Source organism: Nonomuraea sp. NPDC050328 (genome assembly GCF_044459405.1).
GTDB lineage: Bacteria > Actinomycetota > Actinomycetes > Streptosporangiales > Streptosporangiaceae > Nonomuraea.
This window is the reverse complement of sequence record NZ_JBITIW010000001.1, coordinates 911790-1132480: the sequence shown is the minus strand read 5'-3', so window position 1 is coordinate 1132480 and position 220691 is coordinate 911790. Positions and strand designations below refer to the sequence as shown.

The 220691-nt window shown below is 70.5% G+C and carries 224 protein-coding genes, 2 tRNA genes and 1 pseudogene (2 of these 227 cut by a window edge); 158 read left to right on the top strand and 69 right to left on the bottom strand.

The features are described 5' to 3' along the window. Positions 1-931 carry the 5' portion of an MFS transporter gene (locus ACIBG7_RS05250; RefSeq protein ID WP_397335225.1) on the bottom strand. 401 nt of this gene lie to the left of the window's left edge, so the window shows 931 of its 1332 coding nt (coding positions 1-931); the start codon lies at positions 929-931; its stop codon lies beyond the left edge, outside the window. A 48-nt stretch (positions 932-979) separates the two neighbouring features. Between ACIBG7_RS05250 and ACIBG7_RS05245 the strand changes: the two genes are divergently transcribed. The 3 genes from ACIBG7_RS05245 to ACIBG7_RS05235 are packed head-to-tail and all read left to right on the top strand — an operon-like array spanning position 980 to position 3007. Continuing rightward, complete coding sequence (locus ACIBG7_RS05245) at positions 980-1741, top strand: SAM-dependent methyltransferase (protein WP_357915490.1); 762 nt, start codon at positions 980-982, stop codon at positions 1739-1741. Between the two features lie 10 nt (positions 1742-1751). Beyond that, positions 1752-2495 carry a phosphoglyceromutase gene (locus ACIBG7_RS05240; protein WP_357915493.1) on the top strand — a complete coding sequence of 248 codons (744 nt, stop codon included), beginning with the start codon at positions 1752-1754 and terminating at the stop codon, positions 2493-2495. 2 nt (positions 2496-2497) lie between these two features. After that, on the top strand, positions 2498-3007 hold the full coding sequence (locus ACIBG7_RS05235; protein WP_357915496.1) for a GNAT family protein: 510 nt from the start codon (positions 2498-2500) through the stop codon (positions 3005-3007). 10 nt (positions 3008-3017) lie between these two features. On the opposite strand, the gene phoU is transcribed toward ACIBG7_RS05235, so the two are convergent. After that, positions 3018-3662 (bottom strand): phosphate signaling complex protein PhoU, encoded by a 645-nt coding sequence (gene phoU / locus ACIBG7_RS05230; protein WP_357915499.1) that lies wholly within the window; start codon positions 3660-3662, stop codon positions 3018-3020. 114 nt (positions 3663-3776) lie between these two features. On the opposite strand from phoU, the gene ACIBG7_RS05225 reads away from it, so the two are divergent. Both ACIBG7_RS05225 and ACIBG7_RS05220 read left to right on the top strand, forming a co-directional pair. Continuing rightward, positions 3777-4958 (top strand): ATP-binding protein, encoded by a 1182-nt coding sequence (locus ACIBG7_RS05225; RefSeq protein ID WP_357915502.1) that lies wholly within the window; start codon positions 3777-3779, stop codon positions 4956-4958. Further along, positions 4955-5644: a response regulator transcription factor gene (locus tag ACIBG7_RS05220; RefSeq protein ID WP_357915505.1), complete on the top strand. Its 690-nt coding sequence runs from the start codon at positions 4955-4957 to the stop codon at positions 5642-5644. Before ACIBG7_RS05225 ends, ACIBG7_RS05220 begins: the two co-directional genes overlap by 4 nt. Before the next feature lie 102 nt (positions 5645-5746). Here the strand turns inward: ACIBG7_RS05220 and ACIBG7_RS05215 are convergent, their stop codons facing one another. Next, positions 5747-6328, bottom strand: coding sequence for a copper chaperone PCu(A)C (locus ACIBG7_RS05215; RefSeq protein WP_357915508.1), 582 nt, complete (start codon positions 6326-6328; stop codon positions 5747-5749). A gap of 232 nt (positions 6329-6560) precedes the next feature. On the opposite strand from ACIBG7_RS05215, the gene ACIBG7_RS05210 reads away from it, so the two are divergent. The 4 genes from ACIBG7_RS05210 (at position 6561) to ACIBG7_RS05195 (ending at position 8381) form a co-directional block, all read left to right on the top strand. Then, positions 6561-7043: a CarD family transcriptional regulator gene (locus tag ACIBG7_RS05210; RefSeq protein WP_181615762.1), complete on the top strand. Its 483-nt coding sequence runs from the start codon at positions 6561-6563 to the stop codon at positions 7041-7043. A 17-nt stretch (positions 7044-7060) separates the two neighbouring features. Then, positions 7061-7528, top strand: a complete 468-nt coding sequence (gene ispF, locus ACIBG7_RS05205) for a 2-C-methyl-D-erythritol 2,4-cyclodiphosphate synthase (RefSeq protein WP_397335224.1) — start codon at positions 7061-7063, stop codon at positions 7526-7528. A gap of 203 nt (positions 7529-7731) precedes the next feature. Then, a complete protein-coding gene (locus ACIBG7_RS05200; RefSeq protein ID WP_357915514.1) occupies positions 7732-8013 on the top strand; it encodes a GlsB/YeaQ/YmgE family stress response membrane protein in 282 nt (93 codons plus the stop codon). A 92-nt stretch (positions 8014-8105) separates the two neighbouring features. Beyond that, the gene (locus tag ACIBG7_RS05195) at positions 8106-8381 is read left to right on the top strand and encodes a GlsB/YeaQ/YmgE family stress response membrane protein (protein ID WP_357915517.1); all 276 of its coding nucleotides are present in this window, start codon (positions 8106-8108) and stop codon (positions 8379-8381) included. 78 nt (positions 8382-8459) lie between these two features. Here ACIBG7_RS05195 and ACIBG7_RS05190 read toward each other — a convergent pair whose 3' ends face one another. Continuing rightward, complete coding sequence (locus ACIBG7_RS05190) at positions 8460-9668, bottom strand: DUF2637 domain-containing protein (protein ID WP_397335223.1); 1209 nt, start codon at positions 9666-9668, stop codon at positions 8460-8462. A gap of 54 nt (positions 9669-9722) precedes the next feature. Between ACIBG7_RS05190 and ACIBG7_RS05185 the strand changes: the two genes are divergently transcribed. The 7 genes from ACIBG7_RS05185 (at position 9723) to ACIBG7_RS05155 (ending at position 14530) form a co-directional block, all read left to right on the top strand. Then, on the top strand, positions 9723-10109 hold the full coding sequence (locus tag ACIBG7_RS05185) for a PPOX class F420-dependent oxidoreductase (protein ID WP_357915523.1): 387 nt from the start codon (positions 9723-9725) through the stop codon (positions 10107-10109). 42 nt (positions 10110-10151) lie between these two features. Beyond that, complete coding sequence (gene cysS, locus ACIBG7_RS05180; protein WP_397335222.1) at positions 10152-11543, top strand: cysteine--tRNA ligase; 1392 nt, start codon at positions 10152-10154, stop codon at positions 11541-11543. Between the two features lie 112 nt (positions 11544-11655). Beyond that, positions 11656-12597, top strand: coding sequence for a 23S rRNA (guanosine(2251)-2'-O)-methyltransferase RlmB (gene rlmB / locus ACIBG7_RS05175; protein ID WP_397335221.1), 942 nt, complete (start codon positions 11656-11658; stop codon positions 12595-12597). Positions 12598-12618: 21 nt separating this feature from the next. Continuing rightward, a tRNA-Thr gene (locus ACIBG7_RS05170) sits at positions 12619-12691 on the top strand. Positions 12692-12818: 127 nt separating this feature from the next. Then, entirely contained in the window at positions 12819-13142 is a 324-nt protein-coding gene (locus ACIBG7_RS05165) for a hypothetical protein (protein ID WP_397335220.1), read from the top strand. A gap of 385 nt (positions 13143-13527) precedes the next feature. After that, positions 13528-13965 carry a hypothetical protein gene (locus ACIBG7_RS05160; RefSeq protein ID WP_397335219.1) on the top strand — a complete coding sequence of 146 codons (438 nt, stop codon included), beginning with the start codon at positions 13528-13530 and terminating at the stop codon, positions 13963-13965. 79 nt (positions 13966-14044) lie between these two features. Continuing rightward, positions 14045-14530 carry a hypothetical protein gene (locus ACIBG7_RS05155; protein WP_397335218.1) on the top strand — a complete coding sequence of 162 codons (486 nt, stop codon included), beginning with the start codon at positions 14045-14047 and terminating at the stop codon, positions 14528-14530. Positions 14531-14789: 259 nt separating this feature from the next. On the opposite strand, the gene ACIBG7_RS05150 is transcribed toward ACIBG7_RS05155, so the two are convergent. Beyond that, the gene (locus ACIBG7_RS05150) at positions 14790-15767 is read right to left on the bottom strand and encodes a hypothetical protein (RefSeq protein ID WP_397335217.1); all 978 of its coding nucleotides are present in this window, start codon (positions 15765-15767) and stop codon (positions 14790-14792) included. Between the two features lie 727 nt (positions 15768-16494). Then, on the bottom strand, positions 16495-17361 hold the full coding sequence (locus ACIBG7_RS05145) for an NAD(P)H-binding protein (protein ID WP_397335216.1): 867 nt from the start codon (positions 17359-17361) through the stop codon (positions 16495-16497). Between the two features lie 315 nt (positions 17362-17676). On the opposite strand from ACIBG7_RS05145, the gene ACIBG7_RS05140 reads away from it, so the two are divergent. Next, complete coding sequence (locus ACIBG7_RS05140; protein WP_357915544.1) at positions 17677-18609, top strand: AraC family transcriptional regulator; 933 nt, start codon at positions 17677-17679, stop codon at positions 18607-18609. A gap of 103 nt (positions 18610-18712) precedes the next feature. Here ACIBG7_RS05140 and ACIBG7_RS05135 read toward each other — a convergent pair whose 3' ends face one another. Both ACIBG7_RS05135 and ACIBG7_RS05130 read right to left on the bottom strand, forming a co-directional pair. Continuing rightward, on the bottom strand, positions 18713-19006 hold the full coding sequence (locus tag ACIBG7_RS05135) for a hypothetical protein (RefSeq protein WP_397335215.1): 294 nt from the start codon (positions 19004-19006) through the stop codon (positions 18713-18715). A gap of 14 nt (positions 19007-19020) precedes the next feature. Beyond that, the gene (locus tag ACIBG7_RS05130) at positions 19021-19464 is read right to left on the bottom strand and encodes a carboxymuconolactone decarboxylase family protein (protein ID WP_357915550.1); all 444 of its coding nucleotides are present in this window, start codon (positions 19462-19464) and stop codon (positions 19021-19023) included. Positions 19465-19563: 99 nt separating this feature from the next. On the opposite strand from ACIBG7_RS05130, the gene ACIBG7_RS05125 reads away from it, so the two are divergent. The 4 genes from ACIBG7_RS05125 to ACIBG7_RS05110 all read left to right on the top strand — a co-directional run bounded on the left by ACIBG7_RS05125 (position 19564) and on the right by ACIBG7_RS05110 (position 28790). After that, on the top strand, positions 19564-22341 hold the full coding sequence (locus tag ACIBG7_RS05125; RefSeq protein WP_397335344.1) for a BTAD domain-containing putative transcriptional regulator: 2778 nt from the start codon (positions 19564-19566) through the stop codon (positions 22339-22341). Between the two features lie 10 nt (positions 22342-22351). Continuing rightward, positions 22352-25480 (top strand): BTAD domain-containing putative transcriptional regulator, encoded by a 3129-nt coding sequence (locus ACIBG7_RS05120; RefSeq protein ID WP_397335214.1) that lies wholly within the window; start codon positions 22352-22354, stop codon positions 25478-25480. 24 nt (positions 25481-25504) lie between these two features. Then, on the top strand, positions 25505-26728 hold the full coding sequence (locus ACIBG7_RS05115; RefSeq protein WP_397335213.1) for an FAD-dependent monooxygenase: 1224 nt from the start codon (positions 25505-25507) through the stop codon (positions 26726-26728). 91 nt (positions 26729-26819) lie between these two features. Next, positions 26820-28790, top strand: coding sequence for a GTP-binding protein (locus tag ACIBG7_RS05110; protein ID WP_397335212.1), 1971 nt, complete (start codon positions 26820-26822; stop codon positions 28788-28790). Positions 28791-29025: 235 nt separating this feature from the next. Here the strand turns inward: ACIBG7_RS05110 and ACIBG7_RS05105 are convergent, their stop codons facing one another. Next, positions 29026-29385, bottom strand: a complete 360-nt coding sequence (locus ACIBG7_RS05105; protein ID WP_357915561.1) for a ClpX C4-type zinc finger protein — start codon at positions 29383-29385, stop codon at positions 29026-29028. Further along, a complete protein-coding gene (locus ACIBG7_RS05100) occupies positions 29378-29707 on the bottom strand; it encodes a hypothetical protein (protein ID WP_357915563.1) in 330 nt (109 codons plus the stop codon). The genes ACIBG7_RS05105 and ACIBG7_RS05100 overlap by 8 nt, the downstream gene beginning before the upstream one ends. Before the next feature lie 318 nt (positions 29708-30025). Here ACIBG7_RS05100 and ACIBG7_RS05095 point away from each other — a divergent pair, with 318 nt between their 5' ends. The 4 genes from ACIBG7_RS05095 to ACIBG7_RS05080 all read left to right on the top strand — a co-directional run bounded on the left by ACIBG7_RS05095 (position 30026) and on the right by ACIBG7_RS05080 (position 34408). Beyond that, complete coding sequence (locus ACIBG7_RS05095) at positions 30026-31846, top strand: glycosyltransferase family 2 protein (protein ID WP_357915565.1); 1821 nt, start codon at positions 30026-30028, stop codon at positions 31844-31846. Between the two features lie 73 nt (positions 31847-31919). Beyond that, a complete protein-coding gene (locus ACIBG7_RS05090) occupies positions 31920-32912 on the top strand; it encodes an energy-coupling factor ABC transporter permease (protein ID WP_397335211.1) in 993 nt (330 codons plus the stop codon). Positions 32913-32915: 3 nt separating this feature from the next. Next, the gene (gene cbiQ, locus ACIBG7_RS05085) at positions 32916-33674 is read left to right on the top strand and encodes a cobalt ECF transporter T component CbiQ (RefSeq protein ID WP_357915571.1); all 759 of its coding nucleotides are present in this window, start codon (positions 32916-32918) and stop codon (positions 33672-33674) included. Continuing rightward, the gene (locus ACIBG7_RS05080; protein WP_397335210.1) at positions 33671-34408 is read left to right on the top strand and encodes an energy-coupling factor ABC transporter ATP-binding protein; all 738 of its coding nucleotides are present in this window, start codon (positions 33671-33673) and stop codon (positions 34406-34408) included. The genes cbiQ and ACIBG7_RS05080 overlap by 4 nt, the downstream gene beginning before the upstream one ends. Here ACIBG7_RS05080 and ACIBG7_RS05075 read toward each other — a convergent pair. Then, positions 34389-35384: a potassium channel family protein gene (locus ACIBG7_RS05075; protein ID WP_357915577.1), complete on the bottom strand. Its 996-nt coding sequence runs from the start codon at positions 35382-35384 to the stop codon at positions 34389-34391. The two genes, ACIBG7_RS05080 and ACIBG7_RS05075, sit on opposite strands and share 20 nt — an antisense overlap. Positions 35385-35457: 73 nt before the next feature. On the opposite strand from ACIBG7_RS05075, the gene ACIBG7_RS05070 reads away from it, so the two are divergent. From ACIBG7_RS05070 to ACIBG7_RS05055, 4 genes are all read left to right on the top strand, one after another. Further along, positions 35458-35796, top strand: a complete 339-nt coding sequence (locus ACIBG7_RS05070) for an STAS domain-containing protein (RefSeq protein ID WP_357915580.1) — start codon at positions 35458-35460, stop codon at positions 35794-35796. 48 nt (positions 35797-35844) lie between these two features. Next, the gene (locus tag ACIBG7_RS05065; RefSeq protein ID WP_357915583.1) at positions 35845-36618 is read left to right on the top strand and encodes an SDR family NAD(P)-dependent oxidoreductase; all 774 of its coding nucleotides are present in this window, start codon (positions 35845-35847) and stop codon (positions 36616-36618) included. A gap of 9 nt (positions 36619-36627) precedes the next feature. Next, positions 36628-37392 (top strand): crotonase/enoyl-CoA hydratase family protein, encoded by a 765-nt coding sequence (locus ACIBG7_RS05060; protein WP_397335208.1) that lies wholly within the window; start codon positions 36628-36630, stop codon positions 37390-37392. Between the two features lie 114 nt (positions 37393-37506). After that, positions 37507-38133, top strand: coding sequence for a rhomboid family intramembrane serine protease (locus tag ACIBG7_RS05055; RefSeq protein ID WP_357915589.1), 627 nt, complete (start codon positions 37507-37509; stop codon positions 38131-38133). On the opposite strand, the gene ACIBG7_RS05050 is transcribed toward ACIBG7_RS05055, so the two are convergent. Next, the gene (locus tag ACIBG7_RS05050) at positions 38104-38685 is read right to left on the bottom strand and encodes a TIGR00645 family protein (protein ID WP_397335206.1); all 582 of its coding nucleotides are present in this window, start codon (positions 38683-38685) and stop codon (positions 38104-38106) included. The two genes, ACIBG7_RS05055 and ACIBG7_RS05050, sit on opposite strands and share 30 nt — an antisense overlap. A 64-nt stretch (positions 38686-38749) precedes the next feature. Further along, positions 38750-39859 (bottom strand): phosphoserine transaminase, encoded by a 1110-nt coding sequence (gene serC, locus ACIBG7_RS05045; RefSeq protein ID WP_357915594.1) that lies wholly within the window; start codon positions 39857-39859, stop codon positions 38750-38752. A gap of 135 nt (positions 39860-39994) precedes the next feature. Here serC and ACIBG7_RS05040 point away from each other — a divergent pair, with 135 nt between their 5' ends. Beyond that, entirely contained in the window at positions 39995-42475 is a 2481-nt protein-coding gene (locus ACIBG7_RS05040) for a hypothetical protein (protein ID WP_397335204.1), read from the top strand. Between the two features lie 24 nt (positions 42476-42499). Here ACIBG7_RS05040 and ACIBG7_RS05035 read toward each other — a convergent pair whose 3' ends face one another. Then, on the bottom strand, positions 42500-43606 hold the full coding sequence (locus tag ACIBG7_RS05035; protein WP_397335203.1) for a citrate synthase 2: 1107 nt from the start codon (positions 43604-43606) through the stop codon (positions 42500-42502). A 248-nt stretch (positions 43607-43854) separates the two neighbouring features. On the opposite strand from ACIBG7_RS05035, the gene pdxH reads away from it, so the two are divergent. After that, positions 43855-44496 (top strand): pyridoxamine 5'-phosphate oxidase, encoded by a 642-nt coding sequence (gene pdxH / locus ACIBG7_RS05030; protein WP_357915603.1) that lies wholly within the window; start codon positions 43855-43857, stop codon positions 44494-44496. Between the two features lie 10 nt (positions 44497-44506). Further along, entirely contained in the window at positions 44507-45748 is a 1242-nt protein-coding gene (locus ACIBG7_RS05025; RefSeq protein WP_357915606.1) for an MFS transporter, read from the top strand. Here the strand turns inward: ACIBG7_RS05025 and ACIBG7_RS05020 are convergent. Beyond that, complete coding sequence (locus ACIBG7_RS05020) at positions 45717-46340, bottom strand: UdgX family uracil-DNA binding protein (protein ID WP_397335201.1); 624 nt, start codon at positions 46338-46340, stop codon at positions 45717-45719. The genes ACIBG7_RS05025 and ACIBG7_RS05020 overlap by 32 nt on opposite strands. A gap of 79 nt (positions 46341-46419) precedes the next feature. Between ACIBG7_RS05020 and ACIBG7_RS05015 the strand changes: the two genes are divergently transcribed. The 3 genes from ACIBG7_RS05015 (at position 46420) to ACIBG7_RS05005 (ending at position 50279) form a co-directional block, all read left to right on the top strand. Then, on the top strand, positions 46420-47121 hold the full coding sequence (locus ACIBG7_RS05015; protein ID WP_357915612.1) for a metal-dependent transcriptional regulator: 702 nt from the start codon (positions 46420-46422) through the stop codon (positions 47119-47121). A gap of 117 nt (positions 47122-47238) precedes the next feature. Continuing rightward, positions 47239-49467, top strand: coding sequence for a SpoIIE family protein phosphatase (locus ACIBG7_RS05010; RefSeq protein WP_357915615.1), 2229 nt, complete (start codon positions 47239-47241; stop codon positions 49465-49467). 17 nt (positions 49468-49484) lie between these two features. Continuing rightward, on the top strand, positions 49485-50279 hold the full coding sequence (locus tag ACIBG7_RS05005) for an alpha/beta fold hydrolase (protein ID WP_397335200.1): 795 nt from the start codon (positions 49485-49487) through the stop codon (positions 50277-50279). Here ACIBG7_RS05005 and ACIBG7_RS05000 read toward each other — a convergent pair. Both ACIBG7_RS05000 and ACIBG7_RS04995 read right to left on the bottom strand, forming a co-directional pair. Next, entirely contained in the window at positions 50236-50400 is a 165-nt protein-coding gene (locus tag ACIBG7_RS05000; protein WP_357915620.1) for a hypothetical protein, read from the bottom strand. The two genes, ACIBG7_RS05005 and ACIBG7_RS05000, sit on opposite strands and share 44 nt — an antisense overlap. Positions 50401-50483: 83 nt before the next feature. Continuing rightward, positions 50484-51629, bottom strand: coding sequence for an acyl-CoA dehydrogenase family protein (locus ACIBG7_RS04995; protein ID WP_397335199.1), 1146 nt, complete (start codon positions 51627-51629; stop codon positions 50484-50486). Positions 51630-51796: 167 nt separating this feature from the next. Here ACIBG7_RS04995 and ACIBG7_RS04990 point away from each other — a divergent pair, with 167 nt between their 5' ends. From ACIBG7_RS04990 to ACIBG7_RS04965, 6 genes are all read left to right on the top strand, one after another. Further along, positions 51797-53176 carry a hypothetical protein gene (locus ACIBG7_RS04990; RefSeq protein WP_397335198.1) on the top strand — a complete coding sequence of 460 codons (1380 nt, stop codon included), beginning with the start codon at positions 51797-51799 and terminating at the stop codon, positions 53174-53176. Continuing rightward, positions 53173-53946 carry a class F sortase gene (locus tag ACIBG7_RS04985; protein ID WP_357915629.1) on the top strand — a complete coding sequence of 258 codons (774 nt, stop codon included), beginning with the start codon at positions 53173-53175 and terminating at the stop codon, positions 53944-53946. The genes ACIBG7_RS04990 and ACIBG7_RS04985 overlap by 4 nt, the downstream gene beginning before the upstream one ends. A 152-nt stretch (positions 53947-54098) precedes the next feature. Then, positions 54099-55424 (top strand): hypothetical protein, encoded by a 1326-nt coding sequence (locus ACIBG7_RS04980; RefSeq protein ID WP_397335197.1) that lies wholly within the window; start codon positions 54099-54101, stop codon positions 55422-55424. Next, positions 55421-56149 (top strand): class F sortase, encoded by a 729-nt coding sequence (locus ACIBG7_RS04975; RefSeq protein ID WP_357915635.1) that lies wholly within the window; start codon positions 55421-55423, stop codon positions 56147-56149. The genes ACIBG7_RS04980 and ACIBG7_RS04975 overlap by 4 nt, the downstream gene beginning before the upstream one ends. 13 nt (positions 56150-56162) lie before the next feature. Then, positions 56163-56774, top strand: a complete 612-nt coding sequence (locus ACIBG7_RS04970) for a hypothetical protein (RefSeq protein WP_397335196.1) — start codon at positions 56163-56165, stop codon at positions 56772-56774. Positions 56775-56861: 87 nt separating this feature from the next. Beyond that, positions 56862-58007 (top strand): acetyl-CoA C-acetyltransferase, encoded by a 1146-nt coding sequence (locus tag ACIBG7_RS04965; protein WP_397335195.1) that lies wholly within the window; start codon positions 56862-56864, stop codon positions 58005-58007. Positions 58008-58050: 43 nt separating this feature from the next. Here ACIBG7_RS04965 and ACIBG7_RS04960 read toward each other — a convergent pair whose 3' ends face one another. The 6 genes from ACIBG7_RS04960 to ACIBG7_RS04935 form a co-directional block, all read right to left on the bottom strand. Further along, positions 58051-58899 (bottom strand): carbohydrate ABC transporter permease, encoded by an 849-nt coding sequence (locus ACIBG7_RS04960; protein ID WP_397335194.1) that lies wholly within the window; start codon positions 58897-58899, stop codon positions 58051-58053. Continuing rightward, on the bottom strand, positions 58899-59798 hold the full coding sequence (locus ACIBG7_RS04955) for a sugar ABC transporter permease (RefSeq protein ID WP_357915647.1): 900 nt from the start codon (positions 59796-59798) through the stop codon (positions 58899-58901). The genes ACIBG7_RS04960 and ACIBG7_RS04955 overlap by 1 nt, the downstream gene beginning before the upstream one ends. Positions 59799-59867: 69 nt before the next feature. Beyond that, the gene (locus ACIBG7_RS04950; protein ID WP_397335193.1) at positions 59868-61154 is read right to left on the bottom strand and encodes an extracellular solute-binding protein; all 1287 of its coding nucleotides are present in this window, start codon (positions 61152-61154) and stop codon (positions 59868-59870) included. 186 nt (positions 61155-61340) lie between these two features. Continuing rightward, positions 61341-63203, bottom strand: a complete 1863-nt coding sequence (locus ACIBG7_RS04945) for an acyl-CoA dehydrogenase family protein (protein ID WP_397335192.1) — start codon at positions 63201-63203, stop codon at positions 61341-61343. A gap of 58 nt (positions 63204-63261) precedes the next feature. Next, positions 63262-64275 carry a DUF5685 family protein gene (locus tag ACIBG7_RS04940; RefSeq protein WP_397335191.1) on the bottom strand — a complete coding sequence of 338 codons (1014 nt, stop codon included), beginning with the start codon at positions 64273-64275 and terminating at the stop codon, positions 63262-63264. A gap of 51 nt (positions 64276-64326) precedes the next feature. Then, positions 64327-65058: a class I SAM-dependent methyltransferase gene (locus ACIBG7_RS04935; RefSeq protein ID WP_397335190.1), complete on the bottom strand. Its 732-nt coding sequence runs from the start codon at positions 65056-65058 to the stop codon at positions 64327-64329. A gap of 119 nt (positions 65059-65177) precedes the next feature. Here ACIBG7_RS04935 and ACIBG7_RS04930 point away from each other — a divergent pair, with 119 nt between their 5' ends. Together ACIBG7_RS04930 and ACIBG7_RS04925 are read left to right on the top strand one after the other, a co-directional pair. Then, positions 65178-65717: an RNA polymerase sigma factor gene (locus ACIBG7_RS04930; RefSeq protein ID WP_357915662.1), complete on the top strand. Its 540-nt coding sequence runs from the start codon at positions 65178-65180 to the stop codon at positions 65715-65717. Then, positions 65704-66423, top strand: coding sequence for a hypothetical protein (locus tag ACIBG7_RS04925; protein ID WP_397335189.1), 720 nt, complete (start codon positions 65704-65706; stop codon positions 66421-66423). Before ACIBG7_RS04930 ends, ACIBG7_RS04925 begins: the two co-directional genes overlap by 14 nt. Here the strand turns inward: ACIBG7_RS04925 and ACIBG7_RS04920 are convergent. Next, entirely contained in the window at positions 66412-67431 is a 1020-nt protein-coding gene (locus ACIBG7_RS04920) for an adenosine deaminase (RefSeq protein WP_397335188.1), read from the bottom strand. The two genes, ACIBG7_RS04925 and ACIBG7_RS04920, sit on opposite strands and share 12 nt — an antisense overlap. 55 nt (positions 67432-67486) lie before the next feature. Here ACIBG7_RS04920 and ACIBG7_RS04915 point away from each other — a divergent pair, with 55 nt between their 5' ends. Next, positions 67487-67987, top strand: coding sequence for a SigE family RNA polymerase sigma factor (locus ACIBG7_RS04915; protein ID WP_357915669.1), 501 nt, complete (start codon positions 67487-67489; stop codon positions 67985-67987). Then, complete coding sequence (locus ACIBG7_RS04910) at positions 67984-68865, top strand: PASTA domain-containing protein (protein ID WP_397335187.1); 882 nt, start codon at positions 67984-67986, stop codon at positions 68863-68865. Before ACIBG7_RS04915 ends, ACIBG7_RS04910 begins: the two co-directional genes overlap by 4 nt. Positions 68866-68939: 74 nt before the next feature. Here the strand turns inward: ACIBG7_RS04910 and ACIBG7_RS04905 are convergent, their stop codons facing one another. Continuing rightward, positions 68940-70142 carry a pyridoxal phosphate-dependent aminotransferase gene (locus ACIBG7_RS04905; protein ID WP_357915675.1) on the bottom strand — a complete coding sequence of 401 codons (1203 nt, stop codon included), beginning with the start codon at positions 70140-70142 and terminating at the stop codon, positions 68940-68942. Positions 70143-70353: 211 nt separating this feature from the next. On the opposite strand from ACIBG7_RS04905, the gene ACIBG7_RS04900 reads away from it, so the two are divergent. The 6 genes from ACIBG7_RS04900 (at position 70354) to ACIBG7_RS04875 (ending at position 73994) form a co-directional block, all read left to right on the top strand. After that, positions 70354-70426 (top strand) — tRNA-Trp (locus ACIBG7_RS04900). Positions 70427-70503: 77 nt separating this feature from the next. Then, positions 70504-70749 (top strand): preprotein translocase subunit SecE, encoded by a 246-nt coding sequence (secE, locus tag ACIBG7_RS04895; RefSeq protein ID WP_357915678.1) that lies wholly within the window; start codon positions 70504-70506, stop codon positions 70747-70749. A 55-nt stretch (positions 70750-70804) separates the two neighbouring features. Further along, the gene (nusG, locus tag ACIBG7_RS04890) at positions 70805-71575 is read left to right on the top strand and encodes a transcription termination/antitermination protein NusG (protein ID WP_357915681.1); all 771 of its coding nucleotides are present in this window, start codon (positions 70805-70807) and stop codon (positions 71573-71575) included. 109 nt (positions 71576-71684) lie between these two features. Then, positions 71685-72116 carry a 50S ribosomal protein L11 gene (gene rplK, locus ACIBG7_RS04885; RefSeq protein WP_357915684.1) on the top strand — a complete coding sequence of 144 codons (432 nt, stop codon included), beginning with the start codon at positions 71685-71687 and terminating at the stop codon, positions 72114-72116. Between the two features lie 70 nt (positions 72117-72186). After that, the gene (gene rplA / locus ACIBG7_RS04880; protein ID WP_357915687.1) at positions 72187-72906 is read left to right on the top strand and encodes a 50S ribosomal protein L1; all 720 of its coding nucleotides are present in this window, start codon (positions 72187-72189) and stop codon (positions 72904-72906) included. Between the two features lie 149 nt (positions 72907-73055). Then, on the top strand, positions 73056-73994 hold the full coding sequence (locus ACIBG7_RS04875) for an epimerase (RefSeq protein ID WP_397335186.1): 939 nt from the start codon (positions 73056-73058) through the stop codon (positions 73992-73994). Here ACIBG7_RS04875 and ACIBG7_RS04870 read toward each other — a convergent pair. Continuing rightward, positions 73984-74526 carry a MarR family winged helix-turn-helix transcriptional regulator gene (locus ACIBG7_RS04870; protein ID WP_397335185.1) on the bottom strand — a complete coding sequence of 181 codons (543 nt, stop codon included), beginning with the start codon at positions 74524-74526 and terminating at the stop codon, positions 73984-73986. The two genes, ACIBG7_RS04875 and ACIBG7_RS04870, sit on opposite strands and share 11 nt — an antisense overlap. A 116-nt stretch (positions 74527-74642) precedes the next feature. On the opposite strand from ACIBG7_RS04870, the gene ACIBG7_RS04865 reads away from it, so the two are divergent. The 16 genes from ACIBG7_RS04865 to ACIBG7_RS04790 all read left to right on the top strand — a co-directional run bounded on the left by ACIBG7_RS04865 (position 74643) and on the right by ACIBG7_RS04790 (position 93902). Continuing rightward, positions 74643-75554, top strand: coding sequence for a DUF1396 domain-containing protein (locus tag ACIBG7_RS04865; protein WP_397335184.1), 912 nt, complete (start codon positions 74643-74645; stop codon positions 75552-75554). Positions 75555-75827: 273 nt separating this feature from the next. Next, positions 75828-76352 carry a 50S ribosomal protein L10 gene (rplJ, locus tag ACIBG7_RS04860; RefSeq protein ID WP_357915699.1) on the top strand — a complete coding sequence of 175 codons (525 nt, stop codon included), beginning with the start codon at positions 75828-75830 and terminating at the stop codon, positions 76350-76352. Positions 76353-76409: 57 nt separating this feature from the next. Beyond that, complete coding sequence (gene rplL / locus ACIBG7_RS04855; protein ID WP_357915702.1) at positions 76410-76799, top strand: 50S ribosomal protein L7/L12; 390 nt, start codon at positions 76410-76412, stop codon at positions 76797-76799. Between the two features lie 84 nt (positions 76800-76883). Then, on the top strand, positions 76884-77498 hold the full coding sequence (locus ACIBG7_RS04850; protein WP_397335183.1) for a GNAT family N-acetyltransferase: 615 nt from the start codon (positions 76884-76886) through the stop codon (positions 77496-77498). Between the two features lie 77 nt (positions 77499-77575). Continuing rightward, positions 77576-78547, top strand: a complete 972-nt coding sequence (locus tag ACIBG7_RS04845; protein ID WP_397335182.1) for an ABC transporter ATP-binding protein — start codon at positions 77576-77578, stop codon at positions 78545-78547. 3 nt (positions 78548-78550) lie between these two features. After that, positions 78551-79297, top strand: coding sequence for an MlaE family ABC transporter permease (locus ACIBG7_RS04840; RefSeq protein ID WP_397335181.1), 747 nt, complete (start codon positions 78551-78553; stop codon positions 79295-79297). Beyond that, positions 79294-80076 carry an MlaE family ABC transporter permease gene (locus tag ACIBG7_RS04835; RefSeq protein WP_397335180.1) on the top strand — a complete coding sequence of 261 codons (783 nt, stop codon included), beginning with the start codon at positions 79294-79296 and terminating at the stop codon, positions 80074-80076. Before ACIBG7_RS04840 ends, ACIBG7_RS04835 begins: the two co-directional genes overlap by 4 nt. Continuing rightward, on the top strand, positions 80073-81122 hold the full coding sequence (locus ACIBG7_RS04830; RefSeq protein ID WP_397335179.1) for an MCE family protein: 1050 nt from the start codon (positions 80073-80075) through the stop codon (positions 81120-81122). The genes ACIBG7_RS04835 and ACIBG7_RS04830 overlap by 4 nt, the downstream gene beginning before the upstream one ends. Beyond that, positions 81119-82123: an MCE family protein gene (locus tag ACIBG7_RS04825; RefSeq protein ID WP_397335178.1), complete on the top strand. Its 1005-nt coding sequence runs from the start codon at positions 81119-81121 to the stop codon at positions 82121-82123. Before ACIBG7_RS04830 ends, ACIBG7_RS04825 begins: the two co-directional genes overlap by 4 nt. Then, complete coding sequence (locus tag ACIBG7_RS04820) at positions 82108-83079, top strand: MCE family protein (RefSeq protein WP_397335177.1); 972 nt, start codon at positions 82108-82110, stop codon at positions 83077-83079. The genes ACIBG7_RS04825 and ACIBG7_RS04820 overlap by 16 nt, the downstream gene beginning before the upstream one ends. Continuing rightward, complete coding sequence (locus tag ACIBG7_RS04815) at positions 83076-84041, top strand: MCE family protein (protein WP_397335176.1); 966 nt, start codon at positions 83076-83078, stop codon at positions 84039-84041. Before ACIBG7_RS04820 ends, ACIBG7_RS04815 begins: the two co-directional genes overlap by 4 nt. Beyond that, positions 84038-85165: an MlaD family protein gene (locus ACIBG7_RS04810; protein ID WP_397335175.1), complete on the top strand. Its 1128-nt coding sequence runs from the start codon at positions 84038-84040 to the stop codon at positions 85163-85165. The genes ACIBG7_RS04815 and ACIBG7_RS04810 overlap by 4 nt, the downstream gene beginning before the upstream one ends. Next, on the top strand, positions 85147-85629 hold the full coding sequence (locus tag ACIBG7_RS04805) for a hypothetical protein (protein ID WP_357915732.1): 483 nt from the start codon (positions 85147-85149) through the stop codon (positions 85627-85629). Before ACIBG7_RS04810 ends, ACIBG7_RS04805 begins: the two co-directional genes overlap by 19 nt. After that, the gene (locus tag ACIBG7_RS04800; protein WP_357915735.1) at positions 85626-86108 is read left to right on the top strand and encodes a hypothetical protein; all 483 of its coding nucleotides are present in this window, start codon (positions 85626-85628) and stop codon (positions 86106-86108) included. The genes ACIBG7_RS04805 and ACIBG7_RS04800 overlap by 4 nt, the downstream gene beginning before the upstream one ends. 424 nt (positions 86109-86532) lie before the next feature. Next, entirely contained in the window at positions 86533-90009 is a 3477-nt protein-coding gene (rpoB, locus tag ACIBG7_RS04795) for a DNA-directed RNA polymerase subunit beta (protein WP_357915738.1), read from the top strand. Between the two features lie 17 nt (positions 90010-90026). Continuing rightward, positions 90027-93902 carry a DNA-directed RNA polymerase subunit beta' gene (locus ACIBG7_RS04790; RefSeq protein WP_357915741.1) on the top strand — a complete coding sequence of 1292 codons (3876 nt, stop codon included), beginning with the start codon at positions 90027-90029 and terminating at the stop codon, positions 93900-93902. A 634-nt stretch (positions 93903-94536) separates the two neighbouring features. On the opposite strand, the gene ACIBG7_RS04785 is transcribed toward ACIBG7_RS04790, so the two are convergent. Both ACIBG7_RS04785 and ACIBG7_RS04780 read right to left on the bottom strand, forming a co-directional pair. Next, positions 94537-94743, bottom strand: a complete 207-nt coding sequence (locus ACIBG7_RS04785) for a class I SAM-dependent methyltransferase (RefSeq protein WP_397335174.1) — start codon at positions 94741-94743, stop codon at positions 94537-94539. A 264-nt stretch (positions 94744-95007) separates the two neighbouring features. Next, the gene (locus ACIBG7_RS04780; RefSeq protein ID WP_397335173.1) at positions 95008-95868 is read right to left on the bottom strand and encodes a hypothetical protein; all 861 of its coding nucleotides are present in this window, start codon (positions 95866-95868) and stop codon (positions 95008-95010) included. Positions 95869-96425: 557 nt separating this feature from the next. On the opposite strand from ACIBG7_RS04780, the gene rpsL reads away from it, so the two are divergent. The 40 genes from rpsL (at position 96426) to truA (ending at position 121234) form a co-directional block, all read left to right on the top strand. Then, positions 96426-96803 (top strand): 30S ribosomal protein S12, encoded by a 378-nt coding sequence (gene rpsL, locus ACIBG7_RS04775; RefSeq protein WP_181615864.1) that lies wholly within the window; start codon positions 96426-96428, stop codon positions 96801-96803. Then, complete coding sequence (rpsG, locus tag ACIBG7_RS04770) at positions 96803-97273, top strand: 30S ribosomal protein S7 (RefSeq protein ID WP_181615865.1); 471 nt, start codon at positions 96803-96805, stop codon at positions 97271-97273. Before rpsL ends, rpsG begins: the two co-directional genes overlap by 1 nt. 36 nt (positions 97274-97309) lie before the next feature. Next, entirely contained in the window at positions 97310-99409 is a 2100-nt protein-coding gene (gene fusA / locus ACIBG7_RS04765; RefSeq protein ID WP_357915748.1) for an elongation factor G, read from the top strand. Positions 99410-99569: 160 nt separating this feature from the next. After that, the gene (gene tuf / locus ACIBG7_RS04760) at positions 99570-100763 is read left to right on the top strand and encodes an elongation factor Tu (protein ID WP_357915751.1); all 1194 of its coding nucleotides are present in this window, start codon (positions 99570-99572) and stop codon (positions 100761-100763) included. Positions 100764-101082: 319 nt separating this feature from the next. Then, entirely contained in the window at positions 101083-101391 is a 309-nt protein-coding gene (gene rpsJ, locus ACIBG7_RS04755; RefSeq protein WP_357918332.1) for a 30S ribosomal protein S10, read from the top strand. A gap of 13 nt (positions 101392-101404) precedes the next feature. Further along, positions 101405-102058, top strand: a complete 654-nt coding sequence (rplC, locus tag ACIBG7_RS04750) for a 50S ribosomal protein L3 (protein WP_357915754.1) — start codon at positions 101405-101407, stop codon at positions 102056-102058. Further along, a complete protein-coding gene (gene rplD, locus ACIBG7_RS04745) occupies positions 102055-102705 on the top strand; it encodes a 50S ribosomal protein L4 (RefSeq protein WP_357915757.1) in 651 nt (216 codons plus the stop codon). Before rplC ends, rplD begins: the two co-directional genes overlap by 4 nt. Beyond that, on the top strand, positions 102705-103007 hold the full coding sequence (gene rplW, locus ACIBG7_RS04740; RefSeq protein ID WP_357915760.1) for a 50S ribosomal protein L23: 303 nt from the start codon (positions 102705-102707) through the stop codon (positions 103005-103007). The genes rplD and rplW overlap by 1 nt, the downstream gene beginning before the upstream one ends. 95 nt (positions 103008-103102) lie before the next feature. Further along, entirely contained in the window at positions 103103-103939 is an 837-nt protein-coding gene (rplB, locus tag ACIBG7_RS04735) for a 50S ribosomal protein L2 (protein ID WP_357915763.1), read from the top strand. An 11-nt stretch (positions 103940-103950) separates the two neighbouring features. After that, the gene (gene rpsS, locus ACIBG7_RS04730) at positions 103951-104229 is read left to right on the top strand and encodes a 30S ribosomal protein S19 (RefSeq protein ID WP_357915766.1); all 279 of its coding nucleotides are present in this window, start codon (positions 103951-103953) and stop codon (positions 104227-104229) included. A 24-nt stretch (positions 104230-104253) separates the two neighbouring features. Next, complete coding sequence (gene rplV / locus ACIBG7_RS04725; RefSeq protein WP_357915769.1) at positions 104254-104607, top strand: 50S ribosomal protein L22; 354 nt, start codon at positions 104254-104256, stop codon at positions 104605-104607. Further along, the gene (gene rpsC, locus ACIBG7_RS04720; RefSeq protein ID WP_357915772.1) at positions 104607-105461 is read left to right on the top strand and encodes a 30S ribosomal protein S3; all 855 of its coding nucleotides are present in this window, start codon (positions 104607-104609) and stop codon (positions 105459-105461) included. The genes rplV and rpsC overlap by 1 nt, the downstream gene beginning before the upstream one ends. Positions 105462-105463: 2 nt before the next feature. Then, positions 105464-105883, top strand: a complete 420-nt coding sequence (gene rplP / locus ACIBG7_RS04715; protein WP_357915775.1) for a 50S ribosomal protein L16 — start codon at positions 105464-105466, stop codon at positions 105881-105883. Continuing rightward, positions 105883-106122, top strand: coding sequence for a 50S ribosomal protein L29 (gene rpmC, locus ACIBG7_RS04710; protein ID WP_357915778.1), 240 nt, complete (start codon positions 105883-105885; stop codon positions 106120-106122). Before rplP ends, rpmC begins: the two co-directional genes overlap by 1 nt. Then, a complete protein-coding gene (rpsQ, locus tag ACIBG7_RS04705; RefSeq protein ID WP_357915781.1) occupies positions 106115-106390 on the top strand; it encodes a 30S ribosomal protein S17 in 276 nt (91 codons plus the stop codon). Before rpmC ends, rpsQ begins: the two co-directional genes overlap by 8 nt. Before the next feature lie 293 nt (positions 106391-106683). After that, positions 106684-107055, top strand: coding sequence for a 50S ribosomal protein L14 (gene rplN, locus ACIBG7_RS04700; RefSeq protein ID WP_132617254.1), 372 nt, complete (start codon positions 106684-106686; stop codon positions 107053-107055). An 11-nt stretch (positions 107056-107066) separates the two neighbouring features. Then, the gene (rplX, locus tag ACIBG7_RS04695; RefSeq protein ID WP_357918335.1) at positions 107067-107348 is read left to right on the top strand and encodes a 50S ribosomal protein L24; all 282 of its coding nucleotides are present in this window, start codon (positions 107067-107069) and stop codon (positions 107346-107348) included. Next, positions 107348-107917: a 50S ribosomal protein L5 gene (gene rplE, locus ACIBG7_RS04690; RefSeq protein ID WP_181615879.1), complete on the top strand. Its 570-nt coding sequence runs from the start codon at positions 107348-107350 to the stop codon at positions 107915-107917. Before rplX ends, rplE begins: the two co-directional genes overlap by 1 nt. A 5-nt stretch (positions 107918-107922) precedes the next feature. Then, positions 107923-108108 carry a type Z 30S ribosomal protein S14 gene (locus ACIBG7_RS04685; protein ID WP_357915785.1) on the top strand — a complete coding sequence of 62 codons (186 nt, stop codon included), beginning with the start codon at positions 107923-107925 and terminating at the stop codon, positions 108106-108108. 190 nt (positions 108109-108298) lie between these two features. Continuing rightward, the gene (rpsH, locus tag ACIBG7_RS04680; protein ID WP_357915788.1) at positions 108299-108697 is read left to right on the top strand and encodes a 30S ribosomal protein S8; all 399 of its coding nucleotides are present in this window, start codon (positions 108299-108301) and stop codon (positions 108695-108697) included. 18 nt (positions 108698-108715) lie between these two features. Further along, on the top strand, positions 108716-109255 hold the full coding sequence (gene rplF / locus ACIBG7_RS04675) for a 50S ribosomal protein L6 (RefSeq protein WP_357915791.1): 540 nt from the start codon (positions 108716-108718) through the stop codon (positions 109253-109255). A gap of 2 nt (positions 109256-109257) precedes the next feature. Then, positions 109258-109641, top strand: coding sequence for a 50S ribosomal protein L18 (rplR, locus tag ACIBG7_RS04670; protein ID WP_357915794.1), 384 nt, complete (start codon positions 109258-109260; stop codon positions 109639-109641). Between the two features lie 25 nt (positions 109642-109666). Beyond that, a complete protein-coding gene (gene rpsE / locus ACIBG7_RS04665; protein ID WP_357915797.1) occupies positions 109667-110299 on the top strand; it encodes a 30S ribosomal protein S5 in 633 nt (210 codons plus the stop codon). A gap of 2 nt (positions 110300-110301) precedes the next feature. Next, on the top strand, positions 110302-110484 hold the full coding sequence (gene rpmD, locus ACIBG7_RS04660; protein WP_181615885.1) for a 50S ribosomal protein L30: 183 nt from the start codon (positions 110302-110304) through the stop codon (positions 110482-110484). Between the two features lie 2 nt (positions 110485-110486). Then, positions 110487-110942: a 50S ribosomal protein L15 gene (rplO, locus tag ACIBG7_RS04655; RefSeq protein WP_357915800.1), complete on the top strand. Its 456-nt coding sequence runs from the start codon at positions 110487-110489 to the stop codon at positions 110940-110942. Positions 110943-111106: 164 nt separating this feature from the next. Further along, the gene (secY, locus tag ACIBG7_RS04650; protein ID WP_397335172.1) at positions 111107-112417 is read left to right on the top strand and encodes a preprotein translocase subunit SecY; all 1311 of its coding nucleotides are present in this window, start codon (positions 111107-111109) and stop codon (positions 112415-112417) included. Continuing rightward, positions 112418-113068, top strand: coding sequence for an adenylate kinase (locus tag ACIBG7_RS04645; RefSeq protein WP_357915806.1), 651 nt, complete (start codon positions 112418-112420; stop codon positions 113066-113068). Between the two features lie 118 nt (positions 113069-113186). Then, a complete protein-coding gene (gene map, locus ACIBG7_RS04640) occupies positions 113187-113999 on the top strand; it encodes a type I methionyl aminopeptidase (RefSeq protein WP_357915809.1) in 813 nt (270 codons plus the stop codon). Positions 114000-114017: 18 nt separating this feature from the next. Next, complete coding sequence (locus tag ACIBG7_RS04635) at positions 114018-114446, top strand: DUF1707 domain-containing protein (protein WP_357915812.1); 429 nt, start codon at positions 114018-114020, stop codon at positions 114444-114446. A 112-nt stretch (positions 114447-114558) separates the two neighbouring features. Next, positions 114559-114954, top strand: coding sequence for a hypothetical protein (locus tag ACIBG7_RS04630; RefSeq protein WP_357915815.1), 396 nt, complete (start codon positions 114559-114561; stop codon positions 114952-114954). A gap of 152 nt (positions 114955-115106) precedes the next feature. Further along, a complete protein-coding gene (locus tag ACIBG7_RS04625) occupies positions 115107-115640 on the top strand; it encodes a hypothetical protein (RefSeq protein ID WP_397335171.1) in 534 nt (177 codons plus the stop codon). 4 nt (positions 115641-115644) lie between these two features. Next, positions 115645-116292: a class F sortase gene (locus tag ACIBG7_RS04620; protein ID WP_357915821.1), complete on the top strand. Its 648-nt coding sequence runs from the start codon at positions 115645-115647 to the stop codon at positions 116290-116292. 219 nt (positions 116293-116511) lie between these two features. Continuing rightward, positions 116512-116733 carry a translation initiation factor IF-1 gene (infA, locus tag ACIBG7_RS04615; RefSeq protein ID WP_030508344.1) on the top strand — a complete coding sequence of 74 codons (222 nt, stop codon included), beginning with the start codon at positions 116512-116514 and terminating at the stop codon, positions 116731-116733. 20 nt (positions 116734-116753) lie between these two features. Next, complete coding sequence (rpmJ, locus tag ACIBG7_RS04610; RefSeq protein ID WP_003956441.1) at positions 116754-116867, top strand: 50S ribosomal protein L36; 114 nt, start codon at positions 116754-116756, stop codon at positions 116865-116867. A 188-nt stretch (positions 116868-117055) separates the two neighbouring features. After that, positions 117056-117436: a 30S ribosomal protein S13 gene (gene rpsM, locus ACIBG7_RS04605; protein ID WP_357915824.1), complete on the top strand. Its 381-nt coding sequence runs from the start codon at positions 117056-117058 to the stop codon at positions 117434-117436. Positions 117437-117481: 45 nt separating this feature from the next. Continuing rightward, complete coding sequence (rpsK, locus tag ACIBG7_RS04600; protein ID WP_020542285.1) at positions 117482-117886, top strand: 30S ribosomal protein S11; 405 nt, start codon at positions 117482-117484, stop codon at positions 117884-117886. Between the two features lie 18 nt (positions 117887-117904). Continuing rightward, entirely contained in the window at positions 117905-118531 is a 627-nt protein-coding gene (gene rpsD / locus ACIBG7_RS04595) for a 30S ribosomal protein S4 (protein ID WP_357915827.1), read from the top strand. A gap of 103 nt (positions 118532-118634) precedes the next feature. Continuing rightward, positions 118635-119651 (top strand): DNA-directed RNA polymerase subunit alpha, encoded by a 1017-nt coding sequence (locus tag ACIBG7_RS04590; protein WP_357915830.1) that lies wholly within the window; start codon positions 118635-118637, stop codon positions 119649-119651. 86 nt (positions 119652-119737) lie between these two features. After that, a complete protein-coding gene (gene rplQ / locus ACIBG7_RS04585; RefSeq protein WP_397335168.1) occupies positions 119738-120301 on the top strand; it encodes a 50S ribosomal protein L17 in 564 nt (187 codons plus the stop codon). A gap of 78 nt (positions 120302-120379) precedes the next feature. Beyond that, positions 120380-121234, top strand: coding sequence for a tRNA pseudouridine(38-40) synthase TruA (gene truA, locus ACIBG7_RS04580; RefSeq protein WP_357915836.1), 855 nt, complete (start codon positions 120380-120382; stop codon positions 121232-121234). 38 nt (positions 121235-121272) lie between these two features. Here truA and ACIBG7_RS04575 read toward each other — a convergent pair whose 3' ends face one another. The 3 genes from ACIBG7_RS04575 to ACIBG7_RS04565 form a co-directional block, all read right to left on the bottom strand. Continuing rightward, on the bottom strand, positions 121273-123768 hold the full coding sequence (locus tag ACIBG7_RS04575) for a hypothetical protein (protein WP_397335167.1): 2496 nt from the start codon (positions 123766-123768) through the stop codon (positions 121273-121275). A 1297-nt stretch (positions 123769-125065) separates the two neighbouring features. Further along, positions 125066-125881, bottom strand: a complete 816-nt coding sequence (locus tag ACIBG7_RS04570; protein WP_397335166.1) for a hypothetical protein — start codon at positions 125879-125881, stop codon at positions 125066-125068. Positions 125882-126173: 292 nt separating this feature from the next. Beyond that, entirely contained in the window at positions 126174-126935 is a 762-nt protein-coding gene (locus ACIBG7_RS04565) for a CAP domain-containing protein (protein ID WP_357915845.1), read from the bottom strand. A 493-nt stretch (positions 126936-127428) separates the two neighbouring features. Here ACIBG7_RS04565 and rplM point away from each other — a divergent pair, with 493 nt between their 5' ends. The 6 genes from rplM to ACIBG7_RS04535 all read left to right on the top strand — a co-directional run bounded on the left by rplM (position 127429) and on the right by ACIBG7_RS04535 (position 133587). Next, a complete protein-coding gene (rplM, locus tag ACIBG7_RS04560) occupies positions 127429-127872 on the top strand; it encodes a 50S ribosomal protein L13 (protein WP_357915848.1) in 444 nt (147 codons plus the stop codon). A 19-nt stretch (positions 127873-127891) separates the two neighbouring features. After that, positions 127892-128416 carry a 30S ribosomal protein S9 gene (gene rpsI, locus ACIBG7_RS04555; RefSeq protein ID WP_357915851.1) on the top strand — a complete coding sequence of 175 codons (525 nt, stop codon included), beginning with the start codon at positions 127892-127894 and terminating at the stop codon, positions 128414-128416. A 1-nt stretch (position 128417) separates the two neighbouring features. Beyond that, on the top strand, positions 128418-129818 hold the full coding sequence (gene glmM / locus ACIBG7_RS04550; protein WP_357915854.1) for a phosphoglucosamine mutase: 1401 nt from the start codon (positions 128418-128420) through the stop codon (positions 129816-129818). Between the two features lie 147 nt (positions 129819-129965). After that, on the top strand, positions 129966-131060 hold the full coding sequence (locus ACIBG7_RS04545; protein WP_397335165.1) for a hypothetical protein: 1095 nt from the start codon (positions 129966-129968) through the stop codon (positions 131058-131060). After that, entirely contained in the window at positions 131057-132136 is a 1080-nt protein-coding gene (locus ACIBG7_RS04540) for a hypothetical protein (protein WP_397335164.1), read from the top strand. Before ACIBG7_RS04545 ends, ACIBG7_RS04540 begins: the two co-directional genes overlap by 4 nt. 2 nt (positions 132137-132138) lie before the next feature. Then, entirely contained in the window at positions 132139-133587 is a 1449-nt protein-coding gene (locus ACIBG7_RS04535; protein ID WP_397335342.1) for a class I adenylate-forming enzyme family protein, read from the top strand. Here ACIBG7_RS04535 and ACIBG7_RS04530 read toward each other — a convergent pair. Genes ACIBG7_RS04530 through ACIBG7_RS04510 form a run of 5 tightly spaced genes read right to left on the bottom strand, consistent with a single transcriptional unit; the run spans position 133571 to position 137941 of the window. After that, positions 133571-134290 carry an ABC transporter permease subunit gene (locus tag ACIBG7_RS04530; protein ID WP_357915863.1) on the bottom strand — a complete coding sequence of 240 codons (720 nt, stop codon included), beginning with the start codon at positions 134288-134290 and terminating at the stop codon, positions 133571-133573. The genes ACIBG7_RS04535 and ACIBG7_RS04530 overlap by 17 nt on opposite strands. Further along, the gene (locus ACIBG7_RS04525) at positions 134287-135204 is read right to left on the bottom strand and encodes an ABC transporter ATP-binding protein (RefSeq protein ID WP_357915866.1); all 918 of its coding nucleotides are present in this window, start codon (positions 135202-135204) and stop codon (positions 134287-134289) included. The genes ACIBG7_RS04530 and ACIBG7_RS04525 overlap by 4 nt, the downstream gene beginning before the upstream one ends. Next, positions 135201-136064 (bottom strand): ABC transporter permease, encoded by an 864-nt coding sequence (locus ACIBG7_RS04520; protein WP_397335163.1) that lies wholly within the window; start codon positions 136062-136064, stop codon positions 135201-135203. Before ACIBG7_RS04520 ends, ACIBG7_RS04525 begins: the two co-directional genes overlap by 4 nt. After that, the gene (locus tag ACIBG7_RS04515; protein ID WP_357915872.1) at positions 136057-136965 is read right to left on the bottom strand and encodes an ABC transporter ATP-binding protein; all 909 of its coding nucleotides are present in this window, start codon (positions 136963-136965) and stop codon (positions 136057-136059) included. Before ACIBG7_RS04515 ends, ACIBG7_RS04520 begins: the two co-directional genes overlap by 8 nt. 40 nt (positions 136966-137005) lie before the next feature. Then, positions 137006-137941 carry a DUF389 domain-containing protein gene (locus ACIBG7_RS04510; protein ID WP_357918341.1) on the bottom strand — a complete coding sequence of 312 codons (936 nt, stop codon included), beginning with the start codon at positions 137939-137941 and terminating at the stop codon, positions 137006-137008. Between the two features lie 73 nt (positions 137942-138014). Between ACIBG7_RS04510 and ACIBG7_RS04505 the strand changes: the two genes are divergently transcribed. After that, on the top strand, positions 138015-138152 hold the full coding sequence (locus tag ACIBG7_RS04505; protein WP_357915875.1) for a hypothetical protein: 138 nt from the start codon (positions 138015-138017) through the stop codon (positions 138150-138152). On the opposite strand, the gene coaA is transcribed toward ACIBG7_RS04505, so the two are convergent. Beyond that, complete coding sequence (gene coaA, locus ACIBG7_RS04500; RefSeq protein ID WP_357918343.1) at positions 138124-139026, bottom strand: type I pantothenate kinase; 903 nt, start codon at positions 139024-139026, stop codon at positions 138124-138126. The genes ACIBG7_RS04505 and coaA overlap by 29 nt on opposite strands. A 146-nt stretch (positions 139027-139172) precedes the next feature. On the opposite strand from coaA, the gene ACIBG7_RS04495 reads away from it, so the two are divergent. The 13 genes from ACIBG7_RS04495 to ACIBG7_RS04435 all read left to right on the top strand — a co-directional run bounded on the left by ACIBG7_RS04495 (position 139173) and on the right by ACIBG7_RS04435 (position 149919). Continuing rightward, a complete protein-coding gene (locus ACIBG7_RS04495) occupies positions 139173-140588 on the top strand; it encodes an alkaline phosphatase PhoX (RefSeq protein ID WP_357915878.1) in 1416 nt (471 codons plus the stop codon). Between the two features lie 47 nt (positions 140589-140635). After that, positions 140636-140986, top strand: coding sequence for a holo-ACP synthase (locus ACIBG7_RS04490; RefSeq protein WP_357915881.1), 351 nt, complete (start codon positions 140636-140638; stop codon positions 140984-140986). A 10-nt stretch (positions 140987-140996) separates the two neighbouring features. Then, positions 140997-142433 carry an NAD(P)H-hydrate dehydratase gene (locus tag ACIBG7_RS04485; RefSeq protein WP_397335162.1) on the top strand — a complete coding sequence of 479 codons (1437 nt, stop codon included), beginning with the start codon at positions 140997-140999 and terminating at the stop codon, positions 142431-142433. A gap of 17 nt (positions 142434-142450) precedes the next feature. Then, positions 142451-143572, top strand: a complete 1122-nt coding sequence (alr, locus tag ACIBG7_RS04480) for an alanine racemase (RefSeq protein ID WP_357915886.1) — start codon at positions 142451-142453, stop codon at positions 143570-143572. Positions 143573-143576: 4 nt separating this feature from the next. Further along, complete coding sequence (locus ACIBG7_RS04475; protein ID WP_397335161.1) at positions 143577-144626, top strand: alpha/beta fold hydrolase; 1050 nt, start codon at positions 143577-143579, stop codon at positions 144624-144626. Continuing rightward, complete coding sequence (gene tsaE, locus ACIBG7_RS04470) at positions 144623-145075, top strand: tRNA (adenosine(37)-N6)-threonylcarbamoyltransferase complex ATPase subunit type 1 TsaE (RefSeq protein WP_357915892.1); 453 nt, start codon at positions 144623-144625, stop codon at positions 145073-145075. The genes ACIBG7_RS04475 and tsaE overlap by 4 nt, the downstream gene beginning before the upstream one ends. A 175-nt stretch (positions 145076-145250) precedes the next feature. Beyond that, positions 145251-145874 carry a hypothetical protein gene (locus ACIBG7_RS04465; protein WP_397335159.1) on the top strand — a complete coding sequence of 208 codons (624 nt, stop codon included), beginning with the start codon at positions 145251-145253 and terminating at the stop codon, positions 145872-145874. A 3-nt stretch (positions 145875-145877) separates the two neighbouring features. Then, a complete protein-coding gene (locus tag ACIBG7_RS04460; RefSeq protein WP_357915898.1) occupies positions 145878-146417 on the top strand; it encodes a class F sortase in 540 nt (179 codons plus the stop codon). Then, complete coding sequence (locus tag ACIBG7_RS04455) at positions 146414-147322, top strand: phosphotransferase family protein (protein ID WP_397335158.1); 909 nt, start codon at positions 146414-146416, stop codon at positions 147320-147322. Before ACIBG7_RS04460 ends, ACIBG7_RS04455 begins: the two co-directional genes overlap by 4 nt. Positions 147323-147333: 11 nt before the next feature. Beyond that, positions 147334-147972 (top strand): tRNA (adenosine(37)-N6)-threonylcarbamoyltransferase complex dimerization subunit type 1 TsaB, encoded by a 639-nt coding sequence (gene tsaB, locus ACIBG7_RS04450; protein ID WP_357915904.1) that lies wholly within the window; start codon positions 147334-147336, stop codon positions 147970-147972. Between the two features lie 11 nt (positions 147973-147983). Then, complete coding sequence (rimI, locus tag ACIBG7_RS04445) at positions 147984-148415, top strand: ribosomal protein S18-alanine N-acetyltransferase (RefSeq protein WP_357918346.1); 432 nt, start codon at positions 147984-147986, stop codon at positions 148413-148415. Then, positions 148408-149439, top strand: a complete 1032-nt coding sequence (gene tsaD, locus ACIBG7_RS04440; RefSeq protein ID WP_397335156.1) for a tRNA (adenosine(37)-N6)-threonylcarbamoyltransferase complex transferase subunit TsaD — start codon at positions 148408-148410, stop codon at positions 149437-149439. The genes rimI and tsaD overlap by 8 nt, the downstream gene beginning before the upstream one ends. Before the next feature lie 162 nt (positions 149440-149601). Continuing rightward, entirely contained in the window at positions 149602-149919 is a 318-nt protein-coding gene (locus ACIBG7_RS04435) for a HigA family addiction module antitoxin (protein ID WP_397335155.1), read from the top strand. A 90-nt stretch (positions 149920-150009) separates the two neighbouring features. Here the strand turns inward: ACIBG7_RS04435 and ACIBG7_RS04430 are convergent, their stop codons facing one another. Next, positions 150010-150633: a 1,4-alpha-glucan branching protein gene (locus tag ACIBG7_RS04430; RefSeq protein WP_397335154.1), complete on the bottom strand. Its 624-nt coding sequence runs from the start codon at positions 150631-150633 to the stop codon at positions 150010-150012. Between the two features lie 127 nt (positions 150634-150760). Here ACIBG7_RS04430 and ACIBG7_RS04425 point away from each other — a divergent pair, with 127 nt between their 5' ends. Next, positions 150761-151372, top strand: coding sequence for a DUF998 domain-containing protein (locus ACIBG7_RS04425; RefSeq protein WP_397335152.1), 612 nt, complete (start codon positions 150761-150763; stop codon positions 151370-151372). A 552-nt stretch (positions 151373-151924) separates the two neighbouring features. Here the strand turns inward: ACIBG7_RS04425 and ACIBG7_RS04420 are convergent. The 3 genes from ACIBG7_RS04420 to ACIBG7_RS04410 all read right to left on the bottom strand — a co-directional run bounded on the left by ACIBG7_RS04420 (position 151925) and on the right by ACIBG7_RS04410 (position 155706). Next, positions 151925-153838 carry a hypothetical protein gene (locus ACIBG7_RS04420; protein ID WP_397335151.1) on the bottom strand — a complete coding sequence of 638 codons (1914 nt, stop codon included), beginning with the start codon at positions 153836-153838 and terminating at the stop codon, positions 151925-151927. 146 nt (positions 153839-153984) lie between these two features. After that, entirely contained in the window at positions 153985-155181 is a 1197-nt protein-coding gene (locus tag ACIBG7_RS04415) for a methyltransferase domain-containing protein (protein WP_397335149.1), read from the bottom strand. A gap of 21 nt (positions 155182-155202) precedes the next feature. After that, positions 155203-155706: a MarR family transcriptional regulator gene (locus ACIBG7_RS04410; protein ID WP_357915924.1), complete on the bottom strand. Its 504-nt coding sequence runs from the start codon at positions 155704-155706 to the stop codon at positions 155203-155205. Between the two features lie 102 nt (positions 155707-155808). Between ACIBG7_RS04410 and ACIBG7_RS04405 the strand changes: the two genes are divergently transcribed. From ACIBG7_RS04405 to ACIBG7_RS04385, 5 genes are all read left to right on the top strand, one after another. Further along, complete coding sequence (locus tag ACIBG7_RS04405; protein WP_397335148.1) at positions 155809-156645, top strand: NAD-dependent epimerase/dehydratase family protein; 837 nt, start codon at positions 155809-155811, stop codon at positions 156643-156645. A gap of 161 nt (positions 156646-156806) precedes the next feature. Further along, positions 156807-157121, top strand: coding sequence for a co-chaperone GroES (gene groES / locus ACIBG7_RS04400; protein WP_203953588.1), 315 nt, complete (start codon positions 156807-156809; stop codon positions 157119-157121). A gap of 75 nt (positions 157122-157196) precedes the next feature. Then, positions 157197-158819, top strand: coding sequence for a chaperonin GroEL (groL, locus tag ACIBG7_RS04395; RefSeq protein WP_357915930.1), 1623 nt, complete (start codon positions 157197-157199; stop codon positions 158817-158819). Between the two features lie 379 nt (positions 158820-159198). Further along, positions 159199-159834 carry a sigma-70 family RNA polymerase sigma factor gene (locus ACIBG7_RS04390; protein ID WP_357918353.1) on the top strand — a complete coding sequence of 212 codons (636 nt, stop codon included), beginning with the start codon at positions 159199-159201 and terminating at the stop codon, positions 159832-159834. Further along, entirely contained in the window at positions 159831-160034 is a 204-nt protein-coding gene (locus tag ACIBG7_RS04385; protein WP_357915933.1) for a hypothetical protein, read from the top strand. Before ACIBG7_RS04390 ends, ACIBG7_RS04385 begins: the two co-directional genes overlap by 4 nt. Here the strand turns inward: ACIBG7_RS04385 and ACIBG7_RS04380 are convergent. Beyond that, positions 159995-160372 (bottom strand): DUF5319 family protein, encoded by a 378-nt coding sequence (locus tag ACIBG7_RS04380; protein WP_357915936.1) that lies wholly within the window; start codon positions 160370-160372, stop codon positions 159995-159997. The genes ACIBG7_RS04385 and ACIBG7_RS04380 overlap by 40 nt on opposite strands. An 81-nt stretch (positions 160373-160453) precedes the next feature. Next, positions 160454-161488, bottom strand: coding sequence for a helix-turn-helix domain-containing protein (locus ACIBG7_RS04375; RefSeq protein WP_357915939.1), 1035 nt, complete (start codon positions 161486-161488; stop codon positions 160454-160456). A gap of 507 nt (positions 161489-161995) precedes the next feature. Here ACIBG7_RS04375 and guaB point away from each other — a divergent pair. From guaB to ACIBG7_RS04360, 3 genes are all read left to right on the top strand, one after another. Continuing rightward, complete coding sequence (gene guaB / locus ACIBG7_RS04370; RefSeq protein ID WP_357915942.1) at positions 161996-163477, top strand: IMP dehydrogenase; 1482 nt, start codon at positions 161996-161998, stop codon at positions 163475-163477. A 10-nt stretch (positions 163478-163487) separates the two neighbouring features. Continuing rightward, complete coding sequence (locus ACIBG7_RS04365; protein ID WP_357915945.1) at positions 163488-164609, top strand: GuaB3 family IMP dehydrogenase-related protein; 1122 nt, start codon at positions 163488-163490, stop codon at positions 164607-164609. Between the two features lie 147 nt (positions 164610-164756). Beyond that, entirely contained in the window at positions 164757-165962 is a 1206-nt protein-coding gene (locus tag ACIBG7_RS04360) for an MFS transporter (protein WP_357915948.1), read from the top strand. A 7-nt stretch (positions 165963-165969) separates the two neighbouring features. On the opposite strand, the gene ACIBG7_RS04355 is transcribed toward ACIBG7_RS04360, so the two are convergent. The 3 genes from ACIBG7_RS04355 to ACIBG7_RS04345 all read right to left on the bottom strand — a co-directional run bounded on the left by ACIBG7_RS04355 (position 165970) and on the right by ACIBG7_RS04345 (position 167929). After that, the gene (locus ACIBG7_RS04355) at positions 165970-166653 is read right to left on the bottom strand and encodes a hypothetical protein (RefSeq protein WP_357915951.1); all 684 of its coding nucleotides are present in this window, start codon (positions 166651-166653) and stop codon (positions 165970-165972) included. Between the two features lie 3 nt (positions 166654-166656). Beyond that, positions 166657-167280, bottom strand: coding sequence for a hypothetical protein (locus ACIBG7_RS04350; protein ID WP_397335147.1), 624 nt, complete (start codon positions 167278-167280; stop codon positions 166657-166659). Positions 167281-167350: 70 nt separating this feature from the next. After that, entirely contained in the window at positions 167351-167929 is a 579-nt protein-coding gene (locus ACIBG7_RS04345; RefSeq protein ID WP_397335146.1) for a dihydrofolate reductase family protein, read from the bottom strand. 72 nt (positions 167930-168001) lie between these two features. On the opposite strand from ACIBG7_RS04345, the gene ACIBG7_RS04340 reads away from it, so the two are divergent. Continuing rightward, positions 168002-168568: a TetR family transcriptional regulator gene (locus ACIBG7_RS04340; protein WP_357915959.1), complete on the top strand. Its 567-nt coding sequence runs from the start codon at positions 168002-168004 to the stop codon at positions 168566-168568. Between the two features lie 44 nt (positions 168569-168612). Further along, on the top strand, positions 168613-169038 hold the full coding sequence (locus tag ACIBG7_RS04335; protein ID WP_357915962.1) for a GNAT family N-acetyltransferase: 426 nt from the start codon (positions 168613-168615) through the stop codon (positions 169036-169038). On the opposite strand, the gene ACIBG7_RS04330 is transcribed toward ACIBG7_RS04335, so the two are convergent. Genes ACIBG7_RS04330 through ACIBG7_RS04315 form a run of 4 tightly spaced genes read right to left on the bottom strand, consistent with a single transcriptional unit; the run spans position 169035 to position 172752 of the window. Then, on the bottom strand, positions 169035-169856 hold the full coding sequence (locus tag ACIBG7_RS04330; RefSeq protein ID WP_397335145.1) for a ketose-bisphosphate aldolase: 822 nt from the start codon (positions 169854-169856) through the stop codon (positions 169035-169037). The two genes, ACIBG7_RS04335 and ACIBG7_RS04330, sit on opposite strands and share 4 nt — an antisense overlap. Before the next feature lie 12 nt (positions 169857-169868). Further along, the gene (locus ACIBG7_RS04325) at positions 169869-170765 is read right to left on the bottom strand and encodes a 1-phosphofructokinase family hexose kinase (protein WP_357915968.1); all 897 of its coding nucleotides are present in this window, start codon (positions 170763-170765) and stop codon (positions 169869-169871) included. Beyond that, the gene (gene nagA / locus ACIBG7_RS04320; protein ID WP_397335144.1) at positions 170765-171889 is read right to left on the bottom strand and encodes an N-acetylglucosamine-6-phosphate deacetylase; all 1125 of its coding nucleotides are present in this window, start codon (positions 171887-171889) and stop codon (positions 170765-170767) included. Before nagA ends, ACIBG7_RS04325 begins: the two co-directional genes overlap by 1 nt. After that, positions 171886-172752, bottom strand: coding sequence for an SIS domain-containing protein (locus ACIBG7_RS04315; RefSeq protein WP_357915974.1), 867 nt, complete (start codon positions 172750-172752; stop codon positions 171886-171888). Before ACIBG7_RS04315 ends, nagA begins: the two co-directional genes overlap by 4 nt. An 88-nt stretch (positions 172753-172840) precedes the next feature. On the opposite strand from ACIBG7_RS04315, the gene ACIBG7_RS04310 reads away from it, so the two are divergent. The 3 genes from ACIBG7_RS04310 (at position 172841) to ACIBG7_RS04300 (ending at position 176630) form a co-directional block, all read left to right on the top strand. Then, positions 172841-173611 (top strand): DeoR/GlpR family DNA-binding transcription regulator, encoded by a 771-nt coding sequence (locus ACIBG7_RS04310; protein WP_357915977.1) that lies wholly within the window; start codon positions 172841-172843, stop codon positions 173609-173611. A gap of 61 nt (positions 173612-173672) precedes the next feature. After that, positions 173673-175412: a glycerol-3-phosphate dehydrogenase/oxidase gene (locus ACIBG7_RS04305; RefSeq protein ID WP_357915979.1), complete on the top strand. Its 1740-nt coding sequence runs from the start codon at positions 173673-173675 to the stop codon at positions 175410-175412. Between the two features lie 9 nt (positions 175413-175421). Beyond that, the gene (locus tag ACIBG7_RS04300; RefSeq protein WP_357915982.1) at positions 175422-176630 is read left to right on the top strand and encodes an MFS transporter; all 1209 of its coding nucleotides are present in this window, start codon (positions 175422-175424) and stop codon (positions 176628-176630) included. On the opposite strand, the gene ACIBG7_RS04295 is transcribed toward ACIBG7_RS04300, so the two are convergent. Together ACIBG7_RS04295 and ACIBG7_RS04290 are read right to left on the bottom strand one after the other, a co-directional pair. After that, a complete protein-coding gene (locus ACIBG7_RS04295; RefSeq protein ID WP_397335142.1) occupies positions 176617-178599 on the bottom strand; it encodes a beta-propeller domain-containing protein in 1983 nt (660 codons plus the stop codon). The two genes, ACIBG7_RS04300 and ACIBG7_RS04295, sit on opposite strands and share 14 nt — an antisense overlap. Then, complete coding sequence (locus tag ACIBG7_RS04290; RefSeq protein ID WP_397335141.1) at positions 178596-180788, bottom strand: protein kinase; 2193 nt, start codon at positions 180786-180788, stop codon at positions 178596-178598. Before ACIBG7_RS04290 ends, ACIBG7_RS04295 begins: the two co-directional genes overlap by 4 nt. 58 nt (positions 180789-180846) lie before the next feature. On the opposite strand from ACIBG7_RS04290, the gene ACIBG7_RS04285 reads away from it, so the two are divergent. Both ACIBG7_RS04285 and ACIBG7_RS04280 read left to right on the top strand, forming a co-directional pair. Continuing rightward, positions 180847-182517 carry an FAD-dependent oxidoreductase gene (locus tag ACIBG7_RS04285; RefSeq protein WP_397335140.1) on the top strand — a complete coding sequence of 557 codons (1671 nt, stop codon included), beginning with the start codon at positions 180847-180849 and terminating at the stop codon, positions 182515-182517. A gap of 9 nt (positions 182518-182526) precedes the next feature. Then, positions 182527-182958 (top strand): VOC family protein, encoded by a 432-nt coding sequence (locus ACIBG7_RS04280; RefSeq protein ID WP_357915993.1) that lies wholly within the window; start codon positions 182527-182529, stop codon positions 182956-182958. A 74-nt stretch (positions 182959-183032) separates the two neighbouring features. Here ACIBG7_RS04280 and ACIBG7_RS04275 read toward each other — a convergent pair whose 3' ends face one another. The 3 genes and pseudogenes from ACIBG7_RS04275 to ACIBG7_RS04265 all read right to left on the bottom strand — a co-directional run. Next, positions 183033-183773: an N-acetyltransferase gene (locus ACIBG7_RS04275; protein WP_397335139.1), complete on the bottom strand. Its 741-nt coding sequence runs from the start codon at positions 183771-183773 to the stop codon at positions 183033-183035. A 289-nt stretch (positions 183774-184062) separates the two neighbouring features. Beyond that, positions 184063-184386: an Lrp/AsnC family transcriptional regulator gene (locus tag ACIBG7_RS04270; protein ID WP_397335138.1), complete on the bottom strand. Its 324-nt coding sequence runs from the start codon at positions 184384-184386 to the stop codon at positions 184063-184065. Between the two features lie 3 nt (positions 184387-184389). Next, positions 184390-184500, bottom strand: a pseudogene (locus ACIBG7_RS04265) (AsnC family transcriptional regulator); the annotation flags it as partial. Between the two features lie 99 nt (positions 184501-184599). Between ACIBG7_RS04265 and ACIBG7_RS04260 the strand changes: the two are divergent. From ACIBG7_RS04260 to ACIBG7_RS04230, 7 genes are all read left to right on the top strand, one after another. Further along, on the top strand, positions 184600-185982 hold the full coding sequence (locus tag ACIBG7_RS04260; RefSeq protein ID WP_397335137.1) for a pyridoxal phosphate-dependent decarboxylase family protein: 1383 nt from the start codon (positions 184600-184602) through the stop codon (positions 185980-185982). A gap of 52 nt (positions 185983-186034) precedes the next feature. Then, complete coding sequence (locus ACIBG7_RS04255; protein WP_357916005.1) at positions 186035-187033, top strand: LacI family DNA-binding transcriptional regulator; 999 nt, start codon at positions 186035-186037, stop codon at positions 187031-187033. A gap of 141 nt (positions 187034-187174) precedes the next feature. Then, a complete protein-coding gene (locus ACIBG7_RS04250) occupies positions 187175-188431 on the top strand; it encodes an MFS transporter (protein ID WP_397335136.1) in 1257 nt (418 codons plus the stop codon). 84 nt (positions 188432-188515) lie between these two features. Continuing rightward, on the top strand, positions 188516-189991 hold the full coding sequence (locus ACIBG7_RS04245; protein ID WP_397335135.1) for a DUF885 family protein: 1476 nt from the start codon (positions 188516-188518) through the stop codon (positions 189989-189991). Positions 189992-190025: 34 nt separating this feature from the next. Continuing rightward, entirely contained in the window at positions 190026-190865 is an 840-nt protein-coding gene (locus tag ACIBG7_RS04240) for an SDR family NAD(P)-dependent oxidoreductase (RefSeq protein WP_357916013.1), read from the top strand. 51 nt (positions 190866-190916) lie between these two features. Further along, positions 190917-192467: a glutamine-hydrolyzing GMP synthase gene (gene guaA / locus ACIBG7_RS04235; RefSeq protein ID WP_397335134.1), complete on the top strand. Its 1551-nt coding sequence runs from the start codon at positions 190917-190919 to the stop codon at positions 192465-192467. A gap of 21 nt (positions 192468-192488) precedes the next feature. Beyond that, complete coding sequence (locus tag ACIBG7_RS04230; protein ID WP_357916019.1) at positions 192489-192650, top strand: hypothetical protein; 162 nt, start codon at positions 192489-192491, stop codon at positions 192648-192650. Positions 192651-192680: 30 nt separating this feature from the next. Here the strand turns inward: ACIBG7_RS04230 and ACIBG7_RS04225 are convergent, their stop codons facing one another. The 4 genes from ACIBG7_RS04225 to ACIBG7_RS04210 all read right to left on the bottom strand — a co-directional run bounded on the left by ACIBG7_RS04225 (position 192681) and on the right by ACIBG7_RS04210 (position 196501). After that, positions 192681-194273, bottom strand: coding sequence for a hypothetical protein (locus tag ACIBG7_RS04225; RefSeq protein ID WP_397335133.1), 1593 nt, complete (start codon positions 194271-194273; stop codon positions 192681-192683). A gap of 79 nt (positions 194274-194352) precedes the next feature. Then, positions 194353-195027, bottom strand: a complete 675-nt coding sequence (locus ACIBG7_RS04220; protein WP_357916024.1) for a polysaccharide deacetylase family protein — start codon at positions 195025-195027, stop codon at positions 194353-194355. A 44-nt stretch (positions 195028-195071) separates the two neighbouring features. Then, complete coding sequence (locus ACIBG7_RS04215; RefSeq protein ID WP_357916027.1) at positions 195072-195764, bottom strand: class I SAM-dependent methyltransferase; 693 nt, start codon at positions 195762-195764, stop codon at positions 195072-195074. A 35-nt stretch (positions 195765-195799) separates the two neighbouring features. Continuing rightward, positions 195800-196501, bottom strand: a complete 702-nt coding sequence (locus ACIBG7_RS04210; protein ID WP_357916030.1) for a class I SAM-dependent methyltransferase — start codon at positions 196499-196501, stop codon at positions 195800-195802. A gap of 188 nt (positions 196502-196689) precedes the next feature. Between ACIBG7_RS04210 and ACIBG7_RS04205 the strand changes: the two genes are divergently transcribed. Together ACIBG7_RS04205 and wecB are read left to right on the top strand one after the other, a co-directional pair. Next, positions 196690-197280 carry an acyltransferase gene (locus ACIBG7_RS04205; RefSeq protein ID WP_397335132.1) on the top strand — a complete coding sequence of 197 codons (591 nt, stop codon included), beginning with the start codon at positions 196690-196692 and terminating at the stop codon, positions 197278-197280. A 3-nt stretch (positions 197281-197283) separates the two neighbouring features. Then, positions 197284-198369 (top strand): non-hydrolyzing UDP-N-acetylglucosamine 2-epimerase, encoded by a 1086-nt coding sequence (gene wecB / locus ACIBG7_RS04200; RefSeq protein WP_397335131.1) that lies wholly within the window; start codon positions 197284-197286, stop codon positions 198367-198369. 34 nt (positions 198370-198403) lie between these two features. Here the strand turns inward: wecB and ACIBG7_RS04195 are convergent, their stop codons facing one another. The 5 genes from ACIBG7_RS04195 to ACIBG7_RS04175 are packed head-to-tail and all read right to left on the bottom strand — an operon-like array spanning position 198404 to position 205858. Further along, positions 198404-200974 (bottom strand): glycosyltransferase family 4 protein, encoded by a 2571-nt coding sequence (locus ACIBG7_RS04195; RefSeq protein WP_397335130.1) that lies wholly within the window; start codon positions 200972-200974, stop codon positions 198404-198406. A gap of 28 nt (positions 200975-201002) precedes the next feature. After that, entirely contained in the window at positions 201003-202289 is a 1287-nt protein-coding gene (locus ACIBG7_RS04190; RefSeq protein WP_357916041.1) for a nucleotide sugar dehydrogenase, read from the bottom strand. Beyond that, positions 202286-203779: a glycosyltransferase family 2 protein gene (locus ACIBG7_RS04185; protein WP_397335129.1), complete on the bottom strand. Its 1494-nt coding sequence runs from the start codon at positions 203777-203779 to the stop codon at positions 202286-202288. The genes ACIBG7_RS04190 and ACIBG7_RS04185 overlap by 4 nt, the downstream gene beginning before the upstream one ends. After that, a complete protein-coding gene (locus ACIBG7_RS04180; RefSeq protein ID WP_357916047.1) occupies positions 203772-204788 on the bottom strand; it encodes a Gfo/Idh/MocA family oxidoreductase in 1017 nt (338 codons plus the stop codon). The genes ACIBG7_RS04185 and ACIBG7_RS04180 overlap by 8 nt, the downstream gene beginning before the upstream one ends. Next, positions 204785-205858 carry a DegT/DnrJ/EryC1/StrS family aminotransferase gene (locus tag ACIBG7_RS04175; RefSeq protein ID WP_397335128.1) on the bottom strand — a complete coding sequence of 358 codons (1074 nt, stop codon included), beginning with the start codon at positions 205856-205858 and terminating at the stop codon, positions 204785-204787. The genes ACIBG7_RS04180 and ACIBG7_RS04175 overlap by 4 nt, the downstream gene beginning before the upstream one ends. Before the next feature lie 197 nt (positions 205859-206055). Between ACIBG7_RS04175 and ACIBG7_RS04170 the strand changes: the two genes are divergently transcribed. From ACIBG7_RS04170 to ACIBG7_RS04145, 6 genes are read left to right on the top strand one after another with little or no spacing between them, the layout of a single operon-like run. Continuing rightward, on the top strand, positions 206056-207825 hold the full coding sequence (locus ACIBG7_RS04170; RefSeq protein WP_397335127.1) for an arabinofuranosyltransferase: 1770 nt from the start codon (positions 206056-206058) through the stop codon (positions 207823-207825). Between the two features lie 14 nt (positions 207826-207839). Then, the gene (locus ACIBG7_RS04165) at positions 207840-211301 is read left to right on the top strand and encodes a CDP-glycerol glycerophosphotransferase family protein (protein WP_397335126.1); all 3462 of its coding nucleotides are present in this window, start codon (positions 207840-207842) and stop codon (positions 211299-211301) included. 35 nt (positions 211302-211336) lie between these two features. Beyond that, on the top strand, positions 211337-212071 hold the full coding sequence (locus ACIBG7_RS04160) for a CDP-alcohol phosphatidyltransferase family protein (RefSeq protein WP_357916059.1): 735 nt from the start codon (positions 211337-211339) through the stop codon (positions 212069-212071). Positions 212072-212075: 4 nt separating this feature from the next. Next, positions 212076-213080: a sulfotransferase gene (locus ACIBG7_RS04155; protein ID WP_357916062.1), complete on the top strand. Its 1005-nt coding sequence runs from the start codon at positions 212076-212078 to the stop codon at positions 213078-213080. Beyond that, complete coding sequence (locus tag ACIBG7_RS04150) at positions 213081-213863, top strand: CDP-alcohol phosphatidyltransferase family protein (RefSeq protein WP_357916065.1); 783 nt, start codon at positions 213081-213083, stop codon at positions 213861-213863. Between the two features lie 3 nt (positions 213864-213866). Continuing rightward, positions 213867-214913, top strand: a complete 1047-nt coding sequence (locus tag ACIBG7_RS04145; RefSeq protein WP_357916068.1) for a sulfotransferase — start codon at positions 213867-213869, stop codon at positions 214911-214913. 6 nt (positions 214914-214919) lie between these two features. Here the strand turns inward: ACIBG7_RS04145 and ACIBG7_RS04140 are convergent, their stop codons facing one another. From ACIBG7_RS04140 to ACIBG7_RS04120, 5 genes are all read right to left on the bottom strand, one after another. Beyond that, complete coding sequence (locus ACIBG7_RS04140) at positions 214920-215966, bottom strand: glycosyltransferase (protein ID WP_357916071.1); 1047 nt, start codon at positions 215964-215966, stop codon at positions 214920-214922. After that, entirely contained in the window at positions 215963-218632 is a 2670-nt protein-coding gene (locus ACIBG7_RS04135) for a CDP-glycerol glycerophosphotransferase family protein (RefSeq protein ID WP_397335125.1), read from the bottom strand. The genes ACIBG7_RS04140 and ACIBG7_RS04135 overlap by 4 nt, the downstream gene beginning before the upstream one ends. Before the next feature lie 81 nt (positions 218633-218713). Further along, a complete protein-coding gene (locus tag ACIBG7_RS04130; protein ID WP_357916076.1) occupies positions 218714-219466 on the bottom strand; it encodes an SRPBCC family protein in 753 nt (250 codons plus the stop codon). A gap of 75 nt (positions 219467-219541) precedes the next feature. Next, entirely contained in the window at positions 219542-220384 is an 843-nt protein-coding gene (locus ACIBG7_RS04125; RefSeq protein WP_397335124.1) for an FAD binding domain-containing protein, read from the bottom strand. Further along, positions 220381-220691, bottom strand: the end of a protein-coding gene (locus tag ACIBG7_RS04120; RefSeq protein ID WP_397335123.1) for a xanthine dehydrogenase family protein molybdopterin-binding subunit. Its footprint extends 2071 nt past the window's final position; only the last 311 of its 2382 coding nucleotides appear in the window; its start codon lies off the right edge, out of view; the stop codon is at positions 220381-220383. The genes ACIBG7_RS04125 and ACIBG7_RS04120 overlap by 4 nt, the downstream gene beginning before the upstream one ends.

Below are 220691 nucleotides of genomic sequence, written 5' to 3'. Positions count from 1 at the left end.
TCTGCCGCTTGACCCGGTCCCCCAGCCAGCCGAGTAGCGGCGAGACCAGCAGGGCCATGGTGTGCGCGATGCCGACGATCATGCCCGCCCTGGCCAGCGCGGCCGCCTCGGACAGCCCGGCCTCCTGCGCCGCGTGGTTGACCCAGAGCGCCATGAAGCCGGAGACGACCGCCAGGTCCGCACGGGCCACGAAGGCGGCGGCGTAGGCGAGCGCGACGCCCGGGTCCCTGGCCAGCCGGGTGCCGGTGGCGATGAGCTGGGTCAGCGGGATGTGCCGGCTCTGGTCGCTGACCCGCGCCTTCGACAGGCCGGCCCGCATGATCAGCCCGGCGACCACGAGCAGCACCGCCACGGTCAGGAAGCTGGCCCGGGCGGCGTCGGCGGCCGACAGGCCCTGCGCCTCGAAGAGCTTGGGCAGCCGCGCCAGCGCGAACACCGCCAGCAGCCCGCCCAGCCCGGTCGTGACGCCCAGGACGCCGTAGGACTTGCCGCGCGAGGAATTGGTCGCGTAGTCGATGGCGATCGTGCCGAACATGCCGCCCAGCGCGGCGGTGCCGAGCGCCAGCAGCACCCGCAGCGCCACCAGGACGCTCGCGTTGCCGGCGAAGGGGAAGAGCACCGCCCCGAGCGCGCAGATCAGGAAGCCGGCGACGACGATCGGCCGCCGCCCGTGCCGGTCGGCCAGCGCTCCGTACCAGGCGAGGCTGAGCACCATGGTGATCTCGGCCACCGTCCCGAGCAGCCCCACCACGCTGCCCTGGCTCTCCTTGGGCAGGCCGAGCACGGCCGAGAGCAGGTAGGGCTGCATGGTCGGGATGAAGACCACGAACATGGTCGTCGCGAAACCCACCGACCAGGCGGCGATCATGTTCTTCCGGGTCACGCCGGGCGCGAGTTGGACGCCGAGGATTTTGGCCACGATCCTGATCATTTACTAGGAAAAATCATAAGATCAAGTGTTGTGACCTTTGATCCGAAAGTGCCGAATGTTGCCCGGATGTACGACTACTTCCTCGGCGGCAAGGACAACTTCCCGGCGGACCGCGAGGCGGCGGAACAGGTCCTCAAGCACGTCCCGTTCATCCCGGTAGGAGTGCGGGAGAACCGCGCCTTCCTCGGCCGCGCGGTCGAGTACCTCGCCGGCCAGGGCATCCGCCAGTTCCTGGACATCGGCGCCGGCCTGCCCACCCAGCGCAACGTGCACCAGGTCGCCGCCGAGCACGCGCCCGGCGCGAAGACCGTCTACGTGGACAACGACCCGCACGTCCTCAGCCACGCCCGCGCCATCCTCCAGGACAGCCCCGACGTCGCCGTCCTGGAGGGCGACCTGCGCCGCCCCGAGGAGATCCTGGCCGCCGCCCGCGCCGAGCTCGACTTCACCCGGCCCGTCGCCGTGCTCCTGCTGGCCATCGTGCACTTCGTCCAGGAACGCCCGCGCGAGATCCTGGACACCCTGCTGGAGGCGCTCCCGCCCGGCAGCCACCTGGTCCTGTCGCACGTGTGCAACGACATCCAGCCCGAGGCCCAGCCCGGCGTCGAAGCCGTCTACCAGGGCGCCTCCGCCCAATTCACCGCCCGGTCCTCCGCCGAGATCCGCGCCTTCTTCGACGGCCTCGACCTCGTCGAGCCCGGCGTCGTCAACCTGCCCGACTGGCGGCCCGAGATCCCTGAGCTGCAGCCCTTCCGCGACGTCCGCCCCGCTTACTTCCTCTGTGGAGTCGCCCGCAAGAGCCACCCCTAGGATTGGTCCCATGGCGACTTTGGTGCTCGTACGGCACGGCGAGAGCGAATGGAACCTCAAGGGCCTGTTCACCGGCTGGGTGGACGCGCCCCTGTCCCCGCGCGGCGAGGCCGAGGCCCGGCGCGGCGGCGAGCTGCTGATCGAGGCGGGCATCCGGCCCGACGTGGTGCACACCAGCCTGCTCAACCGGGCGATCCGCACCGCCAACCTCGCGCTGGAGGCGGCCGACCTGCAGTGGCTGCCGGTCAAGCGCTCCTGGCGGCTCAACGAGCGCCACTACGGCGCCCTCCAGGGCAAGGACAAGGCCCAGACGCGCGCCGAGTTCGGTGACGAGCAGTTCATGCTCTGGCGGCGCTCCTTCGACGTGCCGCCGCCGCCGATCGCCGACGGCGACGAGTACTCGCAGGCCGGCGACCCGCGCTACGCGTCTCTGCCGCCGGAGCTGATGCCGCGCACCGAGTGCCTCAAGGACGTCATCGACCGCGCCCTGCCGTACTGGTACGACTCGATCGTGCCGGACCTCGCGGCCGGCCGTACCGTCCTGGTGGTGGCGCACGGCAACTCGCTGCGCGCGCTGGTCAAGCACTTCGACGGCATCTCCGACGAGGCCATCGCCGGGCTCAACATCCCCACCGGCATCCCGCTCGTCTACGACCTGGACGAGTCCTACCGTCCGGTGACGCCCGGCGGGCGCTACCTCGACCCGGACGCCGCCCGCGCGGCCATCGAGGCCGTGGCCAACCAGGGTCGCTGACCATGGACCGGGTGCGGCTGCGGCCGGTCGTCGAGAAGGACCTGGTGATCTTCGAGGAGGAGTTCGCCACTCCCGAGGGCACCGGGCCGTTCCAGTGGTTCGGTTTCCGCGACCCGGTGCGGCAGCGCCGCGCCTTCTACGAGACCGGCCTGCTCGGCGACGAGGCCGGCACCCTCACCGTCTGCGCCGACCACGACGTGGCCGGCCGGATCGACTGGTTCAAGGGCTACTGGGGCCCCGGCCCCAGCTCGTGGTGCTGGACCATCGCCATCGCCCTGCGCCCGGCCTTCCAGGGCCGGGGCATCGGCACCGAGGCCCAGCGCCAGCTCGCCGCCTACCTGTTCGCGCACACCCGCGCCCACCGCATCCAGGCCTTCACCGACGTGCGGAACCTCGCCGAGCAGCGCGCCCTGGAGAAGGCCGGCTTCACCCGCGAGGGCGTGGTACGGCAGGCGCAGTGGCGCGACGGCCGCTGGCACGACCAGGTCCTCTACTCGCTGCTGCGCCCCTGACCCCGCGGGGTCAGGCGGGCCTCGAACCGGTCACCAGGTAGACCACGTCCCGCGCGATCCGCACCGCGTGGTCGGCGTAGCGCTCGTAGTAGCGGCCGACGAGGGTGATGTCGATCGCCGGCTCGACGCCGTGCTGCCACTCCTTGGCGAGGATCTCCCGGAACAGCTTCCGGTGCAGCCGGTCCATGGCGTCGTCGTCGCCCTCCAGCTCCAGCGCCGACTCCACGTCGCGGCGCGCGATGCAGCTCCCGGCCTTGGTGACGATGTTCTCCGCGATCTGCCCCATCTCCAGGATGGTCGGCCGCAGCTCGACCGGGATGGCCGAGTCGGGATGGCGGAGCCGGGCCACCTTGGCCACGTGCTCGGCGAGGTCGCCCATCCGCTCCAGGTCGGTGCCCATCCGCAGCGCGGTGATGATCATACGGAGGTCGACCGCGACCGGCTGCTGGCGCGCCATGAGCTCGAAGATCGACGCCTCGATCTCGGCGAAGAGGCGGTTGACCTCCTCGTCGCGGGAGATGACGCTCTCGGCGAGCGGCAGATCGGAGTCGAGGAGCGCGGTGGTCGCCCGGGAGATGGCCGAGCGGACCAGGCGGGTCATCTCGACGAGCTTCACCGTGAGGGCGTCGAGTTCTTCATGGTAGGCGTCACGCATGGCCTCCACGGTATGTTCCGCGCGATGAACGACCCCCTACCGCGAAGTGAACTTTGCGGGAAGCGTCCAGGTCGGGGGTCGGGTGTCCGGAAAAGCCCACCTACCATCGAAGACATGAGTGAGATGGCCATGAGCTTGGCCGCCCTGGCCGGATTCGTGGTCGGCGCGTTCGCGGTGTTGTTCTACCGCAACCAGATCGAGACGCCGAACAGGACCGACGGTTCCGACGATGGCGAGGTGGGGGCCCTGCCGCAGGGGGTCGCCTCGGTGCTCGCCGTACTGCCCAGCAGCGCAGTCGTCCTCGACGCCCACGACCGCGTGCTGCGGGCCAGCTCGGCCGCACGCGCCTTCGGGCTGGTGAAGGGCGACCGGCTGATGGCCGCCGAACTGCTCGCCCTGGCCAGGCAGGTGCGCAGGGACGGCGAGATCCGCGAGAGCGAGATCGAGGTCGCGGGGCACCGCTTCGGCCAGGAGTCGACCAGCTTCGCCGTCCGGGTGGCCCCGCTGGGCTCGCACGGCCAGGTGCTGGTGCTCGCCGAGGACCAGACCGAGCGCCGCCGCGTCGAGGCGGTCCGCCGCGACTTCGTGGCCAACGTCTCGCACGAGCTCAAGACCCCCGTCGGGGCGCTGAGCCTGCTGGCCGAGACGATCCAGGACGCCGCCGACGACCCCGAGGCGGTCACCCGCTTCGCCGGCCGCATGCAACTGGAGTCGGCCCGGCTGACCTACCTGGTGCAGGACCTCATCACCCTCTCCAGGATCCAGGGCGCCGAGCCCATCCCCACCCCCGGCCAGGTGCCGATCGACGAGATCGTGCACGAGGCCATCGACCATTCCACGACGAAGGCCGCGGGCAAGGACATCACCCTGGTCTCCGGCGGCACCGAGGGCCTGCGCGTCTGGGGCGACGACGAGCTGCTGGCCACCGCGCTGCGCAACCTGATCGACAACGCCATCGCCTACAGCCCCGAGCACACCCGGGTCGTGGTCAGCACCCGCCCGGCCGGCGAGTCGGTGGAGATCAGCGTCAGCGACCAGGGCATCGGCATCCCCGAAGAGGCCCTGGAACGCATCTTCGAGCGCTTCTTCCGGGTGGACGCCGCCCGCTCACGCGCGACCGGCGGCACCGGCCTCGGCCTGGCCATCGTCAAGCACGTCGCCGCCACGCACGGCGGCGAGGTGACGGTCTGGAGCAAGGAAGGCTCCGGATCCACCTTCACCCTGCGGCTGCCCGCCTTCGGCGGCACCGCGGTGGCCGTACCTACTGCGAAAACCCTCACGGAGGTTCCCTCATGACCCGAGTTCTCGTGGTGGAGGACGAGGAGTCGTTCTCCGACGCGTTGTCCTACATGCTGCGCAAGGAGGGGTTCGAGGTCTCCGTGGCGTCCACCGGCCCCGAGGCGCTGGAGATCTTCGACCGGAGCGGCGCCGACATGGTGCTGCTCGACCTGATGCTGCCCGGCCTGCCCGGCACCGAGGTCTGCCGCTCGCTGCGGCAGCGCTCCAAGGTGCCGGTGATCATGCTGACCGCCAAGGACAGCGAGATCGACAAGGTCGTGGGGCTCGAACTGGGCGCCGACGACTACGTCACCAAGCCGTTCTCCTCGCGCGAGCTGGTCGCCCGCATCCGCGCGGTGCTGCGCCGCCAGGGGGACGCGCTCGACGAGCCGGAGAGCGCCATCCTGGCCGCCGGGCCGGTGCGCATGGACGTCGACCGGCACATCGTCTCGGTCCGCGGCCAGCAGGTGCAGCTCCCGCTCAAGGAGTTCGAGCTGCTGGAGGTGCTGCTGCGCAACGCCGGCCGGGTGCTGACCCGCGGCCAGCTCATCGACCGGGTCTGGGGCGCCGACTACGTGGGCGACACCAAGACCCTCGACGTGCACGTCAAGCGGCTGCGCGCGAAGGTCGAGGCGGACCCGGCCAACCCGCGCTGCATCCTCACCGTGCGCGGGCTGGGCTACAAGTTCGAGCCCGCCGAGTAGGACCCCGGACGTACCTGAGGGGCGGTACGGCTCGCGCGAGCCGTACCGCCCCTCAGGCGTTGTGCGGGGACCGGCGGTCAGGTGGCCTCGCCGGAAGAGGACTCAGTGGCCGCCGGAAGAGGCCTCAGAGGGCGTAGGAGTGGCCGAGGGCGTCGGGGCGGGGGTGGCGCCCGGCGGCATCGGGTAGGCGGTGTACTCGCGGCTACGGGTCACCACGGGCACGGTCAGGTCGACCTCGCCGGCGGTGGCGAAGCGCAGCTTGATGCGGGCGCTCTCGCCGCCCCGCAGCGCCTTGGTCAGACCGGTGATCATCAACTGCGGCGTGGGCTTGCCGGTGTCGACGAGCTTTCCGGCCGGGAGCTGCACCGGGGCGGTCACCTTGATGGTGCCGAGGTCGCTGGCGGCGTCCTGGAGCGTGTCGCCCGCGTAGGAGAGCAGGTTCAGGTAGAGCGGCGCGGAACCGCCCTGGGTGAGCTGCGCGCCGGAGTCGGGGCCGAGGACGAAGGCCTGCGGGATGCTCAGGCCGCGCGAGCCGTACGCGCTGCCGTCGGCCTCGATGAGGGCGGCGCCTTCGACCGGCTGGTACGGCTTGTTGGTGTTGGCATCGAATCCGGCGGAACAGCCGGCCAGAACCGGGGCTGCCAGGAACGCGGCGGCGGCGATAATCCAGCGTCGGCTGGTCACGGACTCTCCTTACCATGGAGCGGAGTTGGCACCGCCAACCTTATCCATGAGATCCCATGGTCATTTACGCGCCCCTGCAGGTCATTAGCTATGCCAGCCTTTGCGATTCATAGAGTTGTAGGCTTGTCAAGCCCTAATATGCGGCTTTGACCTGCAGTTATGGTGATTTCACTGTTCCGGGAGACTCTGGATGCGTGGTACCCTGGAGTACAGCGGAAGGGGTACTTGTCACATGACTTTCCAGGTCGGCGACACAGTCGTCTACCCCCACCATGGGGCTGCTCGGATCGAAGAAATCACGACCCGAACCATCAAGGGTGTGGAAAAGACCTACCTGGTGCTCAAGGTCGACAAGGGCGACCTTACCGTCCAGGTGCCAGCGGAGAACGCAGAACTCGTCGGTGTGCGCGACGTTGTGGGCCAGGAAGGCCTTGAGCGCGTTTTCGACGTCCTGCGCATGCCTCACACCGAGGAACCGACCAACTGGTCGCGTCGTTACAAGGCCAACCTTGAGAAGCTGGCTTCGGGTGACGTCAACAAGGTCGCCGAGGTGGTTCGCGACCTTTGGCGGAGGGACCGTGAGCGCGGTCTTTCTGCGGGCGAGAAGCGCATGCTGGCTAAGGCACGGCAGATACTGGTAAGCGAGCTCGCGCTCGCCGAGAAGACGAACGAGGACAAGGCGGAAGCGCTTCTCGACGAGGTGCTGAACTCCTGAACGCGAACTTTCCACGGGTGGGCGTCGGTGTCGACGTCCACCCGTTCGCATCTGGGCGTCAACTGCACCTCGCCGGCTTGCACTGGCCGGACGAGACCGGCCTCGAAGGCCACTCCGACGCCGACGTCGTCTGCCACGCGATCTGCAACGCGTTGCTGTCCGCGTCCGGTCTCGGCGACCTGGGCGCGGTCTTCGGCACGTCCGACCCGCGCTGGGCGGGCGCTTCCGGCGCGGACCTGGTCGAGGAGACCGTCCGCCTCGTGGGCGAGGCCGGCTTCCTGATCGGCAACGTGGCGGTCCAGGTGGTCGGTAACCGGCCCAAGCTGGCCCCCCGGCGCCAGGAGGCCGAGAAGGTCCTCTCGGAGCTCGTGGGGGCTCCTGTGAGCCTCAGCGCGGCCACCACCGACGGTCTCGGCTTCACCGGGCGCGGCGAGGGCCTCGGCGCGATCGCGACCGCACTCGTGGTGAACCGAACCGCCGACTAGCGCGTCTTCTTTGCGGGATGCGTGAGGGTGTCCCGGCGGGCGGTGCCGTAAAGCCCGCCGAGTACGGGGACGGCGGTTCGTCACTGGCGCGGTACGAGCCGCCGTCCCTGCTTTTCCCGGAGAGCGGCATGAGCCGCCGTCCCTGCTTTCGCGGATAATCGCAGGTGAGGCCGGGTAGATCTCTCCTCAGAGGGGGGATTCACATGATCGGTTCCATCATCTGGGCCATCGTCTTCGGCATCGTCATCGGTGCGATCGGCCGGCTCATCGTGCCCGGCAAGCAGAACATCTCGATCGGGATGACCTGGCTCGTCGGCATCGTCGCGGCTCTGCTCGGCACGCTCGTGGCCTATTTGCTGGGCCTGTCCGACACGCGTGGCATCAACTGGTGGGAACACATCATCCAGGTGTTGTTCGCCGTGGTGGGAGTGTGGCTCGTGGTGTCACGGGGATCCGGGACGCGAGGCGCACGTCCTACCGCCTGAGCTGCGCGTTCGTAAAGAACGCGCATAAAAGTGTGGCACGGGGTATGTCGCTCGCCGGGAGAGTGAAGGTGTCACTTTCGCGGGGAGGTTTCATGACCATCCAATCCATTCTCGGTGCGATCGTCATCGGTGCCGTGATCGGTGCCATCGGGCGCCTGCTGCTTCCTGGCAAGCAGGCCATCGGGTGGATCCTGACCATCGTCGTCGGCATCGTCGCCGCGCTGATCGGAACGGCTATCGCCCAGGTCATGAACGTCGAGACGACGGCTGGGATCGACTGGATCGAACTGGTCATGCAGGTCGTCCTGGCGGTTGTCGGTGTCGGCCTGGTGGCCGGCCTGCGGCGCGGTCGAAGCAGCAGGCTGTGACACCCATGACCTTGTGACGGAACGCAGAAGGCAGGGCGCCCTTGGCTGGGGTGCCCTGCCTTCGTTGTTGTGTCCTGCCTATTCGGCGTCCTCGTCCTCCGGTGGGAGGGGGGTGCTGCGGCGCCTGCCCGAGGGGGCCTCGCCGTACGGCTGCCGCCGCCCGTGCGGGGGATCGGCGGCCTCGGGGCCGTGCTCGGGGTCGGGGTTGTCCTTGAACACCCGGACCGGCTGGGTGTCGGCGTCGCGCTCGCTCACCGTCTCGGGGCGGGGGTGGACCAGGACGTCGCTGGGCTCGGGCCTGGTCAGGTCGCCCCAGCGGACGGGGCGACGCTCTTCGGGTGGTTCGGCGGGTGGTTCGGCGGGCGTCTTTGCGGGCTCGGCTGTTACGGCGGGTTCCCGGTTTTCGGCGGGTTCGCGCTTTTCGGCTGGCTCCGGGAGTTCGGCGGGCTCGTGCACCGGCTCCCGCGTTTCGGCGGCCTCGCCGATTTCGGTGGCGTCGCGGTCTTCGGAGGGCGCGGGTGTCTCCGGCGTGTCGGCTGGCTCGGAGCGCTCCAACTCGTGGTCCGCCGCCACCTGGGGCCGAGCAGGCTGGTCCCGGAGGTCTGGAACCTCTTCCCGATCCTCCGGAGCCTCCCGAGGTTCGGGAACGGTCGCCGGAACGAAGACCGGCAGCGGCTCGGTCCGAGCCGTCTCCTTGACGATGGGCAGCGGCGGCGTCTCAGGCGCGGGCGTGGGGCCGACAACCGGGGTGGGCTCGTGTTCGGTGACCTCGAGCTCCTCCCCGTCCGCCGGAAGCGGCGGCGGCGCCGCGGCGTCCCGCCGGAACGGCACGAGGTCCTGCTCCGCCGTACTCCTGGAGTCGGCCCGCCGCTCCTGCACATGCTTGATCAGCACGAGCCACATCCACAACGCCACCGCCAGCATGACCCAGGGCGCGACCGCGGCGACGATCGCCGCCTGCCGTACGTCCACCTGGAAACCGGTGGCCGACGCGACGTTGACGACGGCGGCGCCCACGATCAGGAGCACCAGCACGAGCGCGGCCTGGAGCCGCGCGAGCAGCCGCCCCGAGGTCAGCAGGAGCACGCTGACCAGGGCGACGACCAGGAGTGCGTCGAAACCGACCGGGTAGAGAAAGGCTAGTTCGGGGCTGACCCGCGCCTGGAGGGCGAGGTCGCGCAGGTCGTGGAAGGACAGCGCGCAGGCGGTCGCGGTGAGCGCGGCGACGCCGAGCCCGGCGAGGGCCACGCCGAGCCGGCGCAGGGTGGAGGGGGGAGTCACGTCCATGGCGTTTCGAGCCTACAGAAGAATGAGACGTGAAACCGATCAAGGGGAGATGAGATGACCGAGCTGCCCGAGGGCGTGCGGAAGCTGTACGACGCGCCGAACTACGCGACGGTGACCAGCCTCAACCCGGACGGCGGACCCCAGTCCACCGTGGTGTGGGTCAGGACGGACGGGAACGACATCCTGTTCTCGACGGTCAAGGGGCGGCGCAAGCACCGCAACTATCTCCGCGACCCCCGGACCACGCTGCTGGTCATCGACCCGGAGAATCCGTACGTCTACGCGGAGGTCCGCGGCACGGTGACCATGGAGGACGACCCCACCGGGGACCTGATCCAGGAGCTCTCGCGGCAGTACACCGGCCAGCCGTGGCAGGAGCCGGAGGGGAACGAACGGGTAGTCGTTCGTGTACATCCGGACAAGGTGCTTCTGCGGGGCTGATAAACAACGTGAGACAAGCCCGGAGGCGTTAGCCTTGCCTACGTGAGCCTGCGCCTTTACGACACCAGCACCCGCACCGTTCGCGAGTTCGTCCCGCTCCAGGCGGGACATGTGTCGATCTACCTGTGCGGGGCGACCGTGCAGGCTCCTCCGCACATCGGGCACATCCGCTCGGGCGTCAACTTCGACGTGCTCCGCCGCTGGCTGCTGCGGAACGGCTACGACGTGACGTTCTGCCGCAACGTCACCGACATCGACGACAAGATCATCCGCGTGGCCGCCGCGGACCAGGTCCCCTGGTTCGTGGTGGCCGAACGCAACCAGCGCGCCTTCACCTGGGCCTACGACCAGCTCGGCTGCCTGCCGCCCACCGTCGAGCCGCGCGCCACCGGCCACGTGCCCGAGATGATCACGCTCATGGAGCGGCTCATCGAGCGCGGCCACGCCTACGCCTCCGGCGGCGACGTCTACTTCAGCGTCAGCTCCTGGTCCTCGGAGTACGGCAAGCTCTCCAACCAGAAGCTGGAGAACATGCGCGCCGCGGGCGACACCGACGACGAGTCGTGCAAGCGCGACCCGCGCGACTTCGCGCTCTGGAAGGGCGAGAAGCCCGGCGAGCCCACCTGGCCGACCCCCTGGGGCCCCGGCCGGCCCGGCTGGCACCTGGAGTGCTCGGCCATGGTGACCAAGTACCTCGGCCCCACCTTCGACATCCACGGCGGCGGCCTCGACCTCGTCTTCCCGCACCACGAGAACGAGCTGGCCCAGTCCCAGGCGGCCGGCGACGCCTTCGCCCGCTACTGGATGCACAACGGCATGCTCAAGATCGGCTCGGAGAAGATGAGCAAGTCGCTCGGCAACTCCCTGCTCATCCCCGACCTGCTGCAGAAGGTCCGCCCGGTCGAGCTGCGTTACTACCTGGCCACGCCGCACTACCGCTCCTCGATCGACTTCTCTGAAGACTCGCTGCTGGAGGCGGCCGCCGCCTACCAGCGCATCGAGGGCTTCGTCACCCGCGCCGCCGAGGTCATCCACGACGTCGACGCCGACGCCCCGCTGCCGCAAGCCTTCAGCGACGCGCTCGACGACGACCTGAGCACCCCGCAGGCCGTCGCCGTCATCCACGAGGTCGTCCGTGAGGGCAACGTCGCGCTGGGCCGGGGCGACAAGGAGGCCGTCGCGCGGCTGCTGGCCGAGACCCAGAACATGCTCGACGTCCTGGGCCTCGACCCCCGCTCCCCGCAGTGGCGTACGGCCGGCACCGACCTCACGCCCGTGGTGGACGCCCTGGTCAAGGTCGCCCTTGAGCAGCGCGCCGCGGCCCGGGCCCGCAAGGACTACGCCGCTGCGGACGCCATCCGCGACTCCCTCACCGCGGCGGGCATCACCGTCGAGGACACCCCGCACGGCGCCCGCTGGGAACTCTCCCGCTGACGCCGCGCTCCCTTGATGTACGGCGAGACGGCCCCGTGTAGGGCAGCGGCCACCCCTCGCCGTCGTCCCGGTATGGGGCGAGTCGGATCTGAGGCGCTAGTACCCTGGATGCATGAGGAAACGGGGACCGCTCAAGGGCAGCGGCGGAAAAGTACGTCGCGGCCTGGCCGGCAAGGGCGCGACCCCGCCCGCCGAGGCGCGTCACTGGTACAAGGACAAGGCCAGGGCCGAACGCCTGGCCCGCGAGGAGCGGTCCGGCGGCGCCTCACCCTCGCCGCGCCCGGCCCCCCGCCAGCGCCGCTCCGAGGACTCCCCGGAGTACATCGGCGGCCGTAACCCCGTCCTGGAGGCCCTCCAGGCCGGCGTCCCGGCCTCCGCCCTCTACGTCGCCACGCGTATGGAAGCCGACGACCGCGTCCGCTCCTCCCTGCGCGTCGCCGCCGAGACCGGCCTGGCCGTGCTCGAAGTCAGTCGCGACAAGCTCGACCGCCTCACCGAGGGGGCCGTGCACCAGGGCATCGCCCTGCAGATCCCGGCCTACGACTACGCGCACCCCAGCGAGCTCATCGAGATCGCCCAGGACGCCGCCGAGGTCCCGCTCATCGTCGCCCTCGACGGCGTCACCGACCCGCGTAACCTCGGCGCCATCGCCCGTTCCGCCACCGCCTTCGGCGCCCACGGCCTGCTCGTCCCCTCCCGTCGTGCCGCCGGTGTCACCGGTGGCGCCTGGAAGACCTCGGCCGGCGCCCTGGCCACCATGCGGGTCGCCCGAGCCTCCAACCTCACCGCCGCCCTCCGTGAGTACCGCGACGCCGGCCTCTTCGTCGTCGGCCTCGACGGCGGCGCCGACGCCACCGACCTCGCCGACGTCACCCTCCTCGAGGAGCCGTTGGTCATTATCGTCGGCTCCGAAGGCAAGGGCCTGTCCCGCCTCGTCCGCGAACAGTGCGACGCCGTGGCCCGCATCCCCATGCAGGCCGCCGCCGAGTCCCTCAACGCCGGCGTCGCAGCGGGCATCGCGTTGTACGAGGTCGCTCGTCAGCGACGACGCTGAGCGTCTAGACTGGGTGGCTGTGCCGACTTAGCTCAATCGGTAGAGCATCTGTCTTGTAAACAGAAGGTCAGGGGTTCGATTCCCCTAGTCGGCTCTGCTGCTCAAAGGCCCTTCCGGGAGATCCGGAAGGGCCTTTGTGATCTCCGTAGAGCAACCTCTCCGACTTCTGTCAGCCCTTCCTGCGATGATCTTCCCCTTCGCCAAGGTCGATGGAGGTCAGCGTGGCTGATGACGAGGTGGCGCGGGAGACGACCTACCTGCACTACAGGCAACTGCTCGATGACAGTTGGATGGGAGGGGGCATCTGCTGGACGGTGGTCGTTCCTCACAATGGGCCCCCGTTGAGTCTCACGGAGATTGCCGAACGGGTGAGTGAAGGGGGACGCTACGAGGCCCATGAGACGGACACCTTCGAGAGCGAGGAAACCAGCCTCTGGCTGTCGGATGACGCGCCCTGGGCGATGCTCGTCGATGGTGCAGACCAGCCACCAACTCGATCGGCTTCGCCATGGACGGTGAAATGGTGTTCTCCTTCAATGCCATGAGCGGGTCCACAGTTGAGTTGATCGACTCTGCAGTACAGGCGACGCCCGACGGGGTGATCCGAGCCACTGCCAAGGCTAAGCGGACGTGGACAGAGACCGCCACAGCAGGTGAGGGACGTGAGGTGTCGAAGGTCGGGAAAGCTGCAGACCAAGTGGAGCCCAGTGCACCTACGATCTTGATTCACGTGTTCGACCGTTGCGGTGGCATGACCACGATTGAGATGCATCCTCGATGCCCACGAAGACGCCACCGATCACACCGATACAGGAGGAACTGTCCCCACTGGCTGCGGCAATTCTACGGTATCTCAGCGCCTCACTTCCGCGTTGAGCTGCGCAGGTGGAACGCCCCCAGGATGCACCGTTCTGACTGCGGGGAGACTACATGCTCTCGGGCTACTGCTCCCATTCAGTTCTGATCGATTCGGACAACCCCCGGGACCTGTGTACGCCGAGATGGATGCCAACACCGGGAGGAAAGCCGGTGATGGGTATCGATAACGATGGCTGCTCGGCCCCTGTCATTGGAGACAAGCCGGAGAAGTGGCTCAACTTCCGTGTCGCATGCGATTCTCACGATTACGGATACGGTCTGATCAGGATGGGTTCGCTTCCGGCGGGCAGGCGCCTAGCCGTGGACGCCGTTATGCACACGATCGTCGTTGAAAGGATTTGCTCTGCCCAGAGCACGAAGCCGTACAAGAAGTTCGGCGACCCTGAAGACGAGGATGAGATGGTAGTGATGTCCAAGCGAGATATCTGCAAAACCTGGGCTGGCAGATTTAAGTTCGCAGTTAACAATTTCGGCTGGACGCATGTCTAGCTGAGCTAGCGGCGACCCTGGCGCTGGTCGCGTCAATCTGGCTGGCGTCAGGGCTCACCATCAAGTGAGAGTGGGGAGTATGGATAATCGGGAGGATCCAGAGCGGTCGTGGTCAAGCCGCAGGCCCTGGCCGGGCGCGCTGGCGATATGCGTCTACGCCCTTTCGGTCGTTTTGCTGGCCATCGTGACCGAGAATGGGGCTATCGGGGATCCGATGTATGGCTACATTCTCTCGGTAGGGATTTCCTTCCCCTTGTCGATCGGGGGAGTGCTTATTGGCCTCTTGCTCGAACCGTTGGAACTAGGGCGGCATGCCGATAACGCGATATTCGTTGGACCGGGAATTGTGCAGGCGGTAATATTCTGGTGGATGCTTGGTTGTCGTAGAAAGCTTGCACTTACGGGAATTCTGATATTTGCACTGGTGATTGGCGCATGCGGGCTCGCGTTTCTCTTCGATCAGTGGGAATATCGTCGACCCTGGGGGGTGGCATTTCTGGCGCTAGGCGTCCTGCAAGCTGCGCTGGTGATGGTCGGCTGCTTGCGGCCCCGATCTATGCCTTGACTGTCGACTCTGATAAGCCCTGCTGAGCTGCTGGCGAAACGGTTCGACGTTGTGGAGCAGATCCAGCGCCACGACTGGTGGTCCACTGTGGATAACCGATACAAGGCGTCGATGGCGCTCCTGGAAGCTGCAAAAGCCTGACCAGGTCAGAACAACGAACGCCTCTGCCTCAGGGAGGGGCGTCTTCATGCTTGGGCCTGCGAAGCTGCTGCCATCGTACGCGGCGTCCGGCTCGTCACGGGCGCCCGCATGCCCCCGGTCAGGCGTCCACGAACTGCCGGTCGCGGGCCCGCAGGAGAGCTGAGGGGAGCAGGATCCATACCTGGGCGCGTCGTTCCAGCAGGCCCTCGTCCAGAAGGCGGGTGCAGGTCTTCTGCGCCCACGAGCGCGTGTATCCCACGTTTCCCAGATGGGCCGCATGTCGGCGGTCGCGAACTCGGCTCGCCCTTCCTCTGCCCACGAGCACAACGTTTCCCAGAAGGTGGCGGCGGGCGCGTTCGTGCGTCGTCCGCGGCTCTGGGTCTGGTGGGGCGGGGAAGGCGATGTTCGGGTCGGCGGTGGAGACGATCGGCTGGCGGGGGTCGATGTTCTCGTCGCCGGGTTCGGGGAGGATGCCGGCCTCGCGCAGGATCCGCTCGTCCTGGGCGGTCCCGTCCGCCTGGCTGGTGTCGGCGCCTTCTGCGGTGGGGGAGTGGCCGGCGGCCCGCGCGCGGGCCTTGGTCACGACGCGGGCGGTGAACTCATCGTCTGGATGATCTTGACTGTGTCCGTTGACGTCGATCAACGCCCGGCCAGGGTGGCTGGCCTTCCAACCGCGCGGCGCCCCACCGGGGGCGTACTCGTGCTCCAACTGCCGGTCGGTGAGGGACCGCTTGCACTCTGACCAGCCCATCATCCCGAAAGTCATCCGCCCGAACTGGCAGCGGACCACTCCGATGTCGGCGACATCGCTGTGGTGGAAGTGCTGTAGCGAGACGAACACCCGGCCTCCGGCGGAACGGATCTCCTTCAAGGTGAGCTTGAAGTCGTCGCACTCCTCGTCCGTCATCGCCGCCACGAGGTTGGGGAACTCCTCCAGCCACACCATCCAGTACTTCAACCCGCACCCGGCTCGCCAGAAGGCATAGCTGCGCTCGGTCAGCCACGCCGTACGGCGAGGGATCTTCTGCCGTATGTCCGTGAGCATGGCGACCCCGCCGCTGCCGGTGTATTCGACCACGTGCAGCGCGGGCAGCAACGGGCCGAGCGTCTGGCCTGCCTTCGCCGGGTCCCAGGCGAAGATCGCGACATCGGAGCGGGTGATGGCCTCCCCGAGCCACCCCCCACGCGCCGCCGAACCCCTTGGCGGCGCCGGTCATGTCAGCGGGCCGTCAGCGGCCGGGTTGAAGAACCGCTGCGCGTAAGTCTTGGCCGGCAGGTGCGCCCCCTGCGGGCCGAGAAACACAAACCCGCCATCTTGGCACGGCTGCTCCGGCTTGCTTCGCCGCGTGGGGGTCAAAGGGCGGCGCATCGCCAACGGGCTGAGATGATCCGGGGCCTGTTCGCCGCCGCTCACGCACACAAGGGCGCGAGGCCCGCGGTGTCGGTCGGCCACGCGTACCTGACGCGCACCGGCGCCATCGCAGAGCGTCTCCAGCAGCGGCTCGATCGGGCGTCCAGACGCGCCCGCCGCCGGGGTCGGCCAGTGCCTAGTTCAGCACTCGCCGAGCCATGGCGATCGCGAGTACGTATTGCGTACATCTCACTAGCCTTCGGAGGAACAACATCGTCTGGCAGACCTGCACCACCCGCCTCCCGTCCGAACCCTTGGCTGGCCCGAGCAAGAGGGCTGGTGTTGTGGTACTTGCTCCAATGGCTCCAGGCCTCCTGCGCTCACAATGGTTCGGACAACCCCCCGAGGTGGGTCGGCTCCGCTGACACGAAAACCCTGAACAAGGTTGCCGCTCGGGGTCTTCGTCCGTCGTTCAGAGGATGGGGTGCACGAGGGTCCGCAGGGTGTCGTGGAGTTCGGTTGGGCAGGGAACGTGGCGGTTGCCGGTGGGGTGGAGGAGGCCGGCCTGTTCGGCGGTGTACAGGGCGGTGAGTTCGGCGGCGAGGGCGGGTGAGAGGCCGCTGTCGATCAGGAGGGTGGTCCAGTCGGACTGGGGGATGGGGAGGACTTCGAGGGGTTTGCCGAGGAGGGCGGAGAGTTCCTTGGCGACCTGGCGTTCGGTGTAGTGAGGGGGGTCCAGGGCGAGGATGTCGTCGGCGGGCGAAGAGGTGGTGAGGGCGGCGGCGACAGTGGTGCCGATGTCGCGGGTAGCGACCATGGGGATGGGGTGGTCGGCGGAGTCGGCGAAGACGGGGTAGATGCCGAGGTCGCGGGCAGTGTCGAGGAGAGTCTCGACCTTTTCCTGGAAGTGGGGGGCGCGGATGGCGGTCAGGGTGACGCCGGTGCGCCGGAGCTGGGTTTCCAGGTGGTGGAGCCAGCGGATGGGGCCGGTGCCGTCGGGGAGTTCGGCGCCGATGGAGGAGAGCATGACGACGTACGGCACGCCGCTGTCAGCAACGGCGCCGGCGATGGAGTCGGCGAGGTGGCGGTGGCCGGCGTCGGGGTCGGGGAAGGTCGGGTCGGTGGGCAGCATGACGAAGGCGGCACGGCAGCCGCGGAAGGCGGCGGCGAGGGCGGCTCGGTCGGCGAAGTCGGCCAGGGCGATCTGGGCGCCGGCCTGGGTCCAGGTTTCGGCCTTGGCGGCGGTGCGGATGATGGCGCGGACGGGTTCGCCGTGGGCGAGGAGTTCGCGGGCGGCTGCGCCGCCGACGTGGCCGGTCGCTCCGGTGATGGCGTACATGGGGTGCCTCCGGTATGAGGGGTCTGGGGGATGTGGACCCAGAACTTCCCCTGGTATGAGGGTCTGGGTGGTGCGCGCCCAGGACTCCGTCCGGTGTGAGGGGGCGGAGTGGTGTGCCCCTGCACTCCCTCCGGTGCGAGGGGTCTGGATGCACCACCCAGCACTCCCTCTGGTGCGAGGGCCTGGGTGTACACCACCCCGAACTCCCTCAGGTCCAAGGGGTCTGGGTGGTCTGTGTCCCAGTGAACGCGGCCCGGCGTAGACGATCCATATTTCGTCCGCTCGATTGCATGTCTGTGCGTCTACACTGGCGGCGTGGACCCGCTGGCTGACCTGCTCGATGGTGTCCGTGCGCGCAGTGCGGCGTTCTGCCAGGCCGTACTGGAACCGCCGTGGTCGTTGCGGATCGCCGACGAGGCCGCGCTGGCGCTGGCCACTGTGTTGCGCGGACATGCGTGGGTGGTGCCGGATAAAGGGGAGCCGGTGCTGATGAGGGTCGGGGACGTGACCATCGTCAAGGGGCCCGCGCCGTACACGATCTCCGATGATCCGGCGACACCGCCGGACGTCGTGGTGAAGCCGGGCAACCGGCTGATCAGCATGGACGGCGTGGATGTGACCGAGCAGCTACGGCTGGGCCCGAGGACGAGCGGGTACAGCCCGGACGGCTCCGCGGTGGTGGCCAGCGGGACCTACCAGGTCACCGGGGAGGTGAGCGCGCGCCTGCTCAACGCGCTGCCCGAAGTCGTGCTGGTACCCCGGTCGAGCGTGCAGTCGCCGATCATGGAGCTGCTGGCGCAGGAGGTCAACGGCGAAGGGCCGGGGCAGCAGGTGGTGCTCAACCGGCTGCTGGACCTGGCGTTGATCGCGACGCTGCGGGCGTGGTTCGCCCGGCCTGAGGCGCGGGCGCCGGGCTGGTACCAGGCGCAGAGCGATCCGCTGATCGGGCCGGCGCTGCGGCTCATCCACGGTGACCCGGCGCATCCCTGGACGGTGGGGCTGCTGGCGGACAAGGTGGGGGCTTCACGGGCGGCGTTCGCAAGGCGGTTCGCCACGCTGGTGGGGGAGCCGCCGATGGCCTATCTGACCGGGTGGCGGATGGCGCTGGCGGCGGATCTGCTGCGGTCGTCGAGTGTCACCATCGATGAGGTGGCGCGGCAGGTGGGGTACGCCAATCCTTTCGCGTTGAGCGTGGCTTTCAAGCGGGTGCGAGGCATGTCGCCGAGTCGGCATCGCTCCGGCGGGTGACTTCCGGGGAATACCGGAAGGGCCGCACCGAGCGTGCGGCCCACGCGGCCGGTAACCCCGAGAAGGCCGATCACCCCGAGAAGGCCAGAAACGGGCCCGAAGGTCAGTGGTTGTCGTCGATGATCGTACCGTTCTGGGCGGTGGCGTCCTTGGTGAGGGCCATGGTGAGCGGCGCCTCGGGGAAGGTCGGGATGGCCGCCAGCGCGGCCCCCATCTGCGCCCCGCTGGCCCAGTGCCAGGTGTCGCTGTAGGTGCCGTCCTCCAGCTTGATCAGGAGGGTGCGGGTGAGGCCGGGGTGGCTGTCGCGGATGGTGCCGATGAGGGAGGCCCGGCGGGCGAGGAACTCCTCGAGGTCGGCCGGGGCGACGGAGTAGGTGTGGGTGCGGACGACGGACATGGAAGGCTCCTCCGTTACCAGGTGCCGGCGATCTGCCGGATCGGGGCGTTGAGACGGTTGAACAGGTTGGTGGTCGCGATCATCAGCAGGATCGCGGCGAGCTGCTGCTCGTCGAAGTGGTCGGCGGCGGCGTCCCAGACCTCGTCGGAGACGTCGGCGGGCCGCTCGGTGACGGCTTCGGCGAGGGCGAGGGCGGCGCGCTCGGCGTCGGTGTAGTACGGGGCGTCGCGCCAGGCGGCCACCAGGCCCATGCGCTCGGTGCTGACGCTCAGCTTGCCGAGCTTCTTCACTCCGGCGTCGACGCAGAAGCTGCAGCCGTTGATCTGGCTGACCCGCAGGTGGACCAGGTCCAGGAGTTCCTCGGAGACGCCCTGGCCCTGGGCGGACTTGGCCAGGCCCATGATGGGCTGCTGCGCCGCGGAGATGACGGTGGCGGGGTTCTTCATCCGTGCTTGCATCGTTTTCGCGCTCCCTGGTCGAGGTGCTGACAAGAACGAGGATGTGTGGGTGGATTGATAGATTCGCGATGCGTCGACGATGGGAGGCGAATCGTGAAGATGCAGTTCGCGCTGCTGGGGCCGGTACAGGTGCTCGCCGACGGCGAGCCGGTCCAGGGCATGGCGCCGCGGCATCGCGCGGTGCTGGCCTACCTGCTGCTCAACGCCGGGCGGGTGATCAGCATGGAGAAGCTGATCGACGCGATGTGGGGCTATGACCAGCCGGACACCGCCCGCTCGCAGATCCACGCCGCGATGACCGCGCTGCGCAAGAAGGGCGTCGATCTCATTGAGACCCGCACGGGCGGCTATGTCGCGCAGCCGCAGCCGGGCCAGCTCGACGTGCAGGTGTTCAACGACCTGGTCGGGAAGGGCGAGTTCCGGCAGGCGCTGGAGCTGTGGCGGGGTGACGCGCTGGCCGATGTGAGTGCCGCGTACGCGCCGGGCTCGCGGGCGTTGCTGGACGACCGGCGGCTGACCGCGCTGGAGCGGCTGATGGAGGCCGAGCTGGCCGCCGGCCGCCACCTCGACGTGCTGGACGAGCTGGCCGCCCAGGTCGTGGCCAACCCGCTGCGCGAGCGGCTGGTCGGGCACCTGGTGCTGGCGCTGCACCGCTCCGGACGGCAGGCCGACGCGCTGGCCGCGGCCCGGAGCTACCGTACGGCTCTCGCCGACGAGCAGGGCCTCGACCCCGGCCACGCCTTCACCGAGCTGGAGCGCGCCGTCCTGGCCGACGACCCGAGCCTGCGGCCCGAGCAGCCGGCCGCGACACCCGCACCGGCCGAGAAGCCGCAGCCCAGGAAGAGCTTCCTGCCCTACGACATCCCCGACTTCGCCGGCCGTACTGGAGAACTGGACAAGCTGGTCGAGCAGAGCCGGCACCCGATCGTGACCATCGACGGCATGGCCGGCATCGGCAAGACGACGCTCGCGGTGCGGGCGGCGCACCGGCTGGCCGGCCGCTACCCCGATGGCCAGCTCTTCCTCGACCTGCAGGCGGGTCGCGACCTGTTGCCGGCCGCCGCGGCGCTGGAGGCGCTGCTGCGCCAGCTCGGGCTGACCGACATCCCGGCGACCGAGGCCGAGCGCAGCGCGTTGTGGCGGGCGGAGCTGGCGCAGCGCCGCATCGTCGCGGTGCTGGACAACGCGCAGGACGCCGAGCACGTACGCCCGCTGCTGCCCGGCGTCTCCGAGAGCCTGCTGCTGATCACCAGCCGGCGACGGCTGGTCGGTCTCGACGGCGCGCACGCGTTGTCGGTCGAGGTGCTGCCGGAGAAGGACGCGCTCGCCCTCTTCGCCGGGGTCGTGGGCGAGCGGGCCGCGGCCGAGCCGGAGGCGGTCACCGAGGTGCTGGAGCTGTGCGGCTACCTGCCGCTGGCGTTGCGCATCTCCGCCGCCCGGCTGCAGCACCGGCCCCGGTGGACGGTGTCCTACCTGGCCGGCCGGCTGGCCGACGAGCGGCGGCGGCTGGCCGAGCTGTCCACCTCCGAGCGCAGCGTCGCGGCCGCCTTCACCGTCTCGTACGAGCAGCTCGGCGAGGACGAGCAGCGCATGTTCCGGCTGCTGGGCCTGGCGCCCGGCCGCGACATCGAGCCGCACGCCGCCGCCGCGCTGGCCGGTGTCTCCGTCTTCGAGGCCGAGGACCTGCTGGAGAACCTCCTCGACGCGCACATGCTCCTGCAGCGCGAGCCGGGCCGCTACACCCTGCACGACCTGCTGCGCGAGCACGCCCGCTCGCTGGCCGCCGACGACGACGCGCTGATGCGCCTGCTCGTGCACTACCTGCACCGCTCGCGCTCGGCGGTCAAGCAGCTCTTCCCGCACAGCGTGCCCGACCGGCCGCACATGCCGCCGGTGCTCACCCCGGTGGAGCCCCTGACCGGTACGGCGGAGGCCATCGGCTGGCTCGACGCCGAACGCGCCAACATCATCGCTACCGTGGTGCACGGCCCCAACGTCTGCATCAGCCACCTGGCCTTCGCGATGCGCCCCTACCTCGACCGGCAGGGCCACCACGACGACGCCCTGACCCTGCACTCCATCGCCTTGCAGCGCAGCCTCGCCCTCGGCGAGCGCGCCATGCCGCCCGGCCGGGCCCTCGCCGACCTGGCCTGGACCTACTGGCGGCGCGGCGACTACGAGCAGGCGGAGTCCTTCGCCCAGCGGGTGCTCGACACCTGCGAGGACAACGACGAGCGCTCGCTGGCTCTCAACGCGCTGGGCAACGTGGCGTGGCGTCGCCGGGAGAGCGCCAAGGCCGAGCAGTACCTCAAGCAGTCGCTCGACCTGACCCGCATCGCCGGCGACTGGTCGCGGGAGGGCTTCGTCCTGGCCGACCTCGGCCGCCTCCTCGACCAGATGGGGCGGCCGGACGAGGCTCGCCGTCACCTTGACCTGGCGTTGGCCCTGCACCGCAAGGAGGGCGACCAGCTCGGGGAGGCCCGGGTGCTCAACTATCTCGGCTCGGCGTTGCGCAAGCAGGGGCAGACCGAGCAGGCCATGGCCCGGCACCGGCAGGCCGGCGAGCTTTATCGGGCCATGGGCAACAGTAGTGACGAGGCCGCGGCTTGCAACGGGCTCGGCGAGGCGGAGCTGGCGCTCGGCGATCCCCAGCGGGCTATCGCCGAGCACACGGCCGCGCTGGGGCTGGCCGTACGCAACCGGCCCGAGCAGGCTCGTGCGCACGACGGGCTGGCTCGCGCCCACCGGCGTCTTGGGCAGGACGAGCTCGCCCGTGAGCACGGGGCGCAGGCCCTGCGGCTGTACGAGGAACTCGGCGTTCCGGAAGCTGACGAGGTTCGTGCGTTCCTGGCCGGTCCGGCTGGACAGGAAGCCTGACCCGCTTCTCATGGCCGAGCTCCCGCAGGATCCGGCGCCGCGGTTCGGCATCCTCGGCCCCACCCGGGCGTGGGGGCCGGACGGCGCCGAGGTGCCGGTCGGTGGGCCGGCGGCGCGGGCTCTGCTGGCGTTGCTGTTGTGCCGGGTCGGGCGTCCGGTGCCGCCTGAGGTCCTGATCGACGAGCTGTACGGCGAAGCCGCCCCGCCGGGGGCGGCCCACGCGCTGCAGTCGCAGGTCTCCCGGCTGCGTAAGGCTTTGCCTGGAACGACCATCGAGACGGTTCCCGGCGGTTACCGCCTGGCCGTCTCCGCCGACGAGGTGGACGCGGGGCGGTTCGAGGGGCTGGCCGAGCAGGGCGCTCGGGCTCTGCGTGCGGGTGAGCATCGGGCCGCTGCTGCGCTTCTGCGCCAAGCTCTTGCGCTCTGGCGTGGGCCGGCTCTGGCCGATGCGCCGGACAGCGCGGTGGCGTCCCCTCTGGCCACCCGGCTGACCGAGCTCCGGCTGGCCGCGCTGGAGGACCGCATCGAGGCCGACCTGCGGGCGGGTGAGCACCCGGTCGCCGAGCTTCGCGAGCTGGTTGCCGGTCACCCGCTGCGTGAGCGGCTGCATGCCCTGCTGATCCGGGCGCTGGCCGCCGAGGGTCGGCCGGCCGCGGCGTTGGAGGCTTACGAGCAGGTCAGGCGGCTGCTCGTGGCGGAGCTTGGCACGGATCCCGGTCCGGAGTTGGCTGAGCTGCATCTGGCGTTGCTGCGCGCGGAGCGTCCGCGTCCCAGCGGGCCGCCCGCGCAGTTGACCAGCTTCGTCGGCCGGGACGCCGACCTCGACGCCGTCGCGCGACTGCTGAGCCAGGCCAGACTGGTCACCCTCCTCGGCCCGGGTGGCGCCGGCAAAACCCGCCTGGCCGTCGAGGCCGTCACCAGAGCCGCGGCCGAGGTCTGTTTCGTCGAGCTCGCCCCGCTGCGGGAGCCGGACGAGTTGCCGATGGCGCTGTTCACCGCGCTGGGGCTGCGGGAGCGGGGGCTGGGTGGGGTGACCGAGGCGCCGGTGGATCGGCTGGTGCACGCGCTGGCCGAACGCCCGGACACCCTCCTCGTGCTGGACAACTGCGAGCATCTGGTCGGTGCGGTGGCCGAGTTGGTGGCCCGGTTGCTGGCCGGTTGTCCGGAGTTGCGGATCCTGGCGACCAGTCGCGAGCCGCTCGGTCTCACCGGCGAGCACCTGTGGCCGGTTGGCGCGCTCGCGCCGGAGGCGGCGGTCCGGCTCTTCCACGACCGGGCCAGTGCGGTGCGCCCGGGCTTCACGGCCGATCCGGAGGAGGTCGGACGGTTGTGCGCGGCCCTCGACCGGCTGCCGCTGGCGATCGAGCTGGCCGCCGCCCGCGCCCGTACCCACGAGCTCCCCGACCTGGCCGCCCGGCTGTCGGACCGTTTCGGCCTGCTGTCGCGCGGCAGCCGTACGGCAGCGCCCCGCCATCAGACGTTGCGCGCGGTGGTGGCCTGGAGCTGGGACCTGCTGGACGAGCAGGAGCGAGCGACCGCCCGCCGGCTGACCGTCTTCGCCGGCGGCGCGACGGCGGAGGCGGCGCAAGCGGTGTGCGGCGGCTCTGCGGAGGTGCTCGACTCGCTGGCCGACAAGTCGTTCGTCGAGGTGGCCGGGGGCCGCTACCGCATGCTGGAGACGATCCGCGCCTTCTGCGCCGAGCGCCTGGCCGAGGCCGGCGAGACCGAGGCGGCCAGGCGGGCGCACGCCGAGCACTTCCTGGCCGAGGCCCGGCGAAGCGACCCGCTCCTGCGCGGCCCCGAGCAACTGCGGGTGCTCGCCAGGCTGGCCGCCGAGCACGACAACCTGCTGGCCGCGCTGCACCGGCTGACCGAGGCCGGCCGTACGGAACAGGCGGTGCGGTTGCTGGGGGCGCTGGCGCCGTACCTGTGGATGCGCGGGATGCGCGCGGCGGTGGCCGGCCCGGCGACGGTCCTGCTGGACCGGCTCGGCGCGGACCCGGACCCCGGCCTGGGCGACGACTACGTGCTGGTCGCGCTCACCGCCGCCGCCAGCGCCGAGGGCCGGGCGGCCTGGCTGCGGCACCGGCCGGCCGCCGAGCGGCTGGTCCGGCGGCGTGACCCGGCCGCACGCCGGGCGCTGGTCAGCCTCGCCTGGCCGATGATCAACTCGGGCGAGGGCGACCCGGCCGTCGTGCTCGCCGTCCTGGACCAGGCACATGACGGCGGCGACGCCTGGGAGCAGGGCATCTTCCACTTCGTCCGCGGCTACCCGGCGATGGCCGAGCGCGACTGGGAGGCCGCCGAGCGGGAGTTCCGCCGCTCGCTGGCGGTCCTGCGCGAGGTGGGCGACCGCTGGGGCTGCACACTGGCCCTGGACGCCCTCGCCGGGCTGGCCGCGCTCCGCCGGGACTGGGACCGGGCCGTCGAGCTCACCGACGAGGCCATCACGCTCGCCGAGGAGCTCGGCGCGGACGAGGACCTGGCCGACCTGCTGTGCAGCCGGGGCGACTACCTGGCGCGCGGCGGTCGGCCCGGGGCGCGCCGCGACTATCTGCGCGCCGCCGAGACGGCCCGGCGGGCGGGCAGCCCGACGCTCGACGCCGCCGCGTTGCGCGGGCTGGCCGACCTGGCCCGCGAGGCCGGCCGGCTCGGCGAGGCCGACGAGCTCTACACGAGAGCGCTGGAGCGGTTCGACCCGCACTGGATCAGGAACGTGAGCAACCGGGTGAGCGCGCTGATCGGCAAGGGGCTGGTCACCGCCGCGCGAGGCGACCTCGCCGGGGCGCGTGCCGTACTGGTGCAGGCGGTGGAGGCCGCGACCGCGGCCGGCACGCTGCCGGAGAGCGCGCGGGCCGCGGAGGCCCTGGCCGGGCTCGCCCTGACCGGCGGCGACCCCGCCCTGGCCGCCCGGCTGCTCGGCGCGGCCACGACCCTGCGCGGCCTGGACACCGAGCCCGCGCCCGAGGTGGCCGCGACCGCCGCCGCCGCGCAGGCCGCCCTCGGCCCCGCCCGGTACGGCGAAGCCCGGGCCGAGGGCCTGCGCCTGACCCCGGCCGAGGCCCTCCGCCTGCTCGGCGCCGACCAGCGGGTCATCGACCGCCGCCGGGCCGGTGAGGTCGCGGTGAGGGAGCGGTGAGCGCCCCTCGGCACACTCGCCCCCATGACGACCACCAAGCACGTCCTGATCTCGGGCGGCGGCATCGCCGGCCCGGCCCTGGCCTACTGGCTGCACCGGCACGGCTTCGCCGCCACCGTCGTGGAGAAGGCCCCGGCGCCGCGTGACGGCGGCCACGCCGTGGACTTCCGCGGCGAGGTCCACCTCTCCCTGCTGCGGAGCATGGGCCTGCTGGAGGGGATCGAGCGGCTGCGCACCGGCATGGGCCCGATGACCTACGTCGACGCCCGCGGCAAGCGCCTGGTCGACTCGCCCGCCGACCTGTTCTCCGGCGACGTGGAGATCCTGCGCGGCGACCTGGCCGGGCTGCTGCACGAGCGCACCAAGCCCTTCACCGAGTACGTCTTCGGCGACTCGATCACCTCGCTCACCGAGGACGCGACCGGCGTGCACGTCACCTTCGAGCGTGGTGCGCCCCGGCGCTTCGACCTGGTCGTGGGCGCGGACGGCATCCACTCCGGCGTCCGCCGTCTGGCCTTCGGCGACGAGGCCCGCTTCATCAAGCATCTCGGCCTGCACTACGCGATCTTCACCGTCCCCAACTACCTCGGCCTCGACCACGCCGGCCGGATCTACACCACGCCCGGCAAGCTGGTGTCGTACTACACCGCCCGGCGGAACACCGAGGCCAGGGCGGTCTTCTACTTCGCCGCCGGCGAGCTGCCGCACGCCCGCCGCGACACCGCCGCCCAGCGGGCGGTCCTGCGCGAGCACTTCGCCGGCGTCGGCTGGGAGAGCGACGAGCTGCTGCGCCGCATGGACCAGGCGCCCGAGCTGTTCTTCGACCAGATCGCCCAGGTCAAGCTGGACTCCTGGGCGCGTGGCCGGGTCGTGCTGCTGGGCGACGCCGCCTGCTGCGCCTCGCCGCTGTCGGGGATGGGCACCGGCCTGGCCATGATCGGCGCCTACGTCCTGGCCGGGGAGCTCGCCGAGGCCGGCGGCGACCACCGCACCGCCTTCGCCCGCTACGAGGCCGAGCTGCGCGAGTACGCCGAGGGCTGCCAGAAGTCCGCCGACGGGGTCAGCGGCTTCCTGGTGCCGAAGAGCCGCCGGATGGCCTGGCTGCTGCGCCAGCAGCAGCGCCTGCTGCCGTACCTGCCGGGCAAGAAGCTGATCGCCAAGAGCGTGCGCAAGACCGCCGAGGCCATCACCCTGAAGCCCTACGCCGGAAAACCCGTTGCCCCGGCCGGCCCGCGTCTGGTCGACTGACCGGAGCCGTCCCCTGGAAGGAGCACCGAGATGAGGCAGACGTTCGTGTCCCCGCTTATCCCGGTTCGCACCCATCCAGAGGGCATGACGCTTGCAAAGACACCTCAACCTGGGCATTCTGGCCCACGTCGACGCCGGTAAGACCAGCCTGACCGAACGGCTCCTGCTCGACGCGGGAGTCATCGACCGGCTCGGCAGCGTCGACGACGGCGACACCCAGACCGACTCCCTGGCGCTCGAACGGCAACGCGGCATCACCATCAAGTCCGCGGTCGTCTCCTTCGCCGTCGGCGACCTCACCGTCAACCTGATCGACACCCCCGGCCACCCCGACTTCATCGCCGAGGTCGAACGCGTGCTCAGCGTGCTCGACGGCGCGGTGCTGGTCGTCTCCGCGGTGGAGGGGGTGCAGGCGCAGACCCGCATCCTGATGCGCGCCCTGCGGCGGCTGCGCATCCCGACCCTGCTGTTCGCCAACAAGATCGACCGCTCCGGCGCGCGCTCCGGCGGCCTGCTCGACGAGATCGCCGCCAAGCTCACCCCGGCCGTGGTGGCCGCCGGAACCGTGCGCGAGCCCGGCGCCCGCACCGCGAGCTTCCACCCGTACGGCACGCCGTCCGGTGACCCGGCGGCCCTGGCGGAACGGCTGGCTGAGGCGGACGACGCCTTCCTGGCCGCCTACCTCGCCGACGAGCGGGCCGCGCTCGCACCGGACCGGCTGCGCGCCGAGTTCGCCCGGCAGGTCGGCCGGGCCCGGCTGCATCCGCTGTACTTCGGCTCCGCGATCACCGGGGCCGGGGTGGCGGAGCTGACCCGGGCCGTGCGCGAGCTGCTCCCGGCGGGTGGCGGCGACCCGGACGGGCCGCTGTCCGGCACGATCTTCAAGATCGAGCGCGGCCCGGCGGGGGAGAAGGTGGCCTACGTCCGCCTGTTCGGCGGCACGCTCCGCACCCGGGACCGGCTCCTGTTGCAGGGCCGGGAGGCCAAGGTCACCGCCCTGGCCGTGTTCGACCGGGGCTCGGCCGCACCGCGGGGTGAACTGCCCGCCGGGCGCATCGGCAAGGTGTGGGGGCTGGAGGCGGCGCGGATCGGCGACACCCTCGGCGCGGCCCGCACCACCGAGGCCCGCCACTTCGCGCCGCCCACCCTGGAGACGGTGGTGGTGCCCGGCCGGCAGGCCGAGCGCGGCGCGCTGAACGTCGCGCTCACCCAGCTCGCCGAGCAGGACCCGCTGATCGGCCTGCGCCAGGACGACGTGCGCCAGGAGACCTCCGTCTCGCTCTACGGCGAGGTGCAGAAGGAGGTCATCCAGGCGACCCTTGCCTCCGAGTACGGCCTGGACGTCACCTTCCGCGAGACGACCACCATCTGCGTCGAGCGGCCGGCCGGCACGGGCTCGGCGGTGGAGTTCAACGGCAAGGCGCCCAACCCGTTCCTGGCCACCGTCGGGCTGCGCGTCGATCCGGCGCCGCCGGGCAGCGGGGTGCGCTTCCGGCTCGGCGTCTCGCTGGGGGCCATGCCGTACGCCTTCTTCAAGGCGGTCGAGGACACCGTCCTGGAGACCCTCACCCAGGGCCTGTACGGCTGGCAGGTCGCCGACTGCACGGTGACGATGACGCACAGCGGCTACTCGCCCCGGCAGAGCCACGCGCACGCGCGCTTCGACAAGGCGATGTCCAGCACCGGCGCCGACTTCCGCGGGCTGACCCCGCTGGTGCTGATGGCGGCGCTGCGCCGGGCGGGCACGCGGGTGCACGAGCCGATCCACCGGTTCCGGCTGGAGCTGCCCGCGGACACGCTGGGCGCGGTGCTCCCGGCGCTGGCCAGGGTGCGCGCGGTGCCGTACGGCATGGGCGCCACCGTGCTGGAGGGGGAGATCCCCGCCGGCCGGGTGCACGAGCTGCACCTCGAACTGCCGACGCTGACGCGCGGGGAGGGCGTGCTGGAGAGCGCCTTCGAGCGCTACGAGCCGGTCACCGGGCCGCCCCCGGCCAGGCCGCGCACCGACCACAACCCGCTGGACCGGAAGGAGTATCTGCTGCACGTGTTGCGGCGGGTGTGAGCGAGGCCCCCAACTCCTGCTCCCCGGGGGTGCGTTCCCGGGGAGCAGGAGCCCGTTCATTCGGCGGCGACGAGCCGCTCTGCCTCCTCGTGCAACGCCACGACCAGGAGCATCTCCAGTTGGAGCTCCGCCAGATCGGGCGCCGCGAGGCCGTCGACGACCTGCATGGTGGGCCTCCCTGGTGATAGGACGCCTCTTGAGTCACACAGGTTTACCCATGGAACGCGGAAATCATTCAGACGGTTTTGAACCGCTCCCAGGCCGACTGCCGCGACATGCTCAGTGCGGCGCCGATGCGCTCCCAGCTCACCTCCCGCTTGCGGAGGGCGCCGACCCAGTCGCGCAGGTTGCTGTCGATCTGGGACTGGACGTTCACGATGTTGGGCAGGTGGTCGAGGATCTGCTCGTCGGTCAGCGACTCCCACATCGGCAGCCGGGGCTCGGAGGTCTCGCGGAGTTCCTCCGAGCTCAGGATGTCGTTGCAGAGACCGACGCAGGCGTTGCAGATGTAGACGCCGGGGCCCGCGATCAGCTTCTGGACCTCAGCCGCCGGTCGCTGGCAGAAGGAGCAGTACAGGTGCTCGTTGTCAGGCATGACCTGACACTAGACCGTCAGGCTGACCCTGACAACCCTTCAGGATCGCCAGCCGCTCGTCGTTGATGCGGCGGCAGATCGACAGGTAGGCGTTGACGATGCGGCAATAGGCGGCGTGCGCCTCCTCAAGCTGGGACGCGCAGGCGTCGACGCGCGAGGGCTCGCCGTCGATGACCGCCTCCACGTGCAACGCGCGGGCCTGGTTCACGATCTCCTCCGCGCGCAGCCGCGTACGGCGGAGCAGCGCGGAACACTCCTGCAGTTCCTTGAGTCGTGCTGAGGAGACGATGAACTCAGCTTCACGCACGAGATCAGTTCTCATTACCGACACCTCCCCGGTCAAGGTCGCCTAAGCGTAGACGCGCGGCCTTGGCCGCCGGATCACTCCGGAGGCGGAGGGGGTAGAGCACTGTTCCCTGCGGGTTGGATATCTCCCACCGGGAGGAAAAAGCGCAGCCCTGAAGCTCGTTCGGTGTCTGAAGAGCCCCGGTTCGGCCACCGTAGCAGCATTTTTCGGGGCAAGTCGGGAATCTGGGGTTCCAGAAAAAGCCGGTTCAAGAAGACCGCCGAACCCCCTGCACGACTTGAGCTCTGGTCACATACTGAAATCATCTAGAAGCACATAGTGACGGGGCGTGCTGTGTCTGGACTGACGGAGGACTCGACGAACGCGGTGGACGTGAGCGTGATCATCCCTGCGCACGACTGCCGGCCGTACCTGGACAGAAGCCTGACCTCCGCCCTGGTGCAACGGGTGCACAAGGAGATCGTCGTGGTGGACGACGGCTCCACCGACGGCAGCGCCGAGCTCCTGGAGCTGTACGCGACCTATCACCGGGGGACGGTCAAGGTCATCCGCCAGGAGCACTCGGGCGGCGCGGGCCGCCCGCGCAACGTCGGCCTCGACCACGCGACGGGCCGCTACGTCTTCTTCTGCGACGCCGACGACTACCTCGGCGACGAGGCGCTGGAGCGGATGGTCGCGATGGCCGACCGCAACGGCTCCGACATCGTGCTCGGCAAGGTCGTCGGGCACGGCCGCCGCGCGCCCGCCTCGATGTTCCGGCAGAACGCCGAGCGGGTGAGCCTGGCCGACAGCGCGGTCTACAACAGCCTGAGCTGCTGGAAGCTGTTCCGCCGGCAGATGCTGGTCGAGCACGGCATCCGGTTCGGCGAGGACCGGCTGGTCGGCGAGGACCTGCTGTTCACCGTGCACGCCTACTGCCACGCCGAGGTGATCTCGGTGGTGGCCGACTACGACTGCTACCACCTCACCGCGCGCCCGGACGGCACGAGCATCATGCAGCGCCCCGACAGCCGCGACCCGATCGCCTGGCTGCACATGATCCGCGACCCGATCCAGCTCATGGCCGCGCACGTGCCGCCGGGACCGCTGCGCGACCACCTGCTGCGCCGGCACTTCAGGCTCGACGCCTTCGCCCAGCTCGGCGAGGCCTTCCTGGCCGCCGACGAGGTGCGGCGCAAGGACATCGCGCAGGAGGTCGCCGCGCTGTGCGACGAGTGGCTGACCCCGGGCGTGGTCGAGCTGCTCAACCCCGCCGACCGGCAGCGGCTGGCCGCCCTGGGCGACGTCGAGCGGCTGGTCCGGCTGGCCGGGATCGAGGCGGCCACCGTGCACCGGCGGCTCACCGACCTGCGCTGGGAGGGCGAGCGGCTGCTGGTCTCCGGGGTGGCCGGGCTGGAGGGCCTCGCCGAGTACGACGGCGTCGCCCTGCTGCTGCGCTCGCGCCAGGATCCGGGGCGCGAGCTCGTCGTGCCCGCCGAGCTCGACGGCCCGGAGTTCACCGCGCGCATCGACGTGGGCGAGCTGTCCTCGGGGGTGTGGGACCTGCTGGTCACCATCGAGCTGGAGGGCGTGCACCGGCAGGGCCGGCTGGGCGCCGAGCGCGACCGCGAGCTGCCCTGCCCGTCGCCCCGGCTGGTGGGGGAGTCGGTGGCGCTGCCGTACTTCACCCGCAGCGGCGGCAACCTCAGCATCGACATCGGCGGGCACGTGCTCAGCGTGCCCGGCTCGGCCCGGCTGACCAGCGCGCGCTGGGCCTTCGGGCACCGGCTGGTGCTGGACGGCCACGTCACCGTCACCGGCGCCGCGCCGGCCGAGAACGCGGTGCGCCGGCTCGTCTGGCGCGAGCGCAACACCGGCGACGAGCGGATCGACCGCGTGGTCGGCCTGCCCGGCGGCGCGTTCGAGGCCAAACCCTCGGTCGGCCGCCTGGTGCCCGGCACCTGGGACGCCTACCTGGAGCTGGAGCTCGGCGGGCCGCCGGCCCGCTTCCGCATCGAGACCACCTCGACCCAGTTGTTCGCCGGCCCGCGCCGCTGGTGGCAGGGCGCGGTGCTGCGCTCGGTGCGGCCCTACGCCACGGCCGGCAAGGGCCGGCTCAGCACGGTGGTCAAGACGCTGACCCCGAAGGCGATCATCAGCCGGCTGTTCCAGTAACTGCCACAAATATGCAGGTGCAAGACAATGTCTTAATGTGAGGTGGTTGGACACCCCTCATGGAGGCCTGGTCGTGCACGTACCCGATGGCTTTTTCAACGTGGCCGTATCCGTCTCCGCCGGCGTCGTGGCCGCCGCCGGCGTCGCCGTCTGCCTGCGCGGCGCCAAACGCGAGCTCGACGACCGGACCGCGCCCATGGCCGGCCTGGTCGCGGCCTTCGTCTTCGCCGTGCAGATGCTCAACTTCCCGGTCGTCGCCGGCACCAGCGGGCACCTGCTCGGCGGCGCGCTGGCCGCCATCCTCGTCGGGCCCTATACCGGCGTGCTCTGCATCGCCGTCGTGCTGCTGGTCCAGGGCCTGTTCTTCGCCGACGGCGGGCTGACCGCGCTCGGCGTCAACATCACCCTCATGGGCCTGGTCACCGTCCTGGTCGGCTGGGGCCTGTTCCGGCTGGTCACCCGGCTGGCCCGGGGCAAGGCCGCGGTGGTCGCCGCCGCCTTCCTGGCCGCGCTGATCTCCGTCCCCGCCTCGGCGCTCGCCTTCACCCTGCTGTTCTGGCTCGGCGGCACCGTGCCGATCGAGGTCTCCTCCGTCGCCGCCGCGATGGGCGGCGTCCACCTGCTCATCGGCATCGGCGAGGGGCTGATCACCGCCGCCACCGTCAGCGCCGTCCTGGCCGTCCGCCCCGACCTCGTGTACGGCTACCGCGGCCAGGCCCCGGCCCTGGTGGTCAACGGCAAGACCGCCGCGACGACGCCCGCCGCCGAGGCGCCCCGCGGCAACGCCAGGCCGTTCCTGCTCGGCGGCCTCGGCGTCACGCTGATCCTGGCCGGCGTCGTGTCCTTCTTCGCCTCCGCCGACCCCGACGGCCTGGAGTCGGTCGCCGCCGAGCGCGGCTTCGACGTCGGCGTCGACCACCTGTTCGCCTCCTGGGCGCTGGCCGACTACGGCGACGTCGGCGGCATCCCGGTCGGCGTGGCCGGCATCGTCGGCGTCGGGCTGACCCTGCTCATCGCCGGCGGCCTGGCCTACGCCGCGCGCCGCCGCACCGCCGTGAAGGCCTGAGCCGTGGGCGCGGGCCACCACCACGACCTCTACCGCCCGGGCGACAGCCCGGTGCACCGGCTGCCGCCGCAGTGCAAGCTGCTCGCGGTGCCGGCCTTCGCGATCGTGGTGGTGGCCACCCCGCGCGAGGCGGTCTGGGCCTTCGCCGGCTACGCGGTGCTGCTGGGTGGAGTCGCGGCGGCCGCGAGGGTGCCGCCGGGCTTCATCCTGCGGCGCATGGTGATCGAGGTGCCCTTCGTGCTGTTCGCCTTCCTCATCCCGGTCATCGGGCTGGGCGAGCGGGTGCAGGTCCTCGGCCTGTCGCTGAGCCTGCCCGGGCTCTGGGCGGCCTGGAACATCCTGGCCAAGGCCACCCTCGGCGTCGTCGCCTCGATCCTGCTGGCCGCGACCACCGAGCCGCGCATGCTGCTCCTGGGCGCGCAGCGGCTGCGGCTGCCGCCGCTGCTGGTGCAGATCGCCATGTTCATGCTGCGCTACCTGGACGTGATCGTCGGGGAGATGCGGCGCATGCGCGTCGCCCGGGAGTCACGCGGCTTCCAGGCGCGCAACCTCCGGCAGGCGCCGGTCATCGCGCGCTCGGCCGGAGCGCTGTTCATCCGCTCCTACGAGCGCGGTGAGCGCGTCCACCTGGCCATGCTCAGCCGCGGCTACACCGGGCGGCTGCCCGTCACGCAGGAGCTGACGGCCTCCGCGCGACAATGGCTGACCGCGGGCGCGCTGCCGGTGCTCGCCCTGGCCGTCCTAGGAATGACCATCGCATGAACTCCCTCGAAGTGCGCGAGCTCGCCTACGCCTACCCCGACGGCACCCAGGCGCTGTTCGGCGTCGACCTGACCATCGCCCGCGGCGAGCGCGTGGCCCTGCTCGGGCCGAACGGCGCCGGCAAGACCACCCTGGTCATGCACCTCAACGGCATCCTCACCCCGGGCCACGGCACCGTGCGCGTGGCCGGCGTCCCGGTCGTCCGCGACCACCTCCAGGAGGTACGGCAACGCGTCGGCCTGGTGTTCCAGGACCCCGACGACCAGCTCTTCATGCCGACCGTCCGCGACGACGTGGCCTTCGGCCCGGCGAACATGGGCGTGCGCGGCGAGGACCTCGAACGCCGGGTCAAGGACGCGCTCGACCGGGTCGGCATGCTGGACGCCCTCGACCGGCCGCCGCACCACCTGTCCTTCGGCCAGCGCCGCCGCGTCGCGGTCGCCACCGTGCTGGCGATGGAACCGGAGATCCTCGTGCTGGACGAGCCCTCCTCCAACCTCGACCCGGCCGCCCGCCGGGAACTGGCCGAGATCCTGCGCTCCCTGGAGGTGACCGTGCTCATGGTCACCCACGACCTGCCGTACGCGCTGGAGCTGTGCGAGCGGGCGCTCATCCTGTCCGGCGGCGTGGTCGTCGCCGACGGGCCGACGCGCGAGCTGCTCGCCGACGCCGAACTGCTGGCCCGGCACCGGCTCGAACTGCCCTACGGCTTCGCTATTCCGGAACGTGGATGACGACGAGGCGGTCGCCGCGGTCCAGGACCTCCACGTCGGCGTAGGTGCGGACGCGGCCCTCGCGCACCACGGCGACGACGATCTCGTCGCCGTCGGCCGGCGGGTGGCCCACCTCCGACTCCTTCACCGGCCGCTCGTACAGGTCGAGGCCCTTGCCGTAGACCAGGAAGTCCTCGATCAGCGCGCTGACCGCCGGGCTCTGCGTGGCGACGCCGAGCATGCGGCCGGCCGCGTCCGAGGAGGTGATCACCACGTCGGCGCCGCTCTGCCGTACCAGCGGGTCGTTCTCGGCCTCGCGGACCGCGGCGACGATGGTCGCGGTGGGGTTGAGCTGGCGGCCGGTGAGGGTGACCAGGGCGGTGGTGTCGTCGCGGTTGACCGCGATGATGATCTCGTTGGCCTCCCGCACGCCGGCCCGCTGGAGCACCTCGCTGCGGGTGGCGTCGCCCAGGACGGCGACGAAGCCGTCGTTGTTGGCCTCGCGCACGTTCTCCGGGTTGGGGTCGACGACGACGACCGACTCCTTGGCCCGCTCGTTCTCCAGCAGGGTGCGGACCGCGGCGCGGCCCTTGGTGCCGTATCCGGCGATCACGGTGTGGCCGCGCAACCTGGACCTCCAGCGTCTGATCAGGATCTGGTCGCGGGTGCGCTGGGTGAGCACTTCCAGCGTGGTGCCCACGAGGATGACGAGGAAGATGATCCGCAGCGGCGTGACCGCCACGATGTTGACCAGCCGCGCGGCCGGCGACACGGGGGTGATGTCGCCGTACCCCGTCGTGGAGACGGTGACGGTGGCGTAGTAGAGCGCGTCGAGCAGGCTCACCTTGCCGTCGAAGCTGTCCTTGTACCCGTCGAGGTCCAGCGCTACCAGGAGGAACACCGCCAGCAACGCGGCCCACGCATAAAGGACGCGGCGCAGCACCGCTCTGAACGGGCTGACCGCGATGTGCGGGAGCCGGATTCCGACCTCCTCCATGAAGGTGATCGTAGTTTGTCTGGGTCCGGTAGCTGGGGATGGGAAGTACAGTGGCTCATCGAGGAGGGGCCAAATGAAGCTGCGCCTGAAACGGCACGCGATGGGGGATGCCGTCGTCGTGGTCGTCGAAGGAGAGCTGGACCTGTTCACCGCGCCCTTCCTGAGGGACGAGGTGCGCGACGCCATCAAGCAGGACGGCGCCCGCCTCGTGCTCGACCTCCAGCAGTTGTCCTTCATGGACTCCAGCGGGCTGTCGGTGCTGATCGAGGCGTGGCGGCTGGCGACCGGCGAGGGCGGCGGCGTGTCGCTGGCCGGGCCGCAGGCGCCGGTGGCCAGGATCCTGCGCACCACCGGTCTCGACCGGCGCATCAAGGTCTATCCGGACGTGGACGCCGCCGTGGGTGAGATTTAGCCCACCCGTCGTAGAACTTCATTCGGTTCTCGCGTTAAGGTCCGTGTCATGGACGTCAATGGTGCAGTAGCAATCATCTCCGGCGGGGCGAGCGGCCTGGGTGAGGCCACCGCCCGCGAGCTGGCCTCACACGGCGCGCACGTGGTGATCGCCGACCTGAACGAGGAGCGCGGCAAGGCGATCGCCGACGAGCTCGGCGGGCTCTTCGTCAAGACCGACGTGTCGGACTCCGACCAGGTCCAGGCCGCCGTGGACGCCGCCGTGGCGACCGGCAAGCCGGTGCGAGTGATCGTCAACAGCGCCGGCATCGGCTGGGCCGAGCGGACGGTCAACCGCGAGGGCGCCCCGCACACCGAGGCGACCTACCGCAAGGTCATCGAGGTCAACCTGATCGGCACCTTCAACCTCATGCGCATCGGCGCGGCGGCCATCGCCAAGACCGAGCCGGTGAGCGAGGACGGGCACCGCGGCGTGGTCATCAACACCGCCTCCGTCGCCGCGCTGGAGGGCCAGACCGGGCAGCTCGCCTACTCCGCCTCCAAGGGCGGCATCGTGGGCATGACCGTCCCGGCCGCGCGCGACCTGGCCGCGATCGGCGTCCGCGTCAACACCATCTGCCCCGGCATCATCGACACCCCGATCTACGGCTTCAACCCCAACTCCGCCGAGTTCAAGGCCAAGCTGGTCGCCCCCGTGGTCTTCCCCAAGCGCATGGGCCAGCCCGCCGAGTTCGCCCACCTCGTGCGCTCGCTGATCGAGAACGACTACATGAACGCCGAGACCATCCGCTTCGACGGCGGCATCCGCTTCCAGCCCAAGTAGTGAGGTCCCGTGTCTGACGAAGTTCTCGTCGAAGTCGCGGACGGCGTAGCCGTCATCACCATCAACCGCCCCCAGGCCCGCAACGCCGTCAACGGCGCGGTGGCCAGGGGCATCGCCGGCGCGCTGGACGAGCTCGACGCGCGCGCCGACGTCTCCGCCTACGTCCTGACCGGCGCGGGCGGCTACTTCTCCGCCGGCATGGACCTCAAGGGCTTCCTGACCGGCGACTTCCCGCACGTCGAGGGACGCGGCTTCGGCGGCATCACCGAGGCGCCGCCGCGCAAGCCGCTGGTCGCCGCGGTCGAGGGCTACGCCCTGGCCGGCGGGTTCGAGCTGGTGCTCTCCTGCGACGTGGTGGTCGCCTCGGCCGAGGCCAAGTTCGGGCTGCCCGAGCCCAAGCGCGGCCTGGTCGCGGGCGCCGGCGGCGTCATCAGGCTGCCCCGGCGCATCCCCTACCACGTGGCCATGGAGATGGCGCTGACCGGCGACCACTACCTGGCCTCGCGGCTGTACGAGCTCGGCCTGGTCAACCGGATCACCGAGCCAGGCCAGGCCCTTGAGGGCGCGCTGGAGCTGGCCCGCAAGATCGCCGCGAACGCCCCGCTGGCGCTGGCGGCGACCAAGAAGGTGATCGTCGAGTCCCAGGACTGGACCCTCGACGAGATGTTCAAGAAGCAGGGCGCGATCATCAACCCGGTCTTCGGGTCGAAGGACGCGATGGAGGGCGCGGCGGCCTTCGCCGAGAAGCGCGCCCCCGTCTGGAAGGGCGAGTAGCCCCGAGGACCTGACGCCCGCCCGCTCTCCCTGGCGGGCGGGCGTCACTTTTAGCCCGCTCATAGGGTTTCCCGCATACTTTGGAGGGGAGAAGCATCCCCCTGGGAGGGCCACATGAGCGGATACTCGACCCCGCCGTCGGGGTGGCGCGCGGTGCTGTCCGGAGCTCTGGGGGCGTTGCTCCTGCTCGGCGGCATGCTCGCGGTGATGTGGGTGCTGGAAGGCATCGACTACGTCCTCGGCGGATCGCTCGACTACTACGGCATCCGCGCCTGGGACGCCGAGGGTCTGGTCGGGATCCTGTTCGCGCCCTTCCTGCACGTGGGCTTCGGGCACCTGATCGCCAACTCGATCCCGCTGCTCGTGCTCGGCTTCCTCGCCGCGGTCCGCGGCCTCGGCGCCTTCCTGTGGGCGACCGTCATCATCATGCTGATCGGCGGCTTCGGCACCTGGCTGACCACCCCGCCCGGGGTCATCGCGGTGGGCGCCAGCGGGCTGATCTTCGGCTACTTCGGCTACGTCCTCGGCCGGGGCCTGTTCAACCGGCAGATCGCCGACATCCTCATCGCCATCGGCGTCGGTGTCGCGTACTACTCGATGCTGTGGGGGCTGCTGCCGAACCAGCCCGGCATCTCCTGGCAGGGCCACCTGTTCGGGCTCATCGGCGGCGTGGTGGCCGCCTGGGCGCTGCGCCGCAGGCGGCCCGCGGCCCTAGTGAGCCCTGACCCGCTCGGCCGGTGAGGACGACAGCAGCCGGTCGATCCACGCCAGGCCGATCGCGGAGACGACGAACGCCAGGTGAATGATCGTCTGCCACATCATCTTGTCGTTGCTCACGTGCTCGGCCTTGATGAAGGTCTGCAGCAGGTGCACCGAGGAGATCCCGATGATCGCCGTCGCCAGCTTCACCTTGAGGACGTTGGCGTTGACGTGCGAGAGCCACTCCGGCTCGTCGGGGTGGCCATCGAGGTTGATGCGCGACACGAAGGTCTCGTAGCCGCCCACGATCACCATGATCAGCAGGTTCGAGATCATCACCACGTCGATGAGTCCCAGCACGCTGAGCATCACCACGATCTCCGGTGAGCTGTTCACGAGGCTCTCGGCCACCGGCGAGTGCGTCATATCGCCGGTGACGACCGCTTGGAGCAGGTGCCATAGCTCGACCAGGAACTGCCAGACATAGACCCCCTGGGCCACGATCAGGCCCAGATAGAGGGGTAGCTGCAGCCACCTGCTGGCGAACATCAGATAGCCGAGACCCTTCGGCCGGACCCCCGTAACGCTGGACACGTCGTCAACTCCTGTAACTCCGAACGAGAACAGCAGCCAACTCTAGGGGGCCCGGCCGGGCGGGTCAGACGCGCTCGACCACGTAGTCGATGCAGCGGGTGAGCGCCTCGACGTCACTCGGGTCGATCGACGGGAACATCGCGATGCGGAGCTGGTTGCGGCCCAGCTTGCGGTACGGCTCGGTGTCGACGATGCCGTTGGCGCGCAGCACCGCGGCGACCTTGGCCGCGTCGACGGTCTCGGCGAAGTCGATCGTGCCGACGACCTGCGAGCGGAACTCGGGGGCCGCGAACGGGGTGGCGAACTCCGACTTCTCGGCCCAGCCGTACAGGCGGGCGGCGGAGTCGGCGGTGCGGCCGGTGGTGAAGGACAGGCCGCCGCCGGCGTTCATCCAGTCGAGCTGCTCGGCCAGCAGGAACAGCGTCGCCACCGCGGGGGTGTTGTACGTCTGGTCCTTGGAGGAGTTGTCGATCGCGATCGGCAGGCTGAAGAACTCGGGGACGTAGCGCCCGGAGGCGGCGATCTCCTCGACGCGGGCCAGCGCGCGCGGTGACATGATCGCGATCCACAGGCCGCCGTCGGAGGCGAAGCTCTTCTGCGGCGCGAAGTAGTAGACGTCCGTCTCGCCGATGGAGACGGGCAGGCCGCCGGCGCCGGAGGTGGCGTCGACCAGCACCAGCGCGTCGTCGCCGCCGACGCGGGAGATGGGCATGGCCACACCGGTCGAGGTCTCGTTGTGGGTCAGGGCGTAGACGTCGACGCCCTCCTCGGCGACGGCGACCGGGTGGGTGCCGACCTCGGAGGAGATGATCGTCGGCTCGGCCAGCCACGGCGCCTTCTTGACGACCGCGCCGAACTTCGAGGAGAACTCGCCGAACGACAGGTGCTGGGACTTCTCGCGGACCAGTCCGAAGGCGGCGATGTCCCAGAAGGCGGTGGTGCCGCCGTTGCCCAGGACCACCTGGTAGCCCTCGGGCAGGGAGAACAGGTCGGCCAGCCCGGAGCGCACGCGGCCGACCACGTTCTTCACCGGCTTCTGCCGGTGGGACGTGCCCATGATGCTCGCGCCGGTGGCGGCGAGCGCCGCCAGCTGCTCGGGTCGGATCTTCGAGGGCCCGCAGCCGAACCGGCCGTCGGCGGGCTTGAGGTCAGCGGGAATCACGATGTCAGCCACCTGCCCGAGCCTACCGACCTCGCCGAACGGCTTGACCCCAGGTCCGGATTGTGAGATTCGCCGGACGAGTCCATGATCAGGAGAGAAACTGCACTGGGATGACTCGGGGGGGTCCGAAGGCGAGGGGGCTGCCGTATGGAGCCGATCGAGTTCATCAGAGCGCTGCGCCGCAGGCCGCGCGGTGGGCACGGGGATCGTGACCTGCCCATCCTGCTGGTGAGCGACCTCACGGGGTTGGCCAGGGAACCGGAGCCGCGCGCCGTCGTCAGCGGGGCCGGCGACGACGTGGCGGGACTGGTCGGGAAGATCGCGAGAGAGCTGCACCGCTCCCGCACCGGCGAGCGTCCGCTGCGGTTCCAGCTCACCACCAAGGCCCTGCGAGTGATCAGTTTCACGCCGAGCCCCGACGGCCACGACCCGGAGGGCGAGGCGCGCAGGCATCTGGCCGCGCCGGGACGGACCGAGTTCGCGCCGCCCGAGCAGGGCGGCGGCTCGGCGCTCGCCAAGTGGCAGGACTTCCAGACGTACGGCTTCGCCACCTTCAGCGGCAGCGCGATCCTCGGCGCCATCGCGACGGCGGGGCGAGTGACCAGCACGCTCGTCTACGGGGTGATCGCCGTGGTCAGCGGGGTGGCGGCGCTGGCGCAACTGGTGTTCAGGGTGCGGGACGCGCCCTGGTATCCGCGCTACCGGTGGTTCACGCGGCAGCCGTACCTGGAGGCGGAGGGCGCCTCGCTGGTGGGCTTCACGGTTTCGGTGGCGAGGGAGGCGCAGGAGACCGACCGGGCCCGGTTGGTGGTGGCGGCGCTCCTGGAGGACCTCGCAAGGGCTTACAGGCGGCCGTGGTGGCGCCGGGTCGGCTGGGCGAGGGTCACTTACCCCATGGTCGTTCTGGAGGACGCCCACGATCCTGCGGGAAGCGGTTTCCTCGCTCTGGTGGAGCAGGTGCGCAACCGGCGTGGCGGTCACGACCCGCTGCTCGTCGTGGCCCGCGCGTCCCTCGGCCCGCCGTCGGGCGACGCCTACACGGGCTTCAGGTCGCGCATGGCGTGGGGCCGCCGGGCCGACGGAGACCACTTCGTCGAGCTGCACCCGGCGGGCACGCACGCACGGCCTTCGCCCCCAGGGCGGACGCGCAGGCCGTGGCTCGCCCACCCGCTCCTGACGTGGATCACCGGCCTGGCACTGCTCGCCGCGACGGTGACGGTCGTCGCGCTCGACCGTGACCTGCGCTGCGCGCAGACGTGGATCCGCAAGGAGGGCGGGCAGTGCGTGGGCGTGATCAACGCCTCGGGCCTCACCCCGGACGGCTTCGTGCACCCGAACCTGCGCGAGATCGTGGACAGCATCGACCGGCGCAACGTCACCGTCGCCGACCAGCGCAGCTTCGTGACCTTCGGGGTACTGGGCGAGTTCACGCTCGCCGGCGAGCACCGCAGGGACAGCCGCCTCGCCGGGGCCTTCGGCGAGCTGGTCGGCCTGTGGCATCTGCAGATGACCGTGGAGAAGCCGTCGGTCCGCCTGCTTCTGGTGAACGCGGGCGACAACTTCGCCCACGGCGAGCGCGCCGCGAAGCTCGTGGCCGACTACGCCCGCACCGATCCGACGTTCGCCGGGGTGGTCGGTCTCGGCCGCAGCGTGGAGGGCGTGAAGCGGGCGGTCGGCGTGCTCGACGCCGCCAAGATCCCGATGGTGATCACCTCCGCCACCGCCTCCGACGTCGGCGGCACGTCGCGTTACGCCTTCCGGGTGGCGGCCACGAACGAGCGTGAGGGCGCTCTGCTGGCCCGTTACGTCCGTCGCCGGCTGCTCGCCGAGGTGGCGGCTCCGAAGGCCGTCGTGGTGTCCGACAAGGGCCCAGGAGAGGTCTACAGCGGCGATCTGGCGCGCGTGGTCAGCGAGGAGTTCGCGAAGGAGACCGGGGGGAGCAAACCGCTCCACGTCGACTACACCGATCCCGGCCAGCTCACCAGGGCGGCGGGCGCGGCCTGCGACGCTGCGCCCGACGTGTACTTCTTCACCGGGCGGGGCCCTGAGCTGCCCACCTTCCTCAACCGGCTGGGCACCACCACGTGCGGTTCGCCGAAGGGCAGGCTGGTGGTGGCGGGCGACGACGCGTCGAAGGAACTGGCCGACAACCCGAAGCTGGGTCAGGACACCGGGATGACACTGGTGTACGCGACGTTCGGCGAGCGTACGGCGGTGCCGGGCGCACCAGAGTTCGTGAAGATCGCCGAAGACCTCTTCCGCGACAGGAAGATGCCGCTCAGCGTGCGCCCGTCCGGGAGCAACGCGGCGATCGGCTTCGCGGGCGGCACGCTGCTGCACCACGCGGCGAGCCAGGCGAAGACGCCGGACGCCCCTGTCGCGCTCGGCGACGTCCTGTACTACCTGTCGACGGTGCGTGAGGACAGGCCGCTCTACAGCGCGACCGGCATGCTCGCCTACGCGTCGGGAGAGCCGCACGACGGCGTCGACAAGCTCGTCACCGTCGTGAACCTCGAAAACGCCGAGCGGGTGCACTGCGGCAGGGCGCGCAGCCAGACCAAGCTCGAAGCCGACGAGCTCTGCCTCGACCTGCCCGGTTCTTCGGAGACGGCGACGGCGGGCCGGTGAGGGCCCGCCGTCGTCCGGGAGAACCTAGAACTTGCCGGAGACCTCGTCGGCGCCGGCGAGCTCGCTGAGCGGGCGCGAGGCCGGGCCGATGTAGTTCGCGCTGGGGCGGACCAGCCTGCCCGTGCGCTTCTGCTCCAGGATGTGCGCGGCCCAGCCGGCCGTGCGGGCGCAGGTGAACATGGAGGTGAACATGTTCGAGGGAACCTCGGCGAAGTCGAGGACGACAGCCGCCCAGTACTCCACGTTGGTGGCGAGCACGCGGTCGGGCTTGCGCGCGTGCAGTTCCTCCAGAGCGGCCTGCTCCAGCGCCGCGGCGACCTCGTAGCGCGGGGCGCCGAGTTCCTTGGCGGTACGGCGGAGCACGCGGGCCCGGGGGTCCTCGGCGCGGTAGACGCGGTGCCCGAAGCCCATGAGGCGCTGGCCCTTGTCCAGCTCGCCCTGGACGTACTTCTTGGCGTCGCCGAGCTGCTCGACGCCCTCGATCATGTGCAGCACGCGGGCGGGCGCGCCACCGTGCAGCGGGCCGGACATGGCGCCGACCGCACCCGACAGCGCCGCGGCGACGTCGGCGCCGGTGGAGGCGATGACGCGGGCGGTGAAGGTCGAGGCGTTCATGCCGTGCTCGGCGGCGGAGGTCCAGTAGGCGTCGATCGCCTTGACGTGGCGGGGGTCGGGCTCGCCGCGCCAGCGGACCATGAACCGCTCGACGATGCTGGTGGCCTGGGCGACCCGGCTTTCCGGAACCATCGGCAGGCCGAGCCCGCGCGCGGACTGCGCGACGAACGACAGGGCCTGGACCGAGGCGCGGGCGAGCTGGTCGCGGGCCTCCTCGTCGGAGATGTCGAGCAGCGGCTTGAAGCCGTAGGCGGGGGCCAGCTGGGCCAGCGCGCTCTGCACGTCTACGCGGATGTCACCGGAGTGGACAGGAATGGGGTACGGCTCAGCCGCGGGGAGCCCCGGCTGCAGCGCGTTGTCGACCAGCAGGCCCCAGACGTTCCCGAACGGGACGCGGCCGACCAGCTCCTCAATGTCGACGCCCCGGTAACGGAGGGCGCCCCCTTCTTTGTCCGGTTCCGCGATCTCGGTCTCGAAAGCTACTACGCCTTCGAGGCCGGGTTTGAAGTCGGACATTCTCGGCCGCCTCCCTTTCTTGCCGATGGCAATTTCGTGCCTGCTGTCGCGGCCGCCCCGGGCTGTGCTGGCATCGGATCGTGCCTCGCGCCCACAGCCAGAGCTCCTCCGCTTTCTTGATGTCGAGATACCGGCGGGTCAATTTAACCCCCTCCGGCGACATGCTCTGACTCCGGGCACGCCGAACGGGCATCCGCGCTGGTGGGGCGAGTGCGCAAGACCGGAGCAAGCGCGCAACAATACCGCTCGTGGACGCTACCTCGCTTCCGGGTCTCCGCCGCTCCTACGAGGGCCTGCCCCTGCTCGAGTCGGAGATGGCCGCCGACCCCTTCGCGCAGTTCGCCATCTGGTTCCAGGAGGCGCTGGCCGCCGGGCTCCCCGAACCCAACGCCATGGTCGTCGCCACCGCCTCCGCCGGTGGCCGGCCCAGTGCCCGCACCGTCCTGCTCAAGGGCTACGACGAGCGCGGGTTCGTCTTCTACACCAACTACGAGTCGCGCAAGGGCCGCGACCTGACCGAGAACCCCCGGGCCTCGCTGCTGTTCCCCTGGCATCCGATCCGCCGCCAGGTGCGCGTCGAGGGCTCGGTCGTACGGCTGACGCAGGCCGACTCGGCGGAGTACTACAACTCCCGCCCGTACGGCTCGCGCATCGGCGCCTGGGCCTCGCGCCAATCCGCCGTGGTCCGCTCCCGCGAGGAGCTGGACGAGCGTTACGAGAAGCTGGCCGCCCGCTGGCCGGAGGAGCCGCCCGTGCCCGACTTCTGGGGCGGTTACCGGGTGATCCCGAGCGAGGTGGAGTTCTGGCAGGGCCAGACCGACCGGATGCACGACCGGCTGCGCTACCGGGCGGCGCATCCCGGTTGGGTGTTGGAGAGACTTGCCCCTTAATGTGCTGTAAGTGGCATTCGGGGACATCGTCAAACGTTTTCTGGTCGACACGAGGCCGCTGAAGGTCCCCGCGTACCGGCGGCTCTGGATCGGACAGGTCGTCTCGTCCGTGGGCGTCTCGGTGACCGTGATCGCCGTCTCGCAGCACGTCTGGGAGCTCACCCACTCCTCCTTCTGGGTGGGCATGCTCGGCCTGGCCAACCTGCTGCCGCTGGTCGTCTTCGGGCTGTGGGGCGGCGCCATCGCCGACGCGGTGGACCGGCGCAAGCTCCTGGTGGTCGGCTCGGCCATCGCCTGGGCCAGCGTGCTGTTCATCCTGCTGATCGCGCTGTTCGACGCGGCCAGCGTGCCGATGCTGCTGGCCGCGGTGGCGGTCGGCGCGACCGGGTTCGCGATCAGCTCGCCCACCCGTGGCGCGATCATCCCCAGGCTGCTGCCCGCCGAGCTCGTGCCGGCCGCCAACGCGCTCAACTCGCTGGGCATGATGGGCATCGTCGTCGGCCCGATGATCGGCGGGGTGGCGCTGGCCGTCTCCGGCTACGCCGCCGCCTACGCGGTCGACTTCGTCCTCTTCGCGGCCAGCGTCTACGCCGCGCTCCGGCTGCCGGCGCTGCCGCCGCAGGGGGTCGTCACCCGGCCCGGCGCGCGGGCGATCTGGGAGGGGCTGCGGTTCATCGCGCACACCCCGATCCTGCTGATGTCCTTCGTGGTGGACATCATCGCCATGGTTTTCGCGCTCCCCAGGGCGCTGTTCCCCGAGGTGGTCGACGCGCGCTTCGGCGGCTCGACGATCGCGCTGGGCTGGCTGACCTCCGCCATGGCGATCGGCACCGTGCTGGGCGGCCTGTTCTCCGGCTGGGTCGGCCGGGTGCGGCGCCAGGGGCTGGCGCTGACGATCGTGATCGCGGTGTGGGGGCTGGCGGTGGCCGCCGCCGGGCTGGTGCACGAGCTGTGGCTGGTCGTGGCCTTCATGGCGGTGGGCGGCGTGGCCGACATGGTCTCGTCGGTGTGGCGGCAGTCGATCCTGCAGCTCTACGCGCCCGACGAGATGCGCGGGCGGATGCAGGGGGTCTTCATGGTCGTGGTCGCGGGCGGGCCGCGGCTGGGCGACCTGCGGGCCGGGGGCACGTCCGAGGCTTTCGGGCTCACCACGGCGTGGGTGGGCGGGGGACTGGCCTGCGCGGCGGCCGTGCTCGTGGTCGGGCTTGCCGTACCGGGGTTCAGGAACTACCGGCCCCAGCGGCAACCTTGAGGTCGGCGAGCAGGCCCGCGTAGGCCTGCTCCCGATCGGGCGCGCGCAGGACCGCGGAGGGATGGATGGTCGCCACGGCGAGCGCGTCGTGGAAGGGCAGCACCTGGCCGCGCTGGCGGGTGACGCGGAAGGAGCGCCCGAGCAACGACTGGGCGGCGGTGGCGCCGAGGAGGACGACCACGCTCGGGTGGATCGCCGTGAGTTCGGCGTCGAGCCACGGACGGCAAGCGTCGATTTCCGCCGCGGTCGGTTTCTGATGAATCCGTCTTTTACCTTTCATCGTGAAAGAGAAGTGTTTGACGGCATTAGTGACATAGGTCTCCTCGCGCGCGATGCCCGCCTCTTCCAGCGCGCGGTCGAGCACCCGCCCGGCCGGGCCCACGAAAGGCTCGCCCCGGCGGTCCTCCTGATCGCCCGGCTGCTCGCCGACGAGCACGTAACGAGCCTTCGCCGGCCCCTCGCCGAAGACCGTCTGGATCGCGTCGCGGTAGAGGCCGCAGCCCTCGCAGCGCGCGGCCGCCTCGCGCAACGAGCCGAGATCCGGCTCGCCGGGAAGGAACTGGGCCGCTCCGGTGTTTCCGTCCGTTGCCATCGCCGGTCGTTCTCCCAATAGGGTTTCTCGGGGGAGTCCCCTGCCCGACGACCGGCACAGCATTCAGGAGGGAGGAGCCTTGACCGCACACGGCTTGATCGACACCACGGAGATGTACCTCCGGACGATCTACGAGCTCGAAGAGGAGGGGATTGTTCCCCTTCGTGCGCGTATCGCCGAACGGCTCCAGCAGAGCGGCCCCACCGTGAGCCAGACCGTGGCCCGGATGGAGCGTGACGGGCTGGTCCGCGTCGAGGGCGACCGGCACCTGTCGATGACCGACCTGGGCCGCACCCTGGCCGTCCGGGTCATGCGCAAGCACCGGCTCGCCGAATGCCTGCTCACGCAGGTGATCGGCCTGCCCTGGGAAGAGGTGCACATCGAGGCGTGCCGCTGGGAGCACGTCATGTCGGAGTCGGTGGAGACGAGGCTGGTCTCGCTGCTCGACAACCCCACGGTCTGCCCGCACGGCAACCCGATCCCAGGTCTGGCCGAGCTCGGCGCACCCGAGGGACTGGAGGCCGAGAGCGTGCTCCGGTCGATGACCGACGTCGCGGGACCCAGAGATATACCCGTTGTCGTCCGCCGAATTAGCGAACAAGTGCAAAGCGATCCCGCTGTGATGCTTAAACTCAAGCAAGTTGGGATACAACCCGGACGCGAGGTGACGCTCGCGGCGAGCGACGACGGTGTGCGGGTGACAGGTGACGACGAGGCGCAGAATTCTCTCGCGGAGCTTCCGCGTGAGATCGCCGCGCACGTTTTCGTCTCGGCCCGCTGACCGGCGAGGTCGGCGGTCCGATCCCGAAGGGGAGCCCCTCCACTCCCGGAACACGACTGTTGCAGGAGCGCCCGTGGTTCGCTTTGTGCACATGCACCTTCGAGGAGTGGTCTCCGGATGAAACGGTGGGGAGACCTGTCCCAGGACGCGCTGGACCACCTGTCCGCCGCGTCCGTGCTGGACAACGCTGAGATGGCGGTGGTCGTCACCGACCGGTTCAGCAACCTGCTCTACTGGAACCCGTTCGCCGAGAAGCTCTTCGGGCGCTCGGGCCGGCCCTCCGCCCGGGAGCAGTCGGTTCTGTCGCTGGGGATCATGGAGAAGGACCATCCCCTGGCGATCGAACTGGCCAAGCACGTGCTCAAGGGCGGCGTGTGGGAGGGCACCTTCGACGTCCGGCGCGGCGACGGCACGATGATCTACGTCCGGGCTCAGGCGGTGCCCCTGCGGCACTCCTCGGGCTCGGCGACGGGCATCGTGATCATCGCCCGCGAGGCGATGCGCTCCAACGAGCGGGAGAAGGACCGGTTCGGCCTGCTGGAACGGATCGGGGAACGGCTGGCCGGCTCGCTCAACGTCGAGGAGACGTTGAAGCGGGTGGCCGAGATGCTCGTCCCGCAGTTCGCCGACCACTGCTTCATCGAGCTCATGGAGGGCGACCGGCTCGTCCGGCGCGTCTCCCAGCACGTCCAGGGCTGGACCCCGCCGCCCGGCACGTGGAAGCAGGTCGGCTCCGAGATCAGCTACCAGGCCGGCCACTACGCCGACACCGCGATGCGCCGCCAGGAGACCATCTTGGTCGAGGACTTCGCCTCCAGCAGCTTCCCCAGCCCCGGCGAGGGCAGCGCCCGGCTCTGCGGCGAGGTCGGGATGACCTCGGCGATCGTGGCCCCGCTGTGCGTGCGCGGCGAGACGCTCGGCCTGATGTACCTCGGCCTGTCCAACCTCACCGACCGGCGCAGCCCCCACTACGACGCCTTCGACCGCGACTTCGTCGGCGCCATCGCCACCCGCGTGGCGCTGGCCATCGACAACGCGCTGCTGTTCGAGGAGGAGCGGCACACCGCCGAGTCCTTCCAGAAGCACCTGCTGCCCCGCGCCCTGCCGCAGCTCGACGGCCTCGACATCGCCGTCCGCTACTACCCGGCCGCGCCGCTGGCCTCGCACGGGCAGGGCATCCAGACCCAGGTGGGCGGCGACTGGTACGACGTGATCCCGCTCTCGGCGGGCCGGGTCGGCATCGTCATCGGCGACGTCGAGGGCCGTGGCGCCAAGGCCGCGGCGATCATGGGGCAGCTCCGCGCCGCGCTGCGCGCGTTCGCCCAGGACGACAAGCCGCCGGCCGACATCCTGGCCAAGCTGGACGAGTGGACCCGGGTCATCTCCACCCCGGAGTACGACGAGAGCGGCGCCGAGATCAGCGTCCCGCCGATCGTGACCTGCCAGTACCTCGTCTACGACGCCTGGTCGCGCGAGCTGTCCTTCGCCAACGCCGGGCACGCCCCGCCGCTCGTGCTGCGCGACGGCGCCTGCGAGGAGCTGGAGATCAAGGAGGTCGGCCAGCCGCTCGGCGTCCGCGCCAAGGGCATGCACGCCGACCTGGTCTACAAGGAGGAGACGCTCACCCTGCCGTCCGGCTCGGCGCTGCTGCTCTACACCGACGGCCTGGTGGACCGCCGTCCCGGCCGCGAGTCCGGCGGCCGCATGCCGAGCGACGAGGAGACGCTGGGCGTGCTCTGCGAGCAGCTCGCCAAGGTCGCCGACGCCCCGGTCGAGCGGATCGCCGACGCTGCCACCATCGCCGTGCCCGGCGAGATCGACGACGACATGGCGATCCTGGTGATCCGCTCCAGCGACACTGACCTGCACGTCGAGCAGCGCACCTTCCCCGCCCAGCCGATCATGGTCGGCGAGGCGCGGCGGATGGCCGCCGACGCCTTCACCGAGTGGAACGTCCCCGAGGAGCGCGCCGAGCTGGCCTGCCTCCTGGTCTCCGAGGTCGTCACCAACGTCGTGCTCCACGCCGCCAGCGCCAGCATCCCGCGCCGCGAACTGGTCATGGAAGGCCCGCCGCTGCCCTTCGAGGAGTCGTGGGACGTGCCCGGCTTCGAGGAGGAGGCCATCGGCGAGAAGGAGTTCACCCTCCGCATCCGGCGCGGCGAGGAATCGGTGTGGGTCGAGGTCTTCGACCAGGACCTCCGCCTGCCGCGCATCCGCAGCGCGGGGGAGAACGACGAGGGCGGGCGCGGCCTCTACCTCGTCGACCAGCTCGCCAAGCGTTGGGGCTCGCGTCCGACCAAGGAAGGCAAAGCCGTCTGGTTCGAGATTCCCACCCGTAGCCGCTGAGTGGTTCACTCGACGGCATGGAGCTGGCATTCGAGCGCCGCGGATCCGGACCGGCGCTGATCCTCGTCCACGGCATCGGCCACCACTGGCAGGCCTGGCGGCCGGTCCTCGACCGGCTCGCCGAGCACCACGACGTCATCGCGGTCGACCTGCCGGGGTTCGGGCGCTCGCCCGGGTTGCCGGCGGGCGTGCCGTACACCGCCGAGAGCCTGGCCGACGCGGTCGAATCCTTCTGCGCGCTGCTCGGCGTCCGCGAGCCGCACGTGGCGGGCAACTCGCTCGGCGGCTACATCGCGCTGGAGCTGGCCTCCAGGGGTGGAGTCAGTACGGCTACCGCCCTGTCGCCGGCCGGGTTCTGGTCGCGCGCCGAACTGGTGTGGGCGCAGTCGGTGCTGCGGGCGATGCGCGCCTCGGCCCGATCCACCGACCCCCGGCTCGCCGGCCGGCTGGCCGAGAACCCGGCGGGACGGGCATTGTCGTCTGGGCTGTTGGTCGCGCATCCCGCCCGGCTCACGCCCACCGCGCTGGCCGAGGCCACGCAGGCGCTCGCGGAGTCGACCGGCTTCGACCGGACGCTCGCCTCCTTCGGCGGGCTGCTGCCGCCCGCGCCGCCGAAGTCGCCGATCACCATCGCGTGGGGCGAGCACGACCGGCTGCTGCTGCGCCGCCAGGCCGTACGGGCGGCCAAGTGGTCCGGGCAGCGGGTCAAGCTGCTCAAGGGCTGCGGGCACGTGCCGATGAGCGACGATCCCGCGCTGGTGGCCGGGGTCATCCTCGAAGCGTCTGGCCCCAGATCAGCAGCATGGCGATGATGAAGACGATCATCACGCCCGCGTAGCCGACCGGGCCCAGCCGCAGGGCCCGCCGCACGCGGTTGAGGCCCCAGGCGAACAGTAAGGCCAGGAAAACCAGGAGGATCAGGCCGCCGTCCATATTCTCCAGTTTGTCAGAGAATCCGGCGCGGCGGCCTGCTGTCGGGGGTCAGAGATTTCGGGGCAGCGGCCTGCAGGTGGCGGTCAGAGGTTCAGGGACCGGCCGATGATCTCCTTCATGATCTCCGTCGTCCCGCCGTAGATGGTCTGGACCCGGCCGTCCAGCCACGCCTTGGCCACCGGGTACTCCAGCATGTAGCCGTAACCGCCGTGCAGTTGCAGGCAGCGGTCGATGACCTTGTTCTGCAGCTCCGTGGTCCACCACTTGGCCTTGGCCGCGTCCACCACCGTGAGCTCCTTGGCGTTGAGCGCCACGATGCACTTGTCCACGTAGTGCCGGGCGATCTCCACCTCGGTGGCCAGCTCGGCCAGCACGAACCGGGTGTTCTGGAACTTGCCGAGCGTGCGGCCGAAGGTCTGCCGGGTCCGGCAGTACTCCAGCGTCATCTCCAGCACCGCCTCGGCCGCCGCCACCGCGACCACCGCGATCGACAACCGCTCCTGCGGCAGGTTGTTCATCAGATGGAAGAAGCCCTCGCCCTCGTTCGGGCCCAGCCGGTTGGCCACCGGCACCCGGACGTTCTCGAAGAACAACTCCGCGGTGTCCTGCGCCTTCAGCCCGACCTTCTCCAGGTTGCGGCCCCGGGTGAAACCCTCCATCCCGCGCTCCACCACCAGCAGCGTGATGCCCCGCGCGCCCTCCGCCGGATCGGTCTTGGCGACCACGACGACCAGGTCGGAGTTGATGCCGTTGGTGATGAAGGTCTTCTGGCCGTTGACCACGTAGTGGTCCCCGTCGCGGATCGCCGTCGTCCTGACCCCCTGCAGGTCGCTGCCCGCACCCGGCTCCGTCATCGCGATCGCCGTGATCAGCTCGCCGCTGGCGAAGCCCGGCAGCCACCGCTGCTTCTGCTCCTCGTCGGTCAGCTCCACCAGGTACGGCGCGACCACGTCGTTGTGCAGCCCCCAGCCCAGACCCGAGGCGCCACTCCGGATGATCTCCTCGATGATCACCGTGTTGTAGCGGAAGTCGGTGATCCCGGCCCCGCCGTACTCCTCGGGCACCGAGAACCCGAACATCCCGACCTCGCCGGCCTTCTTCCACACCTCGCGCGGGATGATGCCGTCCTTCTCCCACTGGTCGTGGTGAGGGGTGACCTCGCGCGCCATGAACTCCCGCACGGTCTCCCTGAACAGCAGGTGCTCTTCCTCGAAGAGGTCTCTCCGCATCGCTCGCCTCCAGGCTGGGATCAGTCGGTTCAGAATATCGTTCTGGTGCTTCCTGGGCCGAGACACGGGTTCATCACAAGTCGTGGAGAGGGTCCTGTTTGGTTTCGTTTCGGCCTCTAAGATCTACCTTTGGTTTACTGGTGTGATCGGAGTGTTCCGTGAGTCGCATGCGTCTGGCATTGGCCGCCTCCGCAGTCGGGCTTTCCGCGGCTACCGCGCTGGTCGCCACCACGGCGTCCTCGGCGCAGTCCGCGGAAGTGGGCATCGTCGCCCGCTACCTCTGTACCGGCGGCGTCGCCGGAAGTATCGGGGTCCCCGTCGAGGCTCTGGTCACTCCGAAGGTCCTGGCCGGCAGCCCCGGTCCGCGGCTGGCGGTGGAGTACAAGCTCACCTACGACGCGGTCCGCCGCTTCGGCTCTCCCGGCTACTTCGCGGCAGGTTCGATCCTGAGCCTCGAAGCGGCCGTCAACATCAGCGGCGCCTGGAACGGCAGGCTCTACCCCAAGGGCGGTGTGCCCCAGCCTCAGCTCGAGCCGGGCAACTACCTGGAGACCCCGTCCGGCCTGTCCGACGCGGGCTCGGTGGAGCGCGACGGCACGATCCGGATCAAGCTCGACGGGCTCAAGGTCAAGTTCACCCCCGCCGAGGGCGAGGTCGTGGTGAACAACCACCGGCCCGACATCACCTACACCGGCGGATGGGTGCGCGAGCACACCGAAGAGGAGTTCGGCGACCACCTCAACGACCTGCACACGACCTCGACGAAGGACGCGATCTCCAAGTTCACCTTCGTCGGCACCCAGGTCGCCTACGTCGGGCGTCGCGAGCGCGACCTCGGCGACGTGCGGGTCCTCCTTGACGGCCAGCCGGTGACCGACTCGCTGGTGAAGCCGGGTCGCGACCGGAACGGCATCGAGATGACCGGGACCAAGAGCAAGGAAGTGCTCTGGGAGTCTCCCGTGCTCGCCTACGGGCAGCACACGGTCGAGGTCATCAACACCGAGGACAAGAAGGCCTACGTCGACGCCTTCCGGGTGCGCACCGGCAAGATGCTCAACCCGCCGGAGTACAACCAGGCGACCTGCACGCTGCAGAGCGGTCCGGACGAGATGGAAGTGACCATCACCAAGCCGAGCCCGTCGCCCACCACCACTACGACCCCGCCCCCCACCAGCACGACCACCCCGCCTCCCACCGAGACGGATGACCCGCCCACCAACCCGGGCAACCCCGACGACGACGACCACGATCACCACCAGAACCCGTACCCGATCATCCAGCTCCCCGAGCGGGCGGTCGGGCAGCGGCAGGGGACGACGACGACCACCACCCCGACGCCCACGCCAACGCCCACCAAGACCACCTACGTCAAGGCCCAGGTGCTCAAGACCCCCAAGGGCGGCGTGGCCTCGGGTGAGGCGCCCGATCCGGGCAGCGAGCCGTACTACCTGCTCCTGGGCGGGAGCGTGCTCCTGGTCGGCAGTACGGCAGGCGGACTGATGATGCGACGGCGCCGCGTGGCGCTCCCGAAGGGGATCCAGGCATGAGCAAGAAGCTGCTTCCCGGCCTGATGGTGGCCGGTTCGCTGGCCGGTGTCGGCGCGATCATGGCCGGGCTCCTGATGCTCGTGCCGCCGGTGGACGACGGTTCGCGGGTCTCGCCCCTGGCTGCGCAGGGCGTGGTCAAGGTCGACGTCCAGAACGCGGGCGCCTTCCAGCTCCCGGCGTCGGTCGGCCCGGGCGGGCTCGGCACGGACGGCCAGCCGCTCCCGCTGACCGCCGCCCAGCTCCAGGCGCCGCCGCCGCCTGCCGCGGACCCGAAGAAGATCACCAAGCCCTTCGCCACCACCGCGCGGGGCAAGGTGCGTCCGCTCCGGATCCGCATCCCCAAGATCAAGGTCAACGCGCCCGTCGGCCGGGTCAGCGTGAACGAGAAGGGCGACCTCGGCGTGCCCTCGCTCGCCAAGCCGAACCTCACCGCCTGGTACCGCTTCAGCCCGGTCCCCGGCGCGGTCGGCCCCGCGATCATCAACGGCCACGTCAACACCCGCAAGGGCGCCGCGGTCTTCAACCGGCTGCGGGAACTGTCCAAGGGCGACAACATCTACGTGTCGCGTTCCGACGGCAAGGTCGTGCGCTTCACCGTCAGCGGGATCGAGCAGGTCAGCAAGTCGTCCTTCCCGACCGACCGGGTCTACGGGAACACCTCCGACTCGCAGCTCCGGCTGATCACCTGCGGCGGCGTGTACAACGCCGCCGACCACAGCTACACGGACAACATCATCGTTTACGCGACGTTGTCACTGAAGAAAGGTTGATGCCGGGTACATCTGGTGACCTTGTGACGGTTTTTGCGGTTTCCGGGCAATTCCCAGGGACAGTTCGTAGGATCTCAACCTAACTGTGACCCACGACTGGAATCCTGGATCGCCTGTTGAACCGGTCATCTGTGCTGAAACGGAGATTGACAGTGTTGACGTCCAAGGCGTGGCTTCGCCGCTTCGCCCGCAAGAGTTCCGCCTTGGGCGCGATGGTGGTTCTGACGGGCTCCGTTCTGACTGTGCTCGGCACGGCTCAAGCGGCGCACGCTGCGGTCGACCAGACGATGACCATCAACTTCACCTGCACCGGCGGGGCCTTCGCCGGCACCACCAACGTGCAGGCGAAGATCACTACTCCGGATGCGGTGGCCAGCGCGACGACGAGTTTCCCGGTGAAGTGGGACTTCGTCTCCCTCAAGCCGACCAAGGAACTCGCGGCACAGACGAAGATCGAGATCGAGGGCGACCTCACGGTGACCGGCGGCACGCCCGCCGCCCTTGCCATCGACCAGAACATGACCCTCACCACCGCCGCCTCAGCCAATGCCAACATCACGGTCCCTCAGAAGAGTGAGACGGTGACGCCGTCCGGCGCGACCGTAACCGTCGCGCCGCCTGCGGCAGGCACGCTGGGCGTCATGCTGCGCACTGTGGCGGCGACCGGGACCGCGGAGGAAGAGACGACCTGCAACGTCACCAGCGCCACTCCGACCAACCTGATCACCACCACTTCCGGCGGCGGAGGCGGAGGGACGGGCACCGACGTCATCGACTACAAGTGCACCGGCCCGACCGCTAGTGACGTCCAGAACGTCCAGATCAAGGTCGAGCTGACTGCTCCGACGGACGCCAAGGTCGGTTCCCAGTTCACGATCAAGTGGAAGGGCACCTACACGGCAGGCAAGGAGCTGAAGGGCCCGGCGACCGGCACGTTGGGTGCCAAGATCTTCGCCTATGCGACGCTGACCGGCATCACGGGACTCACGTCGGCTACAGGAGATGGCACGACGGGCACCGTCACCGCCAACCAGCCGATCACGCTTCCCGCCGCTGGAATCGACCTGAAGTCCACGGCCAGCGCCGCCGGCACCGCCACGATGAAGGCGGGTGCGGTGAACTTCGGCGCGAATTCGACAGGCGGCACGGAGCCCAAGATCCAGTGCGAGGTCCAGACCGCCAACCCGAAGACCTGGACCTTCACCGTCGCCGCGGCCACCGGGAACAACCCGACCCCTACGCCAACCCCCACCCCGACCACCCCCCGCCCCACCACGACCAAGACCGTGGTGGTGACGGAGACGCCGAAGACGCCGATCGGGAAGGTCACCAAGACGCCGAAGGCTGGGGCCGAGACCGGTGGCGGTGGGGAGATGGGGCCGGATGGGCGGAACTTCGTGATGGCGGGCACCGCGATGATCCTGGCGGCCGGGGTCGGTGGGCTGATGATGCGGCGTCGCCGTAGCGTCCGAGGGTGACCGTGGAGACCAGCAGCAAGGTACTCAGGTCGACGCTGATCTTCGCGGCGGTCCTGGGCGTGGTGACGGTGGTCGTCGGGCTTCTGATCATGGTGATGAACCCGGCGGAGTACGGCCTGGCCAGCGAGCGCGACTCGCTGAGCGTGGACGCCCAGCCGCAGCCCCAGGCCGAGGGCCAGGGCCCGGCGAAGCAGGTGTTGTGGTCGGCCCCGCCCACGGCCCCGCCGCCGCTGCCGCAGGTGGTGCCCGCACCGCCGATGCAGCCGAGCACGCCCAAGCGTCTGATCATCAAGCGGCTGGGCGTGAACGCCCCGATCCGCGACGTCGGCATCGACAAGAACGGCGCGATCGAGACCCCGCCGGCCGACAACACGAACCTGGTGGGCTGGTACCGGCACGGTCCGACCGCCGGGCAGAACGGCCCGGCGGTGATGCTGGGCCACAAGGACACCAGGACGAAGAGCGCGGTGTTCAGCCGGGTCGGGGAGATCCGCAACGGTGACATCATCGAGGTGCAGCGCTACGACGGCACCACCGCGGTGTTCACGGTGGGCGGCGTGGAGCAGATCGGCAAGACGGTGTTCCCGACGGAACGCGTGTACGGGGATCAGGAGAACGCGCAACTGCACCTGATCACCTGCGGCGGCACGTACAACAGGAAGACCGGGCACTACACGGACAACATCATCGTCTACGCGACGATGACGAGCTCTTATAGGTCGTGAGGGAGAGGCCGGCATGGGCTGGTTGGCGAAACGACGTATCAAGACCGGCCCTACTGCGATATTTCCGAAAAAGCCGGAAAAATCGCAGCTCCTGGCCCTGATCCTCCTGGCCGACCCCGAAGCCAGGCAGGACCGCGACGACATCCTGGCCGCCGACTGCCGCATCCACGCCCCGGTCGAGGTCGAGCCGGAGCTGACCGGCGGCGAGTTCGACACCCCGTGGGCCTGCCGGGTCGAGGCCGAGGGCCCGCTCCCGCTGGACTTCTTCGACCGCTACCTGGCCGAGGGCCTGGCCCTGCGGCTGGAGGGCCTGACGGTCTGCCGCGGCGAGGTGGTGGATCCGGCCGACGAGGACGAGAAGTTCCTGGTCCTGCTCCCGGTCCGCCCCCAGCCCGAGGAACTGGAAGAGCTGCTCGGCGAGGCCGAGGACCGCGACTACGGCGTCGTGGAGTACAAGGACGCCGTGCTGATCCCGGCCGCCGACCCCTCGCCGGCGGGCCGTACGCTCGAGCCGTACAGCTCCGAGCCCTGCCGCATCGAGCTGGAGGACCGGGAGGTCGCGCTGGCCCTGGCCGAGCGCTTCCAGGGCATCGCCGTCGACCGCTGGCGCTTCCGCATCGACTGACCCGCGGGGCCGAGGCCCGTGCGCAACTAGAACGTCGCTCTGGGGGAGTGTAGGCTGCCACTTACCGAATGAAGTTCTGGAGGCATCGTGGCAGAGGCGTACATCGTCGGAGCGGTCCGTACCCCGGTCGGCAAGAAGAAGGGCGGGCTGTCCACCGTCCACCCGGTCGACCTCGCCGCTCACACGCTGAAGGCGCTCATGGACCGCACCGGCGTCGACCCGGCCGCGGTCGAGGACGTCATCATGGGCTGCGTCATGCAGTTCGGCCCGCAGAGCATGGACATCGCGCGCAACGCCTGGCTGTCGGCCGGCCTGCCCGAGACGACCGCCGGTGTGACCATCGACCGGCAGTGCGGTTCCTCGCAGCAGTCGATCCACTTCGCCGCCCAGGGTGTCCTGTCCGGCACCCAGGACCTGGTGGTGGCGGCGGGCGTGGAGTCGATGAGCATCGTCCCCATGGGCTCCTCGATCACCGCCGCGCTGGAGAAGGGCATGCCCTTCCCGTTCGGTGACGGCTGGGTGGAGCGGTACGGCAAGCAGGAGATCTCCCAGTTCCGCGGCGCGGACCTGATGAGCCAGAAGTGGGGCCTGGAGCGCCCCGAGCTGGAGCGCTTCGCCTACGAGAGCCACCAGCGCGCCGCCAAGGCGATCGCCAACGGCTACTTCAAGGACCAGATCGCCCCGATCAACGGCGTCGAGGACGACGAGGGCCCCCGCCCGGACAGCACGCTGGAGAAGATGGCCGAGCTCCAGCCCGTCCCCAACCGCACGCACATCACCGCGGCGACCGCCTCGCAGATCTCCGACGGCTCCGGCGCGGTGCTGATCGCCTCGGAGCAGGCGGTGCGCGAGCACAACCTGACCCCGCGGGCCCGGATCGTGCAGCTCGCGCTGATGGGCGACGACCCGGTCTACATGCTCACCGCGCCCATCCCCGCCACCCAGCGGGCGCTGAGCAAGGCGGGCCTGAGCATCGGCGACATCGACGTCACCGAGATCAACGAGGCTTTCGCGCAGGTCCCGCTGGCCTGGATCAAGGAGCTGGGCGCCGACCCGGCCAAGGTCAACCCGAACGGCGGCGCCATCGCGCTGGGCCACCCGCTGGGCGCCACCGGCGCGATCCTGATGACCAAGCTGCTGCACGAGTTGGAGCGCACCGGCGGACGCTACGGCCTGCAGACGATGTGCGAGGGCGGCGGCCAGGCCAACGTCACCATCATCGAGCGCCTTTAGAAAGCAAAAGAAGAGGGGCCCCCTGATCCAGGGGGCCCCTCTTCTACTTGATGGAGCCCGCGGTCAGCCCGCCGACGACCTTCCGCTCGATGAGCGCGAAGAGGATGATCACCGGAATGGTGGCGATCACCGAGCCGGCGAACAGGTGCTGCCAGTCCACCTGGTACTGACCGATGAAGGAGTTCAGCGCCACGGTCAGCGGCTGGTTCTCCTTCGAGGTGGCCAGGACGAGGGCGACCACGAACTCGTTCCACGCGGCGATGAAGGTGAAGATGAGCGCGGTGATGACGCCCGGCATCGCCAGCGGGAGCGTCACCCGGAACAGCGCGCCGAAGCGCCCGTTGCCGTCGATGAAGGCGGCCTCCTCCAGCTCGCGCGGGATGGAGGAGAAGTAGGCGTTCAGGATCCAGACCGCGAACGCCAGGTTGAACCCGCCGTTGACCAGGATCAGCGACCACACCGAGTCGACCAGCCCGAACTGGAAGAACTCCCGGTAGATGCCGACGAGCATCGCGGTCGGCTGGAACATCTGGGTGATCAGCACCAGGATCAGGAAGCCGGTGCGGAAGCGGAAGTTGTGCCGCGCGGTGTAGTAGGCCGCGGGCAGGGCCACCAGCAGCACCAGCACGGTCGAGCCGCCGGCCACCTGGAGGGTGACGACGAGGTTGTCGACCAGGCCGCTGGTGAAGAAGTCGGTCAGGTTGCCCCACTCCCACACCGGGGGCAGGATCGTCGCCTCGCGCAGCGACTCCTGGGAGCGCAGCGAGGTGAGCAACATGATCACGTACGGGAAGATGAAGATCAGCGCGATCACGTAGGCGACCGCGGCGACGATCACCGTCTTGATCTTGGGCAGTTGCCGCCGCGGGCGGTGGCTCAGCGCGTGGGCCATCACGCGACCTCCGTCTTCCACTTGGAGACCTTCAGGAAGATGACGGTCAGCACGATCACCATGCCGAAGTTGACCACCGACATCGCGGCCGACTCGCCCAGGTCGGAGCCCTTGAGCACGTACATGAAGATCGTCGAGGTCGCCGTCTGGTAGCTGGGCCCGCCGCCGGTCATCGACCAGATGATCGGGAAGCTGTTGAAGACGTTCATGACGTTGATCAGCGCCGCCACGGTGAGCGCCGGGCGCAGCAGCGGCAGCGTGATCGACCAGTAGATGCGCGGCTTGCTCGCCCCGTCCATGCGCGCGGCCTCGTAGATGTCCGAGGGGATCGTGGCCAGGCCGGCGATCAGCGCGTAGGTGGTGAAGGGCACCGAGACGAAAACCGCGACGAAGATCAGCCACGGCATCGCCGTCGAGGGGTCGCCGAGCAGGTCGGCCTCGGCGCCGCCCATCGCGGGCAGGAAGCCGAGCTTGACGCGGATGATGTTGATCAGCCCGACCTCGGGGTCGAGCATCCAGCGGAAGATGATCGAGGTCATCAGCACCGAGGCCGCCCACGGCGCGATGAGCGCCCAGCGGGCCACCTTGCGGCCGGGGAAGCGCTGGTTGAAGAGCTGGGCGAGAGCCAGCGAGACGAGCACGGTGAGGCTGACGACGGCCACGACCCAGACCACGCTGCGCCCCATGATCGGCCAGAAGTTGGGGTCGTCGAACAGCTTCTCGTAGTTCTTCGTGCCGTTGCCGCCCGAGACCACACCGAACTTGCTGATCTTCAGGAAGGACGACCTGACCATTTCGATGATCGGCCAGATGACGACCAGCGCGATCAGCACGACCGCCGGTCCGACCCAGGCCAGGGGCTCGAGGGCGCGCAACCCCTTCGCTCTACGCTGCATCATTCTGCTTCCTTCGTGCGAGAAGGCACGGCAGGCGGAGTCGTGCCTCCGCCTGCCGTACCTTCACCAGGGTCAGCTACCGTCGGCGATCTTCTGCAGGTTGTCCAGGGTCCCGTTCGGGTCCTTGACGATGTTGCCGATCGTCTGCTGGGTCTGGGTCTTGACCTCTTCCCACTTGGGGTCGGTGAAGGGGTAGAAGGTGGCGTTCGGGAGCACGTCGAGGAAGGGCTTGAGCTTCTCGTCGCTGCTCAGCGCGGTGGCCGCGGACTGCGTCACCGGCGTGAACTTGTAGGTGTCGATGATCTTCTTGGAGGCGTCGGGGGTGCCGTAGAAGAAGTCGAAGAACTTCTTGATCTCTTCCTTGTGGCCGTTCTTGTTGAAGGCCATCATCCAGTCCGCGACACCGAGGGTGGTGGTCAGCGGGCCGGACTTGCCGGGGGTCACGGTCACGCCGTACTTGCCGTTGACGGCGCCCTTGTCGAAGCCGGGCATCGCCATGGGTCCGCCGTTGACCATGCCGATCTTGCCGGCGGCGAAGTCGGCCCACACGTCCTTGCGGTTCTTGGTGCCGGGGTTCGGGGTGGTGAGCCCGGCGTCCACGAGGCCCTTCAGGAAGGTGAAGGCCTCCTTGTTCTGCGCGGAGTTGATGGCCCACTTGCCGGAGGCGTCGGTGTAGCCGCCGCCGTTGCCCATCATCCACAGGAAGGACTCGGCCTGCGCCTCCTCCTGGCCCAGCGGGAGACCGTACGGCTGGCTGACGCCGGCGGCCTTGAGCTTCTCGGCCGCGGCCTTCAGCTCGTCCCAGGTCTTCGGCGGCTCGGCGATGCCGGCCTTCTCGAAGAGCTCCTTGTTGTAGAACAGCGCGCGCGCCGAGGAGATGAACGGCACGCCGTACATCTTGCCGTCGGCCTCGCCGAGCTTGGCGAAGCTGGGCAGGATGTCGCTCTTGACGTTCGGCGACATGACGTCGTCGATCGGGTAGAGCAGCCCCTCCTTGACGTAGCCGGCGTAGCCGCCGAGCTGCAGGATGTCGGGGACCTGACCGTTCTGGATCAGGGTGGCGACCGCGTCGTCGATGCCGGTCCAGCTCAGGACCTTGACGTCGACCTTGATGTTCGGGTTGGCCTTGGTGAAGGACTCGGAGATGCCCTTCCAGAAGGTCTCGCTGGAGTTGGGCGCGCCCGGGCCGTCGCCGTACTCGGCCGCCACCAGGCTCAGGGTCACGGGCTCGCCGCCCGCGGCCTTGGTCTCGCCGCCGCCCGCCGGGGCGGTTCCGGAGCCGGAGCCGGAGCCGCAGCTGGCGAGGGTGAGCACTGCGGCGAGGGCCAGAGCGGCCCCGCCTACGAACTTCTTGTTCACCGTCTAAACCGCCTTCTCGTCGGGCGCGCGTCTGGTCTATACCACCGCGGGAAGCCGCCCAGGGATGGGGTCGCGAGAGCCACTGCTCCACGCGTTTGCGTCAGCGTAGGCCGCTGTCCAACACGCGGTCTATACCGGTGCATATCGGTTTGAAAACGGAAGAGCAAAACCGGTCTAGACCGCCACTTACGTGACGGATCGCCGCACGTTCTCCCCGCCGGTCGGCGCGCCGATCCACGGGCCGTCCGTGGAGGGGTCGAGAATGCCCTCCTCCAGGAAGGCGTAACGGCCCTCCAGCACGTACCGCGCGAGCCGTACCTCCTGCTTGTCGCTGTTGTCCCACAGCCGGGCGAGCAGCGCGTCCACCCGGCGCCGGGCCTGGAAGCAGAAGGTGTCCGCCAGCTCGTACGGCCGGCGGCCCAGCTCGCGGGCGTCCTCCTCGGCCTTGACGATGACCGCTGTCATGGCGAACAGCTCGGCCCCGATGTCGACGACCCGCCCGAGGAAGCCCTGCCGGTGCTCCAGCCGCCCCTGCCAGCGCGACATCCCGTAGAAGGTGGACCGGGCCAGCTTGCGACTGGTCCGCTCCACGAACCGCAGGTGCCGGGCGAGCGGCCCGAAGTCGCCGTACCCGGTGGGCAACTGGCCCGCGCCGGTGAGCAGGGACGGCAGCCAGCGCGCGTAGAAGGCGCCGGCCCGCTTGAGCGCGCGGGCCCGCTCCTGCCGGCCGGCGTCCGGCTGGATCAGCTCGCCAGCGGCGGCCAGGTGCGCGTCCACGGCCTCGCGGGTGATGAGCAGCTTCATGATCTCCGAGGAGCCCTCGAAGATGCGGTTGATCCGCAGGTCGCGCAGGATCTGCTCGGCCGGCACGCCCCGCTCGCCGCGCGCCGCCAGCGACTCGGCGGTCTCGTAACCGCGCCCGCCCCTGATCTGGACCAGCTCGTCCACCGCCTGCCACGCCATCTCGCTGGCGTAGAGCTTGGCCAGCGCCGCCTCGATCCGGATGTCGTTGGCTGCGTCGTCGGCCATCCGGCTGGTCAGCTCGCAGATCGCCTCCAGGGCGTAGGCGGTGGCCGCGATGAAGGCGATCTTCTTGGCGACCGCCTCGTGCTCGCCGACCTGGCGTCCCCATTGCACGCGGGCCGTGCTCCACTCGCGGGCGACCTTGACCGCCCACTTCGCGTTGCCCGCGCAGGTCGCCGGGAGCGCCAGCCGCCCGGTGTTGAGCGTGGTCAAGGCGATGCGCAGGCCGTCGCCCTCGCGGCCGATCAGGTTGCGCGCCGGCACGCGCACGTCCTCGAAGGTGGTCACGCCGTTCTCGATGCCGCGCAGGCCCATGAACTGGTTGCGCCGCTGCACGGTGATGCCGGGGGAGCCGGCCTCGACCACGAAGGCGCTGATCCGCTCGCCGGTGCGGGCCATCACGACCAGCAGGTCGGCGATCACGCCGTTGGTCGTCCACAGCTTGACGCCGTTGAGGACGTAGTCGTCGCCGTCGCGCACCGCCGTGGTGGACAGCCGCGCCGGGTCGGAGCCGACGTCCGGCTCGGTCAGCAGGAACGCCGAGATCTCGCCGCGGGCGCAGCGGGGCAGGAACTCCCGCTTCTGCTCCTCGGTGCCGAACAGCTTCAGCGGCTGCGGCACGCCGATCGACTGGTGCGCGGAGAGCATGGTCGCCAGCGCCGGGCTGTAGGAGCCGACCAGCATCAGCGCCCGGCAGTAGTAGAGGTACGGCAGGCCGAGCCCGCCGTACTCCTCGCTCGTGGTGATCCCGAAGGCGCCGAGCTCGGCCAGCCCGCGGACCACCTCGTCGGGCACCAGCGCCTCCCGCTCGATGCGGGCCGGGTCCACCTTCGTGTCGAGGAACCTGCGGACCGCCCGGACGAACTCCTCACCCCGCTTGGCCGCCTCCTCCGGCAGCGCGGGCGCCGGATGCACCAGCCCGAGCTGGAAGTCCCCGAGGAACAGTTGCTTGGCGAAGCTCGGCCGCCGCCACTCCTTCTCCCTGGCTTGCTCGCCGAGCTCTCTTGCCTTGGCGTACTCGCTCATGGCGTCCTCCCGCCGACGTTACCTCTCGGGCCGGAAGGCGACTACCCGCATCTCCGCGCTAGTTGCACCCGCAGTCGCAGCCGTTGCAGCAGCCGTCGCCGTCGGAGTCGCCGCAGCACTTGCAGCAGTCACAGCACTGGCAGCAGTCGCAGATGCCGTCGCAGTGGGAGCTCTGCTGCTTGTTCGGGTCCTGTTCCTGCTTGGCCGAGGCCACGTGCCGGATGCCCGCCGCGCCGTCCATGGCGTGGGTGGCGGCGCGGGCCACCTCGCGGACCAGCAGCGTGCGCGCCAGGGCGGGCCGGACCAGGTCGAGCTCGGCGAAGGCCACCTCGATGCCGTAGCAGGCGTCCTCGCACAGCCGCCGGGCCTCGGCCAGGCCGGTGCCGGTGGCCAGGAGCGGGTTGAAGGCGCCGCGGCGGCGGTCCTCGGCCAGGTCCTCGGCGGCGTCCACGAGATGCACGATCCGGCCGAAGAAGCGGCCGATGTCGCCCAGCGCGGCGGCGTTGTGCGGCTTGCCGGCCAGGACCGCGGTGTGCGCGAAGGCGGCGGCGACCGCGGTCTCGGTGGGTTCGGTGAGCTCCAGCAGGCCGCGGGTGGGGTCGGCTTCGAGCGCGGCCTGCCGTGCGACGGCGTCGGTCAGCACGGAGGTGTCGAAACCGACCGCCGAGCCGCCCCGCGCGCCGGCGGCGTCCCAGCGCGTGGCCATCCGCGCGGCCGAGGCGGTGACCAGCCGCCGGCCGTCGCCGTCGGCGGCGTGGTCGCGGGCCTTGGCGGCGGCCAGCACGAGCGAGACGGCCGCGGCCAGCCGCGCGCCCTCGTCGTGCGCGCTGAGCACGTCGGCGCCCTTGAACCCGCGCAACGCGCAGGCCATCGCGCGTCGGCGGGGCGAGACCTCGGGGCGCTGCGCCTCGACGAGGACCGAGATGAGCAGCCCGTCGTAGTTGGTGACGAGCCGGCTGAGGTGGCCGTGCTCGTCACGCAGGGTCAGGCAGAGTCCGCACAGGTGGGACATCCACTCGCGATGGAGGTTGCCGCAGAGGCGATGACGGCACGGGCGGACAATTCCGAACATTCCCGGTATTTAACCGGGAATGTCGGTCCGGCAGAAGGGCGGATGTCCGATTCAGTGAGGAACGCGGGCCACGCAGAACACCGTCTGGCCGAACGGCGGCCGGATGAAGCGCTCGATCAACCGGGTCGCGGGCACCACCGTGCGGTCGTAGATCTTGACCAGCCTCGGGTCGGGGTAGCCCACGCCGCCCCGGCGCACCGCCGCCCACCAGGCGATGCCGCCCAGGAAGTTGATCGGCTTGAGCACGTCGATGTCGAGTCCGGCCTTGGCGACCGTGGAACGCAACGTCTTGGGCGTGTACCGCTGCACGTGGCCGACCTTGCGGTCGAAGTCGCCGTAGAGCTGCATGTAGCCCGGCACCCAGATGACGATCCGGCCGCCCGGCTGAGTGACGCGCGCCAGCGAGCGCAGCGCCTCGGCGTCGTCCTCGATGTGCTCCAGAACGTTCATCATCACGACCGTGTCGACCTTGTCCTCCAGCGGGATGTCGGTCGGCAGCCCGAACTGCAGCACCCCCACGTCGGGGTTGTCGGCGAAGCGCTTGCGGAGCTGCTCCACGCAGTAGGGGTCGAAGTCGCTGACCACGAGCCGGTCGAGGCGCGGCAGGAACTGCTCGGCGAAGTGCCCCAGGCCCGAGCCGATCTCCAGCAGCGAACGGCCCACGTGCGGCGCGACCATGTCGAACTCGTACTGCCGGTAGTTCTTGGCCTCGTCGCCACCCAGGTGGTTCTCCAAGGCCTCGTCACCGGCGGCCGGTTGTACTACGCGGTCGTAGCCAGACATGCGTTACGGTCCTTCGCGAGAGGTCACGGATTGCCAGAGTCTAATGCCCGGGACCGACCCCGGTTCACCAAAAGCCCTTCCCCCAAGCCTGCCCCATGCGATGGAATCCTGTCGCTGCCATGGACGACGAAGAGGCCGTTGCCCGCTCGCTCGCCGGCGACCTGGGCGCCTACGAGGCGCTGGTCGCCCGCTACAGCGCGCTCGCCCATCGCACCGCCGCCATGCTCGGCGCCGGCGACGAGGCCGAGGACGTGGTGCAGGAGGCCTTCGTGAAGGCCTACCGCCACCTGGCCGGCTTCCGCCGCGACGCGCCCTTCCGCCCGTGGTTGCTGCGCATCGTCGCCAACGAGACCCACAACCTCACCCGCTCGCGCGGCCGCCGCTCCGACCTGACCGTACGGCTCGGCGCCCAGGCCCCGGTGACCGCGCCCGACGACCCCGAGGGCAGCGCGGTGGCCGCCGACCGCCGCACCCGCCTGCTGGAGGCGGTGCGCCGGCTGCCGGAACGGGAACGCGAAGCCGTGGTGTGCCGGTACTTCCTGCAGTTGTCCGAAGCCGAGACCGCCCAGGTGCTGGACTGCCCGGTGGGCAGCGTCAAGTCCCGCACGCATCGCGGGCTGGCCCGGTTGCGGGAGGAGGTGGGCCATGACCTCGCGTGACGATCGCGACCTGGAGGCCGAGCTGCTCGCGCTCGGCGACCTGCTCGACGTGCCCGCCCCGCCGCCCGCCGAGACGGCGGCAGCCGTACGAGCCCGGCTGGAGCGGCCGGAGCCCGAGCCCCGCCCGGCCGGCCGCGTGCCCGCGCGACGCCGGTGGGGACTGATCGCGGTGATCGTCGCGGTCGTGCTCGCGCTGGCCGCCGCCGCGACGATCTGGGTGGTGCGCTCCACCGGCGTGGAGATCCGCGTCGGCGACCCCGGCCGGACCCCGACCGCCACCGCGAGCCTGCCGGCCGAGCGCGAGGCCACCCTGGAAGAGGCCCGCCGCGTCGCGCCCTTCCCGCTGCGCCTGCCCGCCGAGCTCGGCCCGCCCGCCCGGGTCCGGGTCGCCGAGTGGGGCCGCATCGTCACCATGACCTGGCCGGACGGCGTCCGGCTCGACCAGTTCGCCGGCGGGGTCAGCCCGATGTTCCTCAAGCGGATGGGCGGCGCCGACTGGCCGGAGGAACTCGCCATCGGCGGCGGCAGCGGCTGGTGGATCGCCAAACCGCACGTGTTGTCCTACCTGACCCGCCAGGACGGCCGCGAGGTGCCGCTCCGGGTGGCCGACGCGACGCTCGTGTGGGGCGAGGGCGAGGTCGGCCACCGCCTGGAGGGCGTCAAGGACCGGGACCGCGCCCTGGAGGTCGCCCGCTCACTGCGGTGAGACGAGCCAGTCGTCGATCTCCTTCAGCGCGTGCTTGCGCATCGACTCCGGCGCGGCCGACGACCTGATCGACTGCCGCGCCAGCTCGGCCAGCTCCGCGTCGCGGAAGCCGTACACGTGCCTGGCCAGCTCGTACTGCGGCAGCAGCCGCGCACCGAACAGCAGCGGGTCGTCGGCCCCGAGCGCCAGCGGCACCCCGGCGTCGAACAGCCGCCGCACCGGCACGTCGGCCGCCTGCTCGACCACGCCCAGGCCGATGTTGGAGGTCGGGCAGACCTCGCAGCAGATCTGCCGGTCGGCCAGCCGTTCCATCAGCCGCGCCGACTCCGCCGCCCGCACGCCGTGCCCCACCCGGTCGGCGCGCAGGTCATCGACGCACTGCTCGACGCTGCGCGGCCCGAGCAGTTCACCCCCGTGCGGTACGGCCAGCAGCCCGCCCCGCCTGGCGATGCGGAAGGCCGCCTCGAAGTCACGCGCCTGCGCCCGCCGCTCGTCGTTCGACAACCCGAACCCCACCACCCCCTTGTCCACGTACTGCGTGGCCAGCCGGGCGAGGGTGCGGGCGTCGAGCGGGTGCCGGGTGCGGTTGGCCGCGACGATCACGCCCATGCCGATCCCGGCCGCGCGCGCCGCCTGCTCGGTGGCGTCGAGGACCAGCTCCAGCGTGGCGGTCAGCCCGCCGAACCGCTGGGCGTAGCCGGACGGGTCCACCTGGATCTCCAGCCAGCGCGACCCCTCGGCCGCCTCGTCCTCGGCCGCCTCGCGCAGCAGCCGGTAGACGTCCTCGGGGCGGCGCAGGACCGAGCGGGCGATGTCGTAGAGCCGCTGGAAGCGGAACCAGCCGCGCTCGTCGGTGGCCCGCAACTTGGGCGGCCAGTCCTCTTCCAGCGCGTCGGGAAGGTGGATGCCCTGCTCGCGGGCGAGCTCGATCAGCGTGGAGTGCCGCATCGAGCCGGTGAAGTGCAGGTGCAGATGGGCCTTGGGCAACGTGTGCAACGGTCGTTCCATATTGCCTCTCAACCTTATGCCCTGCGGCCGCGTTGGGAGGGCGAAAGGGGAGTCCATGACCGATGAAGACGAGGCGGCCTTCGATGAGTTCGTCGCTGCCAGAAGCACCTCCCTGCTCCGGACCGCGGTCCTGGTCTGCGGCGCTTCCGTCCACGACGCCGAGGACCTGGTCCAGCACGCGCTGGAGAAGGTCTACCGGCACTGGGCACGCATCCGCGAGGACAACCCCGAGGCGTACGCCCGCCGGGTCGTGGTCAACGCGGCCATCTCGCGCTCGCGCCGGCGCCGGGTGATCCAGGAGATCACCTTCGCCCGGCTGCCCGACACCCCCGCCCTCGGAGCCGATCCCGACCTGCGCGACTCCCTGCTCGGGGAGCTGCGCCGCCTGCCGCCGCGGATGCGCGCGGTGCTGGTGCTGCGCTACTGGGAGGACCGTTCCGAAGCCGACACGGCCGCGTACCTCGGGTGCTCGGTCGGCACCGTGAAGAGCCAGGCCGCACGGGGGCTCGCCCGCCTCCGCGAGCGCGTCCTCGACCTGGAAGGAGCACTGCGATGAGCACCGTGGAAGACCTGCTGCGCGAGGCGATGAGCCGGGAGGTGGAGGACGTGCGCGGCCCCGCGGGCCTGGCCGCGGCGGTACGGCGTGGCAGCCGTGCCCGCCGGCTGCGCGCCCGGGCGGTCGGCACGGCCCTGGTGGTCGTCGCCGTCAGCGGGGGCGCGGCGTTCCTCCTGGTCGAACCGGAGCCTGCGGGCAAGAACGCCGCCACCTCGGCCAGCGTCGTCACCGAGGTGGCCGTCCCCGACGTCGTCAAGATGCCCCCCGAGCAGGCGTCCGCCAGGCTGGAGCAGGCCGGGCTCAAGCCGGTCCTGCGCACCGATCCCGGCGAGGTCACGAGTCAGGACCCGGCGGCCGGCACCCTGGTCAAGCCCGGCACCGAGATCCAGCTCTACTCCGCGCGGAAGCGGGCCCAGCACCTCGGCGACCTCGGCGACGGCCGCGCCTTCGGCGGGATCCGGCTGACCTACCTGCCCGACGACCTCAGGTGGGGGAGGTGGTCGGTCAAGGACACCTTCGGCGTCACCAGCTACTCGACCACCTACGACGAGCCGGGCCACCCGCAGGGCTACTACGGTCTCCAGGTCTTCGTCTTCGAGGGGAAGGCCACCGAGGACCCGGCGAAGCTCCTGGAGAAGATGGACGACCGGGTCGACGTGGGCTCGGCCGAGGGCGGGATCGCCAGCGTCCACGAGACCGGCAGCCTGCACGACCTCGGCGTCACCGGCGAGCTCCAGACGCCGACCGTGGTGTGGCCGCTCGGCGACCTGTGGGTCCAGATCAAGATGAGCCCCGACCGCGCCGCCAAGCTGGGCGGCACCGACGCGGTCAAGGAGGAGCTCCTCAAGGTCGCCAGGGGAGTGGAGCGGACCGGCTGACCGGCGGACACGCGAACGCCCCGGCCGGTATGGACCGGCCGGGGCGCACGTCGTGTCCGCGAAACCGCGTGCGGCTAGCGGGCCTCGGAGAGCAGCTTGGCCAGCCGGCTGACGCCCTCGGCCAGGTCGTCGTCGCCCAGCGCGTAGGACAGCCGGAAGTAGCCCGGCGTGCCGAACGCCTCGCCCGGCACCACCGCGACCTCGGCCTCCTCCAGCACCAGCTCGGCCAGCTCGGCGCTGGTCTGCGGGCGGCGGCCGCGCAGCTCCTTGCCGAGCAGCGCCTTGACCGACGGGTAGACGTAGAAGGCGCCCTCGGGCTCGGGGCACAACACGCCCGGGATCTCGTTGAGCATCCGGACCATCGTCCTGCGGCGGCGGTCGAAGGCGGTCTTCATCTCCTCGACCGCGTCCAGGTCGCCCCTCACCGCGGCCAGCGCGGCCACCTGGGCCACGTTGGAGACGTTGGAGGTGGCGTGGGACTGCAGGTTGGTGGCCGCCTTGACGACGTCCTTCGGGCCGATCAGCCAGCCCACCCGCCAGCCGGTCATCGCGTAGGTCTTGGCCACGCCGTTCAGGATCACCACGTGGTCGGCCGGGACGTGGTGCGCGATGCTGGTGAACTCGGCGTCGCCGTACACGAGGTGCTCGTAGATCTCGTCGGTGACGACCCACAGCCCGTGCTCGGTGGCCCAGCGGCCGATCGCCTCGACCTGCTCGCGCGAGTAGACCGCGCCGGTCGGGTTGGAGGGCGAGACGAACAGCAGCACCTTGGTGCGCTCGGTGCGGGCCGCCTCGAGCTGCTCGACCGTGGCCAGGTAGCCGCTGGTCTCGTCGGTGACCACGTCCACCTGCACGCCGCCGGCGAGCTTGATCGCCTCGGGGTAGGTGGTCCAGTACGGGGCCACCACCAGCACCTCGTCGCCCGGGTCGAGCAGCGTCGCGAAGGCCTCGTAGACCGCCTGCTTGCCGCCGTTGGTGACCAGCACCTGGTCGGCGGTGACCTCGACGCCGGAGTCGCGGCGCGTCTTGTCGGCGATCGCCTGCTTCAGCTCGGGCAGGCCGCCGGCCGGCGTGTACTTGTGGTTCTTGGGATCCTGCGCCGCCGCGACGGCCGCCTCGACGATGTAGCCGGGCGTGGGGAAGTCGGGCTCGCCGGCGCCGAAACCGATGACCGGCCGCCCTGCGGCCTTCATGGCCTTGGCCTTGGCGTCCACGGCCAGGGTCGCGGACTCCGAGATCGCGGAGATTCGTGCTGAGACACGGGGTCGGGTGGACATGCGCCCATGCTTTCACAGGCGGCTCCGCGGCTTTCACAGGCGGCTCGGCTGCTTTCACAGGCGGCTCCGCGCCCGATGAGCAGGGCGATCAGGTTCTGGTTCGACGTTTCGGTCAATCACCCGTACACTTTGGCCTCGGCTGAGCGTTCGCATGTCGTGACGCGCGAAGGTTCGGTCAGCGGCGGCAACCGGGTAGGCTGGTTGACGACATAGGGCAATGGCGCAATTGGTAGCGCTCCGGTCTCCAAAACCGGCGGTTGGGGGTTCGAGTCCCTCTTGCCCTGCGAGTTGCGGTCCGCGCATGAAGGCGTGAAAGCGCGCCGCGATGTGCTGGATACGACGACAGATTCAGGTGAGGACTGTGGCGATCGACACTCGCGGCGAGACCGCAGACAAGCCGAGTGGTGAGAAGAAGTCCAGGACTACTCCCGCGCTCTTCTACCGGCAGGTCGTCAACGAGCTCCGTAAGGTCATCTGGCCGACACGCAGAGACCTCGTCACCTACACGACGGTCGTTCTGGTATTCGTTCTGATCATGGTCGGGATCGTCTACGGGCTCGACTGGCTCTTCGGTGAGGGTGTCCTGCGCATCTTCGGCGGGAAGTGATCCCAGCACCGAACTGGTGCCGACATTCGCATTCGACGGAAGAGGAAGAGTCATCGTGTCCGAGTCTTCATTGCCGGCCGACGAGTCCCGGGAAGAGTGGGACGAGGAGACCGTCTCGGAAGAGACCACCGAGGACGCCGAGCTCTCCGCCGAGGATGCGGACGAGGACGTTTCCGAGGACGAGACCGACGCCGTTTCCGAGGACGAGGCTGACGCCGAGGACGAGGAAGAGGTCGAGGTCGACCCCGTCGAGGAGTTCAAGCAGTCGCTGCGCGGCCAGCCTGGTGAGTGGTACGTCATCCACTCCTACGCGGGTTACGAGAACCGGGTGAAGTCCAACATCGAGACCCGGACCGTCTCCCTCAACATGGAGGACTACATCTTCCAGACCGAGGTGCCGACGCAGACCCGCGACGAGTTCAAGAGCGGCAAGAAGGTCCCGGTCCGCGAGCGCGTGCTGCCCGGCTACGTCCTGGTCCGCATGGAGCTGACCGACGAGTCCTGGGCCGCCGTCCGCAACACCCCGGGCGTCACCGGCTTCGTCGGCCTGTCCAACAAGCCCAGCCCGCTGAGCCTCGACGACGTCGCCAAGCTGCTGGCTCCCGAGCCGAGCGCCGAGGTCAAGCAGGCCAAGGCCAAGGCCGCCGGCCCTTCGGTCGAGTTCGAGATCGGCGAGTCGGTCACCGTCATGGACGGCCCCTTCGCCACGCTTCCCGCGACGGTCAACGAGATCAGCCCCGAGTCGCAGAAGCTCAAGGTGCTGGTGTCGATCTTCGGTCGCGAGACCCCGGTCGAGCTTTCGTTTAACCAGGTCTCCAAGATCTGACATACACTAAGTCGTTCGGTCCCCGTCCCTCGCGAAGGGCGGGGTTCCGACATGTCTGGCCACATCCGTGGTACGGACTGCATCACCCAATCAGGACCCGGAGTAGGAAATGCCTCCGAAGAAGAAGATTGCCGCTCTGGTCAAGGTCCAGCTTCCCGCTGGCCAGGCCACCCCGGCGCCCCCCGTCGGTACCGCCCTCGGTCCGCACGGTGTCAACATCATGGACTTCGTCAAGCAGTACAACGCTGCGACGGAGGCCCAGCGGGGCAACATCATCCCCGTTGAGATCACCATCTACGAAGACCGCAGCTTCACCTTCGTCACCAAGACGCCGCCCGCGCCCAGGCTCATCCTGAAGGCGCTCGGCATCGACAAGGGCAGCGCGGTCCCGCACAAGGACAAGGTCGGCAAGCTCTCCCAGGAGCAGCTCACCCAGATCGCCGAGACCAAGATGCCCGACCTCAATGCCAACGACATCGAGGCCGCCAAGAAGATCATCGCCGGCACCGCCCGGTCGATGGGCATCACCGTCGCCGAGTAAGACCTGTCCGACCCCGTGGGAGGGCCACGCGCTGGCCCGGCACCACAGACTCCTCTTTCTGGAGATTCACATGAAGCGCAGCAAGGCGCACAAGGACGCGGCGGCCAAGGTCGACCGCAACAAGCTGTACTCGCCGGCCGAGGCCGCGAAGCTGGCCAAGGACACGGCCACCACCAAGTTCGACTCCACCGTGGAGGTCGCCCTCCGCCTCGGCGTCGACCCTCGCAAGGCGGACCAGATCGTGCGTGGCACGGTCAACCTTCCGCACGGCACCGGTAAGACCGCCCGGGTCCTGGTCTTCGCGACCGGTGACCGTGCCGAGGCCGCCCGCGAGGCGGGCGCCGACATCATCGGCGCCGACGAGCTGATCGACGAGATCGCCAAGGGCAACCGGCTCAACGAGTTCGACGCCGTCGTGGCCACCCCGGACCTCATGGGCAAGGTCGGCCGTCTCGGCCGCGTCCTCGGCCCGCGTGGTCTGATGCCGAACCCCAAGACCGGCACGGTGACCCCCGACGTGGCGAAGGCCGTCACCGAGATCAAGGGCGGAAAGATCGAGTTCCGCACCGACCGTCAGGCGAACCTTCACTTCATCATCGGCAAGACCTCCTTCGACGAGCGTCAGCTGATCGAGAACTACGCCGCCGCCCTCGACGAGGTGCTGCGTCTCAAGCCGTCCGCGGCGAAGGGGCGTTACCTGAAGAAGGTCACCTTCTCGACCACCATGGGCCCTGGCGTCCCGGTCGACCCCAACCTGGTGCGCGGCCTCACCGCCGAGCTCGAGGTCTGAGACCGCTAGGTCGTTTCACGAACCGCCCCGCCGGAGTCCTCCGGCGGGGCGGTTCTGTTTTGCGCTGGAAGTGAAGCGGCTGTGGGGTTCGCCCCCGGGTGGACGAGGATGAGGGCATGCGGACGCTTGTTCTAGGCGGTACCAGGTTCTTGTCCAGGGAGATCGCGCGGCAGGCTCGCGAGCGCGGTCACGAGGTGGTGTGTGCGGCTCGCGGCATGGCGGGGGATCCGCCGGCCGATGTCGAGTTCGTCCGGGTGGACCGGAGTCTCGACGACGGTCTCGCGGCGGTGCGGGGTGACTTCGACCTGGTGGTCGACGTCGCTCGCCAGCCGAGCCACGTACGGCGGGCCGTCACCGAGCTGGCCGGCCGGGTGGGGCACTGGACGTTCATCTCCTCCGCCAGCGTCTACCGCGACTTCGGCGTCGCCGACCAGAACGTCTTCGAGCCGCTGGCCGCCGACGCCGACGAGGCGGACCCGGCCAACTACGGACCCGCCAAGGTGGCCTGCGAGCAGCTCTTCGGGCCGGGCGCGTTGCTGGTGCGGGCCGGGCTGATCGTGGGGCCGGAAGACCTCTCCGACCGGTTCACCTACTGGGTCGAGCGGCTGGCGCGCGGAGGGCCCGTCCTGGCTCCGGGCTCGCCCGGCGATCTCGTGCAGCTCGTGGACGTGCGTGACCTGGCCGCCTGGTCGCTCGACGCCGCGCAGGCGAGGCTGGCCGGGCCGTACGACGGGATGTCGATGCCCTTCACGCGCGGGGAGCTGCTCGCGCAGATCGCCGCCGGGGTGGGGGTCGAGCCCGAGCTGGTGTGGGCCGACCAGGAGTTCCTGGTCGAGCAGAAGGTGGAGGCGTGGATGGGGCCGCGGTCGCTGCCGATGTGGGTGCCGCTGCCGGAGTACGCGGGCTTCATGGCTCGTGACACCTCGGCGACCATCGACGCCGGGCTGCGCATCCGGCCGGTCGCCGACAGCGCGCGCGACACGCTGACCTGGCTGCGCGAGTCTGGCCACGTGGTCAGCCGCTCGGGACTGACCGCCGAGGAGGAGGACGACCTGCTGTCCCTCCTCGGCGGCCGGGCTACCGGCTGAGGTGCTCGGCGAGGCGTTGCTGGTTGGCGGCCAGGCGCAGGCACAGGTCGCGGAAGGCGGTCAGCTCGTCGGGGGAGAAGCCCTGGAAGAGCGCGCGCATGGCGAGCTGCGCGGGCTTGCGGAAGGCGGCGATCCACTCCTGGCCGGCCGGGGTGATCTCGGCGAGCACCGCCCGCCGGTCGGCCGGGTCACCGGTACGGCGGGCCAGCCCGTCGCGCTCAAGGGTGTCGACCAGGCCGGTCACGTTGCGCGAGCTCACCCCGGCGGCGCGGGCCAGCTCACCGATGCCGACGCCACGGCCGGCCGTGTTGAGCCGTACCAGCAGGTCGAGTGCGCCGGCGCTGACCCCGCGGCCTTCCGAGCCGTGCGCGCGCAACCGTTCCACCGCGTGGTAGGCGGTGCGCACGGCTCCGCTGGTCTCCAAAGCGAGCAGGTCGGCGGGGGAGTCGGCGAGCCGGCTCATGGCCTCGCGGACGCGGGGGTCGAAGAGGGTGCCGTCGGGATCGCGGTCCAAAGTAGTTACGTCATTCATGGTAAGAAAATATATTAGTACGTGCTTCACGATCTACCCAGGGGTGACCCTGGGGTTTCCCTGAGATCCAGTCGGGCAGACGCCGAAAAGTGAATCCTCCACGTAGGGTCGAAAACATGGTGAAGCGCAGGATCATTCTCGCTGCCGCCGCGACAGGCGCTGCCGCGCTGTTCGCGGTGGCGGGTTGCGGTACGGCCACCCAGCCGCTCCAGGTGAACCTGGCGGCTTCGGAGGTGTTGCAGCAGGCCGCGCAGAAGACGCAGCAGGTGTCGAGCTACACGGTCGACGCCGTGGTGAACGTCACGCATCCGCAGCAGGGCGCCGGCAAGGTTCAGGGCCGGATGCTCTACCAGAGCCAGCCCGAGCTGGCCGTGGACGTGACCCTGGACACCGTGGACTTCGGCGGGCAGCAACTGCCCGGTGGGGTGCGCGCCGTCCTCAAGGGCGACACGGTCTACATCAAGGTCGAAGCCCTGAAGCAGATCATCAACTCGTCGAAGCCCTGGATCCAGGTCAAGCTGAACGAGGTCGGCCCGGCCGCCGAGGTGCAGAAGTACCTCGACCAGGTGCGCCAGTTCGATCTCGCCACGGTGACCAAGCTGGTGACGGCTTCCAAGGACGTGAAGTCGGTCGGCACGGAGACCGTCGACAACGTCGAGACCACGCACTACAGCGGCACGTTCCCGGTCGAGCTCGCGGTGCTGACGCTCCCCGCCGACCAGCAGGAGCGCGCGCGCCAGAACCTGGCCGAGCTGAAGGACGTGAAGTTCGACATCTGGGTCGCCGCCGACGGGCTGCCGCGCAAGCTGGCGCTCAACGGCTCGAAGGAGGGCGGGACGCTCGACGCCACGCTCTTCTTCAAGGGCTTCAACGAGCCGGTGACGATCACCCCGCCGCCGGCCGACCAGGTCGGCGACCTGCCGCAGGGCGGCCCCGCGACGGGCACCCCGGCACCGGCCTCGCCCGACACCTCGGCTCCGCCGGCCCCGGAGACCTCGGCGGTTCCGTCGCCGAGCGCCACCGGCTGACCGGTCCCGACAGCGCGGTAGCAAGGCGAACCAGTTCGGCGTCCGGCCTCGGCCGGGCGCCGATTTGGTTTCTTGACAGTCCTGCCCTATTCTGACTTGTGCCAAAGACCGCCGGTCGTCTTTCAGGTGTGTCCTGAGAGACCGAAGGTTCCACGTCAAGTGGACGGCCCGCGTAGGTGTGATGTGAGATTCCGCCCGGATTCCGGGTCGAGCCCCGCTGCGCCTGCGCACGGGGCGTTTTTCATGTCCGGCGGCACATCTGGAAGGAGGCCCATGGCGAGGGCGGATAAGGCGACAGCCGTTGCCGAGCTCAAGAGCGAGTTCGAGGGCAGCAGCGCCGCCGTTCTGACCGAGTACCGCGGTCTCACCGTCGCACAGCTCAAGCAGCTTCGTGTGGCGCTCGGTGGGAACGCGAAGTTCGCCGTGGCGAAGAACACTCTGACCAAGATCGCCGCCTCTGAGGCCGGCGTGACTGGTCTGGACGACCTCCTGGTCGGCCCGACCGCCGTCACCTTCGTTACCGGTGACGTCGTCGAGGCGGCCAAGGGTCTGCGCGACTTCGCCAAGGCCAATCCCCTTCTGGTGATCAAGGGCGGCTTCATGGAGGGCAAGGCCCTCAACGCCGCGGAGATCACCAAGCTCGCTGACCTTGAGTCCCGTGAGGTTCTCCTCGCGAAGCTGGCCGGTGCGATGAAGGCGAAGCAGTCCGCTGCTGCCGCCATGTTCGCCGCGCTGCCCACGCAGATGGCTCAGCTCGCGGACGCGCTGCGCGCCAAGCGCGAGCAGTCCGGCGAGTAATCCCCGGGGATTGCTGCAACTTTCACCCTTTAGTTAGTTCATTACGGAGGAAACATCATGGCGAAGCTCAGCACCGACGAGCTGCTCGACACTTTCAAGGAGATGACCCTCCTTGAGCTGTCCGAGTTCGTGAAGCTCTTCGAGGAGACCTTCGACGTCAAGGCTGCCGCCCCGGTCGCCGTCGCCGCCGCTGCCGGCCCCGCGGGCCCCGCTGCCGAAGAGGCCGCCGAGCAGGACGAGTTCGACGTCATCCTCGAGGCCGCCGGCGACAAGAAGATCCAGGTCATCAAGGAGATCCGCGCGCTGACCTCCCTCGGCCTGAAGGAGGCCAAGGACCTGGTCGACGGCGCTCCGAAGCCGGTCTTCGACGGCAAGGTCAACAAGGAGCAGGCGGAGAAGGCCAAGGCTGCCCTCGAGGGCGCCGGCGCGACCGTCTCCGTGAAGTAGTCCTTACTTCGCTTCGGAAAGGGAGCGGCCACACCCAGGTGCCGGGTGTGCCGCTCCTTTTTCATGTTTGTACGCTGTCGCGTCATGAATGAACTGGTGCGCGACTGGGTGATGGGCTGGGCGGCGTCGCGGTCGACCGAGACGCCGGTGGCGGAGCCGTGGGGCTGGCTCATGGAGGTGGGCGCGCCCGGGCAGGTGCGCCGGTTCGTGGTCACGGACCTGCCCTGGCTGGCCGAGCTGGTGCCGGGGGTGGACGAGCCCGGGACGTGGCTGAAGATGTTCGTGCCCGAGGCGGAGGCTGTGCCGTACCTGGTGCCGGGGTGGGAGGTCGCGCCGGCGGGCTACATGATGAGCACCCCGCTGGAGCGGGTGCCGGTGGCCGCGCGCGACGGGTACGAGGTCGAGATCGAGGACGCCGGGGCGGCCACGTTCGTGCGGGTGACGCACGGCGGCGAGCCCGCCGCCCGCGGGCAGTTCGGGCTGGCCGGCCCGGTCGCGGTGATGGACAAGGTCGAGACCGACCCCGCCCACCAGCGGCGCGGCCTCGGGACGCTGGTGATGCGCACGCTGCAGAACCACGCGATCGAGCGGGGCGCCCGCAAGGCGGTCCTGGGCGGCACCGAGGACGGCCGCGCGCTGTACGAGACGCTGGGCTGGCGAGTGGAGTCCCCGCTGACCTCGATCGTCTACAAGGGCTGAACCGATTCGCCGGATTTCCGTGGGACGGGGACGGTAGTGTGCTGGCCACGTTACCCCCTGTGAGCGGAAGGTGACCGGTGGGCGTCGAAGTCGTCGTGGAAGGGCTGACCAAGTCGTTCGGCCGGCAGGTCATCTGGTCGGACGTCTCGCTCACCCTTCCCGCCGGGGAGATCTCGGTGCTCCTCGGGCCGTCCGGCACCGGCAAGTCGGTCTTCCTCAAGACGCTGGTCGGGCTGCTGCGCCCCGACCGCGGGCACATCTGGATCGACGGGCACGACCTGGCCGCCTGCGGCGAGAGGAAGCTGTACGAGCTGCGCCGGCTGTTCGGGGTGCTGTTCCAGGACGGCGCGCTGTTCGGCTCGATGACCCTCTACGACAACATCGCCTTCCCGCTGCGCGAGCACACCCGCAAGAGCGAGGCGCAGATCCGCCGGATGGTGCTGGACAAGATCGAGCTGGTCGGCCTGATCGGCGCGGAGAACAAGCTGCCCGGTGAGATCTCCGGCGGGATGCGCAAGCGGGCCGGGCTGGCCCGGGCGCTGGTGCTCGATCCGGAGATCATCCTCTTCGACGAGCCCGACTCGGGGCTCGACCCGGTCCGCACCGCCTACCTGAACCAGCTCATCGTCGACCTCAACGCCGAGACCGGGGCGACCTTCCTGATCGTCACGCACGACATCAACACCGCCCGGACCGTGCCCGACGCCATCGGCCTGCTGTTCCGCCGCGAGCTGGTCATGTTCGGTCCGCGCGAGCAGCTCCTGTCCAGCCAGGAGCCGGCCGTACGGCAGTTCCTCAACGCGCGGCGGCATGGCCCGATCGGCATGTCGGAGGAGAAGGACGTCGCCGAACTGGCCGCGGAGGCCGAGCAGGGCCACGAGCCCGGCCCGCTGCCGCCGATCCCGCCGCAGCTCATGCCCACCGGAGGCCGGGTACGGCAGAGCATGCGAGCCCCGGGCGCGTGGCTGGCCGCCAACGGGATCGCCGCCCCGCCCGGCTCGTTCGTGGACGAGCGCGGGCGCAACTGGCTGCTGGACGGGGTCCACTAGCCCATGAGAGCCGTGCTGGTCGTCGGCGAGTTCGTCGCGCTCTCCCTCGACACCGCCAGAGCCGGGCTCAAGCGCCCGTTCCACTGGCGCGAGACGCTGCATCAGGCGTGGTTCATCGTCACGGTCAGCGCGTTGCCGACCGCGCTGGTGGCCATCCCGTTCGGCGCGGTCCTGGCCCTGCAGGCGGGCAACCTGATCCGCCAGTTCGGCGCCCAGTCCTTCACCGGCGCCACCGCCGTGCTCGGCATCGTCCGCGAGGCGGGACCCGTGGTGACCGCGCTGATGGTCGCCGGCGCGGCGGGCAGCGCCATCTGCGCCGACCTGGGCGCGCGCAAGATCCGGGAGGAGATCGACGCGCTGGAGGTGCTGGGCGTCGACCCGCTGCACCGGCTCGCCGTCCCCAGGGTGGTGGCCTGTGCGCTGGTCGCGCCCCTGCTCAACGGCCTGGTCACCACGGTCGGGCTGGTGGCCAGCTACCTGTTCAACGTCGTCGCGCAGGGCGGCTCGCCCGGCGCCTACCTGCAGTCCTTCACCGTGCTCGCCGAGCCCTCGGACCTGTGGGTCGCCGAGCTCAAGGCGCTGGTCTTCGGCGCGAGCGCCGGGCTGATCGCCACCTACAAGGGCCTGACCGCCAAGGGCGGCCCGAAAGGCGTCGGCGAGGCGGTCAACCAGACGGTGGTCTTCTCGGCGCTGGTGCTGTTCGCGGAGAACTTCTTGATCAGCGCGATCCACGCCCGGACGGCGGCATGAACGAGCTGAGCCGGCAGGGCGAGTTCTACGCACGGGCGCTGGCCGGCCTCCCGGCGTCCGCGCGCTACCGCAAGGAGGTCGTGCGGCTCCTGGCCGAGGTGAGCCTGGGCACCGGCGGGCTGGCGGTGGTCGGCGGCACGGTGACGATCGTCGCCTTCATGACCTTCTTCACCGGCACCGAGGTCGGCCTGCAGGGGTATGCCGCGCTCGACCAGATCGGCACCGCCGCCTTCACCGGCTTCCTGTCCAGCTACGTCAACACCCGCGAGATCGCCCCGCTGGTCGCCGCGATCGGGCTGTCGGCCACGGTCGGCTCGGGCTTCACCGCGCAGCTCGGCGCGATGCGGATCAGCGACGAGATCGACGCGCTGGAGGTGATGGGCGTGCCCGCCCGGCCCTTCCTGGTGGGCACCCGGCTGATCGCCGGATTCGCCGCGATCATCCCGCTGTACGTGCTGGGCCTGCTGGCGTCCTACACCGCGACCAAGCTGATCGCGACCCGCTTCCACGACCAGTCGGCCGGCACCTACGAGCACTACTTCGAGCTCTTCCTCGTGCCCTACGACGTGCTGTGGTCCTTCGGCAAGGTGCTGATCTTCTCGGTGCTGGTCATCCTGATCCACTGCTACTACGGCTTCCACGCCTCCGGCGGCCCGGCCGGCGTGGGGGTGGCGGTGGGGCGGGCCGTACGGACCGCGCTGGTGGCGGTGAACGTGGCCAACGTCCTGCTCGGGCTGGCCATCTGGGGGACCACCACGACCGTGCGGGTGGCCGGATGAGACAGCACGTGTACGGCATCGCGCTGGCGACCGTCATCGCGGCCTTCGCCACCGGCACGATCGCGGTGTACGGCAAGGCCTTCTCCTCGGCGACCGAGGTGGTCCTCCGCACGCCGCGCGCCGGGCTGCAACTGGGTCCCCGGGCGGACGTGAAGGTCAGGGGCGTGCTGGTCGGCGAGGTGAGCGCGGTCACCGCCACCCCCGACGGCGCCGACCTGGTGCTCGCGCTCGACCACCCGGTGGACCACGCCTCGACGGCGAGCCTGCGGCCCAAGACGTTGTTCGGCGAGAAGTACGTCGAGCTCACCCCGCCCGGCCGCCCGACCCGGCCGCTTCGCGAGGGCGAGACGATCACCGCCGCGAGCGCGCCCGTCGAGACCGGCCAGGTCCTCGACCGGCTCCTGCCGCTGCTGCGCGAGATCCACCCCGAACGGCTCAACGCCGCGCTCACCTCGCTGGCCACCGCGCTCGACAACCGGGGCGCACGGATCGGCGGCACGCTCGACCAGGCCGACGGCTACCTCCAGACCCTCGCGCCGCACCTCCCGGCGCTCCAGCGCGACCTCAGCCTGCTGGCCGACGTGGTCGAGCAGTACGGCGACGCCGCCCCCGACCTGCTGCGTTCCCTCGCCCACGGGGCGAAGCTGAGCGACGTGCTGACCGGGAACGAGGAGCAGCTCGACCGGCTCGGGACCGGCCTGACCCGCGCCACGGGCCAGCTCGACCGGCTGCTCACCGAGAACGAGACCGGCCTGGCCGGGTTGCAGCACGTGTGGCGGCCGACGCTGGCGCTCGCGGCCCGTCACTCGGTCACCGTGCCCTGCGTCTTCCAGGGCATCGAGCGGCTGCAGCCGCGCCTCGACCGGGCCTTCGCCGGCGGGCGGCTGCGGGCGGTCATCGAGCTCGTCCGGCCGCGCCCGCCGTACCGGCCGGGGCGGGACGAGCCGCAGTACGCCGACCGGCGCGCGCCGAGCTGTCACGGCCTGCCGGGACGGGTGCCGGTGCCCTTCCCCGAACCGCGCTTCGCCGACGGGAGCCGGCGGTGAACCGGGCGGGCGGCACGCTCGTCGTGGCGCTGAAGCTGGGGCTGTTCGTGCTGCTGACCACCGCGTGCGTGGCGACGCTCGCCGTCACCATCTCGGGCGTGCGGTTCGTGGCCGCCACGACCTACCGCGCGGTGTTCACCGACGCGGGCGGCATCGCGCCGGGGGACGAGGTGCGCATCGCCGGCGTGCGGGTCGGCCGCGTCGAGACCGTCGCACTCGACGCGCGGGCCCGCGCCGAGATCGCCTTCACCGTCCAGGAACGTCACCGGCTGCCCAGCGGGGTGGTCGCCGCGATCCGCTGGCGCGACCTGGCCGGCGGGCGCTACCTGGCCCTGTCCACCGGCCGGGGCGGACCCGGCCACCTCCCGCCGGAACGGCCGATCACCGACACCCGGCCCGCGCTGGACGTGCACGCGCTGTTCAACGGCTTCCGCCCGCTCCTGCGCGCGGTCGACCCCACGCAGGTCAACCGGCTGAGCTGGGAGATCGTCCAGGTGCTGCAGGGCGAGGGCGGGACGGTGGAGAGCCTGCTCGGCCACATCGGCTCGCTCACCGGCACGCTGGCCGACCGCGACGCCGTCATCGGCCGCGTGATCGACAACCTGACCGTCGTGCTGGGCGAGGTCGCCGGCCGGGAGCAGCAGTACGGCAAGCTCGTCGACGACCTGCACGCGCTGGTCGGCGGCCTGGCCGGCGACCGGAAGGCGATCGGCGGCGCGCTGGAGTCGCTCGACCGGCTCACCGGGGTCACCGCGGGCTTCCTCGGCCGGGCCCGGCCCGACGTCAAGGCCGGTCTCGCGCACGCCGGGAACGTCCTGGAGCGGCTCGACGCCGACAGCGAGCTGGTCGAGCGGGCCATCCGGGAGCTGCCATTGCGGCTCAACCAGCTCACCCGGGCCTCCGCCTACGGCTCGTGGTTCAACTTCTACCTCTGCTCGCTCCAGGCCCCGCCGGCCGGAGTGCGGGCCGGGAACGCGAGCGCCCGATGTTCCGCCGGCTGAACCCGCGCCCGCTCGGCCTGGCCGCGCTCGCCGTCGCGGCGGCGCTGGTGGCGGCGGCGCTCGGGCTCGGGAACTGGGCGGGCGGCTCGCCGTACACCGCCTACTTCGCCGAGTCGGCGGGGCTCAGGGCAGGGGAGCCGGTGCTGGTCGCCGGGGTGCGGGTGGGCTCGGTGCGCGCGGTCGAGCTCGACGGGGCGCGGGTGCGGGTGGACTTCCGCGCCGAGGGGGTGCGGCTGGGGTCGCTGACCCGGGCGCACATCCGGCCGGTCACGTTGCTCGGCGCGCACGCGCTGGTCCTCGAACCCGCCGGGCCCGGCGGGCTTGCCGCGCCCATCCCGATCGCGCGCACCAGCGTGCCGTACGAGCTGATGCCGGCGGTCGGCGACCTGGCCCGCACGGCCGCGAAGATCGACCCGGTGGCGCTGGAACGGGCGATGCGAGCGGTCAGCCAGACCCTCGACGGCTCCTCGGCCGAGATCGCCGCCGCGCTGATCGGCCTGAGCCGCCTGTCCCGCACGGTCGCCGAGCGCGACGACCGGCTGCGGGAGCTGGTACGGCGAGGCCGCACGGTCACGAGCCTGGCCGCCGGGCGCACCGACCGGCTGCGCGACCTGGCCCGCGACGGCGACCTGCTGCTGCGCGAGCTCACCCACCGGCGCGCGGTCATCCACAGCCTGTTGACGAACACGCTCGCCCTGGCCGAGGAGGTGGACGGCCTGATCGCCGACAACCGGGCCGAACTCGCGCCCGCGCTGCGCGACCTGCGCCGCCTGGCCGCGCTGCTGCGCCGCAACGAGGCCGACCTCGACCGCTCGCTGAAGCTGCTGGTGCCCTTCACCCGGCAGTTCACCGACGTGACCGGCAACGGGCCGTGGTTCGACGCGATCATCCAGAACCTCGTGCCGTTGCCGGTCGCGCTGGAGCCGGACGCGACGCTCGGCGGACTGGTGCGATGAGGGCGGCCCTGGCGCTGGCGGCGCTCCTGACCGCCGCCGGCTGCGGATTCCAGGGCGTGGCGTCGCTGCCGCTGCCCGGCGGGGCCGACCTGGGCCCTAGGCCCCGCGAGGTCACGATCGAGTTCGCCGACGCCCTGGACCTGGTGCCGCGCTCCTCGTGCAAGGTCAACGACGTCACCGTGGGCGAGGTCGTCTCGGTCGAGCTGTCGGCGAGCTGGCATGCCGAGGTGGTCTGCGCGGTGCGCGGCCAGGTCGGCCTGCCCGTCGACAGCACCGCGGCCATCGCCCAGACCAGCCTGCTGGGTGAGAAGTACGTCCGCCTGGAGCCCGCGGGCCAGGGGCCGCCCGCCACCCGCATCCCGCTGGCGGCCACGACCGCCACCGCCGAGGTCGAGCAGGTGCTCGCCGCCGCCTCGACGGTGCTCAACGGCGGCGGGCTGGAGCAGCTCGCGACCATCAACGCCGAGCTGAACCAGGTGCTCGGCGGGCGCGCCACCCGGGTGCGCGGGCTGCTGCGGCGGCTCGACACCTTCGCCGCCGCGCTCGACGGCTCGAAAGGGGAGATCGTCCGGCTGCTCGACGGGCTCGACCGGCTGGCGGCCACGCTCGCCGCGCAGAAGCGGACGATCGCCGACGTGGCCACCCGCATCGGCCCGGCCGTGTCGCAGCTCCGGCGGCAGCGCGCCGAGCTCACCGGCCTGCTGCGCGGCCTCGACCGGCTCGGCCGGACCGCCACGCGGGTGCTGGAACGCTCGCAGGAGGACACCCTGGCCAACCTCCGTGACCTGCGCACCGTGCTGGCCGACCTCGACCGCGCCGGGAGCAGCCTGGCCCGGGGGCTCGGGACGGCGCTCACCTTCCCGTTCCCGCCGTCGGCGACCGGCCTGCTCAGGGGCGACTACGGGAACGTGGACGTCACCCTCGACCTCTCGCCCGGCACCACCCTGGAGAACATCCGATGAACCGGCTCAAGCTGCTGCTCCTGGCGCTCGTCACGGTGGCGGCGGGCGCGTACACCGCGGTGGAGTACGCCGAGCTGGTGCCTCGCGGCTACCGAGTGGGGGTGGAGCTCGCCGAGGCGGGCGGGCTGTACGAGCGGGCCGAGGTGACCTACCGGGGGGTTCCGGTCGGGCGGGTGGAGGCGCTGGAGGTGACCGCAGACGGGGTGCGCGCGACGCTGCGGCTGGAGGCGCCGGTGCCGAAGGCGGGCGTGCGGGCGGTCGTCGCCAACCGGTCGGGGGTGGGGGAGCAGTACCTCGACCTGCAGCCCACGGGGGCGGCTCCGCCGTACCTGGAGGAGGGGGCGGTGATCGGGCGCGAGCGCACGCGGCTTCCGGTCAGCACCGCGAAGCTGCTGGGCGACGCCGAGGCGCTGCTGGCGTCGGTGGATCCGGACGACGTCGGCACGGTCGTCACCGAGCTGGAGCGGGCGATCGGCGGGCCGGAGCTGAGGCGGCTGATCGAGGCGGGTTCGGAGGTGGTGGACGCGGCGGCGGAGGTGGCGCCGGAGACGGTCGCGCTGATCCGCGACGGCGAGACGGTGCTGGAGACGCAGCGGGGTTTCGGCTGGAAAGAGTTCTCGCGTGACCTGGCCGAATTCACCGAGGCGGTGGAAACCGGAGCGGTGAATAGCGTCATTGATGGCGCTGTGTCGGTTTCTCCGCCGGTGGCTGGAATGGTGGACGACGTGCAGCCATTCTTGCGGCCATTGGTGCGGAATGCGGTGATCGGTGGACAGGTGTTTTCTGCCCAGGAGAGTGCTTTGCGGCAATTGTTGCTCGGGTATCCGGCGGGGGTCGCCGGGGCCTTCACCGTCGTCGGCGAGGACGGGCTGCATTTCGGTCTCAACCTGAACCTCAACGTGCCTCCGCCGTGCAAGGAGGGGTACGGCACGCCGTGGCGCCGCCCCCAGGACCTCTCGGTACGGCCTGCCGTACCCGACAGCCACTGCCGGGCGCCGGCGGGTGGGGCGACCGGGGTGCGTGGTGCGAGGAATGTGCCCGAAGCGGGCCCCACGCCCGGGATTCCAGGGTTGCGGGAGTGGCTGGGCGATTATGATCCCGTGACATGGCCCGACGGCTCCTGATCCCCGTGCTGGCGGTGCTGGTCGCGCTGCTGGGCGGAGCCGCGCTCTGGATCGGCGGGCAGGCGCGCGAGGCCCACGCCCGCGCCGACGACCGGCAGGCCGCGCTCGACGCGGCGGGCACGCACGCCATGAACCTGCTGGCGCTCAACCACTCGACCATCGACGCCGACATCAAGCGCATCCTGGACACCTCGACCGGAGCGGCCCGCACGGAGTTCTCGGCCAACGCGGCCCGGCTGAAGGAGACCACGCTGGCCAACAAGGTGGTGCAGACCGGGGTGCTCCGGGCGAGCGGCGTGGAGACCATCACCTCCGGTGAAGCCTCGGTCCTGGTGGTGGCGGATGCCGACATCCGCTGGGAGGGCTCCAAAGCCCCGCCGGAGAAGCGGCGCTTCCGCTGGGCCATGCAGCTCACGAAGATCGGCTCGGGCTGGCTGGTCTCCAAGGTGGTGCAGGTCTTGTGAGATGGGTCCTCACGGGGGTGCTCGGGCTGGCCGCGCTGGCGCTGGCCGCGGCGGTGCTGGTCATGGGCCTCGACCTGCGGCGGCTCGACCAGGCGGAGGCGGCGGGCAAGGAGGCGCTCGCCGCCGCGCGGGCGGTCGCACCGGACCTGCTGTCCTACAACTACCGGACCATCGAGCAGGACCTGGAGCGCGCCGCCGAGCACACCACGGGCGAGCTCACCAAGCACTACCGCGAGCTGCGCAACGGGCCCTTCGCCGGCCAGCGGCGCGCCGAGCAGAAGGTCCAGCAGACGACCGTCGTGCGCGCCGCCGTGGAGCGCGCCGGGCCCGACCGGGTGGAGGTGCTCGTCTTCGTGGACATGGGCATCGCGACCGGAGGCCGCCAGGAGTTCCGACAGAACCGGGCGCGGCTGGTCATGGTGCGCGAGGACGCCCGCTGGCTGGTCGCGGAGCTGTCCACGCTGATCGGCAAGGCCTGAGACACGGGCGCGTCGCGTACTGCAATTGTTATTAAAATCGAGGTTTGGCGAAGCCTTCGCCGCGGGTAGATCAGTCACAGTTCCACCGGGGTTCCACCTTGGGTGTGACGCTGCGTTAGCCGACTCCGATCGCGGGTATCGTCTGGGGCCTGACGGTAGGCGTAGTGTCACTCAGGGAAGAAATCCCAGCGTCCAGGGCATGAAACACGCGAAAGTCGGGCTCACGGGCTTGACGTTTGCGCCCGGACGGGCGATGCTGCGAGCAACGTGGAGCATGCAGCGAGAGTGGACTGGACAGGCGTGTGCCGATCGGCTACACTGCCCCTTTGCGCTGCCCTTTGACGACCCGCCTGCTTTGCTCACAGAGCGAGGTTGTCTGGCGTGCGTGTAGTCAGTCCGCCGCGAGCCCTCGGAAGGACATCTGTTGGCAGCCTCGCGCAACGCCTCCGCCGTATCCGGTCCCCGTCGCGTCACCTTTGCGCGCATCCAGGAGCCCCTTGGGGTTCCCGACCTTCTGGCCCTGCAAACCGAATCGTTCGACTGGTTGCTTGGCAACGAGAAGTGGAAGGCCCGGGTCGAGGCGGCTCGCCAGGCCGGGCGAAAGGACGTCCCGACCCAGTCGGGTCTCGAAGAGATTTTCGAAGAGATCAGTCCCATCGAGGACTTCTCGGGGACCATGTCCTTGTCGTTCCGCGACCACCGGTTCGAGCCGCCGAAGTACTCCGTTGAGGAGTGCAAAGACAAGGACATGACCTACTCCGCCCCCATGTTCGTCACGGCGGAGTTCATCAACAACGAGACAGGTGAGATCAAGAGCCAGACGGTGTTCATGGGCGACTTCCCGCTCATGACCCCGAAGGGCACCTTCATCATCAACGGCACCGAGCGTGTCGTGGTTTCCCAGCTGGTCCGCTCGCCGGGCGTCTACTTCGACCGCAGCGTCGACAAGACCTCCGACAAGGACCTGTTCGGCTGCCGGGTCATCCCCTCGCGCGGGGCCTGGCTCGAGTTCGAGATCGACAAGCGCGACAGCGTCGGTGTCCGCATCGACCGCAAGCGCAAGCAGGCCGTCACCGTGCTTCTCAAGGCACTGGGATGGACCAACGAGCAGATTCTCGAGCGCTTCGGCCAGTACGAGTCCATGCGCGCCACCCTGGAGAAGGACCACACGGCCGGCCAGGAAGACGCGCTGCTCGACATCTACCGCAAGCTGCGCCCGGGCGAGCCGCCGACCAAGGAGTCGGCGCAGACCCTGCTGGAGAACCTCTACTTCAACCCGAAGCGGTACGACCTGGCCAAGGTCGGTCGTTACAAGATCAACAAGAAGCTCGGGGTCGACTCCGAGATCACCCAGGGCACGCTGACCGAAGAGGACATCGTCGCCACCATCGAGTACATCGTCCGCCTCCACGCGGGCGAGGAGTCGATGCAGGGCGCCGAGGGCCGTGACGTCATCGTCGAGACCGACGACATCGACCACTTCGGCAACCGTCGTCTCCGCAGCGTCGGCGAGCTCATCCAGAACCAGGTCCGCCTGGGCCTGGCCCGCATGGAGCGCGTCGTCCGCGAGCGGATGACCACGCAGGACGTCGAGGCCATCACGCCGCAGACCCTGATCAACATCCGCCCCGTCGTGGCGTCGATCAAGGAGTTCTTCGGCACCTCCCAGCTCTCCCAGTTCATGGACCAGACCAACCCGCTGGCCGGCCTGACGCACAAGCGGCGTCTGTCCGCGCTGGGCCCCGGCGGTCTGTCCCGTGAGCGGGCCGGCTTCGAGGTCCGAGACGTGCACCCCTCGCACTACGGCCGCATGTGCCCGATCGAGACGCCGGAAGGCCCGAACATCGGTCTGATCGGCTCGCTCGCCTCCTACGGGCGGATCAACGCCTTCGGCTTCGTCGAGACGCCGTACCGCAAGGTCGTCGACGGCAAGGTGACCGACCAGATCGACTACCTCACCGCCGACGAGGAGGATCGCTTCGTCAAGGCGCAGGCCAACACGGTGCTCAACGCCGACGGCACCTTCGCCGAGGACCGCGTCCTCGTCCGCACCAAGGGCGGCGAGACCGAACTCGCCCGCGCCTCCGAGGTGGACTACATCGACGTGTCGCCGCGCCAGATGGTGTCGGTCGCCACGGCGATGATCCCCTTCCTCGAGCACGACGACGCCAACCGCGCGCTCATGGGCTCCAACATGCAGCGCCAGTCGGTCCCGCTGCTCCGCAGCGAGGCCCCGCTGGTCGGCACCGGCATGGAGTACCGCGCCGCCACCGACGCCGGTGACGTCATCACCGCGGAGAAGGCCGGCGTGGTCGAGGAGGTCTCCGCCGACTACGTCACCGTGATGAACGACGACGGCACCCGGATCACCTACCGCGTCGCCAAGTTCAAGCGCTCCAACCAGGGCACCTCGTTCAACCAGAAGCCCATCGTCGCCGAGGGCGACCGCATCGAGGTCGGTCAGGTCGTCGCCGACGGCCCCTGCACCGACATGGGCGAGATGGCGCTCGGCAAGAACCTTCTCGTGGCGTTCATGCCGTGGGAGGGCCACAACTACGAGGACGCGATCATCCTCTCCCAGCGTCTGGTGCAGGACGACGTCCTCTCCTCGATCCACATCGAGGAGCACGAGGTCGACGCCCGCGACACCAAGCTGGGCCCCGAGGAGATCACCCGCGACATCCCCAACGTCTCGGAGGAGGTCCTCGCCGACCTCGACGAGCGCGGCATCATCCGGATCGGCGCCGAGGTCGTGCCCGGTGACATCCTGGTCGGCAAGGTCACGCCCAAGGGCGAGACCGAGCTGACCCCGGAGGAGCGCCTGCTCCGTGCGATCTTCGGCGAGAAGGCCCGCGAGGTCCGCGACACCTCCCTGAAGGTGCCGCACGGCGAGTCCGGCAAGGTCATCGGCGTGCGCGTCTTCAGCCGCGAGGAGGGCGACGAGCTTCCCCCCGGTGTCAACGAGCTGGTCCGCGTCTACGTGGCCCAGAAGCGTAAGATCACCGACGGTGACAAGCTCGCCGGCCGTCACGGCAACAAGGGCGTCATCTCCAAGATCCTGCCCGTCGAGGACATGCCGTTCCTCGAGGACGGCACGCCGGTCGACATCATCCTCAACCCGCTCGGTGTGCCCGGCCGTATGAACGTCGGCCAGGTTCTCGAGACCCACCTCGGCTGGATCGCAGCCCGGGGCTGGGACGTCACGGGGATCAAGGAGGCGTGGGCCGAGCGGCTCACCGAGGCCGGCTTCGGCGAGATCGAGCCCTTCACCAACGTGGCCACGCCCGTCTTCGACGGCGCCCACGAGGAGGAGATCGTCGGTCTGCTCAAGAACACCCTGCCCAACCGCGACGGCGACCGCATGGTCCAGGAGACCGGTAAGGCCAAGCTGTTCGACGGCCGCTCCGGCGAGCCGTTCCCGTACCCGATCTCGGTCGGCTACATCTACATCCTCAAGCTGCTGCACCTGGTCGACGACAAGATCCACGCGCGTTCGACCGGCCCGTACTCGATGATCACCCAGCAGCCGCTGGGCGGTAAGGCGCAGTTCGGTGGCCAGCGCTTCGGTGAGATGGAGGTGTGGGCGCTCGAGGCGTACGGCGCGGCCTACGCGCTGCAGGAGCTGCTCACCATCAAGTCCGACGACGTCCTCGGCCGCGTGAAGGTCTACGAGGCCATCGTCAAGGGCGAGAACATCCCCGAGCCCGGCATCCCCGAGTCCTTCAAGGTCCTCATCAAGGAAATGCAGTCGCTGTGCCTGAACGTCGAGGTGCTCTCCAGCGACGGCATGTCCATCGAGATGCGGGACACGGACGAGGATGTCTTCCGCGCAGCGGAAGAGCTCGGCATCGATCTGGCAAGGCGTCCCAATGAGGGCGCGATGTCCGTCGACGAGGTCTGATCAAAAAGGGGAATCAAGTGCTCGACGTCAATTTCTTCGACGAGCTACGCATTGGCCTCGCCACTGCCGACGACATCCGCCAGTGGTCGCACGGCGAGGTGAAGAAGCCGGAGACCATCAACTACCGGACTCTCAAGCCGGAAAAGGACGGACTCTTCTGCGAGAAGATCTTCGGCCCGACCCGCGACTGGGAGTGCTACTGCGGCAAGTACAAGCGCGTCCGCTTCAAGGGCATCATCTGTGAGCGCTGCGGCGTCGAGGTCACTCGCGCCAAGGTGCGTCGTGAGCGGATGGGCCACATCGAGCTGGCCGCGCCCGTCACGCACATCTGGTACTTCAAGGGCGTGCCCTCGCGCCTGGGCTACCTGCTCGACCTGGCCCCGAAGGACCTCGAGAAGGTCATCTACTTCGCGGCCTACATGATCACGCAGGTCGACACCGAGATGCGTGAGCGTGACCTGCCCTCGCTGGAGGCCAAGGTCTCCGTCGAGCGGCAGCACATCGAGCAGCGCCGTGACGCCGACATCGAGTCGCGCCAGAAGAAGCTCGAGTCCGACCTGGCCGAGCTCGAGGCGGCCGGCGCCAAGGGCGACCAGCGCCGCAAGGTGCGTGAGGGCGCCGAGCGCGAGATGCGTCAGCTTCGCGACCGCGCCCAGCGTGAGCTCGACCGCCTCGACGAGGTGTGGAGCCGGTTCAAGAACCTCAAGGTCCAGGACCTCGAGGGCGACGAGATGCTCTACCGCGAGATGCGCGACCGCTTCGGCCGCTACTTCAAGGGCGGCATGGGCGCGCAGGCGATCCAGGAGCGTCTGGTCAGCTTCGACCTCGACGCCGAGGCCGAGAACCTGCGCGAGACCATCCGCTCGGGCAAGGGCCAGAAGAAGGCCCGCGCCCTCAAGCGGCTCAAGGTCGTGTCGGCGTTCCTGAACACCACCAACTCGCCCAAGGGCATGGTGCTCGACTGCATCCCGGTCATCCCGCCGGACCTGCGCCCGATGGTGCAGCTCGACGGTGGCCGGTTCGCGACCTCCGACCTCAACGACCTCTACCGTCGTGTGATCAACCGGAACAACCGTCTCAAGCGTCTCCTCGACCTCGGCGCGCCCGAGATCATCGTGAACAACGAGAAGCGGATGCTCCAGGAGGCCGTCGACTCCCTGTTCGACAACGGCCGTCGTGGCCGCCCGGTGACGGGCCCCGGCAACCGGCCGCTGAAGTCCCTCAGCGACATGCTGAAGGGCAAGCAGGGCCGGTTCCGGCAGAACCTGCTGGGCAAGCGAGTCGACTACTCCGGCCGTTCGGTCATCGTCGTCGGCCCGCAGCTCAAGCTGCACCAGTGCGGTCTGCCCAAGCAGATGGCGCTGGAGCTGTTCAAGCCGTTCGTGATGAAGCGTCTGGTCGACCTCAACCACGCCCAGAACATCAAGTCGGCCAAGCGGATGGTCGAGCGGGCCAAGCCGGTCGTGTGGGACGTCCTCGAAGAGGTCATCACCGAGCACCCGGTGCTGCTCAACCGTGCGCCCACGCTGCACCGTCTCGGCATCCAGGCGTTCGAGCCGCAGCTCGTCGAGGGCAAGGCCATCCAGATCCACCCGCTCGTCTGCACCGCGTTCAACGCGGACTTCGACGGTGACCAGATGGCCGTGCACCTGCCGCTGTCAGCCGAGGCCCAGGCCGAGGCCCGCATCCTGATGCTCTCGACCAACAACATCCTCAAGCCGGCCGACGGCAAGCCCGTGACGATGCCCACCCAGGACATGGTCATCGGCCTCTACTGGCTGACCACGCAGAAGGACGGCGCGATCGGCGAGGGCCGCGTGTTCGGCTCGGTGGCCGAGGCGCAGATGGCCTTCGACCGGCGCGAGCTGGAGATCCAGGCCAAGATCCAGATCCGGATGAAGGACGTCCTGCCCCCGCGCGAGTGGGTGGCCCCGGACGGCTGGGAGCCCGGTGACCCGATCCGCCTGGAGACGACCTTCGGACGCCTGCTGTTCAACGACACGCTCCCGGCGTCCTACCCGTACGTCAACTTCCAGATCGGCAAGAAGCAGCTCTCCTCGATCGTGAACGAGCTGGCCGAGACCTACCCCAAGGTCGAAGTGGCCACCGCGCTCGACGCGCTCAAGGACGCCGGCTTCCGCTGGGCCACCCGTTCGGGTGTCACGATCTCCATCGAGGACGTCGTGGCGCCGCCGAACAAGGCCCAGATCATGGAGAACTACGAGCGCCGGGCGGACAAGGTCCAGCGCGAGTACGAGCGTGGTCTGATCACCGACGAGGAGCGCCGTCAGGAGCTCATCGAGATCTGGACCCACGCCACCGCGGACGTCGAGACCGACATGGTCAACGCGTTCCCGGCCACCAACCCCGTGTGGATGATGGTCAACTCCGGTGCGCGTGGTAACAAGATGCAGGTGCGGCAGATCGCCGGTATCCGTGGTCTGGTGTCCAACACCAAGGGTGAGACCATCCCGCGGCCGATCAAGGCCTCCTTCCGCGAGGGCCTGTCGGTGCTGGAGTACTTCATCTCCACCCACGGTCAGCGAAAGGGTCTGGCCGACACCGCGCTCCGTACCGCCGACTCGGGTTACCTGACCCGTCGTCTGGTGGACGTGGCGCAGGACGTCATCGTGCGTGAGATCGACTGCGGCACCGACCGCGCGGTCCCGCTGCACGTCGGCGAGCGGGACGTGTCCGGCAACCTGGTCAAGGCGGAGAACGCCGAGTCCAACGTGCACGGCCGCATCCTCGCCGAGGACGTCGAGGTCGACGGCAAGGTCATCGTGCCGGCCGGTGTCGACATCAACGACAACCACGTCACCGCGCTGGTCGAGGCGGGCATCGAGACCGTCCGCACCCGCTCCGCGCTGGTGTGCGAGGCCAAGATCGGTGTCTGCGCGACCTGCTACGGCCGCTCGCTGGCCACCGGCAAGCTCGTCGACGTCGGCGAGGCGGTCGGCATCATCGCCGCCCAGTCGATCGGTGAGCCCGGCACCCAGCTGACGATGCGGACCTTCCACACCGGTGGTGTGGCGGGCGCCGACATCACCCACGGTCTGCCCCGTGTCCAGGAGCTCTTCGAGGCGCGTATCCCCAAGGGTGTCGCGCCGATCTCGGAGGCCTCCGGCCGCGTGCGGATCGACGAGACCGACAAGACCCGCAAGGTCGTCATCACTCCCGACGACGGCTCCGAAGAGGTCGCCTACCCGGTCTCGATGCGGTCGCGGCTGCTCGTCTCCGAGGGTCAGCCCGTCCAGGTGGGCCAGCAGCTCATCGCCGGTGCGGTCAACCCCAACGAGGTGCTGCGCATCCTCGGCCCGCGTGCGGTCCAGCTCCACCTGGTCGCCGAGGTCCAGCAGGTGTACCGCTCGCAGGGTGTGTCGATCCACGACAAGCACATCGAGATCATCGTTCGGCAGATGCTGAAGCGGGTCAACGTGCTGGAGTCGGGTGACACCGACCTCCTGCCCGGTGAGCTGGTCGAGCGTCCGCGCTTCGAGCAGATGAACCGCGAGACCGTCGCCGAGGGTGGCTCGCCCGCCTCCGGCCGTCCGGTGCTCATGGGTATCACCAAGGCGTCGCTGGCCACCGAGTCGTGGCTGTCGGCGGCCTCCTTCCAGGAGACCACCAGGGTCCTGACCGACGCGGCGATCCACGCCAAGTCGGACTCGCTCCTGGGCCTGAAGGAGAACGTGATCATCGGTAAGCTCATCCCGGCCGGTACGGGCATGCCCCAGTACCGCAACGTGCGGGTCGAGCCGACCGAGGAGGCCAAGGCGGCCATGTACACCGTCGGCGGGTACGACGGGTCCGCGGCCGACTACACCTTCGGCACCGGGAGCGGCGAGGCCGTTCCGCTGGAGGAGTACGACTTCGGGCAGTACAACCGGTAGGTCTGATCGGCTGGGGTTCCGGCTGACAGCTTGAAGAGCGCCCAAGGGGTTTCCCTTGGGCGCTCTTCCGTTTTCTGCTGTCAACGGCGTGGTCCTCGCCCTGCGGGCTTGGGCTCCGCCTTGTGGGGGGCCGCCTTCGTCGTCCCCCCACACCCCCGCCCGATGCGAGGGGCCTACCGGCCCCTCGCGCTCCCCGGGAGTGGGGCTGGTTCGGAAAGAGAGGCATCGGACGGCTGCCCGCGGGGCGCGCCGGTCGATCTGTGGGTAAGGGGGCAGCCGGGTGCGGGGAGCTGGCGGGAACGGGGTGTGGAGCCAGCGAGGGGATACCCTGCCGTTCCTCGGAGCATCGGGCCCGGCCCCAGGAGGGCGAATGGGAGGCGCTTTGCCGTACACCGGGTTCCTCGATCAGGCGGGCCACCACCTCGATGCCGGCAGCGGCGAGGAGCTCAGTGATGCGCTCGACGGGGATGAGGTGCGACTCGTAGGAGACCGGCAGGCCGTACCCCTGAGTGGCCCTGATGCGTTCGTCCCCCGGGTGGGTGCCGAGGAGAAGGTAGCCGCGCGGAGCCAGCACGCGGCGCAGTTCGGCGTAGAGCCCCGGGAGATGCGCCGGGGGTGTGTGGTGGGTCGAGTACTAGGCCAGAACCCCGCCCATGGACCCATCCGGATGGGGGAGTGCGGCGATGGAGCCGACCTCGAAGGACAGGTGGGGCAAGGCCTCACGGGCCAGGGCGATCATGGCGGGGGAGAGGCCCACCCCGGTGATCTGGGTGACATGGCCTGGGCCGCAGCCGGCGTCGAGGATCGGGCCGTCGACGTGCTCGACGAAGGCGCGCAGCATGGCCCGGCTCAGGGGCAGGTGTCCAGGAGTTCAGCGGTGTAGCGGCGGGCGTACTCGGCCGCGACGGCGTCGTAGGACTCGCGGATAGCGGTGGGTAGGCGGGGGTCGGCACACGTCCTAGTTCAGCAGAACCGGCGGCGATCTGGGGCTACAAGCTCTGCGCGGCCATCCACGCAGGCCGGGTGGGGACGGCGTGGCGGCTGGGGAGCCACGCCGTCCCCGGTGGGAGGGGGTGGGTGCTGAGCCGTACTCGAAGAGAGGGGGTCAGCGGAGGATGGGCTTCTCGCGGGGGAACGGGCGGGGCCTCAGGGCGGCGCGGGGCTTGGTGGCCTCGGTTTCGGCGCGGCCGGTGCGGGGGCGGGGGCGGACGGGGGTCTCCCGGGGCGGCTTGACGGAGGGCGGGCGGACCGAGGGCGGGGTGGGCGGGGCGAAGACCCGGGTGGGACGCGGCAGGAGGTAGCCCTGGCAGTCGCTACGGCCACCGCTGGTGAGCCAGTAGCTGCCGGCACTGGCGGCGCCGATGTCGAGCTTGGGGTCGATGGTGGTCCAGTCCGGGCACCGCAGGCCGGGGTAGGTCTGGGCGTCACGAACGGGGGCGCCGGCGGGACGGCCCTCGGTGACACACCAGACGAACCGGGCGCTCCGGGCACGGGTGTCCGGGGTGCGGTAGTCGGCCAGGGCGCTGACCACGTACGCCAGCCGGGCCTGGTCACGGGAGGACAACGCCTGCCGGGCCCCGGCCGAGCCGGCGGGGACGAGCGGGGCCTCGCCACAGGCGTCGAGGTCGTGGTTGAGGCAGAAGACCCACGTGGGGGCGACGGGCTTGCCGTCGGGCCCCAGGTGCGTGGCGCACATGGGGGTGCCGCGGAAGGAGCCCTGGGCGGGCGGCGGGGCGGCCAGGTACGGGTTGACGACGCCCTCGTTGTTGGTGATCAACGCCAGCTTGCCGCCGCTCAGCCAGGCCGGGTCGATGCGCACGGTGGGCGGGGTGCCGGGGCGCGTGGTGTCGGGGTCGCAGGCCACGACGGCGTACGGCGCGCGGGCCGCGGGCACGCCGGGCACGAGGTCCGTCAGGTCACCGAAGGTCGGTACGGCAAGCAGGGCCGCCAGCACAATCTTGCTCATGGTGGGCATGGTGGCACCGACGGTGACGACCGCGGGCCGATCAGACGGTATGCGGAGGGCGCCTGGGGCAGTTCATGACCCGTCGCGGCCCGAAGCCCCAGTCGAAGTGCCCCGCCGGGACACCCGATTTCCTCGGTGAAAACCGGTCGGGAGATGTCGGGGGTACGGGTAGACTAGGCGAGGGTCTCATAGCGGCCGGGTTAAGCGCCGGTCGCCCCACACGACACGAAGTTGCGGCCGTCCCGGCGGCGGTCGAGGAAACGCGGCCGTTTTGACGTGCCGCGCTGGGCTGGGTAGTCTTGCCCTTCGTGCCCGTGGGTTCATGGGCCTTCACGCATGCGCGCTGAACATCTCGTGAGAGATGGGGGCCGCGGCGTGGTCCTCCCCCGGTTGATCGACCGCGAGGGGTGTGGCTCTGAAGAGCGCGACACGCCCGACCGCGTGGGTCGAAGCGGGGGAGAAAACAGCAGGTCATGACACCGGCAGTGCCTGCGAAATGCTCGACCAGCGAAAGCTGGACATTCGTATTACCGGCCAAAGCACGAAATGGAGTGGCAGTGCCCACTATCCAGCAGTTGGTCCGAAAGGGCCGGCAGGACAAGGTCTCCAAGACCAAGACTCCTGCCCTCAAGGGGAGTCCGCAGCGACGCGGCGTCTGCCAGCGCGTCTACACGACCACGCCCAAGAAGCCGAACTCGGCTCTGCGCAAGGTGGCTCGTGTTCGCCTCACCAACGGCATCGAGGTCACGGCTTACATCCCCGGTGTGGGTCACAACCTCCAGGAGCACTCGATCGTGCTCGTGCGTGGCGGTCGTGTGAAGGACCTGCCGGGTGTTCGCTACAAGATCATCCGCGGCACGCTCGACACCCAGGGTGTCAAGAACCGCAAGCAGGCTCGTTCCCGTTACGGCGCGAAGTTGGAGAAGAAGAAGTAATGCCTCGTAAGGGTTCTCCTGGCCGCCGCCAGCTCATGGCCGACCCGGTCTACAGCTCGCCGCTGGTCACCGCGCTGATCAACAAGGTCCTGCTCGACGGCAAGCGCTCGATCGCTCAGTCGATCGTCTACGGCGCCCTCGAGGGCTGCCGTGACAAGACCGGCAACGACCCGGTCGTCACGCTGAAGCGCGCGCTCGACAACGTCAAGCCGACCCTCGAGGTCCGCAGCCGCCGTGTCGGTGGCGCGACCTACCAGGTCCCGGTCGAGGTTCGCGCCTCCCGCAGCACCACTCTGGCGCTGCGCTGGCTGGTGCAGTACTCCCGGGCCCGCCGCGAGAAGACCATGACCGAGCGCCTCATGAACGAGCTCCTCGACGCCAGCAACGGCCTCGGGGCGAGCGTCAAGAAGCGCGAGGACACCCACAAGATGGCCGAGTCCAACAAGGCCTTCGCCCACTACCGCTGGTAACAGCGGTTACGACGAGACGACGAGGACGCGAGAGAAGTGGCCAGCACAGCTGCCCTTGACCTGGCCAAGATCCGCAACATCGGGATCATGGCCCACATCGACGCGGGCAAGACCACCACGACCGAGCGCATCCTGTTCTACACCGGTATCAACTACAAGATCGGTGAAGTCCACGACGGCGCTGCCACGATGGACTGGATGGAGCAGGAGCAGGAGCGCGGCATCACGATCACGTCGGCCGCGACGACCTGTGAGTGGCTCGGTCACACCATCAACATCATCGACACCCCGGGTCACGTCGACTTCACCATCGAGGTGGAGCGTTCGCTCCGCGTCCTCGACGGCGCTGTCGCCGTGTTCGACGGTGTCGCCGGTGTCGAGCCGCAGTCGGAGACGGTGTGGCGTCAGGCTGACCGCTACGGCGTGCCCCGCATCTGCTTCGTGAACAAGATGGACCGGGTCGGCGCGGAGTTCCACCGCTGCGTCGACATGATGATCAGCCGTCTGGGTGCGACCCCGGCTGTCATCCAGCTCCCCTGGGGCGTTGAGGCCGGCTTCAAGGGCGTCATCGACCTGGTGAAGATGAAGGGTCTGCTCTGGCCGGAAGAGGCGGCCAAGGGCGAGATGTACGAGACCGTCGACATCCCCGCCGACCACGCCGAGACCGCCCGTGAGTGGCGCGACAAGCTGGTCGAGACCGTCGCCGAGAACGACGACGAGCTGATGGAGCTCTTCCTCGAGGGCACCGAGCCCACCGAGGAGCAGCTGGTCGCGGCGATCCGCCGCGCGACGCTGTCCAGCGCCATCAACCCGGTTCTCACCGGCACCGCGTTCAAGAACAAGGGCGTTCAGCCCCTGCTCGACGCGATCGTGGCCTACCTGCCCGCGCCGCTCGACATCCCGGCCTTCAAGGGTCACGCTGTCGGCGACGAGGACGAGGTCATCGAGCGTCACGCGGACGTCAGCGAGCCCTTCTCCGCGCTTGCCTTCAAGATCATGAGCGACCCGCACCTGGGCCGTCTGACCTACATCCGCATCTACTCGGGCACGCTCGAGACCGGCACCGCGGTGATCAACTCGGTGAAGGGCAAGAAGGAGCGGATCGGCAAGATCTACCAGATGCACGCGAACAAGCGCGAAGAGCGCCCGGTCGCGCACGCTGGTTCGATCGTCGCCGTCATGGGCCTGAAGGACACCACGACCGGTGACACGCTGAGTGACCCGGCCAACCAGGTCGTCCTCGAGTCGATGACGTTCCCGGCCCCGGTCATCAACGTGGCCATCGAGCCGAAGACCAAGGGCGACCAGGAGAAGCTGTCCACCGCCATCCAGCGTCTGGCCGAGGAGGACCCGTCCTTCCAGGTCCGCCGCGACGAGGAGACCGGTCAGACGGTCATCTGGGGCATGGGCGAGCTTCACCTGGAGATCCTCGTCGACCGTATGCGTCGCGAGTTCAAGGTCGAGGCCAACGTCGGCCGCCCGCAGGTCGCCTACCGCGAGACCATCCGCCGCAAGGTGGAGAAGGTCGACTACACCCACAAGAAGCAGACCGGTGGTTCCGGTCAGTTCGCGCGGGTCATCATCGACCTGGAGCCGCTGGGCGAGGGCAACGACGGCTACGAGTTCCAGAACAAGGTCTCGGGCGGTCGTGTCCCGAGGGAGTACATCCCCTCGGTCGACGCGGGCGCCCAGGAGGCGGCCGAGTTCGGCGTGCTGGCCGGCTACCCGATGGTGGGCGTGAAGGTTACGCTGACCGACGGTGCCGCGCACGACGTCGACTCCTCGGAAATGGCCTTCAAGATCGCCGGATCGATGGCCTTCAAGGAGGCCGCTCGTAAGGCGGACGCTGTGCTCCTTGAGCCGATGATGGCCGTCGAGGTCACCACGCCCGAGGACTACATGGGTGACGTCATCGGTGACCTCAACGGTCGCCGCGGGCAGATCCAGTCGATGGACGAGCGCGCCGGCGCCCGTGTCATCGCGGCGCTCGTGCCGCTCTCTGAGATGTTCGGCTACGTGGGTGACCTGCGTAGCAAGACGCAGGGACGCGCGAGCTACAGCATGCAGTTCGACTCCTACTCGGAGGTGCCGCCCGGCATCGCCAAGGAGATCGTCGCGAAGGCCCGGGGCGAATAGTCCTGGTGATCCGGCGGGCCATCCGCCCGCCGGGCATCGGGACCACCACCCTGGTCCCTGACGGAGGTCCCGCGAGGGATCTCCGTCGCTCAGGGGTTCGGGATCACCCGGGCCCGAGTGTGAAGACGAAAGTCAGTCAGATTCTCTAAGGAGAGAACCAGTGGCTAAGGCCAAGTTCGAGCGGACTAAGCCGCACGTGAACATCGGCACCATTGGGCACATCGACCACGGCAAGACCACTCTGACCGCGGCGATCACCCAGGTGCTCCACAAGCGCTACCCGAACCTCAACGAGGCGACCCCGTTCGACAAGATCGACAAGGCGCCCGAGGAGAAGGCTCGTGGTATCACGATCTCCATCGCGCACGTCGAGTACCAGACCGAGAAGCGCCACTACGCTCACGTGGACTGCCCCGGTCACGCCGACTACGTGAAGAACATGATCACCGGTGCGGCGCAGATGGACGGCGCGATCCTCGTGGTCGCCGCCACCGACGGCCCGATGCCGCAGACCAAGGAGCACGTGCTCCTGGCCCGCCAGGTCGGCGTCCCCTACATCGTCGTGGCTCTGAACAAGTCCGACATGGTGGACGACGAGGAGATCCTGGAGCTCGTCGAGCTCGAGGTCCGTGAGCTGCTCTCGGCTCAGGAGTTCCCCGGCGACGACCTGCCCGTCGTCCGCGTCTCCGCGCTCAAGGCTCTTGAGGGCGACGAGAAGTGGGAAGACAGCATCATCGAGCTGATGACCGCTGTCGACGACAACGTTCCCGAGCCGGTCCGTGAGACCGACAAGCCGTTCCTGATGCCGGTCGAGGACGTCTTCTCGATCACCGGCCGCGGCACCGTCGTCACCGGCCGTATCGAGCGTGGCATCGTCAAGGTCTCCGAGACCGTCGACATCATCGGCATCCGCCCGGAGAAGACCACCACCACGGTCACCGGCGTCGAGATGTTCCGCAAGCTGCTCGACGAGGGCCAGGCGGGCGACAACGTCGGTCTGCTCCTCCGTGGCATCAAGCGCGAGGACGTCGAGCGCGGCCAGTGCATCATCAAGCCGGGCACCACGACCCCGCACACCGAGTTCGAGGCCCAGGTCTACATCCTGAGCAAGGACGAGGGCGGCCGTCACACGCCGTTCTTCAACAACTACCGTCCTCAGTTCTACTTCCGTACGACTGACGTGACCGGTGTGGTGAACCTCCCCGAGGGCACCGAGATGGTCATGCCTGGCGACAACACTGAGATGCGCGTCGAGCTCATCCAGCCCATCGCCATGGAGGACGGCCTCAAGTTCGCCATCCGTGAGGGTGGTCGGACCGTCGGCGCCGGCCGAGTCACCAAGATCATCAAGTAGTTGGGAAGCGGCCGGTTCCACCAGGGGCCGGCCGCCTCTCACTGTGCGAGGCCCGTCGTCCGGTACGGCAGGCCTCGCGGCACAGACCTCGCATGAGGGCCGTGATCCAGCAGTTAGCTCGGTCACATCGACCGAGATGACTGCCGGATCACGGAAGAAACGACAGATCAACGACGTCTGTCATGTGGGGTCAACCAGGGTGACGCGAACCTGGCCGGAGCACCTGCTCACAGCGGGTAATCTGGTAGGTCGACTCACCCACGCGGCATCCTGCCGCTCGTTACTTTTTCAGACGACAGTGAAGGACACCGAGGCCATTATGGCGGGACAGAAGATCCGCATTCGGCTCAAGGCCTATGACCACGAGGTCATCGACATCTCGGCCAAGAAGATCGTCGAGACTGTGACGCGGACTGGCGCGAAGGTCGCGGGCCCGGTGCCGCTGCCGACCGAGAAGAACGTGTACTGCGTCATCCGCTCGCCGCACAAGTACAAGGACAGCCGCGAGCACTTTGAGATGCGCACGCACAAGCGGCTGATTGACATCATCGACCCGACGCCCAAGACCGTCGACTCGCTCATGCGTCTCGACCTTCCGGCTGGCGTCGACATCTCGATCAAGCTCTGAGGGACACACTGACATGGCTAAGACGATCAAGGGCGTCCTGGGCAAGAAGCTCGGCATGACCCAGGTCTTCGACGCGGACAACCGGCTGGTTCCGGTCACCGTGGTCGAGGCCGGTCCGTGTGTGGTGACCCGCATCCGCAACGCTGAGAAGGACGGCTACTCGGCCATCCAGCTCGGCTTCGGCCAGGTCGACCCCCGGAAGGTCAACAAGCCGCTCGGCGACTACCTGCGTAAGCACGACATCACCCCGCGCCGCTACTTCGCGGAGATCCGCACGGACGACGCGGGCGACTACACCCTGGGCCAGGAGCTCCTGGCCGACACCTTCGAGGCCGGCCAGTACGTCGACGTGACTGGCAAGTCCAAGGGCAAGGGTTTCGCGGGTGTCATGAAGCGCCACGGTTTCGGTGGTCTGGGTGCCTCGCACGGCACGCAGCGCAAGCACCGCTCGCCGGGTTCCATCGGTGGCTGCGCCACCCCGGGACGCGTTTTCAAGGGTCTGCGCATGGCCGGTCGGATGGGTAACGTCCGCACCACCGTGCAGAGCCTCAAGGTTCACGCCGTCGACGCCGAGAAGGGTCTCATCCTGATCAAGGGTGCGATTCCCGGCGCGAACGGCAGCCTGGTCCTCGTCCGCACCGCTGCCAAGAAGGGGGCTGCCAAGTGACCAGCATTGACGTCCTCGACGCCAGCGGCGCCAAGGCCGGCTCCGTCGACCTGCCCGAAGACATCTTCGGTGCCAAGGTCAACGTTCCGCTCATCCACCAGGTGGTCGTGGCCCAGCTCGCCGCTCGCCGGCAGGGCACGCACAAGGCCAAGACCCGTGGTGAGGTCCGTGGTGGTGGCAAGAAGCCGTACCGCCAGAAGGGCACCGGCCGCGCCCGTCAGGGTTCGACCCGTGCGCCGCAGTTCACCGGCGGCGGCGTCGTCCACGGCCCGGTTCCCCGCGACTACTCGCAGCGGACCCCCAAGAAGATGAAGGCCGCCGCTCTCCGCGGCGCGCTGTCGGACCGCGCGTCCGGCGGCCGCGTGCACGTGGTGAGCACCCTGGTCACGGGCGAGACGCCCAAGACCAAGGCGGCCCTCGACGCACTGCGCAAGATCACCCAGGGCCAGCGGGTCCTCGTCGTGGTTGACGAGACCGACCAGCTCACCTGGCTGAGCCTGCGCAACGCTCCCGAGGTCCACCTGCTGGACGCCGGGCAGCTCAACACCTACGACGTGCTCTGCAGCGACGACGTGGTCTTCACCCAGGTGGCGTACGACCAGGTCGTGGCTCGGCTGAGCCAGGGCGCCGGGAAGGAAGACGCCTGATGGAGAAGATCGCCGACCCGCGCGACATCATCATCAAGCCCGTGGTCTCCGAGAAGAGCTACGGCCTGATCGATGAGCACAACAAGTACACGTTCCTGGTGCGGACGACCGCGAACAAGACCGCGATCAAGATCGCGATCGAGAAGATCTTCGAGGTCAAGGTCACCAGCGTGAACACCATCAACCGGACGGGCAAGCGCAAGCGCACCCGCACCGGTTACGGCAAGCGTCCCGACACCAAGCGCGCGGTTGTGAGCTTGGCCGAGGGCGACCGCATCGACATCTTCGGTGCTGTCGGTTAATTCCGCGCCTGCCGTACATAGCTAGGAACGGGCGAACCGCCGCACGAGAGTGCGGCGGGTTCACCCATGTAACCGACAAAGGATGAACGAAAAAGATGGGCATCCGTAAGTACAAGCCGACGACCCCGGGTCGCCGCGGCTCGAGTGTCTCGGACTTTTCCGAGATCACCCGCAGCACGCCGGAGAAGTCGCTGCTTGCTCCCCTTCACAGCAAGGGCGGCCGTAACGCTCACGGCCGAGTCACCGCCCGCCACCAGGGCGGCGGTCACAAGCGCGCCTACCGGATCATCGACTTCCGGCGGCACGACAAGGACGGCATCCCGGCCAAGGTCGCTCACATCGAGTACGACCCCAACCGCACCGCCAACATTGCTCTGCTGCACTACGCCGACGGCGAGAAGCGCTACATCATCGCGCCGACCGGCCTCAAGCAGGGCGACCGCATCGAGAACGGCCCCGGCGCCGACATCAAGCCGGGCAACTGCCTCCCGCTGCGCAACATCCCGACCGGTACCTTCATCCACGCGGTGGAGCTCCGTCCGGGCGGTGGCGCGAAGCTGGGCCGGTCCGCGGGCGCTCAGATCCAGCTGCTCGCGAAGGAAGGCCAGTACGCCACCCTGCGTATGCCCTCCGGCGAAATGCGTATGGTCGACGTCCGCTGCCGCGCTGCGGTCGGCCAGGTCGGCAACGCCGAGCAGGGCAACATCAACTGGGGCAAGGCCGGCCGTATGCGGTGGAAGGGCAAGCGCCCGACCGTCCGTGGTGTCGCGATGAACCCCGTCGACCACCCGCACGGTGGTGGTGAGGGCAAGACCTCCGGTGGTCGCCACCCGGTCAACCCCAAGGGCAAGCCCGAGGGTCGTACCCGTCAGGCGAACAAGGCCAGCGACAGGCTGATCATCCGCCGTCGGTCCAAGAGGAAGAAGCGGTAGGAGCAGCCAGAATGCCACGTAGCCTTAAGAAGGGTCCCTTCGTGGACGAGCACCTTCAGAAGAAGGTGGACGCCCAGAACGAGAAGGGCACCAAGAACGTCATCAAGACGTGGTCGCGGCGCTCCATGATCGTGCCGGCCATGATCGGCCACACGATCGCCGTCCACGACGGCCGCAAGCACGTGCCGGTGTTCGTCACCGACTCGATGATCGGTCACAAGCTGGGCGAGTTCGCGCCCACGCGCACGTTCCGCAGCCACGTCAAGGAAGACCGCCGCAGCCGGCGGTAAGCGTCTCGGAAGTAGGAGAAAGCGATGGAAGCCAGGGCTCAGGCGCGGTTCGTCCGTGTCACGCCCCAGAAGGCCCGCCGCGTGGTGGACCTCATTCGCGGGCTGCCCGCTTCGGAGGCGCAGGCCGTGCTGCAGTTCGCTCCCCAGTCGGCGAGCGAGCCGATCTACAAGGTGCTCAGCAGCGCCGTGGCGAACGCGGAGCACAACTTCGACCTCGACCCGGCCACGCTCGTCGTGAGCCGCGCGTGGGTCGACGAGGGCCCGACGCTGAAGCGGTTCCGTCCGCGCGCCCAGGGTCGTGCCTACCGGATCAACAAGCGGACCAGCCACATCACTGTGATCGTGGAATCCCGCGAGCCGAAGGGAAGGACCCGATAGTGGGCCAGAAGGTTAACCCGCACGGGTTCCGCCTCGGCATCACGACCGACTTCAAGAGCCGGTGGTACGCCGACAAGCTCTACAAGTCGTATGTCGCTGAGGATGTCGCCATCCGCCGCATGCTCCAGAAGGGCATGGAGCGGGCCGGCATCTCCAAGGTCGAGATCGAGCGCACGACGGACCGCGTCCAGGTGGACATCCACACCGCGCGTCCCGGCATCGTCATCGGCCGCCGCGGCGCCGAGGCGGACCGCATCCGTGGCGACCTCGAGAAGCTGACCAAGAAGCAGGTCCAGCTCAACATCCTCGAGGTGAAGAACCCGGAGATCGACGCTCAGCTCGTCGCTCAGGGTGTCGCCGAGCAGCTGTCGAGCCGCGTCTCGTTCCGCCGTGCCATGCGCAAGGCGATGCAGTCGGCCATGAAGTCCGGCGCCAAGGGCATCCGTGTCCAGTGCTCCGGTCGTCTGGGCGGCGCCGAGATGTCCCGCTCGGAGTTCTACCGCGAGGGCCGCGTGCCCCTGCACACGCTCCGCGCGGAGATCGACTACGGCTTCTACGAGGCCCGCACGACCTTCGGCCGCATCGGCGTGAAGGTCTGGATCTACAAGGGTGAGGCTCCCACCAGCCGCGCCGAGCGCGAGGCGGCTGCCGCCGGTGCTCGTGCCGGTCAGCGTCGCGAGCGCGACGACCGTCGCGGTGGCGGCGGCGACCGTCCGCGTCGTGGTGGTGGCGACCGTCCGCGCCGTGGTGGCGCTGCCGGTGGCCGCGGAGACCGCGCCCCCCGTACCGAGGCGGCCTCCCAGGCTGCCCCCGAGACCGGCCCGGCCACGCAGCCGGGTGCTGAAGGGAGCTGACCATGCTGATCCCTCGCAGGGTCAAGCACCGCAAGCAGCACCGGCCTGACCGGAGCGGCGCCGCCAAGGGCGGCACCAGGGTCACGTTCGGCGAGTTCGGCATTCAGGCGATTGAGCACTCCTACGTGACCAACCGCCAGATCGAGTCCGCTCGTATCGCGATGACCCGGCACATCCGCCGTGGCGGAAAGGTCTGGATCAACATCTACCCGGACCGTCCGCTGACCAAGAAGCCGGCCGAGACCCGCATGGGTTCCGGTAAGGGTTCGCCGGAGTGGTGGATCGCCAACGTCAAGCCCGGGCGCGTCATGTTCGAGCTGTCCGGTGTCGCCGAGCCGATCGCCCGTGAGGCGCTCAAGCGGGCGATCCACAAGCTCCCGATGAAGTGCAAGATCGTTAAGCGTGAAGTGGGTGAGGCGTGATGGCTAAGGGTCTGACCGCCGGTGATCTGCGTGAAGAGGACCAGGACTCCCTGGTCACGAAGCTGAAGGAAGCCAAGGAGGAGCTCTTCAACCTCCGCTTCCAGGCTGCCACCGGTCAGCTTGAGAGCCACGGGCGGCTCCGGGCTGTCCGTCGAGAGATCGCCCGAATCTACACCGTGATGCGCGAGCGTGAGCTCGGGATCGTCACGGTTGTCGAGAAGGAGTCGAGCGATGTCTGAGGCCACCGAGACCACCGCGCGTAACTACCGCAAGACCCGTGAGGGCCTGGTCGTCAGCGACAAGATGGACAAGACCGTGGTCGTGTCCGTCGAGGACCGCGTCAAGCACCCGCTGTACGGCAAGGTCATCCGCAGGACGAAGAAGTACAAGGCGCACGACGAGCAGAACACCTGCGGCGTCGGCGACCGCGTCCTTCTGATGGAGACCCGTCCGATGTCCGCCACCAAGCGGTGGCGCGTCGTGGAGATCCTCGAGAAGGCCAAGTAGTCCGTTGAGCCGGTGTGCTTGTGGTATAGAGCACGCCGGCTCTACCGGTAAGCTGGGCATTCGCGCCTCCGTGGCGGGCTAGCCCCCGGGGAGGCGCATCGCGCCTGCGTGGGGGCCTTCCCCATGGAGGCGTCCAAGGGCGGAGCCGCTGGCTCCGCCGCCTGCGGGGCGATCCGCTTCCGGTACGGCATGCCGTACGGGAAGAGGGGTTGTCGCCGGAGGACCAAGACCATGAAGTTCCGCAAGGCTCGCGCCCAGGCGCCGAGAACCGGCGGAGACCAACAGGAGAAGACGTGATCCAGCAGGAGTCACGACTCAAGGTTGCCGACAACACCGGTGCGAAGGAAATCCTCTGCATCCGTGTCCTCGGCGGCTCGGGTCGGCGCTACGCGGGTATCGGCGACATCATCGTCGCCACGGTCAAGGACGCCCTCCCCGGTTCGACCGGTGTGAAGAAGGGTGACGTCGTCAAGGCGGTCGTCGTGCGCACGACCAAGGAGCGCCGTCGTCCCGACGGTTCCTACATTCGCTTCGACGAGAACGCCGCCGTCATCATCAAGGACAGCGGCGACCCCCGCGGCACCCGCATCTTCGGCCCGGTGGGCCGCGAGCTGCGCGACAAGAAGTTCATGCGCATCATCTCGCTCGCTCCGGAGGTGCTGTGATGCCGAAGTCCCTGCACGTGAAGAAGGGTGACCTGGTTCAGGTCATCGCCGGCAAGGACAAGGGCGTCAAGGGCCGTGTCATCGCCACCAACCCGCGCGAGGACCGCGTGGTTGTCGAGGGCGTCAACATGGTGACCAAGCACGCCAAGGAGAACTTCCAGGGCCCGCGCGGCGCCAAGCAGGGCGGCGTGCAGCGGATGGAGGCTCCGATCCACGTGAGCAACGTCAAGAAGCTCAAGGACGAAAAGCCTGCCGACAAGAAGAAGGACGAGTCGGAAGGTGAGGACAAGTAATGACTGAGACGACTGTCGAGCGTCCCACCCCTCGCCTGAAGACGAAGTACCGCGAGGAGATCATCGCCAAGCTCCGCGAGGAGTTCGGCATCGAGAACGTCATGCTCGTCCCGGGCCTGACCAAGATCAAGGTCAACATGGGTGTCGGCGAGGCCGCTCGCGACTCCAAGCTGATCGAGGGCGCCGTCCGCGACCTCACCGTCATCACCGGCCAGAAGCCGGCTGTCGTCCGCGCCCGCAAGTCCATCGCGCAGTTCAAGCTGCGCGAGGGCATGCCGATCGGCGCGCACGTCACGCTGCGTGGCGACCGCATGTGGGAGTTCCTCGACAGGCTGCTGTCGCTGGCCCTCCCGCGTATCCGCGACTTCCGCGGCCTGTCGCCCAAGCAGTTCGACGGCAACGGGAACTACACCTTCGGTCTGACCGAGCAGGTCATGTTCCACGAGGTCGACCAGGACAAGGTCGACCGGCCCCGCGGTATGGACATCACGCTGGTGACCACCGCGAAGACCGACGACCAGGGCCGGGCGCTGCTCAAGCACCTCGGTTTCCCGTTCAAGGAGGCCTGATCTAGATGGCTAAGACGTCTCTGAAGGTGAAGGCCGCGCGGAAGGCGAAGTTCGCCGTGCGCGCCTACACCCGGTGCTCCCGCTGCGGCCGTCCGCGCGCCGTTTACAAGAAGTTCGGCCTGTGCCGCGTGTGCTTCCGTGAGATGGCGCACCGCGGCGAGCTGCCGGGCATCACCAAGTCCAGCTGGTGACCTTCCCTTCGGGGAGGTGACCGCTTCCGCCCCGGGACCGCGTGTCCCGGGGCATATGCCCGGAGGGTTCGCCCGCCGGGACGCTATGTAAATCAGGTCGCCCGCCGGGCGACCGTGACCACGCTGTAGGTCCCCTCGGCAGAGTTTCACTCGGCTGGGACGGAAACCGCCGCGAGGAAGGCCGTTGGCCATGACGATGACCGACCCGATCGCAGACATGCTGACTCGTCTGCGGAATGCGAATTCGGCATATCACGACTCCGTGTCGATGCCGTATTCCAAGATCAAGGCGCACATCGCCGAGATCCTCCAGCAGGAGGGCTACATCCAGTCTTGGACCGTCGAGGACGCCAAGCCTGCGAAGCAGCTCGTTCTGGAGCTCAAGTTCGGGCCGAGCCGTGAGCGTTCGCTCGCGGGGCTGCGCCGGGTTTCCAAGCCCGGGCTGCGTGTTTATGCAAAGAAGGACAACCTGCCGCGGGTTCTGGGTGGGCTGGGCGTCGCGATCATCTCGACGTCGGCCGGGCTCATGACCGACAAGCAGGCCGGCAAGCGTGGCGTGGGCGGGGAAGTCCTCGCCTACGTCTGGTAACGAGGGGAGGAACACAGCATGTCGCGTATCGGACGACTGCCGATCCCCGTGCCAGGCGGAGTCGAGATCAAGATCGACGGCCAGCTCGTCGAGGTGAAGGGTCCGAAGGGCAAGCTCAACCACAACGTGGCGGAGCCCATCACCGTGGCCCAGGAGGACGGCAGCGTTACCGTCTCCCGCCCGAACGACGAGAACAAGGTCCGCGCTCTGCACGGCCTGTCTCGCACGCTGATCGCCAACATGGTGACCGGCGTCACGCAGGGTTACACCAAGACGCTCGAGATCGTGGGTGTCGGTTACCGTGTCGCGGCCAAGGGCCCGACGCAACTGGAGTTCGCTCTGGGCTTCAGCCACCCCGTGATCGTGGACGCCCCCGAGGGCATCACCTTCCGGGTCGAGAAGCCGACTCTCTTCCACGTCGACGGCATCGACAAGCAGAAGGTCGGCGAGGTCGCCGCGAACATCCGCAAGCTCCGCAAGCCCGACCCGTACAAGGGCAAGGGCGTGCGGTACCAGGGTGAGCAGATCCGCCGCAAGGTCGGAAAGGCTGGTAAGTAGCGATGGCTGGCAAGATCGCGCACGGCAAGCACACGGCTGGTCGCGCCGTCTCGCGGGCCCGTCGGCACAGCCGGATCCGCAAGAAGGTCTTCGGTACGGCGGAGCGTCCTCGCCTCGTCGTCAACCGCTCGACCCGTCACCTGTTCGTCCAGATCGTGGACGACAACGCCGGCCACACGCTGGTGAGCGCCTCCACCATGGACGCCTCCCTGCGCACGGCCGAGGGCGACAAGACGGCGAAGGCCAAGAAGGTCGGCGAGCTCCTCGCTCAGCGGGCCAAGGAGGCCGGTATCAGCTCGGTCGTTTTCGACCGTGGCGGTAACCGGTACGCCGGTCGCATCGCGGCCCTGGCGGACAGCGCCCGCGAAGGCGGGCTCGAGTTCTGATGGCAACTGAGAAGAGGAACCACTGATGGCTGCAGCTCCGCGTCGCGGTGGCGGCACCGGTGGCGAGCGGCGGGACCGTCGTGACGATCGCCGCGGTGGCGCCGCTGACAAGGGCGTCTCGTACATCGAGCGTGTAGTGAAGATCAACCGAGTGGCCAAGGTCGTGAAGGGTGGTCGTCGCTTCAGCTTCACCGCCCTGGTTGTCGTCGGTGACGGCAACGGCCTGGTCGGCGTCGGTTACGGCAAGGCCAAGGAAGTCCCCGCGGCCATCGCCAAGGGTGTCGAGGAGGCGAAGAAGCACTTCTTCCGCGTCCCGCGCATCCAGGGCACCATCCCGCACACCGTGCAGGGTGAGGAGGCGGCCGGCGTCGTCTTCCTGCGTCCGGCCTCGCCCGGTACCGGCGTCATCGCCGGTGGTCCGGTGCGCGCCGTGCTGGAGTGCGCCGGGATCCACGACGTGCTGTCCAAGTCGCTCGGCTCGGACAACCCGATCAACATCGTCCACGCCACCGTGGCGGCGCTGAAGGGTCTGTCGACCCCCGAGGCGATCGCTGCCCGTCGTGGCCTGGCGATCGAGGACGTCGCGCCCAAGGCCATGCTCAAGGCTCGCGCCGAGGGCATCGCCGAGGCTGCCGCGTTGGCGAAGGCGGTGAGCTAGTCATGGGTCGCCTGAAGATCACTCAGGTCCGTTCCAAGATCGGTGGCAAGCAGGACCAGCGTGACTCGCTGCGTTCGCTTGGCCTGAAGCGAATCGGCGACGTCGTGGTCAAGGAGGACCGCCCGGAGATCCGCGGCATGGTCCACAAGGTCACGCACCTCGTCGACGTGGAAGAGGTCGACTAGTCATGACTGACAAGGCTCCGCTCAAGATTCACGACCTCCGTCCCGCCCCCGGCGCCAACAAGGCCAAGGTCCGCAAGGGCCGTGGCGAGGCGTCCAAGGGTAAGACGGCCGGTCGCGGCACCAAGGGCTCGCGGGCCCGTACCACGGTTCCCCTCGGTTTCGAGGGTGGCCAGGTGCCGCTGCAGCGTCGCCTGCCGAAGCTCAAGGGCTTCAGCAACGCGCTGTTCAAGACGACCTACCAGGTCGTCAACCTGGACAAGCTCGGCGAGGCGTTCCCCCAGGGTGGCGAGGTCACCGTTGAGGGGCTCATCGCCAAGGGCCTGGTCCGCAAGAACCAGCCGGTCAAGGTCCTCGGCACTGGCGACATCTCGGTCGCGGTGAACGTGACGGCGCATGCCTTCTCGTCCTCCGCGAAGGAGAAGATCGCCGCTGCCGGTGGTTCCGCTACCGAGCTGTAACAGCTATTACGAGGCGCGAGGGTTCGTCAATGGGCCCTCGCGCCCGTAGTGCGTTAGAGTTCGCCGAGACGGTAGTAATGCCGTCTGTCTGACCCGAGATTTCAGATGGCAGACCCCCGCACCATCGCAGACTCATATCGCCTGAAAGGCGCGCAGGAGGGACCGTGCTGACCGCGTTTACCCGGGCGTTCCGGACGCCGGACCTGCGCAAGAAGTTGCTCTTCACGCTGGGCATCATCGCGCTGTTCCGACTCGGCTCGGTTCTCCCGACTCCGGGTGTCGACGTAAACAACATTGCAAAGTGCTACGAGGTCGTCCGTCAGGGCGACGCCAGCAACATCTACGGCATGGTGCAGTTGTTCAGCGGCGGCGCTCTCCTGAAGCTGTCGGTGTTCGCGCTGGGCATCATGCCTTACATCACCGCGAGCATCATTCTCCAGTTGCTCGTGGTCGTGATTCCGCGGCTCGAGGCCCTCAAGAAGGAGGGACAGTCCGGCCAGGCGAAGATCACGCAGTACACGCGTTATCTGACCATCGGTCTGGCGATCCTCCAGTCCACCGCCTTCATCGCGCTGGCCCGTAGCGGCCAGCTCTTCCAGGGCTGCAACGAGGAAGTCCTCCTCGATCCCGACAACGTCTTCAGCATCGTCACCATGGTGATCATCATGACGGCCGGTACCTCGGTCATCATGTGGCTGGGCGAGCTCATCACCGACCGTGGCGTCGGCAACGGCATGTCCATCCTGATCTTCACCCAGGTCGTCGCGGTGTTCCCGTCGGAGCTGGCCAGCATCTTCCAGAAGAGCCCGTTCACCTTCTCCGCGGTTCTGGTGGTCGGCGTCTTCATGATCGCGGCGGTGGTCTTCGTCGAGCAGGCGCAGCGCCGGATCCCGGTGCAGTACGCCAAGCGGATGGTGGGTCGCCGGATGTACGGCGGCACGTCCACCTACATCCCGCTGAAGGTGAACCAGGCCGGCATCATCCCGGTCATCTTCGCCTCCTCGCTGCTGTACCTGCCGCAGCTGCTGACCTCGTTGTTCGCCAACACGGAAGACCCGAACGTGGTCATCCAGTGGATCGCGACCAACCTGGCCACCGGCACCGGCCCGTGGTACATGGGCATCTTCTTCGCACTGATCATCTTCTTCACCTACTTCTACGTGTCCATCACCTTCAACCCCGTTGAAGTGGCGGACAACATGAAGAAGTACGGTGGGTTCATCCCGGGCATCCGCCCGGGTCGGCCGACAGCCGAATATCTGGGCTACGTGCTCAACCGCCTGACCGCCCCGGGTTCGCTCTACCTGGGTCTGATCTCCATGGTCCCGATCATCGCGCTGTCGATCGCGGGCGCGAGCCAGAACTTCCCGTTCGGAGGGACGAGCATCCTGATCATGGTCGGTGTTGGACTTGACACGGTGAAGCAGATCGAAAGCCAGCTCCAGCAGCGCAACTACGAAGGTTTCCTGCGGTAGATGCGTCTGGTTCTGGTCGGGCCCCCCGGAGCGGGTAAGGGGACACAGGCCCAGTACATCGCCTCTAACCTGTCGATCCCGAAAATCTCGACAGGCGACATCTTCCGTGCCAATGTGTCGGGCGGCACGGAGCTCGGCAAGCTTGCCAAGTCCTACATGGACCGTGGTGACCTCGTGCCCGACGAGGTCACCGTCGCCATGGTTCGCGACCGGCTCTCCGAGGACGACGCGCAGGACGGTTTCCTGCTCGACGGCTTCCCCAGGAACGTGCCCCAGGCCGAGATCCTGAAGAAGATGCTCCTCGACTGGGGTCATTCGCTGGACATCGTCCTCAACCTGATCGTGGACGACGACGAGGTGGTCCGCCGGCTCGCCGGCCGGCGCACCTGCAGCCAGTGCGGTCGCATCTGGCACGTCGAGTTCGACGACAAGCAGGACGACAAGTGCGACGCGTGCGGGGGCGCGCTGTTCCAGCGGGACGATGACAAGGAGGAGACCGTCAGGCACCGCCTGGAGGTCTACCAGGAGCAGACCGCTCCGCTCATCGAGTTCTACGCCGACGAGGGCATCCTGGTCGGGGTCGACGCCACCGGCCCGGTGGAGGAGATCACCCGCCGCGCGATGGATGCGCTGCGGCCCTACGCGGACTGATTTTGCTGCCTTGAGAGGTCCCTCGCGGTATCCGCGGGGGACCTTTCCTTTGGTGCCGCTTCGGTGGGGACTCGCCGTTATTGTTGGGGGAATTAGCCCGTTGGGGGGTGGCCGCAAGGTGTTCAAGAAGAACAGACACGGAATCCAGATCAAGTCGCCCGAGCAGCTCGACAAGATGCGGGCGGCCGGGCTGGTCGTCGGGCGCACGCTCCAGCTCCTGAAGGAGTCGGTCCAGCCGGGCATGACCCCGCTCGACCTGGACGCGATCGCGGAGAAGGCGATCCGCGAGGAGGGCGCGATCCCGTCCTTCAAGGGCTATCAGGGCTTCCCGGCCACGATCTGCGCGTCGGTCAACGACGAGGTCGTGCACGGCATCCCGGGCAGCGCGCGCAAGCTGCAGGAGGGGGACATCATCTCCATCGACTGCGGCGCGATCCTGGACGGCTGGCACGGCGACTCGGCGATCACCGTCCCGGTCGGCGAGGTCGACCCGGCGCTGACCGAGCTGATGCGGGTGACCGAGGAGTCGATGTGGCGGGGCATCGCCGCGCTGACCCCGGGGCGCCACCTGTCCGACATCGGGTACGAGATCGAGAAGTACGTGCGCTCGCAGGGCAAGTTCGGCATCCCTCAGGAGTACGGCGGGCACGGCATCGGCACCGAGATGCACATGGACCCGTGGGTGGCCAACCACGGCCGGCCGGGTCGCGGCCCGGTGCTGGAGGAGGGCATGTGCCTGGCCATCGAGCCCATGGTCAACCTCGGCACGCACCGCACTCGGGTGCTGGCCGACGACTGGACCGTGGTCACCATCGACGGCAAGGCCTCCGCGCACTTCGAGCACAGCGTCGCCGTGACACATAATGGTCCTTGGGTGCTAACTGCCATAGACGGTGGCAAGGAGCGCCTTTCGCACCCGCAGAAGAGCTGACCCCCGGGAGTGGTAGCGATGGCGCAGAGCCCCGAGATGCGAGCTTCCGACGTCGATCGTGATCGGGTGGCCGCGGTCCTGCGCGAGCACACCGCTCAGGGCCGGATCACCGTCGAGGAGTTCAACGAGCGGCTCGAACAGGTCTACGACAGCAAGACCTACGGCGAGCTGGCCCGGGTGACCTCCGACCTGCCGGACGTGGACCTGCGCGCCCAGCCGGCCCGGTTGCCGGCCGCCGCCTCGGCCAAGCCGGCCGTGCACAACGGCATGAAGGCGGCGTGGGCCGCCTGGGCCGCCGCCAGCGCGGTCAACTGGGTGATCTGGCTGATCATCAGCCTGTCGACCGGCGACTTCATTTACCCGTGGCCGTTGTGGGTCATGGGCCCGTGGGGCGCGATCCTGCTGGTCAGCACCCTGTTCGGCGGGGAGCAGCACAAGCGGGGTTAGCCGCGAAGGTGCACAAATACGATCTGTGCATTCGTGCGCAGAAGGTTCGGCGCCGGCTCCGTAGCTTGGGCGATGTCAGGGCGCACCACCCGACATCACCCAGGAGGATCAAGTGCGTAAGTTTCTCGCCGCCGCCGCTCTCGCCGGTTCGGTACTGACCGGGCTCGCGGTCGCCGCTCCCGCCCAGGCCGCCACCGAATCCGCTTCCGCCGGTGGCTGGGGCAAGCATTTCTCCAGCGACGGCAAGGCCTACACGTTCGGGACCACGTTCAAGGCCCACGGCAAGGTCTACACCCACTGGTACGGCGTCGACCGTCCCGGCGGCAAGCACGGCTACGTGTGGTTCTGGTACTTCAAGAACGGCCACTGGAACAAGAAGGTCTACCAGTGGGACGGCAAGACCGGGAAGAACGCGTGGTCCGGTCACGGGATCAAGAAGATGTACAGCTACACCTGCTGGGGCGGCAAGTTCGACAACTGCGGCAAGAAGCACTGGATCTACAAGTGAGTTAGCCGCTCGCCAGCCCCGCCACGGCCCGCCTCCACGAGGCGGGCCGTTCTCGTGTCTGGCTATAGACGCACTCTTTACCGCTCGTCGTAGTTGGTGGAGATCGGTCCGGGTAGACGATCTTTGTTGGCAACCGTCGTATGGGGGGAACGATGGGCGCAGTCGTTCGCGTCGCGCTGGGTGTGGTGGCAGGGGCCACGTTCGCGACGGGAGCCGCAGCGGCCGCCGAGTCCCGGGTGACGATCTACCCGCCCAACGCCCGGGCGGGTGGCCAGGTCAGCATCTACGTCAGTGAGTGCGGCGCCGCGACCGGGGGCGTCACCGCTTCTTCGATGGCCTTCGAGGGCCGGCACGTACGGCTGGCGCGATCGAGCCAGGGCGGCTGGACCGGACGCGTGGAGATCGACGACCGGGCTCGGGCGACCGCGCACGAAGTGGTCGTGCGGTGCGCCGACGGGCTGGTCAAGGCCTACCTCAGCGTCGACGGGCGGGGTCGGCCGTACCCTCGGGTGGGGCCGGACACCGGGGGCGGCGGGCTCGCGGTGCGCGCCGAGCCATGGGAGCGGGCCGAGGAGCCCGGCGGCGCGGGGCGGGCGTTGTGGCTGGCCGGGGCGGTGGGCGTGCTGGCGCTGACCGCGGGCGCGGGCGTCGTGGCCGTGCGGCGCCGGCGCGGATCGGGCCAGTAGCGCGGTGCGCCGGCTCGGCTGGGCGGCAGGTGCGCTGGTGCTCGCCGCGGCGACGGGCTGCCTGCCCGGCGGGTACGGCATGCGCGCCGTACCGGAAGAAGCGGCGGTGCTGCCCGCGCGGGTCGCCGGGACGGGCGGCTGGCCGGTGCCGTACGGGGGAGAGCTGGGGCGGGCGGAGCCGAACCGGGTGCTGATCCCGCGGCTGAAGGTGGACGCGCCGCTCGTTGTGCTCGGGATGGCCGAGGACGGGACGCTGGCCGTGCCGCCGCTGGAGCACGCGAACGTGGCGGGCTGGTTCGGCGGCGGGCCGACGCCGGGGGAGAAGGGCTCGGCGGTCCTGGCCGGGCACCTGGACACGCGCACCGGACCGGCGGTCTTCGCCCGGCTGGGCGAGCTGGTCAGGGGCGACGTGGTCGGCGTGGTGCGCGGGGACGGTACGGTGACAGTGTTCGCGGTCGAGAGGCTGGAGCGGGCGCCGAAGACGGACTTCCCGGCCGATCGGGTCTACGGGCCCTCCGAGCGGCGCGAGCTGCGGCTGGTGACCTGTGGCGGCGCGTTCGACCAGGCCAGGCACTCCTACCGCGACAACGTGATCGTCCACACGGTGTTCAGGGCGGCGTATCTCGCCAGGGACTTCCGCCAAGTGAAGTGAACAACCCGCAGCGTGGGGTAGCCTTAGACATGGTTGTGTCGGGACACCTGGCGCGCGTTTCGCGTTTTTCACCAGAGTGTCGTACACTCCTTAGTCGGCTCACTATGACCATTGTGCGCAAGTGACTGTGGCACGTCACCGCTCTCTGAACGAAGCGCATGGTCGCGGCTGCTAGTGATCCGATGCCTCAGACGACCGATCAGTGAAACGCGAGGGATTTTGGCCAAGAAAGACGGCGCCATCGAGATCGAGGGCACTGTTATCGAGTCGCTCCCGAACGCCATGTTCCGGGTGCAGCTCGACAACGGCCATAAGGTCCTGGCCCACATCAGCGGACGGATGCGGATGCACTACATCCGGATTCTGCCCGACGACAGGGTTGTCGTGGAGCTGAGCCCCTACGACCTCAGTCGTGGGCGGATCGTCTACCGGTACAAGTAAGTCTGAGGATACGAAGGACTATGAAGGTCAAGCCGAGCGTCAAGAAGATCTGCGACAAGTGCAAGGTGATCCGCCGGCACGGTCGCGTCATGGTGATCTGCGACAACCTGCGCCACAAGCAGCGTCAGGGCTAAGTCGCTTTCCAAGGCTTCTTCGGAGTCCGCTCTTCGTAGCGGGCTCTACGCATGAGGAAGCCTGACTGTTGTCACGCGTCACACCACTTCGGTGGACACCCCCGGTCGGAGGCCGGGGCCCTCACCCCGGGCATGGGGAGGGGAGTGAGGCGTAGGACCTCCGCCGAAACGAAGGAGAATGCCCGACCATGGCTCGCCTGGTTGGCGTCGACCTCCCCCGCGAAAAGCGGCTGGAGATCGCTCTCACCTACATTTACGGCATCGGCCGTACCCGCGCCCTGGAGATCCTCCAGGCCACCGGCATCAGCGGCGACCTCCGGGTCCACCAGCTGAGCGACACCGAGCTCGTCCCGATGCGTGACTACATCGAGGCGAACTTCAAGATCGAGGGTGACCTGCGCCGAGAGGTTCAGGCCGACATCCGTCGCAAGATCGAAATCGGTTGTTACCAGGGCATCCGGCACCGGAAGGGTCTTCCCGTCCACGGCCAGCGCACCCAGACCAACGCGCGTACCCGTAAGGGCAAGAAGAAGACCGTCGCCGGCAAGAAGAAGCCCGGTAAGAAGTAGTCCACGCAGCCGCGGGACCGACAACCTCAGGAGTGAAGGCAAAGAATGCCTCCTAAGAGCCGTCAGGGCGCACCGAAGAAGGTGCGTCGCAAGGAAAAGAAGAACGTCGCTCACGGGCACGCCCACATCAAGAGCACGTTCAACAACACGATCGTTTCGATCACCGACCCGAACGGGAACGTGATCTCCTGGGCCTCGGCCGGCCACGTGGGTTTCAAGGGCTCTCGTAAGTCCACCCCGTTCGCCGCGCAGATGGCTGCCGAGAACGCCGCCCGCCGCGCCATGGAGCACGGCATGCGCAAGGTCGACGTGTTCGTCAAGGGTCCCGGCTCCGGCCGTGAGACCGCGATCCGTTCGCTGCAGGCGACCGGCCTCGAGGTTGGCTCCATCCAGGACGTCACCCCCGTGCCGCACAACGGCTGCCGCCCGCCCAAGCGCCGCCGCGTCTGACCCAGGAGAAATTGAGAAATGGCTCGTTACACGGGTGCGGACTGCAAGCTCTGCCGCCGGGAGAAGACCAAGCTCTTCCTCAAGGGCAAGAAGTGCGAATCCGCCAAGTGCCCCATCGAGATCCGTCCTTACCCCCCGGGTGAGCACGGTCGCGGTCGTCCGAAGGAGTCTGAGTACCAGCTCCAGCTTCGTGAGAAGCAGAAGACCCGCCGCATCTACGGCATCCTCGAGAAGCAGTTCCGCAACTACTACGAGGAAGCCAACAAGAAGGGCGGCAAGACCGGCGAGAACCTTCTCCAGATCCTGGAGAGCCGTCTCGACAACGTGGTCTTCCGCGCCGGCTTCGCCGAGTCCCGCGACGCCGCTCGCCAGCAGGTCCGTCACGGCCACATCCTGGTGAACGGCAAGAAGGTCGACATCCCGTCGTACCGCGTTCGCGAGCACGACATCGTCGAGGTTCGTGAGAAGTCGCGCAACCTGCTGCCCTACGAGGTCGCCCGCGCGACCGCCGGCGACCGCGGCATCCCCGCGTGGCTCGGCGTCGTGCCGGACAAGATGCGCATCCTGGTGCACCAGCTGCCGGTCCGTCAGCAGATCGACACGCAGGTCCAGGAGCAGCTGATCGTCGAGCTCTACTCCAAGTAGCAGCTCGCTCTGAATGGGGTACGGCATGCCGTACCCCATTTAGGCTGTCTATCGGAGTGGCGTCATATAGCGGGCGTCACCTGACCAAGGGGAGAACCCAACCATGCTGATCGCTCAGCGCCCGACTCTTCTCGAGGAGTCGATCGACGAGTTCCGCTCCCGGTTCGTGATCGAGCCGCTGGAGCCGGGCTTCGGCTACACCATCGGCAACTCGCTGCGGCGCACGCTGCTGTCGTCCATTCCGGGCGCGGCCGTGACCTCCATCCGCATCGAGGGCGTGCTGCACGAGTTCTCGACCGTTCCGGGCGTCAAGGAAGATGTCACCGACATCATCCTCAACCTGAAGGAACTGGTCGTCTCCTCCGAGCACGACGAGCCGGTCGTGATGTACCTGCGCAAGCAGGGCCCGGGCGAGGTCACCGCCGCCGACATCGCGCCTCCGGCCGGTGTCGAGGTGCACAACCCCGACCTCAAGATCGCCACGCTGAACGGCAAGGCGAAGCTGGAGATGGAGCTGACCGTCGAGCGCGGTCGCGGCTACGTCTCCGCCGCCCAGAACAAGCAGCCCGGCCAGGAGATCGGCCGCATCCCGATCGACTCGATCTACTCCCCGGTGCTCAAGGTCACCTACAAGGTCGAGGCCACCCGAGTCGAGCAGCGCACCGACTTCGACCGCCTCATCCTGGACGTCGAGACCAAGCCGGCCATGAAGCCCCGCGACGCGGTGGCCTCCGCCGGTAAGACCCTCGTCGAGCTGTTCGGTCTCGCCCGCGAGCTGAACGTCGAGGCCGAGGGCATCGACATCGGCCCGTCGCCGACGGACGCGGCCCTGGCCGCCGACCTGGCGCTGCCGATCGAGGAGCTGAACCTCACGGTTCGTTCCTACAACTGCCTCAAGCGCGAGGGCATCCACACCGTGGGTGAGCTCGTCGCCCGCAGCGAGCAGGACCTGCTGGACATCCGCAACTTCGGTGCGAAGTCCATCGAAGAGGTCAAGCAGAAGCTGCACGAGATGACTCTGGCCCTCAAGGACTCCCCGCCCGGGTTCGACCCGAGCGCGGTGGCCGGCGGCGGCTACGACGACGACGACTCCGCTTACGTGGAGACGGAGCAGTACTGATCACCAATGGGAGCTCCGTCCGGAGCTCCCAGCCCGACCTGAGTACCTAAAACGGCTCAGGCGGGTTCACTCTCAAGGAGAACGAAATGCCCAGGCCCACCAAGGGTGCTCGTCTCGGCGGCAGCCCGGCGCACGAGCGGCTCATCCTGGCGAACCTCGCCACCGAGCTCTTCAAGCACGGGAAGATCCGCACCACCGAGGCCAAGGCCAAGCGCCTTCGCCCGCTGGCCGAGAAGCTGATCACCAAGGCCCGCAAGGGCGACATGCACAACCGTCGCCAGGTGCTGACCGTGGTCAAGGACAAGGGCGTCGTCCACCACCTCTTCACCGCGATCGCCGAGCAGATGGCGGAGCGTCCCGGTGGCTACACCCGCATCACGAAGATCGGTCCGCGTAAGGGCGACAACGCCCCGATGGCGGTCATCGAGCTCGTGAGTGAGGCGCTCAACCCGGTTCGCGTTTCCAAGGCCGCTCCGGCTGCCGCGGCTCCGTCCGCCGCCGAGACCGAGACCGAGGAGACCACCGAGGCCCCCGCGGCCGAGGAGGCCAAGGCTGAGGACACCGCTTCGGCTTCGGCCGAGGAGTCGGCTCCGGCTTCGGCCGAGGAGTCCGCTGAGGACAAGGCTGAGGACAAGAAGGACCAGGCCTGATCCGTCAGGCTCGGTGACACTGGCCCGGTGCCCCCTTCGTGGGGTGCCGGGCTTTTGTTCGCTCTTGAGAGGAATCACGTGGTACGGCTCCGCCTCGATCTGGCCTACGACGGCACCGACTTCTCCGGCTGGGCCCGGCAGCCCGGCCGGCGCACCGTGCAGGGGGTGCTGGAGGAAGGGCTAGGGCGCATCCTGCGGCTCGGCGACGGCGTCGACCTGACCGTGGCCGGCCGTACTGACGCGGGGGTACACGCGCGGGGGCAGGTGGCGCACGTCGACGTGGAGGTCGAGGCGCTGGAGGCCGTGGTGGGCAACCGGGCGGCGAGCTTCCCGCCCGGCATCGATGAGCGGCTCGCTGCGCTCGTCCGGCGGCTGGGTGGGGTCCTTGACCCGGATGTACGGGTTTACTCGGTCAGCGTGGCTCCTGAGGGCTTTGACGCCCGGTTCTCGGCGATGTCGCGGCGGTACGCCTACCGGGTTTGCGACGCGCCCGGCGGGGTGGACCCGCTGCGGCGGCGTGAGGTGCTCTGGTACACGCGGCCGCTCGACGTCGGGCGGCTCAACGCCGCCGCGGAGCGGTTGCTGGGGGAGCACGACTTCGCCGCCTTCTGCAAGCGGCGGGAGGGCGCCACGACCATCCGGGAGCTGCAGCGGCTCGACTGGGTGCGGGGCGAGGACGGCGTGCTCGTGGCGACCGTGGTGGCGGACGCGTTCTGCCACTCGATGGTGCGGGCGCTCGTCGGGTCGCTGCTGGCGGTGGGCGAGGGGCGGATGCCGGTGGACTGGCCCGGCGAGGTGCTCACGCGTGCCGTACGGGACTCGGGGGTGCATGTCGCGCCCGCACACGGGCTGTGCCTGGAGCACGTGGCCTACCCGCCGGACGAGGAGCTCGCCCGGCGGGCCGCGATGACCCGCCGGGTGCGCACGCTCTAGCTTCCCCGCGTTTCCGCCTTCTAGGAGCCGAGTGACTTCTAGGAGCCGGTGACGCGGCGCTCCAGGACCAGCGCGGTGTGGTCGCGGAAGGCGCCGCTCACCGTGCTCAGGCCCTTCTCCTCCGGCTTCGGCGTGTGCCCGTCGGCGTAGGTGGCGTAGCTGAACACGATGTAGCGACCCCACACCATGCCCGCCGCGTACCCGCCCGCGATGTGCACGCGCTCGCCCCCCGACCCCGACGGGCCGGGCAGTGCCCGGAACCACAGGTTGCGGCCCAGATCCTTGGCCTGGTCGGCCTGGAGCGCGGCGTCCTTGGTCGGGAGTACGGCGAGGCCGGTCGTGACCGCGTACCGCCGTTTCGCGTCCACGTACGTCGCGCGCAACACGCGGGTGCACTGCTGGTCGCGCAACGCGTCGGCGAACGGGCCGGAGGCCGCCTTCGAGCAGTCCTGGGACAGCTCGGTCTTCACCCGGGTGTAGACCGTCTTGCCGACCTTGATCTTCTTGGCCGGGAAGGCCTCGCTCAGGGCCATCGCGCGGGGGTCGGTGTCCTCGGAGTTGAGGACCGTCGTGCCCTCCGGCTCTGACGCGGCGGACGGCGTCGGGGTGGACGAGACGGCCAGCGTCGGGGTCGGCTGGGCGACGACCGCGCCGGAGGCCTCGTTCGGGGTGTTCATCGAGCGGTACACGAAGAACCCGCCCGTTGCCACGCCCACCACGATCAGCACCCCGAGCCCGGCGAACAGCAACCGCTTCGTCTTGCCCGGCGGTGTGGGCGGTGGGGGCGCCCACTGCGGCGTGGCGAACCCCTGCTCGGTCGGGGGCTCCGGTGGGGGGAAGCCGTGGGGTGGCGTGGAGACGTTGTCCTGCTTCGGCCCCCACACGTCGGAACTGAACGGGAGATCGGGCAGCCGCTGCGGCTCCTCGGCAGGGGGCGGTTGCAGCGGGGGCCACACCGGCACGTCACTCGGCTCAGCCGGCCGTACCACCTGGGCGGTTACGGACGGGTCCTGGGCCTTGGCGGCATTCTCTTCCCGGTGGGCGGCCGCGTCGGCTTCGGCGTCACCCTCTCCTCGGGGGTGGGGGTCACCGTCCCCGTCTTCGTGGTCGTCCTCGCCTGGGCGTGCGGCGTCTCCGCCAAGGGAGCCGCCGCCTCCGGGCGTCAGGCCCACGCCGCGAGCGACCTCGTCGCCAACGCTGGCCCCCTCGACCGCCTCAGCGGCCGACTCTGCTGCGCCGTGGTCCGCCCAGCGGCCGGTGGGCGACTGCTCGCCGTCCTCGTGGCTGGGGTTGGCCGGGGGCAGGGCGAGGCGCCCCGGCTGGGTGACGTTCGGATCCAACTCGTCCGCGTGGGGGGCGGACCAGGTGGATTCGGCGGATCCGGTGGGGTCGGTGGTCCAGGCGGAGTCGCCGGTGCTGGTGGGGTCGGCCGGCCTGGTCGCGTCGGCGGATCCGGTGGGGTCGGACGGGTGCTCTTGGAAGCCCTCGTTACCGCCCGCGTGCTCGGTGCTGGCCGCGCGGGCCGCCTCCGTCACCGGCTCACCGGTCGCCGCCGGCCAGGGTGGCATGGCCGGACTGTCCGACACCGGTGCCGGCCACACCCGCAGTCCTGCCGCCGCGGCGGTGAAGCCGGTCGGGGGCTGCCAGCCGGCCTGTGCGTCCACCGGGTCGGCGAACCAGTCGTACGGCGGCGCGTCGGCCCCGGCGACCTCCCATGGGTAGGCCGGCGCCTCGCCCTCGCCCTGGGGTTCCCCGAAGGCGGGGTTGTGGGCGGGGAACTGGGGACGGAGGTCGCGGGTCTCGTGAGCTTCGAGGGTGTCGCCTGGGCCGTGGTCGGCCCACTCACTCACGGGATGGTGAGCGGTCTGCTCGGCCCCGGAGTGGGTGGGCTGCCCGGGGTCGGGGTGCCGCGAGGACTGCTCGTCCTCGGGGCCGTGGGCGGCTTGCTCGCCGCCGGCGTGGTGCACGGGCTGGTCGCCGCCATGGCGGAAGGACCGGTCGCCCTCGGGGCGATGGCCAGGCTGGTCATCGCTGGAGGGGGGTGCGGTCGGGTCGCCGTGGGGTGTGGACGGGCCACCGTGGTGCGCCGGCCAGTTGCCGTCGTCCTGGGGGACCGGCGGTCGGCCCCTGAGGTCCCGCGTCTCGTACGCGGCCTCCGGGTCGCCACCCATGTCGTCGCCACCCGGCTCCGACTGGAAGTCCCGCCGGTCCGGTGAGGACGGGGCGGAGGACTGGTTGGCCAGGGCGGCCAGCATGTCCGGACGGAAGTTGCGGGTCTCCTCCGGGGAGACCGCCTCGTCCTGTCCGGACGGCGGCTCGTCCAGGAGGTCGCCGCCGTGCCCGACCGGCGGCCGGAAGTCGCTCAACGGGCGCGGGTCCACCGGCGGCGTGAAGTCGTGCGCGGCGTTGGGGCCGGTCGGCTGAGCGAAGTCGTTCAGTGGCTGCGGGTCGGCGGGTGGCCTGAAGTCGTGCAGCGGGCGCGCGCCTTGCGGGGGCGGCGGGAAGGGACGGGGACCGGCCGGCCAGTGGGGCACCGCGCCGAAGTCGCCTGCCCCCGGAGGGGCGGGGTGCTCCGCTCCTGGGGGTGGCGGGGAGTATCCGGCGACAGGGGGTGGGAACTCGTCCCCGGACGGGGATGAGAAGCCTTCGCCTGTGGCCGGCGGGAACCCCTCACGCGGAGGGGGCGGGAAGCCGCTCCCAGATGGGGGTGGGAAACCCTCACCGGGAGGTGGTGGGAAGCCGTCCCCGGCGGGTGGCGTGCCCCAGGCAGCCGCAGGGGGCGGGACCGGGAAGTCGGGGCCAGGGGGTGGCGGCGGGAAGCCGTCCGTGGAGGGCGGCGGTGGGTAGCCGGCCTCTGGGTGGGGGGCGCCTGCGGCCGGGGGTGCCGGGAAGTCGCCGCCTGGTGGGACGGGGAAGTCGCGTGGGGGAAGGACCGGCTCCGACACGGGTGGGTAGCCCTGGCCGTTGATCGGCTCGCCGTACGCCTGCTGCTGTCCGGGGCCGGGGTGGCCGGGGAACGGGGGCTGCTGGTCGGCGGGGGGGAAGCCTTGGCCCGCACGAGGGAAGCCGTGGTCGGGTGGGTGGACTGGCGGCCGGAAGCCGTGGTCGGGCATGACTGGGCTGCCGGGGTGGGCGTCGGTGACCGGGGGGTGGTCGGACAGGACGTCGTCCGGCTGGGGGAGGCCCGGGGGCGGGCCCTGGTAGATGGGGATCGGCGGGCGCTGGTCTGCCGCGCCGAACGGGGGAGCCCAGGCGGGCTCACCTCCGGGCGCGGCGAACGCGGCGGGCGGCTCTGCAGGCGGGTAGCCGGGCTCTGCGCTCGTTCCAGAAAAACCTGGGGTGGGCTCGGCGGCCGAGTAGCCGGAGGACGGCTCCGGCCCTGCGCCGGGGAACCCGTGATCGGGCTCTGCCCCAGCGCCGGGGAGCCCGTGACTGGGCTCTGCCCCAGTGCCAGAGAGCCCGTGACCGGGCTCGGCTCCCCCGTGGAGCGAGGCCGGAAAGGGCTCTTCGCCTGAGGTGGGGGAGCTTGGTGGGGGGTCGGTGACGGGGAAGGGGGGTGGGGGGTCGGTCCCGGGGGTGGAGAAGCCGGGAGACGGCTCGGACCGGGGCGGGAGTTGGCCGAAGCTCGGCGGTGGCGTCGCCGGTGCGGCCGAGCCGTCGGTCACGTCACGCTCGTGCTCAGACCCAGATTCCTGGCCACGCATAAACGGGAGCCTAGCGAGAGTCAGAAGATCGTCATGCCGGTATGACTGTTCCCGGTGGAATCAGTCGTCCCGTTCATGCCGGTTTCTGGGGAAAAAGTGGTCGGGTCGGCCGGGGTAAGTGGGCGGGTCAGCCGGGGTAGCCGGTGAGCGAACGGGACTGCATCGCCTTGAAAACGGTGGCGTTGGTGATGTCGGTGGCCGCCTGGAAGAGCTGGGCGGTGCCCTTCTTGTCCGGCTTGCTGCCGTCCTTGAACTGGAACCAGACGAGCACGGCGTAGTGGCCGTGGACCCAGACCTTGGCACCGGCCTCGCCGGAGCCGAGGAACTTGGTGACCTCGTCCTTGCCGGGCAGCGGCTTGATGTAGTCCTCGCGCGCGCCCTTGCCGCTGGTGGCGGCGACGACCTTCTCGGAGGCCTTGGTGTTGAGCAGGTTGGCCACGCCGACGGTGCCGATGACCTTGCCCTTGGCGTCACGGAAGCTGGCCCGGATGATCATGTTGCACTTGCCGGACTTGAGGGCCTTCTCCAGCTTCTTGCCCTCGACGGCCTCGGCGCACTTGGTGTCCTTGCGCGAGGTGGTCATGGAGTAGGTGCGGCCCTCGTGGGTGATCTTCTTGGCCGGGAAGAGCTCCTTGACGGTGAGCGCCTTGGGGTCGGTCTCACGGGCCTCGGCGAAGGCGAAGGTGCCGCCGGGAGCGGTCGGCAGCGGGGCGGAGCTGGGGCGGGTTTCCGAAGCGGCCGGGGTGGGGGCGTCGGCGTTGAACATGATGACCAGCACGGTGGCGAGCAGGCCCAGGACGCCTACGCCGCCGATGATGAACCAGAACGGACCACGGGTGCGGGGGCCCTCGTCGTAGGGGCTCCACATCTGCCGCTGGGACTGCTTCTGCTGCTGCCCTTCCTGCGGCGGGGACTGTGGCTGCGTCGGCTGCATCGGGTGCATCGGCTGCATGGGGTGCGGCTGCTGCGGCTGTGGCTGTCCCGGCTCTGAGCTGGATTCACGTTTCTTGGGAAAACCCATGCGGAGAGATTAGCCGGTCGGGGGGTCGGCAGGCTTCCCTCGTGGGCTGAAGGGCGGGGATCTTCGGGGCCCCTGGCGGGGACGGAGGTCCTGCGGGGGCCGGAAGAGGTGGTCGGAAGGGGCGGTCGGAAGGTCAGGGGGATCTGCGGGGCCCGATCGGAGGGGTCGGAACCTCCCGGCTCGCCCGGCCGGAGAGAAGCCGGAGGGGCTGGGGTTACTTGTAGCCGAAGTCCTGGGTCCACCAGGGGCCGCCGGCGCCTAAGGCGACGCCGACGCCGATGGCGGCGATCTCGCAGTTGAGGATGTGCTTGCGGTGGTCGGCGCTGGCCATCCAGCCGCGCATGGCCTCCTCGGCGCTGGTGTAGCCCTGGCCGATGTTCTCGGCGGCGCCGGCGTCGTAGCCGGCGCGGCCCATGCGGTCCCAGGGGGAGGTGCCGTCGGGGGAGGCGTGCGAGAACTGCCCGGAACGGCCCATCTCCAGGGAGTGCTCCTGGGCGGAGCGGGTGAGGCGGCGGTCGATGCGCAGGGGCGCGCAGCCGCGGCGCTCGCGGGCGTTGTTGGTGAGCCTCACGACCTGGGCGGCCAAGGGCGCTGACAGTTCCAGGTCGGCGGCGCCGTACATGCCGGCGGGGTGGTCGGTCTCGTAGGCGCCGGGGAACTGGTTGGGGTCCTGGGTGGGGACCGGGGAGGTGGGGCGCGCGGCGGCGGAGGCGGTGCCGAGGGGCTGTTCCCGGGCGATCTTCTCGACCGCCTGGGCGGGCGGGCGGGGGCTCGGGGAGGTGGTGGCCTTGCCGGCGGCGGCGGGCGGGGCGGTGTTGTTGAGGTAGATCTGCGGGGCGTCCTCGCCGGCCCGGGTGGTGAGCCGGCCGATCAGCACGCCGACGAACAGGACCGTCAGCAGGCAGAGCAACGGGCCCAGGAAGCTTCGGCGCCTGGCGCGCGTCCTGGTCAGCCGGGTGTGAGGAGGCTGCCACATACCGCAGTCAACGATAGGGAAGGGGGAGGGTGGGAAAGAAGGGATTGCAGGGAACCGAAATCGAACCGTTCTGTCGGGCTGCGACACCCCTCGCCCGGCCGCCCCGCAGGAGGCGGCCAAGGGGGGCGGCCGAGGGCGGTGAGAGGGCGGCCGGGAGGCGGCCAACGGGGCGGCCGGGGGCGGTCGAGGGGACGGTCGGGTGGCGGTCGAGAGGGGCGGCCGGGAGGGGATCCGGGTGGCGGGCGTCGCCGGTTCCGGTCCGTCCTTCGCGGGGTTTCGTCGGTTCGTTTTGACCTGGGTCAACTGCGGAGGTAACCTGGCTGACGTTGTGTGCATAGGTCCCGCGTGACCGATGCGCGGCGCGTCCGGCGTCATCTCCCATCATTCTCTCAGGGAGACGGAAGGTCCGGGCTGTCGTGCGCCCGCACCGACCGAACTCAAGCTGTCAGTTCCCGACAGCGCCGTAGACGCAAGCAAGATAAGGCTTACGACCGTGCGCACGTACTCAACTAAGCCCGCCGACGTCGAACGTCAGTGGTTCGTCATCGACGCGACCGACGTCATCCTCGGCCGGCTGGCCAGCCATGTCGCGGCCCTGCTCCGCGGCAAGCACAAGCCGATCTTCGCCCCGCACGTTGACACCGGTGACTTCGTCATTATCATCAACGCGGACAAGATCGCGCTGAGCGGCAACAAGCTCGAGCAGAAGAAGGCCTACCGTCACTCCGGCTACCCGGGCGGTCTGCGCTCGGTGACCTATGGCGAGCTCATGGCCAAGCGCCCCGACAAGGCGGTCGAGAAGGCCGTCAAGGGCATGCTGCCCAAGAACTCCCTCGGTCGCCAGATGGCCAAGAAGCTGAAGGTCTACGCCGGGTCCGAGCACCCGCACCAGGCCCAGAAGCCCGTGCCGTTCGAGATCACCCAGATCGCCCAGTAGAAGGATTTGAGGAATAACCGTGGCTGAGACCACCGGTATCGAGACGGCCGTCGAGGCCGCCGAAGTGGAGGACTTCTCCGGCGAGGAGTTCCCGTCCGAGTACACCACCGAGTCCAGTGCGCTGGCCGACGCCCCCGTGCGTCGCCCGGTGACGACCGGCAACTCGTACGGCACCGGCCGCCGCAAGGAGGCCATCGCCCGCGTGCGCATCGTTCCGGGCACCGGCAAGTGGACGATCAACGGTCGTTCGCTTGACGTGTACTTCCCGAACAAGGTGCACCAGCAGATCGTCAACGAGCCCTTCGTGGTGCTCGGCGCCGAGGGTGCGTTCGACGTCATCGCCCGCATCGACGGTGGCGGCGTGACCGGCCAGGCCGGTGCGCTCCGCATGGGCCTGTCCCGCGCGCTGGCGATCCTCGACGTCGAGAACAACCGCCCGCCGCTGAAGAAGGCCGGCTTCCTCACCCGTGACGCCCGCGCCACGGAGCGGAAGAAGTACGGCCTCAAGAAGGCCCGTAAGGCTCCGCAGTACAGCAAGCGCTAAATTGGGGCGCCTCTTCGGCACCGACGGCGTCCGTGGGGTCGCGGGTCGCGACCTCACGGCGGAGCTCGCCATGGACCTGTCCGTGGCGGCCGCTCACGTTCTCGGCGAGATCGGCATCGGGGTGGACCTCGGTGCCGACTCGCCCGCACGCCGTCGGCATGCAGGCGCAGCCACCGCGACGGGCCTGAAGAGGCCTGTCGCGGTCGTAGGCCGGGACCCCCGGGCTTCAGGAGAATTCCTGGAGGCCGCGGTGGTCGCCGGCCTCGCGTCGTCCGGGGTGGATGTGCTCCGCCTGGGTGTGTTGCCCACGCCCGCGGTGGCGTACCTGACCGGAGCGCTCGGCGCCGACCTCGGCGTCATGCTCTCCGCCTCGCACAATCCCGCCCCTGACAACGGCATCAAGTTCCTCGCCCGCGGGGGGCTCAAGCTCTCCGACTCGGTCGAGGACGAGATCGAGGCCCGCCTGCGCGAGCCCTGGGAGCGCCCGGTGGGTTCCCAGGTCGGTCGCGTCCGGGAGGCGTACGGCGAGGCCGACCGCTACATCTCGCACGTCCTGGCGACCATCGAGGGCAGCCTCGAAGGTCTCAAGGTCGTGGTGGACTGCGCGCACGGCGCCGCCCACATGGTCGCGCCGGAGGCCCTGGTGCGTGCCGGGGCGACCGTCGAGGCGATCGGCGCGCGTCCGGACGGGCTCAACATCAACTCCGGTGTCGGCTCGACCCACCTGGACAAGCTCCAGCAGGTCGTGGTGTCGCGCGGCGCCGATCTGGGCCTGGCCTACGACGGCGACGCCGACCGCTGCCTGGCCGTCACGCACGACGGGCAGGTGGTCGACGGCGACCAGATCATGGCGATCCTGGCGCTCGACCTGCATTCGCGGGGCGAGCTGGCCAGGGACACCGTGGTCGCGACGGTCATGTCCAACCTGGGCTTCAAGCTGGCCATGCGCGAGGCCGGGATCACCGTGGTCGAGACCGCGGTGGGCGACCGGTACGTGCTGGAGCGGATGAAGGCCGACGGCTTCAACCTCGGTGGTGAGCAGTCGGGGCATGTGATCATGCTCGACCACGCGACCACCGGTGACGGCCTGCTCACCTCGCTGCACCTGGCTTCGGTGGTGGCGCGGTCGGGCAAGTCGCTGGCCGAGCTGGCGTCGGTGATGACGTTGCTGCCGCAGGTCCTGATCAACGTCAGGGACGTCGACCGGGGCAAGGCGGGGGTGGCCGAGCTGGCGCGGGCGGTGTCGGAGGCTGAGGACGAGCTGGGCGAGAGTGGCCGCGTGCTGCTCCGGCCGAGCGGCACCGAGCCGATGATCAGGGTCATGGTCGAGGCGGCGTCGGAGGAGCAGGCGACCAAGGTCGCCGAGCGGCTCGCCGACGTGGTCCGCGTGGCCTGCGTCTGACCGGCCGGGCTCCGGCTCGCGGTTGACCGGGTTTTTCGCAAAGGGGTACGGCAAGCTCGCCGTACCCCTTTCGCGTGGGTACGGCAGGCTGCCGTACCCCTTTCGCGTGCAAGCGGGCGACAAGCCGGTGGATCTAGGGTGGGCGGCATGAGTCGGCTGCGGGGCACCACGGTGCTGATCACCGGGGGCCGGGCGCCGGTGGCGCTCGATCTGGCGCGGAAGTTCGCCGCGTGCGGTTCGCGGGTGCTGGTCGCCGAGAGCGCGCCGGCGGATCTGTGCCGCCGGTCGAAGGCGGTGGCGGCGACGTTCCGGGTGCCTCCGCCGAACCGGGCGCCGGTGGCGTTCGCCGAGGCGCTGGCGGGGATCGCCAAGCGGGAGGCGGTGGATCTGCTGGTGCCGACCTGCGAGGAGATCTTCTGGGTCGCGCGCGGGCTGGACGTGCTGGAGCCGCACTGCCGGGTGCTGGCCGAGCCGCTCGAGCGGCTGCGCGGGCTGCACAGCAAGTGGGAGTTCGTCCGGCAGGCCGAGGCGTTCGGGTTGCCGGTGCCGCGGACGGTGCGGGGGGCCGGGTTGCGCCTGCCGTACGTGGTGAAGCCGGTCTTCTCGCGGTTCGCGACGAAGGTCCGGGTGGTCACGGCGGAGGAGCCGGCGCCGGACGAGGCGTGGGTGGCTCAGGAGTTGCTGACCGGGCGGCAGGTCTGCACGTATTCGGTGGCCGCGGCGGGCAGGCTGGTGGCGCACGCCGCCTACGAGGTGGAGTTCACCGCCTCGGGGGCGTGCGTGAACTTCGCGCCGATCGACGATCACCCCATCGAGCAGTGGGTCACGAAATTTCTGGAAAAGTCGGGCTTCACGGGGCAGATCGCGTTCGACTTCATCGACGGCCTCCCGCTGGAGTGCAATCCGCGCGCGACCAGCGGCATCCACCTGTTCGGCCCGGAACTGGCCGAGGTGCTGTACGGCTGCGCCACCGGCGTCCTGCCCGGCCAGCCGCTGCGCCCCGACCCGGAACGGCGGGCGATGCTGGGGTTGGCCATGCTCGGTTTCGGGCTCGGGCAACACGGCCTGGCCCGCTGGTGGCGCGTGCTGCGCGAGTCGGCGGACGTGATCGCCGTCCCCGGCGACCGAGGCCCGTTCCGGTCGCAGCTCGACGTGCTCTGGCACACCTGGCTGCGCTCGCTGTGGACCCGGCGGTCGATGATCGAGTGCTCGACCTACGACATCGAGTGGGACGGCCGGTGAGGGTCGAGCTGCACACCCGGGACGTGCCCTGGCCGGACACGCCGGACGGCGCCTTCGCCCGCGCCTACCTCGAACCGCTGCTCGCCGGGCCGGTCGAGGCGTTCGTCCACAACGTGTGGACGGAGGTGGCCGTGCTCATCGTCGACGGGCGCACCGTCCTGCCGATCACCGTCAACGACGACGAGCGCGGCAACGCCTGGGTCTGCTCGCCGTACACGCACTATGTGACGTATGCGAAGGAGGAGCTCTACCTCCTCGACAGCCGTGCCACCCGGGCGGTGCTCGGCGTGGCGCTGGACGCGCTCGGACTGCTGGCCCGGTTCTCGCGGCTCGACCGGGTGGTGACGGTGAACAACTGGCTGCTGTCCACCAACCTCTACCCGGCTCTCGAACCCGGACAGATCGCCGCGGTCGCCGCGTTCCTCCGCGAGCGTTTCCCAAGTCACGCGATCGTCTTCCCGTCGGTCAACGAGCCGTTCGCCGAGGGCGGCCTGCTGCACGTGCCGGGCCGGCAGGTCTACCTGATCGACCCGGGCCGCAAGGCCGGCCGCTCGCGCAAGCGGTGGCGGTACGACCTGCGGCTGATCGAGCGGCACGGCTACGAGGTAATCGAGCCGGACGACCCCAAACGGGTGGTCGAGCTCTACAACCTGCTCTACCTGGACAAGTACTCCCGCAACAACCCGCAGTTCACCGAGCGCTTCGTCGGCGAGCTGCCCTTCACGCTGCGCGGCCTGGCGAAGGACGGGCGGCTGGACGCGGTGCTCGGCTACTACGAGCGCGACGGGGTGATCACCACGCCGATCTTCGGCTACGACACCGCGCTCCCGCGCGAGCTCGGGCTCTACCGGATGCTCAGCGCGCTGCTCTACCAGATCGCCGTGGAGCACGGCTGGCAGGTGAACGACAGCGCGGGCGCGGGGGAGTTCAAGCGGTTGCGCGGCGCCGAGCCGTGCATCGAGTACCGCGCGGTGGGTCTCGACCACCTGCCGTGGCGGCGGCGGGTGGCGTGGGTGGTGCTGGAGCAGGTGCTTCGCCGGGTGGCGGTGCCGATGATGCGCGAGAAGGGACTGTGAGCATGGATCTGGTCGCCGAGGTGCTGGCCTCGTGCGCCCGCACGCCGCGGGCGACGGCGATCATCGACCCGCGGGGCCGCGAGCTGAGCTTCGGCGCGTTGCGCGAGCGCGTGCTGCGCATCCGCGACCGGCTGGCGGGCGCGGGCTTCGAGCCCGGCCAGAGCGTGCTGTACGCGGTGCAGCCCTCGCCCGACGCCATCGCGGTCGCGCTGGGCGCGGTCGCGGCGGGCGGCACGCTGGTCTTCGCCGACCCGGGCCTGGCGCCGGGCGTGCTGGAGGCCCGGCTGCGGCTGGCCCGGCCGGGCTGGGTGGTCGCCGAGTCGTTCCTCTACGCGATCACCGCGACCGCCGCCGGCCGCGCGCTGGTCCGCCGCCGCGGCGTGCTGCTGCCCGCCCTGTCCCAGGCCGCGGTACGGCATGCGTACACCGGACGATGGCTGCCCGGCGTGCCCTCGGGGGCGGTCCGGCTGCATGGTCTCGACGCCCCCTTCGACGCCGCGCTCGGCGAAGCCGACCTGGACGCGCCGGCGGCGGTCATCTTCACCTCCGGCACCACCGCCCACCCGAGAGCGGTCGTGCACACCCGGCGCTCGCTGGCCGCCGGGCTCCAGATCTTCATGGACCGCTTCCCGCTCGGCCCCGGCGACGTCGTGCACACCGACGGGCTGATGCTGGGCCTGCCCGCGCTGATCGGCGGGGCGACCTGGTCGATGCCCGGCTCCCTCGACGGCCGGGGCGTCACGCACCTGTACCAGGTGCCGGTCGAGGCGGCCCGGCTCACCGAGCTGCCCGGCACGGTCCGGCACCTGCTGCTCGGCTCGGCGCCCGCGCCGCCTGCCGTACTGCGCAGGTGCCTGGAGATCTGCACCGGCGAGGTCCACAGCGTCTACGCGATGACCGAGGCCCTGCCGATCGCGCTGGCCGGTGCGGAGGAGAAGCTGGCCTACTCCGGCGGCGACCTGCTGGGCGAGCCGCTGCCGGGGGTGGGTGTGCGCTTCACGGCCGATCGGGAGCTCGTGGTCAGCGGCCCGCACGTCGCCCGCGGCTACCTGGGCGAGCCACCGGTGACCGAGGTGCCGACCGGTGACCTGGCGCGCCTGGACGAGCAAGGGCGGCTGGTGCTGCTCGGCCGCAAGAAGGACATGTTGCTGCGCGAGGGCTTCAACATCTACCCGAGCCTCTACGAGCCGTCGATCGCCGCGCTGCCCGGGGTGCGGGAGGCGGCGCTGATCGGGCTGCCCGATCCCGCGACCGGCGACGAGGAGGTCGTGCTGGCGCTGGTGCCCGGCGACGGCTTCCAGGAGCAGGCGGTCCGGCGCCGGTTGCCCGAGGTGATGGACGCGGGCGCCCTGCCCGACCGGATCCAGGTCTTTCCCGACTTCCCGCGAGCCGGCCGCTCGCACAAGCTCGACCGGCCGGCCCTGCGGGATCAGCTCACTCGTCCCCGGTGAGGGAGAAGGACCGCAGCCGCTGGCCGGCCCAGACGACCGCGCCGACGATGACGACGAGCAGCGCCGGCACGGCGAAGCCCAGACTGACGTCGGCCTTCAGGAACGGCGAGGCGGAGATCTGGTCGGCGATGGTCTGCGCCCACTGCTGGATGGAGAAGGTGCGCGCGCCGGGCAGGAAGTTGCCCACCACGCCCTCCCACAGCAGCGCGTAGAGCACGCCGATCGCCACCGAGTGCCGGGTGACGACGCCGAGGAACAGGAACACCGCGGCGTAGGCGATCCCGGCGACCAGCGCGCCGGCCGCGAAGCCGACGGCGATGTCGTCCTCGTTCCCGACCAGGATCCAGGCCGCCAGGTAGGTGGGCAGCGCCGCGAACAGGGCGAGCAGCGAGGCGGCGACCACGAACTTGGTCTGCGTGATCACCGGCCGCGCGATCGGCTTGGACAGCAGGTGGATGATGGTGCCGTCGTCGATCTCGGGGGCGATCACGCCGGTGCCCGCGATCAGGCCCAGCAGCGGCAGCAGGGTGCCGATGGCGAAGGTCCGCATGAGCAGGACGGCCGTGCGCTGATCGTCGCTGCCGAGCACGCGCAGCAGGACGGCCAGGCCGAGCAGGGCGACCGGGAGCAGGATGAGCAGGATGAGCCGCCGCCGGCCGAGGATGGCCCGGTAGGTGATCCCTGCGACCACGGTGTTCATCATCGGGAGCTCCGGGTGATCAGGTAGGCGAAGACGCTCTCCAGGTCCTCGTCGGCCGGCGAGACCTGGTGCAGGTGGATGCCGTTGGCGCGGGCGACGCGCGGCAGCAGCCAGGTGAAGCGGCGGAACTCGGCCGCCTGGACCTCCAGGCCGTCGGGGCCGAGGGTGACGCCCCCGGCGCTGCTGTCCACGATGAGCGCGGCGGCGAGCTTGCGGTCGTCGCTGGAGCGGATCCGGAACAGGTGCGGCCGGTCGGTCATCAGCCGGCGGATCTCGCGGAAGTCGCCCGAGGCGGCGTTGCGCCCGGCGACCAGCACCTCGATGTGCTGCGCGACGCGCTCGACCTCTTCGAGGATGTGCGAGCTGAACAGGATGGTCTTGCCGGCCGCGCCCATCTGCCGGATCAGGTCCATCAGGTGCATGCGCTGGCGCGGGTCCATGCCGTTGAACGGCTCGTCCAGCAGGAGCACCTGCGGGTCGTGCACCAGCGCGGCGGCGACCTTGACGCGCTGCTTCATGCCCTTGGAGTAGGTCTCGACGCGGCGGTCCTTGGCGGCTTCCATGTCCACCGTGGCCAGCGCCTTCTGGGCGGCGCCCGCCGGGTCGGACAGGCCGTGCAGCCGGGCGGCGGACAGCACGAACTGCCAGCCGGTCAGGAAGCCGTAGACGCCCTCGCGCTCGGGGACCAGCCCGATGCTGCGGTAGATCTGGTGGTTCTTCCAGATCTTCGCGCCGTCCAGGGTCACCGATCCGTTCGACGGCGCCAGGAAGCCGGCCATCATGTGCAGCAGCGTGGACTTCCCCGCGCCGTTGGGGCCCAGCAGGCCGGTGACACCCGGCCCGATGGTCATGGTGACGTCGTTGACCGCCACCACGTTGCCGTACCAGCGCGAGACCTGGGCGAGCTCCAGCTTCATCGGGCGGCCGCCTTCCGGTAGCGCAGGGCGAGCCCGCCGACCAGCACCACGATCAGCGCGAGCGCGATCAGCGCCGGCCCGGGGCCGTCGGGATAGGTCATGCCGGCCGTGCCGCCGCCGAACAGCCACACCCGCACCGCGTCCACCAGGCTGACCGGGTTGACCAGCACCGCCCAGGAGGCGGCGGTCATCCGGCCGAGCGACTCGAAGGCGCCGTAGAGCGCGACCGCGACCGCCGAGGTGAGCAGGTAGACCGCGATGACCGAGGCCACGCCGAGCCCCCGGCGCGGGGTGAGCGAGGCCAGCAGCAGCCCCAGCGCGGCCAGCAGCACGCTCAGCAGCAGGCCGCTGACCATGGCCGCGACGTACTGCATCGTCTCCGGCGGCCCCTGCAGGTCCACCAGCAGCTCTCCCACGTACATCAGCGTCAGCGGCACGCCGATCAGCAGGAAGAGCGCCAGCGTCATGGCCGCCAGCTTCGCCACCACGTACTGCACCACGGTGACCGGGCGCGACAGGTAGAGCGGCAGCACCTTGTAGCGCAGGTCGGGCGCGACCACCGTGGGCGACTGCGAGGCCAGGAAGATCGCCAGCACCGGCTGCATGAAGACCGCGAGCTGGGTGTACTCCATCGTGCGTTGCTTGACCATCGCGAGGATGGCGATGGAGACCACGGCCGGGAGCAGCATCACCAGCGCGAGGAAGATCGGGATGACCTTGCTGCGCGCCGGCCGGCCCAGGCCGAAGATCCCGCGCAGGCTGTAGGCGAACAAGGCCCGGGTCGCGTAGCCGGAACCCAGCCGCGGCCCGTCGTAGTGGCGGTATCCGATGTCGTGGATGACGCCCGCGGACTCAGACACCGGCCACCTCCTCCCTGAAGACGTCCTCGATGCGGTGCCGGCCCTGCTCCAGCCGGATCAGGCAGAGCTCCAGGTCGGCGGCGGCGTCGCGGATCGTGTCGTAGGTCTGCGGGCCGCGCACCCGCACCAGCAGCACCCGGCCCTGCGGCGTGACGTGCTCGCCCGCCTCGGCCAGCCGGGCGGCCAGCGCCTCGGTGCCCTCGTCGACCTCGACGGTGAGGACCTGCGTGGCCTGGGTGAAGTCGGTGATCGCGCTGGAGCGCAGCAGCCGCCCGGCGTCGATGACGATGACGTGGTCGCAGATGCGTTCGAGCTCGCCGAGCAGGTGCGAGGTGACCACCACGCTGATCCCGAACTCGGTGCCGATCCGGCGGATCAGCGCGAGCATGTCGTCGCGGCCCTGCGGGTCGAGGCCGTTGGTGGGCTCGTCGAGGAAGACCAGCCGCGGGTCCTGCACGAGCGCCTGCGCCAGCTTGACGCGTTGCTTCATGCCGGTGGAGTAGCCGCCGATCGGGCGATAGCGCTCCTCGTAGAGGCCCACGTGCCGCAGGGTGTCGGCCGCCCGCTCCCGGGCGGCGGCCCGGGGCAGCCCGGACATCTGGGCGAAGTGGATGACCAGCTCGGTGGCGGAGACGTCGGGCGGGAGGCAGTCGTGCTCGGGCATGTACCCGACCAGGCGCCGGATGTCGGCGCCGCGGGTGGCCACGTCGAGGTCGAGCACCTGGGCGGTGCCGGCGGTGGGCGGGAGCAGGCCGAGCAGCATCTTGATCAGCGTCGACTTGCCCGCACCGTTCGCGCCCACCAGGCCGGTGACGCCGGGGCCGGCGCTCACCGTCAGCCGGTCGAGCGCGGTGACCCCGGGAAAGCTCTTGGTCAGCCCCTCGGTCGCGAGGATGTGCATGATCCGGACACTATCCCCCGGACCGGTGGCAGAGCCTCGTTCACACGGAGGATTTCCGAGCTCGTCCTGCGGTTTGACCCACCTGGGGCCAGAAGGTCCGCTGGAGGAGGAGAGTGACCACCCCCGCGATGATCATTCCCGCGATGTTGACCGCGAGCTGGGCCGCCGCGCCGCCCACCGCGCCCCACTCGCCGAGCGCCAGCGCCACCGCGGCGTAGCCGGCCGCCGGGATGGTGGTGACCGAGATGAAGACGCCGACCAGCGCCGACGACTTGCCCGCGGTGATCGAGAGCACCCCGGCCGTGCCCGCCAGCAGCGCGACGATGAAGGAGAACTTGTCCGGCAGCACGATGAAGCGGACCTCGTTGTTGATCTCCAGCATGTGCCGGTCCACCCAGCCGAGCAGCTTGGAGACGAAGGCGCAGGCGAAGGTGACCGCGATGCTCAGCGAGAAGCCCACGACCAGCGTGCGCACCGATTCGGCGATCAGCCGGACCCTGCCGCGCAGCAGGCCGAAGCAGACCGCCGCGACCGCGCCGAACTCCGGGCCGAGCACCATCGCGCCGACGATCAGGATCGGCGAGTTGAGCAGCACGCCGATCGCCGCGAGCTGGGTGGCGATGGCGAAGAAGACCAGGTAGGCCCAGGTGATCCTGGAGTCGGCGTGCACCCGCTGGGCGAGATCGGCCCAGATGACGGTGTCGTCCCCGTCGCCCGGCGCCTCCTCCTCGGCCTTCTCCGCCACCCGCGACAGCGACAGGTCCACCTGCTCGATGGCGATCGAGCCGCACTCCTCCAGCCACTTCAGCCGGCCGATCACGATGTTGGCCGACTCGCGGGCGAGGTCGCAGAAGACCAGGTCGCCCGCCGGCCGGACGGCGACGCCGGGCAGCACCGCGACGTTCGTGACGCCCGTGCACTCGTCCAGCGCCGCCAGCACCTCGGCCGTGCGGTCGGCCGGGCTGACCAGTCTCATGTGCAACACGGCGACCATTCTCGTCCATCGCTCGTTGAGGGAACGTTGACGGCCCTCGGCGAGGCTGCCGGGCATGACGAAGCACCGTTGCCACGCCGAGGGCGAGCCGTGCTGGTTCGCCGACATAGACGACCGCGAGTGCCTGGGGCGCTTCGCCGCCTACGTCTTCGCGGAGACCGGGTTCAGGTACGGCGAAGCCGTACCCGCCTGATCGAGTGGTCGGCGCCCTTGCGCAGCACGAGCTGGGCCCGGGCGCGGGTCGGGGCGATGTTCTCCACGAGGTTGCGCTCGTTGATGTCGCGCCAGACGTTCCTGGCGAACTCGGTCGCCTCCTCGTGCGACAGGTCGGCGATGAAGCGGAAGTAGGACTTGGGGTCCTCGAAGGCGGTGCGCCGCAGCTTGTGGAAGCGGTCGACGTACCAGTCGCGGATGTGCTCGACCTTGGCGTCGACGTAGATCGAGTAGTCGAAGTAGTCGCAGACCGCCAGCGAGGTGGGCGGCGCGGGCTGCAGGACGTTGAGCCCCTCGACGATGAGGATGTCCGGGTTCTTCACCACCTGCTGCTCGCCGGGGACGATGTCGTACTCCAGGTGGCTGTAGACGGGCGCGCGCACCTCGGCCGCGCCCGACTTCACCTCGGCCACGAACCGCACCAGCGCGCGCCGGTCGTAGCTCTCCGGGAAGCCCTTGCGGTGCATGATGCCGCGCTCTTCGAGCACGGCGTTGGGGTAGAGGAAGTTGTCGGTGGTCAGCAGCGCCACCTGCGGGTGCTCCGGCCAGCGCGCCAGCAGCGTGTGCAGCAGTCGCGCGGTGGTCGACTTGCCCACCGCCACGCTGCCGGCCACCCCCAGGATGTACGGCACGCGCCGCTCCGGTTCGCCGAGGAAGGCGTTGAGCGTGCTGGCCCGCTGCCGGGAGCCGGTGAAGTGCAGGTTGAGCAGCCGGGTGAGGGGGAGGTAGATGTCGGTGACCTCGGCGAGGTCGATGGGGTCGTCGAGGCCGCGCAGCGCCTCCAGCTCGTCAGCGGTGAGAGTCAAGGGCGTGTTCTTGCGGAGTTCGCTCCACTGCTCCCTGCTCAGGTCCACGTAGCCGTTGTTCACCCCGGAAGCCTAACCACGGTGCCGGAGTGCGCCCGCAGCCAGGTTTGGCGAATTACGACATATGGCGATCTGTAGGGGGCGGATTAACGTTCGGTGAACAGCCCCGAGCTGCTCACCCGAAAGGTTGGCGCATGGATCGTCGCAACTTTCTCACCGGAGCCGGTGTCTCCCTTCTGGCCGTCGCCGGACCCTTCGCGGGCGTCGCCCAGGCCGGCGTGAACGGCGGTACCCGGCCCGGTCCCGGCTACGGGCCGCTCCGTCCGGTCGCCGACGAGCGGGACGGCGTGGTGCGGCTGCACCTGCCCGACGGTTTCCGGTACCGCTCGTTCAACGCCGCGGGGGAGCCCTTCACCGAGGGCGGTCTCACCCCGGGCCGGCACGACGGCATGGCCGCCTTCCACGGGCGGCGCGGCCACGCCGTACTCGTGCGCAACCACGAGGTCAACGGCCCGGTCGGCGCGTTCGGCGACCCGGCCAAGGCCTACGACCCGGCGGCGGGCGGCGGCACGGCGACCCTGGAGGTGACGCGCTACGGCGAGGTCGTGCGCAGCGGGCCGTCGCTGACCGGCACCATGATGAACTGCTCCGGCGGCCCGATGCCGTGGGGCTCCTGGGTGACCTGCGAGGAGACGGTCAACGGGCCGGACGTGGGCAACGACTTCTCGGGCGGCGACAACTCCAAGCTGACCCAGAAGCACGGCTACATCTTCGAGGTGCCCACCCGAGGCGCCGCCTCGGCGCAGCCGATCCGCTCGGCCGGGCGCTTCGCGCACGAGTCGGTCGCCTTCGACCCGCTGTCCGGCGCGCTCTTCCTCACCGAGGACAACTTCGCCTTCCCCAGCGGCTTCTACCGCTACCAGCCGCCGCGCAACCCGCTCGCGGCGCGGCGCCTTCTCGACGGCGGCAAGCTGCAGATGCTGGCCGTACGCGACGAGCCGGGCAAGGACCTGTCGGTGGGGTTGCCGGTCGGCAGCACCTTCCGGGCGACCTGGGTCGACGTGGACGACCCCGATCCCACCTTCACCGGCACGCCCAGCAACGACACCGCCATCCAGGCGGTCGGCAACCAGGGACGGGCCAAGGGCGCGGCGCTGTTCTCCCGGCTGGAGGGGGCGATCTACCACCACGGCACGGTCTACTTCGTCTCCACCCAGGGCGGCGCGACCGCGCCCGGCGACACCCCGCCCTCGGGCTTCGGCAAGGGCCGCGGCCAGATCTGGGCCTACGAGACGTGGTCCTCCACGCTCAAGCTGGTCTACGAGTCGCCCGGCTCGGCCGTGCTCGACCTGCCCGACAACATCACCACCAGCAACCGCGGCACCCTCGTGCTGTGCGAGGACGGCGGCGCGGACAACTACCTGCGCGGCCTCACCCGGCGCGGCGAGATCTTCGACTTCTCCCGCCTGGTGCCTGTCGCCGGGGACAGCGGCGCCGAGTTCGCCGGCTCCACCTTCGGGCCCGGCGGCCACACGCTCTACGTGAACGTGCAGTCCAGCAAGGGCGTCTCCTTCGCGATCTGGGGCCCCTGGCACCGCGGCGGCTTCTGACCGGCCCGCGCGGCCTCCCGTGGTCAGGCGTTGGTTACGCTGGGTCGATGATCCTCGGCATTGGGGTGGACCTGGTGGACGTCGCCCGGCTGGAGGCCGCGCTCGGGCGGACGCCGGGACTGCGCGAGCGGCTGTTCACCGAGATCGAGCGCGACCTGCCGGCGCGGTCGCTGGCCGCGCGGTTCGCCGCGAAGGAGGCGGTGGCCAAGGCGCTCGGCGCGCCCGAGGGGCTCGGCCACCTGGAGGCCGAGATCCGCTGCGACGAGGCCGGCCGGCCGCACCTGTCGGTGTCGGGCCGGGCCGCCGAGGTGGCCAGGGACCTGGGCGTCAAGCGCTGGCACGTGTCGCTGACGCACGACGGCGGGCTGGCCATGGCCTACGTGATCGCCGAGGGTTAGGTTCGATCCCATGCGCACCGCCTACCGAGCCGACCAGATCCGGGCCGCCGAGCAGGCGCTCATGGCCACGCTGCCCGAGGGCACGCTCATGGACCGCGCCGCCGCGGGCCTGGCCGCCGGTTGCGCCGGCCTGCTGGGCCGGGTGTACGGCTCGCGGGTGCTCCTGCTGGTGGGCAGCGGCGACAACGGCGGCGACGCGTTGTTCGCCGGGGCGCGGCTGGCCCGCCGGGGCGCCCGGGTGACGGCGGTGCTCGCCGGCTCCAAGACGCACGAGGCCGGGCTCCACGCCTTCCGCGCGGCCGGCGGCCGGGTGGGCGACCGGGTGGAGGCGGCCGACCTGGTGCTTGACGGCCTGGTCGGCATCGGCGGCTCGGGGCCGTTGCGCGAGCCGTACGCCAGGCTGGCCGCGGAGGCCGCGCACGCGGGCCGGGTGGTGGCCGTGGACGTGCCGAGCGGCGTGGACGCGAGCACCGGCCAGGCCCACGGAGCGGCGGTCAGGGCCGAGGTCACGGTCACGATGGGCGCGTACAAGACCGGCCTGCTGGTCGATCCGGGCGCGGCCTTCGCCGGCCGCGTCGAGCTGGTCGACATCGGCCTGGGCCGCTACCTGCCCGACCCCGACGTGGCGGCGCTGACCGGTGCGGACGTCGCCGACCTGCTGCCCTCGCCGGGCGTGGAGTCGGACAAGTACCGCAGGGGCGTGGTCGGCATCGCCGCGGGCAGCGACGCCTACACCGGCGCGGCCGTGCTCGCCGTGGGCGGCGCGTTGCGGGCGGGCGCCGGGATGGTGCGGTACGTCGGCCGCGAGGCCCCGGTGGCGCAGGTGCGCGCGCACTGGCCCGAAGCGGTGATCACCGAGCTGGAGCGGCCCGCGCTCGACGGGGTGGGCCGGGTGCAGGCGTGGGTGCTCGGCCCCGGCCTCGGCACCGACGAGTGGGCGCACGAGCTGGCCGCCCGCGTGCTGGCCTCGGACGTGCCCGTGCTGATCGACGCCGACGCGATCTCGCTGGTCGCCCGCGACCGGTCCCTGCTGCTGCGCAGCGCGCCGGTGCTGCTCACCCCGCACGCGGGGGAACTGGGCCGGCTCCTGCGGGTCGCCCGCGAACCGATCGAGGCCGCGCGCCTGGAGCACGCCCGGCGGGCGGCGGCCGAGCTGGGCGCGACGGTGCTGCTCAAGGGCTCGACCACGGTGGTCGCCGAGGAGGAGCGGCCGGCCCGGGTCAACACCACCGGCTCGGCGTGGCTGGCCACCGGCGGCACCGGCGACGTGCTCTCCGGGATCGGCGGCGCGCTGCTGGCCCAGGGGCTGAGCTGCTACGACGCCGGATCCTGCGCCGCCTACCTGCACGGTCGCGCCGCGCGCCTGGCCGGCGGGCCGCTGACCGCCTCCGACGTGGCCGCCGCGATCCCGCGGGCGCGGCGATCCCTGGGACGAGCACCGGACTGAGCTGCCAGACTGGAAAGATGCATTTCCCAGCCGAGGCACGCGTCGATCTCAGCGCGATCAGGGCGAACGTCGCGCTGCTCAAGGAGTACGCGGGCGGCGTAGAGCTGATGGGCGCGGTCAAGGCCGACGCCTACGGGCACGGGCTCGTGCCCGCCGCCCAGGCCGTCGTCGCGGGCGGGGCCTCCCGGCTCGGGACGGCCTACCTGCGCGAAGCCCTGGCGCTGCGCGCCGCCGGGGTGAGCGTGCCGGTGCTGTCGTGGATCCTCACCCCGGGCGAGCCGCTGGAGGAGGCGCTGCGGCAGGACATCGAGCTGTCGGCCTCCGACGAGTCGCGGCTCGGCGAGATCGCCGGGGCGGCCCGCCGTACCGGCGTGCAGGCCCGGGTGCACCTGGAGGCCGACACCGGGATGAGCCGCGGCGGCTCCCCGCTGGCCGCCTGGCCGGGGCTCCTGCGCCAGGCGGCCCGGCTGCAAGCCGAGGGCGTCATCGAGCTGGTCGGCCTGTGGTCGCACTTCGCCTGCGCCGACCTGCCCGGCCACCCGTCGGTCGAGGCGCAGATCGAGGCCTACGAGCAGGCGCTCAAGCTGGCCGAGCAGGCCGGGCTGGCCGGCTCGCAGGTGATCCGGCACCTGGCCAACTCGGCGGCCATCGTGACCCTGCCGCGCACCCGCTTCGACCTGGTCCGGCCCGGCATCGCGATGTACGGCCTGTCACCCATCCCCGAGCAGGGCGACTTCGGGCTGCGCCCGGCGATGACGCTGGTGGCGCAGCTCGCCCTCGCCAAGCGCGTGCCCGGCAAGTCGGGAGTGTCCTACGGGCAGCTCTACGTGACCGAAGCGGAGAGCACGCTTGGGCTCGTCCCCCTCGGGTACGCCGATGGCATCCTCCGGCACGCAACGGGGCGGGTGGAGGTGCTGGTCGGCGGAGTACGGCGCGGCATAGCGGGCCGGGTCTGCATGGACCAGTTCATGATCGACGTGGGTGACTCCCCGCTCCGCGACGGCGACGAGGTCGTGCTGTTCGGCCCTGGGACGGGGGGCGAGCCCACCGCACAGGAATGGGCGGATAACCTCGGCACGATCACGCATGAGATCGTGACGAGAATCGGGTCACGGGTGCGCCGGGTGTACGTGGAGTGAGGTCATGACGACGACAGCTCGGAGGAAGGTCGGCATCGCCGGCGCGATCGTCGGCGCCGCCTCCGCCGGCGTGGCCGCGGTGGCGCTGGCCAAGCGGTACGCGGTGGGCCGCATCAGGCTCCGCCCCGACCCCGCCGCCAGCGAGCCCCTCGGTGAGCTGCGCGGGCGCGAGCGCACGCTGATCACCTCCGACGGCATCGCGCTGCACGTGGAGATCGACGGGCCGGAGGACGCGCCGCTGACCCTCGTCTTCTCGCACGGCTACTGCCTCAACCTGGAGTCGTGGCACTACCAGCGGCGCGAGCTGCGCGAGAACCACCGCATCGTGCTCTGGGACCAGCGCTCGCACGGCCTGTCCCAGCGGGCCCCGGCCGAGGACTGCACGATCGACCGGCTCGGCGACGACCTGGCCGAGGTGCTCGACGCCTTCGTGCCCGGGGCGTGCGTGCTGATCGGCCACTCCATGGGCGGCATGACCATGATGGCGCTGGCCGACCGGCGCCCGGAGCTGTTCGGCGAGCGGATCAGGGGCGCGGCTCTGCTGGCCACGTCCGCCGGCAAGCTGGCGGAGCTGACGCTCGGCCTGCCCGCGCTGCTGTCCAAGGCGGTGCACAAGGTCGCGCCGCCGACGGTCTCCCTGCTCGGCCGGCGCGGCAGCCTGGTCGACAAGACCCGGCACGCCGGCAGCGACATCGCCTTCCTGATCACCCGCTACATCGGCTTCGGCGACTCCAAGAACGTCAGCCCGACGATCGTCGACTTCGCCGAGTCGATGATCAGGGCGACGCCCACCGAGGTCGTGGCCAACTTCTACTCGGCGCTGATGAACCACGACAAGCTCTCGGCGCTGTCGGTACTCGACGACGTGCCCACCGCGATCATGGTCGGGGATCGCGACTGGCTGACCCCGCCCGACCACAGCAAGGCGATCGCCGCCGCGCTGCCGAAGGCCCAGCTGACCGAGGTGCCCGACACCTCGCACCTGATCCAGCTGGAGCGGCCGGACGTGGTGAACGACGCGCTCAAGGAACTGGTGAAACGGGTGGAAGCATGAAGGTGGCGACCGCGGAGGACATGAGGTCTTTCGGAGTACGGCTGGCCGCGCGGCTGCGCGCGGGCGACCTGCTGGTGTTGTCCGGGCCGCTCGGCGCGGGCAAGACCACCCTGGTCCAGGGCATCGCGGAGGGGCTGAAGGTCCGCGGCCCGATCACCTCGCCCACCTTCGTCATCTCCCGCGTGCACCCGTCGCTGTGCGGGGGCCCGGCGCTGGTGCACGTGGACGCCTACCGGCTCGGCGGCGACCTGGAGGTGGACGACCTCGACCTCGACGCCTCGCTGGAGGACTCGGTCACCGTCGTCGAGTGGGGCGAGGGCAAGGTCGAGAACCTCGCGGAGGACCGCCTGGAGGTGCACATCTCCCGCGAGAGCGACGAGCGCGAGATCAGCCTCCGTGGCGTGGGGGACCGGTGGGCCGACACGCCGTCTGATCCGCGGCAAGGGTAAAAGCCGGGTTATCCGCTGCTCACCCTGGCACCATATGGATCATGGGTTGCCCGGGCACTTTCTGGGCATAACGTGAGGCATTTCACCGACTTTCGGTAGATGCTGGGGTCAAACGGCGGAGTGGGGTGCGGTGGTGCACAGGAGCCGGCAAGTCGCGTACGCGGGTGCCATCCTCATGCTGGGGTTAGTCGGCTGCGCGGCGGAAGCGTCGCCCAGCCCGACAGAGACACCGACCGGGGGCGCGACGGGGACGCCCTCCGCGACCGTCAGCCGGCAGAACATCCCCATCCAGCTCAACCCGGACAACGTGACCGAGGGGGACACCTCCAAGGTCTGGATCCTCGCCAACTGCCCGCTGCCGCAGGGCGGCCCCGCGCACACCGGCCGAGCGACCTCCGACGCCTTCGTCTCCGCGGTGACACTCCAGTCGGCCCCCGCCACCAGCCCGACCGCGAACCCCACCGCCACGCCCGCCCTGCCGTGGGTGCGCGGCCAGGCCGAGGTCGCCCGCACCGCCAAGCCCGGCACCTACACGGTCGACGTCAAGTGCGAGGGCACCAACGACACCGGCCGCGCGACGCTCCGCGTCATCCGTGACACCCCCGCCACCACGCGCCCGCCGGCGACCACCCGCCCGCCCACCGCGCGGCCCACCCGCATCGGCGCCGGCGGCGGCGGCACCTACGGCAAGGACATCGACGACGACCAGGGCGGCTTCCCGCTCGGGCCGGCCGGGATCTTTCTCGGCCTGGCGCTGGCCGGCGGCATCGGGCTGGCGGTCAGGCGTCGTCGCGCCTGAGCCATGGCGAAGTTCAGCAGGGTGGTACTGGCGGGGGCGGCCACCGGCCTGGTCATGGTCGCCTTCGGCAAGGTGGTCCAGGACCAGTCGCCGGCGGTCGCCGCCGTCGTGCCGCAGAGCATCGGCATCCCCTCGCTCGACCTGGAGGCGCCGCTGATGAAGCTCGGCACCACCAAGACGGGCGAGATGGAGCTGCCGCCGTACGAGAAGCCCAAGCTCGCGGGCTGGTTCAAGGGCAGCGCCGTGCCCGGCGACAAGGGCGCCTCGATCATCGTCGGGCACGTGGACACCAAGACCGAGCCGGCCGTCTTCTACAAGCTGCGCAAGCTGAAGAAGGGCGACCTGGTCGAGATCGAGCGCAGCGACGGGAAGGTGGCGAAGTACAAGGTCACCTCCATGGAGCAGGTGGACAAGGACGAGTTCCCGGCCGAGCGCGTCTACGAGCAGGACGGGCTGAAGCTGGTGACCTGCGGGGGCACCTTCGACTTCGACCGGAACGAGTACGACGACAACGTGATCGTCTATGCCACCCTGGTGAAATGAGCGACAATCCGCCCGCGTCGGGCGTCCGCGTCCCCTGGGAACAGGTGCCTGCCCGGGTCCGTGCCGAGGTCGAACGGGTGCTCGGCGCCCCGGTGGCCGAGGCGGTCACCCAGACCGGCGGCTTCTCCCCGGCCGCCGCGGTCCGGATCCGGCTGGCCGACGGCTCCCGGGTCTTCGTCAAGGCGATCGGGCCGGAGCCCAACCCCGACTCGGTCGAAATCTACCGGGCCGAGGCGCGGGTGGCCGCGATGTTGCCCGCCGAGACGCCCATGCCCCGGATGCTGCACACCTTCGAGCTCGACGGCTGGGTGACCCTCGTCTTCGAGGACGTCGACGGCCGGCATCCGGCCCTGCCCTGGCGCGCGGACGAGCTGGAGCGGGTCCGTGACGTCCTCGAAGAGCTCGGCAAGATCACCGCGCCGGCCGGGCTGCCGACCGTGGCGGCCGAGTACGGCGACAAGTTCCGCGGCTGGCGGCTGCTGCAGGGCGAGGACCTGACCGGACTGGACCCGTGGGCGCTGGCCAACCTCGACCGGCTGGCGGAGCTGGAGTCCGGCTGGGCCGAGGCGGCCGCGGGCGGCACGCTGATCCACGCCGACACGCGCGCCGACAACGTCCTGCTCACCGACGACCGGGTCTACCTCGTCGACTGGCCCTACGCCTGCGTCGGCGCGGCCTGGTTCGACTGGCTGTGCATGCTGCCCTCGGTGCGGATGCAGGGCGGGCCGCCGCCGCAGGACCTGCTGCCCGACCCGAGCCTCCCCGTGGTGTCCGCGCTGGCCGGCTACCTCGTCCGGCAGAGCCGCCTGCCCGCCCCGCCCGGGCTGCCCACGGTCCGCTCGTTCCAGCGCGCGCAGGGCGCCGTCACGCTCGACTGGCTGAAGCACTGCCTCCACGGCCAGTAAGCTCTTTCTTCGTGCTGCTTCTGGCCTTTGACACCGCGACGCCCGCGGTCACCGCTGCCCTGCACGACGGGGAGCGGGTGCTCGCCGAGTCCACCACGGTCGACGCGCGGCGCCACGGGGAACTGCTGGTCCCGATCATCGAACAGGTCCTGACCCAGGCGGGCGCCTCGATCCGCGACGTCACCACGCTGGTCGCGGGCACCGGCCCCGGCCCGTACACCGGGTTGCGGGTCGGGCTGATGACCGCGCAGGGGCTGTCCACCACGCTCGGTGTCCCGGCGTACGGCGTGTGCACGCTCGACGCGCTGGCCTACGGGAGCGGGCTGGAGCGGGAGTTCCTGGTCGCCACCGACGCGCGGCGCCGGGAGGTGTTCTGGGCCCGGTACGCGGGGTTCCGCGAGCGGCTGGACGGGCCGTTCGTCGACCGGCCCGCCGACGTGCCGGTCAAGGGGCTGCCCGTGGTGGGGCCGGGGATGTTCCCCGACGTGCTCGGCGAATCGGTGGCTCCGCCGTACCCCTTCGGAGGGCACCTGGCCGCCCTGGCGGCCACGCGGCTGGCGGCGGGTGAGCAGCTCGACCAGCCCCGCCCGATCTACCTGCGCCGGCCCGACGCGGTGGAGCCGGCGGCGCCCAAGAAGGTGACGCAGTGAACCTGCGCCCGATGACCCGGGACGATCTGCCCGCGGTCATGGCGATCGAGCGGGAGACCTTCCCGCTCGACGCGTGGAGCGAGGCGATGATGCGCGGCGAGCTCGACGAGCAGCCGCGCACCCGGCACTACGTCGTCGCCCTGGAGGGCGGCGAGATCGTCGGCTACGCCGGTCTGGCCGCCGCGGCCGACCAGGCCGACGTGCAGACCATCGCGGTGCTCGAAGCGCACCGCGGCAGGGGCATCGGCAGCGCGATGCTCACCGAACTGCTCGACGAGGCCTTCCGCCGGGGGGCCATCGAGGTCTTCCTCGAAGTGCGGGCGGACAATCCCGGCGCCCGGGCCGTCTACGAGCGCTTCGGGTTCGTGGAGATCGGCGTGCGCCGGCGCTACTACGACGACGGCACCGACGCGATCGTGATGAAGAGGAAGCTGGATGGCTGACGAACCGCTGGTCCTGGGTATCGAGACCTCCTGCGACGAGACCGGCGTCGGGATCGTCCGCGGGCACACGTTGCTGGCCAACACCATCGCCTCCTCCGCGGAGGAGCACGCCCGCTTCGGCGGCGTGGTGCCCGAGGTCGCCTCGCGCGCCCACCTGGAGGCGATGACCCCGACGGTCGAGCGCGCGCTGGCCGACGCGGGGCTGAAGTTCTCCGACATCGACGCCATCGCCGTCACCGCCGGCCCCGGCCTGGCCGGGGCGCTGCTCGTCGGCGTCGCCGCGGCCAAGTCCTACGCCCTCGGCCTGGGCGTGCCGCTCTACGGCGTCAACCACCTCGCCGCGCACGTGGCCGTCGACCAGCTGGAGCACGGCCCGCTGCCCAAGCCCTGCATCGCGCTGCTGGTCTCCGGCGGGCACTCCTCGCTGCTGCTCGTCCCCGACGTGGCCGACGAGGTCATCTCGCTCGGCTCCACCGTCGACGACGCCGCCGGCGAGGCCTTCGACAAGGTCGCCCGCGTGCTCGGCCTGCCCTTCCCCGGCGGCCCGTACATCGACCGCGCCGCGACCTCAGGTTCTGGTACGGCTATCGCCTTCCCGCGCGGCAAGCTCGACGACGGGACGCTCGACTTCTCCTTCTCCGGGCTCAAGACCGCGGTCGCCCGCTGGGTCGAGGCCCGCACCACGGCCGGCGAGTCCATCCACGTGCCCGACGTCGCCGCCTCCTTCCAGGAGGCCGTGGTCGACGTGCTGACCCGCAAGGCGCTGCAGGCGTGCAAGAAGTACGACGTGCACGACCTGCTCATCGGCGGCGGCGTCGCGGCCAACTCCCGGCTGCGCGCGCTGGCCCAGGAGCGCTGCGACGCCGCCGGCGTCCGCCTGCGCGTGCCCCGGCCGGGGCTCTGCACGGACAACGGGGCCATGGTGGCGGCGCTGGGCTCGAACCTCGTGGCGGCGGGGATCACCCCGTCGCTGCTCGACCTGCCGGCCGACTCGTCCATGCCGATCACCACGGTGCACGTCTGACCCTGCACCTCGGCTGACCGTCCTCAGTCCCGCGGAGCGGCTTCTGCGCGCTCCGCGGGACTTCTTGCTTCTCGGGGGATTCGGCCGGGAGGGTCGCGGGCTGTCATCGAGATCGCCGACCACCACGGATGACGAAACGAGCAGGAAGGAGCGTGACCACTGATGTCCGCGATCGACCCCACCTCGCCCGGCGTTCCTGACCACGCCGTGCCGCCCGGCGAGACCATCCGCGAGCACCTCGATGAGCTGGGCATGACACCGCGCGAACTCGCCACCCGGCTCGACCTCAGTCCCGAGCACCTCAACCGTCTGGTCCAAGGGCTGGCGCCGCTGAGCGCCGAGATGGCTCAGCGGCTCGAACTCGTCACCGGCATGCCTGCCCGGCTCTGGAACCGGCTGGAGGCGGACTACCAGCGCCTGCGACTTCAGGAGGAACCGACCGAGCCTCCTCCCCAGATGCGAGGAGCCGCCGCCACGTGAACGTGGCACTTTCCGGAAACAGCCGAAGGCCGGATCTCCGGAATTAAGCAATCGCTCGGCTTCGCCCGGCGGCGGCTCGCCTCAGAGCGCCTATGCGCCGCCGTCGGATCGCGCCACGACCACAGGCCCCCGGGAGCGGCTCCCGGTCGTCGTCCGCCACGAACAGACGACGTGGCCCGTCGCCTCCGGCGCGGCGTGCAAGACCCGGTTCAGCCGCAATGCCCCGGCCAGTTCGGTGCCGTTCTGGTCGTCGGCCGCGCCCGCGGCGAGGTCGGCCTCGGAGAGAGCCGCGCCGGAGCTCGCGACATCCCGGTCAGGAGTGTCGCTGACGTCCTGGGCCTGTGCCTCGGCTCGTCCCTCGATCAACGCCACCAACTGCGCCACCAGCACCGGGTCGTGGCACCCGTCGTACACCCACCGCTTGCCCAGCACCCCGTGCTCCATGGTCCCGACCAGGGCGTCCTCGGCCCCGTCGAGCGGCGCTCCCCGGTAGGTGAGCGGCACCAGGTAGGTGACCGGCTGGTCGCCGGCGGCGTCGGTGACGATGAGGAACTCGATCCCGACCTCGCCCTCCGGGTCGTCGAGCCGGAAGCCGCCCGCCTTGGCCAGTTCCGGCGCTCCCGAGCCGCCCCGATACCAGAGCCGGGTAGGGAGCCATTCGGTCAGCAGCTCCAGCTTGGTGGGCTTCGCGGTGGTGTGGTGAATCTCCGCCATGCCGCCCATTGTGTACCGCACCTGTCGAAGGCGCACACGCACCTCACGGCCTCACAACTTCTGCGGTAGTCGCCAGCCTCCCCACGGATGACGCCGGGCCATCCACCTGCTCCCTAACGTCATCCCCATGAAGAACACAGTGATCGCCGGTGCCGCACTCGGAGCCCTCGCCTTTGCCGTCTCGGACGTGGTCAACACCGAGATGAGCGTCGTCGCCGAAACAGTGAGCCGTTTCGTCAACACCGACGCCGGCTGGCTGGTCACCGCCGGACTCCTGAGCATCGCCGCCGGCTCCGCGGCCCTCACCTGGCTGGTGGCCCGCAGCGGCGTCAGCCGCCTTGGCACCTGGCTCCTGGGCCTCTGGTCGGTGGGCATCCTCTTGGCCGCGATCTTCCCCGCCGACCCGCCCGGCCAGTGGGACAACCCCTCGGTCTCCGAGACCGTCCACGGATTGGCCGCCTGGGTCGCTCTGCTGTCCTTCGTGATCGCCAGCGTGGTGCTCGCCCGGGCATTGCCGCGTGACCCCTTGTTCACCGCCACCACCGTGGTCGTCGTGGTGGGCCTGGTGCTCTTCATGGTCACCCTGGTTGACGCCATGGCCACCCGCTCCCTGCCCGCGGTCTTGGGCGTCACCGAGCGCATCGCGATCGGCGCCGACCTCCTGTGGATGGCCCTGTGCGCCCTCCGCCTCTCCCCGGTACGGCCGGCAGTCCGGCCCTCCGCGGCGGCTCAGCGCTGAGCAGGCCGCCGGGAACAGGCCCCCGGGTACAGGTAGCCGGCTACCCGCCAGCCGCGCCCCAGGTGGCCCCCGTCAGCCGCCGCGCTCATCCCAACCACGCCGCACCACCAGGCCCGGGAGCACTTACTCCCGGGCCCCACACCCTTCCGGGCGCCACACCCGCAGGCCCACCGACCCTCCAGGCTTTGGTGTCTCAGGCGTCAACGATTGGCCACCCAACCCCCGAAGCCTCCTCCCTCTCAAGACGACCCCAAAGACGCGGCAACCAGCCGCATCACCCGCCGCCGCCCTGAACGACGGGACGAAACCGCGTGGGTTAACGGGCACCGAAGGCACCGGTAGGCCCTTGGGAGGGCGAGTCCAAGCAGTGAGGCGCAAAGTGCCCTCGGAGCGAAGACCGGTGCCGCGAGTAGGGACGGGTGAGAGCTCACCGGAGTCGAGATGAGACCACGTGGTCAACGGGGGTCGAAGGGGGCCGGGAGGCCCCCTGGGAAAGCGAGCCCAAGCCCCCCGGCGCGAAGCGCCCCCCGGAACGAAGGCCCGAGCAGTGGGTCAGTCCTTGGGGCGGGACGGGCGGAGGAGGGCTTCGGCCAAGGCGAGCATGGTCTCCTCCAGGGCGCTGAGGCGCTTGGTGAGGTCGGTGGTGGCCGGCTCGACGATGCCGGTGACCGTACCCGTGAGTTCGTCCCGGTCCGGCCGGGCCTGGATGACCTCGGTGAGCGTGGTAGCCGCCGTGGCGAGGCGCTCGTCGAGGGCGTCGAGGCGCTTGACGTGCTCGATGGTGACGCCGTCGAGGAGTTCGCCGACCTGCTGGCTGACGGCGAGGACGGCGGGGAGCTGGCCGATGCGCTGGTTGACCGCCTCGACGTGGTCGTCGACGGTTTCGAGCTGTTCGCGGGTGGTGTCGGCGCGGGTGTCGAGGGCGTCGAAGCGGGTGGCGACGTGCTCGTCGAGGGCGCCGAGGCCGGCGTCGAGGCTGTTGAAGCGGGCCTCGTGGCGGGTGTCGGCGGTGGCGAGGCGCTCGTCCAGGGTGGTGAAGCGCTCGTCGAGGGTGGTGAAGCGGCTGTCGACGCGGCCGTCGAGGGTGTCGAAGCGGTCGTCGTGGCGGCGCAGGTGGCCGTCGATGGCGGTGAGGCGCTTGTCGGTGGCGACGGCGCGGGTGTCGAGGTCGCCGAGGTGGGTGTCGACGCCGTCGAGGCGGGTGTCGATGTCGGCCAGGCAGGCGTCGGCGGTTTCGATGCGCTTGTCGATGTTGCCGAGGCGGTTGTCGACGGCGATGAGGCGGCCGTCCACGCGCTCGACGCGGCTGCCGAGGCCTTCGAGGCGGCCGGCGAGGGCGTTCTCGGCGTGGTCGACCTGGGTGCTGATGTCCTCGACGCGGGTGCCGACCTGCTCGACCGCGCTGGAGAGGAGTTCGGTGGCGGCGGTGAGGTTGCCTTCGAGGCGCTCGCCGGTCGTCGCCAGCTTGTCGTCGAAGCGGCCGGCCAGCTCGGCGTGGCTGGTCTCGATGCGGCCCGCCAACCCGGCCTGGCCGGTCTCGATGCGGCTCGAAAGCTCCGCGTGGGTGCTGTCGAAGCGGGTGGTCAGCTCGGTGTGGCCGGTGTCGATGCGGGCGGTCAGCTCCGCGTGGTCGGCCTCCAAGCGGCCGGCCAGCTCGGTCAGGCCGGTTTCCACCTGGCCGGAGACCTCCGTGAGCCTGGTCTCGAAGCGCCCGGACAGCTCGGTGAACCGCGTGTCGAGACGCCCGGACAGGTCGGTGAACCGCCCGTCGAGACGTCCGGACACGTCGGTCAGCTTGTCGTCCAGGCGGAGCGACAGGTCGGCGAGCTTGTCGTCGATCCCGTCGGACAGGTCGGCCACGCCGCCCTCGACGCGGTCGAGCCGCGCGGTGAGGTCGGACAGGGTCTTGTCGAGCCGGGTGAAGCGGTTGGCGGCGGCCTCCATGTGCCCGCCGAGCTGCCCCAGCTTGCCGGTGACGTCGGTGAGGCGCTTGGCGATGCCCTCGGTGCCCTCGATGACCGAGTGGAGCCGTTTGAGGGCCTCGTCGACGTTCTCGCCGACGGTGCCGACGTCGGCCCAGAGGCTGGGCAGTTCGGCGACGGGGGTGACGCGTTCGCCGACCACGCCGACTCGGTCGCCGACGACGTCGACGTGGTCACGGACCGCCTCGACGTGCTGGGCGAGGCTCTCGGCCCAGGACGGCGGCCGGGTGGTGATGTCGTCGAGCCGCCCGCTGACGGTGTCGAGCACGCCGCTGAGGCCGCCGAGCTCGCGCTCGCGGACCTCGCGCAGCAGCCACTCCATGCCTTCGAGGCGCTGGCGGATCTCGTCGAGGACGGCGCCCTGGGTGCGCTGCTCGTAGACGTGGTCCTGGGCGGCGCGGGCGAGCAGCTCCCGCATTCGGTCGGAAACGGCCTGGCTGCTACTGCCTGGCTGAAGAAGGGCGACGTGGTTGGAATGATCCACCGAAAACTCCTTGCACTCGCCTACGGCATTTCAGCGCGGCGGTAGGATTGGTCCGGTTTGCCTAGGGGGAAAACTCCCGCGCGCCCACCCTAGCCTTTGGATCAAGGTTTCTTCTGTCGCTCGATAAAAGAGGGCGATTATCCGGTTTACGCAGGTGGATGCGGTGATCCGAGCAGCATGAAAGGCTTGTCCGCAATGCGGGTCAGGATAACGGTGGCGGTATTCGGGCCGGAAAGCCGGAGGTCCGCGCGCAGGCGCTCGATATCCACGGCGGAGCCCCGCTTTTTGATGGTGACATTTCCGACTTGGCGCTCACGGAGCACGGCGCGGAGGCGTTTCAGGGAGAAAGGCAGGGTGTCGTGAATCTCGTACCTTGCCGCCCATGGGCTGTCCACGGCCACGTCTGAGGTGATGTAGGCGATCATCGGGTCGATCAGGTGCCCGCCGACCAGGTCGGCGACCTCCGCCACCAGGTGGGCCCGCACGGCGGCGCCGTCGGGCTCGTAGAGGTACTTCGCCACCGGGCCGCTCGCCGCCACCGCGCCGGTGGGGGTCAGCGTGTGGCCGCCGGGCAGCAGCGTCGCCCGCCGCCGCGCGTGCTCCTCCAGCCCGGGCGGGGTGGGGTCGTGCCCGGCCAGGGGGCCGGTCCACAGGGCCGCCTCCTTGACCTCGCCGCGGTAGGAGACCCACTCCGCCTCCGCGTCCTCCGGGATCAGCTCGTACGGCAGGCCGGGCGCGACCTTCACGCACGCCGCCCGAGCTCTGGCCAGCAGGTCGACGACGACGGGCCACGGCGGAGAGTAGGCGTCGGGGTCGAAGGTCCGCCCTCGGGCGGTCCGCCGGGCCGGGTCGGCGAAGAGGGCGTCGTACCCCGCCGGGTCGATCGATGCGGCGTCAGCCGTACGGACGGAGATCAGGTCGCCGAGCCCCAGCGCGTCGGCGTTGGCCTGCGCGACCGCGACGGTGAGCGGGTCGAGGTCGCACGCGTCGACGCGGCAGCCGGCGCGGGCCAGGGCCAGCAGGTCGCCGCCGATGCCGCAGCAGACGTCCACGACGTGCAGCCCGGCCAGCCGCCTGGCGCGGTGCGCGGCGACGTCGGCCCGGGTGGCCTGTTCGAGGCCGTGCGGGGTGAAGTACATGCGGGCCGCGTCCGCGCCGAACTTGGCCTGCGCGCGGGCGCGGAGGCCGGCCTGGGTGAGAGCGGCCGAGGTCAGGGCGGCGTCGTAGGTCTTCCGCAGCCGGGTGGCGGCGGCGACGGGGTCGGCGCCGGTGAGTTCGACCGCCTCGGCGAGGGCCGCCTGGCCGCGCGGGGTCTGCAGGGCGAGGAAGGCGTCGAGGTCCACGTGTTCCGACGGTAGTGCACCTCACTCGGGGTCCGGCACGTCTCCCATCGAGATCAGCAGCTTGCGGAGCAGCCCGGCGAGCTGGTCCTGCTCGTCGTCGGTGAGCCCGGCGAGCATGCGGCGCTTGTTGGCGATGTGCCCGTCGAGCAGGCTGCGGGTCAGCCGCGCGCCCTCCTCGGTCAGCGTGACCAGGACCATGCGCCGGTTGCCGGGGGCGGGCCCGCGCTCGACCAGGCCGCGGGCGACCAGGCGGTCCATGCGGTTGGTGAGCGCCCCGGAGCTGAGCAGGGAGGCCGAGGCGAGGTCCTTCATGCACATCGTGTGCTCGGCGTTGCTGCGCAGCAGGGTCGCGAGGGTGTCGAACTCCCAGGTCTCCAGGTCCTCGCGGGCGAAGTGCTCCTTCATGCCCAGTTCGAGGCGGCGGGCGGCGCGGGTGAGGCGGGCGACGACGTTGGCGGGGGAGACGTCCAGGCCGGGGCTGGCGGCGACGCACTGACCGAGGAAGCGGTCCACGGAGTCTTCCATGCGGCCATCATATCGAAAACTTCGATGTTGAAATGTTCGCCGGAGTGAGCTAACGTCCTGGCTCGACGAAAGCTTTGATGTCGAAGTGTTTGAGGTGGAGACATGAAGATCCTGCTGGCGGGCGCGACCGGGTACATCGGCGGCGTGGTGGCCGAGAAGCTGCTGGAGCGCGGGCACGAGGTGGTCGCCTTGGTACGGCAAGCAGGCCGCCTGCCGTACGAAGAGCGGGTGGCGGACCTGGCCGACCCGGCGGCGGTGGCCGCGGCGGTCACCCCCGACGTGGACGCGGTGGTGCACGCCGCCCAGCTCACCGGCGACCCGGAGGTGGACCTGGCGACGGTGACCGCGCTGACCGCCAGGCCGGTGCACTACCTCAGCGGCGTCTGGGTGCTCGGCGAGACGCGTGACGGCACGGAGGACAGCCCGGTCGACCCGTACCCGATCGTCGCCCACCGCCCGGAGATCGAGCAGCTCGTGCTCGGCGCGGGCGGCTCGGTGGTCCGCCCGGGCGTGGTGCACGGCCGCGGGCAGGGCATCGTCGCCCTGCTCAAGTCCGTGGCCGCCGAGCGCGGCACGGGCGTCTACGTGAGCGCGGACGGGCAGGCGCCGACCTGGACCTTCGTGAACGTGGACGATCTGGCCGACCTGGTCGTGCTGGCCGCCGAGCGGGGTGTCTCGGGGGAGATCCTGCACGCGATCGCCGAGGAGGCGGTGCCGGTCGAGGAGGTGGCCGTGGCGGCGGCGCGCGCGGCCGGGGTGAAGCCCGAGGCCAGGCCGTGGCCGCTCGCGGAGGCCGCGCAGCTGCTCGGCGAGCCCTTCGCCGGGGCGCTCGCGAGGAGCCAGCGTGTCAGCTCCGCGCGAACACGACAGGCTCACGGGTGGGTACCGACCCGTCTGGGCGTCCTGTCCGACCTGGTGGAAGGCTCGTACGCGCCCTGAAGCCGTTCGTGTTGACTGTCAAGCCCCGCTTGCATATGTTTCCTGTTGGCACTCTCCCCTTGAGAGTGCCAAACACAAAAGCGACGAGGCAGGTCTGACACCCGCGACGGCAGGCCGCTGGTCGCCTCTTCTAGATCAGTCAAATCTGAAGGGGAGGTCCGATCGTGACGACCGCCACCAAGGTTCCCGTTAAGCCGCTCGGCGACCGCATCGTGGTTCAGCCGCTCGAGGCTGAGCAGACGACCGCTTCCGGCCTTGTCATCCCTGACACTGCCAAGGAGAAGCCGCAGGAGGGCAGGGTCCTCGCTGTGGGCCCGGGCAACTGGGACGAGGACGGCGACAAGCGGATTCCGCTTGACGTCAAGGAGGGCGACATCGTCCTCTACAGCAAGTACGGCGGCACCGAGGTCAAGTACGGCGGCGAGGAGTACCTGGTGCTCTCCGCCCGCGACGTTCTCGCGATCATCGAGAAGTAAGTCGGATATGTCGAAGCCCCGGGTCCAGTCCTTCTGTGCCCGGGGCTTTCGACGCAGGAGAGGACTCAGCTAGCAATGCCGAAGATTCTGGAGTTCGACGAGTCGGCCCGTCGCTCGCTCGAGCGCGGTGTCAACGCGCTCGCGGACGCCGTGAAGGTGACCCTCGGCCCGCGTGGCCGCAACGTGGTCATCGACAAGAAGTTCGGTGCGCCGACCATCACCAACGACGGTGTCACCATCGCCCGTGAGGTCGAGCTCACCGACAAGTACGAGAACCTTGGCGCCCAGCTCGCCAAGGAGGTCGCCACCAAGACCAACGACATCGCCGGTGACGGCACCACCACCGCGACCGTGCTGGCCCAGGCCATGGTCAAGGAGGGCCTCCGCAACGTGGCCGCCGGGGCCAACCCGATGGACCTCAAGCGCGGCATCGACAAGGCCGCCCGCGCCGTCAGCGAGAAGCTGCTGGCCAGCGCCAAGCCGGTCGAGGACAAGAAGTCCATCGCCAGCGTGGCCACCATCTCGGCCCAGGACGCCAAGATCGGCGAGCTCATCGCCGAGGCCTTCGACAAGGTCGGCAAGGACGGCGTCCTGACCGTCGAAGAGTCCAACGCCATGGGCATGGAGCTCGAGTTCACCGAGGGCCTGCAGTTCGACAAGGGCTACCTGTCGGCCTACATGGTCACCGACGCGGACCGGATGGAGGCCGTCCTGGAGGACGCCTACATCCTGCTCACCCAGAGCAAGGTCTCCTCCATCGCGGAGTTCCTGCCGCTGCTGGAGAAGGTCGCCCAGACCAAGAAGCCGCTCTTCGTGGTCGCCGAGGACGTCGAGGGCGAGGCCCTGGCCGTCCTGGTCACCAACAAGATCCGCGGCACCTTCACCTCGGTCGCCGTCAAGGCTCCGGGCTTCGGCGACCGCCGCAAGGCGATGCTCCAGGACATGGCGATCCTCACCGGCGGCCAGGTCGTCAGCGAGGAGATCGGCCTCAAGCTGGAGAACGTCGGCCTCGAGGTGCTGGGCCAGGCCCGCCGCATCGTCGTCACCAAGGACACCACCACGATCGTGGACGGTGCCGGTGACGAGGCGGCCATCGAGGACCGCGTCAAGGAGATCAAGCTCGCCATCGAGCAGTCCGACTCCGACTGGGACCGCGAGAAGCTCCAGGAGCGTCTCGCCAAGCTCGCCGGCGGCGTGTGCGTGCTCCGCGTGGGTGCGGCCACCGAGGTCGAGCTCAAGGAGAAGAAGCACCGTCTCGAGGACGCGATCTCCGCGACGCGCGCCGCGATCGAGGAGGGCATCGTCTCCGGCGGCGGCTCCGCGCTGATCCACGTCGGCAAGGAGCTCGACGACCTCGGCCTGACCGGCGACGAGGCCACCGGTGTCGGCGTCGTGCGCCGCGCGCTGGTCGAGCCGGCCCGCTGGATCGCCGAGAACGCCGGCCAGGAGGGTTACGTCGTCACCGCCAAGGTGTCCGACCTGACCACCGGTCACGGCTACAACGCCGCTTCCGGCGAGTACGGCGACCTGATCGCCCAGGGCGTCATCGACCCGGTCAAGGTCACCCGCTCGGCCGTCCAGAACGCCGCTTCCATCGCGGGCATGCTGCTCACGACCGAGGCGCTCGTCGTGGACAAGCCCGAGGAGGAGGCCCCGGCCGCCGGTGGTCACGGCCACGGTCACGGCCACGGCCACTGAGCCTCCGGCTCACCGCACCATGTACGGCCCGCCCTCCGGGGCGGGCCGTTCGCGTTTCCGGCACAGGGTGCTTCCCGGGTACGGCATGGCAGTCCGGTGCGGTCTGGGATGTAACGCCCGCCCGGCTCAGGAGGATTGACCGGCAGATGGCGGCAAGCATCACAGGAAGGATGAAAAGTATTTCCTGCGTAAACCAACAGCCCTACTAAAGCGTCGCGCCCCATCTGCCAATTACTGCGCATTTCGGGTTATCTGGTGAAATATTCAGAGCACCCGAAAGGCTTAGTGTGGTCAATTGATTACGCGCGGTTATCGTCGCCTCAATGTGACCAATCCGTAGCCGTTCGCTATGACGACAGGGCGGATCAGCGCGGGCATCATGCCTATCGTGAGCGAGGGAAGCGTCGCCGACGCCAAAATTGGGGTAAGGCTCGCGTCGAGACTTCCGGCACGAACGGATGACTCCGAGCTTAGAGAACTGACGAGCCTGGCCGTGCAGGGGGATCGCGGCGCGATCGAATCCCTGCTCGGGGAACTGCGGCCGATGGTGGTGCGCTATTGCCGCGCCAGGCTGGGCCGGGTTTCCGGGCAATATCACATAGCCGATGATGTGGCACAAGAGGTCTGCATCGCCGTATTGTCCGCTTTGCCCAGATATAGGGATATGGGCAGGCCGTTCGCCTCCTTCGTCTTCGGTATCGCGGCGCACAAGGTCGCCGACGCGTTGCGGAGTTCGATCCGCTCCGCCGTACCGACGCAGGATCTCCCCGACGGGCCGGACGAAGGGCCGGGGCCGGAGGAGACCGTGGTCCGCTACATCGAGGTCGAGCACGCCAGGATGCTGCTGTCCCGGCTGCCCGACAACCAGCGCGAGCTGCTCCTGCTGCGGGTGGTCTCGGGGCTGTCGGCCGAGGAGACCGGTAATGTTCTGGGCATGTCACCGGGAGCGGTTCGCGTCGCCCAGCATCGAGCGCTGGCCAGACTGCGGCAGATGGTTGAGCTGGAGTCGGCTTGACGCCGGAGCTCTGGGGCTCGAAAGGGCCTGGCGGGGAGGTCGCGCACCTCGGTGAGGTGGCGGCGACCGACGAACTGCTCACCGCCCTGTCTCGTGGTGAGGCGCCGGATCCGCACGATCCGGCGGCGCGGCTGCTGGCCCTCCTGGTGGAGGACGTCGGTCAGCGGCGCTCTTCGGTGTCGATGACGCCGTCCACGTAGCCCCTGGCGTACTCCCAGCTCACGTAGTTGGCCGGGTCGGGGTGGAAGGCCGGCTCGTGCACCTGCGGCCGGCCGTCGTCGATCATCTGGCGCAGGTTGCCGCGGAGTAGTTCCCAGTCGAAGTAGTGCTGCTCGCTGCACTCCGGGCAGTCGAGGACGAGCCCGACCACGCCCTGCGGTTCGAGAAGCGTGCGGAAGACGTCGACGTCGGCCAGGTCGGTGATCGCCTCGTCGCGTTCGGCCGCCGTCAGCGGCACGGGGTCGTCGAGCTCGCCCATCGCCGAGGCGGGATCGTCGGGGTCGTCCGCGAACGGGTCGCGGGGGACGTCGTCCAGCACCCTCCCACCATAGTGACCGAATCCGTCGAGAGCACCCATGGGCGCAGCGGGATGCCGAGGTGGTGGGTGATCACCCGCCCATCAGGAGCTGAGCCACCCCCGGCGCGCGGCCTCGACGCCGGCGTGGAAACGGGACTGGGCGCCGAGCTCGGTCATCGCGTCGGCGAAGCGGGCCCGCACCGTGCGCACCGAGATGCCGAGCTGGCGGGCGATCGACTCGTCGCACATGCCCTGCGCGGCCAGCCGGATCACCTGCGTCATGCCGTCGGCCCGGCGGCCCCACGGCAGCGGCACCGCGCGGCCCCACAGCTCGGCGAACAGGGCGCGCAGCACGCCGACCACGATGTGCGCCCGGACCAGGTAGAAGTTGTAGGCGTGGTCGGGCAGGTTGCCGCCCCACTGCGCGGGCAGCCCCGCGACGCCCTGGCCGGCGGTCATGAACCAGCTCGGCAGCCGGTCGAGGGTGCGGACCTGGCCACCGGTCTCGATGAGGCGCATCGCCTGCTCGCGCACGCCGGGCTGCGAGAGCGTGGCCACGGGGATGATCGCGTTGACCGTGAGCAGCCCGCGCTCCTGGGCATCGACCCACAGATCCGCAAATTTCTGGACAAAGTCGTCCATGGTGCGCTCGTCCGGCATGACGGTGCGCACCTCCATCGACGGCGACTGGACCGCCATCCCCACCACGCTCTCGTAGAGGATGTCCGCCCCGCTCACCGCCTCGACCGCGATCGGACCGTCCTGGAAGTCGCGCCCGGCGTCGTAGTCGCGGATCAGGCTGCGGATGGAGCTGAGGGCCGAGTCGATGCGCCGGCTCTCCTCGGCCAGCCGGTCGAGCCGCTCGGCGATCAGCCGGCCGAGCGCGGCGGCGGGGTGCCGGGCGAGGTACTGGCCCGACCGCTCGTCGATCACGCCCAGCCGGACCAGCTCGTCGAGCTGGCGGCCGACCGCGTCGACCGGCCCGTCCATGGCCTGGGCCAGTTCGCGGACCGTGGCGCGGTGCAGGCGCAACGCCGCGGTGTACAGGGCGGCCTGGGCCGGGTCGAGGCCCAGGGTCTCCAGCGGGTCGCCCGCCTCGCCGAGCACGGGAGGCGGTGAGGAGGTCTCGTAGCGCATGTGCGGGCTCCGTAGGGGGGTCGCGGCTGACGGAGGTGTCCGGCGTGCCGCGAGGATAACCCGGAAGCCCGCTCCTGTCCGGGGGTTGCGCGGACTCGGGCGCGGGGCGTGCAACTTCGTGCAATTGCACTTTTTGACATTGCGTGCGCATCTACCAGTAACGCAGTCTTAACCCAGCGTCGGCACCAGGACGCGAGTGGCGTGGCCATCAGGACGCGGAGGGGGGTTCGGTGGCCCGAGCGCGCCCCGCGCGGTGCCGGTGGCTGGGGGATCGGTCGGATCACCGGCCGGCCGATCCCCTGGCGCTTTCGCGTGCCGGGACGGACGACGGTCCAGGGGGAGGACCTCGGGTCGTCCCCTCGTGGGGGTCGTCGTCCTCCCGGCCGCTGACCTCGCGGCCGTGACCCCCGTGACGCCTTCCGGGCCGGGGTTCCCCGCCGGGCACAGCCGATTTTGGCCCACCCCCTAGACTGATACCACCGTCAGCGCTGGGGAGGGGTCCGCCGCATGTCCAAATTCACCGAAACCGGTCTCACGTTCGATGACGTGCTACTGGTGCCCGCGTATTCGGACATGCAACCGGGTGAGGCCTCGACCGCGTCGCGCCTGACCCGGGGGATCACGCTCAACGTCCCGTTGCTGTCCGCCGCGATGGACACCGTGACCGAGGCCCGCATGGCCGTCGCGATGGCCCGGCAGGGCGGCATCGGCATCCTGCACCGCAACCTGTCGATCGAGGAGCAGGCCACCCAGGCCGACCTGGTCAAGCGCTCCGAGGCCGGGATGGTCACCAACCCGGTCACCTGCACCCCCGACGACACCCTCGCCGACGTCGAGCGCCTGTGCGCCACCTACCGCATCTCGGGCGTCCCGGTCACCTCCGCCGACGGCACCCTGGTCGGCATCGTCACCAACCGCGACATGCGCTTCGAGACCGACCACGCGCGCCCGGTCCGCGAGGTCATGACCCCGATGCCGCTGGTCACCGCCCCGGTCGGCGTCTCCAGCGACGACGCCTTCGCGCTGCTCAAGCAGAACAAGATCGAGAAGCTGCCCCTGGTCGACGCCGACGGCCGGCTGCGCGGGCTCATCACGGTCAAGGACTTCACCAAGAGCGAGCAGTACCCGCTGTCCACCAAGGACGCCGACGGCCGCCTCATGGTCGGCGCGGCGATCGGCGTGGCCGGTGACGCCGAGGAGCGTGCCAAGGCCCTGATCGACGCGGGCGTCGACGTGATCGTCGTGGACGTCGCCCAGGGTCACTCCAAGGGCCTGGCCGACATGATCGGCAAGCTCAAGGCCAACAGCAAGGTCCAGGTCATCGGCGGCAACATCGCCACCCGCGCGGGCGCGCAGATGATCGTCGACGCCGGCGCCGACGCGGTCAAGGTCGGCGTGGGCCCCGGCTCGATCTGCACCACCCGCGTGGTCGCCGGGGTCGGCGCCCCGCAGATCACCGCGATCCACCAGGCCTCGCTCGCCTGCGCCCCGGCCGGGGTTCCGGTCGTCGGCGACGGCGGCCTCCAGTACTCCGGCGACATCGCCAAGGCGATCGCCGCCGGCGCCGACACCGTCATGCTCGGCTCGCTGCTGGCCGGCTGCGAGGAGTCGCCCGGCCAGCTCATCTTCATCAACGGCAAGCAGTTCAAGTCCTACCGGGGCATGGGCTCGCTGGGCGCGGTCCGCAACCGCGAGCGCGGCGGCGCCTCCTTCTCCAAGGACCGGTACGGCCAGGCCGACGTGTCCACCGAGGAGAAGTACATCCCCGAGGGCATCGAGGGTCAGGTCCCCTACCGCGGCCCGGTCGCGGCGGTCGTGCACCAGCTCGTCGGCGGCCTCCACCAGGGCATGTGGTACACCGGCTCCCGGACGATCGCCGAGCTGCACGAGAAGGGCCAGCTCATGCCGATCACGTCGGCGGGACTCAAGGAGAGCCACCCGCACGACATCCAGATGACGGTCGAGGCCCCGAACTACCACGGAAGATAAGGCAATACAGATGACCCAGCAGGTGGAGATCGGCCGCGGCAAGTCCGGTCGCCGTGCCTACGCGCTCGACGAGATCGGCCTGGTGCCCTCGCGCCGCACCCGCGACCCCGAAGAGGTCTCGATCGCCTGGCAGATCGACGCCTACCGCTTCGAGTCGCCGCTCGTCGTGGCGCCCATGGACAGCGTGGTCTCGCCGGCCACCGCCGTCGAGATCGGCCGCCTCGGCGGCCTGGCCCCGCTCGACCTCGAAGGGCTCTGGACGCGGTACGAGGACCCGCTGCCGCTCCTGGAGGAGTGCTCGACGCTCGACGACGCGGCGGCCACCCGCCGGCTCCAGGAGATCTACACGGAGCCGATCAAGGAGGAGCTGATCGGCCGCCGGATCGAGGAGATCCGCGCCGCCGGCGTCACCACCGCGGTACGGCTTTCGCCGCAGAAGACGGTGAAGTACCACAAGGCGGTCATCGACGCCGGGGTGGACATCTTCGTCATCCGTGGCACGACCGTCTCGGCCGAGCACGTCTCGGGCAACGCCGAGCCGCTCAACCTCAAGCAGTTCATCTACGAGCTCGACGTCCCGGTGATCGTCGGCGGGTGCGCCACGTACACCGCGGCGCTGCACCTGATGCGCACCGGCGCGGCCGGCGTGCTCGTCGGCTTCGGCGGCGGCGCCTCGCACACCACCCGCACAGTGCTGGGCGTGGCCGTGCCGATGGCGACCGCGATCTCCGACGTGGCCGCGGCGCGGCGGGACTACATGGACGAGTCCGGCGGCCGGTACGTGCACGTGATCGCCGACGGTGGCATGGGGACCTCCGGTGACATCGCCAAGGCCATCGCCTGCGGGGCGGACGCGGTCATGGTCGGGTCGCCGCTGGCGCGGGCCACCGAGGCGCCCGGGCACGGGTTCCACTGGGGGTCTGAGGCGCACCACCCGGATCTGCCTCGGGGCAAGCGGGTGCATTTCGGGACGGTCGGGTCGTTGGAGCAGGTGCTGCATGGGCCGTCCAGTGCGGCTGACGGGTCGATGAACCTGATGGGGGCGTTGAAGCGGACGATGGCTTCGACCGGGTACTCCGACATCAAGGAGTTCCAGCGGGTTGAGGTTGTGGTGGCGCCGCCTCAGCGGTAGGGGCTTTTTCCTTGTGCGGCGGGGGCCTGGCTTCGCCGCACAGGAGCATTTCTCGGGGATCGGGGTGCTCGCCGCATAGGTGACCGTGGTGCTCGCCGGGGAAAAGGGTTTGTCGGTGGGGTGGGCCGGTGCGGCATGATCGGGCGGGTGTCTTTGTGGAGAAACCGGAACTTCCTGATCTTCCTCACCATCCAGGCGTTGTCCGTCGCCGGTGACTCCTTCTCCGCGATAGCCGTACCGCTGCTGGTGTTGCAGGAGACGGGCTCGGTCGTGCAGATGGGGTTGCTGACCGGCACCTCCGCGGTGGCCTCGCTGCTGGCGGGGACGTTCGCCGGGGTGATCGCCGACCGGTTCGACCGCAGGCGGCTGCTGATCCTGTGCGACGTGGTCCGGGCGGTGCTGTTCGCCGCGGTGCCGGTGGTGTGGTTCTTCTCGCCGCAGATCTGGCTGCTGTACGTGATCATGCCGCTGGCGGCGGCGATCGGCATGTTGTTCCAGGTCACCTACGTCACCGTGGTGCCCGCGCTGGTGGACGACCGGGAGCAGCTCACCCAGGCCAACAGCCGGCTGTACGCGGTCTACGCGCTCGGCGGCATCGGCGGGCCGGCGCTGGCCGGCCTCACCTCCCAGTTGTACGGTCCGGCGGTCGCGCTCGGCATCGACGCGCTGACCTTCGCGGTCTCGGCCGTGGGGCTGCTGCTCGTCCGGCTGCGGCCCGCCGAGCCGGTCGCGGCGGCCGATCGGGGCGGCTTCTTCGACGGGGCGCGCTTCCTGTTCCGCCAGCCGGTGCTGCGGGCGCTGACCATCCTGCTGACCTGCTACATCTTCCTGACCAGCGGGCTGGACGACATCGTCATCTACTACCTCAAGCACGATCTGCGGCAGAACGACGACGCGGTCGGTCTCGTGCTGGCCTGCGGGGCGGTCGGCTCGATCCTGGGCGCCAGCGCGCTCACCCGGTTGCGCCGGCGGTTCGGGTTCGGGGGGACGTGGATCGGGGCGGTCAGCTTCTCCGGCCTGGTGATCGCGGCCGTGGGGGTCGGGCCGGGGGTGATCGGGCTCGCCGCGATCATGATGGGGTACTTCCTCGGGCAGGCGGTGGCCGGGATCTGCTCGCAGACGTTGCGGCAGGAGATCACGCCGAGCCATTTGCTCGGGCGGGTCACCTCGGCGTTCTGGACGATCCACTTCGCGCTCGGGCCGGCGGGGGCGGCGCTGCTCACGCTGGCGGTGGCGGGGTTCGGGGTGCCCGCGGTGATGCTGGCCGCCGGGGCGGGGATCGTGCTGATCGCGGTGGCCGGGTCGTTGACGCCGGTCCGCCGGCCGCGTCCCGAGGAGGGGGCGGCCGGCTGACCCGGGTTCAGGTCGCGGACGGGGTACGGCGGCGCCGTACCAGCAGCCAGGTGAGCAGGCCGAGCACGGCGGCGGCCCCGGCCACGACGGCGGGGACCAGCGGCGACGGCGGCGAGGCGGCCCCGGACCCGGCGGCCGGGACGGCCGAGGGGTCCTGAGCCGGGTCGGAGGTGTTTCCGGTGGGCCTGCCGGCCGGGGCGGGCTGGGGGGCGGGGAGGGCGTCCAGGACGGCCTCGGCCTTGGCCGGCTCGGGGAAGTCGGCCGTGGTCACGGGACCACGCCCGGCGGCGACGACCGCGTTGCCCGAGCACAGCGAGGTGTGGAAGCCGGTGCCCGGGTCCTGCTCGCCGAGCAGGCCGGACTCGCCGGTGCCGGCGTAGACCAGGTAGCGGGTGCCCTTGCTGAAGTTGTAGCCGCAGGCGGCGCTGTCGGACGCGGTGGCGACCTCGTAGGTGGCGCGCGGCTCGCCCTTGTAGAGGTGATCGGCCTGGATGGTGGCGATCATCGGCGTCGGACCGGCGGGGCCGGTGGACGGGGCGGGGCGGAGGTCGGTCACGGTGCCGGTGAAGATCAGCGGCGTCTCCTTCGCGGCGCGGACCGGCTCGAAGGGCGCGCAGGAGCAGGCGCACGCGGCGCCGGCCGGGATCAGGACCAGCCCGGCCAGGAGGCTGAGGACGGCGAGGATGCGCATGGTCTACTCCGATCGGTTCCGGCGAAGCCTGAGGACGAGCAGGAGGCCGAGGGCCAGCAGGAGCGCGGCGCCGCCGACGACGGCCGGCGTGGTGCCGGTTCCCGAGGAGGCCGCCACCGGACTCGTGGTCGCCATCTCCGCGGGACGTTCCGTGCTGGAGGTGGGCTTGGCCGGTGTCTCGGGGCGCTCGGTGCCGGAGGCGGCCGGGCCGAGGGCGGCGAGGAGTTCCTGCTCGCGGAACGGGTCGCCGAAGGCCGCACCGGCGGGGACCAGGCCGGGGCCGGGCTTGATCCGGCGGGTCCCGGCGCAGCTCGTGGTGGCCAGGAGGCCGTCCTGCTCGGTGGCGAAGACCAGGTAGCGGCGGTCCTTGGCGAAGGAGAAGCCGCACGCGGCGGACTCGGTGGCGGTGGTCACCCGGGCGGTGCGGCCCGGCTTGCCCTTGTAGACGCGGTCCACGGCGAGCGTGACGACGACCCGGTTGCCGGTCAGGCGGCTGGTGGTCACGGTCCCCGAGAAGATGACGGGATTCTGCACCCCGGTGGCCAGGGTGAAAGGCACGCACTTGCAGGCGCACGCGGCCGACGGGCTCGCCAGGACGAGCGAGGCGATCAAGCCGAGAAGAGCCACTAGACGGAAGGTCACACCCTACTGACGAGGGCGGGTGCCGGGTGGTTCACCCCGGCACCCGTGCTCCCGATCATGCGCGGCTGAACCAGGTGACCTGGGCGCCGTTGCTGAACTCCTGACGCGCGGTCGGCGTGAACGCGGTCGGGGTGAACCCGCCGGCGAAGGCGGGCAGGCCGGCGCCGCCGACCACCGGGTAGGACTTGATCACCAGCTCGTCGACCTCGGCGAAGAGCGAGCCGGCCAGCTTGCCGCCACCGGCCAGCCAGACGTCCTTGTCGCTCTCCTCCGCCTTGAGCTCGCGCACCAGCTCGACGGGGTCGCCGGTCACCAGTTCCACGGCGGGGTCGGCGATCTCGCCGAGCGTCGTGGAGACCACGTACTGGCGCATGTGCCCGTACGGGTTGGTGATGCCGTGCTCCAAGGCCGGGTCGTAGGTGCCGCGGCCCATGACCATGGTGTCGAAGCTGACATTGGGCGTGTCCACCGGCATGCCCACCATCTTGCGCACGTGGGTGGGCACGGTCTCGGGGTAACGCTCGTTCATCCACGCCATCATGTCGTCGGCCACGGGGTAGAAGTCGACCTCGCCGCCGGGCCCGGCGATGTAGCCGTCGATGGTGAGGGCCACGTAGTACACGAGCTTTCGCATATGCATCTCACTTCGTTTGGAGTACTCTGTTTGGAGTGGTTTCACCGTAGTACTACATGTGGAGTGGTGTCAATGCGGAAGAATCCGGAACGCCGGCAGGCGCTGGTGGACGCGGCGATCGAGGTGCTGGCCCGGGAGGGCGCCCGCGGGCTGACCTTCCGCGCGGTGGACGCCCAGGCGGAGGTCCCGCCGGGCACGGCGTCCAACTACTTCGCCAACCGCGACGAGCTGTTCACCCAGGCCGGCGGCCGGATCTACGAGCGGCTGCTGCCGGACGACGCCACCCTGGCCGAAGGGCACACCGGGCCGCGCACCCGCGAGCGCTACGTGGAGCTGATGCAGGAGCTGGTCGAGCGCATCACCGCCTTCCGCTCGGGCTACCTGGCCCTGCTGGAGCTGCGGCTGGAGGCGACCCGGCGGCCGGAGCTGCGGGCGGTGCTGACCAAGCGGATCCGCGAGGACATCGACGCCAACCTGGCCTACCAGGCCGCCTCGGGCCTGCCGGGGGACGACACCTCGGTGCTGTTGCTGTACCTGGCGCTCAACTGGCTGATCGTCGAGCGGCTGACGTTGCCCGACATCTTCACCGAGGACGAGGTCCGCAGGCTGGTCGACGCCGCCGTCGAACGGGTGCTCTGACCGGGGTCGCGGCCGGCCGTTCCGCTCTGGCTAGGATCGCGGCCATGCGGATCGCGACCGAGGACGACCGGAAGACCGTCGAGGAGATCGTGCGGGCGGCCTACGAGCCGTGGATCGAGGTGATCGGCACGCCGCCGCTGCCGCTGGAGTCCGACTACCGCGCGCTGATCGAGGCCGGTCACGTGCACCTCGACGGCGACCGGGCGCTCATCGTGCTGATCCCCGAGCCGGACGTGCTGCTGGTGGACAACGTCGCGGTCCGCCCGGGGCTGCACGGGCAGGGCATCGGGCGGGAACTGCTCGCCTTCGCGGAGGCGGAGGCGCGGCGGCTCGGGCTGAGCGCGCTGCGCCTCTACACCAACGTCAAGATGGCCAGGAACATCCGGTTGTACGAGTCCCTGGGGTACGTGTCGCAGGGCGTGGTCGGGCTCAAGGGCCGCCAGGCCGTGCACTTCCGCAAGGAGCTCTAGCCGAGCACGCCGAGCAGGTGCTCGACCTCGCGGGCCACCGCCTCGCGGCCGGCCTTCACGTACTTGCGCGGGTCCACGTTCGACGGGTTGGCCGCCAGGTGCTCGCGGACCGCGCCGGTGAACGCCTTGTTCAGGTGCGTGGCGATGTTGATCTTCTTCATGCCGTGCCGTACCGCCTCGCGCAGCGTCTCGTCGGGCACGCCGGACGAGCCGTGCAGGACGAGCGGCACGGGCACGGCGGCGCGCAGCTCGGCGATCAGGCCGAGGTCGAGCACCGCGTCCTTGGTGGTCATCGCGTGCGAGCTGCCCACGGCGACGGCGAGCGCGTCCACGCCGGTGCGGGCCACGTAGTCGACCGCCTCGTGCGGCTTGGTGCGCGCGCCGGGCGCGTGCACGCCGTCCTTGCCGCCCACCTCGCCGAGCTCGGCCTCCACCCAGACGCCCCGGGCGTGACACCACTCGGCGACCGAGGCGGTCTGCGCCACGTTCTCCTCGTCGGACAGCGCGGAGGCGTCGAACATGACCGAGCCGACGCCCAGCTCGACGGCCTGCTCGACCAGCGCGCGGTCGGTGGCGTGGTCGAGGTGCACCGAGACCGGCACCTTCGCCGCGCGCGCCACGGCCAGCGAGGCGGCGGCGATCGGCTCCAGCGCGCCGTGGTAGCGCACGCAGTTCTCGCTGATCTGCAGGATGACCGGCAGCCCGGCCGCCTCGGCCCCGGCCACGATGGCGGTGGCGTGCTCCAGCAGGATCACGTTGAACGCGCCCGCCCCGTGGGGGCTGCTGGCGAGAATGTCGCCGGTTCCGACGAGAGGCATCTGGGGCTCCCTTTACTCGATCACGATCTTGGGCTGCAGCTCGGAGAAGACCTCGTGGTCGATCTCCCCGGCGACGGGGGTGGCCACGGCCGCCGCGCCCAGCGCCGCCGCGCGGCGCAGGCGCTCCGGCCAGGGCTCGCCGCCGACCAGGCCCAGGGCCAGCCCGGCGACCAGCGCGTCGCCCGCGCCGGTCGGGTTGCCTTCCACCCGGTACGGCATGCGCGCACGGAAGGCGCCTTCCGGGGTCACCGCGAGCAGGCCGTCGGCGCCCATGGACACGACCACGGCCCCGGCGCCCTCGGCCATCAGGTGGCGGGCGGCCTCCTCGGGCGAGGCGCCGGGCACGGCCCGCGCGAGCTCCTCGGCGTTCGGCTTGATCAGCGCGGGGCGGCCGGGGACGGCCTGGCGCAGGGCCTCGCCGTCGGCGTCGACGATGACCGGGCAGGCGGCCCGCCGCGCGATCTCGGCGTAGACATCGGTGGGCACCCCTCGCGGCAGGCTGCCGGACACCACCACGGCCTGGGCGCCTTTGGCCAGGCCGTCGAAGGTGTCGAGGAAGCAGGCCAGCTCGGCGGCCGAGACCTCGGGTCCCGGCTCGTTGAACAGGGCGGCTCCGCCGTGGGAGGGGGCGACGACCAGGGTGCTGCGCGACTCGCCGGCGACGCGGACGAACGCGTCGGGCAGGCCGGAGGCCTCCAGGTCGGCCTTGATGGCCTGGCCGGTGAGGCCGCCGGCGAGGCCGGTGACGATCACCTCCTGGCCGAGGGCGACCAGCACGCGGGCGACGTTGACGCCCTTGCCGCCGGCTCGCCGGTGCACGGACCGGACGCGGTTCACGCCCTCCCAGTCGACCTCGCCGACCTGGTAGGTGACATCGAGGGCGGCGTTCAGCGTCACGGTGACGATCATCAGATCCAGGCGCCTTGCTTCATGACGGTGTCGACGGACAGGTCGGCGTCGAGCACGACCAGGTCGGCCCGCTTGCCGACGGCGATGGAGCCGATCTCGGCGTCGAGGCCGAGCACGCGGGCCGGGGTGAGCGAGGCGACGACGGAGGCCTCGGGCAGGCTGAGGCCCACCTCGCGGACCGAGCGGCGCAGGGCCTCGTCCATGGTGAGGGTGCTGCCGGCGATGGACCCGCCCTCGGTGAGCCGGGCGACGCCCGCGCTGACCTGGACCTCCATCGAGCCGAGCAGGTAGGTGCCGTCGCCGAGGCCGGTGGCGGCCATGGCGTCGGTGATCAGCGCGCTGCGGGCGGGCCCGGCGGCGGCGTAGGCGAGCTTGAGCATGGCCGGGTGCACATGCACGCCGTCGTTGATCAGCTCGACGGTGACCCGCGGGTCCTCCAGCAGGGCGGCGATCGGGCCGGGGGCGCGGTGGCCGAGCGGCGGCATCGCGTTGTACAGGTGGGTCGCCACGCGGGCGCCGGCCTCGATGCCGGCCAGCGTCTGCTCGTAGGTCGCGTCGCTGTGGCCGAGCGCGGCCAGCACGTTCTCGGCGACGGCCAGGCGGATGACGTCGAGGGCATTGGGCAGCTCGCCGGCGATGGTGAGCATCCGGACGTGGCCGCGGCCGGCCTTGATCAGCCGCTCGACCTCCGCCACGTTCGGCTCGCGGAGCTGGGCGGGGTTGTGCGCGCCGCACCGGGCCTTGTTGATGTACGGGCCCTCGAAGTGCAGGCCGGCCAGCAGCCCGTCCTCGCACAGGTCGGCCAGCGAGGAGGCGGCCGCCGCCAGGTCGTCGAGCGGCCCGGTGACCAGCGAGGCGACCAGCGTGGTGGTGCCGTGCCGGCGGTGGTGCTCGACGGCGGTGCGGGCGGCGGCCTGGTCGCCGGTGGGGAAGGAACCCCCGGCGGCTCCGTGGTTGTGGATGTCCACGAAGCCCGGCAGGACGTGCTTGCCGCCGAGGCTGTGCCCGGGGCGGGGGGCCGCGCCATGACCCACGTGGGTGATCCGGCCGTCCTCGATGGTCAGCCAGCCCTCGTGGGTCTCGTCGGGAGTGACGATCAGCGCGTCGGTCAGTGTGAGGCTCATGAAGAAAGAATCACAGATCGGGTCAGGTGCAACGGCTCGTCGGGGTCCAGTCCGCGGGCGAAGGCGCGGGCGACCGCCACCCGCTGGGCGAGCACCAGCTCGGCCATGGGGTCGCGGCCCGACTCCAGGAAGGTGCCGCCGGTCGCCTCGACCTGCTCGCGCAGGCCCTCGGGGGCGGCGCCGAGCATCCAGGTCACCCGGCCGGGGCCGGCGATGCTGATCGGGCCGTGCCGGTACTCCATCGCCGGGTAGGCCTCGGTCCAGGAGCGGGAGGCCTCGCGCATCTTGAGCGCCGCCTCCTGTGCCAGGCCGACCGACCAGCCGGCGCCGAGGAAGGTGAACTGCTCGGCCTCCACGCCGGTCAACGGCGCGGCCAGCGCGTCGCGGGCGTCGGCGATGGCGCCGGTCAGGTCCTCGCCCAGGCTGGCCCGCAGCAGAGCGAGCTGCGTGGTGGCGAACCGGGTCTGCACGACCGACTTCTCGTCGGCGTAGTCGAGCACGACGACCTGGTCGGCCAGCGTCATGATCGGCGTGTTCGGGTCGGCGGTGATCGCCGTCGCCTTGAGGTCGCTACGGCGCAGCAGCTCCAGCACCTCGGTCGTGGTGCCGGACCGGCTCAGCGCGAGCACCCGGTCGTAGCGGCGGCCGAAGGGGAACTCCGAGGCCGCGAACGCGTCGGTCTCGCCGAGTCCGGCCTGCTCACGCAGGGTGGCGTAGGCCATGGCGATGAACCAGGAGGTGCCGCAGCCGACGACGGCGACCCGCTCGCCGGGCTTGGGCAGGGCGTCGGTGGGCACGCTCTCGACGGCGCGCTCCCAGCAGTCGGGCTGGGACGCGATTTCGGCCTCGGTGTGGGTGGCCACCACTTACCTCCATAGATGCTTGTTTCTGCCAATTTTATAGCACAAAGCTGCAGATTTGGGCAGGGCCGGGTTTCGCTAGTCTTGGCGCATGAGTCGCTACGACAGATGGAACGCGATTCTCGCCCTCCTCGCCGAGGAGGGAAGGCTCTCGGTCGAGCAGGCTGCCGAGGCGCTGGACGTCTCCACGGCCACCGTGCGGCGGGACTTCGACCAACTAGCGCAGCAGCAGATGCTCATGCGCACCCGCGGCGGAGCCGTGGCGCAGAGCGTCAGCTACGACCTGCCCCTGCGCTACAAGACCGCCCGGCACGCCGACGAGAAGCACCGGATCGCGGCCGCCGCCGGCGAGCTGGTCGGGCCCGGCGCGGTGGTCGGCATGAACGGCGGCACCACCACCTCCGAGCTGGCCCGCAACCTGGCCACGCGCTCCTCGCTGGAGTCGGGCTTCACCATCGTCACCAACGCGCTCAACATCGCCGCCGAGCTGGCCGTCCGGCAGCACGTCAAGATCGTCGTCACCGGCGGCGTCGCCCGCCAGCAGTCCTACGAGCTGATCGGGCCGCTGGCCAACGGCATCCTCGACCAGGTCACCCTCGACGTCGCCTTCCTCGGCGTCGACGCCATCGACGTCGAGCAGGGCGCCTCCGCCCACCACGAGGGCGAGGCGAGCGTCAACAGCCTGCTGATCAGCAGGGCCGCCCAGGTCGTGGTGGTCGCCGACGCCTCCAAGGTGGGCCGGCGGGCCTTCGCCCGGATCTGCGAACTGTCCCGGATCGACACGCTCGTCACCGACGAGCGGTTGCCGGAAGAGCAGGCCTCGCGGTTCACTGACGCGGGGGTCAAGGTCATCAGGGCCTGATCGCTCGACCACCCCCAAAGCGGGTACGTTTCGGACGCAGACGCGACACCTGGGGGTTTCGATGACGGCAAGACTTGGCACCGCTCGACTTGGACCCGCCGAGCGCACGGCGGCTCTGGACGCCATGGCCACCCGTGAGCTCGACGTGGTGGTGGTCGGCGGTGGCGTGGTGGGTGCGGGCGTCGCGCTCGACGCCGCCACGCGTGGCCTGGACGTGGGTCTGGTGGAGGCGCGGGACTTCGCCTCCGGCACCTCCTCGCGCTCGTCCAAGTTGATCCACGGCGGGCTTCGCTACCTGGAGCAGCTCAATTTCGAGCTGGTGCGCGAGGCCTTGCAGGAGCGAGCGCTGCTGCTCCAGCGCATCGCCCCGCACCTGGTGCGGCCGGTGCCGTTCCTGTTCCCGATGACGCACTACGGCTGGGAACGTCCCTATGTCGGGGCGGGCGTGGCGCTCTATGACACCTTGGGCTACGCTTCCGGCTTGACCAGGGGCGTTCCGGCGCACCGCCACCTGTCCCGTACGCGTGCCCTGCGGCTGGCCCCGGCGCTGCGCCGTACCGCCTTCACGGGAGCGATCCAATACTGGGACGCCCAGGTGGACGACGCCCGCTACGTGATGACCCTGCTGCGCACGGCCTCCGCCTACGGGGCGCACGTCGCGCAGCGCGCCCAGGTCGTCGGCTTCCTGCGCGAGGGCGAGCGCGTGACCGGCGTGCGGGTGCGCGACCTGGAGGAGGGCGGCGAGGTCGAGATCCGCGCCCGGCAGGTGGTCAACGCCACCGGCGTCTGGACCGACGACATCCAAGAGCTGGTCGGCGGGCGCGGCCAGATCCACGTGAAGTCCTCCAAGGGCATCCACCTGCTGGTCCCGCGCGACCGCATCCACTCGCTGACCGGGATCATCCTGCGCACCGAGAAGTCGGTGCTCTTCGTGATCCCGTGGGGCCGGCACTGGATCATCGGCACCACCGACACCGAGTGGACGCTCGACAAGGCGCACCCGGCGGCCTCGCGGGTGGACATCGACTACCTGCTCGACCACGTCAACGCGGTGCTCAGCGTGCCGCTCACCCGCGACGACGTCGAAGGCGTCTACGCCGGGCTGCGGCCACTGCTGTCGGGCGAGTCGGAGGAGACCTCCAAGCTCTCGCGCGAGCACGTCGTCGCCCACCCGGTGCCCGGCCTGGTGATGATCGCCGGAGGCAAGTACACGACCTACCGGGTCATGGCCAAGGACGCGGTCGACGCCGTGGCGCACGGCCTCGACCAGCGGGTCCCGCCCTCGTGCACCGACCGCATCCCGCTGGCCGGGGCGGAGGGCTACCAGGCGCTGTGGAACTCGCGGCACCGGCTGGCGCACGAGTCCGGGCTGCACGTGGCCAGGATCGAACACCTCCTGCAGCGGTACGGCTCGCTGATCGAGGAGGTCCTGGAGCTCATCGTCGCCGACCCCGACCTGGGCCGCCCGCTCCAGGGCGCCGACGACTACCTGCGCGCGGAGGTCGTCTACGCGGCCACGCACGAGGGCGCCCGCCACCTGAACGACGTGCTCACCCGGCGCACGCATGTCTCCATCGAGACCTTCCACCGGGGCGTCGCCGTCGCCCAGGAGGCGGCCGAACTGCTGGCCGGGCCACTGGAGTGGGACGCCGAGCAGGTCAAGCGGGAGGTCGAGTACTTCACCAAGCGCGTGGAGGCCGAGCGCCGCTCACAGGAGCAGGACAGCGACCAGGAGGCGGACGCGATCCGGCTCGGCGCTCCGGAGATCGTTCCGGTGGTGGTTCCGGAACGGATGCGCTAAAAGGAACTGGTGGCTGATTTACCGCCGTTACGGCGAAACCGGAGCTTCCACCTCCTGTGGCTCGGCGGCACCGCCTCGGCGCTGGGCTCGTCGATCAGCGGGATCGCGGTGCCGCTGCTGCTGCTCGGCATCACCGGCTCGGCGGCCTACGCGGGCCTGGTGAGCTTCCTCGCGATGGCGGCCGGCACGCTGGTCTCGCTGCCGGCCGGGGTCTGGGTCGACCGGCTCGACCGGCGGCGCATCCTGGTGGGGGCCGAGCTGGTGGCCTTCGCCGCCTGGGGCTCGGTCGTGGTGGCCGACTACGCCGGCGGGGTCTCGGTGGCGCACGTGCTGGGCGCCGCCGTGGTGGGCGGTGCCGCGCTGGCCTTCTTCGAGCCGGCGCAGCAGGCCGCGATCCGGGCGGTGGTCCCGGCGGCGCAGCTGCCCACCGCCTTCGCGCAGGACGAGGCGCGCTCGCACGCCGCCAACCTGGCCGGGCCGCCGCTCGGCGGGCTGCTGTTCGCGGCGAGCCGTACGCTGCCGTTCCTGGTGGACGCGATCAGCTTCCTGATCTCGGCGGCGTGCGTCCTGGCCGCGCGGGTGCCGCGCCGGCCCGAGGGGGAGCCGCGGGAACGGCGCAGCATGCGGGCCGACGTGGCCGAGGCGGCCGGCTGGCTGTGGCGGCAGCCCGGCATCCGGGCGGCCATCGCGCTGGGGCTCGGCGCCAACCTCATGCTCAACTCGATGATCATCCCGCTGATCGTGCGGGCCGGGGAGGCGACCGCGGCCGGGGTGGTCGTGGGCTCGCTGGGCGTCGGCGGGCTGGCGGGGGCGCTCCTGGCCGCGCGGGTGAGCCGGCTGCTGCCCGCCGGGCCGCTCTTCCTCACCGTGATCGCGCTCTTCGCCGGCTGCATGATGCTCGCCGCGCTGCCGCTCGGCCGGTACTGGCCGGTGGTGCCGATCGCGGTGGGCATGCTGGCCGTACCGGCACTGAACGTGGTGCTGAAGACGCTGCTGTCCACCCTGGTGCCGGACGAGATGATGGGCCGGGTCAGCGCCCTGCTGCAGGCCAGCGCGATGGCGCTGGTCCCGCTGAGCCCGCTGGTGGGCGGGACCCTGGCCGAGACGCTCGGCGGCTCGGGCGCGCTGCTGGCGCTGGGCGGGCTGCTCGTGGTGGTCTGCGCCGCCATGGCGGGCAGCCGCGCCCTGCGCGAGCTGGAGGTGCCTACCCCAGCTTGACGAACGCCTGCTCGGTGAGCGTGGCCAGGTCGTTGATCTTGAAGCCGACCTCGGAGAGCGTCCACAACGAGTCGCCGATGACCAGGCTGCGCTGGATGCCGGGCTCGTAGGTGTAGTCCTTCTGCTCGACCTTCGGGTGGCTGATCATCCCGAGCTTGGTCACCGCGGAGTCGGTCACGCTCAGCACCAGCGCGCCGCTCTTGTTGACGCCCTTGGCGTTGTAGCTGTTCAGCGGCACCACGGTCAGGCCGGTCTTCGGCCAGTACAGGAAGGCGTGCGGGTCCCACTCGGCCTCGGAGCCGGAGTCCTTCTGGAAGAGCTGGGAGAGCCGGGTCGGGTTGGCCGGGTCGCGCACGTCGAACAGGGAGAGCTGGGTGCCGAGCGTGCGGCCCTTCTCGCTGGCCTCCTGGCCCAGGCCGATCAGCCGTCCCTCGCCCGCCGGGTGCAGGTAGGCGGAGAAGCCGGTGATCTTGAGCTCGCCGGTGACCTTGGGCGCGGCGGGGTCGCGCAGGTCGAGGGTGTAGAGCGGGTCGACCTGCTTGAAGGTGACGACGTAGCCGGTCGGGCCCATGAAACGCACCGAGTAGATGCGCTCGCCCTTGCCCAGGCCGGTGACCTCGCCGATCTTGTGCATGGTGTCGGTCTTGAAGACGTAGACGCCGCTGGAGCTGGCGTCCTCGGGCGGCTGGGTGGGCTGCGGGCCCCCGTTCGACAGGGTGGTCGCGACCCGGAGGTGGCCCTCGTGCTCCGACAGCGAGTACTGGTTCAGCAGCCGGCCGGGGACCTTGGCGCTCGCGACGTAACGCGGCGCGCCCGGCCGGCTGATGTCGAAACGGTGCACCTCGGTCTCCTCCGGCGGCACCGGCGAAGCGCTCGCCGAGCTCTCCGCACCGCCGCGGAACATGATCGGCCCGGGCCACCACCAGCGGGGATTGCTGGCGACGTAGAAACCGGTGCCGTTGCTGTAGACGGTCTCACCGTCGGCGACCAGGCTGGACGGGTCGGTGCCGGCCGCGGTCACCCCCTGGGCCAGGTCGATGGTGTGCATGGTCAGCATCGAGGTGCCGGTGTAGTCCTGCGGGTGGCTGACCCGCTCGCACGGCACGCTCGCGCTGCGCTCGGCGCCCGAGGCGTCGGTGATCTGGATCTTCGGCAGCCAGGCCTCGATCGGCGCCTGGCGGACCACGCCCTGGTTGACCTTCTTGCGCTCCGACTCCGGGACATCGCCCTTGGCCTGCGGGAAGGTGATGTTGGGCATGTTCCGGGTGACCAGGCGGACGGTCGAGCCGACCATCCGGGCGTCCACGTGCGTGCCGGAGGTCTTGATGGTGCCGATCACCTTGGGCTCGCCCGACAGGTCCACCAGCACGTAGCGGGGCGAGGTCGGGGCGATGTAGTCGGCGAGGTAGGTCCCGCCGGAGACCTGGCTGTCCTGCGTCAGCACCAGCGCGCGGTCACCGCTGAGCAGCAGGTTGGCCGGCATGTAGGCGTCCTGCTCGTCGTCCACCAGGTTCAGCGTGCCGGTCACCTGGCGGGTGGCCGCGTCGATCACCCGCAGCACGCCCTTGGAGACGGTGACCACCCGCTTGCCGTCCGTCTTGAGCAGATCGGGCTCGTCCACACCGGCTTCGTGCACGTTCGTCGAGGAGAAGTCGGAGGACTTGCCCTCCGCCATGGCGGTGTCGGCCTGCGCCGGCTGCACGTCCGAACGCGCGTACGCCTCCGGGAAACCGCCCATCCCGAACCCGTACGGCCCGACCTGCTCGGCGGCCTTCTCCCGCAACTTGCCCAGCAGATCCTCGCAACTGTCGTAGGCGACCAGGCGGATGTTGGCGCTCAGATCGACCGTGGAACGCGGCGGAGCCGCCTGCTCAGAACCCGGCGAGGCGGTGCAGGCCGCACAGGCGGCGGCGAGAGCGGCCGAGGCGGCGGCCGTGCGGATCAGCTTCATGTCCCTAACACGCGTCATGACGTCGGATGGTTCAGCGTGAACACCGGGCTCAGCTCCAAGCCCTTCTCGCTCTCCAGCAGCAGGCGGTCGGCCCGGCCGTCGAAACCGACCACCCGCACCTCGTGGCGGCGGCCGTTGTCCAGCTCCCAGCAGTACAGGCTGTTCTCGTCGAACCAGCCGAGCACCTTGTCACAGTCGGAGGTGAAACGGGTGGTGTTCTCGCCGGTCGCGGTGTCCCAGACGCAGTGCCGGCCGTCTGCGCAGGTCGTCACGAACCTCCGGCCCGACGGGGAGAAGAGGCGGTCGGTGCCGGCCGGCAGGGTGCCTACCTCTTTGACGGTACGGCGGAGCCGGCCGGACAGGTCGAGGAACTGCAGTGCGCCCGCCTCGGCGTCCCAGCTCACCACGCCGTCGCTGGCGCCGTTCCAGCCGAAGGCTGAGCGGCCCTTGGTGGTGACCGTACTGGCCTTCTTGGACCGGACGTCGATGACGGTGAAGCCGAGGTTCACCCACTCGCCGCCCACGTTGCGCTCCACGTTGAGCAGGAGGCGGGTGCCGTCCTTGGACCAGGCTCGCAGGCTGGCGTTGAGCGGGCGTTTCACGGTTTTGACGGTGTGGCGGGCGCCGGTCTCGCGGTCGGTGATGATCACCGGGTCGTAGCCGTCGGGGGTGTAGTCGCGGGCGCGGCCGGCCAGGTAGCGGCCGTCTGGGGAGACGAGGGACTCCCAGTGGGCGGGATAGGTGGCGAACTTGCCGGTCAGGGAGGCGCGGGCGTAGTCCACCCACTCGCCGTCGCTGTTGCGGATCTCGTAGGAGGTCAGGCGGACGGGGTCGTCCCGGGTCTCGTAGAGGGTCGCCTTGCCGCCGGGGAGGGGGACGGGGGTGGCTTTGGTCTTGGGCTTCGGTTGTTCGGTGGGGGGCTGGGTGGGCTGCTTGGTTGGTTGCCTGGAGGAACCGTCGGATGGCTTACCCGGCTGTTCTGTGGGTCCGCCGGGGGGTGGCTTGGCGACCTGGGGCTCCTGGGTTCCCGCGCTCCAGGGGGCGATCAGGAGCAGCCCGGTCACCAGGACCGCCACGAACGCCGCCGCAGCCCCGATCACCAGCCCCCGCCTCCCGCTCCAGCCTCCCCGCCCAGCCCGCCCGGGGCCCCCGCCCTGACCCACGGGACTCCGGCCCTGGCCTGCGGGGTGCCCGCCTTGGCTCGCGGGGCCTCCATCCTGTCCCGCTTCCCCCACCCACCCCCGGGGCGCGCCCGGGTGGCCGCCGGGCAGGGGAGTGGGCGGTGCGAGCGCCCCGGAGTGCCCAGGCCCGCCCGGGTGGCCGGGATAACCGGGAGCGTGGGGGCCGGCGAGGGATGGGGGGCCGGCGGCGGCTGCGGCGGCGTCGGGCAGGGCGGTGGGGTGGTGGAGCAGCCGGTGGATGACCTGCTCCGCAGTGGGCCGGGCGCCGGGGTCCTTGGCCAGGCAGGCCAGCACGACCTCCTTCAACGGCCCTTCCTCCAGCGCGCTCACGTCGGGCGGCTGGTTGAGGACCCGGTTGATGACCGCGTGCATGGTGTCGTTCCCGAACGGCGCTCGCCCCGTGGCCGCGTACACGATGGTGTTCGCCCACGAGAACAGGTCGGCCGCCGCCCCGACCTTCTCGCCCATGATCTGCTCGGGCGCCATGTACGACGGCGTCCCCACCGGCATGTTGCTGATGGTGACGTTGGCGTCCAGCGCCCGCGCGATGCCGAAGTCGATCACCCGGGGCCCGTCGGCGGCGAGGAGCACGTTGGCCGGCTTGAAGTCCCGGTGCACGATCCCCGCCTGGTGGATCGCGGCCAGCGCGGTCGCGGTGCCGATGGCCAGCCGCAGCAGCCCGTTCCCGCTGCGCGGCCCGTCGTCGAGGACGATGCGCTGCAGCGACGGCCCTTCGATGTACTCGCTGACGATGAACGGCCGCTCCTGTGCCACGCCCTTGGCCAGCACCGCGGCGGTGCAGAAGGGCGCCACCTGTTCGGCGACGTGCACCTCGCGCAGGAAGCGGGTGACGCTCACCTCGTCCCCGGCCAGTTCGGGCCGCAGCCATTTGACCGCGACCTGCCGGTCGTCGGGCGCGGTGGCGAGGTAGACGACTCCCTGCCCGCCCTCACCGAGCCGGCCGAGGAGGGCGTAGTCCCCCAGTCTCTCCGGGTCCGATGCGTTGAGCGGCGCAAACAGCGTCATAGTGGGTCATTCTTGCCTGAGCCTTCCGGTCTGAACAAACGAACTAAGCTCAGGCACCGTGAGCGAGTACGACGTCGTGGTGATCGGTTCGGGCTTCGGCGGCAGCGTCTCGGCGCTGCGACTGACCGAGAAGGGTTACCGCGTCGCGGTCCTGGAGGCGGGCCGCCGCTTCGACGAGTCGACGCTGCCCAAGTCCTCCTGGCACGCCCGCGACTTCCTGTGGGCGCCGTGGCTCGGCCTCAAGGGCATCCAGCGCATCCACGTGCTGCGCGGCGAGGCGGGCGGCAAGGTCATGGTGCTGGCCGGAGCCGGGGTGGGCGGCGGCTCGCTGGTCTACGCCAACACCCTGTACGAGCCGCTCGACCCGTTCTTCGCCGACCCGCAGTGGGCCTCGATCACCGACTGGCGGGCCGAGCTGGCCCCCTACTACGACCAGGCCCGGCGCATGCTCGGCGTGGTCACCAACCCGGCCTTCACCCCGGCCGACGCGCTGATGCGCAAGGTCGCCGAGCGGATGGGCTGCGGCGACACCTTCCGCCTGGCCCCGGTCGGCGTCTACTTCGGCGAGGACGGCGTCGACCCCTACTTCGGCGGCGCCGGGCCGGAGCGCCGGGGGTGCGTCCAGTGCGGCGAGTGCATGACGGGCTGCCGGCACGGCGCCAAGAACATGCTCATCAAGAACTACCTCTACCTCGCCGAACGCGCCGGGGCCAAGGTCTACCCGGAGTGCACCGTCACCTCCGTCCGGCCCCGGTCCGAGGGCGGCTACCTGATCACCGTGCGCAAGACCGGGTCGTGGCGGCTCCGCCGTACCTTCACCGCGCGGGAGGTGGTCTTCGCGGCCGGGACGTACGGCACGCAGCGGCTGCTGCACCGGCAGCGGGCCGACGGCAGCCTGCCCGGGCTGTCGGCCCGGCTCGGCCACCTGACCCGCACCAACTCCGAGGCGTTGCTCGGCGTCGAGCGCCCGGCGGTGGGGGAGGAGCCGCTCAACCGGGGCGTGGCGATCACCTCCTCCATCCACCCCACGGCCGACACGCACATCGAGCCGGTGCGGTACGGCGACGGCTCCAACGCCATGGGCCTGCTGCGCACTCTCCTGATCGACGGCGGCCGGCGGCGCTGGCCGGCCTTCCTGCGCGAGGTCGCCCGAGACCCGCTGCGTGCCGCCCGCCTGCTCAACCTGCGCGACTGGTCGCGCCGTACAGTGATCGCCCTGGTCATGCAGGCCAAGGACAACTCGCTCATCGTCCGTGGCGGCCGCTTCGGCCTGCGGGCCTCGCCCGGCCACGGCGAGCCCAACCCGACGTGGATCCCCGCCGGTCACGAGGCGGTACGGCATGCGGCCGAGGAGGTCGGCGGGGTGGCCGGAGGCACCTGGCTCGACCTGTTCGACATCCCGACCACCGCGCACTTCCTCGGCGGCTGCGTCATCGGCGCCTCGGCCGACGAGGGCGTGATCGACCCCTACCACCGGGTCTTCGGGTATCCCGGCCTGCACATCGTGGACGGTTCGGCGGTCTCGGCCAACCTCGGCGTCAACCCGTCGCTCACCATCGCCGCGCAGGCCGAGCGGGCGATGTCCTTCTGGCCCAACCTGGGCGAGGCCGATCCGCGGCCCGCGCCCGGCCTGCCGTACCGGCGGGTGGAGCCGGTGGGCCCGCGCAGTCCCGTGGTGCCCGCCACGGCGCCGGGCGCGCTCAGGTTTTCTGTCAGACCCGCTGGTTAAGGTTCCCTCATGGCTTACGACTTCCAGGTTGCCGTCGACTCCGCAGACCCGCACGCTTTGGCCGACTGGTGGGCCGAGGCGCTGGGCTGGGAGGTGGAGAAGCAGGACGAGGCCTTCATCCGGAGCATGGTCGAGCAGGGCCATGCCACGGAGTCCGACACGCTGGTGCACAAGGGGGCGCTGGTGTGGAAGGAGGGCGCGGCGATCCGGCATCCCGAGGGCCTGGAGCGGGCGCCGCGGGTGCTCTTCCAGCTCGTGCCCGAGGGCAAGACGGTGAAGAACCGGGTCCACCTCGACGTGCGCGTGGGGGCCGACAAGATCAAGGCCGAGGCGGAGCGGCTGGCCGGGCTCGGCGCGACCTTCCTGCACGAGGGCCGGCAGGGGCCGACCGAGTGGATCACCATGACCGATCCGGAGGGCAACGAGTTCTGCGTGGCCTGACCGGCCGGGGGCACGATTCTTCGACCGGCGGGGGCCGTCAGAGCGTGTGCACGACTTCTGGCCGGCGGGGGTCGTCAGAGCGTGTGCACGACCCACACGTTGGGCTCGACGTAGACCGCGTGGTCCTGGACGAGGTCGACGTGCACGGGGGAGAGCGCCTTGGGCACGATCTGCTGGCCCGGGGTGTCGAACGGCAGGCCCGTCCAGCCGCGCCACTCGTCGAGCGTGCCGCTGATCGTCATCGACCGCGGCGCCACCTTGGCGATCCGCGCGCCGGCCCGCACGTGCACGCGCAGCCACGCGTCGTACGGCAGGCCGTCCTCGCGGATGCGGAAGGCGTACTCCTCCATGGGCGTCTCGGGCTCGACGTGCTTCTGGTTCGGCCGGACCGGCGCGACCAGTTCGCTGAAGCCGAGCCGGATGGCGTTGCCGCGCATGGCGTCGAGCATCACTCCCGACAGGCCCTTGCCGAGCAGGTCGGGGCGGATGCTGATCTCCAGGGCGGAGATGCGGTCGCGCTCCCGGCCGCGCTCCTTGGCCAGGTGGCTGCGGCGGATGACCCCGTCCCAGCCGTCGTCCGGCAACTCGTCCCCGGCCAGCGCGAACGGCACCGTGTAGGCCCGGGCCACCGGCACGTCGGGGTCGGTGTCGTCGTCGGCGACCAGGATGTGCTCGGCGTGGTCGCGCGCGCAGAACGGGTAGTAGAGGTCGGCCATCGGGTCGTTCAGCATGAACGTGGGCCATGCGCTGGGCATGTCCGCCGTGGCGTCGGCGAGATGGGGACGTTCGGCGAGAGTGGTGACGCGCAGGGCCATATCCATGATCGTGCCAGCCCCGCCCGCTCGCCCTCAACCGATTTCAGCGTGATCTCCGCCGCTCAAAGGGGCGGCTGAAAGGCCGCACGGGCTGCTCACTCAGAGGTGCCCGGACGCGGGCGGTCGGTTGGCCTCCACCCGGTAAGGGGGTGGCGCGGGCGGGTGGTCGGTTGGCCTCCGCCTGGTCAGAGGGCGGCCTAAGGGGGCTCGGCTGGCGGTCCGTTGGCCTCCGCCCGGTCAGCGGGTGGGCCGCAGGGGGCTCGGGGGCCTCCACCTCTCAGAGGGCGGTTCAGGGGGTGGCTGGGCGTTGGATGGGCTGGTGTTCGGTCTTGAAGATGAGCGTGGTCTGCAGGTGCACGATCTCCGGCCGCACCAGGAAGTGCTCCAGGGTCAGCCGCCGCAGGTGGTCGGCGTCCCGGACGGCGACGTGCACCAGGAAGTCCTCGGCCCCGGCGACATGGAACATGGTGATCGTCTCCGGCAACCCGAAGACGAAGGCCCGGAGCGGCTCGACGAGCTGGGTGGTGTGCGGCCGCACCCGCAACGCGAGCAGCGCCTCCAACGGCCGCCCGAGCCGGGCCAGATCCACCTCGGCACGGAAAGCGGTGATCACCCCACGCCGGCGCAACGACCGCACCCGCTCTAGCGCGGTGGACGGAGCGACCCCGAGCCGCGCGGCGAGGTCCTTGTTGGGTAGCCGAGCGTCGTTCTGCAGCTCGGCCAGAATGGCCAGATCGATCGATCCAGTTCGGCGTTATGCACCGCCCCTGCCCTCCTATTCGCCCGATCTAGCACCAGACCCCGCCACTCACTCATATTTCGGGTTATGTGGAGTATTGAGGAGTTCGTTACAGCCACCGGCATCACCGTCGAGGAACTCGCCGCCTACGTAGCGGCCAGCCAGAGCGGCACGCCCCCGGTCCTCCGCCGCCGCCCACCCCGCGAACTGGCCGAACGGCTCGGCCTCGCGGACTGGATCGCCAAGGGCGGGATGACCCCCGACACCTACCGCCCCTTCCTGCGCGACTTCCTCGCCGAGGGCACCCGTCTGCACCACCCGGGGTTCCTGGCCCACCAGACCGCCTCGCCCGACTTCCCGGCCGCGCTGGCCGACTTCGTGCACGGCACGATCAACAACCCGATGGCGATCTACGAGATGGGCGCGGCGGCGGCGACCGTCGAGTTCGAGGTGATCCGGTGGATGCTCGGCAAGGTGGGCTTCGCCGAGGGCGGGGGCGTGCTGACGCACGGCGGGTCGCTGGCCAACCTCACCGCCCTGCTCGCCGCGCGGGCGCGTGCCGTACCTGAAGCTTGGGAGGAGGGGGTGCCCGGGGACGTGGTGGTCCTCGCGCCCGAGTCCGCGCACTACTCGGTGGCCCGCTCGGTGTCGATCCTGGGGCTCGGCCGCCGGGCGATGGTGACGCTGCCGACCGACCGGCTGGGCCGCCTCGATGTCACGAGATTTCCGGACGTGGTGGATGGGAGGCTGCGCACCGGCTCCGACCAGAGCCGCCGCGTGCTGGCCCTGGTCGCCGGCGCCTGCGCGACCGGCACCGGACTCCACGACGACCTGCGCGCGATCGGCGAGTGGTGCCGCGAGCGTGGCGTGTGGTTCCACGTCGACGGCGCGCACGGCGCCTCGGCGCTGCTCAGTCCCGGCCTCCGCCACCTGCTGGACGGGGTGGAACTGGCCGATTCGGTGGTCTGGGACGCGCACAAGATGCTCCGCACCTCCTCCCTGGCGGCAGCCGTACTGACCAGAAGGGAGGCCGACCTGGACGCGGCCTTCCAGCAGGAGGCGAGCTACATCTTCTACGGCGACCAGGGCTTCGACCTGATCAACCGGACCGTCGAGTGCACCAAGGGCGGGCTGGGCCTGAAGGTCTTCCTCAACCTGGCCTGGCGCGGCGAGCACGGCCTGGGGGAGTACGTGGCCCGGCAGTACGCCACCGCGCACCGGCTGTGGGAGCTCGGGCGGGAGCGGCCCGGTTTCACCTTCCCGTACGAGCCGGAGAGCAACATCGTCTGCTTCCGCTACGGCAGCGGCGACCAGGCGGAGATCCGGGAGCGGCTGATGGCGGCCGGCGCCTTCCACCTCAGCTCGGCCGAGCTGGACGGTGTGCGGCACCTGCGGGTCTCGGTGATGGCTCCCGCGACCGGCGACGCGACGATGGAGGCCCTGCTGGACGCGGTCGAGGCGGCGGGTTGACAGGCCACCGAGAAGCGAATTATACGTATAAGCTGTTGGTAGCATGCCAGGAGTGACCGACGATATCCAACGGCGACCGCCGACCAGTGTGGATGTGGCGCGCGCCGCGGGTGTCTCCCAGGCCACCGTCTCCTACGTGTTGAACGACAACCCGAACGCCCGGGTCAGCGAGAAGACCAGGGAGCGGGTGCGGGAGGCGGCGGCCCGGCTGGGGTACGTGCCCCACGCCAGCGCCCGGGCGCTGCGCACCGGCCACAGCGGCCTGGTGCTGATGCCGTTGCCCGCCGCCCGGACCGGACGGCTGGCCGCGAGCTGGCTCGACGCCATCGGCGACGAGCTGGCCGAGCGCGGTTACACGATGGTCCACTACGGCGAGCGGCGGCTGAAGGGCGTGCCCGCGGCCAAGGTCTGGGCCGAGCTGCGCCCGGTGGCGATCCTGGTCGACACCGACCGGCTCACCCGGGCGTCGGTGGACCTGCTGCGGTCCTCCGGCACGCGGGCGGTGCTCGGCATGGGTGACGGTCCCTCCGACCTGGTGCCCTCGGTGGTCATGGACCACCGGGAGATCGGCGCGCTCGCCGCCCGCCACCTGCTCGCACGGGGCCGGAGCAGGCTGGCGGCGATCGTGCCGCGCGAGGAGGGCATCGACGAGATGGGCGCCGCCCGCTGGCGTGGCGTCCGCGAGGTCGCGCCGCAGGCCGAGCGCATCGACCTGGCCTTCTCCGAGGCCGAGGCGGGACGGCTGGCCGTACGGGACGACCTGCCCGACGGGATCTTCGCCTACAACGACGAGTACGCGATGCTGCTGATCAGCGCCTTCCAGGACGCCGGGGTCCGGGTGCCGGAGGACGTCGCGGTGGTCGGGGCCGACGACCTGCCGATCGCCAAGCTGATGCGGCCCAGGCTGACCAGCGTGGGTTTCCAGCCGACCCGCACGCCCGCCGAGCTGGTGGCGTTGCTGGACGCGGTGATCCGGGGCGAGCGGGAGTTCGAGGCGGGCGAAGTGATCACGCTGGCCCGGCCGCTGCTCGTGGCGCGCGACAGCGCCTGATCATCTCGCTACGCCGGCCGGGTGCCGCGCGGTAACAACTTGGCACGGTGCCTTGTCAGGCGTGCCCGGGCGACCTACAGTCCAGAGCAATCGTCGGGTGATACGTATCACCACGCGTTTGATCAGGAAGGTCCTGCCCCCATGAAGCAAGTGCAGGGTGCTGCTCCCCCCACGGCCGTCACTCCCGGATTCCGCCTCGGCCCGCTGTACGTGACGCTCCCGGTGGCCAACGCCGCGGTCTTCTTCCTCTGGCTCACGGTCGGCGCCTTCGTCCTGCCCGCCCACGTGCAGCGCATCACCGGGGAGAACAACGTCGCCGCGCTCGGCCTGGCCAACACCATCGGCCCGCTGCTCGCGACGATCGCCAACCCCGTCTTCGGCCAGATCTCCGACCGGACCCGCTCCCGCTTCGGCCGCCGCTCCCCGTGGATCCTCGGCTGCGTCGCCCTGGGCATCATCGCCCTGGCCGTCCAGGCCAGCGCGAGCACCGTCCTGATGCTCGGCCTGAGCTGGGCCGCGGTGCAGGCCATCATGAACGGCTACCAGGCCGCGGTCACCGCGATCCTGCCCGACCGCGTGCCCGAGCGCCGCTACGGGACCTTCTCCGGCCTGGTCGGCCTCGGCGTCCCGCTGGCCACCGTGGTCACCTCGATCGTCTTCATCGCCTACCCCGAGCTGGCCCAGGGCGGCGCGTACTACATCGTGATGGTCGTCCTGGCCGCCGCCGCGCTGCTCATCGTCTTCGGCAGCCCGGACAAGGACTCGCGGGACCTGCCGCCGCAGCCGCTCAACCTGGCCCAGTTCTTCGCCGGCTTCGTCCGCCCGCTCAAGAGCCGCGACTTCGCCTGGGCCTTCCTGTCCCGCTTCGGGGTCATGGCCGGCTACATGATCATCTTCACCTTCAACTTCTTCCTGCTGGAAGAGTTCATCGGCATTCCCAAGGGCGAGGTCGTGCAGAAGATGGGCATCCTCATGCTCATCGGCCAGGTCTCCACCATCGCCGCCGTGGTGATCGTCGGGCCGCTGTCCGACCGGGTCAACCGCTTCCGGCTCTTCGCCCTCATCGCCGGCATCGCCTCCGCGGTCTCGCTGGTCATCCCGCTGCTCATGCCGACCTTCGAAGGCATGATCATCTACAACGTGGTGCACGGCATCGCCTTCGGCATCTACGGCGCGGTGGACATGGCCCTGGTGACCAAGGTGCTGCCCAACGCGCACGAGGTCGGCAAGGACCTCGGCGTCATCAACATCGCCAACGCCGGCCCGCAGATCCTCGCCCCGGCCATCGCCGCCTTCGTCGTCCTCAACCTCGGCGGCTACGCCTCGCTCTTCATCGTCGGCATCGTCATCTCGCTGATTGCCTCGTTCGGGGTGATGAAGATCAAGGGCGTCCGCTAGAGCCCGCGCGCGAGCCCGGCCACCGCCCGTGGCCGGGCTCGTCCCCGCCGGTACGGCAGGCGCCGGAGGGCATACCGTCGGGGCATGACCGAACTCGACGCGCGCCTGCGCGCAGCCGCCGACCTGATGGTGCCCGAGGCCAGGGAGCACGGCGGCCGGCACGAATACGACGGCCGGATCCAGGACCTCTCACCCGAGGGCGTCCGGGCGGGCCTGGCGCGGCTCGGCCAGGGCGAGGCGCCCGCCGACCCCTACGACGCCGCCCACCTGGAGGTCTTCGAGGAGGCCTTCCGCGTGCAGTACGGCGAACTCGGCCTGCACCGCAAGAACCCCCTGATCCACGCGAGCAACCTCGACCTGGCCTGCTACGACCGCGAGTACGCCCCCGAGGCCGAGCGGGCGGCGGCGAAGGCGGCCCACCTGGCGCGCTGGCCCGAGGCGGTCGACATGGCCATCGCCTCGCTCGACGAGGTGAGCGCCCCGGTGGCCCGGGCGACGCTCGGCGCGGTGCGCGGCCTGGCGGCCGGGATCACCGACCCGGCGGCGCTGGCCGCCCACGCCCGGCTGGTCGAGCACGTCGCGCACGCCGCCGAGCACGGCCCGGCCGACGCCTCGCTCGGCGCCCCGGCGCTGGCCCGCCTGATGGGGGCGAGCGAGGGGCTGGAGGTGGACCTCGGCGCGCTGGCCGCGCGGGCCGACGCCGAGCGCGACCGGCTCATGGCCCGCCTGGCCGAGTCCTGCCGCCGGCTGGGCCGCGACGGCGACCCGCTGGACGTCGCCCGCGACCTGGTGAAGCAGCACCCGGACGCCGACGGCGTCATCGAGGCGGCCCGCGCCGGCACCGAGGCGGCGATCGCCTTCACCCGGGAGAAGGACCTGGTCCCCTTCCACGACGGCGAGTGCCGGGTGGGCCTGGCGCCGGAGTCGCGGCGCTGGGCGATGGCGATGATGAGCTGGAACGCGCCGGGCGAGCCGGAGGGCCCGTCCTGGTACTACATCACCCCGCCGGAGCCGACCTGGTCCCGCCAGGAGCAGGACGAGTGGCTGGAGGTGTTCAGCGACACCACGCTCCCGGCCATCAACGTGCACGAGGTCGCGCCCGGCCACTTCTCGCACGGCCGCGCGCTGCGGCACGTCTCCTCCGACGTGCGGCGCCTGCTGCTGTCCAGCTCCTTCGCCGAGGGCTGGGCGCACTACGGCGAGGAGCTCTGCGTCGAGCAGGGCTTCCAGGACGGTGACCCGCGCTTCGAGATCGGCGTCTGGCTGGAGGCGCTCATCCGGGTGACCCGGCTGGCCTGCGCGATCGGCGTGCACACCGGGCAGATGACGGTCGAGGAGGGCGCGCGCCGCTTCGAGAGCGACACGCACCTCGCCGGTCCCGCCGCGCTGTCGGAGGCCCGCCGGGCCACCTTCGACCCGACCTACGGCCGCTACACCTGGGGCAAGCTGCTGATCATGGACCTCCGCGAGCGGGCGAAGGGCCGGTCGCTGAAGGAGTTCCACACCGCGATGCTGGAGCTGGGCTCGCCGCCGCTTGGCTTGCTGGACCGGATCCTCTAACGTCGTCCCCAAGCGTGCGCTTGGGAGGCGTGGGATGCGAGAGCTCTCCGGCAGGGTCGCGGTGATCACCGGCGCGGCGAGTGGCATCGGCAGGGCCCTGGCCCTGCGCCTCGGGGCGGAGGGCATGACGCTCATGCTCGCCGACGTCGAACCGGGCGGTCTGGCCGAGACGGCCGCCCTGGTCGAGAAGGCCTCGGCGGTGAAGGCGCTGACGCAGATCACCGACGTCTCCGACAGCGCGGCCGTCCACCACCTGGCCGACCGCACCTTCGGCGAGCTGGGCGCGGTGCACGTGCTGTGCAACAACGCCGGCGTCTTCCAGGGCGGGCGCATGTGGACGCGGGAGCCCGAGGACTTCGCCTGGCTGCTCGGCGTCAACCTGTGGGGCGTGCTGCACGGCATCCACGCCTTCGTGCCGAGGATGATCCAGCAGGACAGCGAGGGGCACATCGTCAACACCGTGTCCATCTCGGGGCTGTTCGCCGCGCCGTACTCCGGGGCCTACTCGGTCAGCAAGTACGCCGCCTTCGCCGCCTCGCAGTCGCTCGCCCAGGACCTGGCGCTGGCCGGCAGCAAGCTGCGGGTGACCGCGTTGTGCCCCGGCGGGGTCCGCACCGCCATCGCCAGCTCCGAGCGGGTGCGCCCGCCGGAGCTGGCCACCGGCCGCACGCCCGACGAGCGCGACGGCAACGAGATCATCGGCGGCATCGTCGAGCGGGGCATCGAGCCCGAGCGGGTCGCCGGGCAGGTCGTCGAGGCGATCCGCGAGGAACGCTTCCTCCTGCTGACCCATCCGGGCTACCCGGCGGGCCTGCGCGAGCAGACCGAAGCCCTGCTGGCCGGAGGACTGCCACCGCTGCCCAGGTACGAATGACGCGCCGATACACTGGGGACACCGCATCCACCTTGCTTGGGGGTCTTCTCGGTGTCTGAGTTCGACACAGTGCTCGTGGTCGACTTCGGTGCGCAGTATGCGCAGCTCATCGCCCGGCGGGTGCGCGAATGCCACGTCTATTCGGAGATCGTGCCCTCGACGATGCCGGTCTCCGAGATGCTCGCCAAGAAGCCCAAGGCGATCATCCTGTCCGGCGGCCCCTCCTCGGTCTACGCCGAGGGCGCGCCGGCCGCCCCCGAGGGCCTGTTCGAGACCGGGGTGCCGACGCTCGGCATCTGCTACGGCTTCCAGGTGATGGCCCAGTCGCTGGGCGGCGAGGTGGCCCGCACCGGCACCGCCGAGTACGGCGGCACCGCGCTCGACGTCACCCGCGAGGGCGTGCTGTTCGCCGGCCTGCCGGCCAAGCAGAAGGTCTGGATGTCGCACGGCGACAGCGTCTCGGCCGCCCCGGTCGGCTTCATCGTCACCGCCTCCACCGCCGAGACCCCCGTCGCCGCCTTCGAGTCGAGCGACCGCGGCCTGTACGGCGTGCAGTTCCACCCCGAGGTGCTCCACTCCGAGCACGGCCAGACCGTCCTCAAGCACTTCCTCGAGGCCGCCGGCTGCCGCCCGAACTGGACCATGCTCAACATCGTCGAGGACGCCGTCGAGGCGGTCCGCCGGCAGGTCGGCCCCGAGGGCCGCGCGATCTGCGCGCTGTCCGGCGGCGTCGACTCCGCGGTCGCCGCCGCGATCGTGCAGCGCGCCATCGGCGACCGGCTGACCTGCGTCTTCGTGGACCACGGCCTGCTGCGCAAGGGCGAGGCCGAGCAGGTCGAGCGCGACTTCGTCGCGGTCACCGGGGTCAAGCTCCGCGTCGTCGACGCCGCCGACCGCTTCCTGAAGGCGCTCGACGGGGTGACCGACCCCGAGGAGAAGCGCAAGATCATCGGTCGCGAGTTCATCCGCGTCTTCGAGGACGAGCAGCGCGCCATCCTGGCCGACGGCCCGGTCGACTTCCTGGTGCAGGGCACCCTCTACCCCGACGTGGTCGAGTCCGGCGGCGGCACCGGCACCGCCAACATCAAGTCCCACCACAACGTCGGCGGCCTGCCCGAGGACCTGCAGTTCCAGCTCGTCGAGCCGCTGCGCACGCTGTTCAAGGACGAGGTGCGCCGGGCCGGCGAGGAGCTCGGCCTGCCCGCCGCGATGGTCTGGCGCCAGCCCTTCCCCGGCCCCGGCCTGGGCATCCGCATCGTCGGCGCGGTCACCCGCGAGCGGCTCGACCTGCTGCGCGAGGCCGACGCCATCGCCCGCGAGGAGCTGTCGCGGGCCGGGCTCGACCGGGAGATCTGGCAGTGCCCGGTGGTGCTGCTGGCCGACGTGCGCTCGGTCGGCGTCCAGGGTGACGGGCGCACCTACGGGCACCCCGTGGTGCTGCGGCCGGTGACGTCCGAGGACGCGATGACCGCCGACTGGGCCCGCGTTCCCTACGACGTGCTGTCGCGGATCTCCACCCGGATCACCAACGAGGTCCGTGAGGTCAACCGGGTCGTCGTCGACGTGACGAGCAAGCCCCCGGGCACCATCGAGTGGGAGTAGCCTGGCAAGGGAGGAGGCACCATGCGGAGCTTCGTCCCTTGGCTGGCGATCGGCGTGGCGGCGGCCGTGACCGTCGTCGCGGTGGTGCTGGGCTGGCTGGTGGTCGTGGTCAACTGGGCGGCAGCCCTGGTGATCGCGGCCCTGCTCGGCCTGCTGGTCAGTGTCCGGATCCATCGGCACTGACCGTTTTCGCCGCCTTGCTCGCGCCCTGGTTCAGGGCCGGGCGTCCTGGCGCTGCGGGTGCCACACCACGCGGCGCGACACCAGCCAGTCTCGGCGTGCCCCGGGAGCGCGCGTGGCTCGGCGGGCCTGGTGAGGAGCGCGCCACAACAGCACCTGCCCGCCGGTGACCGGCAACCGGCGCCAGTGCTGCGAGCCGGCCGGCTCCTTCAGGGGCAGAGGTTCGGGCCTCGGCTGCGGTACGGCAAGCGGTACCCCGCCGGTGGTGCGCCTGGCCCGGCGGCGGCGGATCAGCTCGGCGGTGCTGGAAACCAGCAGCGGCAGCAGCAACATCCCGATGAAGATCGGCGAGGCCATGTAGCGGAAGTCCTGCGCCGAGATGTTGGCCAGCACCGCGAGCTGCTGCCCCATGACGATCGCCCCGGCCGCCAGCACCGCCCGCCGCCGGCGCACGATCGCGGCCAGCCCGAGCGCGAGGTAGGTCAGGTAGCTCCACAACGCGCCGCGCCACATCAGCCAGTCGAGCCGGTAGGTCAGGTCCAGCCAGGAGTAGGCGGCGCCGTACAGGCCGGGGAAGCCGGTGCGCAGCGTGAAGACCTCGCGGCCGGGGAAGTCGGTGACCTTGTCCGGCCCGACGTACTCGTCGGCGGTCGGGCGGCGCGAGAAGTGGTAGGTGAGCCCGCCCTCCGCCTCGGCGTCGGCCGCGATCCGCCAGGCGATGGCGCCCCGGCACAACCGCGCGTCGATCACCTGACCGGGGCTTTCCAGCAGCAGCCGCTTCCACATGTTCAGCAGCTCGGCCGAGTGCACCTCGGCCTGCTGCCAGCTGAAGTCCTTGCGCCAGATGAGCGGGTTGACCGTCGCGCAGGAGCCGCCCTGCCACCAGCGCGAGAGCGGCGCCACCTGGCTGAGCACCTCGACCTCGCGCGGCTGGAAGCGCCCCGGGCGCTCGTGGAAGGCGTAGGCCAGGTCGGCGAAGGCGGTGTGGTAGACGTAGGTCGCCGACGGGGCGGTGATGCCGACCGCGGGGAAGGCCACGTTGTTCAGTCCGAGCGGGATCACCGCGGCGACCAGGCCGGTCAGCGCCAGCCGTACCCGCATGGTCCTGACCACGAGCAGCAGCACGACGACGGCGACGGCCACGACCAGGAAGCCGTTGGCGCGGAAGAGCCCCAGGCCGACGAAGAGCGCGCCAAGCACCAGCAGGTTGCGGCGATCGAGGCCGCGGCAGGCCACCGCGGCGATGGTGATCGCGCAGATGGTGAACGGCACGTCCTTCCACAACGCCACCGTGAACGCGCCGACCGGCGGCAGCAGCGGGAGCACGATCGCCAGCACGGTCGTGCTGCGCGGCGGCGAGCCGAGGCGTTTGAGGGACTGCGCGAGGAAGGTGAGGGCCGCCGCCATCGCGGTGGTCTGGAGCAGGGTGACCGCGCCGAGGTCGCCGGTCACGGTGAAGCTGAGCCACATCAGCGCGTCGTAGAGCACCGAGTGGTCGCTCACCCAGGGGCCGGCCAGCGTGTGGCTGAGGTACAGCACCGAGTCGCGGCTGAACAGGCCGGGGTAGAAGGCCGCCCACCACAACAGCAAGATCGCCTGAATCGCGGCAAAGGTCGCGAAAGACACCCTGGCGTTCTTGCTCACTGTCGTCCCACCCCTGTAGCGCTCCATCCCCACAGGGGCGCTCTACCGCATTCTGCCGCTTTTATGGATATTTCTCGCCAGGCGCCAGCTTGCGCTCACCGAGCAGCGTCGACACCGTCACCAGGTGGAAACCCCGCTTCTTCAGCTCGGCCAGCACCTCCGGCATCGCGGCCACGGTCTGCGGCACCGGGTCGTGCATCAGGATGACCGCGTTGCGCTTGGCCAGCTTGAGCACCTTGTTCCTGATCCGCTCGGTGTCCCGGATGCTCCAGTCCAGGCTGGTGGCCGTCCACTTCACCTGCGCCAGGTCCTGGAGGTAGGCCTCGTGCAGCACGCGGTCGTCACTGTGCCCGTACGGCGGGCGGAAGTACTTGGGGCGGACCCCGGTGGCCGCCTTGATCGCCTGCTGGGTCACCGCCAGCTCGTCGGCGATGGCCTCGTCGTCGAGCGAGGTCAGGCTCGGGTGGGAGTAGGTGTGGTTGCCCACCTCGTGCTTGTCCGCCACGATCTGCCTGGCCAGCGCGGGATCCCGCTCGACCGCCCGGCCGACCAGGAAGAACGTCGCCTTGGCCTTCGCCTTCTTGAACGTCTTCAGCAACTCGCCCGTGCGCTTGCCCGGCCCGTCGTCGAAGGTCAGCGCGATGCACTTGACCTTGGAACAGTCGACCGCCGCCTGGGTGGCCGGGTGCAGGGGTGTCGCCGCGAGCACGAGCGCCAGTAGTCCTTGTCCGATCACGGGCGCCATTGTGTCAAGGTTTGCCCCCGCTCAGGTAAACGGTCTCAGGGTTTGTGCGCCCGGAGGAACAACGTCACCCCGGGCAGGCCCTTCACCGGCAGGTAGCGCTCCAGCGTGATGATCGCGGTGAGCCCGGCGTTGACCAGGCCGGACAGCTCCTCCAGGTCGCTGCCGGTGGAGCGCTTGCGGCGCAGGACCACCACGGGCCGCAGCAGGACGTTCCACGACCACACCCGCTCGACCACCAGCCCGGCGCCGGTGACCACGCGGACCAGCTCGTCCTTGGCGTAGCGGCGGACGTGCCCCACCGCCTCGTCGTGCGCCGACCACAACGCCATGTCGCACGGCACCGCGATCAGCGCCGTGCCGCCCGGCCGGAGCACCCGGGCGATCTCGGCCGCCACCCGGTCGTCCTCCTCGATGTGCTCCAGCACGTCGAAGGCGGTCACCAGGTCGGCCTCGCCGTCCTCGAAGGGCAGCTTCCGGGCGTCGGCCTGGACCGCGTCGAGCCCGCGCTCGCGCGCGACCTCCACCGCCAGGTCGGAGAAGTCCGTCGCGGTGGCCCGCCAGCCGGCCTTCGCGATCACCCGGGTGTTGCCGCCCCCGGCCGCGCCGATGTCGACCGCCCGGCCGGGCTTGAGCGACCTGAGCTCCTTGCGAAGGATCGCCCGGCGCTCGCGGTACCACCAGTGGGTCTCTTCGAGCTGGACGAGGCGGCGGATCTCGGTAGTTTCCACGCGACAGCTTTCCTAGCGGTGAGGGGGACCCCAGGCTATCGTGCGGCCTTCCGGAAGACCCGCAGGTCGTTGCCGTAGACCACGCGGTGGGCGGTCTTCGCCACCTCCACCGTCAGCCCGTTCTCGGCCGCCCACCCCTCCACCTCGGCCACCGGGATCGGGTAGATCCACTCCCGGGCGATGATCAGGTCGTGCACGCGGCAGAAGAAGTTGCGCCAGCGCGGCCGCAGGCTCATGTCCTTGTAGATGAAGATCCCACCCGGTCGTACGGCTCGGCAGGCCTTGTCGAAGACCTCGCGCTGGCTGGCCACCGGCACGTGGTGGATCACGTCCTGCATGCTGACCACGTCGAACTGCCGGTCCGGCCACTCCCGCCTGGCGTCGCGGTGCTCGTAGTGCAGGGTCGAGCCGCTGCCGGCCAGATGCTTGGTCATCTCCTGGGCCAGCCCGATCGCCACCTCGGACGGGTCGAACCCGTGCCCCTCGATCTCCCGCCCCCGCGCCGCCATCAACGCCAGCGACAGCCCCGAGCCGCACCCGATGTCCAGCACGCTGGACCCCTTGGGCACGAACCCCACGACCTCCTCGAACGGGCACACCAGCACGCGCAGCCGCTGCTTCAGCCGCAGGGCCTTGGGAGCGTCTACGTACAACCGCCACGCGTCGTCCAGGAGCAGGCGGCGGTCGAACACCTCGGTGCCCAGCGGGAGCGGAGCGGCGGACGGGTGAGAGGACACGGACTCTCTCCTGAGCTCGGAAGCAGGCTGATGGGATCGGACGCTACCGCCCCTGCCCGCACTCCGTCGACACGACTGCCCGGCGTCCCCCTCGCGGCTCCGCAAAGGCGGTGCAATTCCGGGATCGGTAAACGAGGGCGCGGATACAATTCCCGAGTTTCTGATTCCGAGGGGAGCGGTATTCCGAGATGATTCTCGCCGATAATGCGCAGATATCAGCCGAAGCCCGCTTGGGCGAAGGTGTGCGCGTCTGGGATCTCGCGCAGATCAGGGAAGGCGCCGTCCTGGGCGACGGGTGCGTGGTCGGCCGGGGGGCCTACGTCGGGGCGGGGGTGCGGATCGGGCGGAACGTGAAGATCCAGAATCACGCCCTGGTGTACGAGCCGGCCGAGCTGGGTGACGGGGTGTTCATCGGCCCGGCGGTCGTGCTCACCAACGATCACAACCCGCGGGCGGTCGCCCCGGACGGCCGGTTGAAGGGCGGCGACGACTGGATCCAGGTGGGCGTGAGCATCGCGGAGGGCGCCTCCATCGGGGCGAGGGCGGTGTGCGTGGCGCCGGTGCGGATCGGGCGGTGGGCGATGGTGGCCGCCGGCGCGGTGGTGACGCGGGACGTGCCGGACTACGCGCTGGTGGCCGGGGTGCCGGCCAAGCGGATCGGCTGGGTGGGCCGGCACGGCACCCGGCTGGTGGAGCAGGAGGACGGGACCTGGCTGTGCCCGGTCATGTCCGAGGTTTATCGGGCCGATGAATCTGGCCTTTCTCTGATCGGGGGATAAAGCGTGAAAATTCTTAGCGTGGTGGGCGCCCGGCCCCAACTGGTGAAATTGGCGCCCGTCGCCCAGGCGCTGGAAAAAGCCGGGCACGAACATCTCGTCGTGCACACCGGCCAGCATTACGACGCCGACCTGTCGGAGGTGTTCTTCGCCGGCCTGAGCCTGCCCGCCCCGCACGTGAACCTCGGCGTGGGCTCCGGCGGCCACGGCGCGCAGACCGGCCAGATCCTCTCCGCCATGGACACCGTCCTGGAGGCCGAGCGCCCCGACTGGGTGCTCGTCTACGGCGACACCAACTCGACGCTGGCCGGGACGCTGTCCGCGGTCAAGCTGCACCTGCCGGTGGCGCACCTGGAGGCGGGGCTGCGTTCCTTCAACCGGCGGATGCCGGAGGAGCACAACCGGGTCCTCACCGACCACGCCGCCGACCTGCTGCTCGCGCCGACCGAGGAGGCCATGCGGCACCTGGCCGCCGAGGGGCTCGCGGCCCGCTCCGTGCTGGTCGGCGACGTGATGGTGGACGTCTGCCACCAGGTCAGGGACGCGCTGCTCGCCCAGCCGGCCGTGCCCGCGCTGCCGGAGGGTCTCGACCCGGGCGAGCCGTACCTGCTGTGCACGGTGCACCGGGCGGAGAACACCGACTCGGCCGAGCGGCTCGGCCGGATCGCCGACGCGCTGGCCGACCTGCCGGTCCAGGTGGCGCTGCTGGCCCACCCGCGGCTGCTGGCCAGGGCCGAGCAGCACGGGGTGAAGCTGGAGCGCGGGGCCGTCCGCGTGGGACGGCCGCTGCCGTACGCGGGGATGGTCGCGGCGGTCATGGGGTCGGCGGGGGTGGTCACCGACTCGGGCGGGCTGCAGAAGGAGGCGTTCCTGCTGGAGCGGCCGTGCACCACGGTCCGCACCGAGACCGAGTGGCCGGAGACGCTGGCCGACGGGTGGAACGTGCTCGTGCCCGACCCAACTGAGCTGGGCCGGGCGCAGTGGGCCGCGACGGTGATGCGCCCGGCGCCCACCGCGCCGCGCGCCGCCCCCTACGGAAGCGGCGACGCGGCCCGGCGGGCGGTGGAGATCCTGGCCCAGCGCCTGCCCTGAGCGGTCAGGCGGCCTCCTCACCTGCCCTGAGCGGTCAGCTGAGGAAGTCGGCCAGCGCCCGTGCCGTCCACGTGCCGTCGTGGTAGGTGCGGGCGTACTTCGCCGACTCGATGCCGATGGCGCTCGTCCCCTGCGGGTCGGCGACGAGCGCCTCCAGGGTCTCGCCGAGGGTGGCCACGGTGGCGCTGACGATGGGCGGGCGTGCGGTGCCGGTGACGTCCGTGTGGTCGTTCACGTAGGCGATGACCGGCTTGCCGGCCGCCATGCCCTCGCAGGCGAAGGTGCCGTAACTGCCGATCATGAACTGGTCGACGACGATGTCCGCCTCGTGCACCAGGTCGCGCATCTGCGTCCAGGTGACCTGCTCGGCCAGCCGGAAGTCGATGACGCCGCGCTCGTGCAGGTCGGTCAGCACGGGCAGGATGCGGTCGGTGCCCTTCTTCCACCGGCGCGAGGGCGCGTGCACCACGATGGGCCGCGCCCGCTCCATCACCGGCCGGTCGCACGCCCAGGCGTCCACGTCCACGACCAGCGGCGCCCAGGTCGCGGTGGGCAGGTCGGCCAGCAGGTCGGGCGTGGTCACGAAGAGCGGCAGCCCCGACTCGACGGCGATCCGCGCGTTGCGCTCGGTCATCCTGGCCAGCTTCTCCACCGAGTCGGCGGGCGCGTCCTGGAACAACGAGAACTCGTGCCGCGCCAGGTGCCGGACCGGGTGCCGGATCTCGCTGCCGTGGGCCAGCAGCGCGACCTTGATGCCGGCCTGCTGGAGCGCCGGCAGGTCGCCCTCGATGCTGTCGCCGTTGAGCCGGCCCAGGACCGGCAGGAAGCCGTCGGCGATGAAGTGCGTGAAGCGGCCGATGATGCGCTGGATCTGCTCGGCCTGGCAGGCCGGGTCGCCGAGCCGCGCCGGGTTCACGTAGACGTCGGCCGGATAGTTGAAGGAGCTGTTCGGCTTGCGGTACATCAGCACCTCCGCCGACACGTCCTGGCGCCGGGCGGTCAGCGCGCCGGCGAAGGCGGCGAGCTGGCCCGCGTAGTTCGCCGGGCCGAGCCCGAGCCGGATGGGCGTCTCGCCGAGCCCGGCCCACGTCTCGTGCTCGCCGCGCGTGCGGACCTCGGGGGCGTCCCACGGGACGACCTCGGCCGGGGCGGACGGCTCCTCGCGGGCCAGCTCGCGGTAGAGCCGCAGCAGCCCGGCGCTCTGGTGCTCCCAGGACAGCTCGTCGAGCACCTCGTCGGAGATGCCCGCCACCAGCTCCGTCCGCCGGTCGAGGGCCCGCTGGACGGCCTGCGCGAAGGTGACCGGGTCGCCGGAGACGAACACCTCGCCGACCTGGTGCTCGGTGACGTAGGCGGAGGCGGTGCGGACGTCGCTGACCACCACCGGCAGGCCGGCGTGCAGGTACTCGGCCAGCTTGGTCGGCAGCGACATCTCGTAGTTGGGGGAGCGGCGCGAGCAGATCAGCCCGACGTCGGCCGTGGACAGGTACTGGGTGACCTCGGCCTGCGGCACGTAGGGCACCACGTGCACGCGGTCGCGCACGCCCAGCTTGCCCGCCTGCGACAGCAGCTCGTCGAGCAACTGGTTGGCCCGCCCCGAGACGATCGCCAGGTGCACGCCGGGCAGCGCGGGCAGCGCCTCGACGGCGGTGTCCACCCCGCGCTCGACGTCCAGCCAGCCGGAGTAGACCAGCAGCGGCGTGGAGTCCGGCAGCTCGCACGCGGCCCGCACGCTGGCCTCGGACTCGGCCAGGCCCTCGGTCTCCCGGATCGGCGTGTTGCGCACGACCAGCGGCAGTGCGGGCAGCCGGTACTCCCGGCGCAGGGTCTCGGCGATCTCCGGCGAGACCGTCACCACGGCGTCGGCCCGGTGGATGAACTCCGCCTCCAGCGCGTTGTAGGCGGCCTCGCGCTGCGGGTTCTTCCAGTCGACGCCGCGGACGTACTCGTGCGCGTCGTACAGCCAGCGGCACTCGTGGCCCTTGAGCCGCATCCGCGCGGCGCTGTGCGCGGCGACCCCGATCATGGTGATGTCGTTGGCGTGGATCACGTCCGGCTGCAGCTTCTCCAGGGCCCGGCCGAAGGCCAGGTCGAGGTCGAGCAGCTCCGGCATGTCCTTGCGCCAGTCGCCCGTCACCCGGTCGGTCCGCTCGCGCTGCTGCTCCCACTGGAACAGCCGCACCCGGTCGCGATGCACCCGCTTGGCCACTTGGAGCAGCAGCCGCGTGCTCTTGCGGGTGAGCAGGGGAGTGAGCCCCCGCTGCTGGTAGGTCCAGCCGATCTCGGCGGTCTTCTCCCGCAGCCAGGCCCGGTAGGCGTGCCGGTACTCCTCCAGCGACCGCTCGTCGGGCAGTCCCCACTGCGTGATGCGGGCGCGCAGGCCGCGCTGGTCCTTCTTCCGGTTCTTGGCCCGCCGCCGCATCTGCGGGCCCACCGTGATCCGGAGCACCTCGACGGGGCCCATGGTGGCACGCTCGGCCTGGCCGCTGGTGCTGCGGCCGATGAGGGTGACCTCCCAGCCGTCACGCGCGGCGGCCAGGGCGGTCTTCTGGACGCGGGAGTCGCCCGTGATGGAGTTTCCGACGATGACGGCAAGTCTTGGCACGAAGAGTCCTCAGGTCGTGGCGGCAGCGTCAGCCGCCGATGACGATTCGGTGGGCCGCCGTCCAGCGGCCCGGATCGGTGATGCGGCGGCCGTCGACGAGCACGCGCACGCCGGGCAGGTCGGCCGAGCCGAGGGTCTGGTAGTCGGCGTGGTCGGCCTGGACCACCGCGGCGGCGACGGGTTCGCCCCGGTGCGGCGGCAGGCCGAGCGCGGCCAGCTCGTCGGCGGTGTAGAGCGGGTCGGAGACGTACGGCTCGGCCCCCGCGGCCCGCAGGGCGGCGACCGTCGGGAAGACCCCGGAGAAGGCCGTCTCCTTGACCCCGCCCCGGTAGGCGGCCCCCAGCACCAGCACGGGCACGCCGGTCAGGTCGCCGCCGAGCGCCCCGGCCAGCAGGCCGACCGCGTAGCCGGGCATGGCCTCGTTGGCCTCGCGGGCGGCGCGCACGACCGTGGCGTCCGGGTCGTTCCACAGGTAGAGCCGCGGGTAGACCGGGATGCAGTGGCCGCCGACCGCGATGCCGGGCCGGTGGATCGCCGAGTACGGCTGGCTGTTGCAGGCCTCGATGACGGCCATGACGTCGAGCCCGAGCGTGCCGGCGTGCCGAGCGAACTGGTTGGCGAGGGCGATGTTGACGTCCCGGTAGGTCGTCTCGGCCAGCTTGGCCAGCTCGGCCGCCTCCGCCGAGCCGAGGTCCCACACGCCGTTGGGCCGGGGCAGGTCGTCGCGCCGGTCGAAGTCGAGCGCCGCCTCGTAGAAGCGGACGGCCCGCTGGGCGGAGCCGGCGTCGATGCCGCCCACCAGCTTGGGGTAGCGGCGCAGGTCGGCGAAGACGCGGCCGGTCAGCACCCGTTCGGGGCTGAAGACGACGTGGAAGCCGACGCCCGCGGTCAGGCCGGAGCCGGCCTCCAGCAGGGGCGTCAGCCGGTCGCGCGTGGTGCCGACCGGCAGGGTCGTCTCGTAGCTGACCAGCGTGCCGGGCCGCAGGCCGGTGGCGACGGCCCTGGTGGCCGCGTCCATGGCACGGAAGTCGGGCTCGCCGGTGGCGTCCACGTAGAGCGGCACGACCACGACGACGACCTCGGAGACCGCGACGGCGGCCTCGGTGGAGGTGGTCGCGGTGAGCAGGCCGTCCTGGACCGCTCGCTTGAGCCGCAGGTCGAGTTCCGCCTCGCCGGGGAAGGGCTCGAGTCCCTGGCTGACCAGGTCGACGACGTGCTGGTCGATGTCGGCGCCGATGACGTGGTGGCCCTTGGCGGCGTACTGCACGGCCAGGGGGAGTCCGATCTTGCCGAGCCCGACGACGCAGATCTTCATGGCTGTCTCCTTCGTAGGGGGCGGAGAGAGATCTTCGACACGACGAGCAGGAGGTTGTCGTGCTTGCCGCTCTGCAGGAGCGCGCGGCGCGGGCCGAAGCGGTGCCAGGCCCAGGTGCGCTGCGGTGCGGCGGGGGCGGGCAGGCTGATCTCGTAGCGTTCGCCGCCCGCGCAGAAGGACAGGGTGAGCCGCCGCCGGCCGAGCTGGCGGACCAGGCGGCGGGCGCTCAGCCGGGCGGTCAGCACGGTGCCCGACCCGTCGGCGGCCAGGGCCCTGCTCACCTCTGCCGGCGCGCCCAGCAGGGCGAGGTCGGCGGGGACGCGGGCGCACGCGCCGAGCAGCGGCACGGTGACGCGCATCGTGAACCCGCCCCGCGCGGGGGACAGCTCCAGGCGCATCCCGCGGGCGACGCGCTTGGCCACCGCGCCCTGGAAGGCGAAGCACTCGGGGTCGAGGCTGCCGTAGCCGGGCAGCCGCTCGAAGACCTCGTCGCCCTCCAGCACCAGCGGCTCGGTGCCCGGCCGCCGCAGGCTGCGGCAGAGCGCGGCCACGTCGCGCCGGGCGGCCAGGGCCAGGCGGTAGCGCTGGGTGCGGGTGAGCCCGGCCCGGATGCGGTCGGTGAGGTAGCGGCACGACAGCTCGTCGACCCGCTCGCAGATGGCGTCCTGCTCGTCGGGCTCGAAGTCCAGGAACTCCACCCGCAGCAGCTTGGCCAGCTCCCAGGCGAAGTGCCGCTCCAGCACCGCGTCGCGGCGCGGTCCCGGCGGCAGCAGGCCGGCGGTGAAGGTGATGAGCTGTTCGGCGCTGCGCAGCCGGGCCAGCGGTCCGGTCCGGTAGGTGATGTTGCTGTCGTCGGCCCGCCGTACCGCGTAGTAGTAGGTGTAGTCGGCCAGCACCGAGATGCGCCGGGCGCGCACGCACGCCTCGATGGTGAACGGCTGGTCGCTGGCGACCGGCATGTCCTCGGGGAAGCGCAGCCCGTGCTCGGTGATCAGCGAGCGGCGGAAGAGCTTGGTGTTGGACAGCGAGTACGGCAGCGCCGAGTCGTAGAGGCTGAGGTCCGGCTCGGTGCGCTCGTAGACGTCCTGGAGGATGTGCCGCCCGTTGACCCCTTCGGTCCGGCCCAGCACGACGTCGGAGCCGTGCTCGTCGGCGCAGGCGACCATGCGCTCCAGCGCCTCGGCGCCCAGGTGGTCGTCGGCGCCGAGGAAGAACACGTACCGGCCGCGCGCCGCCTCCAGCCCGCGGTTGCTCGGCGCGGCGGGCCCGCCGGAGTTGTCCTGGTGGATGACGGTGAACACGCCGGGGTAGAGGTCGGCGAAGCGGTCGAGCTCCTTGCCGCTGCCGTCGGTGGACCCGTCGTCGACCGCGACGACCTGCAGCCGTTCCAGCCCGATGGACTGCCCCGCCAGCGAGGTGAGGCAGTCGGTCAGGTACGGCATCGTGTTGTAGACCGCGACGATCACCGTCACGTCGGGCGTCTCAGCCAACGAAGCAGGCCTCTCGCTGGTGGTCGAGGACGGAGGTCCGGCCGGTGGCGGCCGACTCCAGAACCGCGGCGGAGACCTCCACGGTCCGCAGGCCCTCGCGCAGGGTGACGATCTCGTCGGAGACGCCGAGCACCGCGTCGCGGAAGGTCTCGTGCTCGACCAGCAGCGGCTCGCGCTTCTGCAGCGCGAAGCGGACCATGTCCCCTTCTGACACGCCGCGGAAGGTGCGCAGCGCCTCCCACTCGGTGTCGACGGCGCCGTTGGCGTAGAAGGTGAGGTCGGCGGTGAGCGTGTCGGCCACGAAGCAGCCGCGCTCGCCGGTCACCACGGTCGAGCGCTCCTTGAGCGGGCTGAGCCAGTTGACCAGGTGGCTGCACATCGCGCCGCCGGACAGCCGGCCGACCGCCGAGACCATGTCCTCGTGCAGCCGGCCGCTCTTCGACATGGTGAAGGCGGAGACCGACACGTACTCCTGGCCGGTCACCCAGCTCGTCAGGTCGATGTCGTGCGTGGCCAGGTCCTTGACCACGCCCACGTCGGCGATGCGGTGCGGGAAGGGGCCCTGGCGGCGGGTGGAGACCTGGAACAGCTCGCCCAGCTCGCCGGCCTGGAGCCGGGTGCGCAGGCTGCGCAGCGCGGGGTTGAACCGCTCGATGTGCCCGACGCCGGCGACCAGCCCGGCCGCCTCGAACGCGGCGACCAGCCGCTGGGCCGCCGTGACGGTGTGCGCCAGCGGCTTCTCGATCAGCGCGTGCACGCCGCGCCGGGCCAGTTCGAGCCCGATCTCCTCGTGCAGCGCGGTCGGGCAGGCCACCACGGCGTAGTCGATGCCGAGCGCCAGCAGCGCCTCCAGGGTGGGCACGACCGGGACGCCCGGCGCGCAGCCCACCCGGTCGGCGGCCGGGTCGGCGACGCCGGCCAGTTCGACGCCGCCGAGCCCGGACAGGATCCGCGCGTGGTTGCGGCCCATCGCGCCGAGCCCGATCAGCCCGGCCCGCAGTGGCCTCACAGCTCGTTCACCGCCTTCGCGACCCGTGCCATGTCGCCCTCCCCGAGCGCCGGGTAGACGGGCAGCGACAGGACCTCGCGGGCGGCCCGCTCGGTCTCCGGCAGGTGCCAGGGGCCGGTCCCGGCGTAGGGCGCGAGCCGGTGGATGGGCGTCGGGTAGTAGACCGCGCTGCCGATGCCGCGCGAGGTCAGGTGCGCCTGGGTGGCGTCGCGGTCGCCCTCGATCCGGACGGTGTACTGGTGGTAGACGTGCTGCGCGCCGTCGGCGACCACCGGGGTCGGCACCGTGGTGATCTGCGCGTCGAGCGCCTTGGCGTTGGCCTGGCGCTGCTCGTTCCAGCCGGCCAGCCGGCCCATCTGCACGCGGCCGATGGCCGCCGCCACGTCGGTCATGCGCATGTTCGCGCCGACGATCTCGTTGGCGTAGCGCTGCTCCATGCCCTGGTTGCGCAGCAGGCGCAGGGTTCGGGCGAGCGCGGCGTCGGCGGTGGTGATCATGCCGCCTTCGAGGGCGTGCATGTTCTTGGTCGGGTAGAAGCTGAAGCAGCCCGCCGTGCCGAACGCGCCGGCCGGGCGGCCGTGCAGGGCCGCGCCGTGCGCCTGGCAGGCGTCCTCCACCACGGCCAGGCCGTGCCGCTCGGCGAGCGCCTGCAGCCGGTCCATGGCGGCCGGGTGACCGTACAGGTGCACCGGCATGATCGCGACCGTGCGCGGGGTGATGGCCGCGGCCACCGCCTCGGGGTCGAGGCAGTAGGTGGCCGGGTCGATGTCGGCGAACACCGGCGTCGCGCCGGCCAGCCGTACCGCGTTGGCGGTCGCGGCGAAGGAGAAGGAGGGGACGATGACCTCGTCCTGCGGGCCGACGCCCAGCGCGAGGAAGGTCAGGTGGAGGGCGGAGGTGCCCGAGTTGACCGCGACGCAGTGCCGGCCGTCGACCCAGGTGGAGAACTCCTCCTCGAAGGCCGCGACCTCCGGCCCCTGCACCACTTGACCACTGCGCAGGACTCGGACGGCGGCTGCGATCTCCGCCTCCCCGATGTGCGGGCGAGCGGGCGGAATCGTTGGGTCCATCAGCGGACTCCTCATGAGCCTGGCGATTTACAGTCCGCAACGGACTGTAAGTGGCTGTCGCGGAGAGTAGTCGGCGCATCCTGCTCGCTTGGCGCAAGCTTTACCGTGCGCGCTCAGGTCAAGACTCGGTCAGCCGTGGCTCCACGTGTGCCCATGCCCGGCCTGCCTCCCCCCTGCAGATCGCCATCCTGGCTGGTATGACGACCCGTCTGGCGAGCGCGCCCCGGTCGATTTCCCCCATCCGAGCCGACGCGGGTCGGTGGCCCGATCCGCGCTGGCTGTCCGTGCCGGTCTGGCTGGCCGCCACCGCCGCCGGGTTCGTCCTGGTCGGATGGATCCGGCCCGATCCCTTCGCCGTGCGCGGCGTCCTGCTGCCCCTGACCGTGCTGGGCCTGCTCGCGCTGGTGCTCGTGCCGGCCGCGCTGCGGCTGCGCGTCTCGGCCGTGGCCTGCGGCCTGTTCGCCGGCTGGGTGGCCCTCGATCTCAAGACCATGCTGTACGGCACGCCGTACGGCTTCGCGGGGCTCTTCGGCGACATGGGCCGCATCGCCGCCGCCGCGACGAGGTACTCGGTGACGCCCTGGAGCGCCGACGCCTTCGTCGAGGAGGTGCCCGCCGAGTACCCCATGCTCTACCCCTGGCTGATCGGCCGGGCCTCGGCGCTGAGCGGGGTCCCGGCCTGGCGGCTGGTCGCCGAGGCCGAGATCCTCACCGTCTCCGGCGCGGTGGTCGCCGCCTTCCTGCTGTGGAGCCGGCTGGTGAAGCCGCCGGTCGCGCTGGCCGTCGCGGCGGCGAGCCTGGTGGCCTTCGGCGACCCGCGCAAGGCCTTCGGCGTGGTCGCCGTGCTGGTGGTCATCCCGTGGATCCTGCTGACCTTCGGCTCGCCGCCGCGCGGGCGGCTGCCGTGGTGGTCGGCGGGCGCGATCGGCGGCCTGATCGTCATCACCTACCAGGGCTTCCTGATCTACGGCTCGCTCGGCATTCTCGCGCTGGCGGGGCTGACCTGGTGGCGGCACGACGACCGCCGGGCCTACCTGCTGCGCCTGCTCAAGGTGTCCGGGGTGGCGGCGCTGGTCTCCGGGGTGTACGTCGTGCCGTACCTGGCGGCGACGCTGGCCGGGGGCGGGCAGGCGGTCGCGGACCTGTACGTGGCGCCGGACCTGGTGGCCAACCCCTTCCCCTTCCTGCAGCCGACGCCGCTCGGGCTGCTGCAGCTCGCCGGCCTGGCCGGGGTGATCGGCTACCGCCGCACCGCCTGGTGGGCGCAGCCGCTGCTCCTCCTGATCGCGGGCGCCTACGCCTACCGGGTGCTGATGATGGCCCGCTTCGTCGCCGACGGGCACACCGGCTTCTTCCACTACACCTCGCGCCTGCTCGGCCCGCTGCTGGTCGCCGCCGGCGTGCTCACCGTCGCCACCCTGCTCAAGCGGCACGCCGCCCGCGAGTACGGCGTGGCCGCCCTGGCCGTCGTGCTGCTGTGGGCGGGCGTGTCCTACTGGCGGCTGGCCCTGCCCGAGGGCGTGCAGCCCTGGGCGGCGAAGTGGCCGTCGGCCACGCACTTCTACACCGCCAGGGCGCACCACGAGCCCGCCTTCCCGGCCCGGGAGATCAGGGCGCGGGTCGAGGAGGTACGCGGCCGGGGCGCCCGGCCCCGGGTGCTCTCCGCCGACGAGCGCCTGTTCGCCTACCTGCCCTGGCGCGGTTACACCTCGGTCGACCGGACGTCGGCCAACACCCTCATCCGCTGGGACGAGCGCCGGGCCGAACTGGTCCGGCTCGCCGCCGTGACCGATCCGCAAGCCTTCGCCGAGGCCTCGGCCTCGACCGCGTTCGGCGCGATCGACGTCTTCGTGCTGCGGGACTGGCGCTGGCGCGACGTGAGCTTCCAGCGCGGCCAGTTCGACCCCGCGCGCTTCGCCGTCGTGGACGACCTGCCCGGCAAGACCGTCCTGTTGATCCGCAAGTGACCGGAGGACCCTCCGTGGACCGTGTCAGCGTCGTCGTCCCCGTCTACGACGTCGAACCCTATCTGCGGGCCTGCCTCGCCTCGCTGGCCGCGCAGACCTGGCCGGAGCTCGAGATCGTCATGGTGGACGACGGCTCACCGGACGCCAGCGCCGAGATCGCCGCCGAGTTCGCCGAGCGTGACCGGCGCTTCCGGCTGCTCCGCCAGGCCAACGCCGGCCTCGGCGCGGCCCGTAACACCGGCATCCGGGCCGCGACCGGCGACTACCTCGCCTTCGTCGACAGTGACGACCTCCTGCCCCTGGACGCCGTCGAGACCCTGGTCGCCACCCTGCAGGCGACCGGGTCCGACCTGGTGACCGGCAACGTGCAGCGCTTCAACGGCCGGCGGGTCACCCCGTCGCGGATGCACAAGGCGATCTTCGAGGAGTGCTCGACCCGGACGCACGTCACCGAGCGCGAGATCCTGATGAAGGACCGCCTGGTCACCAACAAGCTGTGGCGGCGCTCCTTCTGGGACGCCCACGGGCTGTCGTTCCCCGAGGGCGTGCTGTACGAGGACATCGCGGTCGCACTGCCCGGCCACTTCCTGGCCCGGTCGGTGGACATGGTGCCCGCGCCGATCTACCTGTGGCGCGAGCGGGAGGGCGAGCGGCTGTCCATCACCCAGGACCGCGCCCAGGTGAAGGGCGTCGTCGACCGGCTCTCCTCGGTCAGGAGCGTGCGCGAGTTCCTGGGCAGCCGCAGCCCCGGCCACGTCCCGGCCTGGGACCGGATGGTCCTGGAGAGCGAGCTGTCCAACTTCTTCGAGGCGGTGGAGACCGGCGACGAGGAGTTCCGCACCGCCTTCCGCGAACTGGCCGGCGCCTACGCCGACCAGGCCACGCCCGGCTCGATGGCCGCCGTCCACGTGCTGCGCCGGATCAAGTGGCACCTCATCCGCGGCGGCGACCTGGCCGGCCTGGCCGAGGTGCACGCCTGGGAACGCCAGGGCCGCATCCGCGCGGTACGGCGAGGCACCAAATACCAGCTCGACTGCCCCGTCCCCGGCCTGCCCGAGCCGACGCTGCGCGTGGACCGCGAGCTCGACGTGCAGCAGCGCGTCGACTCCCTGCACTGGCAGGACGGCAAGCTGGTCGTCACCGGCCGCGCCGGCATCCGCTACCTGCGCCCGGCCCGGCGCTTCGACCAGTTCGTGTTCGCCGCCGCAGTGCACGAGGAGAGCGGCCGCCGGGTGCGGCTGGCGGTGAAGAAGTCCGCCGCCCCGCCGCTGGGCAAGGGCAAGCACCCGGTCTGGGGCGGCTTCGCCTTCACCGTCGATCCGGCGCGGCTGCGGCCCGGCCGCTGGCGGATCATGCTGACCGTGATCCACCGCGGGCTGGTCCGACGCGAGGCCGCGGCCCAGCTCACCCCGGCGCTGGCGCGCGAGGCGGGCGCGGGCTGGTCGGCCGGCGGCGTGCAGGTGACGCCGCGCCGCAACTCGCTCGGCCGCTTCGTGATCGACGTCGCGGCCGAGGAGGCGACCGTCACCTCGTGGCGGATCGACGGCGGCGAGCTGATCCTCTCCGGGCGCTTCGGGCCGCACGCCGCGCTCGTGGCGAGCAAGCCGCACGGCGGCCGGACGCTGGTCTGCCCGGTCGCCTCGCGCGACGGCTCCCGCGTCGCGTCGCTGCCGCTGTCGGCGCTGGTCCAGGCCAGGCGGCCTGACCTCGACCCGGACAGCCGGGAGGCGCGGGTGCTGGAGTTCGTGGCGCAGTGGTCGTTCCAGGCCGGGCAGTCGCCGGTCCGGGTCGAGCCGGGCGCCATGACTACCCGGCACATGGTGGGCGAGCGGCAGCTCGTGGCCGGGCCGGGGCTCAACGGCGAGTTCCAGGTGCGTGACCAGGCTCCGGCCGCGGTGCTGGCCGAGCCCGCCTGGGACGGCTCGGCCCGGCTGGGCCTCCGCGCCGGCCTGCCGTACCCGGTGGAGGGCGCGGTGGAGCTGGTGCTGGACTCGCGGGACAGCAACGCGGAGTACGCCTTCCCGGCCACGTGCGACGGGCGCACGGTGACCGGCACGCTCGCGCCGATGGAACTGGACTCCCCGGCCGGCCGGCTGCCGCTGCCCGCCGGCGAGTACGGCCTGGCCGTCCGGACCACGGCCGGCGACATCCCGGTCGAGTACACCGCGCTCGACCCGCTGACCTGCGAGCACTCCGGTCGCACGCTGAGCCTGCTGGCCGACCTCGACGGCCGGGCGCTGCTGGCCGTCCCCAGGGACCTGCGGCCCGACGAGCGCGGCGCGACCAACCAGGCGCGGCTGCGCGAGGTCTATTACCCGGCCCGGTGCGGCCTGCCGCTGCGCGAGGAGATCTTCTTCGACTCCTACACCGGCAAGCAGTTCTCCGACAGCCCGAAGGCGATCTACGAGGAGCTGCTGAGCCGCGGCTGCGAGCTGCCGATGGCGTGGAACGTCCGGGACGGCCAGGTCGCGCTGCCCGACGGCGTCACCCCGGTGCGGCTGCACGGCGCCGAGTACTACGACGCGCTGGCCCGCAGCCGCTACATCGTCACCAACGCCCACCTGCCCGGCTGGTTCCGCCGCCGCGAGGGGCAGACCGTGCTGCAGACCTGGCACGGCTCCACGCTGAAGAAGATCGGCTTCGACATCGAGAAGGTGCTCTTCGCCAAGCCCGACTACCACGAGCGGCTGGCCACCGAGATCGACCAGTGGAGCTACCTGGTCTCGCCCAGCCCGTGGTGCTCGCCGATCCTGACCCGCGCCTTCCGGTTCAAGGGCGAGCTGCTGGAGACCGGCTACCCGCGCAACGACGTGCTGCACCGCGCCGACCTGGTGGAGGAGGTCAGGCGACGGCTCGGCCTGCCGCCCGGCAAACGGGTGGTGCTCTACGCGCCGACCTGGCGGGACGACAAGTTCCACGGCAAGGGCAAGTACCGCTTCGAGCTCAAGCTCGACCTGGAGCGGATGTGGCGCGAGCTGGGCGACGACCACGTGGTGCTGGTGCGCCGGCACCCCAACGTCACCGACCACGTCCGGCCGGTGGGCCACGACTTCGTGCTGGACGTCTCGCTCTATCCGGACATCCAGGAGCTCTACCTGGTCGCCGACCTGCTGATCACCGACTACTCCTCGGCCATGTTCGACTTCGCGGTCACCGGCCGGCCGATCCTCTTCTACACCTACGACCTGGAGCACTACCGCGACACGCTGCGCGGCTTCTACTTCGACTTCGAGGCCGAGGCCCCCGGCCCGCTGCTGCGCAGCACCGAGGAGGTCGTCGAGGCCGTGCGGGGGATCGAGGAGACCGCGGCGAAGTACCAGGGGCTCTACGCGGCCTTCGTGGCCAAGTTCTGCCCCCTGGACGACGGCATGGCCAGCGCGCGGGTCGTGGACCGCGTGTTTCCCGATTGGCCCCGGCGCCGTTCGCTCATTGGTCAAGAAGAGGCATGGACATCCTCCAGTAGTTCCAGAGAGTAATCGGGGAACGGCAGAACGTCGCCATGCTGGACTCCATGCGGACCTATTCGCTCGCCGACGTGCATGCGACACGGAAGCGGAAAGACGCCTGGTGGACCGTCCTCGCGGTCGATCCCCTGGCCTGTCCGCTGACCCGCATCATCGCCAGCCGTACCCGGCTGACCCCGAACCAGATCACCGTGTTCTCCCTGATCCTGGGGATGGCCGCGGCGGGGTGTTTCGCGGCGGACAGGCTCATCGCGGGGGCGATCCTGTTCTACCTGAGCTTCCTGGTCGACTGCGTGGACGGCAAGATCGCGCGGTTGAAGGGGACGGGGACGCCGTTCGGGTTGTGGCTCGACTACGTGGGCGACCGCCTCCGGGTGGTCGCCTGCGCGGCGGGACTGTCCTACGGGCAGTACGCCCTGACCGGCGAGGTCATGTTCGTGGTGATGGGGGCGGCCGTGGCCGTCCTCGACCTGTTCCGGTACGTCAACGCGCCGCAGATGAAGCGGGTCCGCGAGGAGCTGCCGGAAGGCACGCGGGCCGCCAAGGGCCGGTGGGCCAGGCGGCTGGCCAGGCGCAGGATGCGCAGCCACCTGTTCAGCGGGATCGAGTTCCACGCGGCGGTCTTCGTGGCCGCGCCGCTGCTGGCGGTGGCCGCGGGGAGCGGCGTGGTGCTGGTCTGGATGACGGTGGTGGCGGGGGCGCTGCTGCTGGGGTACGAGGTGCACCTGGTCTACCGGTTGTGGATCTTCACCCGGCAGGCTGCGATTCAACGGGGGGTTTGACCTGATGAGGCCAGTGTTCGTCATTGGCTGTGCCCGATCGGGCACGACGATGCTGCAGCTGATGTTGCACGCGCACCCGAGGCTGGCGGTGCCGCCGGAGACGCGGTTCGTCGAGCAGGTGTACTACCGGCGGCGCGAGTTCGGCGACATGCGGGACCTCCGCAATCGCCACAATCTAGCCGAATGGATCGCAACCGAACGGAGCACGAAATTTCGTGACCTGGGGTTGAGCCAGGAGGCCTTCGTCCGCCAGGCGGCCCGCGGGGGCGGCTCGCTCGGCTCGGTGCTCGGCACCGTCTTCCAGATGTACGCCGAGCGCTTCGGCAAGCCCCGCTGGGGCGACAAGCGGCCCAGCTACGTGCGCAAGACCGAGGTGCTGCGCCGGCTGTTCCCCGACGCCCAGTTCATCCACCTGATCAGGGACGGCCGCGACTGCGTCTCCTCGCTCAAGGAGATGCCCTGGTACAGCCTCGACTCCTACCACGCCGTGGCCACCTGGGCCGAGGCGATGGACGCCGGACGCAAGCTGCGCCGCACGCTCCCCGAGGACAGCTACTACGAGCTGCGCTACGAGGACCTCACCGACGACCCGGCCCGCGAGCTCAAACGCCTGTGCCTGTTCCTCGGCGAGGACTTCGACGCGGCGATGTGCGAGCCGCACATGCTGGCCGGCGTGGCCGTGCCCAGCCGCAAGACCTGGCACACCAACACGCACGGCGAGGTGACCACCGCCCGGGTGGGCTCCTGGGCCGAGCGGCTGGCGAACTGGGAGATCCAGCTCTGCGAGGATGTGCTCGGCGACCGGCTGCGCGCCAACGGCTACGAGCTGACCGGCGCCGCCCGGCCGGACAAGAGCCACGTGCAGGCCTTCCACCAGACGATGGCCAAGCGCCGCGCGAGCCGGGTGCGCACCTCGCTGCGCGACCGGCTCAACCGGCTGCGCGAGCCGGGGCCGGTGGCCGCGGTCGCGACCTTCCCCAGCCGCCGCGAACCGGTGAGGGTGGCCTGAATGAGCTTCACGATCGCCCAGGTGCACGCCACCCGCAAGACGCGTGACTCCTGGTGGACGGTGTACGTGGTGGACCCGCTGGCCTGCCCGCTGACCCTGCTGGTGGCCAACCGGACCCGGCTGACCCCCAACGACGTCACCGTCGTCTCCCTGCTCCTCGGCGCGGCCTCGGCCGTCGCCTTCGGCGTCGACCAGCTCGTCCTCGGGGCGGTCTTCTTCTACCTGAGCTTCATGGTCGACTGCGTGGACGGCAAGCTCGCCCGGCTCAAGGGCACGGGCACGCCGTTCGGGCTCTGGCTCGACTACGTGGGCGACCGGATCCGGGTGGTGCTCTGCGCGGCCGGGCTGGCCTACGGGCAGTACACGCTGACCGGCGAGGTCGGCTACATCGTCCTCGGCGCCACGGTGGCCATCCTCGACCTGTTCCGGTACGTCAACGCGCCGCAGATGAAGCGGGTCCGCGAAGCCGTACGGGAGCTGAGAGGGCCGCGGGAGCCGCAGGCCGAGCCCCGGCAGCCGTCACGGCGGGTGCTTCCTCGGGTCAACCGGCTGCTCGCCCGGCACCGGGTGCGCTCGCACCTGATCAGCGGGATCGAGTTCCATGCCGCGGTGTTCGTGGTCGCGCCGCTGGTCGGGCCGGCCGCGCTGATCCCCGTCGCCACCGTCGCCAGCCTCCTGCTGCTGGCCAACGAGATCTTCATTGTTTACCGGATGTGGCTCTTCACCCGCCGTGCCCTGGCGCAGCCCCGGGAGAGCCGCGAACACGCGCTAATCGGGGGATAGAAAATGGCTTCAGACCGTCCCGTCTTCGTGATCGGCTGCCCGCGTTCTGGCACGACGATGTTGCAGCTCATGTTGCACTCGCACCCCAGGATCGCGGTCGCGCCCGAGACCCGCTTCGTCATCCCGGCCTACCAGCGCCGCCGCGCCTTCGGCGACATGCGCCTGGCCGAGCGCCGCCGCTCGCTGGCCGAGTGGATCGCCGGCGACCGCAGCACCAAGTTCCGCGAGCTCGGCATCGACAAGGACGACTTCGTGCGCGAGGTGGTCGACGGGCCCGGCTCCTTCGGCTCGGTGCTCGGCATCGCCTTCCGCATGTACGCCGAGCGCTTCGGCAAGGCCCGCTGGGGCGACAAGCGCCCGAGCTACGTCAAGCAGGTGGACCTGCTGCGCCGGCTCTTCCCCGACGCCCAGTTCATCCACCTGGTCAGGGACGGCCGCGACTGCGTCTCCTCGCTCAAGGAGATGCCCTGGTACACCGCCGACTCCTTCCACGCGATGGCGACCTGGATCGAGGCGATCGACCACGGCGCCAAGCTGAAGAAGTCGCTGCCCGCCGACACCTACTACGAGCTGCGCTACGAGGACCTGACCGACGCCACGGACGTGGAGATGAAGAAGCTCTGCGACTTCCTGGGCGAGGAGTTCGACCCCTCGGTGATCTCGCCGCGCGAGGCCGCCGACACCGTCGTCCCGCTGCACAAGGTCTGGCACGGCAACACGCACGGCGAGGTCACCAAGGCCCGCGTCGGAAGCTGGTCCAAGCGGCTCGACCCGTGGGAGATCGCGCTGTGCGAGGACCAGTTCGGCGACCGGCTCCAGGCGTGGGGCTACGAGCTCAGCGGCGCGCCCAAGCCGCCGAAGGAGCACCTCACCGCGCTGCAGAAGACGCTGCAGAAGCGGCGTTCGTCGCGCATGCGCAAGGCCATGCGCGACCGGATCGCCCGGCTGCGCGAGCCCAGCCCGGTCGCGGCCATGCTGACCACCGGACAGCGCGCCCTGGCCGGCGTCCCGCAGCAGCGCGCCGAGGCCGAGGCGGCACAGCGGGTCTGACCCCGGTCACCGGGTGATGTGCGCGAAGAGCTCTTCCCAGCGGTCCAGGACCCGCTCCAGGCGGAAGTCGGCCGCCCGCGCGCGAGCGGCGGCGCCCAGGCGCCGCCGTTCGTCGTGATCGGCCAGCAGCCTCCCGAGCTGCTCGGCGAAGCCGTCCACGTCACCCGGCGGGACCAGCACGGGCTCGGCCGAGCGCACCCCGCCGGAGACGTCGAAGGCCACCGCGGGCACCCCGTGCGCCGCCGCCTCCAGCAGCACCAGCGGCAGCCCCTCGTGCTCGCTCGTCAGCCCGAGCACCGCCGCCCTGCGGTACTCCTCGGGCATCGCCGACACCGGCACCCGGCCACGGAACACCACCCGGTCGCCCACGCCCTCGCGCGCCGCGTGCGCGCGCAGCCGCGGCAGCTCGGCCCCGTCGCCGATCAGGTGCAGCTCCCACGGCGGCGGCGCGGCCAGCGCGAACGCGCTGATCAGCCGGTCGAACCGCTTGACGCCCTCCAGCCGGCCGACGCCCAGCACCCGGCGGTGATCCAGCGCCGAGACCTGCTCCGGCCAGCTCTGCAGCGGGTTGGGCAGGGCCCAGGTGTTGGGCAGCAGGCCGTCCTCGGCGAAGCGGCAGGCGTCCGCCTCGCTCAGGAAAACGGCCTGCTCCAGCTTCCAGTAGTGGGCGCGGATCGAGCCGAGGTGCCAGGAGCCGCGGGCGTGCTCGAAGGAGCCGTGGTACTGCCCGATGCGCAGCAGCCCGCCGTCGAGCCCGGCCAGCCGGGTGACCACGCCGGGCGAGGTCATCACCAGGAAGCCCTCGGACGGCAGCGCCAGGCGCAGCCGCCGGTCGGCCCACCGCCGCCGCTCCACGCCGATCGGGGTGTGGTTGATCACGGCCTGCCGGTAGAGCGGGCGCTCGACGTAGCGGAAGGGCCTGCCGTCGCGGTGCAGGCCGATGACCCGCACCTCGTGGCCGCGTTCGGCCAGGCCCTGCGCGAGGGTGTGGGTGATCTGCTGGATGCCGCCCAGCGTGTCGGCGTCCATGCAGGCGAACGTGACCGGCGTCATGTCGTCGTCCCCCAGACCAGGCTCAGCTCCGGTACGGCCAGCGAGCCGGCGAAGAAGTCCTCGACCGCGCGGGCCGAGGCGTGCCCGCGCTCCTCGGCGCACCACAGCCGCCGCCACTCGGCGTAGCGCCGGGCGTAGGAGGCGTGCACCGTGGGCAGGTCGCGCAGGCAGGCGATGAGCTCCTCGGTGGTGCGCACGCACGGCCCCGGGGCGATGGCGGGCAGGTCGTGGTAGACGCCGCGCTCGGTGCGCCGGTACTCCTCCCAGTCGTCGAGGTAGAACAGCATCGGCTTGCCGGTCACCGCGTAGTCGCTGCTGACCGAGGAGTAGTCGGTGAGCAGGGCGTCGGACAGCAGCATCAGGTCGTTGATCTCCGGGTAGGAGCCGGCCGGCCGGACGAAGTGCCGCACGTGCTGGGGTACCCGGTAGCGGTCCACCGGGTGGGTGCGCAGCAGCAGCACCCACTCCTCGGCCAGCTCCTCGGCGAGCAGGTCGAGATCGACCCGGACCGAGCGGCCGGTGTACTTGGCCGCGTCGCGGTAGGTGGGCGCGTACAGCAGCACCTTGCGGCCGGGCGGGATCTCCAGCGCCTCCCGCAGGCCCTCGGGCGCCTCGCCCCTCACCAGCGCGTCGCAGCGCGGCGTGCCGTACCGCAGGATCGGGCCGGTGTAGCGGTTGGCGGTGACGAAGATCCGCTCGAACTCGGCGCCGGGGGAGACGAGCGCGTCCCAGCGGCGGATCGCCTCCTGCCACTGCTCGCGCGGGCGGGCGAAGTCGGCGCGCAGGTCGGGCGCGTCGAAGCCGATCGACTTGATGCCCTGCCCGTGCCAGGTCTGCAGGTAGCGGGTGCCGGGCGGCTTGGGGAAGTCGAGCGGGAAGCCGTGGCTGTCCACCCAGTAGGCGGCCCTGGCCATCGTCCAGATGTAGCGCCAGCTCATCCGGCGCACCAGGACGGCGTCGCTCGGGAAGTGCGCCCGGTTGCGCGCCACCGACCAGACCGCGGTCACCGGCAGCTCGCGGCGGCGCAGCTCCTCGTACAGCGCGCGCGGGCTGCCGGTGTATCCCTTACCGCAGTCGGACTCGAACAGCGCGAGATCCCTTCGCCGCGGCACTACCCGGATGAGCACCTTGTAGACCTTGAGCTTGTTCTGCGGGGTGCTCCAGCGGCGCAGGGCCTTCTTCGCCACCCGCCGCAGCAGCCTGGTCCGGTACGGCGGAGCCTTGACCCGCAGGAAGGCCGCGCGCCCCACCGGCTCCAAGGTGTAGCCCCGCGCCTTCACCGGGGGCAGTTCGGGGTCGACCAGCAGCCGGTCGGTGGTGGTGTGGCCGTCCGACAGCCGGGTGAAGCCGAGGCGCGGGTCGCCGCCCTTGCCGGGGACGAAGGTGATCTCGCTGACGTATCCGCCGGAGCCCGACGGCTGGGGGTCGATCGGGATCCGCTCCCCGCCGACTTCGAGGAAGGCCTCCCACTCCGCGGGGAGCGCCCCGAACGGGTCGTAGGTGTGCACGGTCATCCGCACCTCCTCGCCGTCGGCGGCCACGTCGGTCACCTCGTGCCGCAACCGCGAGGCGGTGAAGGGCAGCTCGGCCAGGTGCAGCCGGGTGATGTCCAGGCCGGGGGCGACCGTGGTGCCCCAGTAGGTGCGGCCGTCCTGCCGGACCGCCGCGCGCGGCGGCGCCTGGGGCCCGGTCAGCGAGCGAGCCGCGACGACCAGCTCCTCCGGCCGGTCGTCGAGGATCAGGGCGCAGCAGACCTTCACGATCGGGTGCACCCGCTCCAGCACCTCCGCGGGGACGCCCGCCAGGTACGGCCGGACCACCGCGGCGAACTCCTTGACCCAGACCGGCTCGCGGGAGGGCAGCCAGTGCAGGTAGACCGGCAGGTCCTGGCGCAGGAAGCGGTACTGGCGCTCGGGGACCAGGTCGGCCAGGCCGTGCTCGGTCAGGATGCGGTCGCTGGTCCCGGCCGCACGGACGCGCTGCCGTACGTTCTCCATCTCCTTGTGGCTGAGCGAGATGGAGGTGTCGTCGGGCGCGCGGTGCCACAGGTAGACCACCCAGGGCACGACGGCGAAGCGGTCGGCGACGCTGTACAGCTCGGCGGAGAAGACGTGGTCCTCGAAGTGCACGCCCTCCGGGAAGCGCAGCGCCTTGGCCCGCAGGAAGGTCACGTCGTAGAGCTTGTTGGTGCTGAAGCTGTCGAGGAAGAGCTCGGGCTCGGCGCGGATGCCCTCGACGACCCGGCGCCTGGCGAACAGGTGCGGGTAGTAGCGCTGCTGGCGGCGGCTGGTCTCGTACAGCCGGGAGATCTGGCCGGCGACGAACTGCGCGCCGGTGCGCTCCAGCTCGGCCAGCAGGCTCTTGACGGCGTGCCTGGGCAGCTCGTCGTCGCTGTCCAGGAACATCACCGTGGGCGCGAGCGCCGCGTCGATGCCGTCGTTGCGCGGTGCGCCGCAGCCGCCGCTGTTGGTCTTGCGGCGGATGTAGCGCACGCGGCGGTCGGCGCGCGCGAGTTCCCCGGCCACCCGTGCGGTGTCGTCGGTGCTGTCGTCGTCCACGATGATCACTTCGAGGTCGCGCAGTGTCTGGTTCAGCACCGAACGCACGGCCCTGGGCAGACGGGCGGCGTCGTTGTAGGTGATCACGACCACGCTGCAGGCCGGCATGCCGATTCCCCCCCGAGAATGAGACGCTCGGAGTGAGACATGCCCCGCGCTGGGGTGATGTGTCCGGACTTGCCGTAGCTTTTACCGGAAGATCCTCCTGATCAACCACGCGATGACCAGCAGGAAGGCCACGGCCCCGACCACCGGAGCGGCCCGCTTGAGCAGCGGGGTGCCGGCGATCTCCAGCAGATCCAGGGCCTCCTCGTCGGGGGTGCGCGAGGTACGCATGGCCCCGGCCGGCGAGGTGTCGCGCGGCGGCTCGGGCACGGCGCTCAAGTGCCGCTCACCGCCCCAGCCGTCGGCGACCGAGGTCCCGTCGCCGGCGGGCTCGCTGTCCGCGAGGCCGGTCGCCGCGAGGGCGTCGGGCTCGGGCGACGAGCCGTGGTCGGCCGCGAGCTGCTCGGCCAGGTTCGCCGCGAACCGGTCGATCAGCTTCCCGCCGACCTCTTGCATCACGCCCCGCCCGAACTGCGCGGGCCGGCCGGTGACGTGGAACATCGTCTCGATCTTGACCATCGTGCTGTCCCCGGCCGGCGCGAGCCGCGCGTTGACCGTGGCCTCGGCCGTGCCGGCCCCTCTGGCCTCCTTGCCGCCGGCCTTCAACCGGAGGCTGTAGGCGTCCTTGTCGATCTCCTCGAAGGCCGCCGTGCCCTTGTAGGTCACGGTGATCGGACCCACCTTGACCTTCATCCTGCCGGTGAACTCGTCCCCCTCGACGATGTCGAGGCTGGCGCCGGGCAGGCACGGAGCCACCCGTTCGACGTCGAGCAACACCGCCCACGCCTGCTCGACCGGAACCGGGATCGAGAACTCGTGCTCGAACCGCATCGCCATGACCGCTCCCCTTCCGCCTGCTTCCATGGTGCGACCCGTGCGGGGGCGCCGCCAAGGGGCGCCCCCGCAGCCCGGTCAGGGCGACCCGGCAGCCGCCTGAACGGCGCGGTACGTCAGCACGTGCGCCAGATGGCGACGATAGTCGGGTCGTGCGTGCAGGTCCGAGGGGGGCGAGGTGTCCTCGGGCGCGCGAGCGCACGCCTGCCGAACCTGGTCTCCCAGCTCGATGCCCTGGAGAGCGGACTCCACTCCCCGCGCGCGCACCGGAGTCGGTCCCATGTTCGTCAGACCGATCCTGGCCTCGGCGATGGTGCCGTTGGAACGGCGCACCGCCGCCGCCACCCCGACGATCGCCCACGCCTGGGCGGTGCGGTGGAACTTCTCGTAGTGGTAGCCCCAGCCGGGGCCGAGCTTGGGCACCTTCACCCCGACGAGGACCTCACCGGGCTCCAGCACCGTCTCCAGGTAGTCGACGAAGAAGCGGGCCGCCGGGATCTCGCGCCGCGAGGTCACCAGGACCGCCTCCAGCGCGAGCGCCACGGCCGGCAGGTCGCCCGCCGGGTCGGCGTGCGCCAGCGAGCCGCCGAAGGTGCCGCGGTGCCGTACCGCGGGGTCGGCGACGGTGGCGGCGGCCAGCGCGATCAGCGGGCAGGCGTCCCGGACGAGGCCGGAACGCACCACCTCGTCGTGCGTGGCCGCGGCGCCGATGAAGACGTGGTCGCCGCGGTCGTGGATGCCCTGCAACTCGCTCAGCCTGCCCACGTCGACGAGCAGCGAGGGGTAGGCCAGGCGCAGGCGCAGCAGCGGCAGCAGGGACTGGCCGCCCGCGATGACCTTGGCGTCCTCGTCGCTCGCCAGCGCCTCGGCGGCCTCGGCGAGCGAGCCGGCACGGACGTAGTCGAACTTGGCCGGGATCACTGCAGGGCCCTCCAGACTCTCTCGGGCGTGCACGGCATCTGGATGTCGCGCACGCCGTACGGGCGCAGGGCGTCCACGACGGCGTTGACGACCGCCGGGGTGGAGGCGATGGTGCCGGCCTCGCCGACGCCCTTGACGCCCAGCGGGTTGGTGGTCGCCGGGGTCTCGGTGCGGTCGGTGACGAAGTCCGGCAGGTCGGCCGCGCTGGGCAGCAGGTAGTCGGCCATCGTCGAGGTCAGCAGGTTGCCCTCGGCGTCGTAGACGGCCTCCTCGTAGAGCGCCTGCGCGATGCCCTGCGCGAGACCGC

What these genes read in the sequence shown, in the direction of transcription:
- ACIBG7_RS04565 (WP_357915845.1), bottom strand. Translation starts at nt 126,935, where the DNA reads ATGTGGCAGCCTCCTCACACCCGGCTGACCAGGACGCGCGCCAGGCGC.
- rpsH (WP_357915788.1), top strand. Translation starts at nt 108,299, where the DNA reads ATGACGATGACCGACCCGATCGCAGACATGCTGACTCGTCTGCGGAAT.
- ACIBG7_RS04205 (WP_397335132.1), top strand. Translation starts at nt 196,690, where the DNA reads ATGATTCTCGCCGATAATGCGCAGATATCAGCCGAAGCCCGCTTGGGC.
- ACIBG7_RS04280 (WP_357915993.1), top strand. Translation starts at nt 182,527, where the DNA reads ATGGCTTACGACTTCCAGGTTGCCGTCGACTCCGCAGACCCGCACGCT.
- rpsJ (WP_357918332.1), top strand. Translation starts at nt 101,083, where the DNA reads ATGGCGGGACAGAAGATCCGCATTCGGCTCAAGGCCTATGACCACGAG.
- ACIBG7_RS04485 (WP_397335162.1), top strand. Translation starts at nt 140,997, where the DNA reads ATGCGCACCGCCTACCGAGCCGACCAGATCCGGGCCGCCGAGCAGGCG.
- rimI (WP_357918346.1), top strand. Translation starts at nt 147,984, where the DNA reads ATGACCCGGGACGATCTGCCCGCGGTCATGGCGATCGAGCGGGAGACC.
- ACIBG7_RS05130 (WP_357915550.1), bottom strand. Translation starts at nt 19,464, where the DNA reads ATGCAAGCACGGATGAAGAACCCCGCCACCGTCATCTCCGCGGCGCAG.
- ACIBG7_RS04465 (WP_397335159.1), top strand. Translation starts at nt 145,251, where the DNA reads ATGCTGGGGTTAGTCGGCTGCGCGGCGGAAGCGTCGCCCAGCCCGACA.
- ACIBG7_RS04505 (WP_357915875.1), top strand. Translation starts at nt 138,015, where the DNA reads ATGACGAAGCACCGTTGCCACGCCGAGGGCGAGCCGTGCTGGTTCGCC.
- ACIBG7_RS04410 (WP_357915924.1), bottom strand. Translation starts at nt 155,706, where the DNA reads ATGGAAGACTCCGTGGACCGCTTCCTCGGTCAGTGCGTCGCCGCCAGC.
- ACIBG7_RS04250 (WP_397335136.1), top strand. Translation starts at nt 187,175, where the DNA reads ATGAAGCAAGTGCAGGGTGCTGCTCCCCCCACGGCCGTCACTCCCGGA.
- ACIBG7_RS04275 (WP_397335139.1), bottom strand. Translation starts at nt 183,773, where the DNA reads ATGGCCCTGCGCGTCACCACTCTCGCCGAACGTCCCCATCTCGCCGAC.
- ACIBG7_RS04290 (WP_397335141.1), bottom strand. Translation starts at nt 180,788, where the DNA reads ATGACGCTGTTTGCGCCGCTCAACGCATCGGACCCGGAGAGACTGGGG.
- ACIBG7_RS04870 (WP_397335185.1), bottom strand. Translation starts at nt 74,526, where the DNA reads ATGAATGACGTAACTACTTTGGACCGCGATCCCGACGGCACCCTCTTC.
- ACIBG7_RS05070 (WP_357915580.1), top strand. Translation starts at nt 35,458, where the DNA reads ATGAAGCTGCGCCTGAAACGGCACGCGATGGGGGATGCCGTCGTCGTG.
- rplV (WP_357915769.1), top strand. Translation starts at nt 104,254, where the DNA reads ATGGAAGCCAGGGCTCAGGCGCGGTTCGTCCGTGTCACGCCCCAGAAG.
- ACIBG7_RS04920 (WP_397335188.1), bottom strand. Translation starts at nt 67,431, where the DNA reads ATGGAACGACCGTTGCACACGTTGCCCAAGGCCCATCTGCACCTGCAC.
- ACIBG7_RS05155 (WP_397335218.1), top strand. Translation starts at nt 14,045, where the DNA reads ATGGATAATCGGGAGGATCCAGAGCGGTCGTGGTCAAGCCGCAGGCCC.
- ACIBG7_RS04525 (WP_357915866.1), bottom strand. Translation starts at nt 135,204, where the DNA reads ATGAAGCTGGAGCTCGCCCAGGTCTCGCGCTGGTACGGCAACGTGGTG.
- ACIBG7_RS05055 (WP_357915589.1), top strand. Translation starts at nt 37,507, where the DNA reads ATGAGCGGATACTCGACCCCGCCGTCGGGGTGGCGCGCGGTGCTGTCC.
- ACIBG7_RS04340 (WP_357915959.1), top strand. Translation starts at nt 168,002, where the DNA reads ATGCGGAAGAATCCGGAACGCCGGCAGGCGCTGGTGGACGCGGCGATC.
- rlmB (WP_397335221.1), top strand. Translation starts at nt 11,656, where the DNA reads ATGAGGAAACGGGGACCGCTCAAGGGCAGCGGCGGAAAAGTACGTCGC.
- ACIBG7_RS04295 (WP_397335142.1), bottom strand. Translation starts at nt 178,599, where the DNA reads ATGACGCGTGTTAGGGACATGAAGCTGATCCGCACGGCCGCCGCCTCG.
- rpsK (WP_020542285.1), top strand. Translation starts at nt 117,482, where the DNA reads ATGCCTCCTAAGAGCCGTCAGGGCGCACCGAAGAAGGTGCGTCGCAAG.
- ACIBG7_RS04645 (WP_357915806.1), top strand. Translation starts at nt 112,418, where the DNA reads ATGCGTCTGGTTCTGGTCGGGCCCCCCGGAGCGGGTAAGGGGACACAG.
- ACIBG7_RS04230 (WP_357916019.1), top strand. Translation starts at nt 192,489, where the DNA reads ATGCGGAGCTTCGTCCCTTGGCTGGCGATCGGCGTGGCGGCGGCCGTG.
- ACIBG7_RS04930 (WP_357915662.1), top strand. Translation starts at nt 65,178, where the DNA reads ATGGACGACGAAGAGGCCGTTGCCCGCTCGCTCGCCGGCGACCTGGGC.
- ACIBG7_RS05000 (WP_357915620.1), bottom strand. Translation starts at nt 50,400, where the DNA reads ATGGACGGCGGCCTGATCCTCCTGGTTTTCCTGGCCTTACTGTTCGCC.
- ACIBG7_RS04535 (WP_397335342.1), top strand. Translation starts at nt 132,139, where the DNA reads ATGGATCTGGTCGCCGAGGTGCTGGCCTCGTGCGCCCGCACGCCGCGG.
- ACIBG7_RS04495 (WP_357915878.1), top strand. Translation starts at nt 139,173, where the DNA reads ATGGATCGTCGCAACTTTCTCACCGGAGCCGGTGTCTCCCTTCTGGCC.
- rplJ (WP_357915699.1), top strand. Translation starts at nt 75,828, where the DNA reads ATGGCGAGGGCGGATAAGGCGACAGCCGTTGCCGAGCTCAAGAGCGAG.
- ACIBG7_RS04375 (WP_357915939.1), bottom strand. Translation starts at nt 161,488, where the DNA reads ATGCGCTACGAGACCTCCTCACCGCCTCCCGTGCTCGGCGAGGCGGGC.
- rpmC (WP_357915778.1), top strand. Translation starts at nt 105,883, where the DNA reads ATGGCTAAGGGTCTGACCGCCGGTGATCTGCGTGAAGAGGACCAGGAC.
- rpsD (WP_357915827.1), top strand. Translation starts at nt 117,905, where the DNA reads ATGGCTCGTTACACGGGTGCGGACTGCAAGCTCTGCCGCCGGGAGAAG.
- ACIBG7_RS04940 (WP_397335191.1), bottom strand. Translation starts at nt 64,275, where the DNA reads ATGTTCGGAATTGTCCGCCCGTGCCGTCATCGCCTCTGCGGCAACCTC.
- ACIBG7_RS04995 (WP_397335199.1), bottom strand. Translation starts at nt 51,629, where the DNA reads ATGCGGAGAGACCTCTTCGAGGAAGAGCACCTGCTGTTCAGGGAGACC.
- ACIBG7_RS05105 (WP_357915561.1), bottom strand. Translation starts at nt 29,385, where the DNA reads ATGCCTGACAACGAGCACCTGTACTGCTCCTTCTGCCAGCGACCGGCG.
- ACIBG7_RS04355 (WP_357915951.1), bottom strand. Translation starts at nt 166,653, where the DNA reads ATGCGCATCCTCGCCGTCCTCAGCCTCCTGGCCGGGCTGGTCCTGATC.
- ACIBG7_RS04150 (WP_357916065.1), top strand. Translation starts at nt 213,081, where the DNA reads ATGAGCTTCACGATCGCCCAGGTGCACGCCACCCGCAAGACGCGTGAC.
- ACIBG7_RS04955 (WP_357915647.1), bottom strand. Translation starts at nt 59,798, where the DNA reads ATGATGCAGCGTAGAGCGAAGGGGTTGCGCGCCCTCGAGCCCCTGGCC.
- ACIBG7_RS04840 (WP_397335181.1), top strand. Translation starts at nt 78,551, where the DNA reads ATGAGAGCCGTGCTGGTCGTCGGCGAGTTCGTCGCGCTCTCCCTCGAC.
- ACIBG7_RS04190 (WP_357916041.1), bottom strand. Translation starts at nt 202,289, where the DNA reads ATGAAGATCTGCGTCGTCGGGCTCGGCAAGATCGGACTCCCCCTGGCC.
- ACIBG7_RS05190 (WP_397335223.1), bottom strand. Translation starts at nt 9,668, where the DNA reads ATGGACGTGACTCCCCCCTCCACCCTGCGCCGGCTCGGCGTGGCCCTC.
- tsaD (WP_397335156.1), top strand. Translation starts at nt 148,408, where the DNA reads ATGGCTGACGAACCGCTGGTCCTGGGTATCGAGACCTCCTGCGACGAG.
- ACIBG7_RS04175 (WP_397335128.1), bottom strand. Translation starts at nt 205,858, where the DNA reads ATGGACCCAACGATTCCGCCCGCTCGCCCGCACATCGGGGAGGCGGAG.
- ACIBG7_RS04515 (WP_357915872.1), bottom strand. Translation starts at nt 136,965, where the DNA reads ATGCACATCCTCGCGACCGAGGGGCTGACCAAGAGCTTTCCCGGGGTC.
- ACIBG7_RS04305 (WP_357915979.1), top strand. Translation starts at nt 173,673, where the DNA reads ATGACGGCAAGACTTGGCACCGCTCGACTTGGACCCGCCGAGCGCACG.
- phoU (WP_357915499.1), bottom strand. Translation starts at nt 3,662, where the DNA reads ATGCGTGACGCCTACCATGAAGAACTCGACGCCCTCACGGTGAAGCTC.
- ACIBG7_RS04240 (WP_357916013.1), top strand. Translation starts at nt 190,026, where the DNA reads ATGCGAGAGCTCTCCGGCAGGGTCGCGGTGATCACCGGCGCGGCGAGT.
- groL (WP_357915930.1), top strand. Translation starts at nt 157,197, where the DNA reads ATGCCGAAGATTCTGGAGTTCGACGAGTCGGCCCGTCGCTCGCTCGAG.
- ACIBG7_RS04475 (WP_397335161.1), top strand. Translation starts at nt 143,577, where the DNA reads ATGACGACGACAGCTCGGAGGAAGGTCGGCATCGCCGGCGCGATCGTC.
- ACIBG7_RS04170 (WP_397335127.1), top strand. Translation starts at nt 206,056, where the DNA reads ATGACGACCCGTCTGGCGAGCGCGCCCCGGTCGATTTCCCCCATCCGA.
- ACIBG7_RS04945 (WP_397335192.1), bottom strand. Translation starts at nt 63,203, where the DNA reads ATGAGCGAGTACGCCAAGGCAAGAGAGCTCGGCGAGCAAGCCAGGGAG.
- ACIBG7_RS04325 (WP_357915968.1), bottom strand. Translation starts at nt 170,765, where the DNA reads ATGATCGTCACCGTGACGCTGAACGCCGCCCTCGATGTCACCTACCAG.
- ACIBG7_RS05020 (WP_397335201.1), bottom strand. Translation starts at nt 46,340, where the DNA reads ATGGCAACGGACGGAAACACCGGAGCGGCCCAGTTCCTTCCCGGCGAG.
- ACIBG7_RS04985 (WP_357915629.1), top strand. Translation starts at nt 53,173, where the DNA reads ATGAGCAAGAAGCTGCTTCCCGGCCTGATGGTGGCCGGTTCGCTGGCC.
- ACIBG7_RS04820 (WP_397335177.1), top strand. Translation starts at nt 82,108, where the DNA reads ATGTTCCGCCGGCTGAACCCGCGCCCGCTCGGCCTGGCCGCGCTCGCC.
- ACIBG7_RS04910 (WP_397335187.1), top strand. Translation starts at nt 67,984, where the DNA reads ATGAGCACCGTGGAAGACCTGCTGCGCGAGGCGATGAGCCGGGAGGTG.
- ACIBG7_RS05075 (WP_357915577.1), bottom strand. Translation starts at nt 35,384, where the DNA reads ATGGAGGAGGTCGGAATCCGGCTCCCGCACATCGCGGTCAGCCCGTTC.
- rplO (WP_357915800.1), top strand. Translation starts at nt 110,487, where the DNA reads ATGACTGACAAGGCTCCGCTCAAGATTCACGACCTCCGTCCCGCCCCC.
- ACIBG7_RS04530 (WP_357915863.1), bottom strand. Translation starts at nt 134,290, where the DNA reads ATGATGAACACCGTGGTCGCAGGGATCACCTACCGGGCCATCCTCGGC.
- ACIBG7_RS05010 (WP_357915615.1), top strand. Translation starts at nt 47,239, where the DNA reads ATGAAACGGTGGGGAGACCTGTCCCAGGACGCGCTGGACCACCTGTCC.
- guaB (WP_357915942.1), top strand. Translation starts at nt 161,996, where the DNA reads ATGTCCAAATTCACCGAAACCGGTCTCACGTTCGATGACGTGCTACTG.
- ACIBG7_RS04830 (WP_397335179.1), top strand. Translation starts at nt 80,073, where the DNA reads ATGAGACAGCACGTGTACGGCATCGCGCTGGCGACCGTCATCGCGGCC.
- ACIBG7_RS04990 (WP_397335198.1), top strand. Translation starts at nt 51,797, where the DNA reads ATGCGTCTGGCATTGGCCGCCTCCGCAGTCGGGCTTTCCGCGGCTACC.
- ACIBG7_RS05195 (WP_357915517.1), top strand. Translation starts at nt 8,106, where the DNA reads ATGACCATCCAATCCATTCTCGGTGCGATCGTCATCGGTGCCGTGATC.
- ACIBG7_RS04390 (WP_357918353.1), top strand. Translation starts at nt 159,199, where the DNA reads ATGCCTATCGTGAGCGAGGGAAGCGTCGCCGACGCCAAAATTGGGGTA.
- ACIBG7_RS04685 (WP_357915785.1), top strand. Translation starts at nt 107,923, where the DNA reads ATGGCTAAGACGTCTCTGAAGGTGAAGGCCGCGCGGAAGGCGAAGTTC.
- ACIBG7_RS04635 (WP_357915812.1), top strand. Translation starts at nt 114,018, where the DNA reads ATGGCGCAGAGCCCCGAGATGCGAGCTTCCGACGTCGATCGTGATCGG.
- ACIBG7_RS04345 (WP_397335146.1), bottom strand. Translation starts at nt 167,929, where the DNA reads ATGCGAAAGCTCGTGTACTACGTGGCCCTCACCATCGACGGCTACATC.
- ACIBG7_RS04160 (WP_357916059.1), top strand. Translation starts at nt 211,337, where the DNA reads ATGCGGACCTATTCGCTCGCCGACGTGCATGCGACACGGAAGCGGAAA.
- ACIBG7_RS04405 (WP_397335148.1), top strand. Translation starts at nt 155,809, where the DNA reads ATGAAGATCCTGCTGGCGGGCGCGACCGGGTACATCGGCGGCGTGGTG.
- ACIBG7_RS05080 (WP_397335210.1), top strand. Translation starts at nt 33,671, where the DNA reads ATGAACTCCCTCGAAGTGCGCGAGCTCGCCTACGCCTACCCCGACGGC.
- ACIBG7_RS05235 (WP_357915496.1), top strand. Translation starts at nt 2,498, where the DNA reads ATGGACCGGGTGCGGCTGCGGCCGGTCGTCGAGAAGGACCTGGTGATC.
- ACIBG7_RS04260 (WP_397335137.1), top strand. Translation starts at nt 184,600, where the DNA reads ATGTGGAGTATTGAGGAGTTCGTTACAGCCACCGGCATCACCGTCGAG.
- ACIBG7_RS04935 (WP_397335190.1), bottom strand. Translation starts at nt 65,058, where the DNA reads ATGTCTGGCTACGACCGCGTAGTACAACCGGCCGCCGGTGACGAGGCC.
- rplF (WP_357915791.1), top strand. Translation starts at nt 108,716, where the DNA reads ATGTCGCGTATCGGACGACTGCCGATCCCCGTGCCAGGCGGAGTCGAG.
- ACIBG7_RS04435 (WP_397335155.1), top strand. Translation starts at nt 149,602, where the DNA reads ATGTCCGCGATCGACCCCACCTCGCCCGGCGTTCCTGACCACGCCGTG.
- rpsQ (WP_357915781.1), top strand. Translation starts at nt 106,115, where the DNA reads ATGTCTGAGGCCACCGAGACCACCGCGCGTAACTACCGCAAGACCCGT.
- ACIBG7_RS04785 (WP_397335174.1), bottom strand. Translation starts at nt 94,743, where the DNA reads ATGCTGCGCGCCTTCGTCGAGCACGTCGACGGCCCGATCCTCGACGCC.
- ACIBG7_RS05225 (WP_357915502.1), top strand. Translation starts at nt 3,777, where the DNA reads ATGAGTGAGATGGCCATGAGCTTGGCCGCCCTGGCCGGATTCGTGGTC.
- rplL (WP_357915702.1), top strand. Translation starts at nt 76,410, where the DNA reads ATGGCGAAGCTCAGCACCGACGAGCTGCTCGACACTTTCAAGGAGATG.
- ACIBG7_RS04335 (WP_357915962.1), top strand. Translation starts at nt 168,613, where the DNA reads ATGCGGATCGCGACCGAGGACGACCGGAAGACCGTCGAGGAGATCGTG.
- ACIBG7_RS05040 (WP_397335204.1), top strand. Translation starts at nt 39,995, where the DNA reads ATGGAGCCGATCGAGTTCATCAGAGCGCTGCGCCGCAGGCCGCGCGGT.
- ACIBG7_RS04625 (WP_397335171.1), top strand. Translation starts at nt 115,107, where the DNA reads ATGGGCGCAGTCGTTCGCGTCGCGCTGGGTGTGGTGGCAGGGGCCACG.
- ACIBG7_RS05220 (WP_357915505.1), top strand. Translation starts at nt 4,955, where the DNA reads ATGACCCGAGTTCTCGTGGTGGAGGACGAGGAGTCGTTCTCCGACGCG.
- ACIBG7_RS04970 (WP_397335196.1), top strand. Translation starts at nt 56,163, where the DNA reads ATGGGCTGGTTGGCGAAACGACGTATCAAGACCGGCCCTACTGCGATA.
- ACIBG7_RS04490 (WP_357915881.1), top strand. Translation starts at nt 140,636, where the DNA reads ATGATCCTCGGCATTGGGGTGGACCTGGTGGACGTCGCCCGGCTGGAG.
- ACIBG7_RS05135 (WP_397335215.1), bottom strand. Translation starts at nt 19,006, where the DNA reads ATGTCCGTCGTCCGCACCCACACCTACTCCGTCGCCCCGGCCGACCTC.
- ACIBG7_RS05125 (WP_397335344.1), top strand. Translation starts at nt 19,564, where the DNA reads ATGCAGTTCGCGCTGCTGGGGCCGGTACAGGTGCTCGCCGACGGCGAG.
- ACIBG7_RS04850 (WP_397335183.1), top strand. Translation starts at nt 76,884, where the DNA reads ATGAATGAACTGGTGCGCGACTGGGTGATGGGCTGGGCGGCGTCGCGG.
- ACIBG7_RS04810 (WP_397335175.1), top strand. Translation starts at nt 84,038, where the DNA reads ATGAACCGGCTCAAGCTGCTGCTCCTGGCGCTCGTCACGGTGGCGGCG.
- ACIBG7_RS05200 (WP_357915514.1), top strand. Translation starts at nt 7,732, where the DNA reads ATGATCGGTTCCATCATCTGGGCCATCGTCTTCGGCATCGTCATCGGT.
- ACIBG7_RS04330 (WP_397335145.1), bottom strand. Translation starts at nt 169,856, where the DNA reads ATGCCTCTCGTCGGAACCGGCGACATTCTCGCCAGCAGCCCCCACGGG.
- ACIBG7_RS04140 (WP_357916071.1), bottom strand. Translation starts at nt 215,966, where the DNA reads ATGACGCCGGTCACGTTCGCCTGCATGGACGCCGACACGCTGGGCGGC.
- ACIBG7_RS04425 (WP_397335152.1), top strand. Translation starts at nt 150,761, where the DNA reads ATGAAGAACACAGTGATCGCCGGTGCCGCACTCGGAGCCCTCGCCTTT.
- ACIBG7_RS05100 (WP_357915563.1), bottom strand. Translation starts at nt 29,707, where the DNA reads ATGAGAACTGATCTCGTGCGTGAAGCTGAGTTCATCGTCTCCTCAGCA.
- ACIBG7_RS04905 (WP_357915675.1), bottom strand. Translation starts at nt 70,142, where the DNA reads ATGTCCACCCGACCCCGTGTCTCAGCACGAATCTCCGCGATCTCGGAG.
- tsaE (WP_357915892.1), top strand. Translation starts at nt 144,623, where the DNA reads ATGAAGGTGGCGACCGCGGAGGACATGAGGTCTTTCGGAGTACGGCTG.
- ACIBG7_RS05120 (WP_397335214.1), top strand. Translation starts at nt 22,352, where the DNA reads ATGGCCGAGCTCCCGCAGGATCCGGCGCCGCGGTTCGGCATCCTCGGC.
- rplA (WP_357915687.1), top strand. Translation starts at nt 72,187, where the DNA reads ATGAAGCGCAGCAAGGCGCACAAGGACGCGGCGGCCAAGGTCGACCGC.
- ACIBG7_RS04915 (WP_357915669.1), top strand. Translation starts at nt 67,487, where the DNA reads ATGACCGATGAAGACGAGGCGGCCTTCGATGAGTTCGTCGCTGCCAGA.
- ACIBG7_RS04590 (WP_357915830.1), top strand. Translation starts at nt 118,635, where the DNA reads ATGCTGATCGCTCAGCGCCCGACTCTTCTCGAGGAGTCGATCGACGAG.
- ACIBG7_RS04960 (WP_397335194.1), bottom strand. Translation starts at nt 58,899, where the DNA reads ATGGCCCACGCGCTGAGCCACCGCCCGCGGCGGCAACTGCCCAAGATC.
- ACIBG7_RS05210 (WP_181615762.1), top strand. Translation starts at nt 6,561, where the DNA reads ATGACTTTCCAGGTCGGCGACACAGTCGTCTACCCCCACCATGGGGCT.
- ACIBG7_RS04245 (WP_397335135.1), top strand. Translation starts at nt 188,516, where the DNA reads ATGACCGAACTCGACGCGCGCCTGCGCGCAGCCGCCGACCTGATGGTG.
- ACIBG7_RS04430 (WP_397335154.1), bottom strand. Translation starts at nt 150,633, where the DNA reads ATGGCGGAGATTCACCACACCACCGCGAAGCCCACCAAGCTGGAGCTG.
- alr (WP_357915886.1), top strand. Translation starts at nt 142,451, where the DNA reads ATGCATTTCCCAGCCGAGGCACGCGTCGATCTCAGCGCGATCAGGGCG.
- rpsM (WP_357915824.1), top strand. Translation starts at nt 117,056, where the DNA reads ATGGCTCGCCTGGTTGGCGTCGACCTCCCCCGCGAAAAGCGGCTGGAG.
- ACIBG7_RS04130 (WP_357916076.1), bottom strand. Translation starts at nt 219,466, where the DNA reads ATGGCGATGCGGTTCGAGCACGAGTTCTCGATCCCGGTTCCGGTCGAG.
- ACIBG7_RS05185 (WP_357915523.1), top strand. Translation starts at nt 9,723, where the DNA reads ATGACCGAGCTGCCCGAGGGCGTGCGGAAGCTGTACGACGCGCCGAAC.
- rpsS (WP_357915766.1), top strand. Translation starts at nt 103,951, where the DNA reads ATGCCACGTAGCCTTAAGAAGGGTCCCTTCGTGGACGAGCACCTTCAG.
- ACIBG7_RS05035 (WP_397335203.1), bottom strand. Translation starts at nt 43,606, where the DNA reads ATGTCCGACTTCAAACCCGGCCTCGAAGGCGTAGTAGCTTTCGAGACC.
- rplK (WP_357915684.1), top strand. Translation starts at nt 71,685, where the DNA reads ATGCCTCCGAAGAAGAAGATTGCCGCTCTGGTCAAGGTCCAGCTTCCC.
- ACIBG7_RS04835 (WP_397335180.1), top strand. Translation starts at nt 79,294, where the DNA reads ATGAACGAGCTGAGCCGGCAGGGCGAGTTCTACGCACGGGCGCTGGCC.
- ACIBG7_RS04805 (WP_357915732.1), top strand. Translation starts at nt 85,147, where the DNA reads ATGGCCCGACGGCTCCTGATCCCCGTGCTGGCGGTGCTGGTCGCGCTG.
- nagA (WP_397335144.1), bottom strand. Translation starts at nt 171,889, where the DNA reads ATGAGCCTCACACTGACCGACGCGCTGATCGTCACTCCCGACGAGACC.
- rplW (WP_357915760.1), top strand. Translation starts at nt 102,705, where the DNA reads ATGGAGAAGATCGCCGACCCGCGCGACATCATCATCAAGCCCGTGGTC.
- ACIBG7_RS04460 (WP_357915898.1), top strand. Translation starts at nt 145,878, where the DNA reads ATGGCGAAGTTCAGCAGGGTGGTACTGGCGGGGGCGGCCACCGGCCTG.
- ACIBG7_RS04570 (WP_397335166.1), bottom strand. Translation starts at nt 125,881, where the DNA reads ATGCACCCGATGCAGCCGACGCAGCCACAGTCCCCGCCGCAGGAAGGG.
- ACIBG7_RS04135 (WP_397335125.1), bottom strand. Translation starts at nt 218,632, where the DNA reads ATGCCGGCCTGCAGCGTGGTCGTGATCACCTACAACGACGCCGCCCGT.
- ACIBG7_RS04865 (WP_397335184.1), top strand. Translation starts at nt 74,643, where the DNA reads ATGGTGAAGCGCAGGATCATTCTCGCTGCCGCCGCGACAGGCGCTGCC.
- rplC (WP_357915754.1), top strand. Translation starts at nt 101,405, where the DNA reads ATGGCTAAGACGATCAAGGGCGTCCTGGGCAAGAAGCTCGGCATGACC.
- ACIBG7_RS04155 (WP_357916062.1), top strand. Translation starts at nt 212,076, where the DNA reads ATGAGGCCAGTGTTCGTCATTGGCTGTGCCCGATCGGGCACGACGATG.
- ACIBG7_RS04510 (WP_357918341.1), bottom strand. Translation starts at nt 137,941, where the DNA reads ATGAGACTGGTCAGCCCGGCCGACCGCACGGCCGAGGTGCTGGCGGCG.
- ACIBG7_RS05115 (WP_397335213.1), top strand. Translation starts at nt 25,505, where the DNA reads ATGACGACCACCAAGCACGTCCTGATCTCGGGCGGCGGCATCGCCGGC.
- ACIBG7_RS04145 (WP_357916068.1), top strand. Translation starts at nt 213,867, where the DNA reads ATGGCTTCAGACCGTCCCGTCTTCGTGATCGGCTGCCCGCGTTCTGGC.
- rpmD (WP_181615885.1), top strand. Translation starts at nt 110,302, where the DNA reads ATGGGTCGCCTGAAGATCACTCAGGTCCGTTCCAAGATCGGTGGCAAG.
- rpsE (WP_357915797.1), top strand. Translation starts at nt 109,667, where the DNA reads ATGGCTGCAGCTCCGCGTCGCGGTGGCGGCACCGGTGGCGAGCGGCGG.
- ACIBG7_RS04925 (WP_397335189.1), top strand. Translation starts at nt 65,704, where the DNA reads ATGACCTCGCGTGACGATCGCGACCTGGAGGCCGAGCTGCTCGCGCTC.
- ACIBG7_RS04780 (WP_397335173.1), bottom strand. Translation starts at nt 95,868, where the DNA reads ATGAGCAAGATTGTGCTGGCGGCCCTGCTTGCCGTACCGACCTTCGGT.
- ACIBG7_RS04455 (WP_397335158.1), top strand. Translation starts at nt 146,414, where the DNA reads ATGAGCGACAATCCGCCCGCGTCGGGCGTCCGCGTCCCCTGGGAACAG.
- ACIBG7_RS04365 (WP_357915945.1), top strand. Translation starts at nt 163,488, where the DNA reads ATGACCCAGCAGGTGGAGATCGGCCGCGGCAAGTCCGGTCGCCGTGCC.
- ACIBG7_RS04815 (WP_397335176.1), top strand. Translation starts at nt 83,076, where the DNA reads ATGAGGGCGGCCCTGGCGCTGGCGGCGCTCCTGACCGCCGCCGGCTGC.
- rplB (WP_357915763.1), top strand. Translation starts at nt 103,103, where the DNA reads ATGGGCATCCGTAAGTACAAGCCGACGACCCCGGGTCGCCGCGGCTCG.
- ACIBG7_RS04545 (WP_397335165.1), top strand. Translation starts at nt 129,966, where the DNA reads ATGAGTCGGCTGCGGGGCACCACGGTGCTGATCACCGGGGGCCGGGCG.
- ACIBG7_RS05240 (WP_357915493.1), top strand. Translation starts at nt 1,752, where the DNA reads ATGGCGACTTTGGTGCTCGTACGGCACGGCGAGAGCGAATGGAACCTC.
- ACIBG7_RS05005 (WP_397335200.1), top strand. Translation starts at nt 49,485, where the DNA reads ATGGAGCTGGCATTCGAGCGCCGCGGATCCGGACCGGCGCTGATCCTC.
- rpmJ (WP_003956441.1), top strand. Translation starts at nt 116,754, where the DNA reads ATGAAGGTCAAGCCGAGCGTCAAGAAGATCTGCGACAAGTGCAAGGTG.
- ACIBG7_RS05145 (WP_397335216.1), bottom strand. Translation starts at nt 17,361, where the DNA reads ATGTACGCCATCACCGGAGCGACCGGCCACGTCGGCGGCGCAGCCGCC.
- rpsG (WP_181615865.1), top strand. Translation starts at nt 96,803, where the DNA reads ATGCCTCGTAAGGGTTCTCCTGGCCGCCGCCAGCTCATGGCCGACCCG.
- rplE (WP_181615879.1), top strand. Translation starts at nt 107,348, where the DNA reads ATGACTGAGACGACTGTCGAGCGTCCCACCCCTCGCCTGAAGACGAAG.
- ACIBG7_RS05065 (WP_357915583.1), top strand. Translation starts at nt 35,845, where the DNA reads ATGGACGTCAATGGTGCAGTAGCAATCATCTCCGGCGGGGCGAGCGGC.
- rplR (WP_357915794.1), top strand. Translation starts at nt 109,258, where the DNA reads ATGGCTGGCAAGATCGCGCACGGCAAGCACACGGCTGGTCGCGCCGTC.
- ACIBG7_RS05160 (WP_397335219.1), top strand. Translation starts at nt 13,528, where the DNA reads ATGCTCTCGGGCTACTGCTCCCATTCAGTTCTGATCGATTCGGACAAC.
- ACIBG7_RS04310 (WP_357915977.1), top strand. Translation starts at nt 172,841, where the DNA reads ATGAGTCGCTACGACAGATGGAACGCGATTCTCGCCCTCCTCGCCGAG.
- rplP (WP_357915775.1), top strand. Translation starts at nt 105,464, where the DNA reads ATGCTGATCCCTCGCAGGGTCAAGCACCGCAAGCAGCACCGGCCTGAC.
- rplQ (WP_397335168.1), top strand. Translation starts at nt 119,738, where the DNA reads ATGCCCAGGCCCACCAAGGGTGCTCGTCTCGGCGGCAGCCCGGCGCAC.